Origin of the sequence: Pseudomonas sp. GM30 (assembly GCF_000282275.2) — a bacterium.
Taxonomy (GTDB): Bacteria; Pseudomonadota; Gammaproteobacteria; order Pseudomonadales; family Pseudomonadaceae; genus Aquipseudomonas.
Map to the genome: position 1 here is coordinate 1 of NZ_AKJP02000029.1, position 226,940 is coordinate 226,940.

The following is a 226,940-nucleotide window of genomic DNA, read 5'->3' on the forward strand; positions in this document are numbered from 1 at the left end:
AAATGTCAAAAGAGCCAAACATCACTGCCCTTTCAACTCCTTCCAGGCTTCGGTGAACTGAAGCAAGCCGCTGTCGAAAACTGCGTAACTCATTGAATCTCAAGGAGTTTTCCGTTTCGACTGCGCCGGAAGTGGGGCGAATTATAGACTTCCTGAATCTGCCGTCAACCGCTTTTTTCACTTTTCTTTCAACAACTTACAGATCGATTAAAAAACATACAAACCTCTCTATATAGAAGGAGGAAACGACCCCTTCTATATAGAAGGGCTACTCAAAGCACTCCATCAGCCTTGAGTGCCTCCACCGCACCAGCACCCAGACCAAGCACCCTCTGCAACACCTCCAACGTATGCTCGCCCAATAAAGGAGGCGCACGGCGATACTCGACAGGCGTCTGCGACAGCCGGATCGGGCTCGCCACCTGCGGCACCATACCCGCCAGGGCATGCGGAAGTTCAATAGCCAGCCCACGCGCCTTCACCTGCGGGTCCTCGAACACTTGGGACAAATCATTGATCGGCCCACACGGCACACCCGCCTGCTCCAACTGCGTCACCCATTCGGCAGTGGTTTTGAATACAGTCGCCTGGCGGATCAGAGGAATCAGTACCGCGCGATTCGCCACCCGCAGCTTGTTGGTCGCGAAACGCGGATCGTCTGCCCACTGCGGCTGGCCCGCCACCTCGGCAAATTTGCGGAACTGCCCATCGTTGCCAACGGTAAGAATGAAATCACCATCGGCCGTAGGGAAGTCCTGGTACGGCACAATGTTGGGATGCGCGTTACCCAGACGCTTGGGAGCATTGCCGGTAGTCAGGTAATTCATGGCCTGGTTTGCCAGACATGCAACCTGCACATCCAGCAACGCCATATCAATATGCTGCCCACCACCGTCGTGATCACGATGCGCCAGCGCTGCCAGAATCGCCACGGTCGAATACAGCCCCGTCAGTATGTCCGTCAACGCAACCCCCACCTTCACCGGCCCAGCACCTTCATCACCTTCGGGGCGACCGGTCAGGCTCATCAGCCCGCCAAGCCCCTGGATCATGAAGTCATAACCCGCGCGCTTGGCATACGGCCCGGTTTGACCGAAGCCGGTGATCGAGCAATAGATCAGATCCGGATTGATCGCCTTCAGCGATTCGTAGTCCAGCCCATAGGCAGCCAGCCCACCGACCTTGAAGTTCTCGATGAGAATGTCCGACTTCGCCGCCAGCTCCCGCACGAGGTTCTGACCTTCAGGCCGAGTGAAGTCGATGGTCACCGATTGCTTGTTGCGGTTGGCCGACAAATAGTAAGCCGCCTCGCTGGTGTTTTCCCCGTAAGCGTCCTTAAGGAACGGCGGCCCCCAGGCACGCGTGTCATCGCCATTGCCCGGGCGCTCGACCTTGATCACCTCGGCGCCAAGGTCGGCAAGTATCTGCCCGGCCCACGGCCCGGCCAATACTCGCGATAAATCCAGTACCCGCAGATGCGACAGCGCGCCCATGGTCGCTCTCCTGTTAATAGAACGCCTGCAGACCGGTTTGCGCACGACCGAGGACCAGCGCGTGAACGTCGTGAGTACCTTCATAGGTATTCACCACTTCCAGGTTGACCAGGTGACGGGCCACGCCGAACTCGTCAGAGATACCGTTGCCACCCAACATGTCACGGGCCATACGGGCGATATCCAGCGACTTGCCACAGGAATTGCGCTTCATGATCGAGGTGATTTCGACCGCGGCAGTGCCTTCGTCCTTCATGCGACCCAGGCGCAGGCAGCCTTGCAGCGCCAGGGTGATCTCGGTCTGCATGTCGGCCAGTTTCTTCTGGATCAGTTGGGTAGCGGCCAATGGACGCCCGAACTGCTGACGATCAAGGGTGTACTGGCGAGCGGTGTGCCAGCAGAACTCGGCAGCGCCCAACGCACCCCAGGAGATGCCGTAGCGTGCGGAGTTAAGGCAGGTGAACGGGCCTTTCAGACCGCGCACATCAGGGAAGATGTTCTCTTCCGGCACAAACACGTTGTCCATGACGATTTCGCCGGTGATCGATGCGCGCAGACCAACCTTGCCGTGAATCGCCGGAGCACTCAGGCCCTTCCAGCCTTTCTCCAGCACGAAGCCACGGATGTCGCCGGCATCGTCCTTGGCCCAGACCACGAACACATCGGCGATCGGGCTGTTGGTGATCCACATCTTGGCGCCGGTCAGGCTGTAGCCGCCGTCGACTTTGCGCGCACGGGTGATCATCGCACCCGGGTCGGAGCCGTGGTTTGGCTCGGTCAGACCGAAGCAGCCGATCCATTCACCGGAGGCCAGTTTCGGCAGGTATTTCTGCTTTTGGGCTTCTGTACCGAATTCGTTGATCGGCACCATCACCAGCGACGACTGCACGCTCATCATCGAGCGATAGCCGGAGTCGACACGCTCGACTTCGCGAGCAATCAGGCCGTAGCTGACGTAGTTCAGGCCGCTGCCACCGTACTGCTCAGGGATGGTCGCACCGAGCAGGCCGACTTCGCCCATTTCGCGGAAGATCGCCGGATCGGTTTTCTCATGGCGGAAAGCTTCGAGAACACGTGGCGCCAGGCTCTGCTGAGCGAACTGGGCGGCGGTGTCGCGGATCATGCGCTCCTCTTCGGTGAGCTGTTGATCCAGCAGCAGGGGATCGATCCAGTTGAAGCTAGCTTTACCGCCCATGAGTGTGTCCTCGCAAATCGGTGAATTAACGTGGCATTGATCCTAGGCCCGGTTCGCCAGCGCGGCAAACGAGGATTTCGCATCCTGTTGTGCTAATTTCTCACTCCGAAACGTCGCTGAATGCCTTTTACGCGGCGCATTAGTGAGGTTGACGTACATGCGCAGGAAGATTCCCAGCACCACAGCCCTGATCAGCTTCGAAGCCGCCGCTCGCCACGAAAGCTTTACCAAGGCTGCCGAAGAACTTTCCCTCACACAGGGCGCCATTTGCCGACAGATCGCCAGCCTTGAGGACTTCCTCAGCGTGGAACTGTTCCGACGTTCGCGACGCGGAGTGAAGCTGACGGAAGCCGGCCTTTCCTACAGCCGCCGGGTGGCCACGCAACTGGACGCCGTCGAGCGCGACACACTATCGGTCATGGGCCAACAGGGCACCAACGTGATCGAATTGGCGGTGGTGCCGACCTTTGGCACTCAGTGGCTGCTGCCACGCCTCAAGGACTTTCAGCTCAAACACCCGGAAGTGACGGTGAACCTGACCAACCGCACTCGCCCGTTCCTGTTTGCCGACACCGATTTCGACGCGGCGATCTACTTTGGCGACGCCGATTGGTCGGGTACCGAATCCCACAGGTTGATGGGCGAAAATCCGATGCCGGTATGCAGCCCTGCCCTGCTCGGCAACAGAACTCAGCTGACGCCCGAAGAAATCGCCGAGCTGCCTCTGCTGCAGCAAACCACCCGCCCCTACGCCTGGCGCCAGTGGTTCAACGCCCGGCACCTGAACATCCCCCGCGACATGACAGGCCCACGCTACGAGCTATTCTCCATGCTGGCCCAGGCGGCCATGCATGACATGGGGATTGCACTGATTCCACCGTTCCTGATCCAGCGTGAACTGGCCGAGCAACGGCTGGTGATCGCCAACCCGAATGCGCTCTCCAGCATCAAGGCGTATTACCTGATGATTCCGGAGCGAAAGGTCGAATCGGCCTCACTCAAGGCTTTTCGTGATTGGCTGGTCAATCAGGCAAACAGCTACAGCCTAGAAGGATAAAGGCTTACGGCGATTACTAACCCGGTAGTCAGGAAAATCAAAGCCCTACAGATATAAGTATTTGTCGCAAAATCGCAGACTGTATCCGAAAGTCGTACAGACGTCCCACAAGCGCCTGCTGACGTGGCTTTGAGCCTCCATCCGCGACTCATTGCGGCCTATTCACGCCGCCGATGAGAAATTTTTTCAAATTCAGCCAGAATCCTTGCAAGGCACGGCCTGCAAGGGATTCAACTGGCCATCTGCGACATTCGGTCACGGGATGACTTGTAGTTAATTTTCCGTCACCCGTCATAATCCCTTGAAGGGCATAAAGTTCGCCTGCAAAATGCCGCGCCCCGCCCTGATTTGGCGGGATCGTGCTGATCGGCCGCCCCAGTCGCACCATCCGCAGTGCCTGGGTTTACTCAATAAGATCACGCAGGAGATTTGACGTGCACATTGGTGTTCCTCTCGAAACCCAGACCGGTGAAACACGGGTTGCTGCAACCCCGGAAACCATTAAAAAGCTGATCAGCCAAGGTCATAAGGTCACTGTGCAAACCGGCGCCGGCGTCAAAGCCAGTGTTGTTGACAGTGCTTATGAAGCGGCGGGCGCAACCATTGGCAGTGCCAACGATGCGTTCGGTGCCGAGCTGATTCTCAAAGTGGTCGCTCCCAGCGATGCCGAACTGGCGCTGATCAAGCGCGGCACGGTGCTGGTGGGCATGCTCAACCCCTTCAATAACGACACCATCGCCAAAATGGCCGAGTGCGGGATTACCGCGTTCGCCCTGGAAGCGGCGCCGCGCACCTCTCGGGCGCAGAGTCTCGATGTGTTGTCGTCGCAGGCGAACATCGCCGGCTACAAGGCGGTGTTGCTGGCTGCGCACTACTATCCGCGCTTCATGCCGATGCTGATGACCGCTGCGGGCACCGTGAAAGCGGCGCGCGTGCTGATTCTCGGCGCCGGTGTGGCCGGGTTGCAGGCGATTGCCACGGCGAAACGTCTGGGTGCGGTGATCGAAGCGTCTGACGTGCGTCCGGCAGTGAAGGAACAAATCGAATCCCTCGGCGCCAAGTTCGTCGATGTGCCTTACGAGACTGACGAAGAGCGCGAATGCGCGGTCGGTGTCGGCGGTTACGCGCGCCCGATGCCGGCGAGCTGGATGCAGCGTCAGGCCCAGGCCGTGCACGAACGCGCCAAGCAGGCCGATATCGTTATCACCACTGCGCTGATTCCGGGCCGCAAGGCGCCGACACTGTTGAGCGCAGACACCGTGGCGCAGATGAAACCCGGCTCGGTGGTCATCGACCTCGCGGCAGCTCAGGGCGGCAACTGCCCGCTGACCGTGGCCGATCAGGTCGTGGTCGAGAACGGCGTGACCATCGTCGGCCCGACCAACCTCGCCGGTGAAGTCGCCGCAGATGCTTCGGCGCTGTACGCCCGCAACCTGCTGGACTTCCTCAAGCTGGTGTTCACCAAAGAAGGCCAGTTCGACGTCAACCTCGAAGACGACATCGTCGCCGCGTGCCTGATGTGCCGCGACGGCCAAGTCATCCGCAAAAACGCCTAAGCAGGGATTCAGACGATGGAAGAGCTTATCTCCCCCGGTATCTACAACCTGATCATCTTCGTGCTGGCGATTTATGTCGGTTATCACGTGGTCTGGAACGTTACACCTGCGCTGCACACGCCGTTGATGGCGGTGACCAACGCCATTTCGGCAATCGTGATCGTCGGCGCCATGCTCGCTGCTGCGCTGACCGTCACGCCGCTGGGCAAGACCATGGGCACCCTCGCCGTGGCACTGGCGGCGGTCAATGTATTCGGTGGCTTCCTGGTCACCCGCCGCATGCTTGAGATGTTCAAGAAGAAAGCCCCGAAAGCAAAAGAAGAGGCGCCGAAGTAATGAGCATGAATCTCGTCACGACGCTCTACCTGATCGCGTCGATCTGCTTCATCCAGGCCCTCAAAGGCCTGTCGCACCCGACCACCTCGCGGCGCGGCAACCTGTTCGGCATGCTTGGCATGGCGCTGGCCATTCTCACCACCATTGGCCTCATCTATAAACTCGGTGCCGAGCTTGCAACTGCCGGTATCGGCTATGTGATCGTCGGCCTGCTGATTGGCGGCACTGCCGGTTCGATCATGGCCAAGCGCGTTGAAATGACCAAGATGCCGGAGCTGGTTGCGTTCATGCACAGCATGATCGGTCTGGCCGCGGTGTTTATCGCCATTGCCGCCGTTGTCGAGCCGCAGTCACTGGGTATCGTCAAACAACTGGGCGACTCGATCCCGGCGGGCAACCGTCTGGAGCTGTTCCTCGGCGCGGCGATTGGTGCAATCACCTTCTCCGGTTCGGTGATCGCCTTCGGCAAGCTCTCGGGCAAGTACAAGTTCCGCCTGTTCCAGGGCGCGCCTGTACAGTTTGCCGGTCAGCACAAGCTGAACGCGGTACTCGGTCTGGCGACGCTGGTGCTGGGCGTGACCTTCATGCTCACCGGCAACCTCGCCGCATTCGCGCTGATGCTGGCCCTGGCATTCGTGATGGGCGTGCTGATCATCATCCCGATCGGCGGTGCCGACATGCCGGTGGTGGTGTCGATGCTCAACAGTTATTCGGGCTGGGCGGCAGCGGGTATCGGCTTTTCGCTGAACAACTCGATGCTGATCATTGCCGGCTCGCTGGTGGGTTCGAGCGGCGCGATTCTCTCGTACATCATGTGCAAGGCGATGAACCGTTCTTTCTTTAATGTACTGCTCGGCGGTTTCGGCAACACGGCCGACGCAGGACCTGCGGGTGCGAAAGAGGCGCGTCCGGTGAAATCCGGTTCCGCCGACGACGCGACCTTCCTGCTGACCAACGCCGACACCGTTATCATCGTTCCGGGTTACGGCCTGGCAGTGGCTCGCGCGCAGCATGCACTGAAAGAACTGACCGAGAAGCTGACCCACCGTGGCGTGACCGTGAAGTACGCGATCCACCCGGTGGCCGGTCGCATGCCCGGGCACATGAACGTCCTGCTCGCAGAGGCCGAAGTGCCCTACGACCAAGTGTTCGAGATGGAAGACATCAACTCCGAGTTCGGTCAGGCCGACGTGGTGCTGGTGCTCGGTGCCAACGACGTGGTCAACCCGGCCGCCAAGAACGATCCGAAATCGCCGATTGCCGGGATGCCGATTCTCGAAGCGTTCAAGGCCAAGACCATCATCGTCAACAAGCGCTCGATGGCCAGCGGCTATGCCGGTCTGGACAACGAGCTGTTCTATCTGGACAAGACCATGATGGTGTTCGGCGACGCGAAGAAAGTCATCGAAGACATGGTCAAAGCGGTCGAGTAATCCATCGCTGCAGCACTGGACGCCCCGACTTGTCGGGGCGTTTTGGTTTGCGCACAGCGTCGGACAATTTGCCACGTTGTTGCAGTTCCGGTAACGGTGTTTTACTTCAAAGCCGCTAAATAGACGCCTCGTTTGCGACCTTGGTAGCGGGACAGGCGCCCGCGAAATTCACTAGACTGCGCATCCTGCTACTCGCTTCCCGAGAAAATAATCCATGTACCGTGACCGTATTCGCCTGCCTTCGTTGTTGGATAAAGTGATGAGCGCCGCCGACGCCGCCGCGCTGATTGAAGACGGCATGACCGTCGGCATGAGCGGCTTCACCCGCGCCGGCGAAGCCAAAGCCGTCCCTCACGCACTGGCCGAGCGAGCCAAGGTCACGCCGCTGAAGATCAGCCTGATGACCGGCGCGAGCCTGGGCAACGACCTCGACAAACAACTGACCGAGGCCGGTGTGCTGTCGCGGCGCATGCCGTTCCAGGTCGACAGCACCTTGCGCAAGGCGATCAACGCCGGCGAAGTGATGTTCATCGACCAGCACCTGTCGGAAACCGTCGAGCAACTGCGCAACCAGCAACTGAAGCTGCCGGACATCGCGGTGATCGAAGCCGTGGCCATCACCGAGCAAGGCCACATCGTGCCGACCACCTCGGTGGGCAACTCGGCGAGCTTCGCGATTTTCGCCAAGCAGGTGATTGTCGAGATCAACCTGGCGCACAACGCCAACCTCGAAGGCCTGCATGACATCTATATCCCGACCTACCGCCCGACGCGTACGCCGATCCCGCTGGTAAAGGTCGACGATCGCATCGGCAGCACCGCGATCCCGATCCCACCGGAAAAGATCGTCGCCATCGTCATCACCCAGCAGGCGGATTCGCCGTCCACGGTGTCGACCCCGGATGTCGATACCAATGCCATCGCCGAGTACCTGATCACCTTCTTCAAGCAGGAAGTCGACGCCGGGCGCATGACCAACAAGCTCGGCCCGTTGCAGGCCGGAATCGGCAACATCGCCAACGCGGTGATGTGCGGTCTGATCGATTCGCCGTTCGAAGACCTGACCATGTACTCCGAAGTGCTGCAGGATTCGACCTTCGACCTGATCGACGCCGGCAAGCTGAGCTTCGCTTCGGGCAGCTCGATCACATTGTCGGAGCGGCGCAACAGCGATGTGTTCGGCAACCTGGAGAAGTACAAGGACAAACTGGTGCTGCGCCCGCAAGAGATCTCCAACCACCCGGAAGTGGTGCGTCGTCTGGGTATCATCGGCATTAACACCGCACTGGAGTTCGACATCTACGGTAACGTCAACTCCACCCATGTCTGCGGCACGCGGATGATGAACGGCATTGGCGGTTCCGGCGACTTCGCGCGCAATGCGCACCTGGCGGTGTTCGTGACCAAGTCGATTGCCAAGGGTGGCGCAATTTCCAGCGTGGTGCCGATGGTCAGCCACGTTGACCACACCGAGCATGACGTCGACATCCTGGTCACCGAAATCGGTCTGGCCGACCTGCGCGGCCTGGCCCCGCGCGAGCGCGCCCGGGTGATCATCGACAACTGTGTGCATCCCGATTACCGCCGGGCGCTGAATGATTACTTCACCGCCGCTTGCGCCATCGGCGGGCACACACCACACATCCTGCGCGAAGCCCTGAGCTGGCACATGAACCTGGAAGAAACCGGTCGCATGCTCGCGGTGTAATTCGCACAGTCGAACCGCTGATGCAAACACAGTTTGTGTCAGCGTTTTTTTCATCGCCTCTACCTGGCAAAAACTGTACTGCTGTACCGGTGATTTCCTACAGCTTTTACCTACCTCGACCCCAATATTGCGCAAAAATGCACCACTTGAGTGCAGACAGATACAGTTTGCTCGATTTTGACCCGTACACCCCCTATAAACAGTTAACTGGTCACTCACAATACAGTTGAACTGTATCTAGAGAGACTAGGCAAACGAGAGGATCATGGGTACCAGTTAAACCACTACCTGATCCCGCCACAAGCGGAAGGATGTCAATCATGGAACGTACACTCAGTTCCGAACTGTTCTTCGAAGACAAAGCTGCAAAAAACCAGGCTTCCCTGCCTCTGCGCGTTATCGCCAACCTGATGTTGTGGCAGCGCCGCATCTCCAGCCGCCATCAACTGGCTCGTCTGGATTCGCGTCTGCTGGCTGACGCCGGTATCAGCGAAGCACAACGCTACGAAGAGCTGAGCAAGCCGTTCTGGCGCTAAGTAGCGTCGCTGGCTCTGGTCATTAGACCCACCGCCAGCAACCCGAATTGAACAAACAAGACCCGTCGCGGGAAACCGCGACGGGTCTTGTCGTTTCAGGGTTTGAAAAGCGCCCATACAGCAACCCAAATCAACAACAGGTACAGTTTCTATATTCATTAATCTGGACCAGTACAATTTCACCTGAGTGCATCTGCTGTTTCCACTGCTTCGCGCGCAGCATGTCCTTGATCCGCTCTCGGCTTAAGGAATACGCCATGAAAGACTTACAGGATGTTTCAGCAATTTCGATTCAGACCCACGCTTACTCGCGCTCATTGCGGCGCCTGCTACATGGCTTGTGGCAAGCAATGGAACGCGCCAGGACGCGGCGCTTGCTGGCTCAGCTCGATCAGCGCGATCTCGCGGATCTGGGCTTAAGCCAAGCCGATCGGCTCAATGAACTGGAAAAACCCTTCTGGCGCTAGCATTCTGCCCACTGTCCGAACCTCGCGCGCAGGCCTAATATCCACGCCAGAACGTGGCGAATCTTCTGCAACCCGCGTCTGACTCATCAGACACAAGCCACCTCTCAATACGGTTTACTTTCAGGAGATCCACCATGTCCCGTCTTCGCCTGCTCAGCGCTGCCGCCTTGCTGGCCGTGGCTGCCAACGCCAGTGCCTCCAGTTTCATCGTCACCACCGATGCCGTGGTTGGCGCACTGAAGTCCTCTTCGGATGCCACCTCCGACGTCAGCTCTTCGCTGCGTGACAACAAAGTCGTGATCGCTGCCCGTGACGACGCGGCGAGCTTCGTAGCCAGCGAAGGCCAGATCCGCGGCGTGAAACTGGAAAGTGCTCTGGACCTGATTCGTCATCAGGCACCGCAACTGAACGCGACCGACTTCCAGCTGGCGCAAGCCATCCTGGCGATCTGATCGCCGTTGTCCGACGGGACACGCCAGTCGTGTCCCGATGTTTCGCCACTGGCTCTGGCCCGGGCATTTGCGCTAGCCTTGAGGCTCGTTAACCGTTACCGAGTCTCATGCGTTTATTCAAACTGCTTTTCCCTTCTTTGTTGATCAGCGCCTGCTGGGCGACCTCGGTCGATGCCTTTGATGTCTCCACACAAAACACCGTGGTCACCGTTTGGGCGACCGGAATGGTGTCTTCGGCGCCATTCGACCGTAAACTGATCATCGCCGCTCACGATGACGCGGCGGCGTTTGTTGCCAGTGACGGTGAATTGCGCGGCGCGCAGCTCGAATCCGCACTGCATTACCTGCGCAAATCACGACCAAAACTTCATGTCAGCGACCTTGAACTGGCACAGGCAATTCTCGTCCAATAGTTATCCTGATCCCTCGTTATCATTGCCCTCCGGAGTCGTTCCATGCGTAGCCCGCTGATTGCTGCCGCCCTTGGCCTGTTTTTATTGGCCGACGTGGCCCAGGCGCACACCCTGGTAGCCACCAGTAACATCATCGTTCGTGCCTCCCAGCGCACCATCGATTTCACCTCCGATACCACCACGTCGATTCGCGACTCGAAAATCATCCGCGAAGCTCACGACGACGCCGCCAGCTTCGTCGCCACCAACGGCGATATCCGTGGTGCGCACCTGGAAGCCGCCCTCAACACCTTGCGCACCCGCGTGCCGGAAGCCCGCGACGCCAGTGACCAGGTGCTCGCCGAAGCCATTCTCGCCCTGTGAAGTCACTCGGCGCCTGGCTGCTGGCCGGGGCGTTGTTGCTGCTTGGCAACAGCGCCCACGCCAGCCTGCAATTGCGGCTCAAGACCGACGGCCTGAGCCCCGCCCAGCAGCAGGCCAGCCAGGCGCTGCTCGATGAAGCGATGCAGAAACTGCCGCCCAGCTTCGTCGAACAGCTGGACCGGCGCATCGATGTCGGCTGGACCGACAACATGCCCGGCAATGCCTATGGCGAGGCGACCCTGGTTGCCGAACTCGACCTGAACCGCAAACTGCTCGCCGGCCTCACCGACGGCAGCGCGGCCAAGGAAAAAACCAATCGCCCCCACGGCACGGTGCGCCAGGAACTGCTGGCAACGGTGCTGCACGAACTCACCCACATTTATGACCGCGCACGCCTGTGGCCCGCCGCCGAACGCACGCTGATCCAGCGCTGCACCCGTCGCAGCAACAGCGCCGGACTGGTCGGCATTCCCGATGAGTGTCGCGGCCAGACCGAGCGACGCTTCACCCTCAGCGATGACCCGCGCCTGCTCGACCTCGCCGGTTGGCAACAGTACGTCGGCCGCCGCGGCGAGCGTGAACAACACAACCGTCAGGTAGCCCGCAGCCCGGATCTGTACGAAATTTCCAGCCCGAAGGAGTTTGTTGCGGTCAACATGGAGTATTTCCTCCTCGACCCAAGCTACGCCTGCCGCCGCCCGGCGCTCTATCGCTACTACAAGGAACGCTTCGGCTGGGCTCCACCGGCCAAGGACACCTGCAGCAACACCTTCGCTTTCCTCAACGCCGGCAACGACTTCGCCAAACAGCCATTGGGCCAGGTCGATCCAGAGCGGGTGTATGCCGTCGACTACCTGCTGGCCGAAGCCAACCAGAACTGGGTCAGCCGCTGGGGCCACAGCATGTTGCGCCTGGTGATCTGCGCGCCGGGCCGACCACGGGGCCCGGATTGCCGGCTCGATCTGGACCAGCATCTGGTGCTGTCCTACCGCGCCTTTGTCGGTGACGTGCAGTTGTCGAGCTGGGACGGTCTGGTCGGCAAATACCCGTCACGACTATTCGTGCTGCCGCTGGCGCAGGTGATCGACGAGTACACCAAGACCGAACTGCGCAGCCTCGCTTCGGTGCCGCTGAACCTGTCGCGCGTCGAGATCGAAGGCGTGGTCGAACACGCCGCCGAGATGCACTGGAGCTATGACGGCAACTACTTCTTCCTCTCCAACAACTGCGCGGTGGAAGGCCTGAAACTGCTGCGCAGCGGCAGTAACAACAAGCAACTCGTCGGCCTCGACAGCATCATGCCCAACGGTTTGCTTGAAGTACTCAAAGGCCGTGGCCTAGCCGACACCAGCGTGCTCGACAATCCCAAGGAAGCGCTGCGCCTGGGCTATCGCTTCGATTCGTTCCGCGATCGCTATCAGGCGATGTTCGATGTGTTGAAGAAGCAGCTGCCGATCAAACAGACCACCGTCGAGGACTGGTTGTCTCTGTCTGCCGAAGAACGCCGCCAGTGGTTCGAGCGTGCCGACCTGCGCACCAGTGCCGCGCTGTTGCTGCTGGAACAGGCGAGCTATCGCCGTCAGTTGCTGCTGGCCCAGGATGAGGTCAAGCAGCGTTACCTCGGCGCCCGGGAGCTGGAAAACGGCGGCATGGACAAGGCCAACGCCACCCTGCAGGAAATTCTCGCCAACAGCGGCTTCCTCAGTCGCCCGGCGGAACTGCTCGACAGCCGCGGCTATGGGCTGCCGCAACCGAGCGAGTTCAAGCGCTTGCAAGACGAGAGCGCCCAACGCCAGAAACAACTGCTGGCACTGAGCGGCGATCTGGACAAGGAGGTGCGCAAGTTGCTGGAACCCAAGCGAGCAGCCGAGATTGCCGCCAGCGAAGCCAACGTGAAGCAGATTGGCGAGCATCTGCGCAAACTGCACAAGGCATCCGGCGGACTGGAGCTACCCTGAGACAGAAGACTGGAACTGAATCTTGTGGCGAGGGAGCTTGCTCCCGCTCGGCTGCGCAGCAGTCGTAAATCGGTTGAATGCCGAATTTTCAGGGCCGCTCCGCGCCCCAGCGGGAGCAAGCTCCCTCGCCACAGATGATCTTGCCAAATCAGTACAAAACGCCATCCAGAATTTCGTAAACGATCCCGGTACCCACTGCGATCAGCACGATATCGCCCCCGGCGCGGCGCCACTCATAACCCGGATAAACCGGCAGACGACTCAGCGCCCGACCGTCCAGTCGCTCGCCGTAATACCCGTGCGGTAACGGCCGTCCACGCTCCAGATGAATACCCGGTGGCGGCGGTGCACCGCGCACGAAGTAGCCGTGATTGTCGCGAATGGTCTGGCGTACCGGGCCGAAGTCGCGAGGCGGGCCGCCGCGGCGGTCGTTCTGCGGGCCACGGTGATCGTCACGATGATCATTGCCATGGTTATCATACTGGCCCTGCTGCGGGCCGCCGTGGTCATGATCATCGCGTGGATCGGCGCTGGCCAGCAGCGGCGTCGCGCTGAGCATCAGCACACCCAGTCCGGCAATCAGACGTTTCGGCATTTTCATCGGGTCTTTCCTCACTGCACCAACAGCAAAAAGGGATTCAGAACGTGGTTCTGAATCCCTCGGTCTTGCTCATTTAGGCTGTGTTGTGAGGTGCTAATTCCTCTGTATCAGGAACTTTACCTTCAGCTGACGCGGGCCTTACGCACGCCTTCGGACAGCGACTTGCACAGCCCCAGCACACCATCGACAGCCTGGGCTGGCGTGGTCGCGTTGGCGATATGGTCGATCAGCGCCGAGCCCACCACCACACCGTCCGCCAAACGTGCGATGGACGCCGCCTGCTCCGGAGTACGAATGCCGAAACCGATGCTGATCGGCAGATCAGTGTGGCGACGCAGACGGGTCACCGCCTCTTCGACGTGTTCCAGAGTCGCCGCACCGGCACCGGTCACCCCGGCCACCGACACGTAGTAAACGAAGCCCGAACTGCCATTGAGCACTTTCGGCAGGCGCGCATCGTCAGTGGTCGGGGTGGTCAGGCGGATGAAGTCCAGACCGGCAGCCTGTGCCGGGTCGCACAGTTCGGCGTTGTGCTCCGGCGGCATGTCGACCACGATCAGACCATCAACGCCCGCCGCTTTGGCATCAGCGATGAAACGCTCAACGCCGTACATGTGGATCGGGTTGAAGTAGCCCATCAGCACCAGCGGCGTGTCGCTGTTGCCTTCGCGGAACTCGCGGACCATCTGCAGGGTTTTCGCCAGATTCTGCCTGGCGCCCAAGGCACGGATGTTTGCCAGTTGAATCGCCGGGCCATCGGCCATCGGGTCGGTAAACGGCATGCCCAACTCGATCACGTCGGCGCCAGCGCCCGGCAGGCCTTTGAGAATCGCCAGCGAGGTGTCGTAGTCCGGGTCACCGGCGGTGACGAAGGTCACCAGCGCGGCGCGATTCTGTTGCTTGAGGTCGGCAAAACGGGTTTGCAGGCGGCTCATCAGTGTTTCTCCTGCTTGGACTGTTCCATATGGTGCATGACGGTCTGCATGTCTTTGTCGCCACGGCCCGACAGGTTGACCACCATCAGGTGATCCTTCGGCAGTTTCGGCGCACGTTTGAACACTTCAGCCAACGCATGAGCGCTTTCCAGTGCCGGGATGATGCCTTCGAGGCGGCAGCACTTGTGGAACGCGGCGAGGGCTTCGTCGTCAGTCACCGAGGTGTACTGGACGCGGCCGATGTCATGCAACCAGGCGTGCTCAGGGCCAATGCCCGGATAGTCGAGGCCGGCGGAAATCGAGTGAGCGTCGATGATCTGGCCATCGTCGTCCTGCAGCAGGAAGGTGCGGTTACCGTGCAACACACCCGGTACGCCACCGTTGAGGCTCGCTGCGTGCTTGCCGGTTTCAATGCCGTAACCGGCCGCTTCGACGCCGATGATTTCGACGCTTTGATCATCGAGGAACGGGTGGAACAGGCCCATGGCGTTGGAACCGCCGCCGATGCACGCCACCAGGCTGTCCGGCAGACGACCTTCCTGAGCTTGCAGCTGCTCGCGGGTTTCCTTGCCGATCACGGCTTGGAAGTCGCGCACCATCGCCGGGTACGGGTGCGGGCCGGCCACGGTGCCGATCAGGTAGAACGTGCTGTCGACGTTGGTGACCCAGTCACGCAACGCTTCGTTCATCGCGTCTTTGAGGGTGCCGGTGCCGGCCACCACCGGGATCACTTCGGCGCCCAGCAGCTTCATGCGGAACACGTTGGCCTGCTGACGTTCGATGTCGGTGGTGCCCATGTAGATCACGCAGTCCAGACCGAAACGTGCGGCCACGGTGGCCGTTGCCACGCCGTGCATGCCGGCGCCGGTTTCGGCGATGATGCGTTTTTTGCCCATGCGCCGCGCCAGCAGGATCTGGCCGATGCAATTGTTGATCTTGTGCGCGCCAGTGTGGTTCAGCTCTTCGCGCTTGAGGTAAATCTTCGCACCACCGCAAAACTCGGTCAGACGCTCGGCGAAATACAGCGGGCTTGGACGTCCGACATAGTCACGCTGGAAGTAGGCCAATTCTTCTTTGAATGCAGGATCTTCCTTGGCCGCTTCGTATTCGCGGGCCAGATCGAGGATCAGCGGCATCAGGGTTTCCGCCACGTAGCGGCCGCCGAACGCACCGAACAGGCCGTTATCGTCCGGGCCGTTGCGCAGATTGGAAGTGTTCGAAGTCTGGGTCATGGTGTGCTCCAGGTGAATTCGGGTAAGAAGACAATGGCGTTCACTCTACCCCTGACCTTCCAGGCTGAAAACCGATAAGATCGCCACAACCTGTCAGGAAATCTCACAGATACCATGAGCCACGACCTTCCCCCGCTGAACGCCTTGCGCGCATTTGAAGCCACCGCCCGGCTGAACAGCGTCAGCCAGGCGGCCGAACAGCTGCACGTCACGCATGGCGCGGTTAGCCGTCAGCTCAAGGTGCTCGAAGAGCATCTGGGCGTGAGCCTGTTCGTCAAGGAGGGTCGCGGCTTGAAACTCACAGATGCCGGTGTTCGACTGCGAGATGCCAGCGGTGAAGCCTTTGATCGGTTGCGCAGTGTCTGTGCCGAGCTGACGCAAAGCACCGCTGATGCGCCGTTCGTGCTTGGCTGCTCCGGCAGTCTGTTGGCGCGATGGTTCATCCCACGCCTGGGGCGGCTCAACGCCGATCTGCCGGACTTGCGTCTGCACTTGTCAGCGGGTGAAGGTGATCTCGATCCACGGCGCCCAGGGCTGGATGCCTTGCTGCTATTCGCCGAGCCGCCATGGCCGGCCGACATGCAGGTCTACGAACTGGCCGCAGAACGCATCGGCCCGGTGATGAGTCCGCTGTTCAGCGGTTATCAACGCCTGCAATCCGCGCCGGCCGCGGCCTTGCTCAATGAACCGCTGCTGCACACCACTTCCCGCCCACAAGCCTGGCCGAGCTGGGCACAGCAAAACCACCTCGACGCCAAGGCGTTGAAGCTCGGGCAAGGTTTTGAGCATTTGTATTATTTGCTGGAAGCGGCAGTGGCCGGGCTCGGCGTGGCAATCGCGCCGGAGCCGTTGGTGATTGAAGATTTGAAGGCCGGTCGCCTGGTTGCGCCATGGGGCTTCTGCGAAACCCCGGCGCAACTGGCGTTGTGGCTAACCAAGCGCTCCGCAGACGGGCGCGCCCGGCAACTGGCGCAATGGCTCAAGAACGAGCTGCGCCAGAGCGATCACTCGCCGCGCTTGAACAGCAGGTAAGCGGCCAGCAGACCGATTGCACCAACTGCCACACCGGCAGTGGTCCAAGGATGTTCCTGAGCGTAATCGCGGGTGGCGATGCCGGTCTCGCGGGTTTTCACTTTGACTTCCTCATAGGCATCGCTGAGCAGGCTGCGCGAGTGCTTCAGTGCGCTTTCGGCGTTGCTTTTGAGCGCCTTGAGGGTCTTGCGCGACTCGTCCGAAGCGTCGTCTTTCAAGCTTTCCAACGATTTGAGCAGACTCTCGATCTCGGCTTCCATGCTTTGCAACGAGGCTTTACGTAAAGAGGTGTTGGCCATGGTGGCTCTCCTGCATTGGTGATGAGTGGCGTGTGTTGGTTGGGACTTCAGCGGTTTGAGAAAGTGCAGAAAATCTGAACTTCGCTTGCGCCGGGCCGCCGAAATCAACAGTGCAGATTCACTGCTAGTCTCAAATCCACACATCAATTCCAAACGCCAAGGAGATCGCCATGAGTGACCATCACACGTACAAGAAAGTCGAGCTGGTCGGCTCGTCCACCAGCAGCATCGAAGACGCCATCAACAACGCGCTGGCTGAAGCGAACAAGAGCATCAAGCATCTGGAATGGTTTGAAGTGGTCGATACCCGTGGCCACATCAAGGACGGCAAGGCTGCGCATTTTCAGGTAACACTCAAAGTGGGCTTTCGCATTGCCAGCAGCTGACTTTGGGCTACGCTTCTGAACTTGCGCGCTGGCCGAGTGCCATAGGAATGGCAAAGCGCTACAAGGTGAGTGCATCGGGAGACCTGATGCCCACCTCTTTTAATCCGACCAGGGAGTGCGACCGATGAAGAAGTTCATATTGGCAGTAGGTTTGTTGAGCCTTGCGGGTGGCGCGTTGGCTGCTGGCAAGCCTTGTGAAGAGTTGAAAAGCGAGATCGCGGCGAAACTGGATGCCAAGGGCGTTTCCGGGTATTCGCTGGAGGTTGTCGACAAGGGTGCCGCTGCTGGCGGCAAGGTCGTCGGCACCTGTGAAGGCGGCGCCAAGGAAATCGTCTACAAACGCGGTTGATCGCGCCTGAAATGCAAAAGCCGACGCGAAGGCGTCGGCTTTTTTGTGGGCGATGATTTACCTGTAGGCGCTGCGGCAACCTGCGATCTTTTGATTTTGGTTAAAAGAATCAGATCAAAAGATCGCAGCCTCGTGTCACTCGACAGCTCCTACACGGGGGCCGCGTTATCCTTTCATGACCTGCGCCAGCAGTTCGTAGGAATGCACGCGATCGGCGTGCTCATACAGGTCGCAGGTGAAAATCAGCTCATCGGCCTGGGTCTGCTCGACCAGCACCTCCAGCTTCGCACGGATTTTCTGTGGGCTGCCGACCATCGCCAGGCCGAGGAAATCTCCCACCGCCTCACGTTCATGGGGCAGCCACAGGCCGTCCATGGTTTTCACCGGTGGACGCTGCACCAGACTCTGTCCACGCATCAGCGCGAGAATTCGCTGGTATACCGACGTCGCCAGATAGTCGGCCTGCTCATCGGTATCGGCTGCCACCAACGGCACCCCGAGCATCACGTACGGCTTGTCGAGCACCGCCGACGGTTTGAAGTGATTGCGATAGACGCGAATCGCCTCATGCATGAAGCGCGGGGCGAAGTGCGAGGCGAAGGCGTAGGGCAACCCGCGCTCACCGGCCAGTTGCGCGCTGAACAGGCTGGAACCAAGCAACCAGATCGGCACGTTGGTACCGGTGCCGGGCATGGCGATCACCCGTTGGTCCGGGGTGCGCGGGCCGAGAAAACGCACCAGCTCGGCGACGTCTTCCGGGAAATCATCGGCGCTGCCGGAACGCTCGCGGCGCAAGGCGCGGGCAGTCATCTGGTCGGAGCCGGGCGCGCGGCCCAGCCCCAGATCGATGCGTCCCGGATAGAGGCTTTCGAGAGTGCCGAACTGCTCGGCGATCACCAGCGGCGCATGGTTGGGCAGCATCACCCCACCGGAGCCGACGCGAATCGTCGAGGTGCCGCCGGCCAGATAACCCAGCAGTACCGAGGTGGCAGAACTGGCGATGCCGTCCATGTTGTGGTGTTCGGCGACCCAGAAGCGGGTGTAGCCGAATTTCTCGACGTGCTGCGCCAGATCCAGTGAATTGCGCAGCGATTGTGCCGGACTGCCGTTCTCGCGCACCGGCACCAGATCGAGGGTGGAAAATTTTACGTCGGACAGTTGCTTCATAAACCTGCGTCTCCGAGTGGTCTGCAGGTTTTTTCTTGCGAACGAAAACCTGCCGAATTCATAAGCGTGTTCTGTGCAATGAGGGCATATACCCGAGTTTCAATAGCTGAGAGAAAAATCCTACTAAAAAAGTCAACGATTCACTCGGGCTGAACTTTGTTCCGGCGTCTATCCTCAGAAGCCTTGCAAGCAAAAACCACGACGGCGCGGCGTTCCGCGCCAGATCTTGAGGAGGCAGATATGGCTATCGTGAAGAAAGCATCCGCGCATTGGGCAGGCGATCTGAAAACCGGCATCGGCTCGATCTCTACCGAGACCGGCGTCCTCAGAGAAGCACCCTACGGCTTCAAGGCCCGCTTCGAAGGCGGCAAGGGCACCAACCCGGAAGAACTGATCGGCGCCGCACATGCCGGCTGTTTTTCCATGGCGTTTTCGATGATTTTGGGCGATGCGGGCCTGAAGGCCGAGAGCATCGACACTCAGGCAGAGGTTACGCTGGATCAGGTCGAGGGTGGCTTTGCCATCACTGCGATCAAGTTGATCCTCAAGGCGAAAATCCCTGGCGCTACTCAGGCGCAGTTTGAAGAACTGAGCAACAAGGCCAAGGAAGGGTGCCCGGTGTCCAAGGTATTGAATGCGAAGATTACCCTTGAGGCATCATTAGTCAGTTGAGTCATCGCTGACAGGATCTGATGCCATCGCGAGCAGGCTCACTCCTACAGGAATCTCGGTTGTTCACAATTGTTGTGTCCGCTGGAGATCGAATGTAGGAGTGAGCCTGCTCGCGATGGCGATCCTAAAAGCACCGTAGAGCCTGAAGATGTGAGCGAAGTCAGAACCCGCGCTGCAAAAATATGGTCGAATAAGTGACAGCAGCTTCAGCGCACGCCCGTGCGCGCTGCCCCATGGAGCTTCAAGATTATGAAACGTATTGGCTTGGCGATCCTCTGCAGTGCATTGGCCACAACGGTTCTGGCCGCACCGAAAGACTGTGAAGAACTCAGGAAAGAAATCGAAGTAAAGATCCAGGCGAACGCCGTGCCGTCCTACACGCTGGAAATCGTCAGCAAGGAAGAGGCCGACAAGCACGACGTGGCCATGGTCGTCGGCACCTGTGAAAACGGCAGCAAAGCGATCATTTACCAGAAGAACGACAACTGATCCGTCTCAGCTGAGGCAATCCATGTCGTGATCCTCGGCAACGATCTCACGCTTGGCGTTGTACAGACGGGCGCTCGGCGTGAACCCTAGCGAACGCCCCTCCAGCAGATAACGCTGCCCGGCTTCGAAATGGTCGTAGCGGATATACAAATAGCACAGTCGCTCGACGGGACCGGTCATCAGACTGCCGCCGCCGCCAAACACCTCGAAGTCAAACCGCACCCGCAGCTCATGGCTGCCGGGGGTGACCTGGAAGAAACGCCCGTCGCTCAGGCGTTGATTATCCAGGCGCTCGGCCATGAGCAGTTTTCCGCCGGGGGTCGGGGTCGAGAAATCGACCCAGGCCATTTGCGGATCAATCGGCGGCAATGGGGTCTGACAGCCAGCGACAGCGCCGACCGCGAGCAACAACATCAACTTGCGCATGATGGATGTCCAGGGATTCAGACCTCCAGCATAGCGCTGATCAGGTGCGCTGACAGCCCGCCGGTGTGCCCTGGCCGACCACATTACGCTGCTCGTCATAGAGCTTGGCCCATGGCCGGAAACCGATGCTGCCAGCTTGCAGCTGATAACGCTGGCCGGCATTGAAGTCCTTGAATGTCACCTTCAACTGGCAGTCGCGCCACAGCGGTTCGGCATCGGGGCCGATGTTGGTGGCTTCGACCGGGAACTGATAACGCACCTGCAATTGGTGACTGCCGGGCTCGACTTCAAAATAACGTTTGTCGACGGTCGTCTTGTCATCGACCTTCAGCGCTTGCAGCGCTGTGTCCTGTTGCCGGGCATCGAGATCGATCCAGGCTTGCGAGGGGTCAGGATCGGGCATTCCGAATCCGGCACAACCGGCCAGCGTCAGCAGGCCTCCTGTCAGCAACAACATGCGCATAGCGAAGCTCCAGATGGCGGGATAGTCTTGCGGGCAGACTTTCCAAAGGATTTTTATTTTGAGCAGGCCGCTTCCAAGCCATGGGGTACTTGATCGCGTTTTTCGGATTTTGTTTCCGGGTGTGATGTTTTTGTTGCTCAACGGTTGTTCCAGCGTCAGCTATTACAGCCAATTGGCCAGCGGTCAGTTGCAGCTGCTGCGGGCACGTGAACCGGTAGCCAAGGTGATCGCCGACCCCAGTCGCGACGCCAAGCTGCGCACGCACCTGATCCAGTCGCAGAAAGCCCGAGCCTTCGCCAGCGAACACCTGCACCTGCCCGACAACCAGAGCTATCGGCTGTACGCCGACATCGGCCGGCCGTATGTGGTGTGGAACGTGTTCGCCACCCCGGAGTTTTCCCTCAAGCCGCAGAACCATTGCTTCCCGATCGCCGGTTGCGTGGCCTATCGCGGCTACTACAGCCAGAGCGCCGCGCGCGGCGAAGCGGCGATCCAGCGTCTGCAAGGCATGGACGTGTCGATTGGCGGCGTCGAGGCCTATTCGACCCTCGGCTGGTTCAATGACCCGATCCTCAATTCGATGATGGGCTGGGGCGATGAGCGCCTGGCCACGCTGATCTTTCATGAACTGGCGCATCAGCGCTTCTATGTGAAGGACGACACCGAGTTCAACGAGTCCTTTGCCACGTTTGTCGAACAGGAAGGCACCCGGCAGTGGCGGGCGTTTCGTGGTCTGCCTGCGGATACCGACTCGCGGCTCAAGCAGCGGGATCAGTTCATCGAGCTGGTACTGGAAACGCGGTCGCGGCTTGAAGCGCTTTACGCCCAGCCGCTGCCGGCCGAGCAGATGCGCGAGCGAAAGGCGGCGCAATTCGAGCGGTTTCGGCGCGATTACCGGGTGATGCGTGACAGTCAGTGGGCCGGGGACAAGCGCTATGACGCGTGGGTGAATATGCCGCTGAACAATGCGCGGCTGTTGCCGTTCGGACTGTATGACCAGTGGGTGCCGGCGTTTGCGGCACTGTTCAGGCAGGTTGGGGGGGATTGGGTGCGGTTTTATGCTGAGGTCGAGAAGTTGGGTGGTTTAGCTCTCGAGCAACGCAAGGCGGCTTTGAAAATATTGGCAGAAACAAACAGTTGAGTTGATTGGGACGACGTCATCGCGAGCAGGCTCACTCCTACAGGGGCAACGCATTCCAAATGTAGGAGTGAGCCTGCTCGCGATAGCAATCTGATCAGCGCTGCAAAAACGCCTGATGCAACTCGGCCAGCGTTTCAAAGTGATAAGCCGGCGCTTCGGCATTCAACTCTTCAAAACTGCCAAACCCATATCCCACCGCCGCCGCATCCACACCGTTGCTGCGCGCGCCGATCAAATCATGCTTGCGATCACCGATCATCAGCGTATTAGCCGGGTCCAGCCCTTCTTCGGCGATCAGGTGCGCGATCAGCTCGACCTTGTTGGTCCGCGTGCCATCCAGCTCACTGCCGTAGATCACCTTGAAGTGTTTGGCGAAGTCGAAGTGCCGGGCGATTTCCCGGGCAAATTCCCAAGGTTTGGAGGTCGCGATATACAGCTGTCGCCCTTGGCCGCTCAGGGTTTCCAGCAACGGCGTGACGCCATCGAACACACGGTTTTCGTACAGGCCGGTGACCTTGAAGCGCTCGCGATAGAAATTCACCGCCTCCCAGGCCTTGGCCTCATCGAAGCCATAAAACTGCATGAACGCCTGCAACAGCGGCGGGCCGATGAAGTGTTCGAGTTTGCTCAGGTCCGGCTCATCGATGCCGAGCTTGCCGAGGGCGAACTGGATGGAACGGGTGATGCCCTCACGCGGGTCGGTCAGGGTGCCATCAAGGTCGAACAGTACGGTCTGGTAATGCATGAGAAATCCTGTGCAGGTGTAAGGCGATTCAGCGCTGATCGTAGCCTTCGGCCAGATGCAGGTCCTTGAGCTTCACGTAGTTGGCCGCGCTGTAGGTGAAGAAGGCGCGTTCCTTGTCGGTCAACGGGCGGACCTGTTTCACCGGGCTGCCCACGTACAGGAAACCGCTTTCAAGGCGCTTGCCCGGTGGCACCAGGCTGCCGGCGCCGATGATCACGTCATCCTCGACCACCGCGCCGTCCATGACGATGCTGCCCATGCCGATCAGCACGCGACTGCCGACGCTGCAGCCATGCAGCATGACCTTGTGGGCGATGGTCACGTCATCGCCGATCAGCAGCGGGAAACCGTCCGGGTTGAACGGCCCGGCGTGGGTAATGTGCAGCACGCAGCCGTCCTGCACGCTGGTGCGCGCACCGATGCGGATGCGGTGCATGTCGCCACGGATCACGGTCAGCGGCCACACGGAGCTGTCTTCGCCGATTTCGACGTCGCCGATCACCACCGCGGAGGCGTCGACAAACGCGCCTTTGCTCAAGCGAGGGGTGTGATTCTGGTACTTGCGAACGGACACGATAATTTCTCTCTCTGTCGCCGATAGCTGCGGTGAGTGTCGATTGTAATTAAGATGGGCACATGTTTCTTCCAGCCAAGGTGCCAACCGTGAGCGTGAACAACCCTCTTCTGCAGTCCTACGACCTGCCGCCGTTCTCCACGATCCGTGCCGAACACGTGCTGCCAGCCATCGAAACCATTCTGGCCGACAACCGAGCCGCCATCGCCGAAATTCTCAAGACCCAGGGTCAGAACCCTACGTGGGCCGGCCTGGTACTGGCGATGGACGAACTCAACGATCGCCTCGGCGCTGCCTGGAGCCCGGTCAGCCACCTCAACGCCGTGTGCAACAGCGCCGAACTGCGCGAAGCGTACGAGTCGTGCCTGCCAGCCCTGAGCGCCTACTCCACCGAGATGGGCCAGAATCGCGAACTGTTCCAGGCTTATGAAGCGCTGGCCAACAGCCCGGAAGCCGCCGGTTTCGACGTGGCGCAAAAGACCATTCTGGAACACGCCCTGCGCGATTTCCGTCTGTCGGGTATCGACCTGCCGGAAGCCGAACAGAAGCGCTACGCCGAAGTGCAGAGCAAACTGTCCGAGCTGGGCAGCCGCTTCTCCAACCAGTTGCTCGATGCCACGCAAGCCTGGACCAAGCACGTCACCGACGAAGCCGCCCTCGCCGGCCTGACCGATTCGGCCAAGGCGCAAATGGCCGCCGCTGCGCAGGCCAAAGGCCTCGACGGCTGGCTGATCACCCTGGAATTCCCGAGCTACTACGCGGTGATGACCTACGCCCAGGACCGCAAGCTGCGTGAAGAAGTCTACGCCGCCTACTGCACCCGTGCCTCGGACCAAGGCCCGAACGCCGGGCAGAACGATAACGGCCCGGTCATGGAAGAGATCCTCGACCTGCGTCAGGAGCTGGCAAAGCTCTTGGGTTTCGCCAGTTTCTCCGAACTGAGCCTGGCGACCAAAATGGCCGAATCCAGCGATCAGGTGCTGAGCTTCCTGCGCGACCTGGCCAAGCGCAGCAAGCCGTTCGCTGCGCAGGATCTGCAACAACTGCGCGCCTACGCCGCCGAACAGGGCTGCGCCGATCTGCAAAGCTGGGACAGCGGTTTCTACGGGGAAAAACTCCGCGAGCAGCGCTACAGCGTCGCTCAGGAAACCCTGCGCGCCTACTTCCCGATCGATAAAGTCCTCAGCGGTCTGTTCGCGATCGTCCAGCGCCTGTACGGCATCGAAATCGCCGAACTGAAAGGCTTCGACACCTGGCACCCGGACGTGCGTCTGTTCGAAATCAAGGAGAACGGCCAGCACGTCGGCCGCTTCTTCTTCGACCTCTACGCCCGCGCCAACAAGCGTGGCGGGGCGTGGATGGACGGCGCCCGCGACCGTCGCCGCACCGTTGACGGCGTGTTGCAAAGTCCGGTCGCCAACCTGGTGTGCAACTTCACCCCGGCCGACAGCGGCAAGCCTGCCCTGCTGACCCACGACGAAGTGACCACCCTGTTTCACGAATTCGGTCACGGCCTGCATCACCTGCTGACCCGCGTCGATCACGCCGGTGTTTCCGGGATCAACGGCGTGGCGTGGGATGCGGTCGAGCTGCCGAGCCAGTTCATGGAAAACTGGTGCTGGGAGCCGGAAGGCCTGGCGCTGATCTCCGGTCACTACGAAACCGGCGAGCCGCTGCCGCAAGACCTGCTGGAAAAAATGCTCGCGGCGAAAAACTTCCAGTCCGGGTTGATGATGGTCCGTCAGCTGGAATTCTCGCTGTTCGACTTCGAACTGCACGCCACTCACGGTGACGGCCGCAGCGTGGCGCAAGTGCTGGAAGGCGTGCGCGACGAGGTGTCGGTGATGCGTCCACCGGCGTACAACCGCTTCCCCAACAGCTTCGCGCACATCTTCGCCGGCGGTTACGCCGCGGGTTACTACAGCTACAAGTGGGCGGAAGTGCTGTCAGCCGATGCCTTCTCCAGGTTCGAAGAAGACGGCGTGCTCAACGCCGAGACCGGGCGCGCCTTCCGCGAAGCGATTCTGGCGCGCGGTGGCTCACAGGCACCGATGGTGCTGTTCGTCGACTTCCGTGGCCGTGAGCCATCGATTGACGCACTCTTGCGTCATAGCGGCCTGAGTGAGGACGCAGCAGCATGAGTGAGGCACCTGTGATTACCAAGAAGCGCTTTATCGCCGGGGCTGTCTGCCCGGCGTGCAGCGAGCCGGACAAACTGATGATGTGGAACGAGGACAGCGTGCCGCACCGTGAGTGCGTGGCCTGCGGTTACTCGGATACGCTGAACGAGCAGGGGCTGTCGGTTCCCAAGGAACTGGGCACGCGGGTCAATACCAGCGCGCTCAAGCCAGCGCCGGACAAAACCGTCCAGGCCGTGCAGTTCTTTCCGAATCCGAAGCTGAAGAAAAAGTCCGAGGACTGAGCCGGCGAATGACCCTCCACGGTGCAATGCCGTGGAGGGTGCGGCTTACTTGAGGTTGACCGACTGGAACCAGCTCTTCATCGAGCAGGTGGCAAAGGCACTGGTGCTGCAATCGCCGTTGGCCAACGCGGTGCGCAGTTTGTCGACATCGGCTTGCATCACGTAACGCACGCCATCCTTGAAATGGCCGCTTTCACCAAAACCGCCCTGCGTCATTTCATTCAGCGCGTCTTCCTTGCTCCAGCCTTGCACCACAATCCGGTACATCGCCGCCATCAGGCCGGTGCGGTCGGAACCGTGTTTGCAGTGCATCAGCACCGGGCCATTGGCTTCGGCTGTCTGAATCGCGCGCAGGGTCTTGAGCACATCGGCGTCATCGACGTGGTTGGTGCGATAGGGCAGTTGCACTTGATTGATGCCCGGCTCGGACAGCCAACTGCTGTCAGCTTCCGGCAAGAAGTTGATCACCGTCGCCACTTTGAGATTCTTCAGCAATGGAACCACACCACCGTCGGGCAAGGCGCTGCGGTAAAGCGTTGGTGACATCTGGAACAGGTTGTATTGCACTTCAACCGGTTGCGCCCACTCCGGCGGGCGCGATGTGACAGCGGCGTCAGCCTGGGCCGGCATCAAGTGCAACAGGGCAACAAGCGACAAACACAAAGCAGGAAAAAGGCGCACTCGAGACATGCTGGGCTGACCGTATCGGAATTCATCAATGAAAGGCCTCGCAGCTTCCACGTATGCCGGTCAAAGCCCTGTGAGGCACTTGTCAAAGAATCGTGAATCCGGGCGATTTCATTGAGCGCCCGCTAAAAAAACCGCAGCTTTTTCCGCTGAATCGGTTCATCCCGATGCGTAGCCTGCTACCATTTGTCACACGATGTTGCAGGCGTCCCCCTTTTCCCGGTCAAACTCCGGGCCACGCCGCGACGAAAAATGCTCAAGCCGTTCGCAGAAACGGACAACCATCAATGCCTGATGAGGTGTACTTCCATGTCTGATGCAGATCGAGACAACCCGCGGCGTGAGTTCTTGCGCAAATCCCTGACCCTGATTCCCGTGGTCACCCTCGCCGGTACAGGTCTGGGCAGCAGCGTGTTGCAAGCTGCGCCTCAAGCCTCCCCGGCGACGCCCGCAGCAGCCCCGGCGAAAACCGAGGCCGGCGCTTACCAGCCGAGCTATTTCACCGCCGAGGAATGGGCCTTCATCAACGCCGCCGTGGCGCACCTGATTCCCAACGACGAGCAAGGCCCGGGTGCCCTGGAAGCCGGCGTGCCGGAATACATCGACCGCCAGATGAACACCCCGTACGCCGCCGGTGCCCTGTGGTACATGCAAGGCCCGTTCAACGCCGACGCTGCGCCGGAGATGGGCTGGCAGAGCAAACTGGTGCCCAAAGAGATCTATCGCCTGGGCATCTCTGCCACGGATCAGTGGGCAAAATCGCTCAACGGTAAAACATTTGCCGAGCAAGACAGCGCTACCCGAGAAGATTTGCTCAAGCAGCTCGAAGCCGGCAAACCACAGTTCGATGCAGTTCCGGCGAAGATTTTCTTCAGCCTGCTGCTGCAAAACACCAAGGAAGGGTTCTTCTGCGACCCGATCCACGGCGGCAATAAAGGCATGGTCGGCTGGACCATGATCGGCTTCCCCGGCGCCCGCGCTGATTTCATGGACTGGGTGGAACGCAACGAGCAATACCCCTTCCCGGCAGTTTCGATTCGCGGCGAGAGGGCGTGAGCATGGCAACCGTAATGAAGAAGGTCGACGCAGTGATCGTCGGTTTCGGCTGGACTGGCGCGATCATGGCCAAGGAGCTGACCGAGGCCGGGCTCAACGTGCTGGCGCTGGAGCGCGGGCCGATGCAGGACACCTACCCCGACGGCAACTATCCACAGGTGATCGACGAACTCACCTACAGCGTGCGGAAAAAACTCTTTCAGGACATCTCGAAAGAAACCGTCACCATCCGCCACAGCGTCAACGACATCGCCCTGCCGAACCGCCAGTTGGGTGCGTTCCTGCCGGGCAATGGCGTCGGCGGCGCCGGTCTGCATTGGTCGGGTGTGCATTTTCGCGTCGATCCGATCGAACTGCGTATGCGCAGCCATTACGAAGAGCGCTACGGCAAAAGTTTCATCCCCAAGGACATGACCATCCAGGACTTCGGCGTCAGCTATGAAGAGCTGGAGCCGTTCTTCGATTTCGCTGAAAAAGTCTTCGGCACCTCCGGCCAGGCCTGGACCGTGAAGGGCCAGTTGGTCGGGCAAGGCAAGGGCGGCAACCCTTACGCGCCGGATCGCTCCAATCCGTTCCCGCTGGAAGCGCAGAAGAATACGGTTTCCGCACAACTGTTCGGCAAAGCGGCGACAGAGGTCGGTTACAAACCCTACAACCTGCCGTCCGCCAATACCTCGGGGCCGTACACCAATCCCTACGGCGCACAGATGGGTCCGTGCAACTTCTGCGGGTTCTGCAGCGGTTACGTGTGCTACATGTATTCCAAGGCGTCGCCGAACGTGAACATTCTGCCAGCGCTCAAGCCGTTGCCGAATTTCGAACTGCGGCCCAACTCGCATGTACTGCGGGTCAACCTCGACAGCAGCAAGTCCAAGGCCACCGGCGTGACCTACATCGACGGCCAGGGCCGCGAGATCGAGCAGCCGGCGGATCTGGTGATCCTCGGCGCCTTCCAGCTGCACAACGTGCGTCTGATGCTGCTGTCGGGCATCGGCAAGCCTTACGACCCGATCAGCGGCGAAGGCGTGGTCGGGCGCAACTTCGCCTACCAGAACATGGCGACCATCAAGGCGTTTTTCGACAAGGACACCCACACCAACAACTTCATCGGTGCCGGCGGCAACGGCGTGGCGCTGGACGATTTCAACGCCGACAACTTCGACCACGGCCCGCACGGCTTCGTCGGTGGCTCGCCAATGTGGGTCAACCAGGCGGGCAGCCGCCCGATTGCCGGCACCTCGAACCCGTCCGGCACGCCGGCCTGGGGCAGCCAGTGGAAACGCGCGACCGCCGACTACTACACCCACCAGGTGTCGATGGACGCCCACGGCGCGCATCAGTCCTACAGAGGCAACTACCTCGATCTGGACCCGGTGTACCGCGATGCCTACGGTTTGCCGCTGCTGCGCATGACCTTCGACTGGCAGGAAAACGACATCAAGATGAACCGTTTCATGGTCGAGAAAATGGGCAAGGTCGCCCAGGCCATGGGTCCGAAAGCCATCGCGGTGATCGGCAAGCAGGTCGGTGATCATTTCAACACGGCGGCCTACCAGACCACCCACCTTAACGGCGGCGCAATCATGGGCACCGATCCGAAAAAGAGCGCGCTGAACCGCTATCTGCAGAGCTGGGATGTGCACAACGTGTTCGTACCGGGCGCGTCGGCGTTCCCGCAGGGCCTGGGTTACAACCCGACTGGACTGGTTGCCGCTCTGACCTATTGGTCGGCCAAGGCGATCCGCGAACAGTACCTGAAAAACCCCGGCCCGCTGGTTCAGGCATAAGGAGCGATGACCATGAAAAATCTCGTTATCGCCACTTTGGCGCTGCTCGGCAGCACGGCTGTACAAGCCGCCGACGTCGATCAAGCGTTAATCAAACAAGGCGAATACCTCGCCCGCGCGGGTGACTGCGTGGCCTGCCACACCGCCAAGGGCGGCAAACCGTTCGCCGGCGGCCTGCCGATGGAAACGCCGATCGGCACGATCTACTCGACCAACATCACCCCGGACAAAACCGGCGTTGGTGATTACAGCTTCGAGGACTTCGACAAAGCGGTTCGCCACGGCGTCGCCAAAAACGGTAGTACGTTGTACCCGGCGATGCCGTATCCGTCCTACGCCCGTGTCAGCGAAAGCGACATGAAAGCGCTGTACACCTACTTCATGCACGGCGTCGAGCCGGTGGCGCAGGAGAACAAGGCCAGCGACATTCCATGGCCGCTGAGCATGCGCTGGCCATTGATGGGCTGGCGCTGGCTGTTTGCGCCGAAGGTCGAGGACTACAAGACCACCTCGGATGATCCGGTGATCGATCGTGGCGCCTATCTGGTCGAAGGCCTCGGCCATTGCGGCGCCTGCCACACGCCACGGGCGCTGACCATGCAGGAAAAATCCCTGAGCGCGGCAGACGGCAAGAATTTTCTTGCCGGCAGTGCACCGCTGGAAGGCTGGATCGCCAAGAGCCTGCGCGGTGATCACAAGGATGGTCTGGGCAGTTGGAGCGAAGAGCAGTTGGTGCAATTCCTCAAGACCGGGCGCAGCGACCGCAGCGCAGTGTTCGGTGGCATGAGCGACGTGGTCACCCACAGCATGCAGTACATGACCGACGCCGACCTGACCGCGATTGCCCGTTACCTCAAGTCGCTGCCGGCCGTTGATCCAAACGATCAGCCGCACCAGTACGACGAGAAAGCGGCCAAAGCCCTGTGGAACGGCGACGACAGCCAGCGTGGCGCAGCGGTGTACATCGACAACTGCGCGGCCTGCCACCGTACCGACGGCCACGGCTACACCCGGGTGTTCCCGGCGCTCGCGGGCAATCCGGTGCTGCAATCGGAGGATCCGACCTCGCTGATCCACATCGTGCTCAAGGGCGGTACCCTGCCCGCGACACACACGGCACCTTCGACCTTCACCATGCCGGGATTCGCCTGGCGGTTGTCGGATCAGGAAGTGGCGGATGTGGTGAGCTTCATCCGTGGCAGTTGGGGCAACAAAGGAGCGCCGGTGAACGCTGCCGACGTCGCAAGCCTGCGCAAGAATGATATGCAGACCACTTCCGGGGATGATCTGGGGCAAGTCACTTCGCATTAACGAGATTGGATACCGCTGACATGGCATTAATGCTTTGTTGTGTCAGCGGGCAATTCAACGCCTGGACTGAAAGCCCTTGAACTGCGCAAACGCGTCGGCCAACTGCAAGTACAGCTTCTTGTCGTATTTATCGACGTCGCCATCGCCATCACCATCGAGGACCTCTTCGGAAATCAAGTCATAACGACCGTTAGCTTCCGACGAAGAAGCGAACAACGAGTAGTCGTAATCCATCATTTCGGTGGCGTCTTCATCGAAGTGATAAATCGCGACTTCCGGATTTCCGTCTTGGTCCATATCCGCAATTTCCAGCAATATCCTGATAGTCATGCAGTCAATCCTTCAGTTGATTGCACTGCGCCAATCGGCAATCTGTCGCAGTTTTCCAGAAGTTAACGAGTGGGGGAAATCCGGTCTACTGTCAGACCTGACAGGGTGTACAACCATCCAGCAGTAAACTTGAGCGCTGTAAATGCATACACCTGTCAACTCTGACAGTAGTCGCTCGCTCCTATTACACCCTGGCAGGCGACCTCGCCTCTGCTTTGGTCGGTTTGAGTACCGTCGGTGCCGGCCGTCTTTACAGATGCATACTTTTATCGTTTGCAGACAACGCGTCAGGGAGCAAACTTGCCGACGTCAACATTGCCTTAATGAGAGATTTTAAAGTTTGAGTTAAATGCTTACATGCTGACTACGGTATCGACGAAACACTGTCCGAAAAAAACCCTGCATGCGTGAATCATGCAGGGCTTTTTGCATTTATAGTCGTAAGCTTATGGATTAACGATACTTACATAAGCCTTGGCCAGCGCCAGCAATTTGGCCTTGTCATCTGCATCGATATCACCGTCACCATCGACATCCTGGTCATTGCGCACGTCGAAGGTTTTGCCACCGTCATAGGACGACGCAATAATAATCCGCGAATCCAGCAGGGAGTCGGTAGGCACGGCGTTCTCTGCATCCCAGCCGGATTGCTTCAGCGCAAACTGCATGGACACCAGGACTTCATCCGGATCAACCGGCGTCGGACCAAGTTTCTGTAGAAAGATGCCACGTAGATTGAAGTTCGACACATTTAATTCCTTTTAAATATTGAATAACAAATGACAGCGCGGCGAATAATAACGATATCGAAAGTTGCAATGCCAGTTGAAAGATGTGTCTTCGATTTGCGATAAGCCTATATCAGTCAATAAACCGCATAATTGTTTTCATGCCCGAATCGCCGAACGGCACTGGCTGTTTGCTCGCGCCAGCGATACTGTACGCACATACAGTCATCAGGACCTTTGCGATGCACACGCCCTTGCCTCCTCGCGGTCGCGGCACTGCGACCAACCCGCACAACCGTTTCGCGCCGAACCGTTCGGTGGCCGAGGACGACGGCTGGTATCAGGAAGTGCCCGAGACGCAGAACACTGAAGTGATGATCGAGACCGCAAAAACCATCATCACCCGCAACACCTCGCCGGATCTGCCCTTCGATCGCTCGATCAATCCCTATCGCGGCTGCGAGCACGGTTGCATCTATTGCTATGCGCGACCGAGCCACGCTTATTGGGACATGTCGCCGGGGCTGGATTTCGAAACCCGGCTGATCGCCAAGACCAACGCCGCCCAGGTACTGGAAGAACAGCTTGGGAAAAAAGGTTATCAGTGCGCGCCGATCAACCTTGGCTCCAACACTGACCCGTACCAGCCCATCGAACGTGAACACCGGATCACCCGCCAGACCCTTGAAGTATTGCTGCGCTATCGGCACCCGGTGACCATCGTCACGAAAGGCTCGCTGATTTTGCGCGACCTTGACCTGCTCACCGAACTGGCACAGCAACGGCTGGTGGCGGTGATGATCAGCCTGACCACGCTGGACGATGAACTCAAACGCATCCTCGAACCGCGAGCCGCTGCCCCGAAAGCACGGCTGCGGGCGATCCGGGTGATGCGCGAAGCAGGCATTCCCGTGGGGGTGCTGTGTTCGCCGATGATTCCGATGATCAACGACAGTGAAATCGAAAGCCTGCTGAACGAGGCCCACGCGGCTGGAGCACAGAGTGCCGCGTACATGATGCTGCGCCTGCCACTGGAGGTGGCGCCGCTGTTCGAAGAGTGGCTGCAGGCGCACTATCCGCAGCGCGCGGCCCATGTCCTGAGCCTGATCCGCCAGAGCCGTGGCGGCGAGCTTTACGACAGCCGTTTCGGTGCGCGGATGCGCGGCGAAGGGCCATTCGCCGACCTGCTGGCGCAACGCTTTGCCAAAGCGATCAAACGGCTCGGCCTCAACCATCGCGAGGGCTATAACCTGGACTGCACTGCCTTCTGTCCACCGGGTCGCCAGATGTCGTTGATTTAGCGACAATCAGTTTATGGTTGAGGGTCAGAATCCTTCCGTTGAAATACGCCAGTCACGTTTTTGTGACCTGGAACACACGTTCTAGAGCGCTCGATTCAGTTTGAGTTAAGTTTCGGCGGCTACCTTGTTCATCGAGTGACTGACGGGTCTGGATGACCCGGATGTTTTAAACAGCCACTGGCTTCACACCGGAATACACGGGAATGACTCCCCGAATCCGCCAAAGAGGATGAATCATGAGTGACAAGGATAAACAGCCGTTGGCTGCGTCGGCGCAAGCCGTCCCTGGGGCGGAATCCGCCGATGCAGCGCTGCGCACGATCGTTGACGGCTTTTTGCATTTTCATCATGAGGTCTTCCCGCAGCAGGAAGAACTCTTCAAGAAACTCGCCACGGCGCAATCGCCACGGGCGATGTTCATCACCTGTGCCGACTCGCGCATCGTGCCCGAACTGATCACCCAGAGCTCGCCGGGCGATCTGTTCGTGACCCGTAACGTCGGCAACGTCGTGCCGCCTTACGGCCAGATGAACGGTGGCGTTTCCACTGCCATCGAATACGCGGTGCTGGCGCTGGGCGTGCAACACATCATCATCTGCGGCCATTCCGATTGCGGCGCCATGCGCGCAGTGCTCAATCCGGAAAGCCTGGAAAAAATGCCAACGGTCAAAGCCTGGCTGCGTCATGCGGAAGTGGCGAAGACCATGGTGCACGAAAACTGCAACTGCACTGACGAAAAAGAGAGCATGCCGATCCTCACCGAGGAAAATGTCATCGCCCAACTGCAGCACTTGCGTACCCATCCTTCGGTAGCCTCGCGCATGGCGAACGGTCAACTGTTCATCCATGGCTGGGTCTACAACATCGAAACCAGCGAAATCAAAGCTTACGACGCGGATCAGGGACGCTTCCTGCCGCTCGACGGCAGCCATCCGATTCCGGTGGCGACGCCCAAAGCGCGCTTCTAAATCTTCCTAAAAATCTGCGTGGTTTGACGCCGGCCGCTGTTTCAGCGGTTCGGCGAAGCCATGCCTGAAGAAAGCTTCGGGAGAGTCACCATGCGTGCTGCTCAATTGAAAGCGGTTCTGCCACGGGAGCTGCTGGCTTCGGTGGTTGTGTTCCTGGTCGCCCTGCCGTTGTGCATGGGTATTGCGATTGCTTCAGGGTTGCCGCCGGCCAAAGGCCTGATCACCGGCATCATCGGCGGTCTGGTGGTGGGTTGGCTGGCCGGCTCGCCGTTGCAGGTCAGCGGGCCGGCGGCGGGGCTGGCGGTGTTGGTGTTCGAGTTGGTGCGCCAGCACGGGATCGAGATGCTCGGGCCGATTCTGTTGCTCGCCGGGTTCCTGCAACTGGTGGCCGGACGCCTCAAGCTCGGTTGCTGGTTTCGAGTGACGGCCCCAGCAGTGGTCTACGGCATGCTCGCCGGAATCGGTGTGCTGATCGTGCTCTCGCAAGTGCACGTGATGCTTGATGCCAAGCCACAACCGTCCGGGCTGGATAACCTCACGGCGTTCCCCGGCGCGGTGGCGCAAGCCTTGCCGTCGTTCGGCTGGCAGGCCGGCTTGCTCGGGCTGGCGACCATTGCGGTGATGTGGTTGTGGGAGAAATTTCGCCCGCACTCGCTGCGCTTCATTCCCGGTGCGTTGCTCGGTGTCGGCCTGGCCACTGGCGCCAGCCTGTTGCTGGCGTTGCAGGTCAAACGGGTCGAGGTGCCGGAGAATCTGGCCGAGGCCATCGATTGGCTGAAACCCGCCGACCTGCTCAGCCTCGCCGACCCGACGCTGCTGATCGCTGCGTTTGCCGTGGCGTTCATCGCCAGTGCCGAAACGCTGTTGTCCGCCGCAGCGGTGGATCGCATGCACAGCGGCGTGCGCTCGGACTTCGACCGTGAGCTTTCGGCACAAGGCGTGGGCAACATGCTCTGCGGTCTGGTCGGTGCTCTGCCGATGACCGGGGTGATCGTGCGCAGTTCGGCCAACGTGCAGGCCGGCGCGACCACCCGTTACTCGACGATCTTCCATGGTCTGTGGCTGCTGGCGTTCGTGCTGTTGCTGTCGAGCGTGCTGCAAAGCATTCCGGTGGCGAGTCTGGCGGGAGTGCTGGTGTATACCGGGTTCAAACTGGTGGACTTGAAAGCCTTTCGCGGTCTGGGCCGTTACGGGCGGATGCCGATGTTCACCTACGCCGCCACGGCGCTGGCAATCATCTTCACCGACCTGCTGACCGGCGTGCTGATCGGTTTCGGTCTGACGATGTTGAAACTGGCGCTCAAGGCTTCGCGTTTGAAGATCAGCCTGATCGACCTGCCGCAGGACGGCGAGATGGAGTTGCGTCTGGTGGGTGCGGCGACCTTTCTCAAGGTGCCGGCACTGACCCAGGTGCTGGGCAGCATTCCAGCGGGGACGACGGTGCATGTGCCGCTCAATAATCTGAGCTACATCGACCATTCGTGTCTGGAGTTGCTGGAGGAGTGGGGCCGGGCAAATGCGGCGAAGGGGTCGAAGTTGTTGATCGAGTCGCGCGGGTTGAAGCGACGGTTGGAGGGGCGGGTCCGGACCAATACCGGGATCGGTGCGGCTGGTTAAATCCCTCATATACAAATAAACCCTGTGGGAGCTGGCAAGCCAGCTCCCACAGGTATTTGTGTGGAACGCGGATTACGCGGCGGGCTGATCCAGCTCCAGGCCCACACCCAAGCGACGGCCCATGCACGGCCAGCGCTTCCACGCCGCACCGGTGTCCGGGCTGCTCAGTTTGTCGCGGTAGGCCTCTACCGATTCCAGCGCAAAACTCTCGTCGTCGAGCATCTCGTCGATGGTGTGATGCACCACTTCGTCCAGTTGATTGGCAAATTCCTCACCGAGCAATTGGTGAGCAATCAGGTTGGCGACCGTCATGTCCAAGGGGATCAGTGGCTGGCCGAGGTGCTTGATATACAGGTCGTTGACCTCTTCGACAAAGCGGTGCGCCAGATAAGCTTCGTCGAGCAGGCTGTCAAGACCGACCGGCGGCTGGAGAAAGTATTGCTCGGCGATTTTCAGCACCGGTTTGATCTGCGACTCGATTCCCGCTTCCCTGGCAACTTCATTGGCTGCGTCCAGCATGTCTGGTACTTCATCGATGTAGGCGGTGACGAAACTGGTCAACGCTTCTTCGCGGTTGGCGTCCGGCAACTGGATCGCCGAATGCAGATGAGGCAGTTTGGCTTCCAGCTGACGCTTGAGCCGTCCGGTTTCGTTTTCGGTTTGTCGGGCTTTTTGGATCTGCTCGCGCAATGCGGCGGTGTTCATGAAAACTCCAGGAAACAAGGCAATGAAATAGGGAAGACATAACTTAGCTGGCTTACGAAAAATGCTAAGACGCATTTGTCATAATTATTTCATCCTTGATACACCTGCGTTATATCAGTTTGCCGCCACTCGTCTGCATCCTTCTCCATTCGCACCCTTGAGCGCAAGCCCCGGCTGTTTCAGATCATTTACGCCTCGACATTGCAATTCCCGATGGCTGTCTATACTCGCCATTGAATGGAGTTAGCTGATGACGCCCGACTGCCCACGCAGCAAGGCCCGGCGATTCAAGTTCGTAGTCTGATGCAGCCGCTCCCTTGCCGAAGGCGTTGCGCCTACGGGATAACAAGAACGATAAGGGGAACCCGCAATGATGCGACATCCACACGTCTGGATGGGCCTCCTGTTGTGGTCGATTTTCAGCCCGGCCCATGCGGCCTGGACTGTGAATATGGCGCCTGGAGCGACTGAAATCAGTCACGCAGTATTCGACCTGCACATGACCATTTTCTGGATCTGTGTGGTGATCGGGATCATCGTCTTCGGCGCCATGTTCTGGTCGATGATCGTGCATCGCCGCTCGACCGGGCAGGTCGCCGCAAAATTCCACGAAAGCACCACCGTCGAAATTCTCTGGACCGTCGTGCCGCTGCTGATTCTGGTGGCGATGGCCGTTCCGGCGACCGCCACCCTGATCCGCATGTACGACACCAGTGAGCCGGATATCGATATCCAGATCACCGGCTATCAGTGGAAGTGGCACTACAAATACCTCGGTCAGGACGTCGAATTCTTCAGCAACCTGGCCACCCCCGCCGAACAGATCCACAACAAGGAAGCCAAGGGCGAGCACTACCTGCTCGAAGTCGACAAGCCGCTGGTGCTGCCGGTCGGCGCCAAGGTGCGCTTCCTCGTCACCTCCGCCGACGTCATTCACTCATGGTGGGTACCGGCCTTCGCGGTCAAGCGCGATGCAATTCCGGGCTTCGTCAACGAAGCCTGGACCCGCATCGACAAGCCCGGTCTCTACCGTGGCCAGTGCGCCGAACTGTGCGGCAAGGATCACGGCTTCATGCCGATCGTGGTCGACGTCAAGGAGAAGGCCGACTACGACAAGTGGCTCGCCGACCGCAAAGCCGAAGCCGCGCAGCTCAAGGAGCTGACCAGCAAGGAATGGACCCTCGACGAACTCAAGGAACGCGGCGACAAGATCTATCACACCACCTGCGTGGCCTGTCACCAGGCTGAAGGCCAGGGCCTGCCGCCGATGTTCCCGGCGCTCAAAGGCTCGCCGATTGCCACCGGACCCAAGGCCGACCACCTGCACCGCGTGTACTTCGGCAAGCCCGGCACTGCGATGGCGGCGTTCGGCAAGCAGTTGTCGGAAGTCGATATCGCAGCGGTCGTGACCTACGAACGTAACGCCTGGGGCAACAACAAGGGCGACATGGTCACGCCAAAAGAAGTGCTGGAGCTCAAACAGGCGGAAAGCAAATGAGCCGGTCCATCGCGTATTTCGTGAACCGGCCGGGGCACCGCGCCCCGGCCAGCCCCGTCCACTCACGTAAAGGAGACCGGCCATGAGCGCTGTAATCGATGACCACGGTCATGCCGACCACGCCCACGGCCCCGCCAAAGGCCTGATGCGCTGGGTGCTGACCACCAACCACAAGGACATCGGCACGCTGTACCTGTGGTTTGCGTTCTGCATGTTCCTGCTCGGCGGCACGTTCGCCATGGTGATCCGCGCCGAGCTGTTCCAGCCCGGGCTGCAGATCGTCGAACCGGCATTCTTCAACCAGATGACCACCATGCACGGCCTGGTGATGGTCTTCGGCGCGGTGATGCCGGCGTTCGTCGGCCTCGCCAACTGGATGATCCCGCTGATGATCGGCGCGCCGGACATGGCCCTGCCACGGATGAACAACTTCAGCTTCTGGCTGTTGCCGGCGGCATTCCTGCTGCTGGTCTCGACCCTGTTCACCGCCGGTGGCGGGCCGAACTTCGGCTGGACGTTCTATGCGCCGCTGTCCACCACCTACGCGCCGGAAAGCGTCACCTACTTCATCTTTGCCATCCACCTGATGGGGATCAGTTCGATCATGGGCGCGATCAACGTGATCGCCACCATCCTCAACCTGCGCGCCCCCGGCATGACCCTGATGAAAATGCCGCTGTTCGTCTGGACCTGGCTGATCACCGCGTTCCTGCTGATCGCGGTGATGCCGGTGCTGGCCGGGTGCGTGACGATGATGCTGATGGACATCCACTTCGGCACCAGTTTCTTCAGCGCCGCCGGTGGCGGTGACCCGGTGCTGTTCCAGCACGTGTTCTGGTTCTTCGGCCACCCCGAGGTGTACATCATGATCCTGCCGGCCTTCGGCGCCGTCAGCCAGATCATCCCGACCTTCTCGCGCAAGCCGCTGTTCGGCTACACCTCGATGGTCTATGCGACGGCGAGCATCGCGTTCCTGTCGTTCATCGTCTGGGCGCACCACATGTTCGTGGTCGGCATCCCGCTGGTGGGCGAGCTGTTCTTCATGTACGCAACCATGCTCATCGCGGTGCCGACCGGCGTGAAAGTGTTCAACTGGGCCAGCACCATGTGGCAAGGCTCGCTGACCTTCGAGACGCCGATGCTGTTTGCCGTGGCGTTCGTGATCCTGTTCTCGATCGGCGGCTTTTCCGGGCTGATGCTGGCCATCGCCCCGGCGGACTTCCAGTACCAGGACACCTACTTCGTGGTCGCGCACTTCCACTACGTGCTGGTGCCGGGGGCGATCTTCGGGATCTTCGCCTCGGCCTATTACTGGCTGCCGAAGTGGACCGGGCACATGTACGACGAAACCCTCGGCAAGCTGCACTTCTGGCTGTCGTTCGTCGGCATGAACCTGACCTTCTTCCCGATGCACTTCGTGGGACTGGCGGGGATGCCGCGGCGGATTCCGGACTACAACCTGCAGTTCGCCGACTTCAACATGGTCTCCTCGATTGGCGCGTTCATGTTCGGCGCCACGCAAATCTTCTTCCTGTTCATCGTGATCAAGACCATTCGCGGCGGCCCGCCAGCCCCGGCCAAACCGTGGGATGGTGCCGAAGGCCTGGAGTGGAGCGTGCCGTCACCGGCGCCGTATCACACCTTCACCACGCCGCCGGAAGTGAAATGAAACGCTCCTCTGTTAACGCGACCCCTGTGGCGAGGGAGCTTGCTCCCGCTTGGGCGCAGCGCCCAAAAAATCTTTGGGGCTGCTGCGCAACCCAGCGGGAGCAAGCTCCCTCGCCACAAAGGCTCACTCGTACCTTCGAGGGAGGCATGACTCATGGCTGACTCGATCTCGCTGAAAAAACTGGTCACCCGCCTGCTCGGGGTCGTGGTCGCCATGTTTGTCTTCGGCTTTGCCCTGGTGCCGATCTACGACGTGATGTGCAAGGCCTTCGGCATCAATGGCAAAACTGCCGGGCAGTACGAGGGCGAGCAGGTGGTGGACAGCTCACGGCAAGTGCGCGTGCAGTTTCTCTCGACCAACAACATCGACATGCCGTGGGAGTTTTACCCCAAGCACGACGAGCTGACTGCCAACCCCGGCGCGGTCAACGAGATGATCTTCATCGCCCGCAATCCCACCGACAAACCGATGAGCGCCCAGGCCGTGCCGAGTATCGCGCCCAGCGAAGCGGCGGCGTATTTCCACAAGACCGAATGCTTTTGCTTCACCCAGCAGGTGCTGCAGCCGGGTCAGCAGATCGAGATGCCGGTGCGTTTCATCGTTGACCGCGACATGCCCAAGGACGTGAAGCACCTGACGCTGTCCTACACGCTGTTCGATATCACCGCCCGACATCCTCCGGTGGCTGCAAACACTGGCGGTTAAGCGTGCCCGATAAGGAGAACAATAAATGGCAACTCATGAGCACTACTACGTCCCGGCCCAGAGCAAATGGCCGATCATCGCCACGTTCGGCATGGTCATCACCGTGTACGGCCTGGCGACCTGGTTCAACGATCTGAAGGCAGCGCGCCCGGAATCCCACGGCCCGTACATCTTTTTCGTCGGTGGGCTGTTGCTGGCGTACATGCTGTTCGGCTGGTTCGGGGCGGTGATCAAGGAGAGTCGTGCCGGGCTGTACAGCCCGCAGCTCGACCGCTCGTTCCGCTGGGGCATGAGCTGGTTCATCTTTTCCGAGGTGATGTTCTTCGTCGCCTTCTTCGGTGCGCTGTTTTACGTGCGCCACGTCTCCGGGCCCGCTCTCGGTGGCGAAGGTCCGAAAGGCATCGCCCACATGCTCTGGCCGAACTTCCAGTTCACCTGGCCGCTGCTGCACACCCCGGACCCGAAACTATTCCCGCCGCCCAAGGAAGTCATCAGCCCGTGGGGCCTGCCGCTGATCAACACGATCCTGCTGGTCAGCTCCAGCGTGACCATCACCATCGCCCACCATGCCTTGAAGAAGGGCCATCGCGGCGCACTGAAAATCTGGCTGGCGATCACCGTTCTGTTGGGCTGCGGCTTCCTCGCCTTGCAGGCCGAGGAGTACATGCACGCCTACCACGAACTGGGCCTGACTCTGGGTTCGGGCATCTACGGCGCGACGTTCTTCATGCTCACCGGTTTCCACGGCGCCCACGTAACCATCGGCACGATCATTCTGTTCGTGATGCTGATGCGCATCATGAAGGGGCATTTCGATGCCGAGCATCAGTTCGGCTTCGAGGCGGCGAGCTGGTACTGGCACTTCGTTGATGTGGTGTGGATCGGCCTGTTCATCTTCGTTTATGTGCTCTGAGCACTGATCACCAAGGCGCGTGCGACACCAGTTGGCCGCTGTAAAAGCCCCAGGCAATCAAGCCGACGGTGGCAGCGGCCAGTGCCACCCGAACACTCAAGGCGATCACCAGGCGATTGGAGCTGCTGTCGTCCTTGACCAGGAAAAACAGGCCGCTGAACAGGCTGATCACCGTGGCAATCAGCAGCAGGACGATGGCTGCTTTGAGCATGGGAAGACTCCGGGGGACAGGCGATGCAGTTGAGTATAGCGATCGCGACGACTGACTTTGTGGCACGGCCATGAAGCGCTTCCGCCCGGGCGTGATACCGACCGTGGTGGTGGCGCTGTTGCTGCCGCTGCTGGTGTCGCTGGGTTTCTGGCAACTGGGCCGGGGGGCGGAGAAAACCGCCCTGCTCGCCACTTACGCCGAGCGCCGCGCGGCTGATCCGATGGCCAGCAGCGAATTGCTGCACAGCGCCGACCCGGCCTTTCGCCGCGTGCACCTGTACGGCCAGTTCGATGGCGCCCACAGCCTGCTGCTCGACAACCGCCAGCGCAACGGCAAGGTCGGTATCGAGCTGCTGCAACCGTTTCAGGATCGGGCCAGCGGCCAGTGGCTGCTGGTCAATCGCGGCTGGCTGCCATGGCCGGATCGCCGGGTGACGCCGCAATTCGCTACCCCCGCCGACGCCGTGAATCTGGACGCCTGGGTCTACGTCGCCCCCGGTGCGACCTTCCAGTTGCACGCCGACCCGGCCAGCAGCACCTGGCCGCAAACGATCACCGCCGTCGAGCCGGCGAAGCTGTGGAAAACCCTCGAACGCGACGGCTTCGCCTACGAACTTCGTGCCGAACCCGGCCCCGCCAGCTATGAGGCCGACTGGCCGGTCGTCGCCATGGGCCCGGAAAAACACCTCGGTTACGCCGTGCAGTGGTTCGCCATGGCCACCGCCCTGCTCGGCCTCTACCTCTACCTTGGATTGCACAACGCAAAGGAGAACCACCATGGGAACGGCCATGAATCCACCCAGCATGTCTGAGGCGAAAACCCCGGCCACCCGCCGCCGTGGGCGGATCCAGCTGTTGCTGATTGTGCTCGGCGTGGTCGGCCCGATGATCCTCGCTACCGGCATGTACAAATTGCAGTTCTGGGTGCCGGAAGGTCGCAGCTATCACGGCGAGCTGATCGGCAACGGCCAGACCCGCGCCGACCTCGGTGTGCAGGCCGACGAGCAACGCTGGCAGATGCTGGTGACCGCGCCGAAGGATTGCGCGGTGGACTGTCAGCAACTGGTGTACCTCGCCCGGCAGATCCAGATCGGTCTCGGCCGCGACGCCGGACGCGCCAGCCATGCCCTTGCCGCTGCCCAACCGCTGAGCGCCGACTACGAAGCCAAGCTGTCCCGCGAATACCCGCAGCTGCAACGCTATCCGCTGGACAGCACAGCGTTGAGCAAGGCCACCGGTGACAAGACCACGCCGCAACTGTGGATCATCGACCCCCACGGCAACCTCGTGCTGCGCTACGAGCCGAGCGTGAAGGGCAAGGATCTGCTCAACGACCTGCGCCACCTGCTGAAACTGTCGAACATCGGATAAGGGCATCGTCATGGCCAAACCTGGATTTCGCCTCGCGCTGTTTGCCACCCTGCTGGCACTGATCGTCGTGCTGCTCGGCGCCTACACCCGCCTGACCCACGCAGGCTTGGGCTGTCCGGACTGGCCGGGGTGCTACGGGTTTATCAGCGTGCCGAAAAGCGAAGTCCAACTGGCCCATGCCGAACTGCATTACCCCGACTCGCCGGTGGTGGCGTACAAGGGCTGGAACGAGATGATCCACCGTTATTTCGCCGGCACCCTCGGCCTGATGATTTCGCTTCTGGCCGGGCGCGCCTGGGTTAACCGGCATCATCCGGGTCAACCACTGAAGTTGCCGCTGTTTCTGCTGGCGGTGGTGTTCGCCCAGGCGGCGTTCGGCATGTGGACGGTGACGCTCAAGCTCTGGCCGCAGGTGGTTACCGGGCATCTGCTCGGTGGTTTTGCGACATTGAGTCTGCTGTTTCTGCTGACCCTGCGCCTGTCCGGCGTGCTACCAGCGCTGACCGTCCCCAAGCGTTTGCAGTATTGGGCGACGGCGGGGCTGTTGCTGGTGATCGGCCAGATCGCGCTGGGCGGCTGGGTCAGTTCCAACTATGCGGCGGTGGCCTGCATCGACTTTCCGACCTGCCACGGCCAATGGCTGCCACCGGCGGACTTTGCCAACGGCTTTCACCTGACCCAGCACATCGGCCCCAATTACCTCGGCGGCCAACTCGACAGCGATGCGCGCACGGCAATTCACCTGACTCACCGCATTGGCGCGCTGCTGGTGACGCTGGTGTTGCTCGGTCTGGCCTGGCAGCTCAGGGCTGTCGGCATGACACGTTTGGCCGGCCTAGTCGTCATCGCCCTCGGCGCACAAATCACCCTCGGTATCAGCAACGTGCTGTTTCATCTGCCGCTGCCGGTGGCCGTGGCGCACAACGCCGGAGGCGCCGCGCTGTTGCTGACCATGGTGCTGGTCAATTACCACGCGCGCACCAGTCTGGTTCGGGTCAAACAGCCGATGTTGGCGCGCTGGCGTCTGAGCCCGCGTAAACATTCGGCTGCGCCCATCACGATAAAAGGAGAAACGCCATGGCGCTTCTGATCGGCGAACGCCCTGCGCAAGCGCTGTGGCGTGACTATCTGGAGCTGACCAAGCCGAAAGTGGTGGTGCTGATGCTGATCACCTCGCTGGTCGGCATGTTCCTCGCGACCCGCGCCGGGGTGCCGTGGACGGTGCTGGTGTTCGGCAACCTGGGGATTGCGTTGTGTGCCGGCGGTGCGGCGGCGGTCAATCATGTGGTGGACCGGCGCATCGATGCGGTGATGGCGCGCACCCACAAACGGCCATTGGCCGAGGGCCGGGTTTCACCGGCAGCGGCGCTGACCTTTGCGCTGGTGCTGGCCCTGCTCGGTCAGGCTTTGCTGCTGACCTTCACCAATCCGCTGACGGCATGGCTGACACTGGCTTCGCTGCTGGGTTACGCGGTGATCTACACCGGTTTCCTCAAACGCGCGACGCCGCAGAACATCGTCATCGGCGGCCTCGCCGGCGCGGCGCCACCGCTGCTCGGCTGGACCGCCGCCACCGGCCATGTCAGCGCCGAACCGTTGCTGCTGGTGCTGATCATCTTCGCCTGGACCCCGCCGCACTTCTGGGCGCTGGCGATCCATCGCAAGGAGGAATACGCCAAGGCCGACATCCCGATGCTGCCGGTGACCCACGGCGAGCACTACACCAAGGTGCACATTCTGCTGTACACCTTCGCGCTGCTCGCGGTGAGCCTGCTGCCGTACGTGATCCACATGAGCGGCGTGCTCTACCTGATCTGCGCCCTCGCGCTGGGCGCAAGGTTTCTGCAATGGGCCGTGGTGCTGTACCGTGGCACTCGGCCGCACGCGGCGATCAACACCTTCAAGTACTCTATTTATTACTTGTTCCTGTTGTTCATCGCCCTGCTCGTAGACCACTACTTACTGTTGAACCTATGACTCGAACCCAGAAAACCGTCTTCATTCTCGTCGCCGTGATCGCGCTGATCCTGGGACTGACCGTCAACAAAGTGCTGAGTGGCAAGGGCCAGGGCGACCCCACCGCGCTGATCGACGCCGGCATCATCCTGCTGCCGCAGAGCCGCACCCTGCCGGGCGTGACCATGACCAATCAGGACGGCCAACCGGTCGCCATCGACGAGTTGAAAGGCAAGTGGAGTCTGCTGTTCTTCGGCTACACCTTCTGCCCGGACATCTGCCCGACCACCCTCGCTCAACTGCGCCAGATCAAGAGCGAGTTGCCCAAGGATGCTGTGGATAAACTGCAGATCGTGCTGGTCAGCGTCGACCCGAATCGCGACAACCCGCAGCAGTTGAAACAGTACCTGGGCTACTTCGATCCGCAGTTCGTGGGCCTGACGCCGAAGTCGATCGAAGAGCTGCAGAAAGTCGCCAACGCGGTGAGTATTCCGTTCATTCCGGCCGATACCAGCAAGCCGAACTACACGGTGGATCACAGCGGCAACCTCGCCGTGATCGGCCCGGACGGCACCCAGCGCGGGTTCATCCGTGCGCCGCTGAACAACGCCAAACTGGTTGCGCAGCTGCCGGTGATGCTCAACCGCAAGTAACGCCCTGATGAAAATCTGGTGGCGAGGGAGCTTGCTCCCGCTGGGCAGCGAAGCGGCCCCAAAACCAGCTGATGCGGACTAATCGTTGCACCGCAACAGTTGGGTTTACGACTGCTGCGCAGCCGATCGGGAGCAAGCTCCCTCGCCACAAAAAACGGCATCCAGGGATCTGTGTTTTGGACACAAAAAAGGGGACGCCATTGGCGTCCCCTTTTCATTGCAGCAATCTGTATCAGAACGCCGGCAACACCGCGCCCTTGTACTTCTCGGTAATGAATTTCTTCACTTCCGGGCTGTGCAGCGCAGCCGCCAGTTTCTGCATCGCATCGCTGTCCTTGTTGTCCGCACGGGACACCAGGATGTTCACGTACGGCGAGTCGTTGCCTTCGATCACCAGCGCGTCCTTGGACGGATCGAGTTTGGCTTCCAGCGCGTAGTTGGTGTTGATCAGCGCCAGATCGACCTGGGTCAGCACGCGCGGGATGGTCGCGGCTTCCAGCTCACGGATTTTCAGGTCTTTCGGGTTCTGCGCGATGTCTTTCGGGGTCGACAGGATGTTGGTCGGATCCTTCAGGGTGATCAGGCCAGCCTTGGCCAGCAGCAACAGCGCACGGCCGCCATTGGTGGCGTCGTTGGGGATCACCACGTTGGCGCCGCTTGGCAGATCCTTCAGATCCTTGATCTTGCTCGAGTAGGCGCCCAGTGGCTCCAGATGTACGCCGGTCACAGCCACCAGGCTGGTGCCCTTGGCCTTGTTGAACTCATCGAGGTACGGCTGGTGCTGGAAGAAGTTGGCGTCCAGGCGCTTTTCAGCCACCTGCACGTTCGGTTGAATGTAGTCGGTGAACACTTTGACCTGCAGATCCACGCCTTCCTTGGCCAAAACAGGCTTCACGAATTCAAGGATTTCTGCATGCGGCACCGGGGTGGCGGCAACGGTCAGGGTTTCAGCGTGGGCCGAAAAAGCGGCTACGGCCGCGAAAGCAGCGATCAGTTTTTTCATTCAGCTAACTCCTTATGAGGCGCCCGTGTGGCGCCTGCCAGCGAATGGCCGGCTCATCTCTTGATTACAAAAACCGCTTATTTGCGCGAGAAATGCACGACCAGACGGTCGCCCACCATTTGCAGCACCTGCACCAGAATCAGCAGCAATACCACGGTGACGATCATCACGTCAGTCTGGAAACGCTGGTAGCCGAAGCGGATCGCCAGGTCACCCAAGCCACCGGCGCCGACCACACCGGCCATCGCCGTGTAGGACACCAGCGTAATCGCCGTCACCGTAATCGCCGCGAAGATGCCCGGACGGGCTTCCGGCAGCAAGGCATTCATGATGATCTGCCGGGTGGTTGCGCCCATCGACTGGGTGGCTTCAATGATGCCGCGATCGACTTCACGCAGGGCAGTTTCCACCAGACGCGCGAAGAACGGGGTCGCACCCACCACCAGCGGCGGAATCGCACCGGCCACGCCCAGCGAGGTGCCGGTGATCAGCACGGTGAACGGGATCATCACGATCAACAGAATGATGAACGGCAGCGAGCGCAGAATGTTCACCGCCAGCGACATGATTGCGTACAGGCCGCGGTTTTCCAGCAACTGACGCGGGCTGCAGAGAAACAGCAGCACGCCCAGCGGCAGGCCGAGCAGCACGGTGAACAGCAGCGAACCGCCGAGCATCAGCATGGTGTCGCCGGTGGCCAGCCAGATTTCCAGCCAATCGATGTTTTCGAAGAAAGCCTTGAGCATTTCCATTAACGCAGCACCTCCATGTGAACGTCAGCGGCGGTGAAGCGGGCGAACGCCGCTTCCATGTCGCCACCGGTGACGGCGAGGGTCAACTGCCCGTAAGGAATGTCTTTGATGCGGTCGATGCGACCGGCGAGGATGCTGTAGTCGACCCCGGTTTCCCGGGCAACGGTACCGAGCAACGGCGCGTAGGTCGCTTCGCCCTGGAAGGTCAGACGCACGATGCGACCCGGCACGTGAGCGAAGTCGTCGCGCTGTTCGCTTTCGTCGATCTGCTCGCTTTCCTGGACGAAACGTTTGGTGGTCGGGTGCTGCGGATGCAGGAACACTTCGGCCACCGAACCTTGCTCGACGATCACCCCGGCGTCCATCACTGCTACTTGGTCGCAGACGCGACGGATCACGTCCATCTCGTGGGTGATCAGAACGATGGTCAGCTTCAGTTCACGATTGATTTCGGCCAGCAGTTGCAGAACCGAAGCAGTGGTCTGCGGGTCGAGGGCACTGGTGGCTTCGTCGCACAGCAGAATCTTCGGCTTGGTCGCCAGGGCGCGGGCGATACCGACGCGCTGCTTCTGGCCACCGGACAATTGTGCCGGGTACTTCTTGGCGTGATCGGACAGGCCGACCCGCGCCAGCAATTCGGCGACGCGCTGATTGATCTCGCTGCTCGACAGTTCGCCGGCCAGGGTCAGCGGCAGCGCGACGTTGTCGGCCACGGTCTTGGAGGCGAGCAGGTTGAAGTGCTGGAAGATCATCCCGACTTGCTGGCGGAAACGGCGCAGGCCGTTGGCGTCCAGCGCGGTGACTTCTTCGCCGTCGACGATGATCTTGCCGCCGCTGGAGTCTTCCAGGCGATTGATCAGACGCAGCAGGGTACTTTTTCCCGCACCGGAATGGCCGATCAGGCCGAAGACCTGACCGTTTTCAATCGAAAGACTGGTCGGGTGCAGGGCGGGGATGTCCTTACCGGCGACGCGGTAAGTTTTGTGGACGTTTTGAAACTCGATCACGTAGCGAACCTTGTGGGGCGCGTTAGAAAAGGATCAGCGGTTAGCCGGGCGCGCATTTTAGCCTGTCCGTATAGAGGTTCTTAGCATTTATTTCGCAATTAACCTTCGATTTGGCAATAACAAGATCAAAGGTCATAAAAAAGGAACGCCCGTTCCTGCTCATTGGTCATTAGTTAAGCGACTTGAAACCCTGGGTAACCGTGCCCGGAAACGCTCAAGAGTCCCCGTTGAAACGGGGTCAACCGAGGAGTTTACGTCTGATGAGCAGCAAGAAACCTACGACCGACAAAAGCCAGCTGGCCGGAACCGATACCAAGGATCGCGCCAACACCAACGCCAAACTCGACAGCCTGGAGAAATTTCGCTCCGACGCTACCGGCCAGGCCCTGCGCACCAACCAAGGGGTAAAGGTCGCCGATAACCAGAACACGCTCAAGGCCGGCCCGCGCGGGCCGTCGTTGCTGGAAGACTTCATCATGCGTGAGAAAATCACGCACTTTGACCATGAGCGCATTCCGGAGCGCATCGTGCATGCGCGCGGCACCGGCGCGCATGGTTTCTTCCAGGCCTACGAGAACCATTCGGCGCTGACCAAGGCCGGTTTCCTGCAGGATCCAGGGAAAAAGACCCCGGTATTCGTGCGTTTTTCCACGGTGCAAGGGCCACGCGGTTCCGGTGACACCGTGCGCGACGTGCGCGGTTTCGCGGTGAAGTTCTTCACCGACGAGGGCAACTTCGATCTGGTCGGCAACAACATGCCGGTGTTCTTCATCCAGGACGCGATCAAGTTCCCCGACTTTGTCCACGCGGTGAAACCCGAGCCGCACAATGAGATCCCAACCGGCGGCTCGGCCCACGACACCTTCTGGGACTTCGTCTCGCTGGTGCCGGAATCGGCGCACATGGTGATCTGGGCCATGTCCGACCGGGCGATCCCGAAAAGCCTGCGCAGCATGCAGGGCTTCGGCGTGCACACCTTCCGTCTGATCAACGCCGAGGGCAAATCGCGCTTCGTCAAATTCCACTGGCGCCCGACTGCCGGCACCTGCTCGCTGGTGTGGGACGAGGCGCAGAAGCTCGCCGGTAAAGACACCGACTATCATCGTCGCGACCTCTGGGAAGCCATCGAGATGGGCGACTACCCGGAATGGGAACTGGGCGTGCAGATCATCGAAGAGGAAAACGAGCACGACTTCGATTTCGACATCCTCGACCCGACCAAGCTGATCCCCGAAGAAATCGTGCCGATCACTCCGCTGGGCAAAATGACCCTGAACCGCAATCCGGACAACTTCTTCGCTGAGACCGAGCAGGTCGCATTTTGCCCGGGCCACATCGTGCCCGGCATCGACTTCTCCAATGACCCGCTGCTGCAAGGTCGGCTGTTTTCCTACACCGATACGCAAATCAGCCGACTCGGTGGGCCGAACTTTCATGAGCTGCCGATCAACCGCCCGGTGGCCCCGTTCCACAACGGTCAGCGCGATGCCCAGCACCGCACGGTGATCGACAAGGGTCGCGCTTCTTATGAACCAAACTCGATCGATGGCGGCTGGCCGAAGGAAACCCCGCCGGCGGCTAAAGACGGCGGCTTCGAGAGCTACCCGGAACGCATCGATGCGAACAAGATCCGCCAGCGCAGCGAGTCGTTCAGTGACCACTTCTCCCAGGCACGGCTGTTCTTCAACAGCATGAGCCCGCACGAGAAGGAGCACATCATCGCTGCCTACAGCTTCGAGCTGGGCAAGGTGGAACGTGAGTTCATCCGCGCCCGGGAGGTGAACGAGATTCTCGCCAACATAGACCTGGAACTGGCCAAGCGCGTGGCGGCCAACCTGGGCCTGCCGGCGCCGAGCAAAGGCACGGTCGAGGTGCGTAAAACCTCGTTCGATCATTCACCGGCGCTGAGTCAGGCCAACCTGCTGCCAGAGAACATCAAAACCCGCAAAGTGGCGATTCTGGCCGCCAACGGCGTCGATGGTGCGGCGATCGATGCGATGAAGAAAGCCTTGGCGGCGCAAGGTGCGCACGCCAAGCTGCTCGGCCCGACATCGGCACCGGTGAAGACTGCCGACGGCAAAACCTTGGCGGTGGATGCCTCCATGGAAGGCATGCCTTCGGTGATCTTCGATGCGGTGTTCGTGCCGGGTGGCGCGGCGTCGGTCAAGGCGCTGAGCGCTGATGGCGTGGCGCTGCATTACCTGCTGGAGGCGTACAAGCACTTGAAGGCGATTGCGCTGCACGGCGATGCCAAGCAGTTGCAGGATCTGCTCAAGCTCGAGGCGGATGACGGGTTGCTGCAGGGCAAGGATGTGCCGGGGTTGACCAAGCCGTTCTTCGCGGCGATCGGGCAACACCGGGTCTGGGCGCGGGAGCCTAAGGCCAAGGCCATTCCAGCCTAAAGCGAAAGATCGCAGCCTTCGGCAGCTCCTACAGGGATTACTTGCACTTGTAGGAGCTGCCGGAGGCTGCGATCTTTTAGGGTTTGGCTGGAATCAGAACCATCTGCGCCGGTACGGTACGCAGGATCTGTTTCTCAATCTTCAGCTCGAAATCCGGATTCAGTTTCTTCACCCGCTTGCTCAGCAACGTCGCCAGCCATGGGTAATCCTGAGTGCGCGGCGCCTGAATGCTCACGGCACACTCATAATTCACCACATCGGCGGCGATCGCATCCAGTTGCCGGCGAAGTTTGCGGCTGTCGTTGATGTTCAGTGCAACCGTCGTGCTTTCCGCCGTCGGGTCGATGACCTTGGCTTTCGGCTTGGCTTCAGCTGCCAGCAGCGCGGCTTCGGCTTTCTCCAGCTCGGCTTTGCGCGCTTCGGTGATGGCGCCGTTGACGCCACCGGTCAGCGCCGGGGCTTTCGGCATCAGGGCACGGGCGCGGCTCAGCGCGGTGGCAGCAGCGTTCACATCACCTTTCTGCAATACGATCTGGCTGCGGCGCAGGTAGGCTTCGGCCAACTGGCGCTGGTATTGCTCGAGGGATTGATCGTTGGGCGTTTCTGTCTGCAAGGCCGCCAACTGGTCTTCGGCGGTGGCCAGTTCGCTGCTGGCCAGGCTTTGCTCCAGCTGTGCGATGGCCGTGGCCCGCGCGTCGGGGGCTTCGGCCACCGGCGGCGTGCTTTGGCAGGCGCCCAGCAGCACGGAAAATGCGACAAGGAGCAGATAACGGGAGGCGAACGGCTTCATTCCTGCGACTCTCTAATTGCGCAAAAAGCGAGCAAGTCTACACCCCTCGACGGGGCAGAACAAAACTCAGCAGAAACAGTGCGGCCGCCGTCACTACGATCGACGGCCCCGCCGGGGTATCCTTGAACCATGACAGCGCCAGCCCGCCACACACGGCGAGCATACCCAGCAGGCTCGCACCCACGGCCATCTGCTCCGGCGAGCGGGCGTGACGTTGTGCCGCAGCCGCCGGGATGATCAGCAGCGAAGTAATCAGCAATACACCGACGATTTTCATCGCCACCGCGATCACCACCGCAATCAACAGCATCAGCGCCATTCGCAGGCCCGCTACTGGCAGGCCTTCGACCCTGGCCAATTCCTCATGCACGGTAATCGCCAGCAGTGGCCGCCACAGCGTCACCAGCAGCACCAGCACCGCCGCGCTGCCGCCGAGGATCCACGCCAGATCGGTCGGGCTGATCGCCAGCAGGTCACCGAAGAGGTAGGCCATCAGGTCGATCCGCACTTCATGCATGAAGCTTAGTACCACCAGCCCGAGAGAGAGCGTGCTCGGTGCAAGAATCCCCAACAGCGTGTCGGAGGCCAGCGGCTGACGCTGTTGCAAGGTCACCAGCAGCACCGCCAGCAACAGGCAGCCGACGGTCACCGCAACGGTTGGGCTGACATCCAGCAGAAAGCCCAGTGCCACGCCCAGCAGCGCAGCGTGGGACAGGGTGTCACCGAAATAGGCCATGCGCCGCCAGACCACGAACGAACCCAACGGTCCGGCCACCAGCGCCAGAGCCAGACCTGCAAGCAGGGCATACAACAGAAAATCAGCCATGCTTGCAGTGGTCTCCGTGAACGTGGTTGTGGCCCGCAGCGGGCGCCTTGACCACCGAACCGTGCAGGTCGTGGGCGTGGTCGTGATGGTGGTGATAGATCGCCAGACTCGGCGCATTCTTGCCGAACAGCTCGACGAACGCCGGATCACCGCTGACCTGCTCGGGGTGCCCGGAGCAGCAGACGTGACGGTTCAGGCACACCACCTGATCGGTGGTGCTCATCACCAGATGCAGATCGTGGGACACCATCAGCACGCCGCAGCCGTGACGGTCGCGCAGGCGGGTGATCAGGCTGTACAGCTCGGCCTGTCCGGCAACATCGACGCCCTGCACCGGCTCGTCCAGCACCAGCAGCTCAGGCTCGCGCAACAGCGCCCGGGCCAGCAGCACGCGCTGCATTTCGCCACCGGAAACACTTTGCACCGGGCTGTCGATGACGTGTTCGGCGCCGACTTCCTTGAGCGCCGCCAACGCACGCGGACGATCAACGCCAGGCACCAGACGCAGGAAACGCAGCACCGACAGCGGCAAGGTCGGATCGACATGCAGCTTTTGCGGCATGTAGCCGACGCGCAGTCTCGGCTTGCGCCAGACGCTGCCGCTATCTGGCTTCAACAGCCCGAGCACGGCGCGCACCAGGGTGGTCTTGCCGGCGCCGTTGGGGCCGATCAGGGTGACGATCTGTCCCGGCTCGACGCTCAGCTCAATGTTGTCCAGCACGGTCTGGCCGGCAAAGGTGACAGCGACCTGCTGAAGACGGATCAACGGGTTGCTCATCAAGCCCCCTGGCAACCGGAGCACAGGCCGACCACTTCCACGGTCTGCGCTTCAACAATGAAACCGACATCTTTGGCGCTGTGGATGATCGCGTCGCTGATGGCTTTCTGTTCCAGCTCGATGGCGGCGTGGCACTCGCGGCAGATCAGGAACTGGCCCTGATGCGCATGCTCGGGATGCACGCATCCGACGAAGGCGTTGAGCGAGGAAATGCGGTGCACCAAGCCGTTTTCCAGCAGAAAATCCAGCGCGCGGTAAACGGTTGGCGGCGCGGCGCGGCGGCCGTCCTGCTCGCTGAGCACCGCCAGAATGTCGTAGGCGCCCAGCGGCTTGTGGCTCTGCCACACCAGTTCCAGCACCCGCCGGCGCAGCGCAGTCAGGCGCAGGCCTTTCTGGGCGCACAAGGTATCGGCCTCGGTCAGTGCGCTGTGCACGCAATGAGAGTGGTCGTGGGGACGGCTGGCAATCGGTGTAATAGGCATGGGCGGCGACGAGTTTTGATAGAGACGTTATTATGTTACCCGTTCTCGCCTCCTTGAGTGGTCATCGTGTCCCGACTTTTTTCTGTTTTTGTGGCTTTTGTCGCCAGTTTTCTGCTGATCGGTTCGGCTCAGGCCGAGGTCAGGGTTCTCACCAGCATCAAACCGTTGCAGTTGATTGCCGCGGCGGTGCAGGACGGTGTAGCCATCCCGGAAGTGCTGCTGCCGCCGGGCGCGTCGCCACATAACTACGCGCTGCGCCCATCGGACGTGCGCAAAGTGCAATCGGTGGATCTGCTGTACTGGATCGGCCCGGACATGGAAGGTTTCCTGCCCCGCGTGCTGAACGGTCGTACGTTGCCGAGCGTCGCCGTGCAGGACCTGCCGGGCATGAAACTGCGCCGCTTTGCCGAAGACAGCCACTCCCACGCCGAAGACGCCGACGAGCATGATCACGATCATCGCCCAGGCACACTGGACGCGCATTTGTGGCTATCGCCGGTCAACGCGCGGGTGATTGCCGACAAAATGGCGACTGATTTGAGCGCTGCCGACCCAGCCAACGCCGAACGCTATCAGAGCAACGCCAAGGCCTTCGACGAGCGTCTCGATGCGCTGGATGCGCGGCTGAAGAAGCGTCTGGCCAGCGTTCAAGGCAAGCCGTATTTCGTGTTCCACGAAGCCTTCGATTACTTCGAGGACGCTTACGGCCTGAAACACACTGGCGTGTTCAGCGTCGCGGCGGAAGTGCAGCCGGGCGCGCAGCATGTGGCGGCAATGCGCAAGCGTCTGCAGGAAGTGGGAAAGACCTGTGTGTTCAGCGAGCCACCGCTGCGTCCACGTCTGGCGGAAACCCTGGTGGCAGGCCTGCCGGTGAAGCTGGCGGAGCTGGATGCACTGGGCGGCTATACGCCGGCGACAGCTCAGGGGTATGAGCAGGTGCTGGAGAAGCTGGGCAACGATCTGGCCGGGTGCCTGGAATCGTTGTAACCCCACAAGACCTGTGGCGAGGGAGCTTGCTCCCGCTTGAGTGCGCAGCACTCACAAAAATCAGGCTGACTGCCAGAATTTTGGGGCCGCTTCGCAACCCAGCGCGAGCAAGCTCGCTCGCCACAATTTAAAGCGCGAACGGCAGAGGGGTGCTGACCTGCTGCCGCTGCGCCAGCCGCTGCTCGAACTCCCGTGGATCGTGAATCAGCACGTCCTGCCCGGCAAACTGCTCGGCGGCGATCAACCGCGACAGCCAGAAGCGCACACAGGCCACGCGCAGCATGGTCGGCCATAGCTCCGCTTCGGCGGCAGTGAACGGACGCAGCGCCGCATAGGCACCGAGGAATGCGCGGGCACGCGGCCCGTCAATCAAGCCTTCCTCGTCCGAACACCAGTCATTCAAGGCAATCGCCACGTCGTAGAGCATCGGACCCGAGCAGGCGTTGTAGAAGTCGATCAACCCGGTCAGGTGCGTGCCTTCGAACATCGCATTGTCACGGAACAGATCCGCATGAATGTTGGCCCGTGGCAGCGCGAGAATTCTGTCTTTCTGCGCAGTGATCTCCTCCAGTGCCTTGTGCAGCAGCGCACGCGGCTCGTCGTTCAGGTGCGAGAGAAACTCGGTGCCCTCCTCCAGCATCCAGTCCAGACCACGGTCGGTCTTGCGCTTGATCATGCGCTCGCCCTGGGTCGCCAGGTGCAGATGCGCCTGCAACTCGCCGACCTGCGCGCAATGCTGGGCGTTGGCGACCTTGATGTGCTTGCCGGAAAGGCGCGGTTGCAGCAGCGCCGGTTTGCCCTTGAGCTCACGCAGGGCCACACCGTCGGTAGTGCGCAGCGCGTAAGGCACCGGCAGATCAGCCTCGTGCAACACGTCGAGCAAGTCGATGAAGAACGGCATCTCCTGCACCGGGCCGCGCTCGACCAGGGTCAGGACGAATTCGCCCTGCTCCAGGCTGATAAAGAAATTGGTGTTTTCGCTGCCGGCGGCGATCCCCTGGAAATCAAGCAGACGGCCGAGCCCGTAAGGGGCGAGAAAGGTTTCCAGCTCGGGCCGAGCCAGGGGGGTGAACACAGACATGGTTAAAAACTGCTCAGTTCGGGCGCCGCTGTCGAGCGGCGCCGATTAAAAGTCGGGAATCTTACTTCCAGGTAAAGATTTCCCACGACGGAATCAGCATATCCGGCTGGTCGGAACGGATGTAGTTCACGTCCGAACCATCGGCGCGCACCAGAAAATACGGTTTGCCACCCTTCGGCGTGACCTTGATCGCATACACAAAGCCACTGCGGCTGTATTCCTGAATGACCTTGTCACCTTCGGTGTGCGTGTTGATGGTAACTTCCGGCTCCTTTGACGGCGCATCATCCGCCGCCATCGCGGCCAATGGTGAGGCAGCAATCAAACCGACCAGCAGCAAGCGATTTAACGTACGCATGATAACCTTGTCCCTTTGTCGTCAACGGTCCCGCTATTCTAGCGCCGGGCCCGCCGAAAAGGTTGATTCTGCTCATGAGCCAAGCCCCCCTCGTCCTGGTGGACGGTTCGTCTTACCTGTACCGCGCTTTCCATGCCCTGCCACCGCTGACCACCTCCAAAGGCCTGCCGACCGGCGCGGTCAAAGGTGTGCTGAACATGCTCAAGAGTCTGCGCAAGCAATACCCGGACAGCCCGTTCGCCGTGGTCTTCGACGCCAAGGGCGGGACGTTTCGCGATGAGATGTACGCCGAATACAAGGCCAACCGCCCGAGCATGCCCGACGACATGCGCGTGCAGATCGAACCGCTGCACCAGAGCGTGATCGCCCTCGGTTTCCCGCTGCTGTGCGTGGAAGGCGTCGAGGCTGACGACGTGATCGGCACCCTCGCCCGCAGCAGCGCGGCGGCGGATCGCCCGGTGATCATCTCCACTGGCGACAAGGACATGGCGCAACTGGTCGACGGCCACATTACCTTGGTCAACACCATGTCCGGTAGCTCGATGGACGTGGAGGGCGTGAAGGAGAAATTCGGCGTCGCTCCCGAGCAGATCATCGACTATCTGGCGCTGATGGGCGATTCTTCCGACAACATCCCGGGCGTTCCCGGCATCGGCCCGAAGACTGCCTCCGGCCTGCTGGTGGGCGTCAACGGCGGCCTGACCGAGCTCTACGCGAATCTCGACATCGTGCCGACCCTGCCGATTCGCGGCGCGAAAACCCTGCCGGCCAAGCTCGAAGAGCACAAGGAGATGGCCTTCCTCTCCTATCAACTGGCGACCATCAAAGTCGACGTGCCGCTGGACATTGGCCTCGACGACCTGCAAATGGGCGCGGAAGACCCGGCCAGGCTCTACGAGCTGTACACCCTGCTGGAATTCAAAAGCTGGATCAATGATCTGGATCGCGATGCCAAGCGCCAGGAACTGAGCGCGGCCGCCGAACCTGCGCCGGCTGGCGATCTGTTCAGCTCCCCCGCAGAAGAAGCCCCCGTCGCTCCGACCGAAGCAGCGTATGAAACCATCCTTGATCAGGCGCGTTTCGACGTCTGGCTGGAGAAACTGAACAACGCCAAGCTGTTCGCCTTCGACACCGAAACCACCGGCATCGACGCGCAACAGGCGCAACTGGTCGGCCTGTCGTTCGCCGTGCAGGCCAACGAAGCGGCGTACATTCCGCTGACCCACTCCTACATCGGTGTGCCCGAGCAGCTGGATCGCGACACCGTGCTGCGCGCGCTGAAGCCGATCCTGGAAGACCCGAACAAACTCAAGGTCGGCCAGCACGCCAAGTTCGACATGAACATTCTGGCCAACTGCGCCATCGGCGGCGATCAGAGCCAAGGCATCAACGTGCACGGGATCGCCTTCGATACCATGCTTGAGTCCTATGTGCTCAATTCCACCGCCACCCGCCACGATATGGACAGCCTCGCGCAGAAGTACCTGGATCACACCACCGTGAGCTTCCAGGACATCGCCGGCAAAGGCGCCAAGCAGCTGACCTTCGACCAGATCGCCCTGGAGCAGGCCGGGCCGTATGCTGCAGAGGACGCCGACATCACCCTGCGCCTGCACCAGACCCTGTTTGAAAAACTCAGCGCGATCCCGAGCCTGGCCAGCGTGCTGACCGACATCGAGATCCCGCTGGTGCCGGTGCTGGCGCGCATCGAACGCCAAGGCGCGTTTGTCGACGCTGAGCTGCTCGGCATCCAGAGCATCGAGCTGGGCAACAAGATGGTCGCGCTGGAGCGCGAAGCGTTTGAAATCGCCGGCGAAGAATTCAACCTCGGCTCGCCAAAGCAGTTGGGCGTAATCCTCTACGAAAAGCTCGGCCTGCCGGTGCTGAAGAAAACCGCCAAGGGCCAACCATCGACCGCCGAGGAAGTCCTGGCGAAACTGGCTGAGGATGATCACCGTTTGCCGAAAGTGCTGATGGAACACCGCTCCATGAGCAAGCTGAAAAGCACCTACACCGATCGCCTGCCGGAGCAGATCAACCCGCGCACCGGGCGTATCCACACCTCGTACCACCAGGCCGTGGCGTCCACCGGGCGTTTGTCTTCCAGCGATCCGAATCTGCAGAACATCCCGGTGCGTACCGCTGAAGGCCGCCGCATCCGTCAGGCGTTCGTCGCGCCAAAGGGCTACAAACTGCTGGCGGCGGACTATTCGCAGATCGAACTGCGGATCATGGCGCACCTGTCCAAAGACGAAGGCCTGATGAACGCCTTCCGCAACAATCTGGACGTGCACACCGCGACCGCCGCCGAAGTGTTCAAGGTCGAGCTCAATGAAGTGACCTCCGACCAGCGCCGTGGCGCCAAGGCGATCAACTTCGGCCTGATCTACGGCATGGGCGCGCAGAAGCTCGGCAAGGACATCGGCGTCGATACCAAGACTGCCAAGGCTTACATCGACACCTACTTTGCCCGCTACCCGGGTGTGCGCGACTACATGGAGCGCACCCGCAAACAGGCTGCGGATCAAGGTTATGTGGAAACCTTCTTCGGTCGTCGCCTGTATTTGCCGGAGATCAACTCCAACAAGCCACAGGAACGCGCCGCCGCCGAGCGCACGGCGATCAACGCGCCGATGCAAGGCACCGCCGCCGACATCATCAAGAAAGCCATGGTGGCAGTGGATAACTGGCTGGCATCGTCCGGGCTGGACGCCAAAGTCATCCTGCAGGTGCACGACGAACTGGTGCTGGAGGTTCGTGAGGATCTGGTTGATCAGGTGAGTCAGGAAATCCGCCTGCACATGAGCGAAGCGGCGAAACTGGACGTGCCATTGCTGGTGGAAGTGGGCGTCGGCAACAACTGGGATGAGGCGCACTGAGGCGTCTGGCCCGGGCATTTGCCGCGACACACTGTCGCGGCAAATGCCCGAAACGCGCTTAGTTCGAAACGCGCTTGGACTTATTCCAAAGCTTTTTGAAAAAAATCTGAACTAATCTGACAACTCACTACTCAGAGATACTGAATGGCTGGTGAAGCCCTTCGATGCTCCTATGTTGTGTTAAGTGTTGGCAGATATCTGAACCCCGCCCTAGCGGTTCGGAACTTGAACCCCGGAACTTCTCCCTCCCCATATGAAGTCCGGGGCTTTTTTTGCCTCAAAACTGCCTGTGGCGCAGCCATGCTGCGTTAAAAGCGCAACAAAAAATGCTCATTTAGGTGCCCTAAACTCCGCTTTTTTGTTGCACTTTTGCCTTGCCTGGCAGCACCACAGACAGTTTTGAAATTCCCTTATTCTGCCTCGGTCGCCGCTTCGGCGCCCTTGTCCGCCAGTTCCATCCAGCCTGCCAACACAGTGTAGGCCTCTTCCAGGCCCATGCGTTTTGGCGCCGAGAACAGCTGGATCGTCACCAGATCACCCCAGCCCTTGCGGATTTCCGCCTGCACCTTGAGCAGCGTGTTCTTGGCGGCGCCGTAGGTCAGCTTGTCGGCCTTGGTCAGCAGGATGTGCATCGGCATGCCGGCGGCAACCGCCCAGTCGAGCATCAACAGGTCGAAGTCGGTCATTGGATGACGGATGTCCATCATCAGAATCAAACCCTTCAAACTCTCGCGGCCACCGAGGTAAGCCTCGAGGTGACGCTGCCAGTGTTGCTTGAGCGGGATCGGTACTTTTGCATAACCGTAGCCCGGCAGGTCGACCAGACGCCGTTCATCGTCTAGCTTGAAGAAGTTCAACAGCTGTGTGCGACCCGGGGTTTTCGAGGTGCGCGCCAGACTGGCGTGAGTCAGGGTGTTCAGTGCGCTGGATTTACCGGCGTTGGAACGACCGGCGAACGCCACTTCGAAGCCTTCGTCGTCAGGGCATTGATCGACTTTGGCGGCACTGAGCATGAACGTGGACTGTTGGCACAGGCCGAGGATGGGATTCTTGAGTTGCATGGGATTTCCGATGTGGGCGGCGCCGGGATTGGGCGCGGAACGCGGTGTCGCTTCCGTTTCAGTGACGCCAGTATATAATGCCGCAGATTTTGTGTGTGCTTTGTCCCAGCGAAGGATGAAGTTCACGAGAGCCAAAGACCTTGATTGCGCATCAGAACGCAGAACGCTCTCAACCCTGAAAAGGTCGTTTTATGACGAAATGGCTGCTGGCTGCCGGAGTCCTGATACCGCTTTGCGGCGCACAGGCTACACAGGAACCGGAAGCCGTGTACAACCGTGTTTGTGGTGCCTGTCATTCCGGCCAACTACCCATGGCGCCCGCAAGAGGCGATCAGGCAGCTTGGACGCCGAGGTTGGCGAAAGGTATGGAGACGCTGGTGCAACACGTGACCCAGGGTTTCAAGGCGATGCCGCCGCGTGGTTTGTGCATGGACTGCAGTGCCGAGGATTACCGAGCCATCATCCTCTGGATGAGCAAGAGTAAGCCCGGTCCATAACTCTTAACCCTTAGCCGTAGTTGGATTAGCTGATGAACAAACTGATCGTGAGTCTGCTGTTGACCGTGGGAATTTCAGGCTTCGCCCATGCTGCCGGTGATGCCGCCGCCGGCCAGGCCAAAGCCGCCGTATGCGGGGCCTGCCATGGTCCGGATGGCAACAGCATGGCGCCAAACTTCCCGAAACTGGCCGGTCAAGGTGAACGCTACCTGACCAAGCAACTGCACGACATCAAGTCGGGCAAGCGCACCGTTCTGGAGATGACGGGCCTGCTGACCAACCTGAGCGATCAGGATCTGGCCGACATCGCCGCCTACTTCGCCAGCCAGAAAGGCAGCGTCGGCGCCGCTGATCCAAAAATCGTCGCCCGTGGTGAAGCCCTGTTCCGTGGCGGCAACCTGGAAAAAGGCCTGCCGGCCTGCACCGGCTGCCACTCGCCGAACGGTGCCGGCAACGCCGCCGCCGGCTTCCCGCACCTGGGTGGCCAGCACGCGCAATACATCGCCAAGCAACTGACCGACTTCCGCAAGGAAGACCCGACCGCCGGCCGCAGCAACGATGGCGACGCCATGACCATGCGCACCATCGCGCGCAAACTGAGCGATGAAGACATCGCCGCAGTCGCCACCTACATTCAAGGTCTGCACTGAGACCGCACATGGCAGCGATAGAACCCGGGCAACGTTAACGCTCGATTAATCCGTCGCAGCAAGTATAAAAAGGGTGGCTTTGGCCGCCCTTTTTTGTGGCCGCTGCCGTTACACTACAGAACTCATGCCCGCCAGGATCTGTCTGAAAACAGGTCGCGCGAGGCGACCAAAATTGTCCAGGAGTAAAGCATGCGTAATCTGATCATCAGCGCCGCCCTCGTCGCTGCCAGCCTGTTCGGCGTGACCGCCCAGGCCGCTGAAGCACCGGCCGCCCCTTATGTCGAGCTGGCCAACCCGGTGCCGGTGGCGGAACCTGGCAAGATCGAAGTGGTGGAGCTGTTCTGGTACGGCTGCCCGCACTGCTACGCGTTCGAGCCGGTGATCAATCCATGGGTTGAGAAATTGCCATCGGACGTCAACTTCGTGCGCATTCCTGCCATGTTCGGCGGCCCGTGGGATGCTCACGGCCAGATGTTCCTGACTCTGGAAGCGATGGGTGTCGAGCACAAGGTTCACGCGGCGGTGTTCAACGCCATCCAGAAAGAACACAAGAAATTGACCGACAAGAACGACATGGCTGACTTCCTCGCCACTCAGGGCGTGGACAAGGACAAGTTCCTCGCCACTTTCGACTCCTTCGCCATCAAGGGCCAGATCGTCAAGGCGCGAGAACTGGCCAAGAAGTATGAAATCACTGGCGTGCCAACCATGATCGTCAACGGCAAGTACCGCTTCGACATCGGCTCTGCCGGTGGTGCCGAAGAAGCCCTGAAGCTGGCTGACCAACTGGTCGCCAAAGAGCGAGCGGCCAACAAGGCAGCTGCCAACTAAGCGCGGTTACCGCCATGCGCCGCTGGGGCACCGAACGCATCGTTGGCCTGCATGATCCGCAGGTCAACGAGCATCACCTGGAGTCCACGGGCCTGCCCGCAGACCATCGTCTGCGCCTGCTCAGTTTCAATATCCAGGTCGGCATCAGCACCGAGCGCTATCGGCATTACCTGACCCGCAGCTGGCAGCACCTGCTGCCGCACACCGGGCGCTCAGGCAATCTGCAAAAGATCGGAGACCTGCTTGGCGACTTCGATCTGGTCGCCCTGCAGGAAGCCGATGGTGGCAGCCTGCGTTCAGGCTACGTCAATCAGGTCGAACACCTGGCCCACCTCGGCGCCTTCCCCTACTGGTATCAACAACTCAATCGCAACCTCGGTCGACTGGCCCAGCACAGCAACGGCGTGCTCAGTCGCCTGAAGCCGTGGGCGATCGAAGATCATCCGCTGCCGGGTCCGAAAGGTCGCGGCGCGATCCTGCTGCGCTTCGGCGAAGGTCCGGAGGCGCTGGTGGTGGTGATGATGCACCTGGCGCTCGGCGCACGGGTGCGCAGCCTGCAACTGGCCTATATTCGTGACCTGATCAGTGGCTACAAGCACCAGATATTGATGGGCGACATGAACACCCATGCCAGTGATCTGCTACAACAGTCACCGTTACGCGATCTCGGCCTGCTGGCCCCGCAGATGCAAGCCACCTTTCCCAGCTGGCGGCCACAGCGATGCCTCGATCATATTTTGCTCAGCCCGACCCTGACCCTGGAAAAGGTCGAAGTGCTGGCCCAACCCATTTCCGATCACCTGCCGGTCGCGGTAGAGATTCGTCTGCCGGGTTCGCTCACGGCCGATGCATTGCCCGCGTTGAGTCCTGCCCCTCGCGGAACCCCTGAATGAGCGACGACGCCCAGCGCTGGAAAGAGAAGTACCTCAAAAGCATCGAACAACAGGACAAGCTCGAACGTCGCTGGGCCGCCCGGCTCGACTTGCTGCGCCGCGGTCTGGTGCGCAGCACGCTGGCCGCTGAAGGCACCGACAAGGTCGTTGATCAGTGCATGAAAGAGATGCGCGAGGTGGTGCGCACCGACGACATGGACGCCGGCCTCGCTGCTCTGTTGCCACGCCTGGAAAAGGCCGTGCTCGATTCCGAGCAGCGCCGCGAAACCCGGATCGATCAGGTCAGCACCGCACTGACCGCGCTGGTCACCCAGCTGCAAGCCTTGCCGCTGCCGCGAGAGGTTGCCCAGCCGCTGAAGAAATTCGCCAAGCAACTCGACAGTCGCGTCGGCCAGGCACGGGAAATGCCGCTGCTGCTGAGTGAACTCAGTGGTTTGCAGGGCAAGGCATTGAGCCAGCTGGAAACGCCGCCCGAGCCCGACCGGCCGGGCTTTTTGCAGCGCCTGTTTGGCAGCCGTGACAGTGAAGGGACGCCGGAGGCCGCGGATCAACCTCAGGCGCCAGCGCCGAGCCATGCCGAACCTGCGTTGGAGCCGGTACCCGCGCCAACCGCAGCAGTCGAGCCGATTCCGGCAGCTCCAGTCACCGCTGCGGCCATCGCGCAACCACCAGAGGCCGAGCATAAGCAAACGCCAGCAGTGCAACCCCAGGCCGAATCACCTGTGTTCGCGTTCGTGCCTCCGGTCATTGCTGCCGAGCCGATCAGCGAACCGGTTGCGGCACCCGCACTGCCAGCGGTCGAACCTGAAGCCGAACAGCCGAACACCCCGATCACCGCGCCACCGCCTGCTGCCGAGTTCAACCCCGACGAGTTGATCCACCCGGGCGACATCCCGGCGCCGTTGCTCCTCGACAGCCTGCCTCTGCCCGAACCGATCGCCCAGGCTTTGGCCGCCATCGATCCGGAGCAACCCGAGCAGGACATTCTGTACGCCCTGCCCGACTCGCCGGAGCCGTCTTACAGCTCGGTGGCCAAACACATCGAAGATACGCTGATCGGGCTACTCGACGACCTGACCTTGCCCGAACGCCATCGCCCGCAGGCCGAAGCGATGCGTGACCGCTTGAAAAATGGCCTGAACTGGTACGAACTGCTGCCAATTCTCGACGATCTGGCGACCTTGATGCTGGCGATCACCGACAGCGGCCAGCACGAATTCGAAGCCTATCTGCAGCAACTCAACGAGCGCCTCGAAGCGTTCCAGAGCAACCTGCAGGCCGCCAGCGAAGGCCACGCCGACAACAGCTCGGCGGCGCGGGCGATGGACACGCAGATCCGCGAGCAGGTCGATGGTTTGCAGACCAGCATGCAGGAAGCGGCCGATCTGGATGACCTCAAGCAAGTGCTGGAGAACCATCTGGAAGGCCTGCTCGGCACCATGGATCAACACCAGAAACAACGCGATGCCCGCGAGCAGGAAGTGGCAGCACGCCTCAAGGGCCTGGCTGAGCGTGTGGCGCACATGGAGCAGGAAGCCCTGGGCTTCCGCGAGCATCTGGAAGAACAGCGGCAGAAAGCCCTGATCGATCCGCTGACCGGCCTGCCCAACCGCGCTGCATGGAGCGAGAGGCTGGAACACGAGATCAATCAGTGGCAGCAACACGGCAACACCTTGAGTCTGGCGATGCTCGACCTCGATCATTTCAAGCGCATCAATGACAACTACGGCCATCTGGCCGGCGACAAGGTGCTGAAGATCATCGCCACAGTGCTGCGCAAACGCCTGCGCGCAGCGGATTTCATTGCCCGTTTTGGTGGTGAGGAATTCGTTCTGCTACTGCCCGCGACCACGCCTGCGGTGGGTGCCAAACTGCTGGAGACCCTGCGCGCGGCGATCGAAGCCTGCCCGTTTCACTTCAAGGGCGAACGGGTGACAATCACCATCTCCATGGGCCTGGCGTCATTCAGGATGGGAGAACACAGCGATCTCGTGCTTAAAAGAGCCGATCAGGCGTTGTACCGGGCTAAAAACGGCGGGCGCAACCGGGTCGAGCTGGGCTGAGCAATTGTTCCATTTTGTTTAATTCAGCCCGCCGGCCGTCGAGACCCGAGGCAGTACGTTACACTGTTGCGTTACTGTCTTGCGTGTACTGCCTTCTGCCATGAAATTTTTTGCCCTCCTCGCGTCGCTGCTCGTTCTGGCCGGTTGTGCCGGCGGCCCGCGTTACGACACCAGCCATCCTTCGGCCAATCACGACAGCCGCGTGCAGTTCGTGATCGTGCATTACACCTCGGCGTCGCTCGCGCGTTCGCTGCAACTGCTGACCCACGGCGAAGTCAGCAGCCACTACCTGATCGGCGACGACAAGAGCGCCACCATCTACAAACTGATGGATGAAAACCAGCGCGCCTGGCACGCCGGGGAAAGCCAATGGCAGGGCCGTACCTGGCTCAACTCCAGTTCGATCGGTATTGAAATCGTCAATCCAGGCTTCAAGGACACGCCGACCGGGCGCCTGTGGTTCCCCTATAGCGAAGCGCAGATTCAGTCGCTGATTGTCCTGCTCAAGGACATCAGCCAGCGCCAGGGCATCAGCCCGCGCCATATCATCGGCCACAGCGACATCGCGCCCCTGCGCAAACTCGACCCCGGCCCACTGTTCCCATGGAAACGTCTGGCCGCCGAAGGCTTGGGCGTATGGCCTAATGAACAAGCGGTGGCGAGGCAGCAGGTACAGTTCAACGCCGAACTGCCGAGCATCAGCTGGTTCCAGGAACAACTGGCGCGTGTCGGTTACGACACACCGCAAACCGGCGAGCTGGATGTAGCGACGCGCCATGTGCTCGCAGCGTTCCAGATGCACTTCCGCCCTTCCCGTTTCGACGGTTTGCCGGACGCGCAAACAGCCGCGTTGTTGCTGGTACTCAATCAGACAAAATAATGACGCCCGCCCGACGGTCAGGGCGAAATCGAAATCAGCAGCTATAACTCATTGGTAATTCTTCGGATATTCCATGATGGTTGCTACCCGAGCGACGCTGCGTAGCTGGTTTTATCGCCCGTGGTTTTTGGCGATGATCGCGGCTGTCCTCAGTGCAAGCCTGCTGATCGCCGGCGGAATGTTCGTCGCCATGCGCCAGATCGAACAGAACGAAAGCCAGGAGATGAACGCTCAGGGCGAGCGTTTTCTGGCCCGCCTTGAGCAGCTGTTCGGGCAATTGCGCGAAAGTCTCGACGACCTCCAGGCGCAGCCGTTGCGCAGTTGCGATGAGGAAATGATCGCCACCCTGCAACAGGTCACGTTCAACTATCGCTTCGTCTATGAAGCGGCCTACATGGACGGCTCACGGATCTGCTCCAACCGCCCCCGCCAGGAGGGGCTGTCGGTGGTCCGCGCGCCGGACATCAAGGGCCCGACTTACAGCTACTGGCTCAACACCACCACCGAACCCGATGAAAACCGTGCGGCGCTGATGCTCGGGCGCGGCAACTTTCGTGTGGCAACATCCCGCGGGCATTTGACCGACATGGTCGACTTGCCACCGGACAGCAGCCTGCTGGTGGTGCTGGATCACGGCAGGCGGGCGATTCCGGTACTCGGCACCGCACAGACCTGGCCACCGAGCGAAACCTGGCCACCGAAGAGCCGCGAGGCTCTGCAAGTCACCCAGTCACGGCTGATCTACCGCATGCCAACCAACAATCCGGAATACCAGTTGGTGCTGATCACCCCGCGCAGCGGCATGCACATTCCCACCATCTGGTGGTGGATGGTGCCGGTCTGCCTGCTGCTGGGGGCATTTGTCGGTTTCTTCATGTTTCTGCTGGTGCGCCAGCGTCAGTCGCTGGACGCTGAACTTCAGGGCGCGATACGACGGGGCGAGCTACAAGTGCTGTATCAGCCGATCTTCGACCTCGACAGCCGCAACTGCGTGGGCGCCGAAGCCCTGCTGCGCTGGCGCCGCCCGGACGGCACCCTGACCAGCCCCGACCTGTTCATTCCATTGGCGGAAAACACCGGGCAGATTCGGCAGATGACCGATTTCGTCCTGCAACGGCTGCTGGAACAATTGGGGCCGGTGCTACGCGCCAATCCGCAGCTGTACATCTCGGTCAACCTCGCGGCGTGCGACGTGATGGTGCCGCGCATCGGCCAGGTCATGGCCAGGCTGTTGACCCTGCACCGGGTCGCAGCGCGGCAGATTGCCTTCGAAGTCACCGAGCGCGGGCTGATCGACGTGGTAGTGGCGCGGGAGAACCTGCAAGCCTTGCGCGATGTCGGGCATCAGGTGTTGATCGATGATTTCGGTACCGGTTATTGCAGCCTCGCCTACCTGCAGACGCTGCCAGTGGATTGCCTGAAAATCGACAAGGCCTTCATCGACGCACTCGGTCATGACGCGGCCAGCAGCGGCGTTGCTCCGCACATCATTCACATGGCGCAGGCACTGGATCTGAAGGTGATTGCCGAGGGCATCGAGCACGAAGCGCAAGCCGTATTTCTCAGCAGCGAGGGGGTCAAGTTCGGTCAGGGCTGGCTGTTTGCCCAGGCCTTGAGTGCGGTGCAGTTCATTGAACTGATCACCCGTGGACGGCGCCTCGCCGGACGCCGGCTGGATGACGAAGCCTAGACCGCCAGCGCCATGTAGAACTGCGTGCCCTGCCCCGGCCGCGAATAGACGCCCATCCGACCGCCATGTAACTGGACGATTTCCTTGCACAGCGCCAGGCCAAGGCCGGCGCCGCCCTTCTTGCGCCCGACCTGGACGAACGGTTCAAAAATCCGCCCCTGCTGCCCGTAGGCAATGCCTTCGCCGTTGTCCTCGACGCTGATGATCACCCGCTCGCCATGCCGGCGCGCCTGCAGGCGAATCTGCCCGTCACGAGCGGTGTGGCGCAGGGCATTGTCGATCAGGTTATCCAGCACCCGGTCGAGTTGCGCCTGATCGGCCTGCAGGCGCGGCAACGGCCCCTGCACTTCGACGTTCAAGGCAATGCCCTTGGCCGCCGCCGAATCGGCGAAGCGCGACTGCGCCTGTTCCAGCAAATCTTCGATGGAGCACGGTGCCAGGGTGAGTTTCTGCAGGCCGTTCTGATAGCGCGAGAAGTTGAGCAAGTCGTTGATCAACTGCATCAGGCGCTGCATTTCTTCATTGACCGTGTCGAGCAGGTCTGCCTCACGGGACTCCGGGGGAAACTTCGCCCGCTCGCGAAACAGCCCGAACGCCATGTGCATGCCGGTGACCGGTGTGCGCAGCTCATGGGAGGCACGCAGCACGAACTCGCTGCGTACGCGTTCGAAGGCACGCTGCTCGGTGACGTCGTGCAGCACCATCACCGCGCCAAGAATATGCCCCTGAGTGTGGCTGACCGGCGTCAGGCTGTAAGTCAGCAGACGTGATTCGCCATCGACCTCGATACTCAAATCTTCCGGAGCACGCTCAAGGGTACCGCCGCGCAACACCAGTTGCAGTTGTGCGTCGAGCTCCGGGCGCTCCAACGCTGTGCCCAAGCCCTGGCCAAGACGATCACTGTCCCAGCCCAACTGGCGCTGGGCCACTGGATTGAGGTGCTCCAGATGCCCTTCTCGGTCGATCATCAGCAAGCCATCGTCGATGCTGTCGAGCACCGCCTGAAGGCGCTGCTGACCGGCCAGCAGTTCGTCGACGTTGGTCGCCTGATGTTCGCGCAGTGCCTCGGCCATCAGCCCGAAGCGCTTGGTCAGCTGGTTCATTTCCATCGCCGAGGAAATCGGCAGCGTCACCTCGAAATTGCCCTGGCCGATATTGTCCGCCGCTTGCGCCAGCGCCTCGATCGGTGCGCCGAAACGCCGGGCAATCGCATGCGCGGTGACAAAGCCGATGATCAGCACCGCCAGTCCCACCAACCCGAGCAGGCCGGAGACCAGCAGCGCCCTTTCCCGGGCGTCATGCTGCACCGCGTTGATGTTGTCCAGCGCATGCTTGTGCTCGGCAATCAAACCATTGCGCAAGATGTTGAAACGTTCTCTGAGGTCGCTGTTGCCGCTGAGCACATTGCCCGGATCACGCGACAGCTCGAACGCCTGGAGAAAACTCAGGTAGTCGGCCTTGGCCTGGGTAAACCCGTACTGGCGGCCATCGCCGTCTGCCTCCTGCGAAATGCCTTCATCGAGCAATTGCAGGTAATGCTGCTTTGACGCTTCGAACGCGACGGGATCGGGTTTCTCGGCCAGCATCAGGACCAACTGGTCGCCGAGGGTCTGGCGCAATTTGAGCCCCAGGTCGAGGGTCACGAAGTTGCTGCGGATCGTTGCTTCCTGAGTACCGGCCATCTGCATCACGCTGACCAGCCCGAGCAACAGCCCGAGCAAGGCGACCGTGATCAGCGCAGAAATGCTCAGAAACAAGCGTGTGCGCAACTTCATCGCCAGCTTCATCGCCGGACACTCACAGGTTGTACTGCTTGCGCTTGCGATACAGGGTCGAAGCGTCGATACCCAGGGTCTTGGCCGCTTGGTCGAGGGTGCCGGCAGTCGCCAGCACCGCGCCAATGTGGGCTTTTTCCAGTTCATCGAGGCTCAGCGCCGCACCGACCCGTGGCGCATTGTTCGCCGGTTGCTCGGCCATGCCGAGGTGGCTGATTTCCACGCGCTCCTGCGGGCAGATGATGCTCGCCCGCTCCACCACGTTACGCAGCTCACGGATGTTGCCCGGCCAGCGATAACCCAGCAGCGCTTCCCGCGCCTCGTCACTGAAGCCCCGCGCCGGACGTGCGTACTCTTTGACGAAGCGCGCAAGGAAGCGGTCGGCCAGGGTCAGAATGTCTTCGGCACGTTCGCGCAATGGCGGCAGATGCAAAGTAATCACGTTCAGGCGATACAACAGGTCTTCACGGAAGCGCCCGTCGCGCACCATGTCTTCGAGATTGAGGTTGGTCGCGGCGAGAATCCGTACATCGGCACGACGGGTCACGGGATCCCCTACCCGCTCGTATTCCTTGTCCTGAATGAAACGCAGCAACTTCGGTTGCAACGTCAATGGAAAATCGCCGATCTCGTCGAGAAACAGCGTGCCGCCGTCCGCCTGATTGACCCGACCCAAGGTACTCTCACTGGCCCCGGTAAACGCACCGCGACTGTGGCCGAACAGCTCGCTTTCCATCAATTCTGCGGTCAATGACGGGCAGTTGATGGTCACGCAGGATTTCTTCTCGCGCTTGCTCCAGCCATGAATGGCCCGGGCCAGTTCGCCCTTACCCGTGCCGGACTCGCCGAGGATAAGGATGTTGGCGTCGGTACCGGCGACCTGACGCGCGGTTTCCAGCACGACTTTCATTGCCGGGCTGTGAGAGTCGAGGCCGTCCTTGGGTTTGCGGATCTCGCCTTCGAGGGCTTCCAGACGCGCCGAGAGCTGGCGCACCTCCAGTTGCTTGGCGGTGGCCAGACGCAACTGGTCGGGGCTGCATGGTTTGACCAGATAGTCGGCGGCGCCCGCCTGGATCGCGTCCACCGCGGTATCGACCGCCGAATGCGCGGTGACGATCACCACCCGCATCCACGGCGCCTGAACGCGCATCTGCGCCAGTACATCGAGACCGTTGTCTTCACCCAGACGTAAATCAAGGAAGCACAGGTCGAACACCTGGCGTTGCAACAATGCCTCGGCCTGAGCCGCGCTGTTGGCGGTGGCCACCGTATAACCTTCGTCCTCGAGGCAGTAACGAAAGGTTCGCAGGATGGCGGACTCGTCGTCCACCAGCAGAATGCGGCCTTGATGCTCAGTGGCAGATTCCATTTTTCCTACGCTCCATAGTGATTGATCTTCGGTTAGTCCCGGAAAAATCGGGCAAGTTGCATGGTTGATTCTGAACGATGCGAGCCATAGGAGGGTAGCTCTCTCCTGCCTTGACGGCCAATCCATTGATTTTGTTGAGTTTTTAAACCATCACCGATTTGCAGAGGGTTCCCTGCGTACTTTTCTGACATCCGCGACGTGCTCTCAATTCCATAAGAATGAAATCTCCTACGAAATAATCATGCATTTCGCACGACCGTAGATGACCCATCGTGCAGGATGCTTCTATCGCTGAATTTCCATCACTTATAAATTATTGATTTTATTGATTATTTTTTAAATAAAAAACTGGCATGCAGCCTGCAATACCTCATTCAGCCCGGGCAGATTCCACTGCCCCAACCGAATAAGAGTGAGGAACCCAGGATGACTCGCCAACGTGCCGCCAAAGTGCGTATCTCGCCACTGCATATCCAGCAAGGCCTGTTTGGCGTACTTGCACTGTTGATCACCCTGATTGCCTGCCAGCAATACATGAGCTGGGAAAACAGCCGCAAGCCTGAGCCACTGATCTCGATGCAGCACAGCACGCAGACGCACTTCAGCGCCGTCAGCAGCAGTCAGGCCGAAAGCGCCTCGATGCGCATGATGGATGTCGATCAGCCGCAGCCGCTGGATCAACTGCCACGTGAAGAGCGCTGGGTTTTCTGACGAACCGAAGAATTCAGGCGCATCGCGCCGGAACACGCAATATCCCTAAATAGAGAAGTAAGGAGAATCACCATGTTGAGCTGGGCAATTACATTCTTGATCATTGCCATCATCGCCGCCGTACTGGGCTTCGGTGGTATCGCGGGCACCGCCACGGGTATCGCCAAGATTCTCTTTGTCGTGTTCCTGGTGATGTTCATCGCTTCCTTCTTCTTTGGCCGTCGCGGCCGAGGTTAACGATGATTGCTTTAAAGACACTGGCAGCCGCCCTGCTTCTGGGCGGTAGTGCCATGGCGATGGCGGCCAATGATGGCCAGGCGCGGGTCAACGAGCTGCTCAGCTCCGACCCGCAATACCGCGAAACCTGGCAAGGCGTTGTGAAGCACGAAGAGCGCCTGCCGGAATGGGTGATGAACCTGTCCGGTACGCCAGACCAGCAAATGAATGCCGTGACTGAAGATGGCGACAAGTATCTGGTCGGCCCGCTCTGCGAATCCGCAGACAAGTGCCTGAACCACCGCTTGATCGTGGCTTTCAGCTTCGACAAGAAAGACGCATACGCCATGCTCGTCGATGTGCCCGAAGGACTGCCGGCCGACAAGTCGCCAACGCGACATGCCACCTACCGCTTCCTCGGCAAACCGGATGAGGGTATGCAGAACCTGCTGATGGAAACGCTGAAGAAAGATCCGAACTGGTATTGATTCGAACATGAGGGCAGCGCCCCGCTGCCCTTTATTGCGCCTACCCGAGGAAGGCTGGCGCATGACCAGGGGGCCGGGACGTTCTGACTGTTGCAGGGTCGGAGTGACCTACGGGTACAGGGAGTGCCTGCGCGAGGGCCGGGTCAGGGTAAAAGCTGCGACGCAGGTTCGCCGACCCTCAGTGGTTCGACGGACTTGCGCTGAGCTTTATCCAATGCAAAAACATTGATCCAGAGCGTCCTGCTCGTCTTTGAATGCCTCACACTGCGCGCGAAAACATTTCGCGGTGTTTCATGGCGACCGTATATCGAGAAAGAATCCCTTTGAACAGTGGGACATCTAGTCTGCAAACGTAGGCTTTTTCTTAAAATTTCCGTCGAAATTTCTCGTTAAAAAAACCACCCATCTACGCTGTGATGGCCGGTTCACGGCACTTATGCCGGCTGAAATGTCGTAATCGAACCGGTTGGGACGCCAGTTTCAATTAAAAAAGCTCATGCCGATTCGGCATAGGGTAGGCGTTTACGGCATTAGACGGCGCAACCTTGCATCGGAATAGTTGCGCCTTTTTTCGCCTGCCGAAGAGCCGTAAACACGCGCTTCGGGGCACCTTATACGGAGGCAGATGCACAGACTTTTCCGCTAAAGAGCGTTCCAGTTGCTGCATGTGCCTGAGTCAAACGCAAGTAAGGGTAAAGATAATGAAGAAGGCAAAACTCAGCCTCGCCTGGCAGATCCTCATCGGTCTGGTTTTAGGGATTGCAATTGGTGCGTTGCTCAACCACTTCAGTGCCGAAAAAGCCTGGTGGATCAGCAACGTCCTGCAACCGGCAGGCGATATCTTTATCCGTCTGATCAAGATGATCGTGATCCCAATCGTCATCTCCTCCCTGATCGTCGGCATCGCCGGCGTGGGCGACGCCAAGAAACTCGGGCGTATCGGTCTGAAGACCATCATTTACTTCGAAGTCGTCACCACCATCGCGATCATCGTCGGCCTGCTGCTGGCCAACCTGTTCCACCCGGGCGCCGGCATCGACATGAGCACCTTGGGCACGGTGGATATCTCCAAGTACCAGGCGACCGCCGCCGAAGTGCAGCATGAACACGCGTTCATCGAGACCATCCTCAACCTGATCCCGTCGAACATCTTCGCGGCCATGGCCCGCGGCGAAATGCTGCCGATCATCTTCTTCTCCGTGCTGTTCGGCCTCGGTCTGTCGAGCCTGCAGTCGGACCTGCGCGAGCCGCTGGTGAAGATGTTCCAGGGCGTCTCGGAAAGCATGTTCAAAGTCACCCACATGATCATGAACTACGCGCCGATCGGCGTATTCGCCCTGATCGCGGTGACCGTGGCCAACTTCGGCTTCGCCTCGCTGCTGCCGCTGGCCAAGCTGGTGATCCTGGTTTACGTCGCCATCGCCTTCTTCGCCTTCGTGGTGCTGGGCCTGATCGCCAAGCTGTTCGGCTTCTCGGTGATCAAGCTGATGCGCATCTTCAAGGATGAGCTGGTGCTGGCTTACTCCACCGCCTCCTCGGAAACCGTGCTGCCACGGGTGATCGAGAAGATGGAAGCCTACGGCGCACCGAAAGCCATCTGCAGCTTCGTGGTCCCGACCGGCTACTCGTTCAACCTCGACGGTTCGACCCTGTACCAGTCGATCGCCGCGATCTTCATTGCCCAGCTGTACGGCATCGATCTGTCGATCAGCCAGCAATTGCTGCTGGTGCTGACCCTGATGGTCACCTCCAAAGGCATCGCCGGCGTACCGGGCGTGTCCTTCGTGGTGCTGCTGGCGACGCTGGGCAGTGTCGGTATCCCACTGGAAGGCCTGGCGTTCATCGCCGGTGTCGACCGCATCATGGACATGGCGCGTACCGCACTGAACGTGATCGGCAACGCCCTGGCAGTGCTGGTTATCGCGCGTTGGGAAGGCATGTACGACGACGCCAAGGGCGAGCGCTACTGGAACTCCCTGCCGCACTGGCGCAGCAAGGAAAAACTGCCGGCTGGCGAGATTTCCAAGCCGTAAATGCAAACCCCTGTGGGAGCGAGCTTGCTCGCGAAGAGGCCGGCACATCTAACAATTATGTTGATTGACACACCGCCTTCGCGAGCAAGCTCGCTCCCACAGTGATTGATGCAAGGCTTACCAACAAACCCCGGAGCAATCCGGGGTTTGTCGTTTCTGGCGACCCCGCTATCATTCGCCGCATCTTCCGGGGGATTTGACTGATGCTTAATGGCCTGTGGCTTGGCTTCTTCGTCGTGGCAGCAATATCTGCGCTGGTGCAGTGGCTGGTCGGCGGCAACGCCGGGATTTTCGCGGCGATGGTGGAAAGCATTTTTGCCATGGCCAAACTCTCGGTCGAGGTCATGGTGCTGCTGTTCGGCACACTGACCCTGTGGCTGGGCTTTCTGCGCATCGCCGAGAAGGCCGGGATCGTCGAATGGCTGGCCAAAGTCCTCGGACCGCTGTTCCTGCGGCTGATGCCGGAAGTCCCGGCGGGGCACCCGGCGCTGGGCCTGATCACCCTGAACTTCGCCGCCAACGGTCTGGGGCTGGACAACGCCGCCACACCGATCGGCCTCAAGGCCATGAAAGCGCTGCAGGAGCTCAACCCCAGCTCGACCATCGCCAGCAACGCGCAGATCCTGTTCCTTGTGCTCAACGCCTCGTCCCTGACCCTGCTGCCGGTGACGATCTTCATGTACCGCGCCCAGCAAGGCGCGCCGGACCCGACCCTGGTGTTCCTGCCGATCCTGTTGGCGACCAGTTGCTCGACCATCGTCGGTTTCCTCTCGGTGGCGTTCATGCAACGCCTGCGCATCTGGGACCCGGTGGTGCTGGCCTATCTGATTCCCGGCGCGCTGATCCTCGGCGGCTTCATGGCGCTGCTGGCAACGATGTCGGCCACAGCGCTGGCCGGCCTGTCGTCGATCCTTGGCAACCTGACGTTGTTCGGCCTGATCATGCTGTTCCTGCTGATTGGCGCGTTACGCAAGGTCAAGGTCTACGAGGCATTCGTCGAGGGCGCAAAGGAGGGCTTCGACGTCGCCAAGAACCTGCTGCCGTATCTGGTGGCGATGCTCTGCGCGATCGGCGTGCTGCGTGCTTCGGGAGCGCTGGATTTTGGTCTGGATGGCATTCGGCATCTGGTGCAGTGGGCCGGGTGGGATACGCGTTTTGTCGATGCGTTGCCGACGGCGATGGTCAAACCGTTTTCCGGCAGCGCCGCACGGGCAATGCTGATCGAGACCATGAAGACTTCCGGCGTCGACAGCTTCCCGGCGCTGGTGGCGGCGACGATTCAGGGCAGTACCGAGACCACGTTCTATGTGCTGGCGGTGTATTTCGGCGCGGTGGGGATTCAGCGCGCGCGGCATGCGGTGGGCTGTGCGCTGCTGGCAGAATTGGCCGGCGTACTCGGCGCGATTGGCGTGTGCTACTGGTTCTTTGGTTAACCACAAGAGCTTCGGGCAACCAATTTCTCTGTGGCGAGGGAGCTTGCTCCCGCTGGGGCGCGAAGCGACCCTGAAAGAGGGGGCTGCTACGCAGCCCAGCGGGAGCAAGCTCCCTCGCCACAAAAGCAATTTTGATCGATCAGGGTCTCTGAGGGGCGAGTTTCTGGCCTTGATCTACAGCCCACGCGACAACCTTGGCCGTCAGCCGATCACTGGCCTGTCCAAACCCGGCCACCACCGCCGGCACCTGCACATCGCTCAACGGCTGACGCTCTTCGAAGCGACGGCTGGCGAGGATCTTCTGGTCGTAGCCACGCACCAGCAGCGCATCGACGCGCACCACGACGCTGGCCTGATTGCCCTGATACTCGGTCTGAAACGCCTGCAAGCTGCCGCCCAGTTCCAGATCCGCGGCAAAGTTGCTGTCATCGGTACTGAGCAGCGTCACCCGACCATCGCGGGCAAAACCATCCAGCAGCCGATTACGCACCAGCACCGGCGCCGGATCGCTCCAGCGCGAGGCCTTGTAGCTGCTGATCACATCACCCTGTGGAATCACCGCGATGTTCGGCCGGTTCAGCGCTTCGCTGGCCTGCAGTTTGTTCAGGCGCAGCGACCAGTGTTGGATCGCCGCCGAGTTGGCCGAAGCGGGCGCCTGGACTGCAGGCAGGCGATAGACATCCGACGGCTCGGCCTTGGGCAGGATCGAGCACGCCGAGAGCAGGGTGAAACTGGCAAGAAAAGCGAGGTGAATCAGCTTCATGGGGTGAATTCCTTGTTCTTGTCACTGCCCAGCAGGTAGCCGCTGGGGTTGGCCTCCAGACGTTGGGAAATGCCGCGCAGCGAAGTCAGGGTCTCGCGCAGTTCGCGGATCGCCGGGGCCAGGCCATTGAGGCCCTGCAGGCCGTTGTCGAGCGAGTTCTGGTTCTTGCTGAGCAAGCCGTTGATGGTGGCGCTGCTCTGCTCCAGCGATTTCATTGCCTGTTCGGCACTGCCCAGCGCCTGCTTGCCCTGATCGTTGAGCAGGCCGTTGGCGTTGCGCATCAGCGCCGAGGTCTGCTCGAGCATGCTGCCGGCCTGCTTGCCGACGCTCGCCAGTTGCTGCATGGCCTGACGCAGGTCGCCGCGCTGATCGTTGATCGAACCGGTGGTCTGCTCCAGGTGCGCCAGGGTGTTGCTGACGCGCTCGACGTTCTCCGGGGAGAACATCTGGTTGGCGTTGTTCAGCAGGGCGGTGATGCCACTCATCAAATCGTTGCTGTCGTTGAGCAGTCGGGAAATGGGCGAGGGCGCCGCGACGATGGTTGGCAGCTCGCCGTCATGCCCGCGCAGTTTCGGGCTCTCCGGGGTGCCACCGCTGAGCTGGATGATCGAGGTGCCGGTGATCCCGGCCAAGGCCAGTTTGGCCTGGGTGTCTTCCTTGACCGGCGTATCGCCGCCCAGACGAATCCGCGCCAGCACCCGGCGCGGGTCTTTCGGGTCGAGACGCAGGTTGACCACATCGCCGACCTTGATCCCGCTGTACTGCACCGGGCTGCCCTTGGACAGGCCGCTGACCGCCTCGTTGAAGACCACTTCGTAATCCTTGAACTCGGAATCGACGCTGGACTTGGCCAGCCACAGGCCAAAGAGCAGGGCGCCTGCCACCACTATCACCGAGAACAGGCCGATCAACACATGATGGGCTCGGGTTTCCATGTCAGACCTCGTTGAGCAATTTGGCGGCGTCCAGCGCCGAGCGGCCGCGCGGGCCGTGGAAATATTCGTGAATCCACGCGTCATCGGTTTCCGAGACCACATCGATCGGGCCGGCGACCAGCACTTTCTTCTGCGCCAGCACCGCCACGCGGTCGGTGATGGTGTAGAGCGTGTCGAGGTCGTGGGTCACCAGAAACACGCTCAGACCCAGCGCGTCGCGCAGGGTCAGGATCAATTGATCGAATGCCGCCGCGCCAATCGGATCGAGGCCGGCGGTGGGTTCGTCGAGAAACAGGATGTCCGGGTCCAGCGCCAGCGCCCGGGCCAGCGCCGCGCGCTTGATCATCCCGCCGGACAGCGAGGCCGGGTATTTGTCCGCCGCCGACAGCGGCAGCCCAGCCAGTGCCAGCTTCACCGCCGCCAGATGCTCGGCGTCGTTGCGGCTCAGGCCGGCGTGTTCGATCAGCGGCAGGGCGACGTTTTCGGTGACGGTCAGCGAGGAGAACAGCGCGCCTTTCTGGAACAACACGCCGAAACGTCGCTCGACCAGTGAGCGCTCGTGTTCGGACAGGCTCGGCAGGTTCTGCCCGAACACTTTCACGTTGCCTTCGCTGGGCCGGCGCAAACCGACAATGCTGCGCAGCAGCACCGATTTGCCGCTGCCGGAGCCGCCAACCACAGCGAGGATTTCGCCTTTGTACAAATCCAGATCAAGGTTTTCGTGCACGCTCTGGCTGCCAAAGCGATTGCACAGGCCACGGACTTCGATCACCGCCTCCGAGGGCGCGCGGGGTAGACGACTCACCAGCCCATCTCCATGAAGAACAGCGCAGCCACCGCATCAAGCACGATCACCACGAAAATCGACTGCACCACGGCAGACGTGGTGTGCGCACCGACCGATTCAGCGCTGCCGCTGACCTTGAAGCCCTCCAGGCAACCAATCGTGGCGATCAGGAAGGCAAAGACCGGCGCTTTCACCAGGCCGACCAGAAAGTGCTGAATGCCGATGTCGCTCTGCAGCAGCGAGAGGAACATCGCCGGCGAAATGCCCAGCGACACCGCGCACACCACGCCACCGCCGATGATCCCGCAGAGCATCGCCAGAAACGTCAGCATCGGCAGCGCCACCAGCATCGCCAACACGCGCGGCACCACCAGCAGCTCCATCGGGTCGAGGCCGAGGGTGCGGATCGCGTCGATCTCCTCGTTGGCCTTCATCGAGCCGATCTGCGCGGTGAACGCACTGGCGGTGCGGCCGGCCATCAGGATCGCGGTGAGCAACACACCGAACTCACGCAGGAACGAGAAGCCCACCAGATCCACGGTAAAGATCGTCGCGCCAAAACTGGCCAGCACCGTGGCGCCGAGAAACGCCACCACCGCGCCCACCAGAAAGGTCAGCAGCGCCACGATCGGCGCGGCATCGAGGCCGGTCTGTTCGATGTGGGCGACGACGGGGGTAATGCGCCAGCGCTTGGGGCGCAACAGGTTGCGGGCGATGGTTTCGAGGATCAGGCCGATGAAACCCAGCACTTGCAGGGTGTCCTGCCAGACCGTTTCCACCGCGCGCCCGATGCGGGTCAGCAGTTGCACGCTGACGCTGACTTCCGGCTCCTTGACCGGCACGCAGAAGTCGGTCAACGAGCGATACACCGTTTGCAGCAGCGCGCGGTCAGCCTGGGAAATCGTACAGTCGGGGTGTTCGGCGGATTTGCCCAGACGCTCGGAGCCGAGCAGTTCCACCAGCAGGGAAGCGCCAGCAGTGTCGAGGGCGCCGAGGCTGTTGAGGTCAACCACGGTATTGGCGTCGTACTGGCCGTGAAGCTTTTCGGTCAGGTGCTTGAGGTCTGCGTAATGGGCAAGCGTCCAGTCCCCGGACACCCGCAAGCGGGCAGGGCTGATCGAGGTGTCCAGCTGGGCATTACCGCTCGTTGTGCTGCTGATCATAAGCTCCGTGCTTGTTCGGCTGATGACGCTGGCATACGTAATAGCACGAACCGGATTACTTTTCTTTGATCGCTGTGCTGTCCGTCACTTCGAAACGCAGCACACCGATCACCTGACCATCTTCAGTCAGCACCCGCACCTGCCACTTGCCTGCCGGGTTGCCGGGGAAGTTCTGCTTGTGCGTCCACGCCCGATAACCTTCCTTGCGCCCGCCGTGGATATCGAGAGCGATGCGGTCGACCTCTTTGCCGTCGAACTGCCACACGTGGTAGATCCGCTCATCCAGCCCGCGCGGCGCGTTGATTGCGGTGTAGGCGTAGAGACCGCCGTTGCGGATCTGCTCGGCGCTGACCTGTTCGAGGCTGTCGCCGGGGGTGCGATCCTGCAACTGAGTGCTGATCGCCACGTCGGTCATCCACAGCGTCGCCGGCGGCACCCACGAGCGCAGCGTCCAGCCCACCGCGCCGATGCCGAAGGTGATGCACAGAATCGCCAACGCGTTGCGCACGGTGCGGATCGGGAAGATCGACGCCAGACTCGGGAACGACAACACCACCGCCGTGCCCAGCGCCCATTTGAAACTCTGCGCGGTGGTCAGGTGCATGATCACCGGCAGCGCGGTGAGCAGGGCGGCGAACAGGGTCAGGGTGTGCAACGCGAGAAAAGCCCAGCGCCGTGGCGCCAGCCATTTGTAATAGAGCGGATCGACAATCGAGATCAGCGCGGCGATGCACAGCAGGCCGGTGAAGATCAGTTGACCGCTGTTCCAGGTGGTGGTGATGAAGAAGAACGGCAGGACGAAAAACAGGCTTTCCTGATGGATCATCTGCGTCGCGTAACGCAGCAGCGGCTGGGGGATTTCGCGCTTGAAGATGCGCGTGAACAGCCCGGTCAGGGTGTTTTCCAGCATCAGCCAGATCCAGCTGAGCAGCATGATGATGGTGATCCAGCTCGCCAGCCCCTGCTGGCGATCGACCAGAATGAAACTGCCGACCCCGGAGATGAAACCGCCAAGCGCAATCATCCCGGGATAGCGCTTCATCAGTTCGAGAATGCGCTGGATCAGGAGGGGGATTTTCTGCATGGTGGCGGTTCACGACTGGATAGGGAAAAACCTCGACAGAGTACCGTCCGCCGGGCGACGTGGCGAGGCTCCCGGTCAGCAAAATCACCACAGATCCCTGTGGGAGCGGGCTTGCTCGCGAAGGGGCCGTGTCAGTCGACATCATTGCTGAATGACACACCGCATTCGCGAGCAAGCTCGCTCCCACAGGTTCAGTGTTTGGCTGGCTTACGACGGTGCAACCGCCAGCCAATCAGCACCAGCAACACCACACCCAGACCACCGGCAATCAGCCACAACACCTCATCATCACTGAGCAGCGGTTTCTCGATCCGCAGATACCCCGGCTGCAACAGCAACTCGCGCATGGCCTTGTTCGCCGTTTCCAGGGTCACGCCTTGCAGCTCGCGGGCGGGGTTGGCAAAGCGCCCGTCCTCGTAATCGCCGAGCGCGCTCCAGTAGTAATCGGCCATCGCGCTGTTGCCCTGTACCGCCCAGGCCTGATGGGCGATGGCGGCCTGTTTGATCCGGGCGAACGTGTCGGGGTCGAGGCCGTTTTTCAGCAAATCGGCTTTAAGGTCCTCCAGCACCTGTTTGGCTTCGGCGAGGTCATCGCGATCGACGTCGGCGTTGAGGCTCATGAAACCCACCCCGCCAAACACTTCACGCTCGGCCCACGGCCCGTAGGACAAGCCGTGGTTCAGGCGAATCTGCCGATACAGCGCCCAGTCGAGGTAGTCCTTGAGGATGTCGAAGGTCTCGTCGTACTGATCGTCAAGCATCGGCTCCGGCACCAGCCAGTGCAACTTGGCGCTGTCGCCGATGAAGCCACGGGTGAGGGTACGCTCGTGAGCGGCGCTGGTGCGGATGTCCGGCAGCTCACGGTGCTCGGCCGGATCCACCGCTTCGAGCGCGCCCCAGGTGCGTTCCAGATAGGCCGGCAGCAGTTTGTCGAGCTCACCGACGACGATCAGCGTCATGTTGTTCGGCGCGTACCAGGTCTTGCGCACCTTCTCCAGTTGCTCCTGGGTCAGATGGCCAACCTCGGCCCGTTGCGGGCATTTCAGGCCCAACTCTACCGCCAGTTGATTGCTCGCGGTGTGGCCCAGGTCCTGACGGTCAAGAAAGCGCTGCAGGCGTGTGTAGTGGCCGCCGTCCTCGCGCTCGACCACGCGTTTGGCGGCGTTGATCGCGTTGTCGTCGATGCGGGTCTGGGTCAGCAGCCCCAGCAACAGGTCAAGGACCTTGCGCTGGTTCTTCGCCGGGGCTTCGATGACGAACGTGGTGTCGGCGTTGCTGGTGAACGCGTTCCACTCGCCGCCCAACGCCTGCATACGCTCTTCGAGACCGCCTTCGCCGGTGGCATCGACGCCGCTGAACAGCAGGTGCTCAAGCAGGTGCGGCAGCTCTTTTTCATCGCAGTCGAAATCGTCGAGACCGACGCCCACCACCAGACGAATCGCCACATGCCCGCGCTCGGTGCCGGGTTTGAGCAACAGCTGCAAACCGTTGGGCAGCGCGTAGCCTTCGACCTGAAAGCGATCAACGGCGAAGGCGGGCAGGGAACCGAGCAACAGACAGGCGAACAACAGGCAACGCATAACAGGCTTCCATACGGCTGATTTGGAGATCCGTGTCGCTATTCAGGCCGCTTTCGCGAGCAAGCTCGCTCCCACAGGGGAATGCATTTCAAATGTGGGAGCGAGCTTGCTCGCGAATGTCTTAAGGCTGAATCAATGTTACTGACTGACCCCAGCCCCAGACGTTCAAGGCGAATGCGTAATGTCGGCAATATCATCCGCTTCCAGCGCCCCGGTATCCGCCGTTTCCAGCACCACATAAGCACTGCTGCAGAACAGCGAATTCAAACGCTTCATATCGGCAATCAGCTCCAGATGCAGCGAACTGGTTTCCAGACTCTGCACGATCTTACGTTGCAAACGGCTGACATGGGCGTGGGCCAGACGCCGTTCCTGTGCACGGAAGCGACGTTTCTCGCGCAACAACTGACGGGCGCTTTCCTTGTCACCACTGAGGAACACTGACAGGCCCAGGCGCAGGTTGGCGATCAGTTGCTGATGCAGCCCGGCCAGCTCCTCCAGACCATCCTCGGAGAACGAGCGCCGTTGCGAAGTTTTCTGCTGCTGCACCTTGCGCAGCATGCGTTCGATCAGGTCGCTGGCCAGTTTCAGGTTGATCGCCAGTTCGATGGTCTCCGCCCAGCGCCGACTGTCCTGCTCGCCAAGATCCTCGCGGGGCATTTGCGCCAGGTACAGCTTGATCGCGCTGTACAGCGCTTCGACGTCATCGGTCAGTCGGCGCATTTCCTGGGTGATGGCGGTCTGCTTGCCGCGCAGCACATCGAGCATCGCGTCGAGCATGTTGTCGATCAGATCGCCCATGCGCAGGGTCTCGCGGGCGGCGTTGGCCAGCGCCAGGCTCGGGGTGACCAGCGCTGTCGCATCGAGATGCCGCGGTTTGGCGGTGCCGTTGACCTCCGGGCGCTCTGGCAGCAGCCAGGCACACAGCCTTGCCATTGGCGAGACGCTGGGCAGCAGGATCAGGCAGCGCGCGGTGTTGTAGAGCAGGTGGAAACCGATGACCATTTCCTGCGGGCTGAAATCCAGACCGTCCATCCAGTGCACCAGCGGATCGAGCACCGGGATGATCAGCAGCAGGCCGATCAGCTTGTACAGCAGGCTGCCCAGCGCCACTTGCCGGCCCGCCGCGTTCTGCATGCTGGTGCTCATGAACGCCAGCACGCCACTGCCGATGTTGGCGCCGATCACCAGACCGATCGCCACCGGCAGGCTGATCACGCTGGCACCGGCCAGCGTAGCGGTCAGCAGCACGGCGGCGAGGCTGGAGTAGGAAATCATCGCGAACAAAGCGCCGACCAGGGCGTCGAGCAGAATGTCGCCGGTCAGCGAAGCGAAGATCACCTTCACCCCTTGGGCGTGGGTGATCGGCGCGGCAGCTTCGACGATCAGTTGCAGCGCGAGAATGATCAGCCCCAGACCGATGCTGACCCGGCCCATCTGCCCGAGCCGCGTCTGTTTGCGCGACAGAAAGAAAATCACCCCGAGAAAAATCAGCAGCGGCGACAGCCACGACAGGTCGAACGTCAGCACCCGCGCCATCAGCGCGGTACCGACGTCGGCGCCGAGCATGGTCGCCAGCGCCGGGGTCAGTGCCATCAGGCCCTGGCCGACGAAGGAGGTGACGAGCATGGCGGTGGCGTTGCTGCTCTGCACCATCGCAGTCACGACGATGCCGGCGACGAACGCGAGCCAGCGTTTGGACATGTTCTGGCCGATCACATGGCGCAGATTGGTGCCGTACACCCGCAGGATGCCGGTTCGGACGATGTGCGTGCCCCAGATCAGCAGGGCCACGGCAGACAGCAAATTGAGCAGGGTGAGCATGCAGACCCCCTGTAGTAGCAGCGCCCCAAAGGGGCAAGTTGACGGTACCGCGCGGTTTCTACGTTTTTGATACTTAAGCTGTAGTTGGCTAACGGACTGGGCGCCAGCATTGCACAGCTAAAGTGCGGATTGAAACAAAAGTGTCATGAAAACAGGTTCATTCACCCCATCTGAAATCAACGCGCGCCCCTGTAGGAGTGAGCCTGCTCACGATAGGGCCATCAGCTTCACACCGTTGCTGACTGACGGACCGGCGATCGCGAGCAGGCTCACTCCTGCAGGTATTACGGCTGCCCCGGATTCTTCAGTACCCCTGAACAACTGCTCTGGAAAACCCTGCTCCGCGCCGGCATCGACTGCGCCACGTGCAGCAATTCTCATGTTCCGCTTCGATCCCGACCCACGCTGATATCGATCAAATATTTCGCAGTCGCCGGATCTTGCTTGTCACAACTTGCATAGCACTTGATCAACAGCAGCAAGCTGTACTTTCCCGGCACATACAAATCAATGCCAACCGCTTGATCAAAGAGTTTGTTCTTTAGCCGCTCACGTCCTTGACCAGAATCGGCGTCGAACCAGTGGTTGTTTTCCAAAGGTTCAAGCTTCCACCCTCGTGATTTGAGCTTGCTTTGCGTAGCAACCAACCGTTCCAGAGCCTCCGAAAATGGCAAGGTTTCCGTCATCGGCGATGTCGTCAGTGTTGAAACTTTCTGACTTGCATACGTAACGGCGCCAAATACTGTCGAGGGAAGTTTGAAGCCATAAACAGGGTCATCAAACTCAATGATGGTCGGGCTGCTAATCCATGTAGAGCCAGGACGCGCGGGATCCTCAGGATCATTAGGGTCACCAGGATAGAAAGCCGTTTTATCCTCAACCGGGAATGTTGAGTCCTTGATAACCAGATCGTAGGGTTTTCCGATATGAACGGATAGGGTCTTGGTACTCCAGCGGGAATACATCAAGCACCCTGCGACAAAAAGTACAGAAAATAGCAACATCAAAAGCCGTCGATTCGATTGAGTCACTGACGCACTCCATTTCCACTAGCGATATCACTGATGGAGCTTTGCAACTGACTTTTTGTTGTCGGATTTTTCAAAAGTGCATTGAACTGGGCGGCGGCACGAAGTACGAATTTCATCCTTTGATCCTTGTCCGCCAAATTTGCTAACGGATTGCTGCTGAAGGTGACACTTCGGCTGTCGGGCGCTTTGCACTGGCTGGCCAAGGTAAGCTGTATTCCCTCCGGAACGCCAGACAGTAGCCCCGTGACGACAGAAACGATATCTGAGGCATGTGTGCCGCGAATCAGCGATGCGAAATGCATGTCGTCATACATCGCAGGCTGCAGAATATTGATCTGCTCATGAGCAGCCATCGAGTTCACGCTATCGGCGATGTTTCCCGCGTCGATAGCTTCAAATGTGTCAAAAATCTCTTTATGGGCAACACCGAAACGAACTGTTTTACCTATGGGCCACATCACGTCCTTGGTAATTTCAGGCCGACTTCTCAAGCATTTCTCCATTTCCTTGTACCCACGCACCATAAAAAAACGGTGCAAGGGATACACGTCCAGAAAAAGCGCCGTATTTCCCAGCGCAAGCATCTCGTAAACGTAATCGAGTTGCTGTTGGACCAACGATCTTGGACTGTCTCCTAGAGTGATGTCGGCAGTAGGAACCGGATTTTCTGACCTGGCCTTGTCTACTTCTGCTTGAACCTTGGGATCGGTGCGGCTGAACTTGAATCCAAAGCCCTCGAACAGAGTTTCCGCAGGTGCCTCAAGCAATTTCCGATGCGCTTCTTTTTCTGCCGCGATGCCTTTTTGCAACTTGGCCGCGTGCAATAACCCACACCCCACCTGCTTCGAAGCAAACGCCGCCAACCCCGCCCACTGAAACCGGTTGTCCGCCAGCCACAGTTGCGCATACGCCGCGTTGATCTTGCGGTTTCGGGCTTGCGGGTCGGCGATGAGGACGCCGCCGGGGGCGACCCAGTCTTCGGCTTCTTTCTGGAAGCGGCGCCACAGGCAGTTGCAGGTCAGCAGCGGGACTTCGACGCGGGTTTTCGGATTGGGGCCGGCGGTGCTGGTTTCGCGTTTGCAGGTGGGCAGTTCGCAGGTGCTGTCCCAAAGCTTTTTCATGTCCAGGTCGTCTGGAGCGATGCATTGTCCGGTCATTGCTTCTTCCTTGAGTCTCAGACTGTCCAGCGCACGATGGCGAGATCGGGTTGCAGGGTGGCGACGCTTTGGGTCATGCCTTTTTCATTGGTCTGGCCTTTGACGATGCGGCCTTCGGCGGTTTCGATTTCGTAGCCTTGTTCGGCGATGGGTTCGCCGTTGCCGGCGCTGACGGCTTTGAACTCCACCAGCGGCTGGCCAATGATCGGCAGCGGCGGGATGAAGGGCGCGGGTGTGTGCGAACTGCCAATGATGACGTCGCCGGAGCCGCCAATCACCACGCCGCCATGGCTGGCGGTACTGTCGAGGGTCATGGCGTTTTTGCCGTTGATAAATACCGTCGCGGAAAAGGCGCCATTGAGGGCTTGGCCGCAGGTGCAGGTGTCACCGAGGCGGGCGGCGGCAAGGCCGTTGAAAAAGACGTCGCCGGAACCGCTGGCAATCGGGTTGGTGCCGTGGCCAGGTAGCGGGCAAGTGGTCGGGTCCGTGACGCGCGCGGCGGGCTTTCCAGACATGAACGTTCCTTGTTTGTCGTTTGAGGCGAGCGGGGAAGCTAACGAGCGAAGCCTGGGGCGTCAACCTTTGAATCCCGTCTCAGAGAATTGCGATGTACCACTGTGGGAGCGAGCTTGCTCGCGAATGCGTTGGGTCAGCCAACACCTTTATAGACTGACACGACGCCTTCGCGAGCAAGCTCGCTCCCACAGGGTTTGGATGATGTTTTGAAGAGGGTTAAACGCGAATTGAGCTGGGTGTTTAAATACACGTCGCGTTACCTCCGGGAGGCTACAAAACCTTGCGCCGTTGCCTACGGCTACGCCAGAATCCGCCGGCTTGTGCGCTTTGGGCTTGCTGCGTAATTTGGTTCGGTCACTGCCCATCAGTGATCGGGTTTAGCAGCTCGTCGAGTTGAGCCGTACAGGCTTCTATCAATCGGGAATCTTATTCCCGAGCTTGATGGTGGCTGTGCGCAGGGCACCTTCGGGTGCGCCGATTGCTTGGCTCGTCGGTCTGCTAACCTGCGTACAGCTGCCACCCTTATCGTTTAGCAGCGAGCTGGTTGCAGCCTCACTCTGAAGAAGAGGTTAGAGCCAATGTTCAAAGTTACACCGAATCCCCCGGACACCGATCCGGCGCCGCATGACCCCGCCATTGAAGCACAACGCATGAAAGAAGCGGCCGACCGGGCCATCGACTTCTATCTCCATTGCGCCCACGACAAACCTGGCGAAACTGCCCGCAAACCCAGCACGATTTTCCTCATCGACCCCAAGGTCGATAACGAAACCCTGTTGGTGCATGCCTGCGAATCCCTGGCCTCGGCCAGCATCATGGCCAGTGATCTGGCCGGGTTCATCGACGGGCCGCAGCGCAACACCCTGCTCGGCATTCAGCAAGTGATCATGCTCGGGGAACTGGCGGTAAACCGCGTGCTCGATAACCTCGTCCCGACTGCCTGAACGCAGAAGCAACTGTGGGAGCGAGCTTGCTCGCGAAAGCGGTGGATCAGCCAACATTGTTGTCGACTGACACTCCGTCTTCGCGAGCAAGCTCGCTCCCACAGGGGTGTTGCGTGATTCAGGACTACCGGGTTATTGGCCCGGAACGTCCTTGCGCAGTTTCACCGGATCCTGCTGCTGTTTCTTCCTGGCGATCGCGGTGCGCATCTTGATGTTGATCGCTTCCACCGCCAGCGAGAACGCCATGGCGAAGTAGACGTAGCCTTTTGGCACATGCACATCGAACGCTTCGGCGATCAGCACGGTGCCGACTACCAGCAGGAACGACAGCGCCAGCATCTTCAGCGACGGGTGCTTGTCGATGAACTCGCTGATCTTGCCCGAGGCCGCCATCATCACCAGCACCGCAACGACAATCGCCGCGACCATCACCGGCACATGGGAGACCATGCCGACGGCGGTGATCACCGAGTCCAGCGAGAACACGATGTCGATGATCGCGATCTGGATGATGGTGTAGAGGAAGTTGCCACCCTTGCCCGAAGGCTCGTCGCCGCTTTCGTCTTCGCCTTCGAGTGCGTGGTACATCTCTTGCGAGCTTTTCCACAGCAGAAACAGGCCACCGAAGAACAGAATCAGGTCGCGCCCGGAAATGCCCTGGCCGAACACCACGAACAGGTCGGCGGTGAGGCGCATGACCCAGGTGATCGACAGCAGCAACAGGATCCGCGTGATCATCGCCAGGCCCAGGCCGAAGATCCGCGTGCGCTGCTGCATGTGCTTGGGCATGCGGCTGACCAGGATCGAAATCATGATGATGTTATCGATGCCCAGAACGATTTCCAGGGCGGTCAGGGTAAAGAAGGCAACCCAGATTTCGGGGTTGGTCAGCCAATCCATGTGTATTCCTTTGAGCGAGTGTTAAACCATGACGCCAGCAAGCAGCTGGCGTCATGGTGAGTGAGTGCCGTTACAACGTGCTGAACAGCGGGAACGTCCCCAGCAGCAAGGCGGCCACCAGTATGCACAGGCAGACCAGCACTGCCCACTTCAGGGTGAAGCGCTGGTGATCGCCGAATTCGATACCGGCCAGCGCCACCAGCAGGTAAGTCGATGGAACCAGCGGGCTGAGCAAGTGGACGGGCTGACCGACGATCGAGGCACGGGCCATTTCCACCGCGGTGATGCCGTAATGGCTGGCCGCTTCGGAGAGCACCGGCAACACGCCGTAGTAGAACGCGTCGTTCGACATGAAGAAGGTGAACGGCATGCTCACCAGCGCCGTGATCACGGCCAGGTACGGGCCGAGGAAGTCCGGAATCACTGCCAGCAGACTTTTCGACATGGCGTCGACCATGCCGGTTCCGGACAGGATACCGGTGAAGATACCCGCAGCGAAAATCAGACTGACCACCGACAGCACGCTGCCGGCATGAGCTGCAACGCGGTCCTTCTGCATTTGCAGGCACGGGTAGTTGACGATCATCGCGATGCTGAACGCCACCATGAACAACACCGGCAGCGGCAGCAGGCCGGCGATCAGGGTGCACATCAGCGCCAGGGTCAGCAGGCCGTTGAACCAGATCAGCTTCGGACGACGGGCATCGGGGAACTGCGAGACGCTGATTTCGCTGTGATCGATCTCGTCGCCGATCAGGTGCAGCTCGCCCAGACGCGCACGTTCACGTTTGCCGTAGAAGTAGGCAATGATCAGGATCGCCACCACACCGGCGGCCATCGCCGGGATCATCGGTACGAAGATGTCCGACGGGTCCACATGCAGCGCACTGGCGGCACGGGCGGTCGGGCCACCCCACGGGGTCATGTTCATCACGCCACCGGCGAGAATGATCAGACCGGCCATGATCCGCGGGCTCATGCCGATGCGGCTGTACAGCGGCAGCATGGCGGCCACGCAGATCATGTAAGTGGTCGCGCCGTCACCATCGAGGGAGACGACGAGCGCCAGCACGGCGGTACCGACCGAAACTTTCAACGGGTCGCCCTTGACCAGTTTGAGGATCTTGCGCACGGCCGGGTCGAACAGGCCGGAGTCGATCATCAGGGCGAAGTACAGAATGGCGAACATCAGCATCACGCCGGTCGGCGCAAGCTTGGTGATGCCTTCGAGCATCATCGGGCCGATCTTCGGCGCGAAACCACCGAACAGGGCGAACAGGATCGGGATGATGATCAGGGCGATCAGCGCAGACAGGCGCTTGGTCATGATCAGGAACATGAACGTGATGACCATGGCGAAGCCAAGGAAAGTCAGCATGGGAATACTCCAGGCGTAGCGCGGCTAATTGAGTGAGCGGATCGGAAGGGATCAGCGCAGAACGGGAAGCACGAGACGTACGGGCGGAGTTTCAGCGAGAAGGCGGGCTACAGAGGACATCAGAATCACCATTGTTGTTGTTAATTGGGCCTGGCGTGCGAGCGATCACACGCATCGGCCAACCGGTCTGTTGCCGGTAGTGGCGGCGATCCTAATCGGGCAACCTTTCAGCCAGCTTTCGCTGACGAAAGCTTCGGGCGAATGACCAACCGACCGTCGGATGCGGCTAGAGTCAATAAAATCGGGCGCGGGAGGGCAGGGACATGAGGGAAGTGCACAGCGGTGGCTGCCACTGCGGACATATCCGCTATCAGTTCAGCGGGCCATTGCAGGACATCGCCCACTGCCACTGCTCGATCTGCCGCAAGGTCAGCGGTGGAATCGTCACCACGTGGATCACGGTTCCGGCGGCCAGCTTTCAGTGGCTGGCCGGGACGCCTTTGCGCTATGACTCGTCGAGCAGTTGCGCGCGGTATTTCTGTTCGCACTGTGGCGCGCAACTGGCGCTGGTGACATTGCTCAGCCCTGAGAGCATCGATGTGACCATCGCCACGCTGGATCACCCGGAGCGGGCGCCGGCCGAGCGGCACATCTGGACGGACAGCCAATTGCCCTGGCTGCATCTGGACGAGCATCTGCCGGGCGAGCCCGAAGAAACTCTTTGATCAGAAAATAGACAGATCCAGCGGCCGCATCGCGCCCATCCAAATCGCGTGCTCGGTGTGATCGAGCAAATCATCGCCAGTGTCGGGGTGCAAAAACACCACCAGCCCCTTGCGATTGAGCGCCAGCCACGGCAACACCTCACCGATCAGCTCCGGGCCGAAAGCCAACTGGCAGCTCCAGTCTGGATGCGGGCCGACCGGGCGCTCATGGACGCGCCCCATCTTCAGAGGAAACAACTGCGCCGCCTGTTCACACAAGGCGCGCGCCTGATCGATGGTGCCGGCGTCGAAATAGACGTGGGCGTGATAGCCATTGATTGCGTGCATCGGAAAGCCTCTGAATCGGTTCGAACCCTCGGCGCAGGCTGCATGTCACACGCCATACAAGGGACAACAAAAAGGAATCAGCCATGAAAAATGCCGAAACCCCAATGGTCAAAGTGGTGCTCTATGGTGCCATGGCCAGCCTCGGCGGTGCATTGATGGCTGAATTGCTGCGCCGTCAGCACGAAGTCATCGCGATTCTCGACGATCTGAATGTACTCGCGCCGCGTCCGGGACTGCGCACCAAAAGCGGCGATCTGTTTGACGCCGAGCGGGTCAAGCAGAGCGTAGCGGGCAGCGCGGCGGTGATCTGCCTGCTGGATGCGCCGGGCCTGCCGTTCAACAGCGACCATGTAGAAAGATCCGTAGTGCTGGGGCCGGTAGAGCAGGTTTTAGCGGTCGATGCGTTGGTCGACGGTTTGCAGGCAGCCAACGTGTCGCGGCTGTTTCTGGTGGGCAATTTTGCCGTGCTCGACGAGCTGGAGTTGGACGACGGGCTGCAACGCCACGCCGCCGAAGAAATCCGCGAAGCCCTGCAAAGCAGCCCGCTGCAGTGGACACTGGTGAATGCGCCGCACGGGGTGGCGGGGCTGACCATCGAGCATTTCAGTCAGGTGGGCGGCAATCTGGAGCCGGGGCTGGCGGAGCCGTTGGAACGGCTGAACCGGGTCGCGGTGGGGATTGCCGATGAGCTGCGGCTGAACCTGCATGTGGGGCAGCATGTGAATTTTGTCGCCGCAACTGGCTGAGCCTTCAAACCGCAATCGACGGTAACGCCACCCCGGCGAGAGATTCGGCGCTGCTGGCCTGTTCGGCCATCAACCAGTCGACAAACCTCTGGATCAACGCCCCCCGGCGTTTTCGTTGCGGCAACACCACGTAATAACCCAGACGCGACAACGTGGTCTCGGCGACAGGCCGACAGAGCAAGCCTTGGGTCAGCAAGTTATCCACAAGATGCCGCCAGCCGATGGCCACACCCTGACCGCCAATCGCCGCTTGAATCAGCAGGGTGTAATTGTCGAAACGCAATTGCCCCGGTGCAGGCGGCGTGTTGATGCCCAGTTCGCGAAACAGACCGCTCCAGTCAAACCAGTTGCTGCTGTTTTCCCCGCGCAAGTGCAGCAACGGAAACTCCAGCAATGATTGGGCAGGCAAGGGCAGGGTTCGGCCCTTGAGCAATTGCGGGCTGCACACCGGAAACACTTCTTCGCTGAACAGCCAATGACTCTCGCCCTGTTTGAATCGGCCGTCACCAAACAGCACCGCCACGTCGATGTCGGTGCGCAGCATGTTGTGGTTGCGCTCGCTGGTGACCAGGCTGACATCGACGTTCGGGTTGGCTTCGTGGAAGCGGTGCAGCCGTGGCATCAGCCAGTAGGCGGCGAAAGCGAAATCAGTGGCAACCTGCAACACCTCGTGTTGTTGCTGTGTGCTGATCGCGCTCAACCCTGCGTCGATATGCTGCAAACCGAGCCGAACCTGCTCGAACAGGATCGCCCCGCCCTCAGTCAATTCGATGCCGCGGTATATTCGGTCAAACAGCCGTGCTCCAAGCTGCTCTTCCAGACGCTTGATCTGTTGGCTGATCGCCGGTTGCGTGGTGCCCAGCTCCACCGCGGCGGCGGTAAAGCTGCGATGGCGCGCCGCCGCTTCGAAGGCGCGCAACAGGTCGAGGGACAGATTACCGAGGGCTTCATACATAAGCGGTGCTTATCCTAGTCATTGTCCGGCGCGGGCTTTACCGGACAGGGCATGGACTCCATGCTCGATCGCAGCAATGTCGCATAAATATTCACTATGGAATGCCGCGATCACATGAAGCGCAAGAACATTCTCTTCATCATGGCCGATCAAATGGCCGCGCCAATGTTGCCAATCTACGGCCCGTCGCCGATCAAATTGCCGAATCTTTCGCGCCTCGCCGCCCAAGGCGTGGTGTTCGATGCCGCTTACTGCAACAGCCCGCTGTGCGCGCCGTCGCGCTTCACCCTGGTCAGCGGCCAGTTGCCGAGCAAGATCGGCGCCTATGACAACGCCGCCGATTTCCCCGCCGACATCCCGACCTACGCCCATTACCTGCGCCGCCTCGGCTACCGCACCGCGCTGTCGGGCAAGATGCATTTCTGCGGCCCGGATCAATTGCACGGCTACGAAGAGCGCCTGACCAGCGACATCTACCCGGCCGACTACGGCTGGGCGGTGAATTGGGACGAGCCGGACGTGCGTCCGAGCTGGTATCACAACATGTCGTCGGTGCTGCAGGCCGGGCCATGCGTGCGCACCAACCAGCTCGACTTCGATGAAGAGGTGGTGTTCAAGGCCCAGCAATACCTGTTCGACCATATTCGCGAGGACGGCGACCAGCCGTTCTGCCTGACCGTATCGATGACGCACCCACACGACCCGTACACAATTCCCAAGGCGTTCTGGGATTTGTACGACGACGGTGACATCTCGTTGCCGAGCACCCCGGACCAACATTCCCTCGATCCACACTCGCAACGCCTGCTCAAGGTCTATGACCTGTGGGATAAGCCGCTGCCTGTGGATAAGATTCGCGATGCGCGCCGTGCGTACTTCGGCGCGTGCAGCTATATTGACGCCAACGTCGGCAAACTTCTGCAAACCCTCGAAGATACCGGGCTGATCGATGACACCATCATCGTGTTCTCCGGCGACCACGGCGACATGCTCGGCGAGAAAGGCCTCTGGTACAAAATGCACTGGTTCGAGATGGCCGCGCGGGTGCCGCTGTTGATCAGTGCGCCGGGGCAGTTCGCTGCTGGCCGGGTTAGCGCGGCAGTGTCCACCGCCGACCTGTTGCCGACCTTCGTTGAACTGGCCGGCGGCACCTTGGAGCCAAGCCTGCCGCTGGATGGCCGTTCGCTGTTATCACATCTGCAAGGGCAGGGCGGGCACGACGAAGTGTTCGGCGAGTACATGGCAGAGGGCACGGTCAGCCCGCTGATGATGATCCGTCGCGGCGCCTACAAATTTATCTACAGTGAAAGCGACCCGTGCCTACTCTTCGACGTGCACAACGACCCGCGTGAACTCGAAGAACTCAGCCAGTCGCCGCAACATCGCCAGCTGTTCGACGATTTTATCGCCGAAGCGCGGGCCAAGTGGGACATCCCGGCGATTCACCGCGAGGTGCTCGCCAGCCAGCGTCGCCGTCGTTTTGTCGCCGATGCCCTGACCATCGGCAAGCTGAAGAGCTGGGATCACCAGCCGCTGGTGGATGCCAGTCAGCAATACATGCGCAACCACATCGACCTCGACGATCTGGAGCGCAAGGCCCGTTATCCACAACCCTGCCAAAATCAATAATGTAAGGGGAAGTCCATGCGCAAGTTATCCACAGCACTGACGATTGGCCTGCTGGCTCTGGGCAGTGCCTCGGCATTCGCCGAGCAAAGCTGCGAAACGGTGAAAATGGCCGACCCGGGCTGGAGCGACATCGCCGCGACCAACGCCATCACCGGGTTTCTGCTGGACGGCATGGGCTACAAGGCCAAGGTCGACACCCTCGCGGTGCCGATCACCTTCGGCGGTTTGAAGGACGGTCAGGTGGATGTGTTCCTCGGCAACTGGATGCCGGCGCAGCAGGGCTTCTACGACAAGTTCGTCGCCACCGGTGACGTCACGCAACTGGCGAAGAATCTCGACGGCACCGAGTTCACCCTGGCCGTCCCGGATTATGTGTGGGACGCCGGTGTGCATGACTTTGCCGACCTGAACAAATACGCCGACAAGTTCGAGAAGAAGATCTACGGCATCGGCTCCGGTGCGCCAGCGAACATCTCGCTGCAGGAAATCATCAAGAAGAACGACTTCGACCTCGGCCAGTGGAAGCTGATCGAATCCAGCGAACAGGCGATGCTCGCCGAAGTGTCGCGGGCAGTGAAGAAGCAGAAATTCGTCACCTTCCTCGGCTGGACCCCGCACCCGATGAACGTGCAGCTGAAGATGCATTACCTCAAGGGCGGCGAGAAGTATTTCGGCGACACCGGCAGCGTCTACACCCTGACGCGCAAAGGCTACGCCGAGGCCTGCCCGAACGTGGGCAAGTTGCTGACCAACCTGACGTTCACTCAGGACATGGAGAACAGCATCATGGCTGAGGTGGTGAACAAGAAAGTCAGCAATGCCGATGCGGTGAAGGCATGGATCAAGGCCAATCCGACGGTGCTGGACAAGTGGCTGGAGGGGGTGAAGACCGTGGATGGCAAGGATGCGTTGCCTGCGGTGAAGGCCAAGCTCTGACGCTTTCTACTTGACGACAACTTACTCGTGGCGAGGGGATTTATCCCCGATCGGCTGCGCAGCAGTCGCAAAGTCTATGCACTCGGTATACCTGACTCACCGAGACCGTCGGTTTTGGGGCCGCTTCGCAGCCCATCGGGGATAAATCCCCTCACCACAGTAATTGGCGCGTCCTGATAACCTTGCATAAACCCACACACCGCGAGGACCCATGGCCCTGCCAAGTCGCCATTCACTCTTTCCCTTCCTGACCTGGCTGCCCCGGCAAACCCGCGCCAGCGTCGGCCGGGATCTGGTCGTTGGCCTGAGCGGTGCGATTCTCGCGTTGCCGCAGTCGATCGCCTACGCACTGATCGCCGGCCTGCCGCCGGAATACGGCCTCTATGCGGCGATCATCCCGGTGCTGATCGCCTGCCTGTGGGGGTCGTCGTGGCATCTGATCTGCGGCCCGACTGCAGCGATTTCGATTGTGCTGTATGCCAGCATCAGTCCCTTGGCCGTACCCGCATCCCAGGACTACATCACGCTGATCCTGCTGCTGAGCTTTCTGGCGGGGATTTTCCAGTGGCTGCTCGGCCTGCTGCGCTTCGGTGCACTGGTGAATTTCGTCTCGCACTCGGTGGTGCTCGGCTTCACCCTCGGCGCGGCGGTGGTGATCGCCATCGGCCAGTTGCCCAATCTGCTGGGGCTGGATCTGCCGGCCAAAGCCACGGCGCTGGCCAGTCTGATGGACCTGCTGCAACACCTGCGGGCTGTGGATAAACCATCACTGGTGTTGGGTGTGGCCACGGTGCTGGTCGGTTTCGTGCTCAAACAATTACTGCCGCGCTGGCCGACTCTGTTGATAACGCTGGTGCTGGGCAGCGCAGTGGTGTGGTTATGGCCGGCGATGTTCGGCCACGTGCATCTGGTCAGCGCCTTTGTCGGACGCCTGCCACCGTTCAGTGCGCTGCCGCTGGATCTGGATCTGGTCCTGCGTTTGCTGCCGAGCGCCGTGGCGGTGGGCATGCTCGGTCTGGTCACCAGCCTGTCGATTGCCCGTTCGATTGCTGCACGTTCGCAGCAGTTGCTTGATGCCAACCAGGAAGTCCGCGCACAGGGCTTGTCGAATATTGTCGGGGCGTTCTTTTCCGGATCGCTCTCCGCCGGTTCGTTCACCCGCTCAGGCCTGAGTTACGAGGCGGGTGCCTGTTCGCCGCTGGCCGGGGTTTTTTCGGCGATCTGGGTCGCGCCGTTCGCGATTTTTGGCGCCGGGCTGATTTCACGCATCCCCATTCCGGCGATGGCCGGGAGCATTCTGCTGATCGCCTGGGGGCTGGTGGATCATCGCGGGATTCGTTCGTTGCTGCGAGTCAGCCGCGCCGAGTTCGTGGTCATGGCGCTGACCTGCCTCGCCACGTTACTGCTGGAATTGCAGACGGCAATCTATGCCGGGGTGCTGGCGTCGCTGTTCTTCTACCTCAAGCGCACTTCGCAACCGCGGGTGCAGCATTCGCGCGAGGGTGAGGAGGACGTGCTGCGGGTCGGCGGCTCGATCTTCTTCGGCGCCAGCCATTACCTGCAAGTGCGCCTGCAACGGCTGCACGGTACGCGGGTGGTGATCGAGGCGCAGCAGATCAACTTCATCGATTATTCGGGGGTGGAGATGCTGCATCAGGAGGCGCGGCGCCTGCTGCGTCAGGATCGCAGCCTGACCCTGCGCCGGGCTCGGCCGCAGGTGGTGGAGGAGTTGCGGAAGCTCGAAGGGCCGGAGAAATGCCCGATCCGGTTTGAGGACTGACCTGCTGGCCATTCCAGACTTCTGTGGCGAGGGAGCTTGCTCCCGCTGGCTGCGCAGCAGCCCAGACCCAATTGCGGGCGCTTCGCACCCGAGCGGGAGCAAGCTCCCTCGCCACAAAGGCTCTTTTATTGCGCCAATTGGCGGCGCAGTTCGGCCAGCACCGGCGCCGTATCCGGACGCACCCCGCGCCACAGGAAAAACGCCTCGGCCGCCTGCTCGGCCAGCATCCCCAGACCATCCATCGACACCGCCGCGCCATGCTCGCTGGCCCAACGGCAGAACGCGGTCGGTTCCTTGCCGTACATCATGTCGTAGCACAGGGTCTGGCCCGGCTCGATCAGGCTCGCGGCAATCGGCGGCACGTCGCCGGTGAGGCTGGCGGAAGTGGCGTTGATGATCACGTCCACCGGCTCCTGCAACCAGTCGAAACCGCTGGCCGCCACCGGCCCCAGATCACAGAACAGTTCGGCCAGCAGCTCGGCCTTGTCCACCGTGCGATTGGCGATGATCACCGACGCCGGCTTTTCCGCGAGCAACGGTTCCAGCGCGCCACGCACCGCGCCGCCGGCGCCAAGCAGCAGAATGCGCTTGCCGGTCAGGCTGAACCCGGCATTCACCGTCAGGTCACGCACCAGCCCGGCGCCGTCGGTGTTGTCGCCGAGCAATGAGCCGTCGGCCAGTTTGCTCAAGGTGTTCACCGCACCGGCCCGCTGTGCCCGGGCGGTCAGGCTGTTCGCCAGGCGATAGGCTTCTTCCTTGAACGGCACGGTGACGTTGGCACCGCGACCGTCCTGGAAGAACGCCGTGGCGCAGCCAGTAAAGTCATCGAGTGGCGCCAACAAGGTGCTGTAGTCGAGGCGCTGGCCGGTCTGCTCGGCGAACAGCTTGTGAATCATCGGCGATTTGCTGTGGCCGATCGGGTTACCGAAAACGACATAACGATCCATCAACAGTCCTCAGGCCTGAGCCAGCCAGTCGCGGTCTTGCAGGAAGTAGTCGGTCAGGCGTGCTTCTTCGCTGCCCGGTTCGGCCTTGAAGTCATAGGCCCAGCGCACTTGCGGCGGCAATGACATGAGGATCGACTCGGTACGCCCGCCCGATTGCAGGCCGAACAGCGTGCCTCGGTCGTAGACCAGATTGAACTCGACGTAGCGGCCACGACGGAATTCCTGGAATTCACGCTGTTTGGCGGTGAACGCCTCGTGCTTGCGGCGTTGCACGATGGGCAGGTAAGCGTCGATGTAGGCATCACCGATGGCACGCATGAAGGCGAAACTGGTGTCGAAGTCCCACTCGTTCAGATCATCGAAAAACAGCCCGCCGATGCCGCGCGGTTCGTGGCGATGCTTGATGTGGAAGTAGGTGTCGCACCAGGCCTTGTAACGCGGGTAGACGTCCGCACCGAACGGCGCGCAGGCCTGCTCGGCGACGCGGTGCCAGTGGATGCAGTCTTCTTCGTTGCCGTAATACGGGGTCAGGTCGAAGCCGCCGCCGAACCACCAGACCGGCTCTTCACCTTCCTTCTCGGCGATGAAAAAGCGCACGTTGGCGTGGGACGTCGGCACATGCGGGTTGTGCGGATGAATCACCAGCGACACGCCGAGGGCTTCAAAGCCACGACCGGCCAGTTCCGGACGGTGGGCACTGGCCGACGGCGGCAGACCACTGCCGAATACGTGGGAAAAGTTGACGCCGCCCTTTTCGATCACCGTACCGTTTTCGATCACGCGGGTACGACCGCCACCACCGGCAGGCCGGGTCCAGGCGTCTTCGACGAAGCGCGTGCCGCCGTCCTCGGTTTCCAGCGCGGCGCAGATGCGGTCTTGCAAGTCGAGCAGATAGGCCTTTACGGCATCGGTGCGGGTCGTCATGGCTTCACCTTGATCGGGCATAACTACGCGGGCGCCCCGCAGGCAGGGGGCGGCGCAAATGGGCGCGTAGCATAACACCGCAAACCTGCGCGCCGCAGTTGACGAAGATCAAGCAGGGGAGTTGGATAGGGGGCTTACAAACGACCCAAGGAGAGCAGGCAGATGGCAAAGCGTATCCAGTTCCGCGCCCACGGCGGTCCCGAAGTGCTCGAGTTTGTTGACTATGAACCCGCCGCGCCCGGCCCGAATCAGGTGCGGGTGGCGAACAAGGCAATCGGCCTGAACTTCATCGACACCTATTTCCGCAGCGGTCTGTATGCCCCGCCAGCCTTGCCGTCCGGCCTTGGCGCGGAAGGCGCGGGCATCGTCGATGCGGTGGGCAGCGACGTCACCCGGTTCAAGGTCGGTGATCGCGTGGCATATGGCAGCGGCCCGTTGGGCGCCTACAGCGAGTTGCACGTGCTGCCCGAAGCCAATCTGGTGAAGCTGCCGGACCAGATCAGCTTCGAGACCGCTGCCGGGGTCATGCTCAAGGGCCTCACCGTGCAGTACCTGCTGCGCCAGACCTATGAACTCAAGGGTGGCGAAACCATTCTGTTCCACGCCGCTGCCGGGGGTGTCGGTTCATTGGCCTGCCAATGGGCCAAGGCACTGGGCGTGAAACTGATCGGCACGGTCAGCTCGAAGGAAAAAGCCGAACTGGCCAAGGCCAACGGCGCCTGGGCAACCATCGACTACAGCCACGAAAACGTGGCACAGCGGGTGCTGGAGCTGACCGATGGCAAGAAAGTCCCAGTGGTGTATGACGGCGTCGGCAAGGACACCTGGCTGACCTCGCTCGACAGTGTGTCGCCGCGTGGGCTGGTGGTGAGTTTCGGCAATGCCTCCGGTGCGGTGGACGGGGTGAATCTGGGGATTCTTTCGGCCAAGGGTTCGCTGTATGTGACCCGCCCGACCCTGGCGACCTACGCCAACAACGCCGAGAACCTGCAGCGCATGGCCGACGAGCTGTTCGAGATGATCATCAGCGGCAAGCTCAAGGTGGACATCAGCCAGCGCTATCCACTGGCTGAAGCGGCAAAGGCGCAGACCGAACTGTCGGCAAGGCGCACCACCGGCTCGACCATCCTGCTGCCCTGACAAACCTTCGACGTCTTGCCAGTCAGGGTTGCAAACCCACGGCTGGCAAGTCAGTTCGAACGCGTTCAGCACCTCGGCAGATGACACTCCAACGGTTTTTGCACCACGTGGCCAACCGCCGGATCAGGCTGCTGGACCGCCGCGAGGATTTGTCGCCACTCGGCTGACAACACCCAGTAATCGCCACGTGCGCGCTGGTCGATATGCAGGGCATTGGAGGCGATCGGCATCAGGCCGAAACGCTGATAAAAGCGCAGCTGTTGGGATCTGCACAACGCGGTCACCCCCTGGTAGCCGCGTTTAATGGCCCACTCGGTAGCGGCCGCCAGCAGACCGTTGACCGCGATAGGCAGTTGATTGGTCGTGTAAGAAATCAAGCGGCTGAATTCGACATGGCGCGACAGCGCCGCCGTGGGAGAAACATGTTGCTGCGCCAGCGATACCCACTCGAACGGCGCCGGAGTCGCCCTCAATACCGCCAACAGTTGGTCGTGCCGATACAGCAGAAAGTGCGTACTGCGCGACTTTATCGCCAGTCTGGTTTCGAGCATCCGCGCCCGTGAAGTCAGCATGTAATGCTGCAGCCGAAGCCGAAATTGCCGATCGATAAACCGGTCGAACTCCTGAGTATCCGCCCCTGCCTCAAGCATCACGATGCGACAACCCTCATGGTGACTCTTCAACGTCACCTGAAGCGCCTGCAGGTAATCCGTGAGTTGCAAATTGGTAGTGTCCATTCTTTCTCCGCAGACCTTAACTTATCGAAGTGTTTCGAGTGCAGGGAAAGGATGGTTGCTTTTGCCGATTCCGCCACGCCAGAAAGTCTGATAATCAGGTGGGAAAAGCCAATGAATCCGAGGACTTGGCGACTTTTCCGACACAGAGACTGGCGTCATTGCAGGATAAATCGCAGGCGCGCGTAGTCCTCCTCACCATCAAGGCGAGGAAGACTCACGGTAAAGGTTTTCGACGCAGGATCAGTCGGGACGAATGACCTTGCCGGTTGCCAGATCGCGGATCACGCTGGGGTTCTTGCGCCCGCCCAGTTGCCCGCCAAGGATCAGGTCGATCTGCCCACGGAAATACTGCTCGACACGCAACCGCGTGCGCGCCGCCGGCCGCCCCTGCGGGTTGGCCGAGGTCGAGATCAGCGGCCCGACCATCGAGCACAGATCCCGCACCTGCGGGTGATCGCTGACTCGCAGCGCCACCGTGTCATGCACGCCCGTCACCCATTCCGGCAACAGGTTCTGATGCGGCACCAGCCAGGTGTTCGGTCCCGGCCAGGTGCTGGCCATGCGGTCGATCCACTCTTGCGGGAAGTCTTCGAACAGGAAGTCGAACTGGCGGATGTTGTCGGCGACCAGGATCAGCCCCTTGTCCACCGAACGGTTCTTGATCGCCAGCAGACGATCCACTGCCTCTTCGTTCCACGGGTCGCAACCCAGCCCCCAGACGGCTTCGGTTGGATAGGCAATCACCGCCCCGGCGCGAATCTCTCGTGCGGCTTGTTGCACACGCCAACTGTTGACCATGAAAAAACTCTCCGAAAACAGGTTTTGCGCAGTTTACCGATCTTCCCTGTAAAACCTAGCGCGTCCTCGCCAGCCAGCGACCGTTTTCACACACTGCGCGGCCGTCCATTTCCAGTTCGGTCAGGGCTGCAAGAACTCTGGGCAACGCCCAGCCACTGCTCTCGACCAAGGCTTCGCTGGTGTGCGGTGCGGCGTGCAGCAGATCAAGCAAGGGATGCGCGGCATCCGGCGGGTCTGTGGATAACGGCAAATGCTGCCAGCCGCGCAGGGCTTCGAGAATGTGTTCGATGGTTTCCACCAGCACCGCACCGTCGCGGATCAACTGATGGCAGCCACGTGCGCCGGGGTGATGGATCGAACCGGGAATCGCATACACCTCGCGACCCTGTTCCGCCGCCAGCCGGGCGGTGATCAGTGAACCGCTGGCGACACTCGCCTCGACCACCAGCACGCCAAGGGACAAACCGCTGATGATCCGGTTGCGCCGCGGGAAGTTGCTGGCCGTCGGCCCGGCGTCCAGTGGAAATTCCGAAAGCACCGCACTGCCGGAGTTGATCATGGCGTCGGCCAAGCGTCGATTGCGCTGTGGATAAAAATTTTCCAGGCCAGTGCCGAGTACGCCAACGGTTTGCCCGCCGACGTCCAGCGCTGCTTGATGGGCCGCCGCATCGATGCCTAGCGCCAAGCCACTGGTGATGACAAAACCGGCCCCGGCGAGGCTGCGGGAAAACGCTGCGGCGGTGTCCATTCCCGGACGCGAAGCACGGCGACTGCCGACCATCGCCAACTGTGGTTTTTCCAGAATCATCGGGTCGCCGGCGACGAACAACAGCGGTGGCGGGTCGGGAATCTGCGCCAGCAGCGCTGGGTAATCCGCTTGATCCCACATCAGCAAATGCTGCTGCGGGTGCTCTAGCCAGCGCATCGCATGGCTGGCGCCATCGCGCACTTCGGGGCTGCGTCGCGCTTCGGCCGATGCCGCCGGCAATCCCAGCGCACGCCAGGCACTGGCCGGGGCACTGATGGCTTTGGACGCCGAGCCGAAGGCTTCGAGCAATTTGGCAAAACGTTTCGGGCCGATTTCCGGCAAGCGGTGCAGGCGCAACCGCGCTTCCAGTTCCGCGGGGGAAACCGGCGTACAGGCAGACAGCATCGTGGATCATCCTTGATCGTTATAAGTCCCGAACCATTCGGAACAAGCTGTGGATAACTCTGTTGGTAACTTGTTAAGCCTGCTAAGGATTTCGCACCTTGTCGAGCACCGCCAGCGAGCGCGACGCATTGAGGACGAGGCCGTAACTGAGTTTGTCGTAAGTGCGGAACACCATCAGCAACCCGGCCCGTTCGTCAGGAATTTTCAGCGGCTGCCCGGTGATCCGGTCGCGCACGGTTTCCCCGGTCTTCATCACCACCAGCACGTTGCCTTCAGCGAGGCCGTCGCGCTTGCCTTTGTTCAGGGTGACCACGTCCATTACGCCGATCTGCGTGACGCCGCGCGGCACGTCGATGATCAGGCCGTTGATGGTGCTGGCCGGGGCGCTGGGCATGAAGGTCGAGTTGATCGAACGCTCTTCGCCGCTGAACAAACGATCGCCGAGGCGTACTTCCTGGGTGGTGCGTTGCAGGGCTAGGGTGGCGACGTCGCCTTCGGTGGCGACGATTTCACCGCCGCCGATGTCGTCGGCGTTGATCCCCAGGAACTCCTTGGTCTGCGGGTCGGCGTAGACCTTGCCCTGGCGGAAGATGCCATACACCGGTTGATTCGGGTCGAAGTGGCCGCGAGCGAAGATCCGGTCGCCGGTGCCGCTGAGCACACGCTCGGCATCGCCGGCGACGATGTACGGTGCCTTGTCGAAGTCCTCGACCTTGTCGACAATGCGGTTGCTCAGCAGAAAGGCGTTGATCGATTTCAGCGGAATGCTCGGAATCGCTTCGGCCACCGGGCTGGTGCGGATGCGTGGCGACAGCTTGATGGTGCCCCGTGATTCGCCGCGATTGAGGGTCAATTGCGGCTGGCCGTTGACGTAGCTGAGCGTCAGCGTGTCACCGGGGTAGATCAGGTTGGGGTTTTCAATTTGCGGATTGGCCCGCCACAGCTGTGGCCATTGCCAGGGCTCGCGCAGGTATTTGCCGGAAATGTCCCAGAGTGTGTCCCCTGAAACCACCGTGTATTGCTGTGGAAAACCATCCCTGAGTTGCACTTGCCCTTGCGCAGCCGTGGCCGAAGCCAGAAGCAGCAGGGCGAGTAGTGTTTTCCTCATGCAGCGAATCCCTTTATCATGTGCGTTCGCGTGAACCGTCAGAGCCCCCGTGGCTCGCTGGTGCAAATTGCATTGGCTACGCTTCACAACGGTAGCCTGCATCTTCGGACCTGCCAGGCCATCGACCCGACTTTACTCAATACGTGCAGCAATCAGCCTATGGCCATTTTAAACATCCTCGAATTCCCGGACCCGCGTCTGCGTACTATCGCCAAGCCTGTGGCTGTAGTGGACGACGAAGTGCGTCAGTTGGTCGATGACATGTTTGAAACAATGTATGAAGCGCCGGGCATCGGCCTTGCCGCGACCCAGGTCAACGTGCACAAACGTATCGTCGTGATGGACCTTTCCGAAGACCGCACCGAACCCCGGGTGTTCATCAACCCCGAGTTCGAATCGCTGACCGACGAGATGGATCAGTATCAGGAAGGCTGCCTGTCGGTGCCGGGTTTCTACGAAAACGTCGACCGCCCGCAGAAGGTCAAGATCAAGGCGCTGGACCGCGACGGCCAGCCTTACGAACTGGTCGCCGAAGGCCTGCTCGCGGTGTGCATCCAGCACGAATGCGATCACCTCAACGGCAAGTTGTTCGTCGATTACCTGTCCACGCTCAAACGCGACCGTATCAAGAAGAAACTGGAAAAGCTCCACCGCCAGAACGCTTGATACCCCTCTTCAAAGGCTTGCTGCGGCAAGCCTTTTTCTTTTTATGAGATTCCCTTCATGACTGAGCCACTGCGCATCGTTTTTGCCGGCACCCCCGAGTTCGCCGCCGAACACCTCAAGGCCCTGCTGAACAGCCCTTACGAGATCGTTGCGGTCTACACCCAACCGGATCGTCCGGCCGGTCGCGGGCAAAAACTGATGCCGAGCCCGGTCAAACAGTTGGCCCTGGAAAATAATATCCAGGTGTTGCAGCCGCCGACCCTGCGCAACGCTGATGCTCAGGCTGAACTCGCCGCATTGAAGCCGGATTTGATGGTGGTGGTCGCCTACGGCCTGATCCTGCCGCAAGCGGTGCTGGATATTCCGCGTCTGGGCTGCATCAACAGTCACGCCTCCTTGCTGCCACGCTGGCGCGGTGCGGCGCCGATCCAGCGCGCCGTGGAACACGGTGACGCCGAAAGCGGCGTGACCGTGATGCGCATGGAAGCCGGCCTCGATACCGGGCCGATGCTGCTCAAGGTCGTGACCCCGATCAGCGCCGCCGACACCGGTGGCACGCTGCACGACCGCCTCGCCGAAATGGGCCCGCCCGCTGTGGTGCAGGCGATTGCCGGCCTGGCCGCCGGAACCCTCGAAGGAGAAGTGCAGAACGACGAGCTCGCCACCTACGCCCACAAACTCAACAAGGATGAAGCTCGCCTCGACTGGCGCCGTCCGGCGGTTGAGCTGGAGCGTCTGGTCCGTGCGTTCAATCCATGGCCGATTACCCACAGCACCCTCAATGGTGAAGCGCTGAAAGTGCTGGCCGCAACGCTGGCTGACGGCAAAGGCGCACCGGGTGAAATCCTCAGCGCCAGCAAGGACGGCCTGATCGTCGCCTGCGGTGAGCAAGCACTGTGCCTGACCCGCCTGCAACTGCCCGGCGGCAAGGCGCTGAACTTCGCCGACCTGTTCAACAGCCGCCGCGAGAAATTCGCCGTCGGCACCGTGCTCGGCGCCGTGGTGGACGCGCAATGAACCCGCGTCTGGCCGCCGCCAAGGCACTCGCCGCCGTGCTCAGCGGCAAGGCGTCGCTCAACAGTTCCCTGCCGACGCAACTGGACAAGGTCGAAGACCGCGATCGCGGTTTCACCCAGGATCTGGCGTTCGGCACCGCGCGCTGGCAGCCACGGCTGTCGGCACTGGCGGAAAAGCTGTTGCAGAAACCGTTCAAGGCTGCCGACGCCGATGTCGAGGCGCTGCTGCTGGTCGGTCTCTATCAACTGCTCTACACCCGCGTACCGCCGCACGCGGCCATCGGCGAAACCGTCGGTTGCGCCGACAAGCTGAAAAAGCCGTGGGCCAAAGGTTTGCTCAACGCCGTGCTGCGCAATGCCCAGCGCGAAAGCGAGACGATTTTCGCTGAGCTGGAGCGCGATCCGGTGGTGCGCACCGCCCACCCGCGCTGGCTGCAGAAATCCCTGAAAGCCTTCTGGCCGGAACAATGGGAAGCGATCTGCGCCGCGAATAACGCCCATCCGCCGATGATCCTGCGGGTCAACCGCCGGCATCACAGCCGCGACGCCTACCTCGGCTTGCTGACGGACGCCGGCATCGCTGCCACGCCGTGTGTTTACAGCCGCGACGGCATTGTCCTTGAAGCCGCCGCCGACGTGCGCAACCTGCCGGGTTTTGCCGAAGGCTGGATCAGCGTGCAGGACGAAGCGGCGCAACTGGCCGCCGACCTGCTCGATCTGGCGCCGGGTCAGCGCGTGCTCGATGCATGTTGCGCGCCGGGCGGCAAGACCTGCCACATCCTCGAAGCCGAACCGGCGCTGGCCGGCGTGGTGGCGGTGGATCTGGAAGCCAAGCGGCTGGTGCGGGTGAAGGAAAACCTTGAGCGGCTGGGGCTGAGCGCCGAGCTGATCGCCGCCGACGGTCGCGACACCGCAGCATGGTGGGACGGCAAGCCGTTTCAGCGCATCCTGCTCGACGCGCCATGTTCGGCAACCGGGGTGATCCGCCGCCACCCGGACATCAAGCTGACCCGTCAGGCCGACGACATCGCCGCCCTCGCGCAACTGCAAGGCGAGCTGCTCGACGCCCTGTGGAAAACCCTCGAAGTCGGCGGCATCCTGCTCTACGCCACCTGCTCGACGCTGCCGACCGAGAACACCGAAGTCATCGCCGCGTTCCTTGAGCGCACGCCCGGTGCCCGCGAACTGGATCTGGCAACTACGGCCGGGATCAAACAGCCCCATGGTCGCCAATTGCTGGCCCAGCAGGGCGGGCATGACGGGTTCTACTACGCCAAGCTGATCAAGATCGCTGCCGCGCGCGGCTAAACGGATTCAATGGAGTGACTGGATGAAAATCATCATCCTCGGTGCGGGGCAGGTCGGCGGTTCGCTGGCTGAACACCTGGCGAGCGAAGCCAACGACATCACCGTGGTCGACACCGACGGCGAGCGCCTGCGCGACCTCGGCGACCGCCTCGACATCCGCACCATTCAGGGCCGCGGCTCGCTGCCGTCGGTGCTGCGGCAGGCCGGCGCCGACGATGCCGATATGCTGGTGGCGGTGACCAACAGCGACGAGACCAACATGGTCGCCTGTCAGGTCGCGCACACCCTGTTCCACACCCCGACCAAAATCGCCCGGGTGCGCGAAGCGTCCTACCTCAATCGCGAAGAACAGCTGTTCCAGAACGAAGCGATTCCGGTCGACGTGCTGATCAGCCCCGAGCAGGTGGTGACCAACTACATCAAGCGTCTGATCCAGCATCCGGGCGCGCTGCAAGTGATCGACTTCGCCGAAGGCCAGGCACAACTGGTGGCGGTGCGCGCCTACTACGGCGGGCCGCTGGTGGGTCAACAGCTGCGCCAGTTGCGCGAACACATGCCGAATGTCGAAACCCGCGTGGCCGCGATCTTTCGCCGCGACCGGCCGATCCTGCCGCAGGGCGATACGGTGATCGAGGCCGATGACGAAGTCTTCTTCATCGCCGCCCGTGAGAATATTCGCGCGGTGATGAGCGAAATGCGCCGTCTCGACGAAACTTACAAGCGCATCGTGATTGCCGGTGGCGGACAGATCGGTGAGCGTCTGGCCGAGGCCATCGAAAGCCGCTACCAGGTGAAGATCATCGAGATGAACCCGGCACGCTGCCGCTATCTCTCCGACACCCTCGACAGCACCGTAGTGTTGCAGGGCAGCGCCTCGGACCGTGATCTGCTGCTGGAAGAGAACATTGCCGACGCCGACATCTTTCTCGCCCTGACCAACGATGACGAAGCCAACATCATGTCGTCGCTGCTGGCCAAACGGCTGGGCGCGAAGAAGGTGATGACGATCATCAACAACCCGGCTTACGTCGATCTGATCCAGGGCGGCGACATCGACATTGCCATCAGCCCGCAACTGGCGACCATCGGCACCTTGCTCGCTCACGTGCGGCGTGGCGATATCGTCAGCGTACACTCACTGCGCCGGGGTGCGGCAGAGGCCATCGAGGCGATTGCCCACGGTGATGCAAAGTCGAGCAAGGTCATCGGCCGGCCGATCGAGAAAATCGGCCTGCCACCGGGCAGCACGATTGGCGCGATCATCCGCAACGAAGAAGTGATCATCGCCCACGACGATACGGTGATCGAAACCGGCGACCATGTGATTCTGTTCCTTGTGGATAAAAAGCATATCCGTGATGTTGAGAAGCTGTTTCATGTGGGTCTCAGCTTCTTCTGAACCTGAATAAGCGGTGCCTTCATTGGCCCCATCGCTGGCAAGCCAGCTCCCACAGGTTTTTCGGTTATTCACAAATATGATGTGCACCCGAGGTCCTTGTGGGAGCTGGCTTGCAAGCGATGGCGGCACCGCAGATCTTTCTGACGCACTAGAAAAGGACTCCACCAATGCTCGAATCCCTGGAAAAAATGCTCGCCAAGGGTGTGGATAACTCGTTGCTGCGCTTCGGTCTGGGCAAGGGTTATCTGGATCTGGGGGAGAACGCCAAGGCCGCCGAGCATTTTCAGCGCTGCGTCGGCTTCGATCCGAAGTACTCGGCGGCGTGGAAGCTATTGGGCAAGGCGCAACTGGCATTGGGCGAACATGCCGCCGCCCGGCAGGCGTGGGAACAGGGACTGGAGGCCGCCCGCGCCCATGGCGACAAGCAGGCTGAAAAGGAAATGACAGTGTTTCTGAAAAAGCTCGACCGTCAGGCGCAATAAGCTAGAGATAACGCAGGCCGATGCCCTCGGCGTCCACCGTCACCACTTCCATCCGCACCCGTGGCGCGCCGGTGGGTAAATCCTGCACCTGGCCATAAACCACTGCACCCTTGGGCAATGACGCCAGACGCGGATGCTGCACATAGACGCCGGTGGCCGACAGATTGCGCGTCTGCCCCAGGCATTCGCCGAAGCTGTCGTGGGTGATCTTGATGCGGAAGGATTTGCGTTGTTCGGACATCTTTATGCGCCCTTGAGTGAACGGGTTGTGGATAACCTCAAGCAAGATCAAAAGATCACAGCCTGCGGCAGTTCCTACAGGTTATCCACAGAGTGTGCCAACTTGCTCAGTACCAGCGCGCTTCGCCCGGTGGGCGTTTCTTGAAGCGCTTCATGCTCCACATGTATTGGCTTGGATAGGCGGCAACGTAGCGTTCGACCACTTTGCTCATGGCCGCGCAGGATTCCTCGGTATCGGTGCTGTACATGGCTTCTGGCGCCGCTTCGAGGATCACTTTGTAGCCGGAACCGTCCGGCAGGCGCAGGGCATGCAGGAACACCCCGACCGCTTTGCCGCCGGCGAGCATGTTCGGCACGAATTTGCTGGTCAGCGCCTGAGTGGCGAAGAACGGCACGAAAATCCCGGCGGATTCGGCCGGTTCCGGGTCAGCGGGAATGCCCACTGCACCACCTTTGCGCACTTCCTTGATGACGCTGAGGATGCCTTCCTTGGTGGAAGCGGCGACCTTGTTGCCCAGTTGCACTCGTTGCTTGCGCAGCAACTCATCCACAGCCTTGAGCTTCGGCGGGCGGTAGAAAATGATCGGTTTGCACTGGCTGCAATAGAAGTGGTTGAGCACTTCCCAGTTGCCCAGGTGACTGGTGATGCCGACCACGCCTTTGCCCGAGGCCAGCGCCTCCTTGAGGATGTCGAGGCCTTCGACTTCGCGCACCAGATCGATCGAACGCTGCGCCGGCCAGATCCACGCGCAGGCGCTTTCGGTGAGGGATTTGCCGATGTCTTTCAGGCTCTGGCCGACCAGACGCTCGCGCTCGGCCGGGTCCATCTGTGGAAAACATTTGGCAAGGTTGATCCGCACCACGTCGCGGGAGCGGTTGGGGGTTTTCCACATGATCCAGCCGATCGCCGAACCCACGGCCTGCACGGCCCGCCATGGCAGCAGGGCAAACAGCCGCAGAGCGCCTACCAGCAAGGCGCCTTTAAACTTTTCCACAGGTCACTCCTGATCTTGTGCGGTGCGCGAGGCGGCCATTCTAACCGCCGTTGGCGAGCTGCGCGTAGCGGTCACAGTCCTGAGTGTGATCCATGACCATGCCCGAGGCCTGCATCAGTGCGTAGCAAATGGTCGGGCCGACGAAGGTGAAACCGGCCTTTTTCAGGGCCTTGCTCATCGCCAGCGCTTCGGGGGTGATCGCCGGGACTTCGCTGCGGTCCTTGAAATGGTTGATGATCGGTTGGCCGCCGACGAACGACCAGAGGAAGGTCACCGGGTCTTCCAGCGCCAGCCAGGCCTGGGCATTGCGCCGGGCGGCATTGAGTTTGAGGCGGTTGCGGATGATGCCGGGATCGAGCATCAGTTCAGCGATTTCCGCGTCGCTCATCTGCGCCACTCGCTGCACGTCGAAGCCGTACAACACCTCGCGGTAGCGCTCGCGTTTGCGCAGCACGGTGATCCACGACAGCCCGGCCTGGAACCCTTCGAGCAAAAGTAACTCGAACAAACCCTGCGCATCGCGTAGCGGCGTGCCCCACTCCTGATCGTGATAAGCCATGTACAGCGGATCTTCGGTACACCAAAAGCAGCGTGGCATAAGGCTCCAGGGGGTGGAGGTGCGACTGAATCGGGTATACTCCCGCTCTTTAAATCGCAGCCCAAGAAACAGGTGAATTTCGTGAGCCAGCCTACGCCAGCCGTGCGTACCTTCCAAGACTTGATCCTCGCGCTCCAGCAATACTGGGCCGAGCAAGGTTGTGTGGTACTTCAGCCCTACGATATGGAAGTAGGCGCCGGCACTTTCCACACCGCGACCTTCCTGCGCGCCATCGGCCCGGAAACCTGGAACGCCGCGTACGTGCAGCCAAGCCGCCGTCCGACTGACGGCCGTTACGGCGAAAACCCGAACCGTCTGCAGCACTACTATCAGTTCCAGGTCGTGCTGAAGCCGAACCCGGACAACTTCCAGGAACTGTACCTGGGCTCGCTCAAGCATGTCGGTCTGGACCCGCTGGTCCACGACATCCGCTTCGTCGAAGACAACTGGGAATCGCCGACCCTCGGCGCCTGGGGCCTGGGCTGGGAAGTCTGGCTCAACGGCATGGAAGTGACTCAGTTCACCTACTTCCAGCAGGCTGGCGGCATCGAGTGCTACCCGGTGACCGGCGAGATCACTTACGGTCTGGAGCGTCTGGCCATGTACCTGCAGGGCGTGGACTCGGTCTACGACCTGGTCTGGGCTGACGGCCCGTTCGGCAAGGTGACCTACGGCGACGTGTTCCACCAGAACGAAGTGGAGCAGTCCACCTACAACTTCGAACACGCCAACGTCGACAAGCTGTTCGAACTGTTCGACTTCTACGAAAGTGAAGCCAAGCGCCTGATCGAACTCGACCAGCCGCTGCCGTTGCCAAGCTACGAAATGGTCCTGAAGGCCTCGCACACCTTCAACCTGCTGGATGCGCGCCGAGCGATCTCGGTGACCGCGCGTCAGCAATACATCCTGCGCGTACGCACCCTGGCGCGTTCCGTTGCGCAAGCCTATCTGCTGGCCCGCGCCAAGCTGGGCTTCCCGATGGCAACCCCGGACCTGCGTGACGAAGTACTGGCCAAGCTGGAGGCTGCACAATGAGTGCTCAAGATTTTCTGGTTGAACTGGGCACCGAAGAACTGCCGCCAAAAGCCCTGAACACCCTGGCTGAAGCGTTCCTCGCCGGTATCGACAAGGGCCTGCAAGCTGCCGGCCTGAACTACGAAAGCAAAACCGTCTACGCCGCACCGCGGCGTCTGGCCGTACTGATCACTGCACTGGCCACCCAGCAGCCGGATCGCAGCATCAACCTCGACGGCCCGCCACGTCAGGCTGCCTTCGATGCCGAAGGCAACCCGACTCAGGCAGCCCTGGGCTTTGCCAAGAAGTGCGGCGTCGAGCTGAGCGAAATCGACCAGAGTGGTCCAAAACTGCGTTACAGCCAGAACATCGCCGGCAAGCCGACCGCAAGCCTGCTGCCGACCATCGTCGAAGATTCGCTGAACGACCTGCCGATCCCGAAACGCATGCGTTGGGGTGCGCGCAAGGAAGAGTTCGTGCGTCCGACCCAATGGCTGGTGATGCTGCTCGGTGACCAGGTCATCGACTGCACCATCCTCGCGCAGAAGGCTGGCCGCGAATCCCGTGGTCACCGCTTCCACCACCCGGAAAGCGTGCGCATCGGTTCGCCGTCGAGCTACCTGGCTGACCTGCGTGCCGCCTACGTGCTGGCCGACGCCAACGAGCGTCGCGAGATCATCAGCAAACGCACCGAAGAACTGGCGACCCGTCAGGAAGGCACCGCGATCGTGCCGCCGGCGCTGCTCGATGAAGTGACCGCGCTGGTCGAATGGCCGGTGCCGCTGGTGTGCTCGTTCGAGGAACGCTTCCTCGACGTGCCGCAGGAAGCGCTGATCACTACCATGCAGGACAACCAGAAGTACTTCTGCCTGCTGGATGCCGACGGCAAGTTGCTGCCGCGTTTCATCACCGTCGCCAACATCGAATCCAAAGACCCGCAGCAGATCATCGCCGGTAACGAGAAAGTGGTTCGCCCACGCCTGACCGACGCCGAGTTCTTCTTCAAGCAAGACAAGAAGCAGAAACTCGAAGACTTCAACCTGCGTCTGCAGAACGTGGTGTTCCAGGAAAAACTCGGCAGCGTCTACGACAAGGCCGAGCGCGTTTCGAAACTGGCGGCCTACATCGCCGCGCGGATCGGCGGCAACGCTTCGTGGGCGGCCCGTGCCGGCCTGCTGTCGAAGTGCGACCTGGCCACCGAAATGGTCGGCGAGTTCCCGGAGATGCAAGGTGTCGCCGGTTACTACTACGCCCTCAATGACGGCGAGCCGGAAGACGTCGCGCTGGCGCTGAACGAGCAATACATGCCACGCGGTGCCGGTGCTGAACTGCCGGCGACCCTGACCGGTGCGGCCGTTGCGATCGCCGACAAGCTCGACACCCTGGTCGGCATCTTCGGTATCGGCATGTTGCCGACCGGCAGCAAGGACCCGTATGCCCTGCGCCGTGCGGCACTGGGCGTGCTGCGGATCCTGATCGAGAAACAACTGGATCTGGACCTGAACGACGCCGTGGCGTTCGCCGTGAATGCGTTCGGCGCCAAGGTCAAGGCTGCCGGTCTGAACGACGCGGTGCTGGAATTCATCTTCGACCGTCTGCGTGCACGTTACGAAGACGAAGGCGTGGATGTCGCCACCTACCTGTCGGTACGTGCCCTGAAGCCGGGTTCAGCGCTGGACTTTGACCAGCGTGTGCAAGCGGTGCAGGCCTTCCGCAAACTGCCGGAAGCGGCAGCGCTGGCGGCAGTCAACAAGCGTGTGTCGAACCTGTTGAGCAAAGTCGAAGGCTCGGTGCCGACCGACGTCCAGGCCAAGTACTTCGACAACGCCAACGAGTTCTCGCTGTACTCGGCGATCCAGCAAGCGGATCAGGCGGTGCAGCCAATGGCCGCAGCGCGTCAGTACAACGAATCGCTGGCGCGTCTGGCGGCATTGCGTGAGCCGGTCGACGCGTTCTTTGACGCGGTGATGGTCAATGCCGAAGACGCCAATGTGCGGGCCAACCGTTACGCGCTGCTGGCGCGTCTGCGTGGCCTGTTCCTCGGTGTTGCCGACATTTCGCTGCTGGGTTGAGGGACTGCTGTTGAAACTGCTGATTCTCGATCGGGACGGAGTGATCAATTACGACTCCGACGCTTACATCAAGTCGGTGGAGGAGTGGATTCCGCTGCCCGGCTCGATCGAGGCGATTGCGCAGTTGAGCAAGGCCGGTTGGACGGTGGCGGTCGCCACCAACCAGTCGGGCATTGCTCGCGGCTATTACGACCTCGCCACCCTCGACGCCATGCACGCGCGCTTGCGCACGCTGGTGGCAGAGCAGGGCGGTGAAGTCGGGCTGATCGTGTATTGCCCGCATGGGCCTGACGAGGGTTGCGATTGCCGCAAGCCGAAGCCGGGGATGTTGCAAACCATCGCGGCGCATTACAACGTGGCGCTGACGAATGTCTGGTTCGTCGGCGACAGCCTTGGTGACCTGGAGGCCGCCAAAGCCGTCGATTCACAGCCCGTTTTGGTAAAGACCGGGAAAGGCGAAAAGACTCTGGGCAAGACCCTTCCGGTCGGCACCCTGATTTTTGACGATCTGGCGGCGATTGCCGCAGAACTTATCCACAACTAGAGTACTTCTGAAGTTCCTGACCAGGGATTGATCGGGAGTGCGCTTGAACAGTCGGGCATTGCCCGTAACGGTAAACGTCGCCATGTCGATACTGCAGGCCATCAGAATTTTTCTCTTTTACCTGCTGCTGGGCACTACTGCCTTGCTGTGGTGCAGCCTGAGCTTTTTTATCGCGCCCTTTTTGCCGTTCAAGGCGCGTTATCGTTTCATCAATGTGTACTGGTGCCGTTGTGCCTTGTGGTTGACCAAGGTGTTTCTCGGCATTCGTTACGAAGTCAAAGGCGCGGAAAACGTGCCGGATCGGCCCTGCGTGATTCAGTCGAACCACCAGAGCACCTGGGAGACGTTCTTTCTCTCCGCTTATTTCTCGCCCTTGAGCCAAGTGCTCAAGCGTGAATTGCTCTACGTACCGTTCTTCGGTTGGGCCATGGCCATGCTGCGGCCGATCGCGATTGACCGCGACAACCCGAAAGCCGCGCTCAAGCAAGTCGCGGCCAAAGGCGATGAGCTGCTTAAGGACAATGTCTGGGTATTGATCTTCCCGGAAGGCACCCGCGTTCCCCACGGCACTATTGGCAAGTTCTCGCGCAGTGGCAGCGCGTTGGCAGTCAATGCGGCACTTCCGGTGCTGCCGATTGCACACAATGCCGGCAAATTCTGGCCAAAAATCGGCTGGGGCAAGAGGCAGGGTGTGATCACCGTGGTCATCGGCAAGCCGATGTATGCCGAAGGGAGTGGCCCGCGCGCCATCGCCGAGTTGAACGACCGGGTACAAGCCTGGAACGAACAGACTCAGCGCGAAATGGGTTCGCTGCCACCAGCACCGCAGGCACCTGCCGCGAATGATCAGGTGGCTGTCTGAGATTTTGTGGATAACCTGTGTACGGTTTTGTTGAAAAAGCCTGAATATTGAAAGTAACCGATTGATTTACTTATATATTTCTCAAGCTCATAAAACACCGTAAAAGGTGCATAAGTTTTTTTCGGAAGTAAAAGAACCGGCTGATATAGCCGGTTTTTTTGTGCCTGTTCACTCGCAGATCAGCGGTAACTGCAGCCGGAACGTGGTGCCTTGATCGACAATACTGCGGCACTCGATATTACCGCCATGATGGTCGACCACTGCCTTGACCATCGACAGCCCCAACCCGACGCCATCAATCCCCTGCGCCGACGAAAAACGCCGGTACTGGGTGAACAGATCCGGCAACTCCTCGGCGGCAATGCCTTTGCCCTGATCGGTCAATTCACAACACAGCCACTCGCCCTGGCAACTGACGTTCAACTTGATCGTTGTATCAGGCGGGCTGTACTTGACCGCGTTTTCCAAAAGGTTGAACAAGGCGCGGGTCAGCAGGCCTTGGTCCGCGTTGATCAGACGCTCCTGGGATTGTTCGTCCATGGTGTGCAGCAGTTTGATGCTTTTCTGCTGGGCGATGGGCAACGCCTGATCCAGCACGTCCAGTACCAGCATCGCGAACAGACTGGGCTGGAACTGGTAAGCCTCAGACTCGGCCCGCGCCAACAGAACGAAACCGTCAGTCAGATCGAGCGCCCGGCGTACCTGGCGCTCGATCTGCTCGAACAGCGGTGAGTCCGCTCCGGCTTGATGGCGATGCACATCGAGCAGGGCCAAAATCGCCGAATGCGGGGCGCGCAGATCGTGAGATAGAAAACGCAGCAAGACTCCGCGCTGTTCTTCTGCGGCGCGTTCGGCGCTCAGGTCGGTGAGGCTCAGCAGCCAGCCGATGGGAGTATCGCCATCCACCGGCAGCAATGCCGCGCGCTCCAGACGCAAACTGCGTTCCTTGTGATCGCGAAACTCCAACAGCGTCAGGTCCGACAGCGCCGGGCGTGGTTCTGTGGACAACTCCGGGTAACCAAGGCGGGCCAGTTGCTTGAGGACATCGTCGCCGACCAACGGGTGATCGAACAAAACACGGGCCTTGCGATTACCCAACAGGATCTGCCCCTTGGGATCGCTGATCAGCGTCGCCACCGGCAGGTATTCCAGACCGTCGGCAATGAAGCGTCGAGTATCGCGCGTGCGGCTCATGGCTTGCTCCAGTGCCATGATCTGGCCCTGCAGCTGATCAGCGCTGGTGAATTGCGCACGACGGCGCTCCGGAAATACTTTCGGCTCGCGGTCCAGCCGTGCCAGCTCCCAGCCAAAATACGTCAGCACCACGCTCAGGCGCCGCCAGTTCCAGATCAGGTAGCCGAACAACATGCCCAGCGCCGCTGGAGTCGGTGACCACCAGTGCCGAACTTCCGCCAGCCCGGCGCTGGTCAGCAGCACACAAGCCACACCGCACGATGTCACCCAGATCGCCCAGCGCGGGCGCCACAGCAGCAATCCGAGTACGCAGGCTACCAGCCCTACCGAAAGCAACGCACTCCACATCGGTACCACGTCGTGCAGATTGATCTGCGCGCGATACGACAACAAGGCAGTCAGCGGCAACAGCACTAGACTTATCCACACCCACTCGCGCACCAGCCGTCGAAACAGGCGCTGGACCTGACTCGGCTCGCGGCTTTCGCGTCGACGCGGGCTATTCATGACAAACAGGGCAGGGGACAGTGAATGGTTTCATGGACCACAGGTCTGAGGACGTAGATCCGAAGAATCATAGCGGACGTCGACCGATGATGGACGGCTTACTTTTACCGCACAGGCCAGACCGTTATGGTTGCCGGCCACTGCCCAAGCAACAAGGAACCCACGCGTATGCGCGTTGCGATACTGGACGATGAACCTGCCGAACTGCGGCGGGTCGAGCAAACCCTGCAGCAAATGGCTGCGGAGGGAGACCAGCCTTGGTCGTTGCACAGCTTTGAACGGGGCGAGGACCTGCTGCGCCAATTGCGCCGGGACACTTTCGACCTGCTGATCCTCGACTGGCAACTGCCCGACCTGACCGGCCTGGCGCTGCTGCGCTGGACCCGCGAACACATGGAGTCGCCGCCCGCCGCGATCATGCTGACCAGCCGCGACGGCGAAAGCGATATCGTCCAGGCGCTGAACGCCGGTGCCGACGATTACGTCAGCAAACCGTTCCGCCCCAACGAGCTGAAAGCCCGAGTCGCCGCCGTACTGCGCCGGCACAGTCAGCAACGCAGCACCGCTGCCGAAGTCCTGACGTTCAATGACCTGACCTTCGACGATGCCGAACTGAGCGTCACCCGCGAGGGCAAGGCCGTGGTCATGACGGAGCGTGAATACCGCCTGGCACGCTGCCTGTTCAGTAACCTGGGTCGGCCGTTGTCGCGAGAGTACTTATACGAACGCTTCTGGCCCCACGAAGAAGTTGCGTCGTCACGGCCGCTGGATACGCACATCTACCGCTTGCGCAACAAACTGGGGCTGACGGCGGATCGCGGTTGGCAGTTGCTGACGATTTATGGGTATGGGTATCGGTTGGAGAGTGTATCTGCGACAGCTGCTGACAGCATGATGCAGTCGTAAGGTGAATCGACCAGTCAAACTGGTCGATATTTGGCAGCCCGAGAGTGTCAGTTGACCAAAGGTGCACGCCAGTCATCTGAACCCGTCGTGCCGCAAATTTCATGCGTCCAGATGATTTTACGATACGTGAAATGTACGTCTTCCAACTGTGTGAAGTGCGCCATATTCATATCTTGGCAATTCGGCATTCTGGAATTCACTTCCACAATAACGGCGTCTACCAATTCAATACTGAAAAAATGTTCTTGTTTACCTGAAGCGGAAGTTCGATACCAGGCAATATGACAATTGTCCAAGACTTCGCCACTGGTCAAGGCGCTGAATATCAACGGGGATGCCTTGTCGAAAACCTTGGTAACCATGAGCGGCTTATGCACCCGCTGACCGGTGGGTTGGCCGGATTGAGGGTCACGTGGAATGATGATTTGATGGCTGAAAGCTTGTACCAAAATCTGATCTTCGTGCCCTTCCTGGTAGGTATTACCCACTGAATCTGCTGTAAAAGCTCCAGCACTGATTAAACCTTGTCGATTACCATTGATCGTCAAATACGCAGGTGTTGGCATAACTAAGTTCCCTGTTTGATTCTAGACACTGACAATGCTTCACCTGTGCCGTAGGGCAGTTAGCGAAGCGGCTGTAAGATAAATAGAACCGATCCAGATATATGTAGGAAGAGTCTCTCCTCTACGAAGGGATAGTCTTAAAATTTGCAGGATTTAATCCAACAGGAAAGAACCAAAAAAAAGCCAGCGCATAGCGCTGGCTTTTTTATTCGTGCGTTAGCGATGGGACGATGGATCAGAAATCCAGGTTCGAAACCGCCAGCGCATTGCTCTCGATGAAGTCACGGCGAGGTTCGACCGCATCACCCATCAGGGTGTTGAAGATCTGGTCTGCGCCAATGGCGTCTTCGATGGTGACTTTCAGCATGCGGCGCACGCTTGGGTCCATGGTGGTTTCCCACAGCTGATCCGGGTTCATTTCACCCAGACCTTTGTAGCGCTGGATGGTGTGGCGCTTGGTGCTTTCGGCCATCAGCCAGTCGAGGGCTTCCTTGAACTCGGTGACGGCTTTCTTGCGCTCGCCACGCTGGATGTACGCGCCTTCGTCGAGCAGGGTGCTCAGTTGAGCGCCGAGGGTGACGACGGTTTTGTAGTCGTTGCTGCCGAAGAAGTCGCGGTTGAAGGTGACGTAGTTCGACAGGCCGTGGGAGATCAGCTCGACCTCTGGCAGCCAAACGCCACGTTCACGGTCTTCACGCAGGCTGGCCTTGTAGACCAGGCCCGACTTCTCGACGGTGCGCAGACGCACTTCGTACTGAGCCAGCCAGTCCTGCATCTTGGCGTGGTCGCCGAGCATTTCCAGGCTCACGGCCGGCAGGTAGATGAAGTGTTCGGTCAGTTCCTGCGGGTACAGGCGCGACAGACGCTTGAGGGTCTTCATCACCATGCGGAAGTCGTTGACCAGACGCTCGAGCGCTTCACCGGAAATGCCCGGAGCCTCTTCGTTCAGGTGCAGGCTCGCATCTTCCAGAGCCGACTGCGTCATGTACTCTTCCATGGCATCGTCGTCTTTGATGTATTGCTCTTGCTTGCCTTTCTTGACCTTGTACAGCGGCGGCTGGGCGATGTAGATGTAGCCGCGCTCGATCAGCTCCGGCAACTGACGGAAGAAGAAGGTCAGCAGCAGGGTACGGATGTGCGAACCGTCGACGTCAGCATCGGTCATGATGATGATGTTGTGATAGCGCAGCTTGTCGATGTTGTACTCTTCGCGACCGATACCGCAGCCGAGTGCAGTGATCAGCGTGCCCACTTCCTGGGACGAGATCATCTTGTCGAAGCGTGCTTTCTCGACGTTGAGGATCTTGCCCTTCAGCGGCAGGATCGCCTGGGTCTTGCGGTTACGTCCCTGCTTGGCAGAGCCGCCCGCGGAGTCACCTTCCACGAGGTACAGTTCGGACAGCGCAGGATCTTTTTCCTGGCAGTCAGCGAGCTTGCCCGGCAGGCCGGCGATGTCCAGCGCGCCTTTGCGGCGGGTCATCTCACGGGCCTTGCGCGCCGCTTCACGGGCACGGGCCGCGTCGATCATCTTGCCGACGACCAGCTTGGCTTCGTTCGGGTTTTCCAAAAGGAAGTCGGAGAAGTACTTGCCCATCTCCTGCTCGACCGCGGTCTTCACTTCGGAAGACACCAGCTTGTCTTTGGTCTGCGAGCTGAACTTCGGATCCGGCACTTTCACCGAAATGATCGCGGTCAGGCCTTCACGGGCATCGTCACCGGTGGTAGCGACTTTGTGCTTCTTCGCCAGACCTTCCTGCTCGATGTAATTGTTCAGGTTACGCGTCAGTGCGGAACGGAAACCCACCAAGTGAGTACCGCCGTCGCGCTGTGGAATGTTGTTGGTGAAGCACAACAGGTTCTCGTTGAAGCTGTCGTTCCACTGCAGGGCGATTTCCACGCCGATGCCGTCTTCACGCTGGATGTTGAAGTGGAACACCTGGTTGACCGCAGTCTTGTTGGTGTTCAGGTATTCAACGAACGCACGCAGGCCGCCTTCGTATTTGAACAGCTCTTCCTTGCCGCTGCGCTCATCCTTGAGGACGATGCCGACACCGGAGTTGAGGAAGGACAGTTCACGAATGCGCTTGGCCAGGATGTCCCAGCTGAAGTGAATGTTCTTGAAGGTTTCGCTGGAAGCCTTGAAGTGGATCTGGGTACCGGTGGTTTCGCTGTCGCCAACGATCGCCATCGGTGCCTGAGGTACGCCGTGGACGTAGGTCTGTTCCCAGATCTTGCCGCTGCGGCGTACGGTCAATACCAGCTCTTCGGACAGGGCGTTCACGACCGATACACCTACACCGTGCAGACCGCCGGATACCTTGTAGGAGTTATCGTCGAACTTACCGCCAGCGTGGAGGACGGTCATGATGACCTCGGCGGCGGAAACGCCTTCCTCTTTGTGCACGTCTACCGGGATGCCACGGCCGTTGTCTTTAACGGTGATGGACTCATCCGGGTGGATGATGATGCTGATGTCGTCGCAGTGGCCGGCGAGGGCTTCGTCGATCGAGTTGTCGACCACCTCGAACACCATGTGGTGCAGACCGCTGCCATCGTCGGTGTCACCAATGTACATACCGGGACGTTTGCGTACGGCATCCAGGCCTTTCAGCACTTTAATGCTCGTTGAGTCGTACGTATTTTCTTCGCTCAATGCCTTCACTCCCGATGGTCGTGGGTCTGGGTGATACGGCCCTGTTCCACGTGGAACAGAGCGACTGGCGTTTCCGTCTGCCAGCCTTCCCTCAATAATTCGTGATCTACACAGGTGATGAAAACCTGGCAGCGTAAGTCTTCCAGCAAGCGGCACAGCGCGCGACGGTGGCTCTCGTCCAGCTCGGACGGCAAGTCATCCACCAGATAAATACACTGGCCGCGTCGGGCCTGGCTCACCAGATGCCCTTGGGCAATTCGCAAAGCACAGACCACCAGCTTCTGCTGACCCCGGGACAAGATGTCCGCGGCGTTGTGCGCGCCCAATCTAAGGCGCAAGTCAGCGCGTTGCGGTCCGGCCTGGGTATGACCCATTTGCTGGTCCCGTTGCACGGACCCAGCCAATACGGCACTCAATTCCCGGTCCTTGTCCCAGCCTCGGTAATAGCTGAGCGTCAAACCTTCAAGCTCAACCAGTTCGCTCAAGGTTTGTTCAAAGACTGGTTTCAAGGCTTTGATGTAAGCGCGGCGGTATTCATCGATTTCAGCGCTGGCCTGGCACAGTTCCCTGTCCCAAACCGCTTGCGAAACGGCGTCAAGTGTACCATGCCGCAGCCAGGAGTTTCTCTGGCGCAAGGCCTTCTGCAAACGCTGCCAGGTCGCCATGAAACGCGGTTCGACGTGGAACACACCCCAATCGAGAAACTGCCGGCGAATCTTCGGCGCACCTTCGAGCAGGCGGAAGCTGTCGGGGTTGATCAGTTGCAACGGCAGGATCTCGGCCAGTTGCGCAGCGCTGCGGGCGTTCTGCCCGTCGATGCGGATCTGGAACTCGCCCTGACGGTCGCGAGATATCCCCAGTGCACTGTGGCCACCCTCGGCCAGTTCGACCTGACCGAACACGGTGCAGGCAAGTTGCTCGTACTGGATAACCGGCAACAGCCGCGTGCTACGAAACGAACGGGCAAGCCCCAGCAGATGAATGGCTTCCAGAACACTGGTTTTGCCGCTGCCGTTGGCGCCGTAAAGAATGTTGATGCGGGGGGAGGGGGAGAAGGTCACCGGGTGCAGATTACGCACCGCGGTGACCGAAACACGACTTAAGGACATCCAGGATCAGCTGATTACAGACGCATCGGCATGACAACATAAGCCGAGTCGTCATTGTCGGACTCTTGCACCAGCGCACTGCTGTTGGAGTCGGACAGGATCAGGCGCACCTGTTCGGTGGTCATCACGCCCAGCACGTCGAGCAGGTAGCTCACGTTGAAGCCGATTTCCAGCGAACCGCCGTTGTATTCAACGCCCACTTCTTCTTCCGCTTCTTCCTGCTCCGGGTTGTTGGCCTGGATCTTCAACTGACCGCTGGCCAGTTGCAGACGAATACCGCGGTACTTCTCGTTGGACAGGATCGCGGTACGGCTGAACGCTTCACGCAGGGCCTGACGATCGCCCAGTACCAGCTTGTCGCCACCCTTCGGCAGAACGCGCTCGTAGTCCGGGAACTTGCCGTCGACCAGCTTCGAGGTGAAGGTGAATTCGCCGGTGGTGGCGCGGATGTGATGCTGACCCAGAACGATGCTGACGTTGCCATCCGGCTCGGTGAGCAGCCGCGCCAGTTCCAGAATGCCTTTGCGCGGCACGATCACCTGGTGACGATCCGGCTGACCGATATCGGCCTGCATCGAGCACATGGCCAGACGGTGACCGTCGGTAGCCACGGCGCGGATCACACCGGCCGAGACTTCCAGGAGCATGCCGTTGAGGTAGTAGCGCACGTCCTGCTGGGCCATGGCGAAGCTGGTGCGTTCGATCAGACGACGCAGTTTGCTTTGCTCCAGGCTGCAGGTCAGGGAACCCGGGCCTTCTTCAACCGTCGGGAAATCGTTGGCCGGCAGGGTCGACAGGGTGAAACGGCTGCGACCGGCCTTCACGACCAGCTTCTGCTCATCGACCTTGATGTCGATCAGCGCGTCGTTGGGCAGACTCTTGCAGATGTCCATCAGCTTGCGCGCAGGCACGGTGATGGAACCGGTTTCGGCCGGCTCTTCGAGTTGCACGCGACCGACCAGCTCGACTTCCAGGTCGGTACCGGTCAGCGACAGTTGCTGGCCGTCGACGACCAACAGCACGTTGGACAGTACCGGCAAGGTCTGTCGGCGCTCGACGACGCCTGCGACCAGTTGCAGGGGTTTCAACAGGGCTTCGCGTTGAATGGTGAAATGCATGGTCTAGTCCCTTGCCTTAATAAGCTGCGCTGGTGTTCATCAAGTGGTCAGTGTACGCAGCAGGTTCTTGTAGTCCTCGCGGATGTCCGCGTCGGATTCCTTAAGTTCGTTGATCTTGCGGCAGGCGTGCAACACCGTCGTGTGGTCGCGACCACCAAACACATCGCCGATTTCCGGCAGGCTATGGTTGGTCAGTTCCTTGGACAGCGCCATGGCCACCTGACGCGGACGTGCCACCGAGCGCGAACGGCGCTTGGACAGCAGGTCGGAGATCTTGATCTTGTAGTACTCGGCGACGGTGCGCTGAATGTTATCCACAGAGACCAGTTTGTCCTGCAGTGCCAACAAGTCTTTCAGGGATTCGCGGATCAACTCGATGGTGATGTCGCGGCCCATGAAGTGCGAGTGGGCGATCACGCGTTTCAGCGCGCCTTCCAGCTCACGGACGTTGGAACGAATTCGTTGAGCAATGAAGAACGCCGCGTCGTGAGGCAACTCGACTTTGGCCTGGTCGGCCTTCTTCATCAAGATCGCCACGCGGGTTTCCAGCTCCGGCGGCTCGACGGCAACCGTCAGGCCCCAGCCGAAGCGGGATTTGAGGCGCTCTTCAAGGCCTTCGATTTCTTTCGGGTAGCGGTCACTGGTGAGAATGACCTGCTGGCCCCCTTCAAGCAGGGCGTTGAAGGTGTGGAAAAACTCTTCCTGGGAACGCTCTTTACGGGCGAAGAACTGAATGTCGTCGATCAACAGAGCGTCCACCGAACGGTAGAAACGCTTGAACTCGTTAATCGCGTTCAGCTGCAACGCCTTGACCATGTCAGCCACGAAACGCTCGGAATGCAGGTACACGACCTTGGCATTCGGGTTCTTCTTTAATAGATGGTTACCCACTGCGTGCATCAAGTGGGTTTTACCCAGGCCGACGCCGCCATAAAGGAACAGCGGGTTGTAACCGTGCTTGGGATTGTCCGCCACCTGCCAGGCCGCCGCCCGGGCGAGCTGGTTGGACTTGCCTTCGACAAAATTCTCAAAGGTGAAGGTGCGGTTCAGGTAACTGGTGTGCTTGAGCGCGCCTTCGACCTGCACCGTGCGCTGTTCGGCGCGAACCGGGGCTTGTTGCGAGGCCGCACCGGCCATCGGGTCAAAGCTGTCGCGGGACGGCTCTTCGCTGACTTCCTCGGTTTTCTGCGTCGAGCGCTTGGCCGGGGCTGCACTTGGAGCGGGGGCTGGGGCACTGGCCGGCGCGGTATGGGCCTGAGCCTGAGACACCTGTGCAGCAGCCAACGGCGCGTTCGGCGCGGCACGCGGTGCCGAGCTGCGTTTGCTGCCTATTAATAAGGAAAGCGCTGGCGCCATGCCGTTGCCGTGCTCATCCAGCAGTTCAAGGACGCGACCGAGGTACTTTTCGTTGACCCAGTCCAGCACAAAACGGTTCGGTGCGTAGACGCGCAACTCGTCGCCTTCGGCTTCGACCTGTAGTGGACGGATCCAGGTGTTGAATTGTTGGGCAGGCAGCTCCTCGCGCAAAAGCTCCACGCACTGCTGCCAAAGTTCCACTGACACGGATATCCCCTAAGTTGAAAGCCGGTGAGGCAAAAACAAGCGGCCATTGTAACGGCGAGCCGTCCACTTATCCACATGCAGGTTGTGGGGTGAGCATGATTAATCAATGCGTTAACCGGTAAAAAGGCGACCAACGGTGTGTGCATAAGCTCTGTGGATAACCACCTCTGAGGGCACTGGACAACTGGGGGTGGAACTCGGTGGATAACCAGCCTGTGGATAACAAGCCATTCCACACACAGGTTATCCGACAGCGCAGCACAGGCTGAACACGGTTTTCCACTGTAGTTGTCATTCTCTGTACATCACGCTCTACAAGGGCTGAAGATGGTTATCCACAGAAGATGGCTGCCCTAGCTTTTACAAGCTTTACAGAAAAGCTTTAAATAATTCCCTTCTTTATTTTTATGTCTGGCAAACAGGATTTCGCTTCCGCAAGCTCCAGAGATCTATTTATAAGGAAACGCTGGTTGGAAATTGACCTGAAGGCTTGCTTTCTCTAGAATCCCCGGTCTCTTAAAACGGGGGCCATTCCGGCCCGTTGTGGACGAACCAGGTAACACGACATGAAACGTACTTTCCAACCAAGCACTATCAAACGCGCTCGTACCCACGGTTTCCGTGCTCGCATGGCTACCAAGAACGGTCGCGCTGTCCTGTCGCGTCGTCGCGCCAAAGGTCGTGCGCGTCTGGCAGTTTGATAATCCGGTACTGGAGGTGAGTCAGGACTTCAGTCGGGAAAAGCGTCTGCTTACCCCCCGGCATTTCAAGGCAGTCTTTGACTCCCCTACCGGCAAGGTTCCGGGGAAAAATCTCCTGCTCCTTGCGCGCAACAACGACCTTGATCACCCCCGTCTCGGGCTGGTTATCGGGAAAAAGAGCGTAAAGCTCTCCGTCGAGCGCAATCGCCTCAAACGTCTGATGCGCGAATCGTTCCGTCTGCACCAGGATGCTCTGGTCGGCTGGGACATCGTTATCGTCGCGCGCAAAGGTTTGGGCGACGTAGAAAACCCCGAATTGATTCAGCATTTCGGCAAACTCTGGAAGCGTCTGGCCCGTAACAAGCCAGTTCCAGCGGTCAAAACCGAAACTGTAGGGGTAGACAGTCCAGATGCGTAAACTGGCACTCGTTCCGATCCAGTTTTATCGCTACGCCATTAGTCCTTTGATGGCCAGTCACTGTCGTTTCTACCCCAGTTGTTCTTGCTACGCGTATGAAGCCATCGAAAATCATGGCCTTCTGCGCGGTGGCTGGCTGACCTTTCGTCGTTTAGGTCGCTGTCATCCGTGGAATCCCGGTGGTTATGACCCGGTTCCACCTATCCCTACCTCCCGTTCTTCTTCGATGGCCGAGTAATCATGGATATCAAACGCACGATCCTGATCGTCGCCCTGGCAATCGTGTCCTACGTTATGGTTCTTAAATGGAACCAGGACTATGGCCAGGCTGCCCTGCCGACTCAGAATGTTGCTTCCAGTACGACTGCATCCGGTTTGCCGGACACCGTTCCTGGCAATAACGCTTCCGCCAGTGACGATATTCCGCGTGCCGCCAGCGATACCAGCGCACCTGTGGAAACTCCGGTCGCTGCCAGCAAGGATCTGATCCAGGTCAAAACCGACGTGCTCGATCTGGCGATCGATCCACAGGGCGGTGACGTTGCTCAACTGACTTTGCCACTGTATCCACGTCGTCAGGATCGTCCTGATGTGCCGTTTCAGCTGTTCGACAACGGCGGCGAGCGTACTTATCTGGCACAAAGCGGCCTGATCGGCACCAACGGTCCGGACGCTAGCCCGGCCGGTCGTCCGGTTTACGCCTCGGAGAAGAAAAGTTATCAACTGGCTGACGGTCAGGACCAACTGGTCGTCGACCTGAAGTTCAGCAAGGACGGCGTCAACTACATCAAGCGTTTCACCCTGAAACGCGGCCTGTATGACGTGACCGTGACCTACCTTGTGGATAACCAGAGCGCGCAGCCTTGGTCGGGTTCGATGTTCGCCCAACTGAAGCGCGATGCAAGTGCCGACCCTTCGTCGACCACTGCCACCGGCACCGCGACTTACCTGGGCGCAGCCCTGTGGACAAGTTCCGAGCCGTACAAGAAAGTGTCCATGAAAGACATGGACAAAGGTCAGCTCAAGGAAACCGTCATCGGTGGCTGGGTAGCCTGGCTGCAACACTACTTCGTGACTGCATGGGTTGCGCCGAAGGGCGAAAACAACATCGTTCAGACGCGTAAGGACAGCAAGGGCAACTACATCATCGGTTACACCGGTCCTTCATTGACCGCTGCACCGGGCGCGAAAGTTGAAACCAGCGCCATTCTGTACGCCGGTCCGAAAAGCCAGGCTGTACTGAAACAGTTGTCCCCAGGTCTGGAACTGACCGTCGACTACGGCATTCTGTGGTTCATCGCCCAGCCAATCTTCTGGTTGCTGCAACACATCCACGCGATTGTGGGTAACTGGGGCTGGTCGATCATCTTCCTGACCATGCTGATCAAAGGGATCTTCTTCCCGCTGTCGGCTGCCAGCTACAAATCCATGGCGCGCATGCGTGCCGTTGCGCCGAAACTGGCTGCACTGAAAGAGCAACATGGCGATGACCGGCAGAAAATGTCGCAAGCCATGATGGAGCTGTACAAGAAAGAGAAGATCAACCCGCTGGGCGGCTGCTTGCCGATCCTCGTGCAGATGCCGGTTTTCCTTTCGCTGTACTGGGTTCTGCTGGAAAGCGTGGAAATGCGCCAGGCGCCGTTCATGCTGTGGATCACTGACCTGTCGATCAAAGATCCGTTCTTCATCCTGCCGATCATCATGGGCGCGACCATGTTCATCCAGCAGCGTCTGAACCCGACTCCACCGGATCCGATGCAGGCGAAGGTCATGAAAATGATGCCAATCATCTTCACCTTCTTCTTCCTCTGGTTCCCTGCAGGTCTGGTGCTGTACTGGGTTGTGAACAACTGCCTGTCGATTGCCCAACAGTGGTACATCACGCGTAAGATCGAAGCGGCGACGAAAAAAGCCGAGGCGTAACTTACTCTGTGGATAACACCACTCAAAACGCCCCCTAGTGGGGCGTTTTGCTATCTGCCACTTTTGTCTGGATTCCGGTTTATGAGCGCACCTCGTGAAACCATCGCCGCTGTCGCCACCGCTCAAGGTCGCGGCGGTGTCGGCATCGTCCGTATTTCCGGGCCGTTGGCCAGCGCTGCGGCCAACGCCATCAGCGGCCGTGAACTGAAACCGCGTTACGCGCATTACGGTCCGTTTTTCAGTGCTGATCAGCAGGTGCTGGACGAAGGTCTGGCCCTGTATTTCCCGGGACCGAATTCGTTTACTGGCGAAGACGTGCTTGAACTGCAGGGGCACGGTGGCCCGATCGTCCTCGATATGCTGCTCAAGCGTTGCCTGGAACTGGGTTGCCGTCTGGCCCGCCCGGGTGAATTCAGCGAGCGCGCGTTCCTCAACGACAAACTCGACCTGGCTCAGGCCGAGGCAATCGCCGACCTGATCGAGGCCAGTTCTGCACAGGCTGCACGCAATGCTCTGCGCTCCTTGCAAGGCGCGTTTTCCCAGCGTGTGCATAATCTCACCGAACAACTGATCGGCCTGCGCATCTACGTCGAAGCCGCCATCGACTTCCCGGAAGAGGAAATCGACTTCCTCGCCGATGGCCACGTGCTGAGCATGCTCGACAAGGTACGTGAAGAGTTATCCACCGTGCTGCGTGAAGCCGGGCAGGGTGCCTTGTTGCGTGATGGCATGACGGTGGTGATTGCCGGTCGTCCGAATGCCGGCAAGTCCAGTCTGTTGAATGCCCTGGCCGGCCGCGAAGCCGCGATCGTCACCGAGATTGCCGGCACCACCCGGGATATCCTGCGCGAACATATCCACATCGACGGCATGCCGTTGCACGTTGTAGATACCGCCGGTCTGCGCGACACCGACGATCATGTGGAAAAGATCGGCGTCGAGCGTGCATTGAAAGCGATTACTGAAGCGGATCGGGTGCTGCTGGTAGTCGATGCCACCGCGCCGGAAGCTACAGATCCGTTTGCCCTATGGCCGGAATTCCTCGAAACCCGGCCGGATCCGGCCAAAGTCACCTTGATCCGCAACAAGGCTGACCTGACGGGTGAAGCAATCGCTCTGGAAGTCAGCGACGATGGCCACGTGACCATCAGCCTCAGCGCCAAATCCGCTGGCGAAGGGCTGGAATTGCTGCGCGAACACCTCAAGGCCTGCATGGGCTATGAGCAAACCTCGGAAAGCAGCTTCAGTGCCCGTCGCCGTCATCTGGAGGCTCTGCGCCATGCCAGTGCAGCGCTGGAACATGGTCGCGCACAGCTGACGTTGGCCGGCGCCGGTGAGCTGCTGGCCGAGGATTTACGTCAGGCCCAGCACTCTCTGGGAGAAATCACCGGGGCATTCAGCTCCGATGATCTGCTTGGCCGGATCTTTTCCAGCTTCTGCATCGGTAAATGACCAAAGGGGCTGCGGACAATTTATCCACAGCCCCTTGGTTTCACCAGTTGTAAGACACCGTACCGAGTAAGGTGCGATCTTCACCCCAATAGCAACGGCCAGCATCGTTGCATCCCGACACATATTCCCTGTCGAACAGGTTCTTGGCGTTCAGGTCGACGCTCCAGTGCGTGTCGATCTGATAACCGATCGCCGCATCTACCAACGTGACGTCGCCGGCGTCCAGCTTGCCGTACAGCGAAGGCGAGGTGTAGGCGAAGGCACTGTCGAAGTAACGCACGCCGCCACCCACGTACAAACCTTTCAAATCGCCATCGAGGAAACGGTACTTGGTCCAGACCGACGCCTGATTACGCGGCACGCCGGTCATCTGGTGGCCTTTGACCAACGAGGTCGCCGCGTCCTTGGTAATCCGCGCGTCGGTGTAGGTGTACGCCGCTGTCACATTGAGGTTCTGGGTCAGATTGCTGTTGAGTTCCAGTTCCACGCCTTTGGAACGGCTTTCGCCGACCTGGCGGTAGGTCGACGTGGTCGAGTCGAAGTAGGTGTCGTCCTTTTTGCGCAGGTCATACACCGACGCGGTGAACGCGGTATCCCAGCCGATCGGTTCGTACTTGAGGCCCACTTCGTATTGGCTGCTGGTGATCGGATCAAGCGGCGCGCCGGCATTGGATATCTGCTGCACCGGCACGAACGAGGTGGAATAGCTGACATACGGCGTCATGCCGTTGTCGAACTGGTACATCACGCCGCCCTGGTAGGTGAACTTCTTGTCCTCGGAACTGATGTTGCTGCCCTTGGCCACCTTGTCGCGGAAGTCACTGTCGACCCAGTCCTGACGACCGCCAAGCAGGAACAGCCAGTGGTCATACTTGCTCTGGAGCTGTGCATAAACACCTTTCATCTGCTGCTCAAGCAAGGTGTTCTGCACCGCAATCGGTGTAGTCGGATCGCGCAAGTAAACCGGGTTGTAGATATCGATTGGCCCGACGATGCCGGCATTCCAGTCCTGATTGAACGAAGTGCGGTCGTAGCTGGCGCCGAACAGCACGGTGTTTTCCAGCTCGCCGACCTGGAATCTGCCTTCCAGTTGGTTATCCAGCGAATACACCATGGATTTGTTGAAGCGATCGTACGCGGTCATGTTCAGGCGCGTGCCGAAGCCTGCGTTATTGAGGTTGCCCGGCCAGGTTTCATGGCGGGTGATCCGCGACTGCATGTAGCGCGAGTTCTGGCGGAACTGCCAGTCATCGTTGAAGGAATGGCTGAACTCATAACCGGTGCTCCAGGTTTCCCGTTCGAAGGTGTTCCAGTCCGAATCGCCAAGCATGGTGCCTTTGGATAGCTTGCCGTTGGGATTGCTCAGCAATGTGCCGGCCGCCGGCAGACCCAGTTCCATATTGGTGTGATCTTTCTGGTAGTTGGCCAACAGGGTCAGGGTGTTGAAGTCGTCGAAATTCAGGGTCAGCGACGGGGCGATGTAAATGCGGTCATCCGGTACGTGATCGGTCTGGGTGTCTGACTTGCGTCCGAGCATCACCACTCGTCCCAACACATTGCCGCTGTCGTTGAGCGGCCCGGACACATCGATGCCAATCTGCCGGCGATTATTCGAGCCATAACCCAGTTGCACTTCGCCGCGTGGAGCTGCGGTCGGCCGCTTGCTCACCAGATTCACCAGGCCGCCCGGGGCGTTTTCCCCATAGAGCAAGGACGATGGTCCGCGGAAAATTTCCACTCGTTCAAGTCCGTAAGGCTCGGTGCTGGTGTCATAGCGGTTACCTTGCACACGTAGGCCATCGCGCAGCAGGCCGTAGCCGTAATCGGTCGCGTTGAAACCTCGAATGAAAAACAGATCGCCGGCCAGACTGTCGCCCGCTGCAAACGGTGGGGCGAAGATGCCGGGAACGTAGCCGAGTACCTCGGTGAGCGTCTGAGATTTCTGATCTTTCATGCGCTGTGCGGTGACGACTGACACCGAACGTGGTGTTTCCGACAACGGCGTGCTGGTTTTCGTACCGATCCGGCTGTTCTGCGCCTTGTAGCCGACGTCGGCGGCATAATCCAGATCCATCGGGTTGGCGAGCTGGCCATTGATGTTGGTCGGTGCCAGTTCCAGCGAGTCACCAGTCGGCAGCGCCTGCAGAATGTAGCTGCCCGGCGCCTGAGGTACGGCTTGCAGACCGGAGCCTTGCAGCAGTTGGGCGAATCCCTGTTCGACGGTGAAGTTGCCGTTCAGTCCGGTACTGCGTAAACGGTTGGTCTGCTGCGGCGAGAACGACAGAATCACGTTTGCAGTGGAGGCGAATTGGCTCAAAGCATTGTCCAGCGGGCCGGCAGCAATGGTGTAGCGCTGCGCGACCGTTGCCGCGAAGGCGTTATGGGTCATTGCCAGGCAGGACGCGGCACTGGTCATCAGTAGGCTGTAGGCAATGCAGTGGTGGGAAAAACGCTGACGGAACGTGGGAAGACGCATGTGTGGATAAGCCCTGAAGGTGGCGAAGAGCCGCGTTTATCGCGATTACCTGTAGGGCCGGGTCAGGACAAAAAAAGATAACCCTGCTTTCGATTTTTTTCCCCAGGAGATTTTCAATCAGACGCTATGGCTGATCGAGACCCAGTAACGGGTGAAGTAGCGGACGTTGATCGGTAACGAGGCCTGAAGATTGGCCAGCACAGCATCGGTGGAATCGAGCCGAAAGGTGCCGGATACGCGTAGATCCCGGGCACGACTATCGCAGTGCAGAACACCGCTGCGATAACGCCCCAGCTCTTCGATTACCTCGCCCAGCCGCGCATCCAGCACGATCAGCTGGCCGTTGGTCCAGGCTACTGCCGAGGATTTAAAGGGGTAAAGGACCCCGATATGCCGACTATCGAAATCCGCACCTTCGCCTGCTTTCAGGATCATCGCGCTCGTTGATTGGTCAGCGGGTTGCACGCTGACCCGATCTTCCAGCACGCCGACCCGCGTTGAGCCCGACAACTTATGCACAGAAAAACGGGTACCCAACGCTTGAATTCGGCCATCCCCGGTTTCGACCAAAAACGGCCGCTGATCGCCGAGCTTGCCGGTCTGAATGAGGATTTCACCCGAGCGCAAACGAATCAGCCGTTGCGTTGCGTCGAAAGACACATCGATGGCCGTATCGGTATTGAGCTGGATCTGGCTGCCATCCGCCAATGAGATGTTGCGACGCTGGCCAACGCCGGTTTTGTAATCAGCCCAGGCATTTCCAAGGGAGGTATGTTGTTGGGCGTTCCAGCCAAGGATCCCCGTCCCTGTCGCGAGCAGTAATAATTTCAGGATCTGGCGCCTTTGTTGGCCGCTATTCAGTGCGCGACGTTTCAAATCCAGCGGCAAAATGCCGAGCTGACGCTGCAGTTGTTCCATCTGGTTCCAGGCCGCCAGATGCGCTGGATCGCTATCTATCCACAGCTGCCAGGCTTTTTGATCGGCGAGGGTCGGCGGATCGGCCTGAAACTGCACGTACCAACTGGCAGCCGCTTCGAAAACCTTGCGGTTCGGTGCAGTGGGCATCAACGCTGCGCCATGATCAGGGCACATTCCGTCAGGGCGCGGATCATGTGCTTCTTTACTGTGGTCAGGGAAACCTGCAACTGCACAGCGATCTGTTGATAAGTCAGACCGTCGATCTGCGAAAGCATGAAGATCTTCTGGGTTCGCGCGCCCAGACCGGCCAAGGCTTTATCCACAGCGATCAGGGTTTCGATGATCAGCGCCTTGTCTTCTTCGCTGATGGCGGTGGCTTCTGGTCGAGCAGCCAAGGTCTGCAAGTAGGCAACTTCGATGGCCTGTCTTCGATAGCGATCAATGACGAGGCCGCGTGCAATGGTCGCCAGATAATCCCGCGGTTCGCGAATCTGCGACGCATTACGTGCCGCGAGGATCCGCACGAAAGTGTCATGCGCGACATCGGCAGCATCGCAGGCGTCATGCAGTTTGCCCTTGAGCCATCCATACAGCCACGAATGGTGTTGCTCGTAGATTTGCTCGATCGCAGCATGATGGGCGGGTAGGGACATGGGAGAAACTGACGAGTTAATGATAATGGCTATTATTAGCCTCTGTTACGTTCTCTCACAATAGCCCTGTCACATCCCCCTATCGACTTCATGCTCGTCTCCGATCTCTCGGTGGCGTTTTACTGCGTCCTGAAAAAACCGTCTGGTTGAATTTCTGTGGATTAAGCCCTGTGAATAACCGCCTCTGAGGTCAGTTGATAACAGGGCGTGAAAACTGGATATAACTGCCTCTGTGGATAACCACCCCATTCATCCACAGGCTTAAACCGGTTATCCAAGGGCCTCCCGAGGACCTGATAACAGGGTTTTGAAACTCTGTACACATTGAATAATAAGGCCTGCAGCAATCTATCCACAGAAAAGTAGGTCAGTAAGAATAAGCATTAAAACAAAGGTTTTATAAATTTCTCTCTTTTTTATTCTTTTAACCTCGAGTTCTCCACAGCTGGTTAAATTTTGTGCAAAGGGTTCTTTAGGAAGGGCGAAGTCCCTATACTTGTCGACCAGGTCCAGAAACCTGATCTCAAACTATTCCTGAATACCTACTTAAGCAGGCACGAGGTGCGTGGTGGATTTCCCTTCCCGTTTTGAAGTGATCGTCATCGGCGGCGGTCATGCCGGTACCGAGGCAGCACTGGCCTCAGCACGTATGGGGGCAAAAACCCTGTTGCTGACGCATAACGTGGAAACCCTCGGTGCCATGAGCTGCAACCCGGCCATCGGTGGCATTGGCAAAAGCCATTTGGTCAAGGAAATTGACGCCCTCGGCGGCGCGATGGCCATGGCTACCGATCTGGGCGGCATCCAGTTTCGCGTATTGAACAGCCGCAAAGGTCCGGCCGTACGGGCCACCCGTGCGCAAGCCGACCGTATTCTGTACAAGGCCGCTGTCCGCGAAATTCTGGAAAACCAACCGAACCTGTGGATATTTCAACAGGCCGCTGACGACCTGATCGTCGAGCAGGACCAGGTACGCGGTGTTGTCACGCAAATGGGTCTGCGGTTCTTCGCCGATTCCGTGGTGTTGACCACTGGTACGTTCCTCGGTGGACTTATCCACATCGGTTTGCAGAATTTCTCCGGCGGTCGTGCCGGTGACCCGCCGTCGATTGCCCTGGCACATCGTCTGCGTGAACTGCCGCTGCGTGTCGGTCGCCTGAAAACCGGTACGCCACCGCGCATCGATGGCAAATCTGTGGATTTCTCGGTCATGACCGAGCAACCGGGCGATACGCCGATCCCGGTCATGTCGTTCATGGGCAACAAGGAACAACATCCGCGCCAGGTCAGTTGCTGGATTACCCATACCAACGCCCGCACCCACGAAATCATCGCGGCGAACCTCGATCGTTCGCCGATGTATTCCGCTGCCGGCGAAATCGAGGGCATCGGTCCGCGCTACTGCCCGTCGATCGAAGACAAGATTCATCGCTTTGCCGACAAGGAAAGCCATCAGGTGTTCATCGAGCCGGAAGGCCTGACCACCCATGAGCTGTACCCGAACGGAATATCCACAAGCTTGCCGTTCGACGTGCAATTGCAGATCGTGCAATCGATCCGCGGCATGGAAAACGCGCACATCGTGCGTCCGGGGTATGCGATCGAGTACGACTACTTCGACCCGCGCGATCTGAAGTACAGCCTGGAAACCAAAGTCATCGGCGGTCTGTTCTTCGCTGGCCAGATCAACGGCACCACCGGTTACGAAGAAGCCGGTGCGCAAGGTTTGCTCGCCGGGGCCAACGCCGCATTGCGTGCGAAGGGCAAAGAAGCCTGGTGCCCGCGTCGCGATGAGGCGTACATCGGTGTGCTGGTCGACGACCTGATCACCCTCGGCACCCAAGAGCCGTACCGCATGTTCACTTCCCGTGCCGAGTACCGCCTGATCCTGCGTGAAGACAACGCCGACCTGCGTCTGACCGAAAAAGGTCGCGAGCTGGGTCTGGTCGATGACGCGCGATGGGCGGCGTTCTGCAAGAAACGCGAAAGCATCGAACTCGAAGAGCAGCGCCTGAAAAGCACCTGGGTTCGCCCGGGCACTCAGCAAGGCGATGCGATTGCGGAAAAATTCGGCACGCCGCTGACTCACGAATACAACTTGCTCAACCTCTTGAGTCGTCCGGAAATCGACTACGCTGGTCTGGTCGAAGTGACCGGGCAGGGCGCCGAAGATCCACAGGTCGCCGAACAAGTCGAGATCAAGACCAAGTACGCCGGTTACATCGACCGTCAACAGGATGAAATCGCCCGTCTGCGCGCCAGTGAAGACACGAAACTGCCTGTGGATATCGATTACACCAACATTTCCGGTCTCTCCAAGGAGATCCAGAGCAAGCTCGGTGCGACGCGTCCGGAGACGCTCGGTCAGGCTTCGCGGATCCCGGGCGTGACCCCGGCGGCGATTTCGCTGTTGATGATTCATTTGAAAAAACGCGGCGCGGGCCGTCAGTTGGAGCAAAGCGCTTGAGTTCTAAGGTCACTTCGCAACACGCCGAAGAGTTATCCACAGGAGCCCGCGCGCTCGAGGTCAATCTCACTGAAACCCAGCACGAATTGCTGCTGGGTTATCTGGCCCTGTTGATCAAATGGAACCAGGCCTACAACCTGACAGCGGTGCGCGATCCCGATGAAATGGTTTCGCGGCATCTGCTCGATAGCTTGAGCGTGATGTCGTTCATCGAAAACGGCCGTTGGCTCGACGTTGGCAGTGGCGGCGGCATGCCCGGCATTCCGCTGGCGATCCTGTATCCGGACTCGCAAGTCACCTGTCTGGACAGCAACGGCAAGAAAACCCGCTTCCTGACTCAGGTCAAACTCGAACTCAAACTGGATAACCTGCAAGTTATCCACAGCCGCGTCGAAGCGTTCCAGCCTGCCCAGCCATTCAACGGGATCATTTCCCGGGCGTTCAGCAGCATGGAAAACTTCACCAACTGGACTCGCCACCTCGGCGATGCCGACACGCGCTGGCTGGCAATGAAGGGCGTTCATCCGGCCGATGAGCTGGTAGCATTGCCGGCAGACTTCAAACTCGATAGCGAACACGCCCTGGCCGTACCCGGTTGCCAAGGCCAACGCCATCTGCTGATACTGCGCCGCACGGCATGATTGGGAACACAAGCAAGAATGGCTAAGGTATTCGCGATAGCGAACCAGAAGGGTGGTGTGGGCAAGACCACCACCTGCATCAACCTCGCAGCATCCCTGGTCGCGACCAAGCGCCGGGTGCTGTTGATCGATCTCGATCCACAGGGCAACGCCACCATGGGTAGCGGTGTGGATAAACATGGCCTGGAAAACTCGGTCTACGACCTGCTGATCGGCGAATGCGATCTGGCACAGGCCATGCACTACTCCGAGCACGGCGGTTATCAATTGCTGCCGGCCAACCGCGACCTGACCGCGGCCGAAGTGGTGCTGCTGGAAATGCAGATGAAGGAAAGCCGTCTGCGCAGCGCGCTGGCGCCGATCCGTGAAAATTACGATTACATTCTGATCGACTGCCCGCCGTCGCTGTCGATGCTCACCCTGAACGCACTGGTTGCCGCTGACGGGGTGATTATCCCCATGCAGTGCGAGTACTTTGCGCTCGAAGGCTTGAGCGACCTTGTGGATAACATCAAGCGCATTGCCGAACTGCTGAACCCGAACCTCAAGGTCGAAGGTCTGCTGCGCACCATGTACGACCCGCGGCTGAGCCTGATGAACGATGTTTCGGCGCAGCTCAAGGAACACTTTGGCGAACAGCTGTACGACACGGTGATCCCGCGCAACATTCGTCTGGCCGAAGCGCCGAGCTACGGTATGCCGGCATTGGCCTACGACAAGCAATCGCGCGGCGCGCTGGCCTACCTGGCCCTGGCGGGCGAGATGGTTCGCCGTCAGCGCAAAAATTCACGCATCGCCGCTGCCCAGCCAACTTAAGGAATCCCCATGGCCGTCAAGAAACGAGGTCTCGGACGTGGACTGGATGCACTGCTGAGTGGTCCGACCGTCAGCGCGCTGGAAGAACAGGCGGCGCAGGCCGATACCCGTGAACTGCAACACCTGCCGCTGGATCTGCTGCAGCGTGGCAAATACCAGCCACGCCGTGACATGGATCCACAGGCGCTGGAAGAGCTGGCGCAGTCGATCAAGGCGCAAGGCGTGATGCAGCCGATCGTGGTGCGCCCGATTGGCGGTGGCCGCTTCGAAATCATCGCCGGTGAGCGCCGCTGGCGCGCCAGCCAGCAGGCCGGCCAGGAAACCATCCCGGCGATGGTCCGTGATGTGCCGGACGAGACCGCGATCGCCATTGCGCTGATCGAGAACATCCAGCGTGAAGACCTGAACCCGATCGAAGAAGCCGTCGCCTTGCAGCGTCTGCAGCAGGAATTCCAGCTCACCCAACAGCAGGTTGCCGAGGCTGTGGGTAAGTCCCGGGTGACTGTGGCTAACCTGTTGCGACTTATTGCACTGCCGGAAGTCATCAAGACCATGCTGTCCCACGGCGACCTGGAAATGGGTCACGCCCGGGCTTTGCTCGGTCTGCCGGACAATCAGCAGGTGGAAGGGGCGCGACATGTTGTCGCACGCGGCCTGACTGTGCGCCAAACCGAGGCACTGGTTCGTCAGTGGTTGAGTGGCAAACCGGAGCCTGTGGAAGCGGCCAAACCTGACCCGGATATTGCCCGGCTAGAACAGCGTCTGGCCGAGCGCCTAGGCTCTGCGGTGCAGATTCGCCACGGCAAGAAGGGAAAAGGTCAGCTGGTCATCGGTTATAACTCCCTCGATGAGCTTCAAGGTGTGCTCGCACACATCCGCTGAAACATTTCCTCATGTAGCGCGCAGTCGGAAATCACTACCTGACAGTTGAATAGGGGCAGAACCGCCCCTATACTCTGCGCGCATTTTGTCGGCACAAATTATGCCAAGTTATTGAATTTCGGCAGCCGACCATTGGAGAGCAATCGTGATGGAAACCCGCAAGCCAAACCGCCTGCCGTTCCATCGCCTGGCGGTTTTTCCGGTGTTGATGGCTCAATTTGTCATTTTGCTCATTGCCGCTTTGGCGCTCTGGCAATGGCACGGAGTCGTTGCCGGATACTCGGGACTTTGCGGAGGCCTGATAGCCTTGCTGCCCAATGTTTATTTCGCTCACAAGGCATTTCGGTTTTCCGGCGCCCGAGCAGCCCAGTCCATCGTCCGGTCATTTTATGCCGGCGAGGCAGGCAAACTGATTTTGACGGCAGTGCTGTTTGCACTGGTGTTTGCAGGTGTGAAGCCATTGGCGCCGATCGCAGTATTCGGCGCTTTCGTGCTGACTCAGTCGGTCAGCTGGTTCGCTCCCCTGCTGATGAGAACAAGACTTTCGAGACCTTAGGGCGTTTGAGGCAACCATGGCAGAAACAACCGCTTCGGGCTATATCCAGCACCACTTGCAGAACCTGACCTTCGGTCAGCTACCCAACGGCGGCTGGGGCTTTGCCCATACCGCAGCAGAAGCCAAGGAAATGGGCTTCTGGGCTTTCCACGTCGATACCCTCGGCTGGTCGGTCGCGCTGGGTCTGATCTTCGTTTTCCTTTTCCGCATGGCGGCAAAGAAAGCGACATCGGGTCAGCCAGGTGCTTTGCAGAACTTCGTTGAAGTATTGGTCGAATTCGTCGATGGCAGCGTGAAAGACAGCTTCCATGGCCGTAGCCCGGTGATCGCACCGCTGGCACTGACCATCTTCGTCTGGGTGTTCCTGATGAACGCCGTCGACCTGGTACCGGTCGACTGGATTCCTCAGCTGGCCATCCTGATCACCGGCGACCACCACATCCCGTTCCGCGCCGTGTCGACTACCGACCCGAACGCGACCCTGGGCATGGCGTTCTCGGTTTTCGCACTGATCATTTTCTATAGCATCAAGGTCAAGGGCATCGGCGGCTTCATCGGCGAACTGACCCTGCACCCGTTCGGCAGCAAGAACATCTTCGTTCAGGCCTTGCTGATCCCGGTGAACTTCCTGCTGGAATTCGTGACCCTGATCGCCAAGCCGATCTCCCTGGCTCTGCGTCTGTTCGGCAACATGTATGCCGGCGAGCTGGTGTTCATTCTGATCGCTGTGATGTTCGGCAGCGGCCTGCTCTGGCTGAGCGGCCTGGGCGTTGTTCTGCAGTGGGCGTGGGCGGTGTTCCACATCCTGATCATCACCCTGCAGGCGTTCATCTTCATGATGCTGACCATCGTCTACCTGTCGATGGCGCACGAAGAAAACCATTAAGAGCAGCCTCGGCTGATCTGATGTCCCTCCCGGTCAAACGGGAGGGGGCTCTTAACCGGGCCTCTGAAACGATTTGTTTTACCGCTTTAATCTAAAAAACCTAAACCATACGACGTAAAAGTCGGGAGGAAAGATGGAAACTGTAGTTGGTCTAACCGCTATCGCTGTTGCACTGTTGATCGGCCTGGGCGCACTGGGTACCGCAATTGGTTTCGGCCTGCTGGGCGGCAAGTTCCTGGAAGGCGCAGCGCGTCAGCCAGAAATGGTTCCAATGCTGCAAGTTAAAATGTTCATCGTTGCCGGTCTGCTCGACGCCGTAACCATGATCGGTGTTGGTATCGCTCTGTTCTTCACCTTTGCGAACCCGTTCGTTGGTCAGATCGCTGGCTAATTACCCGGATTCTTCCGAGTAATTTGGTGTGATGGACAACGTAACTGCGAGGTGTTGGCGTGAACATTAATGCGACCCTGATTGGCCAGTCCGTTGCGTTCCTGATTTTTGTACTGTTCTGCATGAAGTTCGTATGGCCTCCGGTCATCGCTGCTCTGCACGAACGTCAAAAGAAGATCGCTGATGGTCTGGACGCTGCCAGCCGTGCAGCTCGCGACCTGGAGTTGGCCCAAGAGAAAGCGGGTCAGCAACTGCGCGAAGCGAAAGCTCAGGCAGCTGAAATCATCGAGCAAGCCAAGAAACGCGGTAACCAGATTGTCGAAGAGGCTGTTGAAAAAGCCCGTGTCGACGCTGACCGTGTGAAGGTTCAGGCTCAAGCCGAGATCGAACAGGAACTGAACAGTGTCAAAGACAAGCTGCGCGCCCAAGTGGGCTTGCTGGCTGTCGGCGGCGCCGAGAAGATCCTGGGTGCCACAATCGATCAAAACGCGCACGCAGAGCTGGTTAACCAACTGGCTGCTGAAATCTAAGCGAGGGCGATCATGGCAGAACTGACCACGTTGGCCCGACCTTACGCTAAGGCGGCCTTCGAGCACGCTCAGGCCCACCAGCAACTGGCCAATTGGTCAGCCATGCTCGGCCTGGCTGCAGCGGTGTCGCAAGACGACACCATGCAGCGCGTGCTCAAGGCCCCGCGACTGACGAGCGCAGAAAAGGCCGCCACGTTCATTGACGTGTGCGGCGACAAGTTTGATGCCAAGGCACAGAACTTCATCAATGTCGTTGCCGAAAACGACCGTCTCCCGCTTCTGCCGGAGATCGCCGCTCTTTTCGACCTGTACAAGGCCGAACAAGAGAAGTCGGTAGACGTTGAAGTGACCAGTGCTTTCGCATTGAACCAAGAACAGCAAGACAAACTCGCCAAGGTTCTCAGTGCACGACTCAACCGGGAAGTGCGCCTGCAAGTTGCGGAGGATGCTGCCCTTATAGGTGGTGTCGTTATCCGCGCCGGCGACCTGGTTATCGATGGCTCGATTCGCGGCAAAATCGCGAAACTTGCCGAAGCATTGAAATCTTGAGTTTGAAGGGGCAGCAGAGCAATGCAGCAACTCAATCCTTCCGAAATAAGTGAAATTATCAAGGGCCGCATCGACAAGCTCGATGTGACCTCCCAAGCCCGTAACGAAGGCACTGTCGTCAGCGTATCTGACGGCATCGTGCGGATTCACGGTCTGGCCGAAGTCATGTACGGCGAGATGATCGAGTTTCCGGGCGGCGTCTACGGTATGGCCCTCAACCTGGAGCAAGACTCCGTAGGTGCCGTTGTATTGGGCTCCTACCAGTCTCTGGCTGAAGGCATGAGCGCCAAGTGCACCGGCCGCATCCTCGAAGTTCCGGTTGGTAAGGAACTGCTGGGTCGCGTAGTCGACGCACTGGGTAACCCTGTTGACGGCAAAGGTCCACTGGGCAACACCGAGACCGACGCGGTCGAGAAAGTTGCTCCAGGCGTGATCTGGCGTAAGTCGGTAGACCAGCCTGTACAGACTGGCTACAAGGCTGTCGATGCCATGATCCCTGTCGGCCGTGGCCAGCGTGAGCTGATCATCGGTGACCGTCAGATCGGTAAAACCGCTCTGGCGATCGACGCGATCATCAACCAGAAAGACAGCGGCATTTTCTGCGTCTACGTAGCCATCGGTCAGAAGCAATCGACCATCGCCAACGTGGTTCGCAAGCTGGAAGAAAACGGCGCCCTGGCCAACACGATCATCGTGGCTGCCAGTGCTTCGGAATCTCCTGCGCTGCAGTTCCTGGCACCGTACTCCGGTTGCACCATGGGTGAATTCTTCCGCGACCGCGGTGAAGACGCGCTGATCGTTTATGACGATCTGTCCAAGCAAGCAGTGGCTTACCGCCAGATTTCCCTGCTGCTGCGCCGTCCACCAGGCCGTGAAGCTTACCCAGGCGACGTGTTCTATCTCCACTCCCGTCTGCTGGAGCGCGCATCCCGCGTTTCGGAAGAGTACGTAGAGAAGTTCACCAACGGCGCAGTGACCGGCAAAACCGGTTCCCTGACCGCACTGCCGATCATCGAAACCCAGGCTGGCGACGTTTCCGCGTTCGTTCCGACCAACGTGATTTCCATCACCGACGGTCAGATCTTCCTGGAATCGGCCATGTTCAACTCGGGCATCCGCCCTGCAGTGAACGCCGGTGTTTCGGTATCCCGTGTGGGTGGTGCCGCTCAGACCAAGATCATCAAGAAGCTGTCCGGTGGTATCCGTACCGCTCTGGCTCAGTACCGTGAACTGGCGGCATTCGCCCAGTTCGCTTCTGACCTGGACGAAGCGACCCGCAAGCAACTTGAGCATGGTCAGCGCGTTACCGAGCTGATGAAGCAGAAGCAATACGCACCAATGTCGATCGCTGACATGGCGCTGTCGCTGTATGCCGCTGAGCGTGGGTTCCTGACTGACATTGAAATCGCCAAGATCGGCAGCTTCGAACAAGCGCTGATTGCTTTCTTCAACCGCGATCACGCCGATTTGATGGCCAAGATCAACGTTAAAGGTGACTTCAATGACGAAATCGACGCTGGCATGAAAGCCGGTATCGAGAAGTTCAAGGCCACCCAAACCTGGTAAGCCGCAGCGGGAGCCGTGAGGCTCCCGCTTGCTAACCTGATAGGTGTTACATGGCAGGCGCAAAAGAGATTCGCAGTAAGATTGCGAGCATCAAAAGCACGCAAAAAATTACCAGCGCCATGGAAAAAGTGGCGGTCAGCAAAATGCGCAAGGCACAAATGCGCATGGCTGCTAGCCGTCCTTATGCGGAGCGTATCCGCCAGGTAATTGGGCATCTGGCCAACGCCAACCCGGAATACCGCCACCCGTTCATGATCGACCGCGAAGTAAAGCGCGTCGGTTATGTCGTCGTGAGCAGTGACCGTGGTCTGTGCGGTGGCTTGAACACCAACCTGTTCAAGGCCCTGGTCAAGGACATGGCGGTAAACCGCGAAAACGGCGTCGAGATTGATCTGTGTGTCGTTGGTAGCAAGGGTGCGGCCTTTTTCCGTAACTTCGGCGGTAACGTCGTTGCAGCTATCAGCCACCTGGGTGAAGAGCCGTCGATCAATGATCTGATCGGCAGCGTCAAGGTGATGCTGGATGCCTACCTGGATGGCCGTATTGACCGCCTGTCCGTGGTGTCCAACAAGTTCATCAACACCATGACGCAACAGCCTACCGTGGAGCAGTTGATTCCACTGGTGGCCACCCCGGATCAGGATCTCAAGCACCACTGGGACTATCTCTACGAACCGGATGCCAAAGAGCTGCTTGACGGCTTGATGGTCCGTTACGTCGAGTCGCAGGTCTACCAGGCGGTGGTCGAGAACAACGCGGCTGAACAAGCTGCGCGGATGATCGCGATGAAGAACGCTACCGACAACGCCGGTGATTTGATCAGCGATTTGCAGCTGATCTACAACAAGGCGCGTCAGGCTGCGATCACCCAAGAGATCTCGGAAATCGTCGGCGGCGCTGCCGCGGTTTAACGGTTCAAATATTCAGAGGATCCAGCTATGAGTAGCGGACGTATCGTTCAAATCATCGGCGCCGTTATCGACGTGGAATTTCCACGCGACAGCGTACCGAGCATCTACAACGCGCTGAAAGTAGTGAGCGCGGCCGAAACCACTCTGGAAGTTCAGCAACAGCTGGGCGACGGCGTGGTTCGCACCATTGCGATGGGTTCCACCGAGGGCTTGAAGCGCGGTCTGGAAGTTACCGATTCCGGCGCAGCCATCTCCGTACCGGTCGGTAAAGCGACCCTGGGCCGGATCATGGACGTTCTGGGTAACCCGATCGACGAAGCAGGTCCGATCGACACCGAAGAGCGTTGGGGCATTCACCGTCCAGCACCTTCGTTCGCTGAACAGGCAGGCGGCAACGACCTGCTGGAAACCGGCATCAAGGTTATCGACCTGGTTTGCCCGTTTGCCAAGGGCGGTAAAGTCGGTCTGTTCGGTGGTGCCGGTGTAGGCAAAACCGTAAACATGATGGAACTGATCCGTAACATCGCCATCGAGCACAGCGGTTATTCCGTGTTCGCCGGTGTGGGTGAGCGTACTCGTGAGGGTAACGACTTCTACCACGAGATGAAGGATTCCAACGTTCTGGACAAAGTGGCACTGGTTTACGGTCAGATGAACGAGCCGCCGGGTAACCGTCTGCGCGTAGCACTGACCGGCCTGACCATGGCCGAGAAGTTCCGTGACGAAGGTAACGACGTTCTGCTGTTCGTCGACAACATCTATCGTTACACCCTGGCCGGTACTGAAGTATCCGCACTGCTGGGCCGTATGCCTTCGGCAGTAGGTTACCAGCCGACCCTGGCTGAAGAGATGGGCGTTCTGCAAGAACGTATCACTTCGACCAAGGAAGGTTCGATCACTTCGATCCAAGCGGTATACGTACCTGCGGATGACTTGACCGACCCGTCGCCAGCGACCACCTTCGCCCACTTGGACGCCACCGTCGTTCTGTCCCGTGACATCGCTTCCCTGGGTATCTACCCAGCGGTAGATCCACTGGATTCGACTTCGCGCCAGCTGGACCCGAACGTAATCGGCCAGGACCACTACGACACCGCTCGCGGCGTTCAGTACGTTCTGCAACGTTACAAAGAGCTGAAGGACATCATCGCGATCCTGGGTATGGACGAGCTGTCGGAAGCCGACAAGCAGTTGGTAAACCGTGCTCGTAAGATCCAGCGCTTCTTGTCGCAGCCGTTCTTCGTGGCTGAAGTCTTCACCGGTGCTTCGGGTAAATACGTTTCCCTGAAAGACACCATTGCTGGCTTCAAAGGCATCCTCAACGGTGACTACGACCACCTGCCAGAACAAGCGTTCTACATGGTTGGCGGCATCGAAGAAGCGATCGAGAAAGCCAAGAAACTGTAATCCCGGCGCCCGGCAACGGGCGCTAATTTAGGTTGAGGCAATCAGATGGCTATGACAGTCCATTGCGATATCGTCAGCGCGGAAGGGGAAATCTTTTCCGGCCTGGTCGAGATGGTGATTGCGCACGGTGCACTGGGTGATCTTGGTATCGCTCTGGGTCACGCGCCGCTGATCACTAATCTGAAGCCAGGTCCGATCCGCCTGATCAAGCAAGGCGGGGAAGCGGAGGTGTTCTACATCTCCGGTGGTTTCCTCGAGGTTCAGCCGAACATGGTCAAGGTGCTTGCCGATACCGTGCAACGTGCCGCCGACCTGGATGAAGCTCAAGCCCAGGCAGCTCTCAAGGCTGCCGAAGCTGCTCTGCACGAGAAGAGCGCAGATTTCGACTACGGAGCTGCGTCCGCACGTCTGGCCGAGGCTGCAGCTCAGCTGCGCACCGTCCAGCAGATCCGCAAGAAGTTTGGCGGTTAATCCGTCAGCCACTTGTTGTGCGATTGATAAAAAAGGGTAGCCTCGGCTACCCTTTTTTCTTTTCCGATTTTAACAACCCGGTCGCAGTTGCTGACCACCCAGGATTGGTAGCCAGTCATGTCTCTCGAAATCGTTATCCTCGCGGCCGGTCAAGGTACCCGTATGCGTTCGGCGTTGCCGAAAGTGCTGCACCCGGTTGCCGGCAATTCCATGCTTGGGCATGTTATCCACAGCGCACGGCAGCTCGATCCACAACGCATTCATGTGGTGATCGGCCACGGTGCCGATGTGGTGCGTGAGCGTCTGGCGGCTGACGATCTGAATTTCGTGCTGCAGGACCAGCAATTGGGCACTGGTCATGCAACGGCTCAGGCTGTGCCGTTCATCAGCGCCGACACCGTGCTGATTCTCTACGGCGACGTGCCGTTGATCGAAGTTGAAACCCTGCAGCGCCTGCTCAAGCACGTCGTACCGGGCCAGATGGGCCTGCTGACCGTCGAGCTGGAAGACCCGACCGGTTACGGCCGCATCGTGCGCAACGCTGACGGGAAGGTCGCTGCCATCGTCGAGCATAAAGATGCCAGCGAAGCCCAGCGCGCAATCACTGAAGGCAACACCGGCATTCTCGCCGTCCCGGCCAATCGCCTGGCCGACTGGATGAGCCGCCTGTCGAACAACAACGCACAGGGCGAGTACTACCTGACCGACGTGATCGAAATGGCGGTCAGCGATGGTTTGGTAGTGGCCACCGAACAACCGCACGACCCGATGGAAGTGCAGGGCGCCAACGATCGCAAGCAACTCTCCGAGCTGGAGCGGCATTACCAGTTGCGCGCCGGTCGCCGCCTGATGGCGCAAGGCGTGACCCTGCGTGATCCGGCGCGTTTCGATGTGCGTGGCGAAGTCACCGTCGGTCGCGATGTGCTGATTGACGTCAACGTGATTCTTGAAGGTAATGTTGTCATCGAGGACGACGTGGTGATCGGCCCGAACTGCGTGATCAAGGACACTACCCTGCGCAAAGGCGTGGTGATCAAAGCCAACAGTCACATCGAAGGCGCAATTCTTGGCGAAGGCAGTGATGCCGGTCCATTTGCCCGTCTGCGCCCGGGCACGGTGCTCGAAGCACGTGCGCATGTGGGTAACTTTGTCGAACTGAAAAATGCCCGCATGGGCGAGGGCGCCAAGGCCGGGCATCTGACCTATCTGGGCGACGCGGAAATTGGCGCACGTACCAACATTGGCGCGGGCACCATTACCTGCAATTACGATGGCGCCAACAAGTGGAAAACCGTGTTGGGCGAGGACGTGTTCATCGGCTCCAACAACTCGTTGGTCGCGCCTGTGGATATCTCGTCGGGGGCAACCACTGCGGCTGGCTCGACCATTACGCAGAATGTGGATAACGCGCAGTTGGCTGTTGGTCGGGCGCGGCAGAAAAATATCGACGGCTGGAAGCGGCCGGAGAAGATCAAGAAGAGCTGAGTTATCCACAGCGGGCTTTACCATCAAAAGATCGCAGCCTTCGGCAGCTCCTACACTGGATCCCGGGGCGCTGCGATTTTTTTATGACCTGAGCTTGACGATTGAAAGGCAATAGGTTTTGATTGCTTCCGTTATCTTTCGAATCGAAACTTAGGCCATCATGTCGAAACGCAACACGCCGCAACGCCGACACAATATCCTCGCCTTGCTCAATGAGCAGGGTGAAGTCAGTGTGGATGAACTGGCCAAGCGCTTCGAAACCTCGGAAGTTACGATCCGCAAGGATCTGGCTGCGCTGGAAAGCCATGGTCTGTTGCTGCGCCGGTACGGCGGGGCGATCACCATGCCGCATGAACTGGTCGCGGAACCTGGCCAAAGCGTTTCGAAGTACAAACAGGCGATTGCCCGTGCTGCCGTCAAACGCATCCGCGAACACGCCCGCATCATCATCGACAGTGGTAGCACCACTGCCGCGATGATTCCCGAACTTGGCCAGCAGCCGGGTCTGGTGGTCATGACCAACTCCCTGCATGTCGCCAACGCCTTGAGCGAACTCGAACACGAGCCGGTGCTGCTGATGACCGGCGGCACCTGGGATCCACATTCGGAGTCCTTCCAGGGCCAGGTGGCCGAGCAGGTACTACGCTCTTACGACTTCGACCAGTTGTTTATCGGCGCCGATGGCATCGATCTGGTGCGCGGCACCACCACGTTCAACGAGTTGCTCGGTCTGAGCCGGGTGATGGCCGACGTGGCGCGGGAAGTGATCGTGATGGTCGAGGCCGACAAGATCGGCCGCAAGATTCCCAACCTGGAGCTGCCGTGGAGCAGCGTTCATACCCTCATTACCGATGATCGCCTGCCTGAAGATGCGCGCGATCAGATTCAGGCCCGCGGTATCACCGTGATTTGCGCGGCTGTCAGTCAGGAGAAATAAGCATGTGTGGAATTGTCGGCGCAGTAGCTGAACGTAATATCACCGCCATCCTGCTTGAAGGCCTCAAGCGCCTTGAATACCGCGGCTATGACAGCGCCGGTGTGGCAGTTTTCACCAACGATGAAAAGCTCGAGCGCATGCGCCGTCCGGGCAAGGTCAGCGAGCTGGAAGCGGCGCTGGCCGCACAGCCGCTGGTTGGCCGTCTCGGTATCGCCCACACACGTTGGGCGACCCACGGTGCACCTTGCGAGCGCAACGCGCACCCGCATTTCTCCGGTGATATCGCCGTGGTGCACAACGGCATCATCGAGAACCACGAAGCCCTGCGTGAGCAACTGAAAGCGCTGGGTTACGTGTTCACTTCGGACACTGACACCGAAGTCATCGCGCACCTGCTGAGCCATAAACTCAAGGATCAGCCTGACCTGACCGTCGCGCTGAAAGCCACGGTCAAAGAACTGCACGGTGCCTACGGTCTGGCCGTGATCAACGCACAACAACCGGATCGCCTGGTTGCCGCGCGCAGTGGCAGCCCGTTGGTGATCGGTCTGGGTCTGGGCGAGAACTTCCTCGCCTCCGACCAATTGGCCCTGCGCCAGGTGACTGACCGCTTCATGTACCTGGAAGAAGGCGATATCGCCGAAATTCGCCGCGATAACGTGCAGATCTGGGACGTCAACGGCAACGCCGTCGAGCGCCAGACCGTACAGTACAGCGACGGTGCCGAAGCCGCCGACAAGGGCGAGTTTCGTCATTACATGCTCAAGGAAATCCACGAACAGCCGGTCGTGGTGCAGCGTACCCTCGAAGGTCGCCTGAGCAACAATCAAGTACTGGTGCAGGCCTTCGGTCCACAGGCTGCCGAACTGTTTGCCAAAGTGCGCAACGTGCAGATCGTCGCCTGCGGTACCAGCTACCACGCCGGTATGGTTGCGCGTTACTGGCTCGAAGAACTGGCCGGCATTCCGTGCCAGGTCGAAGTCGCCAGTGAATTCCGCTACCGCAAGGTGGTGGTGCAGCCGGACACCCTGTTCGTCACCATCTCGCAGTCCGGCGAAACTGCCGACACCCTGGCCGCGCTGCGCAACGCCAAAGAGCTGGGCTTCCTCGCCAGCCTGGCAATCTGCAATGTGGGCATCAGTTCGCTTGTGCGTGAGTCCGACCTGACCCTGCTGACCCAGGCCGGTCGCGAAATCGGCGTAGCCTCGACCAAGGCGTTCACCACACAACTGGTTGGCCTGCTCCTGCTGACCCTGTCTCTGGGTCAGGTACGCGGCACGCTCGGCAAAGACGTTGAAGCCACGCTGGTGGAAGAGTTGCGTCGCCTGCCGACCCGTCTGGGCGAAGCGCTGGCGATGGACAGCACGGTGGAAAAAATCGCCGAACTGTTCGCCGAGAAGAATCACACCCTGTTCCTTGGCCGTGGCGCGCAGTTCCCGGTCGCAATGGAGGGCGCCTTGAAGCTCAAGGAAATCTCCTATATCCACGCCGAAGCCTATCCGGCCGGTGAGCTGAAGCACGGCCCGCTGGCGCTTGTGGATAACGACATGCCGGTGGTCACCGTGGCGCCGAACAACGAACTGCTGGAGAAGCTCAAGTCCAACCTGCAGGAAGTCCGCGCCCGTGGCGGTGAACTGATCGTGTTCGCTGACGAGAAGGCCGGGATGACCAACGGCGAAGGCACCCACGTGGTGCAGATGCCGCACATCCACGACATCCTCTCGCCGATCCTGTACACCGTCCCGCTGCAGCTGCTGTCGTACTACGTCGCCGTGCTAAAGGGCACCGACGTCGACCAGCCACGCAACCTGGCGAAGTCGGTGACGGTGGAATAAGTTATCCACAGCTGACACTGACCCGCAAAGATCGCAGCCTCGGCTGCGATTTTTGTATCTGAATCGAGGACACCCATGGACCGCTTCCAGGAAATGCAGATCTTCGCCACCGTGGCCCAAGAGCAGGGCTTCTCGGCGGCGGCGCGGCGTCTTGGCTTGTCAGCGGCCAGTGTCACCCGCGCCGTGGCGGCGCTGGAGCAGCGCATCGGTACGCAGTTGCTGATTCGCACCACGCGCACTGTGCACCTTAGTGAGGCCGGTCAGCGTTATCTGGAAGACTGTCGGAGAATTCTCGCCGAGGTGCAGGAAGCCGAGGATTCGGCGGCCGGCAGTCACGCCCAGCCCCGTGGGCAATTGACGGTGACCGCGCCGGTATTGTTCGGTGAGTTGTTTGTCACGCCCCTGATGACCAGTTATCTGACGCAGTATCCAGACGTATCGATCAATGCGCTGTTGGTCGATCGGGTGGTGAGCATGGTCGAGGAGGGCATCGATGTCGCGGTGCGTATCGGTGAGTTGCCGGACAGCAATCAGCACGCGATCCGGGTCGGCGAAGTACGGCGGGTGATCTGTGGTTCGCCGGCCTATCTGGCTCGACACGGCCGCCCCGAGCATCCGCAGGCACTGGCCGGTGCGCCGGTGGTGGCGACCTCGGCCATCGGCCAGTTACGCAACTGGCCGTTTATGGATCAGGGCGAAGCGCTCAGCGTGCGACCCGAGCCTCGGCTAGTGGTCACCGCCAACCAGGCGGCGATTACTGCGGCCTGCCTGGGGTTGGGACTGACGCGAGTGTTGTCCTATCAGGTCGCCGGCAAGGTGGCCTCCGGTGAACTGGAAATTGTCCTCGCCGATTTCGAACTGCCACCGCTGCCGATTCATGTGGTGTATCAGGGCGGACGCAAGGCGCCGGTGCGGGTGCGCAGTTTTGTCGACCATGCGGTGAAGGCCTTGCGCGAGCATCCGGCGCTGCAGAACGCTGCGTTATTTCATCCAGTGAAATAATCGATTGCGATTGCTGGTGATTCTGTTGCTCTAAGGATGAGGGGAAGATGGCCTCCATCGGCGCTGCCATCCCGAACGGCGCCTTCTTCAGCGGAGTCGACCATGCAAGCGATCAAACTCTACAACTTCCCGCGTTCCGGCCACGCCCATCGGGTAGAGCTGATGCTGTCCCTGCTGCAGTTGCCGGCCGAATTGATCCTGGTCGATCTGGCCAAGGGCGAGCACAAGCAGGCGCCGTATCTGGCGATCAACAGTTTCGGTCAGGTGCCGGCGATTGACGATGACGGTGTGGTGCTGGCCGACTCCAACGCGATTCTGGTGTATCTGGCGCAGAAGTACGGCCACGGTCGTTGGTTGCCAACCGATCCGGTCGGTGCGGCACGAGTACAGCGCTGGTTGTCGGCCGCTGCCGGGCCGATTGCTTTCGGACCTGCTGCTGCACGATTGGTGACGGTGTTTGGCGCACAGTTAAATGCTGAAGAAGCGATTACCCGTGCGCATAACCTGCTCAAGGTGATGGAGGTGGAGCTGGGCAAGACCCCGTATCTGGCCGGCAGCGAGCCGACCATCGCCGATGTGTCCGCCTACAGCTACATCGCCCATGCGCCGGAAGGCAATGTGTCGCTGGACGACTACGCCAACGTGCGTGCCTGGCTGGCGCGTGTCGAAGCCTTGCCCGGTTTTGTCGGCATGCCGCGCACGGTCGCCGGTCTGCAGAAGACGGCCTGAAGGTTCGGCCCGATCCGATCGAGTTATCCACAATGCGCCGGCGGCGCGGGGAGATGCGTGATGGAACGTTCACCGTGGCACGCTGGCGAGCAACAACTGCAGGCCCATGTCGGTGTTGCCGAGCGCATGGAGGCCTTCGGCCGAAAAGTGATTCGCGACTGGATGCCGGATCAACACCGCGCATTTTATGAGCAGTTACCGTTCATGCTGTACGGCGCGGTCGATACCGACGGGCGTCCATGGGCCAGCGTGCTCGAAGGCGCGCCGGGGTTTGCTCATTCGCCTGATCCCGAGCACCTGCATTTCGTCAGCCAACCCGCTGCCGATGATCCAGCGCAATTGCGCAATGGCGAACCGATCGGGTTGCTCGGCATTGAATTGCATACTCGCCGCCGCAATCGTCTCAACGGTCATGTCGATAATCTGACCGCGCGGGGTTTCGAGGTGAGCGTGGATCAGGCTTTCGGCAATTGTCCGCAATACATTCAACTGCGCCAGTTCCAGCGCGTGCCGCTGAGCGATCCGCAGACACGGCCAGCGCAGCACGGCGACGGTCTTGATGACGCAGCCAGAGCCATGATCGAAGGCGCCGACACCTTCTTCGTCGCCAGTTACGTCGATGCGGACGGACAACGTGCAGTGGATGTTTCCCATCGTGGCGGGCAGGCCGGGTTTGTCCGGGTCGAAGGTAATCGCCTGACCATCCCGGATTTTGCCGGCAATCTGCACTTCAACACGCTCGGCAACCTGCTGCTCAATCCCAAGGCTGGTCTGCTGTTCATCGACTTTTCCACAGGCGATGTGCTGCAACTGAGCGGCCGGACCGAAATCATCCTCGACGGGCCGCAGATCGAAGCGTTCCAGGGCGCCGAGCGCCTGTGGACATTCGAGGTCGAGAGACTGGTGCGGCGCCCGGCGGCACTGGCCCTGCGCTGGCGCTTCGACGGCATGTCGCCCACCAGCCTGCTGACCGGCACCTGGGCCCAGGCCGATGCACGCTTGCAGGCCAAGGCCCTGGGTGACCGCTGGCGGCCGCTGCGGGTGACCCGCATCGAAAGGGAGAGCCAGCACATCCGCTCGATTTATCTGCAACCGGACGATGGCGCAGGGATGCCGGTGTTTCAGGCCGGGCAGCACCTGCCGCTGCGCTTCGCCCTGGACGGTGAAACGCATATCCGTACTTACAGCCTGTCGAGTGCGCCATCAGATGATTTCCTGCGCATCAGTGTGAAACGCGAGGGCCTGGTTTCAGGCCACTTGCACCAGCAGATCCGGGTCGGCGATGTCCTTGAGGCACGGGCGCCACAGGGACACTTCACGGTGGCGCCGCTGGAACACCGGCCTCTGGTGCTGTTGGCGGCGGGGGTTGGTATCACGCCGTTGCTGTCGATGCTGCGTGAGGTGGTGTACCAAGGTCTGCGCACCCGACGGATTCGGCCGACGTGGTTGCTGCAGAGTTCACGCAGTCTGGCCGATCAGCCGTTTCGCCAGGAGTTGGATCGTTTGCTGGAAAGTGCCGGCGATTCGGTACGGGTGATTCGCCTGCTCAGCCAGCCGGAAGCCGATGTGCACGAGGGCGAGGATTTCGACCGCCATGGGCGCATTGATCGGGCATTGCTGCGCGATCTGCTGGAGGTCGAGGATTACGACCAGATCGATTTTGCCGTCTGTGGCCCCGGCGCCTTTACCCAAAGCATCTACGACAGCCTGCGTGAGCTGGACATTCGCGACGCGCGGATCCACGCCGAAACCTTCGGCCCGTCGACGCTCAAGCGCCAGCCGGACCCGGATGCGGTGGTCATCGAGCAACCACCGGCCGCCATTACGTCTGTGCCGGTGATGTTCGAGCGTTCTGCCAAAGAGGCGCGCTGGCAGCCGGACAGCGGCAGTCTGCTGGAGCTCGCAGAAAGCCGTGGCTTGCGCCCCGAGTTCAGTTGCCGTGGAGGTTCGTGCGGCACCTGCAAGACGCGGTTGGTCAGTGGCGCGGTGAATTATCCACAGCCACCGGCAGACATGCCGGAAGCGGGGCAGGTGCTGATTTGCTGCGCGGTGCCGGCGCAGAGCGAGCAATTGCTGGTGCTGGATCTCTAACGGCTCATTTGAAATCACTACACCCCCCTGTGGGAGCGGGCTTGCTCGCGAAGGCGTCAGATCAGTCGACATCATTGTTTACTGAAAGACCGCTTTCGCGAGCAAGCTCGCTCCCACAGGGGTCAGTCGAGATCAGGCGTAAGACAGATCTTTCTCCTCCAGCAGCTCCTGATACAGCTCGGTCCACTTGCGGCCCATCTCGTCGGCGGTGAACAGCTGCCGGTAGCGCGCCTCGGCCTTGACGCCCATGGCCGCCGCACGCTCGGGGTCTTCCCAGAGGGTGCGCATCGCCTCGCGAAACGCCTGTGGATTGCTCGGCGGCACCACCAGCCCGGTTTCGTTGTGGATATTGATGTAGCTGGTGCCGGTGCCGATTTCGCTGGAGATCATCGGTTTGCCGTACATCGCGCCTTCGAGCAGCGAAATGCCGAACGCTTCGGAACGCAGGTGCGACGGGAACACGATGGCGTAGCTCAGTTGCAGCAGGGCGACCTTGTCTTCATCGCCCAGGCGCCCGAGGAAGTGGATATTGCGCAAACCCAGCGCGGCAGCCTGGGCGTGCAACTCCAGCTCGAGCGGCCCGGCGCCGACGATCACCACCGGATAGTCCACGTCCTTCAAGGCATCGAGCAGGATGTGCAGGCCCTTGTAATAACGCATGACCCCGACGAACAGGAAAAACTTATCCCCAAGCTGCTGGCGCCAGCGATTCATCCGCTCGCGGTCGGCCTGTGGATAACCGGCCTTGTTCAAACCGTACGGAATCACCCGGGTCTTGTCCTGGAACTGCTGCAACACATCGCTGGTGTGCAGATAGTTCGGTGAGGCCGCGACAATCCGGTCGGCGCTGGAGAGGAAGCGGTTCATCAGCGGCCGGTAGAGTTTGAGCAGATGCTTCTGGCGAATGATGTCCGAGTGATAGGTCACCACGCTCGGTTTGTTCATGCCGCTGGCGAAATGCACCAAGTCCATGAACGGCCACGGGAAGTGGTAGTTGACCACATCGGCTTCGGCGGCCAGTTCGCGAAACTGTTTGAACACGCTCCAGGAAAAACCGGTGGAGGCGAACTGGATGTCGAGTCTGGCACGATGCACTTCGTGTTGACCCAGTTGCACCACCGGCGGGGTCGGGTCAGCGCTGAGGGTCAGCACCTGGCCGTCGATGCCGTGATGCGCGCCGCTTTCGCAGAGCTGGAAAATCACTTGTTCGATGCCGCCGACCGAATCTGGCAGGTACGTCTTGAAGAAATGAAGAACTCGCATTCAGCCTCCCATGGCCTGGCGGTAGGCACTGGCGGTGGCCTGTGCGCAACGTTCCCAGGAAAATAGCCGCGTCCGGTGCAATCCGGCTTCTCGGCAGGCCTGCCAATGCGCTTGATCGTCGATCAGGCGGTTCAGCGCATCGCGCAAGCCGTGTGCATCGTCTGATTCAATGTAGTTGCCTGCCGGGCCGGCGACTTCCGGCATGGCTGAAGAACGGGTGAGGATCACCGGGGTGCCACTGGCCATGGCTTCCAGTACCGGTAACCCGAAGCCTTCATACAGCGACGGAAACACCAGCGCCCGGGCGCCGGCCAGCAGTTGTGCGACCTGTTCATCCGGCAGATAGCCGAGCAGGCAAACGTGTCCTGAAGACAGGGCCTGGCGCAGTTCGTCGCTGAACTGGGCCTGTTGCCAACCGGCCATGCCGACGATCAGCAACGGAAAACGCTGGCGCACGGCCTCCGGTAGCAGGGCGTGGGCACGCAGCGCCAGGCTCAGATTCTTGCGCGGCTCCAGGGTACCGACACACAGGAAGTATTCGCGCGGGGCGACGGCATGCGCCTTGAGCACTGCCTCGATGGCGTGCGACTCCCGTGGATGAAAACGCTCGGCTACCCCCAGTGGCGCCACCACGAAACGCTCGGCCGGCAGACCAAAACAAGCCTGCGCCTCGTCGGCTATCGCCTGCGAGTCGGTGATGATCCGTTGCGCCTGTTGCACGCCAGCCGCCAGGCGCCGTTCGATTTCCTTGAGACGCGCCGCCGGTTGGCTGTCAGGAAAGTGCAGGTGGGTCAGGTCGTGCAGAGTGATCACGGTCGGGCCGTCGAAGGCCAGCGGCCACAGGCTTGGCTCGTGATACAGATCGATGCCTTGCGCACGGCCCTGATCGAAACGTTTCTGCTCCAGCCAGCGCCGTGCCTGATAGGCCCCGGGGATCTGCCGCAACAGTGGCGTCAGGCGCGAGTAGCCGGGCATGGCCGCTTCCGGCAAGGCCGAGCTCCAGCCCCAGCCGTGGAACAACGCCACCTCGATATCGGTTGTGTCGCGCAAGGCGCGAACCAGTTCGGCGACGTAATGGCCGATGCCGGTACGTGGCGCCTGAAGAATCCGCGCGTTAAGAGCAATGCGCATGCTGGCCTTCGGACGCGGGCAGTGGATGGTTCAGGTTGCGCTCGATGCGCTGCACCAGTTGCGCGCTCGCTTCGCGCCAGCTCAGCCAGCGCCATTGATCCAGGCTCATGGGCGCCGGAAACTGCCCCGAGCGCTCCATCCCGAGCACCAGGTCGGTAAGGCTTTGCGGGTTGTGCAGATCGAAATACGCCATGTAATCGCCGCCGATTTCGCGGAACACCGGGATGTCGCTGGCCATCGCCGGCAGCCCGCGCTGCATGGCTTCCACCAGGGGCAGGCCGAACCCTTCGACATGCGACGGGAACACCAGCGCCGTGGCGTGGGAATAGGCGTGCTCAAGGCTTTTGTCCGAGAGCGAGTTGAACATGAACAGGCGACGGTTCAGTTGTGGATGCTGGCGGATTCGCTCGATCAGCGCCTCGCACTTCCAGCCGATTTTCCCGGCAATGCACAAGCGCGCCCTGGAGCCAGCCGCCCAGGCCTGTTCGAAGGCATCGAGCAGGTAGGCGTGATTCTTGCGCGGCTCGATGGTGCTGACCATCAGGAATACCGGTTCAGGGGTCTTGAACAGGTTCAGCAGGTTGCGATCGACCTCCGCTGCGGCGTCGGTCAGGTCCAGTTCGGAACCGAGGTGGAAATAATCGAACCAGCGCTGCTGCACCTGTTGCGTGCCGATCCGGCGCAGCATCTCCTGGCGCACCTGATCGCGGATGGTGGTCGAGATCGCGACATAGCCATCAGCCGTGCGCGCGATCCAGTCGAACCAGTCGTTGAACACCTTGACCAGACCCGCGTCGCAAAACTGTGGATGGGTCAGCGGGATCAGGTCGTAGATCACCGAAACGATACCGACGCCGTCGCGTTTGAGTTGTTCGGCCAAGGGGAAAAAGTTGGCGTGCCAGGACGAGTCGAGCAATACCAGTTGATCGCCGGCCTGATGTTGCAATGGCACGCAGCGCTCGGGCACCGGCTTGCCCTTGAGCAGGCGCCCGAGCACGCGCATCGGCAGGCTGAAACAGGCGAACGCGGTGAGTCGGCAGAGTACGTACAACACTCGCCGGGTGAAATGTGATCGGCTGAAAGGCCAGCGTCGTTCCAGAGCGCGATGGCGCAGCCAGAAGCCGTTGGCCCATTGTTCGAGCTTCACCCGCAGGCTGGTCAGATTGATTTTCGGGGTTTTGATCGGCGCCAGGCTTTTAACCTGATACAGAGCGCCGTCGAGCATCACCACCGGGATACATTCACGCTCGCGGTCGGCGTCGGGCAACTGTTGAATGACGTTGCGCACTACCCGTTGAATGCCCGAGTTGGCGGACGGGTGTTCGAAAACGTAGGTGCACTCCACCAACAGTCGTGTCATTGCGAGATTTCCCTGTCAGGTAGTTGCTCGGTGTTTTCACTGGAGCGGCTGATCTCGGTCCGGGCTTGCAGCCACGAGCAGCCGACGAAGTCTTCCTGACGATTGTTGATGACGTGGAAGACCAGACCGTAATCGCGCCATTCGAAGTTGCGATCCAGATGCGAATCCAGGCGCGACAGGCTCAGCGCCACCGAATAACTGCCCTTGCCCAGGCGCATGTCGAAGGCGAAGCGGAACGTCACCTGCTCACCGGCGCTCAGGTCGCTGATCGCCTGGTCCTGGCGATGGGTATTGATGCCGTAGATCGCCTGGCCGAGGCGGTCCTTGATCAGAAAGCCCAGCACCAGCCGTTCGATGTCCTCGCGCACTGCGGTCTGAACTTCCAGCACCACCGGCTGGCCGACTTCCGCCACTTCCAGATTGCGTCCTTGAGCGTCGAGCAGACGCACACTGACAATCCCCGCCTCACCCGTCCCGGAAATGGTCTGCACCTGGCCGTTGGCGAGCATTTCCTGGCGCACGATCTGGCCTTCGCGCTGGGCAAGCATGGCGTTGTAGTAGTCCATGACCTCTTCGGGTTTGCCGCGCATGGCCAGGCGGCCGTTCTCCAGGAGGATCGCGGTGTCGCAGATCGACTGAATCGCCGAGCGGTCGTGGGACACGATCAGCAACGTGGTACCGGCCTTGCGGAAGTTGCGGATGCGCTCGAAGCTTTTGTGCTGGAAGTAGGCGTCGCCCACCGACAGTGCTTCATCGACGATCAGGATGTCTGGACGTCGGGCGGTGGCAACGCTGAAGGCCAGGCGCATCTGCATGCCACTGGAGTAGGTGCGCACCGGGTGATCGATGGCTTCGCCGATTTCGGCAAAACTTTCGATTTGCGGCATCAGCGCTTCGATCTCTTCGACCTGCATGCCCAGCAACTGGCCGGCCATGAACGCGTTCTGGCGGCCGGTGAAGTCCGGGTGGAAACCCATGCCCAGTTCCAGCAGGGCGGCGACGCGGCCTTGCAGTTGAATCTGCCCGCAACTCGGTTGCGTGGTGCCGGTGATCATCTTCAGCAGCGTGCTTTTGCCCGCGCCGTTGACCCCGACGATGCCGACCGCTTCACCGGGTTGTATCTCGAAATCGATGTCCTGCAGAACCCAGTGCAAGTGGTGTCGGGTGCCGGAAAACGGCACCAGCCACTCGAACAACCGGCTCCAGCGATTGGGGTATTGCTTGTAGGCCTTGCCCAGGCCGCTGACGCGTATATGTCCCATCAGAGTTCATCCACCATTTCGCCGACACGTTGCCGGAACAGGCGCAGGGCCATGGCGCAGAACAGCAGGCCGAGGATCAGCAACGGCAGCAGTGACGACCAGTCCGGCCACTGGTTGTAGAGGAACACGTTCTGGTAACTGGTCATCAGTGCCGTCATCGGGTTGAGGCTGATCAGGTGCTGGATGCCCGGCGGCAGGATCGAGAGCGGGTAAACGATCGGTGTCAGCCAGAACCAGAACTGCAGGCAGATGCCGAACATCTGCCCGACATCGCGGAAGAACACGTTGAGAATGCCGAGGATCATCCCCAGCCCGGCGGCGAAGATCACCTGCACCAGCAACAGCGGAATCAGCGCCAGCAAGGCCATGCCGGGCAGGCGCCCGCTGATCAGCAGAAAACCGAAGAACAGCGCGAGAATGATCGCGAAGTTGATCCCGGCGTTGAGCAGCGCAATCACCGGCAGGCAGATGCGCGGGAAGCTGATTTTCTTCAGCAGATTGGCGTTTTCCAGAAACATGCTCTGGCTGCGCGAAGTGATTTCCGCGAACAGTCCCCAGGTCAGCAGACCGGCGCACAGGTACACGCTGTAAGCCAGGCCGTCTTCGACCCCCGGCAGGCGCGCGCGCATGATCTGGGAAAAGATCACCGTGTACACGACGATCATCGACAACGGGTTGAGCACGGTCCACAGCGCGCCGAACAGCGAATTGCGATAACGCGCCTGAAACTCCCGCTTGACGCTGCCGAGGATGAATCCGCGGTAGCTGCGCAGCGAGCGGTACAGGGAAAGCAGCATCAAACCGTCCTGCCGTATTGGTCTTCGAAGCGCACGATGTCGTCTTCACCGAGGTATTCGCCGCTTTGCACCTCGATGATCACCAGGTCGATCACGCCGGGGTTTTCCAGGCGATGCCGGTGTCCGGCGGCGATGAATGTCGATTCGTTCTTGGCCACCAGATGCGTGCCGCTGCCGTTGTTGGTGACTTTGGCCATGCCCTCGACCACCACCCAGTGTTCGTTGCGGTGATGGTGCATTTGCAGTGACAGCTTGCCGCCGGGCTTGACCACGATGCGCTTGATCTTGAAGCGCGGGCCTTCCTCGAGCACGGTGTAGGTGCCCCACGGACGGCTGACCGTGCGATGCAGGCGGTAGGCTTCGTGGGATTTGTCCTTGAGCTGTTTGGCAACGCGTCGCACATCCTGGGCGCGATCGGCATGGGCCACCAGCACCGCGTCGGCGGTGTCGACGATGATCAGGTTATCCACACCTACGGCGGCCACCAGTCGGCCTTCGCTCTGCACAAAGTTGTTGTGGCTGTCGATGAAGACTGCTTCGCCGCTGGCGCGATTGTTGTCGGCATCAGCCGGCACCAGCGCCGCCACCGCGCCCCACGAACCGATGTCGCTCCAGTCGAAACCGGCGGGCACCACCACGACTTTTTCTGAACGTTCCATCAGCGCGTAATCGATGGAGATGTCGGTGATCTCAGCGAACAGTGTCGGCGACAGTTCCTGTTGCAGGCAGCCGACGGTTTCCACCGCGGCACTGGCGTCCATGCAGGCGCGGGTCTGTTCCAGCAGCTCTGGCGCGTGCAATTGCAGTTCGTTGATCAGGGTCGCGGTGGTGAAGCAGAACATGCCCGAGTTCCACAGGAAGTTGCCGCTTTCCAAGTAATGGGAGGCGGTTTGCAGGTCGGGTTTTTCCACGAAACGCTGCACTTTCGCTGCGCCTTTGGCGTCCAGCGGTGCGCCGGTCTCGATGTAGCCGAAGCCGGTTTCCGGGGCTGTCGGCAACACGCCGAAGGTCACCAGATAACCGTCCTTCGCCAGGTTGACCGCGTGTTCGACGGCGCTTTTGAGTGCATCCTGATTGACGATCAGGTGGTCGGCGGGCATCACCACCATGATCGCGTCGTCACCGTGCAGCGCCTGCAGCGACAGGGCGGCGGCGGCAATCGCCGGGGCGGTGTTGCGCCCGGTCGGCTCCAGCAGGAAGTGCCCGCGATGGCGCGACACATGGGCGGCGCAATAGTGATCCTTGCTCTGGAAGTAGTACTCGCGGTTGGTCACCGTAACGATGTCGCCCCAGCCGTCCAGCAATGCCGCGGCACGCTGATAGGTCTTGCCCAGCAGCGACTGGCCGTCGGGCAGGGTCATGAACGGTTTGGGATGGCCCTCGCGGGACACCGGCCACAGACGAGTACCGGCACCGCCGGACAGAATCACGGGGATCAGCATGACCTACTCCTTGGCGACGCGTTTCATGTCCGCATCCATCATCATGCGGATCAGGGTGTCGAGGTCGGTTTTCGGCTTCCAGCCCAGTACGCGCTGGGCCTTGGCCGGGTTGCCGAGCAGCACTTCGACTTCGGCCGGGCGGAAGAACGCCGGGTCGATCTTCACGTAGTCGCGGTAGTTCAAACCGACGTGATCGAAGGCGATGCGGCACATCTCGCGCACGGTGGTGGTGACACCAGTGGCGACCACGAAATCGTCAGGCTTGTCCTGTTGCAGCATCAGCCACATGGCTTCGACGTAATCGCCGGCAAAGCCCCAGTCGCGTTTGGCGTCGATGTTGCCCAGGGCCAGTTCCTGCTGCTTGCCCTGTTTGATGCGGGCGGCGGCGTCGGTGACCTTGCGGGTGACGAATTCAATGCCGCGCAGTGGCGATTCATGATTGAACAGAATGCCGCTGCTGGCGTGCAGGTCGAAACTTTCGCGATAGTTGACGGTGATCCAGTGGCCGTAGAGTTTCGCCACACCGTAGGGGCTGCGCGGGTAGAACGGGGTGTTCTCGTCCTGTTGTTCGGCCTGGATCAGACCGAACATTTCGCTGGTCGAGGCCTGATAGAAACGCGTGTGCGGGCTGAACTGGCGGATCGCTTCGAGCAGGTGGGTCACGCCCAGGCCATCGACGATGCCAGTAGTCACCGGCTGATTCCAGGAAGCGGCGACGAAGCTTTGCGCAGCCAGATTGTAGACTTCGTCCGGCGCCGACTTGATCACCGCGCGCTGCACCGAGCAGGCATCGGCCATGTCACCGTCCAGATAGACGATGTCGCCTTCGACGCCCATCTCGCGCAGGCGCCAGCGCGAATCGCTGCTGCGCCGTGCGACCAGACCGTGAACCTTGTAGCCCTTGTCGAGCAGCAGTCTGGCCAGATAAGCGCCGTCCTGGCCGGTGATCCCTGTGATCAGTGCACTTTTCATTCTTGTCGTACTCGCTGCTCCCAGTCGGACAGGATCGCCCGCAGGGATTGTTGTGTTGTAATTTTCGGCGTCCATCCCGTGGTCTGGGCGAGCCTTGCGTGACTGCCGCAAACGCGGCGCTGATCCGCACGGCGCATGCGCGCCGGATCCTGCACCAGTTGCAGGTCGACCTCGGCCAGATCGCCCAGCTGTTCGATCAGACTGCGGATGCTTTGCTCGCGGCCCGAGCAAATGTTGTAGACCTGCCCCGGCGTGCCCTTTTCCAGCAGAGCGAAATACGCCGAGATCACATCGCCGACATCGAGAAAGTCCCGCGTGACGTCAATGTCGCCGACTTCCAGTTGCGGGGCTTGCAGGCCCTGTTTGATGCGGTTTATCTGGCGTGCAGCACTGGCGATGACAAAGTTGTCTTTCTGCCCGCTGCCGATATGGTTGAACGGCCGCGCCACCAGCACTGGCCAGCCTTCGCTCAGGCCCCATTGCAGGCAGAGGAATTCCGCCGACAGTTTGCTCACGGCGTAGGGATTGCGCGGGCAGGGCGGTTGCAGTTCAGTGATGGGCAGGGCGCTTTCGGCAACCTGACCATAGACGTCGCCGGAGCTGACATACAGGAAAGTCCCCTGGAACCCGCGCGCCTTGAGCGCCTGTAACAGATTGAGGGTACCCAGCAGATTGATTTCGAGCGTGCGGGCCGGATCGCGAAAGGCTTCGGGAACGAAGGTCTGGCCGGCCAGATGAATCACCGCGTTGGGCAATTGTGGCCACAGGTCGACGAGACTGGCAGGTGCCGTGAGATCGTAGGGTGCAGCGGCACGCAGCAGTTCCCATGTCGAGTCAGGCTGAGCCAGACGCGACTGGAGATGTTGTCCCACGAATCCACTGAGGCCCGTGATGAACAGACGCTTTTTCAAACAGCGACCCCTTGGTCTTGAACTTTCGCCACTTTCCCACAGGCTTTGAGGAGAAGTCTGTCAGGCCGGATGAAAAGACCGACATGACGGCAGGCGAAGTCGTTGTTGTAGTTGTTTGTTACCAATCTGTGCCAAATGCGCAGCAATTTCAACAGCGCAAACCGTGACCGGTCAGTTCTCGTCAGCGTAGCCGGATTTATTCTCGTCGGGCGGTTCCCGGATTCGCGACGGATGTGTTTAGAATGGCCATCGTCGCCATCTCCTCAGGTTCGTCGGGGTTGTTGCGCAACAGGGTGAAACCAGCCACTAAAACAAGAACGAAGACGAGCTCCATGACGAAGGACGAGCAGCGGTGATCCCGACTCGCTCCAGCGCTTGGCCGTCATAGCGTGAAACCGCCGGGATGGTGGTTGCACCGTGGGATGCCATGAATTTCATTCTTTACTCGGACGTCAACGACCGCTCCATCAGCCAGAGCCTGGGGCGTCCGGAATACAGCTATTACTTCGTGCTCAAGGCCTACCGTCCTGTGCTGGAAAGCCTTGGGCAAGTGCACGTGGTGTCGTCGGCGGCGGAAGTCGACCCGCTGTACCGCCAGTTGCAACTGGCCGGTCAGGACTGTCTCTTCCTTTCGTTCGCTCCGCCGCATAAAACTCCGACCGACCTGCAATGTCCGGTGGTCTGCGTGATTGCGTGGGAGTACGACTCGATCCCGGTCGACCCTCATCAAGAAGATGCCCGCCATGACTGGAGCCGGATCCTGGCCCGTCACGGTCGGGCGATCACCTTGTCCAGCCACACCGCAGAGGCCATTCGCCGGACCATGGGCGAAGATTTCCCGGTCCTGGTGTTGCCGACGCCTTTGTGGGAAGGCTTCGCCGGGGTGCGTCGGCAGTTCCCGCCTGCTGCGGTGAACCCAGGGGCGGTGTTGCAGATCAAGGGCTGCATCATCGACAGCCGAGCCCTCGGCTTGTCCGCCGATGGGTTGATTGCACCCACGCCCAACGAGCCGGCAGTGGAGGCCCGCGAGCCGGTCGACGTCGCTGCGCCGTCCGAACCTGTCCCACCACCACCGGAACTGACCCTGCGCCGGCGCGCATTCATCACCAAGCATTACTTGCGCGAAGGCTGGCGAGCGACAGCGGCCTCCAACGAACACCGACCGCTGTTTCTGCTCAAGCACAACCTGCTGCAGTGGTATCGCGAAGCCGTTCGCGATTTGCTGCCGGTCGCTCTGCGCCGCCAGCTCTTCCGGTTGCGTACGCCAGCCCCTGAACCGTTGCCGCCAGCGGTCACTGTCGAAGCACCGACGGTGGCCGAGCACCCACAGGCCTGCCTGCCGGACACCAGTGCCACGCTGCAGGCCGAGGTCAGCGGCGTGGTGTATGTGAGCGTGTTCAACCCCGAAGACGGGCGCAAGAACTGGCACCACCTGATCACGGCTTTCTGCTGGGCCATGCGCGATGTCGAAGATGCCACGCTGGTGTTGAAGATGACGCAGAACGATCTGGCAACCTATTACGTGCACCTGATCACCTTGTTGTCGCAGCTGTCGCCGTTCTCATGCCGGGTAGTGGTCATGCACGGCTATCTGGAAGACGAAGAGTTCGCCAGGCTTTACGGAGCGGCCAGTTTCTACGTCAACGCGTCGCGCTGCGAAGGGCTGTGCCTGCCGCTGATGGAGTTCATGTCCTGCGCGCGTCCGGTGATTGCGCCGGACCATACGGCGATGCATGACTACATCGACGAGCGTGTCGGTTTCATCGTCAAGTCCAGCCGTGAGCCGACCATCTGGCCGGACGATGTGCGGATCCTCTACCGCACCCTGCGCCATCGCCCGGACTGGGGCTCGTTGAAAACCGCCTATGAAAACAGTTACGCCATGGCCAAGAACGATACACAGGCCTATCAGGCCATGGCGTTGGCGGCCAATGAACGCATGCGCGAGTACTGCAGTTTTGCTCCAGTGCAGCAGCGTCTGGCGCAGTTTTTTCAACTGACGCCGAGTGCAAGCCCAGAGCTGATCGCCGAGGCGGGGGCTGCATCATGCTGATCATCATTCATTCCGAAACCAACAAGAGCAACATCCAGCAGAACCTCGGCCGGCCCGAATACAGCTACTACTTTGTCCTCAAGGAATTCCGTCCGGTGCTGGAGCGCCTCGGGCAAGTGATTGAAGTGAGTAACCCGGACGAGTTGGTCGATCGCCTGTACTTCGATTGCCTGAGTCGTGGCGAGGCGTGCGTGTTTCTGTCGTTCTCGCCGCCGCATCGCACGCCGATCCATTACGCCTGCCCGACCATCCCGGTATTTGCCTGGGAGTTCAGCACCATCCCCACCGAAAGCTGGCACGGCGAACCGCGTCACGACTGGCGCGTGGTGTTGAACGCCTGCGGCATGGCGATTACCCATTCGAGTTTTACCGTTGACGCCGTGTGTGAAGTGATGGGCGCGGACTACCCGATCTGCGCGATTCCCGCGCCAGTGTGGGATCGCTTCGCCGCCCGCGGTGCGCAGTTACGCAAGCAGCCAGTGGTCGAAGCGGTGCAGTTGAAGCTGCGCGGTCTGCTGCTCGACAGCCGCACGGTGGATCTGCGCCCCTACGGTCCGCCCGGGTTGTGCGAAGGTACGCCGCTGTCGTTTGCCGGGCCGCCGCAGGACTGCCAGTTGCAACTGGACGGCGTGGTCTACACCTCGGTGTTCAACCCGTATGACGGGCGCAAGAACTGGCAGGACATGCTCAGCGCCTTCTGCACCACGTTCCGTGAGGTCGCCGATGCGACCCTGGTGCTGAAGCTCACGCACCATGACATCGCCAATGCCCTGAGCGACATGCTGCATCACCTGTACAAGAACCAGTCCTACCAGTGCCGGATCGTGCTAATTCACGGTTATCTGGCGGACGCCGATTACGAGGCGCTGGTGCAGGCCACCAGCTACGTGGTCAACAGCTCCTATGGCGAAGGCCAGTGCCTGCCGCTGATGGAGTTCATGTCCTGTGGCAAACCGGCCATCGCCCCGTTGAACACGGCCATGGCCGACTACGTGGACAGCGATAATGCGTTCATCGTCGCTTCCACCGAGGAGCTGACGGCCTGGCCCCATGACCCACGGGCGGCCTATCGCACCTTGCGCTACATGACCGATTGGGACTCACTGTGCGCGGCGTATCGCGACAGTTATGCGGTGGCGAAAAACGATGTCGAGCGCTACGCGCGGATGTCCGAACATGCCGTGCACAACCTGCAGAAATTCTGCAGTCAGGCGAGCGCTGAAGAGCGTCTGCGGACGTTTTTTGCCCAGCGTGCGCAAGCCATCAAAGCGTTGTCCGTGGAAGCCGCGAGCGCATGATCCGGCGCCTGTTTGCACGCCTGCGTCCCGCGCCCTTGCCTGTTGCACCTGAGCCGCCCGGCCAGGTTTCGCCACGGGATGTGGGGTTGCATGACGCGATCCTCGACGGCTGGTTTTTGCCCGACAGTGGTGAATTGCTCAAGGGCTTCGCGATCACCGCTGACGACACCTTGCTCGACGTCGGTTGTGGCGAGGGCGTGGCGACGCTGTTCGCGGTGCGACAGGGCGCCTCGGTAATCTTCACCGACAGCGAACATGACAAAGTTCGCGATCTGGCGCGGCAGGTTGAGGCGCAGAGCACCAAGCCGAATCTGGGGCTGGTCAGCAACAGCCTGCCATTGCCGCTGGCCGCCGGTTGCGCGAGCAAAGTGGTGTGCATGGAAGTGCTGGAGCACATCGACCAGCCCGAACCGTTCATGGCCGAACTGGTGCGCATGGGCCGCCCCGGTGCGCAGTACCTGCTGAGTGTTCCGGCACCGGTAGGCGAGCATCTGCAACAGGGCATCGCCCCGGCGAGTTATTACCAGACACCGAATCATGTGCAGATTTTCACCGAGCAGCGCTTTGCCGAACTGGTGGAGAACGCCGGGCTGGTGATCGAGCATCGACAGGCCAGCGGGTTCTTCTGGGTGATGGGCATGATCTTTTTCTGGGCCAGCGAGCGCGCTGCCGGCCGTGACCTCGGTGGCGCGGTACGCGACCGGATTCAGGCGCCGTACCCGCCGTTGATGGAAAGCTGGGCGCGTACCTGGCAAGACCTGCTGGCGCAGCCCGACGGTTTGGCGATCAAGCAGATGCTCGACCGCTTCATGCCCAAAAGTCAGGTGATCATCGCCCGCAAGCCATTGGCTGGCGTAGCCCGGAGTCAGCCATGAGCGCCAGGCGGATCATGGACATCGAGGTGCTGCGTGCCATCGCCGTCCTCGGCGTGCTGTTCCATCACCTCCAGGGCAGCCTGTTCACCGACACGGTGCCGCTGCTGGAAAACATCCACGTCTGGGCGCAACCGTGGTGGGGCGTCGATCTGTTTTTCGCGATCTCTGGCTTCGTCATCGCGCGCAGCCTGATCCCCGCGCTACAAGGCTGCACGACGCGTCAGGAGTACTGGCAGCAGACGCGCAATTTCTGGCTGCGGCGGGTGTTTCGCCTGTTGCCGTCGGCCTGGCTGTGGCTGGCGCTGATACTCCTGGCGTGTGTGTTTCTCAACCGCTCCGGTGCCTTTGGCAGCTTGCATGCCAACCTGCAGGCGACGCTGGCGGGGGTGTTGCAGTACGCCAATTTCCGTTTTGCCGACAGCTTCTTTCATTACGAATACGGCAGCAGTTTCGTTTACTGGAGCCTGGCGCTGGAGGAGCAGTTTTACCTGCTGTTTCCGCTGCTGATTGTGCTGTGCCGCAAGCATCTGGTCTGGGCCTTGCTGGCACTGGTCGCGGTGCAACTGTTCACCCTGCGCACGCCGTTGCTGATGGTGGTGCGCACTGATGCGCTGGCGCTCGGCGTGCTGCTGGCGCTGTGGAGTGCGCAACCTTCTTGGCAGCGCTGGCAGCCGACGTTTCTGCGGCGGCCGTGGGCCGGGGTTTCAGTGTTGATCGGCGTGGCACTGCTGATGAGTTTCATGGCCACCGACCGTTTCACCTTCGCGCCTTATCGCATCGGCTTGATTGCCGTGCTCGGCGCGCTGCTGGTGTGGATAGCCTCGTACAACCGCGATTACCTGCTGCCGGCAGGCCACCTGCAACGGCTGATGGCGTGGATCGGCAGTCGCTCCTACGGCATTTACCTGATTCATATCCCGGCCTACCTGCTGGTGCGGGAGCTGATTTTCCGCTTGCAGGCTGCCGGTCTGCCGAGCCCGGCCGGGCACCCGATTCTCACCTTGCTGATCGCCTGCGGCCTGATCGTGCTGCTCAGCGAGCTGAACTACCGCTTCATCGAAATGCCGATGCGCAATCGCGGTGCCGCTTTGGTGCAGCGCCTCGATACGTCCCGAACTGCCGTTTCAACTCCCGGAGCCACCTCATGCTGAGCCTCTTGAAAAAACTCACGGCGGCGACGCCTGCACCGGCCCCCGCGCAACCTGCCGCCCTGGTGGCGGACAAGGTCGATCCATACATGCTCGGCCTCTACGACGCCAAGCTCAGCGGCTGGTTCAATCAGGAGACCGGTGAGCTGTTCAAGGGCTTCCCGGTGACTGCCGATGACACCTTGCTCGATGTCGGCTGTGGTGACGGCGGCAACGTGCATTTCTGCGGCATGCGCGGGGCGAAGATCATCATTGCCGACATCGATGGCGCCAAGGTCGAGGCGACTCGCCAGCGCCTGAGCGATACCCCGGCGCGCAGCGTCGAGTGCCACGTCACCGACTGCAATCCGTTGCCGATTGCCGACGGCACCGCCACCCGGGTGGTCTCCACCGAAGTCATCGAACACGTCGACGACCCGGCGCAGTTTCTTGCCGAGCTGGTGCGGGTCGGCCAGTCCGGTGCGCTGTACCTGTTGAGCGTGCCGCACCCAAGCTCTGAAGATTTGCAGAAGGACATTGCGGCGCCGGAGTATTTCCAGAAGCCCAACCACATTCGCATCATCAGTGAAGAGCAGTTCAAGACGATGGTCAGCGACGCCGGGCTGGAGATCATCAGCCACAGCCAGTACGGGTTTTACTGGTCGATGTGGATGCTGCTGTTCTGGGAAGCCAAGGTCGATTTCAGCAACCCGGATCATCCGTTGCTCGAGCATTGGGCCAACACCTGGCAAGCGGTGCTCGATTCGCCCCGGGGTGCGCAGATCAAGCAGGCGCTGGACGCGGTGGTGGCGAAGAGTCAGGTGATCATTGCCCGCAAGCCCTGAGTCACTCCTACAGGGATTTGTGTACCCTGCATTTTTGTACCGGCAGGGAATAGGCATTTGATGCGGTTTGGCTTTTCGATTTTGATCGCGGCGCTGCTGCTCGCTGCTTGCGAGCGGCATGACGCCCCCGCCCTCGATCAGCAACTTTACGTCTGGCAACGCCAGTGGACGTCCGCCCATGAGCTCGCGCTGAAAGACAGCCGCGAGGACTTCTCGACCTTGCGTGTGCTGGCCTTGCAGGCGTTCCCCAATGACGGCTGGCATCGGGCGCGTATCGATGCGCCGTTGCTCCAGCACGATGGTCGGCCTCTGATTGCGGTGATTCGCCTCGATGGTCAGCTCAAGGGGCTGGATCAGGCACAGGTCACGGATCGGATTCTTCAGGTTGTTGCCGACTGGCAGGCGCAGGGGCTGACCCTGAGCGGCGTCGAGATCGACCATGATGCGGGTAATGCGCGTCTGCCGGAATACATCGAATTCCTGACACATCTGCGCTCCGCGTTGCCCGCATCGTTGCCGCTGAGCATCACCGCGCTGCCGGCGTGGCTCGGCAGTTCACAGCTGCCGGCATTGTTGACCACAGTCGACAGCAGCGTGCTGCAGGTGCATGCCGTCAGCGATCCGCGACGCGGCTTGTTCGACCCCGAGCAGGCTCGGCGCTGGACCAGCGCCTGGGGCAAAATCAGCAGCAAACCCTTCTATCTGGCGTTGCCGGCCTATGGCGTGGCGTTGCTGCCAGATGCCGGCGGTGCCCCGGTAGTGGAGAGCGAAGTACCGGTCGAGCGTGATGGGCAACGCCGGGAACTGCTCGCCGATCCGTTGCAACTGAGCCAACTGGCAAAAGAGCTGCGCGAGGACCCGCCGGCGCATCTGGCCGGGTTGATCTGGTTTCGTCTGCCGCTGGCCAATGATCGCCGCGCCTGGAGTCTGACCACGTTGCGCGCCGTGGCCCGTGGCGATGCGTTGAGCAGCCGGTTCGGCCTGACGTTCAGCGACCACGATGGCCTGCAAGACATTGCCCTGCGCAATGTCGGAAACCTCGACAGTGCCTGGCCCACGCGCATCACCGTCAAGGCCAGCGCTTGCGAAGGCGCCGATGCGCTCGCCGGTTACTCGTTGCAACAGAGCGCGGATCTGCTTACCTTCACCCGCCTGCGCGACGGTCGTCTGCCGGCGGGCGGACAACGCGCCATCGGTTGGGCGCGCTGTGCATTTATTGATCAAGGAGGTTCGCATGTTGACCCGTAACTGGCCCCGCCATCTGCTCTGCCTGAGCCTCAGCCTGCCGCTGGGTTCGGCGCTGGCCTGCGGCCCGGACTTCCCGATGCGCCTGCTCGACAATCGCGGGCAAAGCCTGGCCGAGCTGCCGGAGGGCAACTTCAACTTCGAGATCAGCCGCCTGGGCAAGACCATTGCCGGGCTGAAGAACGTGACGGCGGCGACGCACAATCCCGACGATCTGTACGGCGACGAGAACGAGCCTGCTGCGGTGCGCGAAAAAGCCGAGCAGTTCGGTCTGAGCGCCGAGCAACAGGCGTTGGTCAAGCAACTGCGCGGTCTGAGCGATGCGCGTCAGGTCGAGGCGCAAGGCGCCAGCCTGCCAGCGGAAATCCGCTTGTACGTGGCCGGCGCGGTGGCGTTTGCCACCGGCGATCATCCGCTGGCGATCGAATATTTCAACAAAGTGCTGGCGCTGCCGGCCGATCAGCGTCCGCTGCGCAGCACCTGGGCGGCGTACTCCCTGGGCCGCACCTGGTTTGCCATGAGTGCCGAAGCAAGCGATGCCATCGAAGCGCTGGAGAGCGCGCGCGAAGCGTTTCGCCAGGCCCGACAGATGAGCATCGATGGCTTCAGCGATCCGCTGGAACTCGGTGTGGCCAGCCTCGGTGAGGAGGCGCGGGTGCTGCGCAACGCCGGCGACTGGAGCGGCGCCATCGAGCTGTATGAGGCGCAGAACCTGCACGGCTCGGCCGTGGGTTACACCTCGCTGAAACAACTGATGAACGAGCTGGCCGAACTGCCCGAGCCGCAACTGGCCAAGTTGCTGGAGCGCAAGGCCGTGCAGCAACTGGTTACCGCTTCGTTGATCAGCCGCATGGGCTGGTCATTCGACGAACAACCGCCGAACGAGAAAAAGCTCATCAAGCTGCTGCAGGACAGCACCCGTGGCAGCCTGGAAAACGCCGATCGGCTGGCAGCGATGAATTATCAACAGGGTGATTACGCCAGCGCCAAGGCCTTCCTTGAAAACGCCGGTGACGGCGGACTGGCGTGGTGGCTGCGGGCGAAACTGGCAGTGCGTGACGGCGATAAAAATGCCGCGGCTGCCGCCTATGCCAAAGCCGCGCAGGCGTTCCCGCAGAGCGAAGATTGGGGCTACCGGCGTACTCCGGACTGGGACTTTGAAACCGTTCAGCCGAAATGCCGGGTCGAGGGTGAGAGCGCGATTCTCGCGCTGCAACGCGGCGAATACCTGCAAGCGTTCGTCCAGTTGTATCGCAGCAACAGCATCTATTGGTTCGACGCGGCGACGGTGGCCGAGCGCGTGCTGACGGTCGATGAACTCAAGCGCTACGTCGATGACAACGTGCCGGCGCCACCGGCGCTGACTCAGCAGCAACGCGACAACTACGTGCCGCTACCGGTCGCCGCCAGCCTGCGCAATCTGCTGGGCCGGCGCTTGCTGCGCGAGGGTCATTACGAGGAAGCGGTCGGCTATTTCGACAATCCCGATCTGCAGCACAAGGCCCGTCTGTACGGCGAGCAACGCATGAAGGCCGACGCTGCGTGGTGGCCGACCAGACGCGCCAGTGCCTTGTACAACGCGGCGTGGACCGCGCGTGAATGGGGCATGGACATTCTCGGTTACGAGATGGCGCCGGACTACGCGACGTTTGGCGGCAACTACAGCCTGGAAAACACCGAGCTTAAAGTCGGGCCGCTGGTGGCCGAGGACGAAGTGAAGCGCCAGAAAGCCAGTGAAGCGCAGCCGGACGAGCGCTATCACTACCGTTTTGTCGCGACCGCGCTGGCCAGTCGGGCCGCTGATAATCTACCGCACACCAGCCAGGCGTTTGCCGCGGTGTTGTGTAACGCCGCGGGTTTCAACAGCAGCCTGGAAGAGCAGAGCGCGCTGTATCGACGCTACGTCAATGAAGGCCCGTACGTGCCGTGGGCGGTGGATTTCGGCAATCAGTGTCCGTACCCGGATTTCGAAAACGCCGACAAGCGTTACGTGACCCAGGTGACCGACGCGGTGCGCAATTCGTTGCGTCCGTACAAGTGGCCGGTGGTCGGTGTCCTGCTGTTGATCAGTGCTGGCGCGCTGGTGTTGTTCAGTCGTCGGCGCAAGACTCGCAAACCCTAGGCCTGCTGGATAAACGTCAGGCGCACGGCGAAGCCGATCAGCAGGCTGCCAAACAGCCACTGCTGAACGCGCTGGGCGGTTGGGCTGTGTTGCAGCCAGCGGCCCAGCGCCGCGCCGGTCAGGGCATAGGCACTGTCGAACAGCAGCCCGATGCCCACCAGCAACGCGCCGAGGGTGGCAAATTGGGTCAGCACCGCTGCGCCGTCATTGACGATGAATTGCGGCAACAGCACCGAGCAGAACAGCAGCGCCTTGGGATTGAGCAGATTGGTCAGCAAGCCACGGCGAATCGCCTCGCGCCATTGTCCCTGGGTGTCCGTCACGGCAGTTGCAGTGAGGTTCGGCAACAACGTACTGCGCAGGCATTGAACGCCGATCCACAGCAAGTACGCCGCGCCCGCCAGACGCACCAGATCAAACGTCCACGGCGCTGCCTTGAACAGCGCGGCCAGACCCAACGCCGCCAGCGCCACATGACAGCCCCGGGCAATCGCCAGACCCACGGCAGTCGCCAGTGCTGCGCCGCGACCCTGGCGGGCGCCGGTTTGCAGTAGCAGGATCATGTCCGGCCCGGGCAACAGAAAGACCACCGCCAGTGCCAGAAAAAACAACCCGATATTTGCCATGTCGCCGCCCTTTCGTTATCGATTCGGTGAGCAAAGTTTATGGCGCAAGGCCGGAGCAGGTGCTTGCGAAGTCAGCTTCAAAAAGCCTCATGATTGGCATAACCTGCTTTCTTTTTGCGCCTTGACCATCAGGATCTGCCAAACATGAAACTCGACGCCTTTGACCGCAAGATTCTCGCCGCGCTGCAGCGCAACGGACGCTTGAGCAACGTCGAGCTGGCGGACGAGATCGGCCTGTCGGCGTCACCGTGCTTGCGCCGGGTGCGGATGCTGGAGGAGGCCGGGGTGATTCGCGGTTACCAGGCCAACCTGGATCGCGATGAGGTGGGGCTGGGGCTGACGGTGTTCGTCGGGGTCAAGGTCGAGCGCCACAACGATGAACAGGCCGAAGCCTTTTACGCAGCGGTCACGGCGCTGCCGGAGGTGATCTCGGCCTTCCTGGTGTCGGGGGAGTCGGACTTTCTGTTGCAGGTAGTGGTGCCGGATTTGCGCGCGTATGACCGCTTTCTCAGCGGCTGCCTGCTGAAGCTGCCGGGCGTGAGCGACATTCGCAGCAATTTTGCGATTCACACGGTGAAGACACCGGGGGCGTTGCCGTTGGGGCATCTGCCGCTGTAGAGCGGGTTGTCTTGATCGCGAGCAGGCTCACTCCTACATTTGAGCGAAGTCCTCCAGCAGGAACACGGTCAACTGTGGGAGCTGGCTTGCCAGCGATAGCGATGTGTCAGCGACCGCAACGGTTACAGGACTGACGCCATCGCTGGCAAGCCAGCTCCCACAGGGTTTGGGTGACCATCTACATCTGCGTCGCCATCCCCTCGACATTCATCGCCGCCTGACGCAGCGCCTCGGAGCGGGTCGGGTGCGGATGGCAGGTCAGCGCAATGTCTTCGGCCGAGGCGCTGAACTCCATGGCCACGCAGTATTCACCGATCATTTCGCTGACACTCGGGCCGACCAGGTGCACGCCGAGTATTTCGTCCGTGCGTTCGTCGGCGAGGACTTTGGCAAAACCTTCGGTTTCATGGTTGATCTTCGCCCGGCTGTTGGCGGTGAAGGGGAATTTGCCGACCTTGTAGGCGCGGCCTTCGGCCTTGAGCTGCTCTTCGGTCTTGCCGACGCTGGCCAGCTCCGGGCGTGTGTAGATGACGTTGGGAATCAGCTCGTAGTTGACCTCGCCGGCCTTGCCGACGATCTGTTCCACGCAGGCCATCGCTTCGTCTTCGGCCTTGTGTGCGAGCATCGGGCCGGAGGTTACGTCACCGATCACCCACACGCCCGGCGCCTCGGTGCGGTGCTGGCGGTTGGCAAGCATGCCGCGCTTGTCGGTACTCAGGCCGACATTCTCCAGGCCCAGACCCTTGGTGTACGGACGTCGGCCGATGGCGACCAGCACGTAGTCGGCTTCCAGTAACTCGGTGCTGCCGCCCGCAGCAGGTTCGACGCTGAGCTGTACGCCGCTGGACGAAGTCGTGGCGCTGGTGACCTTAGAACTCAACTTGAAGCTGATGCCTTGCTTGCTCAGCGAGCGCTGCAAGGTTTTGCCGGCCTCGCCATCGACACCGGGGCAGATGCGGTCGAGGTATTCGACCACGGTCACCTGGGCACCGAGGCGGCGCCACACCGAACCCAGCTCCAGGCCGATCACCCCGGCGCCGATCACCACCAGATGCTTGGGCACTTCGCTCAGCGACAGCGCGCCGGTGGAGTCGAGAATGCGCTGGTTGTCGATCTCGACGCCGGGCAGGGGTGTGGGTTCAGAGCCGGTGGCGATGATGATGTCCTTGGCGCTCAGTTCGGTCTTGTTGCCTTGCTCGTCGGTCACCGTGACTTTGCCCGGGCCGTCGATGTGGCCCCAGCCCTTGATCCAGTCGACCTTGTTCTTGCGAAACAGAAACTCGATGCCTTTGGTCAGGCCGCCTACGCTTTCGTCTTTCTGTTTCATCATTTGCGCGAGGTTGAGCGTGGGTTTGACCTCGATGCCCAGGTGGGCGAATTCCGCCCCTATCGCCGCGTCGTACAGCTCCGAAGCATGCAGCAAGGCCTTGGACGGCATGCAACCGACGTTAAGGCAGGTGCCGCCGAGGGTAGCGCGTCCTTCCACGCAGGCGGCTTTCAGGCCCAGCTGGCCGGCGCGGATCGCCGCGTTATAACCACCGGGGCCGCCGCCCAGAATGACCACGTCGTAATTGCTCATGCTGTTACTCCAGGTTGGGAATACCGATCGCTGAAAATAGTAGGCGGATAAAATTACGAACGTAATATGTGCGTTTCCGGACATTTCGGTCAAGGCTTCAGGCAAGCGACAGGTTGCGCATCTTTAGATAAGCGTATTTGTGTACGAATATTTCACGGATTTCGTTATATCGTAACGAATAAGCCGATGAACCAAAGGTGTTGGGGTGATATGCAAGTCGATCTGGATGTCGATGGCACGCAAGTGACCGGGTTGCCACGCTTTCAACAAGCGGCCACGCAGGGGCGACGATTGCGCCGCCTGGCCATCGGTCTCGGCGCATTGGCCGGGGCAGGGTGGGTGCTGGCGATGTTTGTCGGGTTGTTTGCCGCGCAATCGATATGGCCGGCATTGCTGGTGAATCTCGGTGCGGCGTTGCTGGTGCTGGTTGCCGGCCTGCAATCGGCATGGTGGGTGACGCAATGGCGTGCGCGGGTCATGCATCCGTTCGCCCATGAGCCGTTGAGCGAAGTCGATCCAACGGCACCTGAAGGCTGGTACGAGCGGCTGCTGGAGCGTCTGAGTCAGCGCAGTTTGCATCTGCTGGGGCAGATCGGCGCGGCCACGTTGTGGCTAAGCGGGTGGTCGGTGCTGGTGATGATCGGCATCGAACAGGTCTGGAATCTGGCGTTACCGCCCGCTGCGGTGGGGCTGTCGGCCACGGTGGGCGCGACGCTGATGTTGCTGTTGGGGTTCGGCTTGCTGGTGCTGGAGCGGCAATTGGCTCAGGAAAATCCGGCGCAGTGGCCGGAAGCCGGTTCGCTCGCGCAACTGACACGCGTTGCGATCATCAGTCTGGTAGTGGGCGCGTTATGTCTGTTATTTGCCAGCGAGGCTTCCGTGTGGCCAGTGCGCCTTGCGGTGTTGATCGGAATCTTGCCGGGATTGGTCGCGATTGAGTTGCTATTGCGTGCTGTTCTTTCTGTATTTAGCCCGCGTCGTGAACAGTTGGAACCGACTCTGCTGGCACGCAGTTTTGTCGCCGACATGCTGCGTTGGCCGCCGCAACCGCTGCTCGTCTTGCAGCACGAATTGCACAACCGCTTCGGCATCGATCTGCGCCAGATCTGGGCGTTCAGCTACATGCGGCGCGCCTTTCTGCCGGTGCTGGCGCTGGTGGCTGCCATCGGTTGGTTGCTGACCGGTATCCACGAAATCCCGCTGCAAGGGCGCGGCATTTACGAACGTTTCGGCAAACCGGTGCAAGTGTTCGGCCCCGGATTGCACGCCGGTTTGCCTTGGCCGCTGGGTCGGGTGCTCAGCGTCGAGAATGGCGTGGTGCACGAGTTGGCGACCAGCGTCGGCGATGCGCCTGCGCCGACACAGGCCGACCCCGCCGAAGGCCCGGCACCAATGACCGCCAACCGTTTGTGGGATGCCAGCCACGTCAACGACAAATCCCAGGTGATCGCCAGCAGCCGTGGCGATCAGCAGAGCTTTCAGATCGTCAACATGGACGTGCGCTTCGTCTATCGCATCGGGCTGCGTGACCAGGATGCCTTGGCGGCTACCTATAACAACGCCGATGTGCCGACGCTGATACGAAGTACCGCCAGCCGGATTCTGGTGCACGATTTTGCCTCGCGCACCCTCGACGGTTTGCTCGGTGCTGACCGGGTAGGGCTGGGCGAAGAAATCGGTCGTGCGGTGCAAGGCGATCTGCAGAAGCTCAACAGCGGCGTGGAGATTCTCGCCACCGTGGTCGAAGCGATTCACCCGCCAGCCGGTGCCGCCAATGCTTATCACAGCGTGCAAGCAGCACAGATCGGCGCGCAGGCGTTGATCTCCCGTGAGCGCGGCGCTGCGGCCGAAGCCAGTAATCAGGCGCAATTGCAGGCTAGCCTGGCCCGCGATCAGGCCAGTGCCAGCGCTCGTGAAATCAATGCGGCGGCGCAGGCGGCAGACCTGAAGTTCAGTGCTGAACAAAAAGCTTACGCCAGCGCGGGTCAGGCATTCGTGCTGGAGCAATACCTCAGCCAGCTCAGCCTCGGTCTGAGCAAGGCCAGACTGTTGTTACTCGACCACCGTTTAGGCGGCAGCAGCAATGCGCCGACCATCGACCTGCGTACGTTCACGCTGCCGGCTGATCCGACGCCCGCGCGCACCACCGCTCAACCAGGAGTTGCCCCTTGAGCCAGTCGCACACTCACGATTCCCATGACCACAGCGGCCACGATCACGGCCACGCCGGGCATCACCATCATCATGGGCATCATCACCATCACCACGGCGCGCCGGAAGAGGCGGGACCGTTCCCTTGGCGGCGCATGGGCTGGGCGGTGTTGCTGGTGGCGTTTGCCATCGCGGCGGCGAGCCTGGTGCAGGTGCGCTCGGGTGAAGCCACGGTCATCACCCGTTTTGGCAATCCGTCACGGGTGTTGCTTGAGCCGGGTTTGAGCTGGCGCTGGCCGGCGCCGTTCGAAGCGGCGATCCCGGTGGATCTGCGCCTGCGCACTACTTCCAGCGGTTTGCAGGATGTCGGCACTCGCGACGGTTTGCGCATCATCGTTCAGGCCTACGTGGCGTGGCAGGTGCAGGGCGACCCGGACAACGTGCAACGTTTCATGCGTGCGGTGCAGAATCAGCCGGACGAAGCGGCGCGGCAGATTCGCACCTTTGTCGGCTCGGCGCTGGAAACCACCGCCAGCAGTTTTGATTTGGCGGATCTGGTGAATACCGATGCCAGCAAAGTGCGTATCGCCGATTTCGAAGCGCAACTGCGTCAGCAGATCGATCAGCAACTGCTTGCCACTTACGGTGTGCGCGTAGTGCAGGTGGGTGTTGAACGCCTGACCTTGCCTTCGGTGACGCTCACGGCCACGGTCGACCGGATGCGCGCCGAGCGTGAAACAATCGCCACCGAACGTACCGCCATCGGCAAGCGGGAAGCTGCGCAAATTCGTTCTGCTGCCGAGCGCGATGCGCGAATTGTCCAGGCCGATGCCACGGTGAAAGCCGCAGAAATCGAAGCACAATCGCGGGTCGAAGCCGCGCAAATCTACGGTCGCGCTTATGCCGGTTCGCCGCAGCTATACAACCTGCTGCGCTCGCTCGATACCCTCGGCACCATCGTGACGCCGGACACCAAGCTGATCCTGCGCACCGACGCCGCGCCATTCCGTGTGCTGGTGGACGGCCCACCGAATGTCGAAAACAAATCCGGATCGCAGCCATGAGTGATGAAGTTCCACGTGGAACATATTCGCTGAGCAGTCCGTGGATTCAGGCCGGACGCCTGGCGTTTTTTGCCTTGTACGCGGTCACGGTGTTGGCCGCGTTGGCGTGGGCGTTTTCCAATGTGCGACAGATCAATCCGCAGAATCGCGCGGTGGTTCTGCACTTTGGCGCACTGCAACGCGTCCAGAATGCCGGGCTGTTGTTGGCCTGGCCGCAGCCGTTCGAGCAGGTGGTTTTGCTGCCGGCAGCGGATCGGGTGATTGAGCGTCGAGTGGAAAACCTGCTGCGCAGCAGTGAGGCGATCAAGGCTGATCGTGTGGCAACCTTCGCCACTCCGCTGAGCGATGCATTGGCCGGTTCCGGCTATTTGCTGACCGGTGACGCCGGCGTGGTGCAACTGGATGTGCGGGTGTTTTACAAAGTCACCGATCCCTATGACTTCGTGTTGCAAGGTGATCACGTTCTGCCGGCACTGGATCGGCTGGTCACCCGCAGCGCTGTGGCCCTGACCGCCGCGCGGGATCTGGACACGATTCTGGTTGCCCGACCGGAGTTGATCGGCGCCGATAACCAGGCAGCCGAACGTCGCGAACGACTGCGTGGTGATCTGGTTCAAGGCATCAACAAACGCCTGGCTGAACTGAAGGCGAGTGGGCAGGGCATCGGCATCGAGGTGGCGCGGGTCGACGTGCAGTCGAGTCTGCCCGATCCGGCCGTCAGCGCCTTCAATGCGGTATTGACCGCCAGTCAGCAAGCCGACAAAGCCGTCGCCAATGCGCGCACCGAGGCGGAAAAACTCACCCAGTCCGCGAACGAGCAAGCCGACCGCACGCTGCAAGTGGCCCACGCACAGGCAGGCGAACGCTTGGCCAAAGCCTCTGCCGACACCGCCACGGTAATGAGCCTGGCCAAGGCGCAGCAACAGGGCACCGACCCGCAGATGCTCCTGCGTCTATACCGCGAACGCATGCCGAAGATCCTCGGCCAGGCCGGGTCAGTGACCACGGTCGATCCGAAAGACGATTCCCGCCTGATCATTCAGGGAGCCAGTAAATGACTGCGACCACCGCTGCACCGAGCCTGTTGTCCTCGGCCGAACAGCGCCGCGCTGCACGACAATTGACCCTGGCGATGCTCGCCCTTGGCTTGCTCGGCCTTGGCCTGATCTGGCGCTGGCTGGTGCCGGAGCAAACCGGAGTCAGTCAGTTGCTGCTGGGTTTCGCCTCTTTATTGGTGGCGGTGCCGGTGATGCGTTCGGCGTGGTACAGCCTGCGTTATCCGAGCCTGCACGGCATCACCGATCAACTGATTGCGCTGGCGATGCTCGGTGCGTGGGCGACCGGGGATCTGCTGACCGCCGCGCTGCTGCCGATCATCATGATCTTCGGCCACGTGCTGGAAGAGCGCAGCGTGATCGGCTCGCAGGAAGCGATCCACGCCCTCGGCCAGTTGACCCGCAGCCACGCGCGCAAGATTCAGGCGGACGGTTCGATCATCGAAGTCGATAACGGCACGCTCAAACCCGGCGACACGGTAGAGGTGCGCGCCGGTGATCGGGTGCCAGCGGATGGCCGAGTGCTGTTCGGCCAGGCCAGCCTCGATACGGCATCGATCACCGGCGAGTCGGTGCCGGTGGAAACGGCGGTGGGCATGACGGTGTTCGGCGGCGCGATCAACCTCGACGGCTTGCTGCGCATTGAGGTGACCCGCACCGGCGATCAGTCGACGCTGGGTAAAGTCATCGCACTGATGCAGAACGCTGAGCGCTCGAAGCCACCCATCACCCGTTTGCTTGAACGTTATGCCGGCAGCTACATGGTGCTGGTGTTGCTGTTGGCGGCAGTGACCTGGTTTGTCACCCATGATGCGCAGGCGATGCTCGCGGTGCTGGTGGCGGCATGTCCCTGCGCCTTGGTGCTGTCGGCACCGGCCACGGCAATTGCCGGAGTGGCGGTCGCGGCGCGCCACGGCATTCTGATCCGCAGTTCGGCGTTTCTTGAGGAGCTGGCCGATCTCACCTCGCTGGTGGTCGACAAGACTGGCACGCTGACGTACGGGACCTTGCGTTTGCAATCGATCAGCAGCCCGCGTCTGGATCAGGCCTCGGTGATGGCTCTGGCCGCCAGTCTCGGCGCGGCCAGCAGCCATCCGGTCAGCCGGGCGTTGGCGGGGTTAGTCAGTCAAGAGCAGAGCCTGCCGCTGACGGACATTCACGAGCGCCAGGGCCTGGGTGTCGTGGCCATGACCGCGCAGGGTGAGGCGGCGCTGGGGCGTCCCGAACTGTTCGCGCAACTGGGCATCGTCACCACCAACGTTCCCGAGCACGACGGGCCGATTGCCGGGCTGGCGTTAAACGGCGAGTTTGTCGCCTGGCTGTTGCTGGCCGACAGCGTCAAACCGGAAGCGCGCTTTGCCCTCGCTGAATTGCGCGAACTGGGGCTGGGTCGCCAGCTGCTGCTGACCGGCGACCGCCAGAGTGTTGCGCAGACCCTGGCCTGCGAGGTCGGCCTGCAAGAGGTGGAAGCGCAAGCGCTGCCCGAGGACAAGCTCAACCGCGTGCTCAAGGAAATCGACAACGGTTTCCGGCCAATGGTGGTGGGTGACGGCATCAATGATTCGCTGGCGCTCAAGGCCGGTGTGGTGGGTGTGGCGATGGGCGCGGGCGGTGCCGACATTGCCCTGGCTTCAGCGGATATCGTCCTGATCGGCAGCGACCTGCGTCGCCTCGGCACCTGTGTGCGCCTGAGCCGCCAGTGCCGCAAGACCTTGCAGGTCAACGTGATCATCGGTCTGGGCTGGACACTGGCGATTGTCATCTTCGCCGCCTTCGGCTGGCTTGGTGCTGCCGGGGCGATGATCGCAGCGTTGCTGCATAACCTCAGTACGTTGCTGGTGTTGGGCAACGCCGGGCGCTTGCTGCGGTTTCAGGAGCCGTTGTTGAAACTTCAGGACTAGCTCACGCAAATTTGCGAACTGTCGAGGCGCAAAGCAGTCATCTGTGTAGGTGCTCTTGCCCGGGGCGCACTGCCGCCCTTGGGCGATCGCGGCTTATAGGGGCGGACTATCAAATCGATAGCCTGCTATTTTTCAAGGATGGTCTACCCTCAGATCTGACGTCTGAAACAAGGGGGATTTTCCATGCTCGCGCAACTTCCACCGGCCTTGCAGAATTTGCAGCTTCCACTTCGCCTGCGACTATGGGACGGCCATGAGTTCAATCTGGGCCCGGCGCCCAGCGTAACCATCGTGGTCAAGGACCCGACGATGGTCACTCAGTTCACCCATCCAAGCCTTGACGCGCTGGGGGCGGCGTTTGTCGAAGGCAAGCTCGAACTGGAGGGCTCGATCAGCGAGGTCATCCGGGTCTGCGACGAATTGAGCAGTGCCTTGCTCGACGAAGATGAAGGCGCCCAGCCTGTGCGAGCGGTGCACGATAAGGAAACCGACGCCAAAGCCATTTCCTACCATTACGACCTGTCCAACGAGTTCTACCAGCTGTGGCTGGACAGCGACATGGCGTATTCCTGCGCCTATTTTGAAACCGGCAGTGAAACCCTCGAACAAGCGCAACAGGCCAAGTTCCGGCACCTGTGTCGCAAGCTGCGTCTGCAGCCCGGCGATTACCTGCTGGATGTCGGCTGCGGTTGGGGTGGGCTGGCGCGTTTTGCGGCGCGGGAATTCGGCGCCAAAGTGTTCGGCATTACCCTGAGCAAGGAACAACTGGCACTGGCCCGCGAGCGCGTCAAAGCCGAGGGCCTGGAAGACCAGGTCGAACTGCAACTGCTCGACTACCGCGATCTGCCCCAGGACGGGCGCTTCGACAAGGTGGTCAGCGTCGGCATGTTCGAACACGTCGGCCACGCCAACCTCGCCGAATACTGCAAAGTCCTGTTTGGCGCGGTGAAAGAGGGCGGTCTGGTGATGAACCACGGCATTACCGCCAAACACACCGATGGTCGCCCGGTCGGGCGTGGCGCCGGGGATTTCATCGAGAAATATGTATTCCCCAATGGCGAGCTGCCGCACCTGGCAATGATCTCGGCCGAGATCAGTGAAGCCGGGCTGGAGATCGTTGACGTCGAAAGCCTGCGTCTGCACTACGCGCGCACGCTCGACCACTGGAGCGAGCGGCTGGAAGACAACCTCGAAGCTGCGGCGAAAATGGTGCCGGAACAGGCGCTGCGAATCTGGCGCTTGTATCTGGCTGGATGTGCATACGCCTTTGCACGGGGCTGGATCAATCTGCATCAGATTCTGGCGGTAAAAGCACATCCGGATGGCAGCCATGAACTGCCTTGGACCCGTGACGACATTTATCACCCTTGAGGCCTGATGACCGTTCGCTCATTCGAGCGAGCGGCCGGTCAAAGAATCGGTGAAATAAGCCGGGCGATCCGCATGCCGAGCTGTTGCAGGCGGTGGATCTCCCGGCTTTCTTCTTTGGCGACTTCATAAGCCTGCTCGAAGTCTTCGTTGAGCATCTGTTCCACGTGAGCGGCGAAGTCGCTGTCGACGGTCAGCAACATCACTTCGAAATTCAGCCGGAACGAACGGTTATCCAGATTGGCGCTACCGATGGCGCTGATTTCGCTGTCGATCAACACCACTTTCTGATGTAGGAAACCCGGTTCGTAGCGGAACACGCGCACGCCGGCGCGCACCGCTTCGAAGGCATACAGGCTGGAAGCAGCGTAGACGATGCGGTGATCGGGGCGTGAGGGCAGCAGCAGGCGCACGTCGACGCCGCGCAGCACCGCCAGACGCAACGCGGCGAATACGGCTTCATCGGGAATGAAGTACGGGCTGGTGATCCACACGCGCTCGGTCGCTGCGTGGATCGCTTCGACGAAGAACAGCGAACAGGTTTCGTAAGCGTCGGCCGGGCCGCTTGCCAGCAACTGGCAGAGCACGCCGTCATCCGGGTAAACGTCCGGCAGGATCAGCGGCGGCAACGTCCGTGCAGCCCAGAACCAGTCCTCGGCAAACGACTCCTGCATGCAGGCCACCACCGGCCCGCGCACTTGCACGTGGGTATCGCGCCAGGGCGCCAGCGGCGGCTTCTCGCCCATGTACTCATCGCCGACGTTGTGTCCACCGACAAAGCCGAGCACGCCATCGACCACGACGATTTTGCGGTGGTTGCGGAAATTCACCTGGAAGCGATTGAGCCAGCCGCTGCGTGTGGCGAAGGCTTTGACCTCGACACCGCCGTCGCGCAACGCCTGCACGTAGCTGTGGGGCAGGGCGTGGCTGCCGATCCGGTCGTACAGCAGATGGATCGCCACGCCTTCGGCGGCTTTTTTCAGCAACAGGTCGCGCAGGCGCTGCCCGAGGCGGTCGTCATGAATGATGAAAAACTGCACCAGTACGGCTTCGCGCGCTTGATCGATGGCACGGAAAATCGCCTCGAAGGTCGCGTTTCCATTCACCAGCAGCTGTACTTCGTTGTTTGCCAGGCATGGCATACGTCCCAGTTTGGGCATGGCGCGCAGCGAGGCGTAGGCCTTCGAGGCGCGGGCGGTGAGGGCTTCTTCGACCCACGGACGCCAGTTCAACTCGGAGATCGCCTGACGCATCTGTTCGTTGGCCTGACGGCGTGCCTTGATGTAGCCGTCGAAGGTGCTGCGGCCGAACACCAGATAAGGGATGAGCGTCAGGTAGGGAATGAAAATAAGCGACAATGCCCAGGCGATCGAGCCTTGGGCGGTGCGTACGGTCAGCACCGCGTGGATGGCGGCGATCAAGCCGAGGCTATGTATCAGGGCGATCAGATAACCGAAAATGTGCGGTCCAAAATAATCCATGGGGCAGCCTTGCTCCTGAAGACTCAATGCGTAACAGACCATGTTCCGAGGCGAATGTCGCTATTTAATTGGTGCATGAACCGAAGCAACCGGCCGACGTCTAACGGCCACTACTGATCAGGAGTTTTTCGATGAACGTTCGTCTGCTGGGTTTGGCGCTGGGCCTGGGTTTGGCAATGCCGCTGGTTGCGCAGGCGCAAATGCTGCAGCCGGGGCTATGGGAAATGACCTCGAGCAACGTCAAGGTCGATGACCAACCCATGGATGTGCAATCGATCCTTGGCCAGTTGCAAGGCCAGATGACCCCGCAACAGCGCGCGGCGCTGGAGAAGAACGGGATCAACATCGGCGGCAAGGGCATTCGTGCCTGCCTGACGCCGCAGCAAGTGGCGACTAACGACATTCCGCTGGCCGATCCGCAATCGGGCTGCAAACAGCAGATCACCGAGCGCACCGGCAACCAGTGGAAATTCCGCTTCAGTTGCCCGAAAGCGCAAGGCACCGGTGTCGCGACGTTCCTCAGTGATCGTGAGTTCACCACCGTGGCCAACGGTACATTCAATGCCATTGGCATTAATCAGAAGGGCAGCCTGGAAACCCGCGCGGTGTGGTTGGGTCAGGATTGCGGCACTGTGAAGCCGAGAGCTTAAAAGCTTCGCGAGCAAGCCCGCTCCCACAGGAATTGTGCTGTCCCTGTGGGAGCGGGCTTGCCCGCGAAGACGTCCTGTCAGACACCGGATCATTCAGCGCATAAACCGCAACGGCAACCCCTGACATCCTTCGTTGATACGCTGCTCCCGCCAGGCAATCTGCCCCGACACCAGCGTGGTATTCACCCGATAGCGGAAAGTCTTGTCAGCAAACGGCGTCCAGCCGCACTGCGACAGGATCGGTTGTCGCGACACTTCCAGAGCCGCTGGCTCGACCAGCACCAGATCCGCCCAATACCCTTCGCGCAAATAACCCCGATCCGGAATCGCAAACAGGTCCGCCACCCGGTGACTGGTTTTCGACACCAGCGTGGTGATTGGCAGCACGCCATCGGCCACCAATTCCAACAGCGCCGGCAAGGCGTGCTGCACCAGCGGCAAACCGGCAGGCGCTTCGGCATACGGGCGCTGTTTTTCTGCCCAGGTATGCGGTGCGTGATCGCTGCCGATGACGTCCAGTCGATTGCTCAGTAACGCCGCGCGCAAGGCGTCACGGTCGGTTCGGGTCTTGATCGCCGGGTTGCATTTGATCAGGTTGCCAAGTGCTGGATAGTCGCGCTCATCGAACAGCAGATGATGCAGGCAGACTTCAGCAGTGATGTGCTTTTGCGTGAGCGGCCTGTCCTCGAACAACTCGAGCTCACGGGCAGTGGTCAGGTGCAGCACGTGCAGGCGGGTGCCGTACTTTCTCGCCAGTTCCACGGCCAGCGACGAAGAGCGATAGCAAGCCTCGGCATCGCGGATCAATGCATGGATATTCGTCGGCAGGTGGTCGCCGAGGCGTTCGCGCAGACGTGCTGCATTGGCCTCGATGCTCGGTGTGTGTTCGCAATGCGCCAGCAGGATCGTCGGCACTTCGGCGAACAGACGCTCGAGAGTTTTCGGGTCATCCACCAACATGTTGCCGGTGGATGCGCCCATGAACACTTTGACCCCGGCCACTTCGCAGGGGTTGAGCGCGGCGACGGTGTCGAGGTTGTCCTGGCTCACGCCGAAGTGAAAGCCGTAGTTAGCCACCGAATTGATCGCCGCCCGACGCTTTTTATCCGCCAACGCTTCGAGGGTGAGGGTGGCCGGTCGGGTGTTGGGCATGTCCATGAAACTGGTGATGCCGCCCGCCACCGCAGCGCGCGACTCGCTATGAATACTGCCCTTGGCCGGCGCCCCCGGTTCGCGAAAATGCACCTGGTCATCAATCATCCCCGGCAACAGCCATTGACCTTGGGCGTCGATTTCCACGCGGGCATTTTCACCCTCGATGCTGCGCGCAATCTTGACGATGCGGCCATGACTGACCAGCAGATCGCCATCGTACTCGCGTCCTTCGTTGACCAGTCTGGCATTGCGAATCAGCACACTGCTCATGGTTCAGAACTCGTTCTGCAAGGCTTTGTAGCCGCGCACCAGATCGACGTTGGTGCGCGCCACATCTTCGGAAAACTCCGAGGCGCTGACACTCACCGGCGGGAACTGAGAGAGGTCGGTGTTGGGGCCGATGCGGGTGGTGGAAGGCACGTAAAACGCGTCCGGCAAATCTCGGCCGTCGACTACCGAGTTGTGTCGAACCACGCAGCCATCACCGACTGCGCAATTGAACAGCACACTGTTGAAACCGATGAACACCCGGTCGCCGACTAGGCATGGCCCATGCACGATCGAGCGGTGAGCGATCGAGGTGAATTCGCCGATGGTCACGGCGGCGCCGGATTTGGAGTGGATTACCACGCCATCCTGAATATTCGAATTGGCGCCGATGGTGATCGGCTCCATCGTGCCCGAAGCGTCTACTTCGTCAGCACGGATCACCGCGTAGGGACCGACGAAGACGTTCTCGCCAATGACCACCTTGCCGCAGATGATCGCGGTTTTATCGACGTAGGCCGACTCGGCAATGTGCGGCAGATCGCCGGAAGGGTTTTTGCGAATCATGGTTGGCTCAGCGCGTCGTAAAGGGTGTTGAGGTTGTATTCGAACAATCCGGCAAAGGTGCTGGCCGGGCCACTGGCGGCGAGGGCATCGGAGTACAGCGTGCCACCGATGTGCGCGCCGCTCTCGTCGGCAATCTGCTTGAGCAGGCGCGCGTCTTTGATGTTTTCCATGAACACCGCTTTGACCTTGGCCTGACGGATCTGCGTGATCAGCGCAGCGACTTCGGCAGCGGAAGGTTCGCGCTCGGTGGACAGACCTTGCGGCGCCATGAAGTCGATGCCGTAGGCCTGGCCGAGATAACCGAAAGCATCGTGGCTGGTGACAATCTTGCGATTGCCCGGCGGCAGTGAACCGAGCTTGGCCTTGGCTTCGGCGAGCAGGGCGTAGATCTGTTTCAGGTAGGTCTGACTGTTGCGTTGGTAGTCGGCTTTGTTCGCCGGATCGGCAGCGATCAGTGCCTTGGTGATGTTGGCGATGTACAGCTCGGTGTTGGCCAGATTGTGCCAGGCGTGCGGGTCGGGCACGGTCTCGCCATCCTCATCCAGCGATCGAGGAATCACACCACGGCTGGCACTGACGACCGTGGCTTTTGTCTCGGTGCTGGTCACCAGACGATCAAGCCATGGTTCGAAACCGAGGCCGTTCTTGATGATCAGTTTGGCTTTGAGCAGCGCTTTGGCATCGTCCGGTGTCGGTTCATAGGTGTGCGCGTCGGCATCCGGGCCGACCATGTTGGTGATCTGGATATGCTCGCCGCCCACCTGGTGAACCATGTCGGCGAGGATGCTGAAGCTGGTGACCACCGGCAATTTTTCCGCCGCCGATAGCGACATCGACAGCAGCAGGCCGAACAACACGAGTAGAGCGCGCATCGGGAAACACCTCATTGGGATGTGAACAAAGGCGGGCGGCGCAGCAAGCCTTGCACCGGTCCGAACACCACGGACAGCAGATAACCGATACCCGCGACCAGCACGATGGCCGGACCACTGGGCAGCGAGTAGTAGAACGAGATCAACAATCCGCACCACACCGACAGGCAGCCGATAAGCGCCGAGATCGCAATCAGGGCAGGCAGGCGACGACTCCAGAACCGCGACGCGGCGGCGGGCAGCATCATCAGGCCGACCACCATCAAGGCGCCGATGGCCTGGAAACCGATCACCAGATTCAGTACCACCAATGTCAGGAACACACCGTGGGCGAGCGGGCCGAGCCGGCTGACGGTTTGTAGGAACAACGGGTCGAGGGTGTCGAGCAGCAGCGGTTTGTAGATCAGGGCCATGGCGGCTAGGCTCAGTCCCGAGACCCACAACATGCCGGTGAGGGTCGGGCCATCGACGGCGAGTGCCGAGCCGAACAGCAAGTGCAGGAGGTCGAGGCGCTTGCCGGCGATGCCGAGAATCAGCACGCCACGGGCCAGCGAGATCGGATAGATCGCGGCGAGGCTGGCGTCTTCGCGCAGGCCTGTGCGGCGGGTGATCCAGGCGGCTAGCCCGGCCATGCCCAGGCCTGCACCCAGACCACCGAAGGTCAACGCGGGGAGACTCAGACCGGCGAACCAGAAACCCAATGCCGCGCCGGGAAGGATGCCGTGGGCGACGGCGTCACCGATCAGGCTCATGCGCCGCAGGATCAGGAACACACCGAGCGGCGCTGTGCTACAGGCCAATACCAGTCCGCCGAGCAGCGCTCGGCGCATGAACACGAACTCGCTGAACGGCTGCCAGAGGTGGGCGACGGTGAGCATCAGGCCACCTGCATATTGGGCGTCTGCTGGATCAGTTCGGCACTGGGTCCGAACAGGCATTCGCGATTTTTGATCAGCAGTGTCTGCGGGATGTGTTGGCGGACGGCGGCTAGGTCATGGCCGATCATCAGTAGTGTCCGTCCTTCGGAGTGCCAAGCGTGGATGTGTTGCCAGAGCAATTTCTGGCCCAGTTCATCGAGTGCAGCGTGGGGCTCGTCGAGGAGCAGTAATGGGGCGTCGGTCAGACTCAAGCGGGCGAGCAGGGCGCGCTGCAACTCGCCACCGGAAAGAGCCATAAGCGGACGCTTTTCCAGTCCGCTCAAGTGCCAGTTTTCCAGAGCGTTGACGAGTCGTTTTGCGCGCAATTGCGTCGACAGTCGACGGCTCCAGAAACCTGCAGCCACCAGTTCTTCGAGGCTGATGGGGAACTGTCGGTCGAGGTGTTGCTGTTGCGGCAGGAACGCCAAACCGCCCTGACGTGGAACACCCAGTGCGACCTTTCCCGATAACGGCTTCTGCAATCCGGCGATGACTTTCAGCAGGCTGCTTTTACCGCAGCCGTTGGCGCCGATGATGGCGCTCAGGCTGCCGTGTTCTAGCGAGAGGGTCAGTGGTGAAGCCAGTGGTTGGCCGGGTGCGCCCCAACTCAGGGTGTGGCAACGGATCATGCGAGTTCTCGGTGCCAATGGCTTTCGGCGACCGCGTCGTGGGCGTGCAGGCTTTCGGCGTGGATCACTCGCAGGTGGAATCCACTGACGCCGGGGGAGCGACGCAGTGCCAGATTGAGTCGTCGCGCGGCGTCTTCGCAGAACATCAGGTTCTGCCCATTGGCCAACGCGAAGGCTTGCTCGTCGGCACGTTTCACGGCGGTTTGCACGGCGGTGCCGAGCGCCGCTTCGGCGTCATTGATGATCACACTCAGGGGAAGCTCGTCGATGAACTCGTCGAGATGCATGTGCAGATGCGCGGTGCTGCGTTGGCTGTGCGGGGTGGCGACAATGCCTTGGCTTGATCCAAGCCAGGTCAAAACTTCGGCATGGTGCAGTGGCTTGTTGGCGAAGTCATCGATGAATTGCTGCTGAATCAACTGCCGCGCCAAAGCTGCTGAGCAGGGGCAAGTTGAGGAGTAGGGCACCTCAATTTTCAGTTCCACGTGGAACACTTTGTTTTTCAGGCTCGCAGAAATGCTCACTGGGTAGCTCTTCCAGCCGGCTAGAGGGCTGACTAACGCAGGCCTTTTCAGCAGCACTTCGCAGTGGATTTTCAGGTAGGCGCCGTTGGATAAACCATCATGGCTGGCCAGAAAATCCTCGAGAACCTGGCGTAACAGGGAGGGAGATAGGTCCTGCCGCTCAAGTGCCGCCAGTGCGAGATACAGCCGCGACATGTGAATACCGCGCGCCTCGCCATCATCGAGACTCACGCCTGCATCAGCTTTTGCGCCCAGACGTTGACCTTGCAATAAAACAGGCAGAGCAATGCCGCACATTCCCACCCAATCAAGCGGTAATGCCTGACGAGCGGCTTGAGTAGCAATATCCGGAAGTGTCAGCGAATTCATGTTCGGGACCATCGTGTTGATTGAATTAGATGTTACATTATAACAATTCAAATCACGATGCCTTTTTCATGAACAGGCTTTCATATGCACAGACGTCATCTGCTCAATCTACTTCTGGCCAGCACGGCCTTGGCTTTTCCCTTCACTGTTTCGGCTACGCAAATTCGCAATGCGCGCCTATGGCGTTCGGATGACAAGCTGAGATTGGTCTTCGACCTCAGCGGCCCGCTGCGCTACAAAACCTTTTCGCTGAGTGCTCCAGAACGTTTGATCATCGACCTTTCCGGGGCGAGCTTGAGCGACGATTTCAGTCAATTGAAGCTTGCCGATACTGCGATTCGTTCGATTCGATCAGGGCATCTTGGCCAGAGTGATACACGGATCGTTCTCGATCTGAACCATCCGGTGCTATTGAACAGCTTCCTTTTGGCGCCCCAAGATGGTCAAGGACACCGTTTGGTGCTTGATCTGGTGAGCGCCAAACAGGCATCGAATCCGACAATGGTTCCACGTGAAACACCTTCTAATCCGGCTCACCCCAAGCGCGACATCATCGTTGTCGTTGATCCCGGGCACGGTGGTAAAGACCCAGGTGCGGTTGGCGCCAAGGGTGAGCGAGAAAAGGATGTGGTTCTTGCCATCGCCCAGCTGCTCGCCAAACGCCTGAAAAAGGAGAAAGGCTTCGACGTCAAACTGGTGCGCAATGACGACTTCTTCGTGCCGCTCCGCAAGCGTGTGGACATCGCCCGTCAGCACAAGGCCGACATGTTTATCTCGGTGCACGCCGATGCGGCACCGCGCCTGACGGCATCGGGAGCGTCGGTATATTGCCTGTCCGAAGGTGGGGCGACGTCAGCGACTGCACGCTTCATGGCACAACGGGAGAACGGCGCGGACCTGCTTGGTGCGACCAGCCTGCTCAATCTCAAAGACAAGGATCCGATGCTCGCGGGCGTGATCCTCGATATGTCGATGAGCGCCACCATCGCCGCGAGCCTGCAACTCGGCAGCACCGTTCTCCGCAGTCTGGCGGGTATTACCACGCTGCATCAGAAGCGCGTGGAACAGGCAGGATTTGCCGTCTTGAAGTCGCCAGATGTGCCATCGATTCTGGTGGAAACCGGCTTCATTTCCAACGCCCGTGACAGTCAGCGCCTGGTCACGCCACGACATCAGCGAGCTGTGGCTGATGGTCTGTTTGAAGGATTGCAGCGTTACTTCCAGAAGAATCCGCCAGCAGATAGCTACATCGCCTGGCAGCAGGAGCAGCAAAAATCGCAGGTTTAGCAGCCGGTGATCCGGCTGCAGGTGAACTTGGCGCTACTGCCGCCAGAGCTGGAAAATCGATTGATCGTCGTCCAGCCGACGCGACGGGTGTAGCCGACCCAGGCTTCGCCGTCAGAGGCGATCCCGGTGAAGAACGTTAGCTGGCCGAAGCGACTGTTGGTCTGCGCCCAGTAGCGTTTGCCTTCCTTTTCAAATCCTCGCAGATAAATCGTGGTGCCCACCGTGTGCACGCTGTAGGCATTGCCCTGCGCATCGATGCAGGCCAGCAGATTGGCGCTGCGTGTGCAGTTGGCGAGCGCGGGAATTTGCCCCCATGCGTTGGCCCCGGACAGCAGCGCGAGACTCAGTAGCGAGCATTTCAAAGCAGTTTTCATCGCGGTTCCCGATGGGCAGATTGCGTGCAGCTTCCAGCGCTTTATCAGTTTCGGCAAGAGCGGGTCTGGCTTATTGGTGTTGTTATACTATAACATTAAATTGAATTAGGCCTGAGCTCGTCGATTTCAAGCGTCTGCTTCTGCCATATCGCTGTTTTGAAGCTCTAGAACGCGGTGCGCTACGCCAAGACAGGCCAAAACGCACATCGGCCACCACATGATGAGGATTATCCAATGTCATCCCCGCTTCCCGTGACCGTTTTATCGGGATTTCTCGGCGCCGGAAAAAGTACGCTTTTGAATTACGTACTACGTAATCGAGAAGGCTTGCGTGTTGCGGTCATCGTTAACGATATGAGCGAGATCAATATTGATGGCAGCGAAGTCCAGCGCGATGTCAGCCTGAATCGTGCGGAAGAAAAACTGGTTGAGATGAGCGACGGTTGTATCTGCTGTACGTTACGCGAGGACCTGCTCGAGGAAGTCGGCAAGCTTGCCCGCGAAGGACGATTCGATTACTTGCTCATCGAATCTACCGGTATTTCCGAGCCGCTACCGGTCGCCGAAACGTTCACCTTTCGTGACGAGCAGGGCCGGAGCCTCGGCGATGTCGCGCGGCTCGACACCATGGTGACGGTAGTCGACGGTGTAAATTTCCTCCTCGACTACCAGGCCGCCGAGAGTCTGGCTTCCCGAGGCGAGACCTTGGGTGATGAAGATGAACGCTCAATCACTGATCTGCTGATCGAACAAATCGAGTTCGCCGATGTACTGCTGATCAGCAAGATCGACCTCATCAGTCGTCAGGAGCGCGAAGAGCTGATGGCCATCCTCAAGCGCCTCAACGCCCAGGCGGAGATCATCCCGATGGTGATGGGCGAAGTGCCGCTGGAGAAGATCCTCAACACCGGGCGTTTCGATTTCGAGAAAGCCGCTCAGGCCCCAGGCTGGTTACAGGAATTGCGCGGTGAGCACGTGCCGGAAACCATGGAATACGGTATCGCCTCGATGGCCTACCGCGCACGTCGCCCGTTTCATCCGCAGCGCTTCTTCAACTTCATCGATCGTCCGTGGACCAACGGCAAACTGCTGCGCTCCAAGGGCTATTTCTGGCTCGCCAGCAAACCCACCGACGCAGGCAGTTGGTCGCAGGCCGGCGGTCTGATGCGTCATGGTTTTGCCGGGCGCTGGTGGCGTTTCGTACCGAAAAGCCAATGGCCGCAGGATCAGGAAAGTACCGCAGCGATCATGGAAAACTGGACGCGCAATGTCGGAGATTGCCGTCAGGAGCTGGTTTTCATAGGCCAGAACATGAATTTCGTAAAGCTCAGGTCGGAACTTGAGGCCTGCCTGCTCACGGACGAAGAGATGGCTGTTGGTGTAGAAGGTTGGCGCATGCTGCCTGACCCGTTCGGCCCTTGGCACGAAGAGGCCGCCTGATGCTTGCGCTCAAACTGCAGCAAAACCGGGCGTGCCATCAGCATCAGGGGACGACGCCGAAAACGCTGACGCGGATCCTCGAAGACGACGTCAATCTCGCGGTCTGGCAGCGTCAACTGCCGCTGCACATCGCCTATTTCGCAGAGTTGCTGCTGTCGCTCAACGAGCCTTTGGCAGAAGCGCTGTGCATCGAATTGCCGAATGAGGACGCCGACCCTGATCTGCAAGGATTGGCCGCCGGATTCCGTGATCTGCAAGGCTACGAAGGCTTCATCGCTGACCTGCAATGGCTGGTGAGTGCCTTCGCCTGTCTTTTGGGGGCACGGCGTATCGGCCTGCGCCTGCGGGTGTTGGACAAGGCCATGTGCCCACGCTTCCATGTCGATCATGTGCCGGTGCGCTTGATCACCACCTATGCCGGGATTGGCAGCCAATGGCTCAAAGAGGGCGTGATGGATCGCGAGCAGTTGGGCCAGGCCAACGCCGAGCCACACGGCATGAGCCAAATCCAGCAACTCAAGCGTGGTGATGTGGCGCTATTGAAAGGCGAGAAGTGGCACGGCAACGAAGGTTTTGGGCTGATTCATCGCTCCCCGCAACCGGCGCCGGGTGAGCGAAGGTTGCTGCTGACCCTCGACTGGCTCGGCTGAAGCTTACGGCTTGAGCCACTGACCCTGACTCTGGCCTTCGCAATATGGCTTCAGATAGGCCGCGTCGGAGGCGACACCGTAATAGTGGATATCCTGGCGATAGGGCATATTGGCGACTTGCGCGTTGCTGCATACGCCGAACGCGCCGCTCGGGCATTGATCGACGTACTGCACCTCGACTTTCTGCCCGGCCAGCGTCGGCTGGCAGAAACCGTCGCTGAACAGTTTCTCGGGAATGCTGCGGTTCTGCTGGCAGACCTTGACGTCGAGCCGCTCACCCTGGCTGTGCACCACGCAAGCCTGGGCCCATGCTTCGCTCGACAGCAGCATCAACAGCAACGACCATCCCATCCAACGCATATCCAATCCCCTCAGAAAACGCCCAGCCATGTTGCAGAACATTCCTACCCATGTCATCGCCGGCCCTCTGGGCGCCGGCAAGACCAGCCTGATTCGCCAGCTCATGGCCCAACGGCCGACAGGCGAGCGCTGGGCGGTGCTGATCAACGAGTTCGGTCAGATCGGCCTCGATGCCGCGTTACTGACCCGCGACGCCGATGGTATCGCACTGGGCGAAGTTGCCGGAGGCTGTTTGTGTTGCGTCAACGGCGCGCCGTTTCAGATCGGCCTCGGCCGTTTGCTGCGCAAGGCGCGGCCGGATCGGTTGTTCATCGAGCCGTCCGGGCTGGGCCATCCAGCGCAGTTGCTCAAGCAGTTGGGCGAGGCGCCGTGGTTGGGTGTACTGGTGCTGCAGCCCTGTGTGTTAGTGCTGGATGCCCAGGCGCTGGCAGCCGGGAAAGCGTTGCCGACCGCTCAGCAGGACGCCTTGGCCAGCGCTGGTCTGTTATTGCTGAACAAGGCAGAAGGTCTGGATGAGGCTGTGCGGCAGACCATCGCCGAGCGTTTGCCGGCAGTCAAACTGATCTGGACGCAGCAGGCGCAACTGCCTTTGCACGCGTTGCCCGGCGCGGCTGCGCAAGCGGTGGCAGGTGTGGATAACCTCGTCGTGCCGCAGGGTGTGGGGGCGATTGCGGCGCTCTGGAGCGATCCGGCATTGCCGATCTGCCTGAGTCAGGCGCAGGAGGGTGGCTGGAGCATCGGCTGGCGCTGGCACCCGGAGCAGACGTTCGATACTCAACGCCTGAGCCTGTGGTTGAAGGCGCTGGGCTGGCGGCGAGCGAAACTGGTCATCCACAGCGAGCAGGGTTGGGTTTCGGCAAATGCTCTGGATAACGCCGAGCTGGAGTGGCAGCCCAGTGAGTGGCGCCGGGATTCGCGTATCGAGCTGATTTTTGCCGATGCGTACAATGTCGCTGATTTGCAGTCAGGCCTGGCGCAATGCCGGATTCAGGTGGGTTAGCTCAAGGCTTCCACTTGTTGTGTTCCTGACGCCACTGGCTCAGTTCGATCACTTCCGCCCGTGGACGAGTAACCTCGACCACCGGTGGCGTGTCGTCGAACGGAGCCGGGTAGGGCGCCAGTTCGATCGAAGCGCTGTGCGCGCCAAACTGGGTGATGGTGCCGTTGTGCCGGGTTTCGCCGGTCACGGTGAACTCGAAATTGTAGACCCGGGCCAGACGCCGCCGACCGCTGGCATCTTTGATCAAACCGATTTTCTTCAACGCGACGTTACCGTCCAGCAGTTCGACGCCGATGTTGATGCAGTGCTGCTTGACCCGCTCCAGCGCGCGCTCGCGCAAGCCGTGGTTGTGCCATAGCCATGCGCCGGCAGCGGCGAACAGCATCAGCACGAAGATGTTTTCGAGGGTCAGCATCAACAGGAAACTCCAAAAGATAGGCGCAGCTTAACTGCGTCGCCGGTCTGTCGTACAGGCTGCGTTTCGTCGCATACTGCGCGGCTTGAATTTCAATCGTTTTACGGAATAACCCGAATGAAACGTACGCCTCATCTGCTCGCCATCCAGTCCCATGTGGTCTTCGGCCACGCCGGCAACAGCGCCGCCGTGTTTCCGATGCAGCGGGTCGGGGTGAATGTCTGGCCGCTCAATACCGTGCAGTTTTCCAACCACACCCAGTACGGGCAGTGGGCCGGAGAAGTGCTGGCGCCGCATCAGATCCCCGAACTGGTCGAAGGCATCGCCGCCATCGGTGAGCTGGGCAATTGCGACGCGGTGCTCTCCGGTTATCTGGGCAGCGCGGCACAGGGCCGGGCGATTCTGCGGGGTGTCGAGCGCATCAAGTCGGTCAATCCGAAGGCGCTGTACCTGTGTGATCCGGTGATGGGGCATCCCGAGAAGGGCTGCAGTGTGCCGGCCGAAGTCAGCGATTTCCTGCTGGAGGAAGCGGCGGCGGTGGCGGACATCATGTGCCCGAACCAGCTGGAGCTGGACAGCTTCTCCGGGCGCAAGCCGCAGTCGCTGTTCGATTGCCTGGCGATGGCCCGGGCGCTGCTGGCGCGTGGGCCGAAAGCGGTGCTGGTCAAGCATCTGGATTATCCGGGCAAACCGGAGGATGGTTTCGAGATGTTGATGGTGACGGCTGACGAAAGCTGGCACCTGCGCCGTCCGTTGTTGGCGTTTCCGCGTCAGCCGGTGGGTGTCGGCGATCTGACCTCCGGTTTGTTCCTGGCGCGGGTGCTGCTCGGTGACAGTCTGGTGGCGGCGTTTGAGTTCACCGCAGCGGCGGTGCATGAGGTGCTGCTGGAAACCCAGGCGTGTGCCAGTTATGAGCTGCAACTGGTGCGGGCGCAGGACCGGATCGCGCATCCGCGGGTGAAGTTCGAGGCGACGGCGATCAGTCTGTAACCAGCTAAAAGCGAAAAGATCGCAGCCTGCGGCAGCTCCTACAGGGTGAACATCAGTCCTCTGTAGGAGCTGCCGCAGGCTGCGATCTTTTGCTTTAGGCGTCGCCCTTGATCTCCTGATAACGCTTTTCCAGCTCCTGGCGAATTTGCCGACGCTGCTGCGCCTGCATGTAACGACGCTTGTCTTCACTGTTCTGCGGTTGCAGCGGCGGCACGGCCGCCGGTTTGCGCTGGTCATCCACCGCGACCATGGTGAAGAAGCAGCTGTTGGTGTGGCGCACCGAACGCTCGCGGATGTTCTCGGTCACCACTTTGATGCCGACTTCCATCGAGGTGTTGCCGGTGTAGTTGACCGAGGCGAGGAAGGTCACCAGTTCGCCGACATGGATCGGCTCGCGGAAAATCACCTGATCCACCGACAGCGTTACCACGTAGCGGCCGGCATAGCGGCTCGCGCAGGCGTAGGCCACTTCGTCGAGGTATTTGAGCAGGGTACCGCCGTGGACATTGCCAGAGAAGTTGGCCATGTCGGGGGTCATCAATACCGTCATCGACAGTTGGGCGTTTCCGGGTTCCATAACGTTCTCACGGATCAAGGCTGGATGGCTGGACGCACCTCTGCGGGTGCCTGGTGGCTTTTTCAAAAGCACCGTTATCGGGACGCCAGACGACTGGCTGCCGTCACGCCGCGACCGATCTGTTTCCTTATATTGCACCGCCTTCCAGCCGGAAGTCGCGGTGTTAACCTGCAAAAGGCCCTGCCCAAGGGCAATTCCTACACGAAAAGCGGATTTTTACCCAACTCGCGCAGAGCTTTCTGAAGTCTGACCGCGGGTCACGTCATACAAGGAGCCCACACCATGCATGCCATCAGCTTTATTCAGGACCTGGCAGTGATCATGTTGGTCGCAGGTGTGGTCACCGTGCTGTTTCACCGCTTCAAGCAGCCGGTGGTGCTCGGCTACATCGTCGCCGGTTTCATCATCGGCCCGCACACCCCGCCGTTCGGCCTGATCCACGACGAAGAAACCATCAAGACCCTCGCCGAACTGGGGGTGATCTTCCTGATGTTCTGCCTCGGTCTGGAATTCAGCCTGCGCAAGTTGTTCAAGGTCGGTGCCACGGCGTTTATCGCGGCGTTCCTCGAAATCGTCCTGATGATCTGGATCGGCTACGAAATCGGCCGCTGGTTCGACTGGAACACCATGGACTCGCTGTTCCTCGGCGCGATTCTGGCAATCTCCTCGACCACCATCATCGTCAAGGCGCTCAACGACCTGAAGATGAAAAACGAGCGCTTCGCGCAGCTGATCTTCGGCGTACTGATCGTCGAGGACATCCTCGGCATCGGCATCATCGCCTTGCTGTCGAGCATCGCCGTCAGCGGCACGGTCAGCTCCGGCGAAGTGTTCTCCACAGTCGGCAAATTGTCGTTGTTCATGATCGTCGCGCTGGTGGTCGGCATTTTGCTGGTGCCGCGTCTGCTGGCTTATGTCGCCAAATTCGAAAGCAACGAGATGCTGCTGATCACCGTGCTCGGCCTATGTTTCGGCTTCTGCCTGCTGGTGGTCAAGCTCGAATACAGCATGGTGCTCGGCGCCTTCCTGATCGGCGCGATCATGGCCGAGTCGAGGCAGTTGCTGAAGATCGAACGCCTGATTGAGCCGGTACGCGATCTGTTCAGTGCAATCTTCTTCGTCGCTATCGGCCTGATGCTCGATCCGATGATCCTGCTGCAATACGCCTGGCCGATCGCGGTGATCACTGTGGCGGTGGTGCTCGGCAAGATGTTGTCCTGCGGCCTCGGTGCCTTTATCGCCGGCAATGACGGACGCACCTCACTGCGGGTCGGGATGGGGCTGTCACAGATTGGCGAATTTTCCTTCATCATCGCCGCGCTCGGGATGACGCTACAGGTCACCAGCAACTTCCTGTATCCCGTCGCGGTGGCGGTGTCGGTGATCACCACGCTGCTGACGCCGTACCTGATCCGTGCGGCTGACCCGCTGTCGATCAAGCTTTCGGCGGCGGTGCCCAAGCGTCTGGGCCGGGTGTTCGGCATGTATGGCGAATGGCTGCGCAGCATTCAGCCGCAAGGCGAGGGCGCGATGCTGGCGGCGATGATCCGGCGGATCCTGTTGCAGGTCGGGGTCAATCTGGCGTTGGTGATTGCGATTTTCTTCAGCGGTGCGTTTTTCGCCGGACGGCTGTCGGTGTGGATGCAGGACTGGATCGCTGATCCGAGCTGGCAGAAGGCGTTGATCTGGGGCGGGGCGCTGCTGCTGTCGCTGCCGTTCCTTATTGCGGCGTATCGCAAGCTCAAGGCGTTGTCGATGCTGCTGGCGGAGATGGGTGTGAAGCCGGAAATGGCCGGGCGGCACACACAGCGAGTACGGCGGGTGATCTCCGAAGTGATCCCGATCCTCTCGCTGCTGGTGATTTTCCTGCTGTTGGCAGCCTTGTCGGCCAGTATTCTGCCGACCAACAAGTTGCTGGTGCTGGTCGCCGTGGTCGCGGCCGCCGTGGCGGCGCTGCTCTGGCGCTGGTTCATCCGCGTACACACGCGGATGCAGGTGGCCCTGCTGGAAACCCTCGACAATCACAAGGAATCGTCGGGGCACTGACCGGCCCGGGCGTCTGGCGGATCAGCTTTCCAGCCAGACGTCCCGTGCCCAGTGCCACACCGATTCCCAGGACTCTTCGGTGATCAGCTCTTCTTCGCCGGACCACAGCACCACGGTGCCGTCCTCTTCGACGCAGTAGTAGTTGTCGCCGTCCTGGCAGATCGGGATCAGGTCCCGCGGTACCCCAGCGTCCCAGGCGTTGGCCGCGACATCCGGCAGGTAAGTGTGTGATTGCGGGTCGGTGACGGTCACCGGCTCGAGGCTGCCGTAAACCACATCACTGACGGTCAGCAGAAACTCTTTGAAGACGAACGGGATGTTGATGAAGAGTTCTTCTTCGATCTCCACCAATTGGTCTTCGTCGGGCAACTCCAGGGGAACCGGTACGGGTTCGTTGGCTTCGCGCAGTTGTTCGATGATTTCTTCCACGTCCGGGATCCTCTTGCTTGAATGGCGCGGTTTATATGGGCCGGTTTATACAGTAGCTCGCTATAGATGCAACTGCGAAATAGAAAACCCCGGCCGAGGCCGGGGTTTTTATTACCACATGCGTAACGCGCAGGGGATCAGCCGTTCTGGCGGATACCGGCCACCAGCCAAGGCTGGTTTTCGCCCTGTGGACGTTCCATGTTCCAGCTTTCGCTGAACACTTCGCCCTGGTCGAAACGCGAGGTCTTCGACACACCGCTGAAGGTCAGGGTGGCGATGGTCTTGTCGGCACGATCATCCACGCCGTCCAGCTGTACCTGCAGGTTGTCGATGTAGGTCGACTGGAAGCCGTCGCCCAGGTCCGCACGCTCACGCTTGAGGAAGTCGAGCATTTGCGGGGTCACGAACTCGGCGATCTTGTCCATTTCGTTGGCGTCCCAGTGCTGCTGCAGCGACTGGAAGTGGCTGCGCGCAGCGGCAAGGAAGTTCTGCTCGTTGAACCACGCCGGTGCGTTGATCACCGGACGAGCGGCAACCGGCGCGGCCGAACCACCGAAGATCGAACCCATGGCGGCAGGCTTCTGCTCGAACACTTCACGCTGCATCGGCGCGCCGGCCGGAGCCAGATGCTCCTGCTGCTTGCGTCGACGCGCAGCGATGAAGCGGAAGATCACGAACGCGATCACGGCCATGATCAGGATGTCGAAGATCTGCATGCCCTGGAAGCCGCCGCCCATGAACATGGAGGCGAGCAGGCCACCGGCGGCGATACCGGCCAGAGGGCCGAGCCATTTCGAAGCGCCACCGGCCTTGGCCGCGGCACCGGCAGCGCCGGCAGCACCCGCGGTCGCTGCTGCGCCGCCCATGCCTGGAGAAGAAGGAGCCATCTGGCTGGTCTGGTGCGTCGGCGCAGCGCCGGCGCTTTTGCCACCACCAAAGCGCTTGGCGTTGGCGTCGAGGCTCATCGTCAGGCCGATGCACAACGCCATGGCGATGCTAAGAAAACGTTTCATAAAGGGAATTCCCGTTTGTGGAGACACGCGCGCCATGTTGCACAGCTGAAGTGTTACTGGCTAGCGAGAGAGTGTTTCGGGCTTTTGCCTGACAGGTTAGGTTCAGCTCCATCGAAGCAATAAGGCCATGTACTTTTGTCTGTAGGAAAATGGGATAGGTTCAGCGAGAAACTTGCTTATCGACGCAACGCCAGCAGCACCACACCAGCGGTGATCAGGCCGATGCCGCCCCATTGGCGCAGGTCGAGTTTCTCGCCCAGAAGGATCGCGCCGAGCACCGCCACCAGCACTACGCTGAGCTTGTCCACTGGCGCGACCAGCGAAGCCGGGCCGACTTTCAGCGCGCGGAAGTAGCACAGCCACGATGCGCCGGTACCCAGACCGGACAACAGCAGGAACAGGTAGCTCTTGGCGGAAATTGATCCCAGTGACTGATATTGGCCCGTTGCGTACAAAATCAAGGCCAGGCTGACCAGTACCACGATGGTGCGCAGCAGGGTAGCGAAGTCGGAATTGACGTTTTCGATGCCGACTTTGGCGAAGATCGCCGTCAGCGCGGCGAACGTCGCCGAGAGCAGGGCCCAGAATGTCCAGGAAGAGAAAAAGCCTGAGCCCATGGAACTATCCTTAAAGATGAGCCGACACAAAGCCTTGTAGGAGTGAGCCTGCTCGCGATGAGGGCGTGTCAGACAATAAATATATTGAACGATAAATCGCTATCGCGAGCAGGCTCACTCCTACAGAAGCAATCGAGCAAGGCGTTAAATGGCTTCCAGCTTGGCGTATCCCAGCATCAGCCACTTGCTGCCTTCGCTGAAATTCACCTGCACCCGCGCCTGAGCGCCGGCGCCTTCGAAGTTGAGGATCACGCCGTCGCCGAAGATCGAGTGACGTACCGCCTGACCCAGGCTGAAGCCGGTTTCCGGAATCTCGCTGCCGCTGAACAGGTTGCTGCCGCTCATCGACTGATTGCCGCCGAACGGTCGGCTGACGCTGTTCGACAGGCGCACTTCCTGAATCAGACCCTTCGGCACTTCCCGTACGAAACGCGAGACCTTGTTGTAGGTTTCGCTGCCGTACAGGCGCCGGGTTTCAGCATAGGTCATCACCAGATTCTGCATGGCCCGGGTGATGCCGACGTAGGCCAGCCGCCGTTCTTCCTCAAGACGGCCCGGTTCTTCCAGGCTCATCTTGTGCGGGAACAGACCTTCTTCCATGCCCACCAGGAACACGTAAGGGAATTCCAGGCCTTTGGCGCTGTGCAGGGTCATCAGTTGAATGCTGTCTTCGTGTTCGTCGGCCTGGGTGTCTCCGGCCTCCAGCGAGGCGTGGCCAAGGAACGCCGCCAGTGGTGTCAGCTCTTCGTCTTCTTCGGTGTTCTCGAAGTTGCGCGCGGCGCTGACCAGTTCCTCAAGGTTTTCCACCCGGGCCTGGCCTTTCTCGCCTTTTTCCGCTTCGTGATAGGCGATCAGCCCCGATTGCTCGATGACGGTCTGCGTCATCAAGTGCAGCGGCATTTCCATGCACTTGGCGGCGAGATTTTCGATCAGCTCGATAAACGCACCCAGGGCGCCCGCAGCACGACCGGTCAGGCCTTTATTGGCAACCAGTTGGCGCATCGCTTCCCACATCGACACATCGCTGTGACGTGCATGGTCGCGGATCGCTTCGACGGTTTTCTCGCCGATGCCACGGGCCGGGACGTTGATCACCCGCTCCAGCGCGGCATCGTTGCCACGGCCTTCGAGCAGGCGCAGGTAGGCCATGGCGTTCTTGATTTCCGCGCGTTCGAAGAAGCGCTGGCCGCCATAGATACGGTACGGAATGCGCTCGCGCAGCAACGCTTCTTCGAGAACGCGCGATTGGGCGTTGGAGCGGTAGAGAATTGCGATATCGCTGCGGGCCAGGCCGGTTTTCAGCGCGCTTTCGATGGTTTCGACAACGTAGCGTGCTTCGTCGTGTTCGTTGAACGCGGCGTACAGGTTGATTGCTTCGCCGTCGCCGCCGTCGGTCCACAGCTCTTTACCGAGGCGTCCGGTGTTGTTGGCGATCAGGGCGTTGGCCGCCTTGAGGATGCCGGCGGTGGAGCGGTAGTTCTGCTCCAGACGAATGGTCACCGAATCCGGGAAGTCGGAGGAATACTGATGAATATTCTCGATTTTCGCCCCGCGCCAGCCGTAGATCGACTGGTCGTCGTCGCCGACCACCATCAGGCTGTCGCCGCCCTTGCCCAGCAGACGCAACCAGGCGTACTGCACGGCGTTGGTGTCCTGGAACTCGTCCACCAGAATGTGCCGGAAGCGCTTCTGATAGTGCGCCAGCAGGCCCGGGTGATCGCGCCACAGGTCGAGGGCGCGCAGCAGCAGTTCGGAGAAGTCGATGACGCCGGCGCGCTGGCAGGCCGCCTCGTAAGCTTCGTAAATGCCGCGCATGGTCGCCAGGTACAAGTCGCCGCTGGCCTGAATGTGTTGCGGGCGCAGACCTTCGTCTTTCTGCCCGTTGATGAACCACTGGGCCTGACGGGCTGGCCAGCGTTGTTCGTCCAGCCCCAGCTCGCGGATCACCCGCTTGACCAGCCGCTGCTGGTCGTCGCTGTCGAGAATCTGGAACGTCTGGCTCAAACCGGCTTCCTGCCAGTGCGCCCGCAGCAAGCGGTGCGCCAGGCCGTGGAAGGTGCCGACCCACATGCCGGCCGGGTTGATACCCAGCAACTGCTCGATGCGATGACGCATCTCGGCAGCGGCCTTGTTGGTGAAGGTCACCGACAGAATGGAGTGGGGCGAGGCGTTTTCGACCTGGATCAACCAGGCGATACGGTGCACCAGCACTCGGGTTTTACCGGAACCGGCACCGGCCAGGACCAACTGACGGCCAACGGGGGCTGCTACGGCCTGGCGTTGGGCATCGTTGAGGGAGTTCAGCAGAAGGGAGAGATCATCGCGCATCGGGGCATTCTAGGGTGCGCCGCAGGCCCGGGCAAACCGAGCTTTGCATTAGCCGATGAAAGTGCCGCCGATGACGACCGGTCGGTCACTGGCTACAGGCTTCGGCCCGCCTCACTCTGCGGGTTTTGCCGGTGATCGGACGGCGGAAAGTTTCGTTCAAATTATGATCTGGAGCAGTTTGGCAACGGGATCGGCTTGTGTATGCTCCGTCCACGTTTCGGGCCCATGCTCACTCCTATAAGAACAACAACATTGCACAAGACCCTCAGCTCAGACCTGTCGGGCCCCTCTGTGGAACCCCGGGTCATCCGCAAGCATTACGCCATCGAAATGGCGGTTGAACGCACGCGCCTGCTGTATCAGGGCTCGCTGCTGCCGACGATGTTCATGTTGCTCAATGGCCTGGTCTGCGCGGCTTTGCTCTGGAGCCCGCAGCGCTATTTCGTGGTCAGCATCTGGCTGGTCTGGTTGTTGTCGCTGGTGGCGCTACGGGTGATACAGGTTGCGGCGTTCGATTCGGCGATCCCGGACCGCCAGGCTCAGCCGATCTGGTTCCGCATGTTCCTGCTCGGCTCGACCATGACCGGCCTGACCCTGGCCGGTGCCGGCATCGCGCTGGTACCCGCCGACAACTTCATGCAGCAAGCCTGGGTGTTCGGCCTGATCGGTGCCGCGACCTTGTCGGCCAGCGTCGCCTACGCGGTCAGCCTGCCGGCGTTTCTGTCGTTCACGTTGCCGTGCCTGCTGCCGGCGATCGGCTACCTGTTCTGGGGCGGTGATGATCAGGCGCGGGGCTGGGGCTGGCTCGGGCTGATTCTGCTCGGTTCGCTGAGCGTGGTGGCCTGGCAGGTCAACCGACTGATTGATCGCAGCTTGCTGCGGCGCTTTCAGAACCAGCACCTGATCGAACATCTGCAGCAAGCGCAGAACCGCAGCGAGCAGCTCAATCAGGCGCTGGCCAAGGAGATCGAACAGCGGCGCTGTGCCGAGGGCCAATTGCGTGAGGCGCAGGTCGAGCTGGAAGATCGCGTGGCCCAGCGCAGCCGCGAACTGGACGTGGCCAATCAGGCGCTGAGCAAAAGCGAAGCCCGGCTGGCCTTGGCGTTGAAGGCCAGTGAACTGGGGTTGTGGGACTGGAACCTGCAGACCGACGAAGTTCACCACACGCAGATTCAGGAACTGTTCGGTCTCGCGCCAGAGTACGTCACGGCGATCCTGCGCGACCTCAAGCCGCGCCTGCACCCCGAGGATGTGCCGTCGCTCAAGCAAGCGCTGATCGAGCATCTGAAGGGCCGCACCGAGGACTATCAGATCGAGTACCGCGTGCGTCACGGCGACGGTCATTGGGTGTGGATCGAAGACCGCGGCCGCGCGGTGGAGCGCAGCGATAGCGGGCAGGTGATCCGCATGGTCGGTACCCGGCGCGACATCAGCGTGAGCAAAAGCCTCGAAGAACAGCAGCGACTGGCGGCCACGGTGTTCGAAGCGGCCAGCGAAGGCATCGTCATTCTTGATCCGAACTACGCCTTGATTGCGGTCAATCAGGCGTTCAGCCGGGTCACCGGTTATGACATCGAAGACATGCTCGGTCGCAACGTCGTCGAACTGCCGTGCAGTCGAGATGCCCGCCGGCATTACGTTGCGATCCGCCACGCGCTTGAGCAGCACGGCAGTTGGCAGGGCGAACTGGTGGAAACCCGCAAGAACGGCGAGCTGTATCCGCAGTGGCTGCAACTCAACGCGGTGCGCGACAGTCGGGGAAACGTCAGTCATATCGTCGGCTTCTTCGCCGATCTTTCTGCGCGGCGCGAATCCGAAGAACGCATGCGCTTCCTGACGCACTACGATGAGCTGACCGGGCTGGCCAATCGCTCGCTGTTCCGCGAACGCCTGCACGAAGCGCATCAGCGCGTGCGTCAGGGCGGGCGCCGCAGTCTGGCGCTGCTGCACATCAATCTGGATCGTTTCAAGCTGCTCAACGACAGCCTCGGCCATGAAGTCGCCGACCAGTTGCTGCAGAAAATGGCCCGACGTCTGGTCAACGCCTTGCCGGAGGCCGACACCATTGCTCGACTGTCTGGTGATGAGTTTGCGGTGCTGTTCGATGCCTACGGCAACCTGTCGAGCCTGGCGCGGGTCGCCACGCGGCTGTCGAGCAAGCTGCGTCTGCCGCTGACGGTCGAAGGGCATGAATTGGTGGTCAGTGCCTCGATGGGCATCAGCATGCTGCCGGACAACGCCCGGGAAATCTCTGCGCTGGTCAGTCAATCGAACATGGCGATGCAGCACGCCAAGCATCTGGGCGGCAACAATTTCCAGTTCTACACCGACAGCCTGCAGGCCAGCACCCTTGAGCGCCTGCAACTTGAAAACCAGCTGCGCAAAGCCATCGAAGACAAGCAGCTCAAGGTGTTCTACCAGCCGAAGCTGTGCCTGCAAACCGGGCGCCTGAATGCGGCGGAAGCGCTGGTGCGCTGGGATCATCCGACCATGGGCCGGGTGCCACCGGGGGACTTTATCGGTCTGGCCGAGGAAACCGGGCTGATCGGGCCGATCGGCGAATTCGTGCTGCGCCAGGCCTGCTGGCAGGCGTGCGAGTGGCAGCGGCAAGGGCTGGAGCCGATTCGGGTTTCGGTGAACCTGTCGGTGCATCAACTGCGGCAGGGCAAACTGGTCAGTCTGGTGCGCCAGGTGCTGGAGGAAACCGGGCTGGCACCGCACTACCTCGAACTGGAGCTCACCGAGAGCCAGCTGCTCGACAGCGTCGAACATATCATCGCCACCTTCCAGCAACTGCGCGATCTGGGGGTGAAGCTGGCGATCGACGATTTCGGCACCGGCTATTCGTCGCTGAGTTACCTCAAACGGATTCCGGTGGATTACGTGAAGATCGATCAGGCGTTCATTCGCGGATTGGGGCAGGGCAGTGAGGATGCGGCGATCACTCGGGCGATCATCGCCATGGCTCACGGGCTGTCGTTGAAGGTGGTGGCAGAAGGTGTAGAGCGGCAGGAACAGCTGGAATTTTTGCGGGCCGAGTATTGCGACGAAGTGCAGGGGTATCTGATCAGTCGTCCGGTGGAAGCCGAGCGTCTGGCCGGGCTGTTGCGTGAACAGGGAAATCCGCTTTAGGGCTACATGCACCCCATCGCGCCTGATACGGGGACATGGAGTTACGCATTGAGCAGGCAAAAAGCCAATTCATGTAGTATAACTACAAGCGTGCTACATCCTTGCCCATAAGAAGAGTCCAGCCCCTTGAATCTGCTGCAACACATTGCCCAGTCACGTCACCTGTTACGCAAGTCGGAGCTCAAGGTCGCCGACCACGTGCTGCTTGACCCTGCGGCGGTGATGCACAGTTCCATGGCCGATCTGGCCCACAGTGTCGGTATCAGCGAGCCGACCATCGTGCGTTTCTGCCGGGCCATTGGCTGTTCCGGCTTTCAGGATCTCAAACTCAAACTGGCGCAAAGCCTGGCCGCCGGTGCCAGCTTCGGCCAGTTCGCGATCCACGAAGACGACTCGGTCGCCGACTACAGCCTGAAGATTTTCGACACCACATTGCACACCCTGATGGAGGTTCGCGAGAAGCTCGATCCGGTGGAATTGCAGCGCGCGGTGACGCTGATGTCCCAGGCGCAGCGCGTCGAGTTCTACGGCTTTGGTGCATCAGGCGCGGTGGCGGCGGATGCGCAGCACAAGTTCTTCCGTTTGCTGCTGACGGCGGCGGCGTACTCCGACCCGCACATGCAGGCGATGTCGGCGGTGACCTTGAAGCCCACCGATGTAGCGATCTGCATTTCCCAGTCCGGGCGCTCCAAGGACCTGCTGATCACCGCCAACCTCGTTCGCGAGAGCGGCGCTTCGCTGATCACCTTGTGCCCGAGCCAAACACCGCTGGCTGAGCTGTCGACCGTCAATCTGGCGATCGATGTGCACGAAGACACCGAAATCTATACACCACTGACCTCGCGCATTGCGCACCTGGTGGTGATCGACGTGCTGGCAATGGGCGTGGCCATGGCGCGTGGGCCGAGTCTGGTCAATCACCTGAAGAGCGTGAAGCGCAGCCTGCGCAGCTTGCGGCTGTCTCCCAAGGCCGTGAAAGCCCTGGATGACTGAAGCCTGCTTTTGTGGCGAGGGAGCTTGCTCCCGATGGGGCGCGCAGCGGCCCTGAAAGGCCGGGCCTGCTTCGCAGTCCAGCGGGAGCAAGCTCCCTCGCCACAATGAAACGCAATCGGCAAAGTTTCATCGCACTGTCATCCCCGCGCAGCCAAACCGTCATCCCTCACGCCTATCGTGAAACTCCCGTACTCGCCTTGGGAGACTCGAAATGGCTCAGCCCTACGAAGAACGCAACAGCGCCGCGAAAACCCGTCGTCAACAGGAAGACCAGCGCCGCATGGAATTCCGTCGCGCCATCGAAGATCGCTTCGAACTTCGTCAGCTTCAAAGCGAAATCAGCGATTTTCCCGAGGACATCGAACTCAACTACTGGCAGGCCGCACCGGCAGCTTCCCGTCGAAGCGCTCAACCAGCGCGCTGATCTGCACCCGCTCGCTGCGGATAAACGCCAGGAAGGCGTGCGCCACCGGTGACAGGCGTTTGGCCTTGGCCTGCACCAGGCACCAGCTGCGAAACAGCGGCAACTCTTCGACCGGCAGCTCGACCAGGCCGCCGGTCGCCAGCTCCAGGTTCAGAGCGTGGCGCGTCAACAGCGCCAGGCCCAGACCCGCCGCCACGCATTCACGCTGGGCTTCGGCCGAGGCCACTTCCTGGGTCTGGGTGAAGTGCACGCGTTTTTCCTTGAAGTATTCTTCGCACGCCAGGCGTGTGCCCGAACCCGGTTCGCGGATCAGCAGCGTGTAAGGTTCAAGATCCTGCAAACGCAGCGGTCCCATATGCGCTAACGGATTGTCCGGGCGCGCTACGGCAACAATCGGATTGTTCAGAAACGGCAGAAACTCCAGGCCCATGTCCTGCGGCACCATCGACATGATCACCAGATCGTCGCGGTTGTCCGAAAGCCTGCGAATCACCTGCCCGCGGTTGACCACCGTCAGTTGCAAGTTCACTTCCGGGTGCTGGCGCTTGAAGGCGGCAAACAGGTGCGGCACGAAGTATTTGGCGCTGGATTCCACTGCCAGTTTCAACTGGCCTTGCAGCGAGCCCTGCATGTCCGACAGCTGCATGTCGAGGTTTTCCAGGCGCCCGAAGATGTCCCGGCTGGCGCGCTGAAGGGCTTCGGCAGCCTCGGTCATGTAGAGTTTTTTGCCGACGTAATCGAATAATGGCTGGCCGATCAGCTCTTCCAGCTGACGAATCTGTAGGCTGACGGCCGGTTGTGTCAGAGACATTTCGTCGGCTGCGCGGCTGTAGGAGCGCAGATCACACACTTCGTTGAAAATCTGCAACTGGCGTAATGTCATACGCATCAAGGACTTACGCATTTCTTATAGGCTCTGACGGCAGGCTGATGGTTTAACTATAAGTCTTTGCTTATGCCTGACCCAATTTTTATTCATTTTTGTTAATCCCTTGCGAGGGCTAGTGTGGGGGCGCGACCAGATTGAAACATTTGGTCACGCGTCGACCTGGGTCTAGCAGGTCGTGGTGCCACCGGCTCAAGGGAATTTCCAAGTGATAAAAAAGATCCTGATCGCCAACCGTGGTGAGATTGCCGTACGAATCGTGCGAGCTTGCGCCGAGATGGGCATTCGCTCGGTTGCGATTTTTTCCGACGCCGACCGCCATGCCTTGCATGTGAAGCGTGCGGACGAAGCCCATAGCATCGGTGCCGAGCCACTGGCCGGTTACCTCAACCCGCGCAAGCTGGTGAACCTGGCGGTGGAAACCGGTTGCGATGCACTGCACCCCGGTTACGGCTTCCTCTCGGAAAACGCTGAGCTGGCAGACATCTGCGCCGAACGCGGAATCAAATTCATCGGCCCGTCGGCAGAAGTCATTCGCCGCATGGGCGACAAGACCGAAGCCCGGCGCAGCATGATCAAGGCCGGTGTACCGGTCACCCCGGGCACGGAAGGCAACGTGTCGGGTATCGAGGAAGCGCTGAGCGAGGGCGACCGTATCGGTTATCCGGTGATGCTCAAGGCCACCTCCGGTGGCGGCGGTCGCGGTATCCGTCGCTGCAACAGTCGTGAAGAACTCGAACAGAATTTCCCCCGGGTGATCTCCGAAGCGACCAAGGCCTTCGGTTCGGCGGAAGTGTTCCTGGAAAAATGCATCGTCAATCCCAAGCACATCGAAGCGCAGATCCTTGGTGACAGCTTCGGCAACGTCGTGCACTTGTTCGAACGCGACTGCTCGATCCAGCGCCGCAACCAGAAGCTGATCGAAATCGCCCCGAGCCCGCAACTGACCCCGGAACAGCGCGCCTACATCGGCGACCTGTCGGTGCGTGCGGCCAAGGCTGTGGGTTACGAGAACGCCGGTACCGTGGAGTTCCTGCTCGCCGAGGGCGAGGTGTACTTCATGGAGATGAACACCCGGGTGCAGGTGGAGCACACCATCACCGAAGAAATCACCGGGATCGATATCGTCCGCGAGCAGATCCGCATCGCCTCCGGCCTGCCGCTGTCGGTGAAGCAGGAAGACATCCAGCACCGTGGTTTCGCGTTGCAGTTCCGCATCAACGCCGAAGACCCGAAAAACAACTTCCTGCCGAGCTTCGGCAAGATCACCCGCTACTACGCCCCCGGCGGCCCGGGCGTGCGCACCGACACGGCGATCTACACCGGCTACACCATTCCGCCGTTCTACGACTCGATGTGCCTGAAACTGGTGGTCTGGGCGTTGACCTGGGAAGAGGCGATGGACCGTGGCCTGCGGGCGCTGGACGACATGCGTCTGCAAGGCGTGAAAACCACCGCCGCGTACTACCAGGAAATCCTGCGCAACCCGGAATTCCGTAGCGGCCAGTTCAACACCAGCTTCGTTGAAAGCCACCCTGAACTGACCAACTACTCGATCAAGCGCAAACCCGAAGAGCTGGCCCTGGCCATCGCCGCCGCCATTGCCGCCCACGCAGGCCTGTGAGGAATACAACAATGTCCAAGAAGATCTTTGTCACCGATACCATCCTGCGCGACGCTCACCAATCGCTGCTCGCCACCCGCATGCGCACCGAAGACATGCTGCCGATCTGCGACAAGCTCGACAAGGTCGGCTACTGGTCGCTGGAGTGCTGGGGCGGCGCGACGTTCGACGCCTGCGTACGCTTTCTGAAAGAAGACCCGTGGGAGCGCCTGCGCCAACTGCGCGCCGCGCTGCCCAACACCCGTCTGCAGATGCTCCTGCGTGGGCAGAACCTGCTCGGCTATCGCCACTACAGCGACGACGTGGTCAAAGCTTTCGTTGCCAAGGCAGCGGTCAACGGCATCGACGTGTTCCGCATCTTCGACGCAATGAACGACGTGCGTAACCTGCGCGTGGCCATCGAAGCAGTGAAGGCTGCCGGCAAACATGCGCAAGGCACCATTGCTTACACCACCAGCCCGGTGCACACCATCGACGCGTTTGTGGCGCAAGCCAAGCAGATGGAAGCCATGGGTTGCGACTCGGTGGCGATCAAGGACATGGCTGGTCTGCTGACCCCATACGCAACCGGCGAACTGGTTCGCGCACTGAAAGCCGAGCAGTCGCTGCCGGTGTTCATCCACTCTCACGACACCGCTGGCCTCGCTGCCATGTGCCAGCTCAAGGCCATTGAAAACGGCGCCGACCACATCGACACCGCCATCTCCAGCTTCGCCTCGGGCACCAGCCATCCGGGCACCGAGTCGATGGTCGCTGCGCTCAAGGGCACCGAGTACGACACCGGTCTGAATCTGGAACTGCTGCAGGAAATCGGCCTGTACTTCTACGCCGTGCGCAAGAAGTACCACCAGTTCGAAAGCGAGTTCACCGCCGTCGATACCCGCGTGCAAGTCAACCAGGTACCGGGCGGGATGATCTCCAACCTTGCCAACCAGTTGAAAGAGCAGGGCGCACTGAACCGCATGGCCGAAGTGCTGGCGGAAATCCCGCGGGTGCGTGAAGACCTCGGTTTCCCGCCGCTGGTGACTCCGACTTCGCAGATCGTAGGCACCCAGGCGTTCTTCAACGTGCTGGCCGGCGAGCGTTACAAGACCATCACCAACGAAGTGAAGCTGTACCTGCAGGGCGGTTACGGCAAGGCGCCGGGCGTGGTTAACGAAAAACTGCGTCGTCAGGCCATCGGCAGCGAAGAGGTGATCGACGTACGTCCGGCCGATCTGCTCAAGCCGGAGATGACCAAGCTGCGTGCCGACATCGGTGCGCTGGCCAAGTCCGAAGAGGACGTGCTGACTTTCGCCATGTTCCCGGACATCGGCCGCAAGTTCCTTGAAGAGCGTGCCGCCGGCACCCTCGTTCCGGAAGTGCTGTTGCCGATCCCTGAGGCCGGTGGTGTGGCGAAGGCCGGTGGCGAAGGCGTGCCGACCGAGTTCGTCATCGACGTCCACGGCGAAACCTACCGCGTCGACATCACCGGTGTCGGCGTGAAGGCCGAAGGCAAGCGTCACTTCTACCTGTCCATCGACGGCATGCCGGAAGAAGTGGTGTTCGAACCGCTCAACGAATTCGTCGGTGGAGGCAGCAGCAAACGCAAACAAGCGTCGGCACCAGGCCACGTCAGCACCACCATGCCGGGCAACATCGTCGATGTGCTGGTCAAGGAAGGCGACACCGTCAAGGCTGGCCAGGCCGTGCTGATCACCGAAGCGATGAAGATGGAGACCGAAGTCCAGGCAGCGATTGCCGGCAAGGTCACCGCCATTCATGTGGCCAAGGGCGACCGGGTGAATCCGGGTGAAATCCTGATCGAGATCGAAGGCTGAGATAACTGCCGCGATCCAACGCTTTAAACCTCGGGGGGGCATGTGCTCCCCTTTTTTTTCGCCTGCAATACGCTGCTCTTGGTAGGAGCTGCCGCAGGTTAGGGCCGCGATCGGACGATCTTTTGACTTTGCTTTTTAAGATCAAAAGATCGTCCGATCGCGGCCCGAACCTGCGGCAGCTACTACACGTAGCGTTGTGTCAGAACGCCATTCGCCACTGGCCAGTCACGCCGTAGCTGCGGCTATCAGAGCCGGCGTCGCCGCTGATGCTGACGCCCAAGGTGTTGCGAGTGGACAGCGTCAGGTCCAGACCTGCATCCAGGGTAAAGAGGTTGCGATCCATTCCGGCACCGATCACCTCGAAGCTTTTGCCACCCTTGACCAGTTGCTGGCGCGTTGCGTTATCGAGCTCGCCGTAGGTGTGTTTCATGCTCGCGCTCAGGCGCGGCGTCAACTGCATGCCGTTGGTCAGGTGACTGGTTTTCGCCAGGCGCAGGCCAACCGTGCTGCTCGGATTCGCCCGGGTCTGCCCCTGAACCTTGAGCGCCGCATCGCCACCCTTCTCGGTGAAACCGTCACGCTGGTAGCGTTGATAACCGACGCTGGCGAACGGTTCGAAGCTGACGTTGCCACGACCGAGGTTGTAGCCGACTTCGGCAAACATCTGCTGGGTGCTGGCGTCATAGCGGCTTTTGAGCCTGTCGCTGAAACCCTCGAAGGCAACGCGACGTTTGCCGCTACCGTCATGACTGCCGTACGAGGCCCCCAGGCGCAGGGCAAACGGTCCGTCCTGCCGCAGCGCGTAGGCGCCGAGATGCCAGCTGTCGAGATCACCGTCAAACTGTTGGGCATCAAGCTGGGTTTGCGCTTTCGCCCCTATCAGGCCGACATGCCACTGTTCGTCGAATTGCCAGTCGGCCCCCAGGACCAAACCTTGGGTGGAGTGTTTGAGGGCACTGTCGTAATCACGATCGACCGTGCCGCCATGTCCCAGAGCTTGCAGCCAGACTCGCCCGGAACCATCAGCTTTGCGATTGTCCAGCTGATGCATCGCCGAGAGCATGCTGGTGCTGACCGGAGCGGCGCTGCTCAGTGTGGCTTTGGCGAGGTTGGCGTTGCTGCCGGCGGCAAGTTGTTCGAGTGCCAGGCTCGCCGTTGGTGTGCTGGCGTCAAGCAGGGCGCTGATGGCGATATTTGACTGCGCGGCAGGCGTTTCGGGCTGCACTGGTTGGGGCAATGTCCCAGGCTCTTGCGGTTGCTGCGGTTGCTGCGGTTGCTGCGGTTGCTGCGGTTGCTGCGGTTGCTGTGGTGGAACGGAGTTTCCTTCAAGGCTTTTTGCAAGTTTCTGAGCATTCGTGCTGTTTGCCAGATGCTCCAGAGGCCTGTCATGCAAAGGCTCAACCGGCATTCCTTGATCGGGTGTGCGATGTTCTCCATTGCTGGAAGAGCTGCCCGGCAATGGTTCGATCGCAGTTTGGGCTGGACTTGGACTGATAACTTCTTCAATCGTGGAGAGGCCGCCCGACTCGACGGGCGGCTTTGGCTTTGTTTTACGCGGCTTTTTGGGCTTGGCTTCTACTGCAGTTTCGACGACCGGAATCTCCGGTTGTTGGGCGATGGAAACGTTGCTCCATCCGATTGCCAGTGCAATCGCCACGGCGAGTTGGAGGGGGCGAAGCTGGTAGTGTCCGGGCATGAGTCGGGCCTCTCTGGATAGGAGACCCCACTCTATTTTTGCTGCAAAAAATCCGATGTCGGCTGCTTCTCGCAGCCTTGCAGGCGACATCGGAGCTTCACCGTAGAAAAGGATCGCAAGACCTGCGATCGATGTTTTTACTCGAACCCCGCGGGGCCTTTTCCTACACCAGATCCAGACGCCGCCGGCTGTTCAAGGGTCAGAAACTCATCTGCCACTGCCCGATCAGTCCATGGTTGCGGCTGTTGCTGCCGATCTCGCCGCTATAGCCCAGCCCCAGGGAGTGTCGTGCCGAAATGCCCACATCCAGCCCTGCTTCAAGTACCAGGCTGTCGCGATCCAGCGCGCTGCCATCAACATTGAATGCCGTGCCGCCGACCACGAATGCCTGACGCGTCGAGCTGCTGACATCGCCGTAGGTGTGCTTCCAGCCTGCGGCCAGGCGCGGGGTCAGGCTCATGCCGTTGTCCAGACTGCTCAGGTGCGCCAGGCGCAGGCCGAGGGTGCTGCTGAAGTTGTCCTGGGTCTGGCTGTCGACGTCCAGTGCGGCGGAGCCACCCTTTTCCTGGTAACGGTCGCGGTGGTAGCGCTGGTAGCCGATGCTGGCGAACGGCTCGGCGCTGAGACGGCCGCTGCCCATGGCGTAGCCGAGTTCGGCGAAGGCTTGCTGGCTGTCGGCGTCGTAATCGCCTTTGGGCCGATCACTGAAACCGTTGAACGCCACGGTGCGTTTGCTTTCGCCCTGATGGCCGCTGTACGCCGCGCCAAGGCGCAGAGAAAGCGGGCCGCTCTGGCGCAGTGCGTAGACGCCGGCGTGCCAGCTCTCGACGTTGCCATCGACACCGGTCGCGTCCAGATCAGTCTTCGAATAACCGCCGAGCACACCGAGGCGCCATTGCGGGTTCAGCGCCCAGTCGGCACCCAGTACGCTGCCCTTGGTGCGTTGCTCCAGGCCACTGTTGCCATGCTCGCCGTCGAGCTTGCCGTAGCCGCCGATGGCTTGCAGCCACAGGCGTCCGCGCGCATTCGGATCATTCAGATTGCGCGCCTCGGTCGGTACGCCATTGGCCGCCAGCACCGGTGTGTCGCGCTGATCGAGGCCGACCATCAATCCCGGGCTGCCGCCCATCTGCTGCATCGCCGCAAGCATGCTGTTGCCCACTTGACTGCTGGCGCCGAGGGTAGCGCTGGTCAGGTTGGCATTGCTGGCGCCGGCCAGTTGCTCGATCGCCGCGCCAGCGGTGCTTTGGGTGGTGTTGAGCAAGGCGTTGTACAGCGCGTTGTTGTTGCCCATTGAAGCGAGGCTGCTGGCCGCGTTGCTGCCGTTGCCGGTTGCCGCGAATTGGCTGAAGGCCACGTCATTGCGGGTGTAGGTCAGATCGACCTGCGTCGGGGTGTAGGCCAGGGTGGGCGTGAGGAATGCGTAATCGCTGGTGACCTTGCCGAAGGTGCCGTTGACGCTGGCCGCTTGCAGCACGGTGTAATGGCTCTGCCAGGGATAGGTGCCGCTGCCGGGATTCACTGCCAGGGTCGCACCGTTGAGAAAGGCAATGCCGCCGACCTGCACCGGGGCGCTGCCGCCGTCGGCGTTGACGCCGTAGGCAAGGGTCGATCCGCTGCCCATGTTCAAATCATGCACGATGCTTGCGCGACCGAGGCCGGTGTCGGTACGCAGCGTACCGTTGACGTTGAGGCTGCCCACCGAGCCGCCACCGGCGTACACACCGCCGGCGTCTACCGTCAGGTTGCCGGCGATGCCGCCCTGATTGATCAGGGTGGCGCCATTGCGCACCGCACCGCCGTCGCTGAAATCGCCGTTGCCGGTGAGTGTCCACGCGCCTTGCCGGACTTCCAGCCATTCGAAATCGCGGCTGGCGCCGAAGCTGCCGCCCGCCGCGTCGTCCATCACCAACCGGTCGTAGCCGCTGCCGCCATCGACCACGCCGACGAAGCGGCTGCCATTGCGCAGGGTCAGGCTGTCATTGCCGCCGCCCAGGTCGAGCGCCAGGCCGTTGCTGCCACTAATGGTGCCGCCGTTGATCACGGTGTCGGCGAACTCGCCGACGAATGTCACGCCGAAGCCGTCGAGGCCTTGAATGGTGCCGTAGTTCTCCAGAGTGGTCGCCGCCAGCCCCGATCCGCCGCTGCCGTCGTCCACCAGAATGGCGCTGTTGGCGCCGCTGATCAGTGCGCCATTGGCGTTGAGAATATGGCCGCCGCCGAGGGCAATGCCCTCACTGCCGTTGGCGAACCCGCCCTTGTCCACGCCCCCGGCGCCAACGCCTTGGATGGTGCCGTAGTTTTCGATGTGAGCGATCTTGTCGATGTCCACGCCGTCGCCATCACCGTTCGCTTGCAGCCCAGAGTAGGCGCCGGTAATGGTGCCGTGGTTGATCACCGTGCCGTCGCCGTCGGAGCCGAATCCGGAACCGTTGCGCCCGGTGATTTGCCCATAGTTGACCAGCGTCGCTCCCAGGTCGGTGGTGATGCCATGGCGGCCGCCGGAAATCACTCCGTAGTTGGTCACGCTGACACCGCTGGCCGAGTCGATGTCGATACCGTCGAATTTCTCGTCGGCGTTGTGCGAGTCACCGGTGGATATTTCGCCGTAGTTGGTGATGGTCGCGTTGGCGCCGGTCTTCATGCCGTCGCTGGCATCGCCGCGAATCAGCCCGCCCGCACGGTTGATGATGCTGGTCCTGACCCCGTCGCTGCGCAGGGCATCGAGGTCAAGGCCTTGGCCGGTGGTGGAGCGAATCACGCCACTGTTGTCGATCAACAGGCTGCCGCTGACGAAATTGCTGTCGATACGCAGCGCGTCGTTGGCACCGAGAATCTGCCCGCCGCTGCGGTTGTAGATCGTGTAATTGCGCGCCTTGGTTTCGTCACCACTGCTGTCGATGGCCCGTCCCCCGGTCGAAACGATTTTCCCCGCGTTATCGATGACCACACCGACGCCGCTGGTCTGATCCTTCAGGCTCACTGCCTTGCCGCTGCTGGTGATGCTGCCCGGTGCCGAAATCGTCAGTGTGTCGCTGCCGCCAAGGGTTTGCGAAGCGGTAGTGGCGCTGTCGATCTGCACGTTTTTGCCGTGGGCGGTGCCAGCGGTGATCAGCAAAACGGCGGCAATGGACAAGCGCTGCGGCGGGAAGGTCATGAGTGAACGGCCTTTTGTTATAAGCGGGCCGTCCTGTATAGCGAAGGGTTTTTACAGAATGATGTATTGAGCCCTGTCTGCATTATTTTGCGGATAGGCTGCATGGGAAGCGGTTGAATCTGCATTTTGTTGCAGATTTAATTTCTCTGCCGACTGATGGAATGCACTATATTGCATCTACTATCAAAGCTAGCCATGTAGAAATGCATTTAAATGCAGGTGAAAGGCATGTACCAGCTGACATTGCAAATATATACGGCCAGTGAATGGCACGACGCCATGGTGCTGAGCTTCGATGATCCCGAAAAGGGTTTTGAAAGTCGCTGCAGTTTTGGTTACGAAGCGGCATACCTTGTCGAAAATATTGACGCCATAGGGTCGCCGTTTTCGAAGGCAGTCAGTGCGCTGTACCCTCTGGACTGGGAAGGTCGGCGCTCCGGCACGCCAGCCTTTGTGCACGACATCGCTCCTGCAGGCGCGGCCAAGAGGTTTTTGCTTGCGCGACTGGGGCAAGAAAAGCCGGCCGATATCAATGCCGATCTATATCTGCTTGGCCGTAGCACTCCCGCTCCTATCGGCAACATGCGAATCAAAGAGTCGGCCGAGGCCGTAGATGAGCGTAAGCCCATCGGATTCAAGCGTGAGGATGTCATTCATCACGACAATCGTTTTCTTGAATACGCCTACGAACTGGGTGCGGCGATTGGCGGTGCTACGGGCGCTGGTGGCGAAGCACCGAAGCTGTTGTTGGCCGAGAACAAGGCCGGTCTTCTGTACCCCGATGCAGTATTGGGCGACGAAGAAGTCCGACAGCACTGGTTTGTGAAGTTTTCCAGAAACCGGGGAGGTCTGACTGATCAGGACATCCTGCGAAGCGAATTTCATTACTACAGGGCGCTTCAGAAACTGGGTATCGAAACGATTGCGGTCGAGGGCCTGGCGCTGGAAGAGTCGAACAAGCCAAGTTTGTGGATGCAGCGCTTCGATCGCAGAGTGGATGAAGGATGCGTGTCGCGTCTTGCCGTCGAGTCGATCTATTCCCTGGCACAAGTGACGATCCCGGGAAGCGCGATGAATCATATGGAGGTTATCCGCATGCTGGCCGGGCTCTGGCGTAAAGCGGGGCAGGCAAGTCAGGTACCTGATCTCGTAGCTGATTACTTGCGTAGGGACTTGATCAACAAGATCCTCGGTAACTCGGATAACCATGGTCGAAACACCGCAATTATCCGTCAGGCAAATACATTTCGCCTCGCACCGATTTACGACCTGGCCCCCATGGTCATGGACGACGAAGGTGTGACCCGTACGACCAAATGGCCAAAAGATCTGGAAAGGGCGGGAGACGTCGACTGGCTGGGAGTTTGCCGCGCATTGGCGGATATCGTCGAACCGGACGAGCCAATGGCGGCGCTATCTCATGCGCCCGTCCTTTTCGAACGGCTGCGCGAAGACGCACGACACCTGGCAGCGCTGCCGGACATTCTGACTGCCAGCGGTTTGCCTGACAGAACCATGAACCATCCGGGCGTTCATCTGAAAAATCTGGAGCAGCGTTTGAAAGAGTGGGATCTGAAATGAGCATGACGGTTGCCGAGCGCACAATGCTCATCGAAAGCATTCAGGAAGCGCTGACTCAAGGGACACTTGAGATCGGCGAAGCCGTTCGCCGTTTGCGGGTGGAAGTCACCGGGCTGCATCAAGCCCAGTTCGCGAAGATGTGCAAAATCTCGGTCCGCACGCTGGTGCATATCGAGCATGGTGAAGGTAACCAGACGCTGAAGTCGCTGAACGCGGTATTTGGTCCGTTCGGGATGAAGATGGGTGTTGTAAAAATCCGCCGTGATATTGGTTGAAGATCAAAAGATCGCAGCCTGCGACAGCTCCTACATGGGATTGATGTTCACCCCGCAGGAGCTGCCGAAGGCTGCGATCTTTTGCATTTACAGACTCAGGAACGGCACTCGACCAAACCTTTCACCTGCCCGGTCGGCGTCTGGTTGGCATCGCTCAACCACTGCTCGAACCCTGCCGCAATCGCTGGCCACTCCGAATCCACAATCGAATACCACGCGGTATCGCGGTTCTGGCCCTTGACCACCATGTGCTGGCGAAACACGCCTTCGAAGCTGAAGCCCAGGCGTTCGGCGGCGTATTTGGAGCGGGCGTTGCCGTTGTTGCATTTCCACTCCAGGCGACGATAGCCCTGTTCGAAGGCGTATTTGGCCAGCAGGTAAACGGCTTCGGTGCTTTTCGGTGAACGCTGCATCGGCGCGCCGAAGGTGACGTGGCCGATCTCGATGCGGCCTTGCGCCGGGACGATCGACATCAGGCTGAGGATGCCTTGCACCTGGCCTGTGGCGCGGTCGATCACGCTGAAGAAATATGGATCGCTGCTGGCCGCATGATTGTTCAGCCAGTCATTGAAAACGCTGCGCTGCGGGAACGGCCCATAGGGCAAGTAATCCCAGAGTTTCGGGTCGGCGCCGGGGCCTTCGAGGGCGTTGAACAGATCATCGCCGTGGCGCGCCGGGTCGAGGCGTTCCAGACGGATGAAGCGGCCTTCGAGCAAGGTCGCAGTGGGGGCGGGAACGCCTTTCCAGTCGGCAAGTGAAGTGGTCATGTACGCGGCTCCTTAAATGGCTTTGCGAAACTGGATGAACCCCGGGCGCTCGGCGATGCGCTGGTAGAGCTGGATCGCGGTGGCATTGGTCTCGTGGGTCAGCCAATGCACCTTGCAGCAACCGTCGGCCTTGGCGGTGGCGTAGACGTGTTCGATCAGCAAGCGACCGACGCCGGTGCCACGGCTCTCAGGCACCACCAGCAGATCCTGCAGGTAGCAGGAGTTTTCAATGCTCCAGTTCGAACGGTGATAGATGAAATGCACCATGCCCAGCGCTTTGCCGTCGGCCCAGGCGAGGGCGGCGTGGGTCGGTTCGCTCGGGTCGAGGAAACGCTGCCAGGTACTGTGCGTGACGGCGTCCGGCAACTCGGTGTTGTAGAAGCGCAGGTAGGCCTGCCACAGCGGCAGCCAGGTGGCGTGATCGCCGGCAGTCACCGGGCGGATCTGGATCTGGGTCATGCTGATTTTCCTTAACGCATCAAGTGGGCGAGGGTCTGGTCGTTGATCTCGGGGCTGGCAGTCAGGCCTTCGCGCACGCCGGCAATGTCTTCGGCGCTGCGGTTCTGGCTGAGCTTGCGCTTGCCTTCGAGGCGGTCGATGGGAATGGCGAAACCGACGATGGCCTTGAGCATGCCGTCGATATAGTCGGCCGGCGCATCGTCGACTTTCCACGGCTGCGCGCGACCGGCTTCATGGCGATCAGTCAGCGTGCTGACGATGTCGAGCAGGCGCCCGCCGTCGCTGAAGGTTTCGGCGTGACCGTAGGCGTGCACGGCGACGTAGTTCCAGGTCGGCACGACTTTGCCGTGCTCGGCCTTGCTTGGGTAAAAGCCCGGGCTGACGTAGGCGTCGGGGCCGGCAAAAATCAGCATCGCTTCAGCGCCGTCGCGCAGGTCTTTCCACTGCGGATTGGCTTTGGCCAGGTGCCCGTACAGCGTGCCGTTCGGGCCTTGTTCGCGGTGCAGCAGCACCGGTACATGGCTGGCCTGCAGGCCGTTTTCGCCGTGGCTCACTAGAATGGCGAGGCGGGTGGCGAGGATCAGTTCGTGCAGTTGCGACAGTTCGTCGATGGCAAAGGCGCGGGGCGTGTACATGGAGAGATTTTCCTTGGCGAATGCCTGCATCCTAGGCAGGCTATTGGTCTGTTGTAAGAGCCATTGATGAGCAATTTCATAGGTCCATTGCCATGCCCGAATCGCCCACGCTGTCCATGCCGTTCAATCCGGCCGGTATCGAACTCGACCGCCGTCAGGGTTTGAGCCGCCAGCTCTACCAGGCGCTGCGTCTGCGCGTGCTGGACGGGCGTCTGGCCAGTGGCACGCGGCTGCCGGCCAGCCGTGATCTGGCGGCGGCGTTGGCGATTTCCCGCAACAGCGTGGTGCGCGCCTACGATCAGTTGTACGCCGAAGGCTTCATCGAAGGCCGGGTCGGGGACGGCACCTATGTCGCCCAATTGCCGCAAAGTGCATTGCCCACGAAAAAACTATCCACAAAAGTATCCACAGGGTTTTCAACAGGCTTACCCACAGCCTTATCCACAAATTGGCTGGATTTACCTGTGATTCCATCCAGTAAAGTTATCCACAGCGGTGCTGTGCAGCGCCTGGAAAACAACCATTTATCGTTACCGCCGAGTGGCCCGCCGAAGGCATTTCGGGTCGGTGTGCCGGCCTTCGATCTGTTCCCGTTCGAGGTCTGGGCCAAGCTCAACGCGGCTTTCTGGCGCAAACCCGATCTGCAGCAATTGTGTTACGGCGATCCGGCCGGGGATCAGCGCCTGCGTGGATTGATCGCTGCGTATTTGCGCAGCTCACGCGGCATGCAATGCACTGCTGAGCAAATTGTGATCACCAGTGGTGCACAGCAGGGCATCAGCCTTTGTGCACAGCTGCTGGTGGAGCCGGGCGCTGCGGTGGGCATCGAGAATCCGGGCTACCGCGCGGCTGGCCATGCTTTTGCGGTGGCCGGCGGCCGGTTGCACGGGGTACCTGTGGATCAGGACGGCATTGATTGCACAGCGCTGGGGCAAATTGCCGACTGCCGCCTGGCCTATGTCACACCTTCCCACCAGTACCCGACCGGCGTGGTCATGAGCCTCGCCCGTCGGCTTGAGCTGCTGGCCTGGGCCGAGCGCAGCCAGGGCTGGATCATCGAGGACGATTACGACGGCGAGTACCGTTACAGCGGCGCACCGCTGGCACCGTTGGCAGCACTGGATCGTCAGGGCCGGGTGCTCTACGTCGGAACGTTCGGCAAGGTCGCCTTTCCGGCGTTGCGTCTGGGCTATCTGGTGTTGCCGCAGGGGCTGGTGCAAGCCTTCGCGCGGCGCCGTGCGGTGGACGTGCGGCATTCGGAAGTCAGCACCCAGGCAGTGATGGCCGAATTCATGGCGGCCGGACATTTTCAACGGCATATCCGGCGCATGCGGCGCGCCGCCCTGAGTCGCCGTAACTGCCTGCTGGCGCATTGGCCGGACAACGTCGAGGGCGTCGCAGGCCTGCCCGCCGTGGCCGCCGGGTTGCACCTGACGGTCGCAGTGGACAGCGTTGCCCGCGAACGCGAGCTGATCGCCAAGGCGGAAAGTGTCGGGGTCGAGGTCAATGGCCTGAGCAGCTATTGGCTACCCGACTCCCAAACCCCGGCGGATCAGCGCGCCGGTCTGGTGCTGGGGTTTGCCGCCGTGCCGGAGGTCGATATCCAGGGCGCTCTGGCACGGCTCCGCAGCGTCTGGTGCGACTGAGCGTCAGCTTTCGTCGGCTCCCGCATGGCGTGGGTGAAGGAACAGATCCCGCACCGCCGGACGAGTGATCCGGCGCAGCACGTTATCCACGGCATCGAAGCTGTCCAGTTCCTGGCGCACTTTCGCTGGCAGCTCCTGCAAAAAGCTATCGGCAACCTTTAGGTGAGCAGCCGTGAAGCGGTCGCTCGGATCGGTCAGCGTGTCGTAATGAAAGTGCGCGACCCACAGCGGTTGGTCGTTGCGCGTCTTGTCGAGGACCCGGTACTCCTGAAAGAAGTCCTTGCGCTGCCGGGTGCGGATGCGTCCGCGCGGATCTTTGACGATTTGCACCAGATGGTGTTCGTGCAGCCATTTCAGATAGCTCTCCCGGGGTTTGCGCGCGGTGAGCATGCTGCCGTAGACGTTGATGCCTTCACGACGCAGGCGGGCAGCGGCTTCACGCAAGTCGGTAGTCAGACCGCCGACTGGAAATTCAGCGCTTTTGCGGACAAGTATTGCCTGAACGTTTACCGCTGCCTGATCGAAACGGGTTGCCTGTTGATCGAACAGATCCTGCATGTCGGCCGGGATGCGCGAAGGCCGCTGCGCATCGGTGCGCAGGCGTTTGATGAAGGCATCCAGTTCCGCGACCAGGGTCATCGCATTGCCGATCATCTGCGCATCGTCCAGCGTCGGGACGACGGCGGGGCGCTTGATGACGGAGCGGATCACCGGCATGTCTTCCGGCGCCTGGGGTTTGTCAGGGGACGCTGCCCGTGGTGTTTCGATGATGCGCGGCCGTGACTTGCTCACCTTGCCGACCCCGCGCGATGTCGACGGTGCCGGATCGAGTCTGGCCATGGCTGCGGTGGGAACCTCTTCCGGTTCCGGCAGGGCGATCAGCAGACGCTTGCGGGCCAACTGGTGAAAGTCTTCGACCAATTGCTGAACCCGCTGGAAGCGGTTCACTTCAAGTTGCGCCGAGGCGCTGGCCAACACCTCCTGCAAGCGGCGCTGGGCATCGGCCAACCGGTCGACCACGGCGCTCAGTTGCTCGACATCCAGTGCCCGGCTGTTGCGCCGCTCCACGAGCAGATGGCCGGCCTCGGCGGCCCCCTCGAACACCGGAACGATCAGTTGCCGCAATGGATCGAGGACGCTGTCCGGTGCGTCGCGCAGCGACAGCTCGGTGGACATGCCGATTTCATTGGCGTGCAAATCGCGACGGGTGAACGAGGGCATCAGTCTGCGCAGCTCAGTCGCCACTTTGCGGGTTGCGCCGGTATGTTGGTCGAGTCTGTCCAGCGAGGCGTGCAACTGCGCAAGGCGCTCGACCATCTCGTCACTGACGGCGATGGCCTGGCGCGCGGCCTGCATCTGCGTCGTCCGCGAGCGGGTTTCCGGTGGTTCCGAGGTGCTCAATTGTGGCGCGACGATGCGCGCGTACTCGCGCAACTTCATGCGCATCCAGCCGCTGAGATAGCGATGCTGCTCGACCGAGAAGCGCATCAGTTGCGACTGGTAAAATACCCCGGCGCCACCGGCCTCTCGCCACTTTTCCAGGTCTTGCAGGGCCTGACCGTAGGCACTGGCCAGTTCGTCGGCCTTGGCGATGTACGCGATCACGGCAGCTTCGGACATAGGCTCCGCCGGATCGCTGTTCTCCAATGGTTGCAAGGCTTCGTCGAGGCTGGCCTTGCGCCGGGCTTCCTGTTCGATGAACCGGTGCAATGCCGCCCATGCCTCATCCTTGCGGGTGGCGCGCTCACGCCGCAGGGCCTCGATCCTTCCGGTCGGGCCGCCACCGCGCAGGCGCAGCCTGAGATCCCAGTTCCACAGAGCGGTCTCGCGATCGAAACGAATGCACAGACCGGAATGCCCCGCGTTGTGCGGATCGACGATCAGCACCGGTTCGTCGCCCTCGGCGCTGACTTGAAACCAGCGTGTTCCGACCCGCGCATAGAGTTTTCCCGAGGCCTCATACAGGTGGTCGGCATTGACGCGTGCATTTTCCGGCAGCGCCGGCCGTGGGACTTTCAAGCGTTCAAGGCGTTGCACAAAACTTGCGTGTGCATCAAACCGTACTGGCGCGGAGTGTGCGAGCAAGGACCGATGCGCCTCGGGCGGGCGGGCGCCCCACGCCGCGGTGTCCTGCGTGATAGTCGGCGTGTTGCCGGGAAGCAGTGGCGCTTTGGCGGGTTCTGCATAGTGTGTGCGAGTCGTCTGTGGAATTTCGTTGAGCGGCCCCGAGAGTCGAATGCGCCGTACTGACGCTTTCTGCGCGAGCAGGATGCCCAGTGCCAGCAGCACGTCGCCGATCGAAGACCACTCGACCGCAGTATTGCCACGCTCATGGGCATCCAGTGCCTGCTGGACCTGGCTGACGGTCTGCCAGACCCAGACAGCCGTGCCCGCCGGGCCGCCGAGAAAGTTGCTGGCCACACCGAAGATGGCCCAGCCGCTGTCAGCCAACAGCGTCCAGCGCCGCTCGGCATTGGACGTCGATTGGCGATCGGCGAGGTCGGCCATGGCCTGGCTGTTGCTGGCGAACAGCTGCGAAAACACATCGCCGCTCAGGGGCGAATTCGCCAGGTCGACGGCGGAGGTCAGGTCAAGGTGCAGAAAGGGTTCGAACGCCAGTTCGGTAATCGTCCATGGCGAGGGCAGCCCGGCGGAAAACACATACTGGGCGTACTCGAAACTCAATGCCGGAGTGGGCAGCCAGGCCAGTACCGAATCGCGCAATTCACCCGCCTGGTAAAACGCGTACAGCATGTTCTGTTCCGAGGGGAACTGACGCAGCGATTGCTCAAGCAACGGTCGGTAAAGCAGGCATGGGCCACTGGCGCCGGCGCGCGGCCCGATGATGTACATGTTCGCCACCGTGTCCGGCGTACTGCCCAGGCGAAAGCGCGGGACGAAGGCCAGGGGCCGGATCTGCACCGGCCATTCGGAGGCGGGGGATTTGCCGGCGATGCAGTCGATCAATTGGCGAACCAGACGATAACCCTGTTCGTCGACATCACCCTTGCGCTTGAGCTTGCACTCCAGCGCCAGCATCGGCAGCAGCTGCGGCAACTGTCGGCTGTAACGGATCCTGTGGCGCCCGGCCTGCACCGGGTCGTCGATCAGGGTACGCTTGATCAGCGTCGGATAACGCTCGCCAATGTTGACCGCGCTGGCCATGCGTGACAGCAGTTTTACCGTCAGCCAGTCCGGCGTGGCGCTGCCGTCGGCGTAGGCGACCGTGGCGAGGTAAGGACGGGTGTTATGCAAGGCGAATTCGCCGAGGGTCTGGACACTGACGCTGGTCGGATCAGGCAGGGTCAGACCGCCGGCTTCGAAGCTTTGGGTCAGGGTGATCCGTACATCATCGAGGCGCAGTTGCAGGGTGTCGGCAGCGGGTCGCTCGGCAACGATGGCGGCGCGCATCTGTTGCTGGGCGTAGTCCAGAATCAACGGGACCTCGCGGTATTCGAAGCACTGGCCGTCGGACTCGCCACGCAGGCTGCCCAGGTCGCTCAGATAACCGCTGTAGGTCTGGATGTCGTCCAGCGATCCTGCCAGCAGCCATTGCGGAATCGCCCTGTCCAGTTGCTCGATGCGCGCGTCGTCATCTGTCCTGGAGTCGGTATCCCCTTCGCGCGGGTGTGAAAAGAATTTGGCCAGGGGCGAGCGACTGCCCGGATCGAGGGCATCGATCGAGTCGATCTGACAGCTCACCAGCGCCTGAACCATGGCATCGAAAATATTCCCGTCGGGTTCATAGAGCCGCCATTTCAGACCCTGACCGCGCAAGTCGATGTCGATGCGCTCGGGCAGGGTGGCGCCCAATTGCGCCATGGAACCGAACGATTCATAGCCTTCTTCGATGGTGAACAGCGCAAGCAACTCGCGACCGCCCAGCGTTGCGCTGAGCACCAGCGCGCCGGCCAGCATCAAGTGCTGCGTCTGGATGCTCTCGGCCTGATCAAACACCAGGTCGAGATCGATCAGGCGGGCGCGCACGTTCGTCAGTTCGGCGCTGGTCGAAGCGCGCGATGTGTTGTCCGGGTGTTGTGCGACGAGGCGGGCGAGGCGGCACTCGTGCGCATCCCAGCCATTTACCGATTGTACGTTCAGCGCCTGTTGCAGGGTGTCAGCCAGTTGTTGCCAGCGCGGTTTCTGCTCGATGGTTTGATTCCAGTAATCGAGTTGGCTCTGCGCGAAGCCGGTGAACAGTACTGGGGCATTTTCGTTGAGCAACGTCGTCAGCGCATCCATGCCGGCCGGCAAATGCACCGGCTCTTCGGTTTGCGATGACAAGGTCAGGAAGTGCTCACCTTCAATGCAGTTGGCCTTGGTCTGGGTGAACGCCAGGCGCGCCAGCATGTGAGTCAGCGATTCGTAACGACAGCTATGACTGACCAGACTTTCGCCCTGTACCTGCCAGACCGGGGTCGCCAGCAAGGCGGTGTCGGGATCGATCTGCAGATCGGGAAACTGCGTAGTCAACGCCTTGCGCAACAGTTGTGCTGCGGCGTCGTGCAAGACCGGTCCGCCGCTGGTCTGTTCGACCAGGCGGCTTTTGTTCAAGAGTTGGGGAGCAATGTTCGTGCGGATTGTTTCACTCATGGGATCGCAACCGTTGGGCAGGTGGAGAGTGCGGCAATTGCCGTGTGCAACCGACAGTAGCGAGCGGTCCAGCCCCTCGGGTGGTAGATATGTATAGGTTGAAAACAAGCCCGCGCGTGGCGGGCTTGCGTCGAGGAGCCGGCGATCAGGAGAAGAACAGCGCTTCAGCCTGTGAGCGGCTGATGCTGCTGCGATGGATCGCGATCAGCTCCTGATTACTGCGATTCTCGCGCTCGACAAAGGCGCCGCCCAGGCGCCGTTGCTCAACGGTTTTCAGATGCGCGGCAGTGAAGGATGGCAACGGATCCGCCGGGTTGGTGTAGTGAAAATGGGCGTACCACAGGGCTTTTCCGCTCTTGCGGTCGAGTATCGGATATTCCAGCAGATAATCCTTGCGCGGGCCTTTGAGTCGGCGGCGCTCGGTGGTTTTACTGATCGTCACTTCGCCTTTGGCGAAC

At 60.6% G+C, this 226,940-nt stretch carries 211 protein-coding genes and 1 pseudogene (1 of these 212 running past the window's edge); 119 read left to right on the forward strand and 93 right to left on the reverse strand.

Translation table 11 applies throughout. The annotated features are described in order from the left end of the window. Positions 1-272: 272 nt before the first annotated feature. Entirely contained in the window at positions 273-1,493 is a 1,221-nt protein-coding gene (locus PMI25_RS21655; RefSeq protein WP_007962852.1) for a CaiB/BaiF CoA transferase family protein, read from the reverse strand. A gap of 13 nt (positions 1,494-1,506) precedes the next feature. Then, complete coding sequence (locus PMI25_RS21660) at positions 1,507-2,688, reverse strand: acyl-CoA dehydrogenase (RefSeq protein WP_007962851.1); 1,182 nt, start codon at positions 2,686-2,688, stop codon at positions 1,507-1,509. A 157-nt stretch (positions 2,689-2,845) separates the two neighbouring features. Between PMI25_RS21660 and PMI25_RS21665 the strand changes: the two genes are divergently transcribed. From PMI25_RS21665 to PMI25_RS21715, 11 genes are all read left to right on the forward strand, one after another. Next, positions 2,846-3,745, forward strand: a complete 900-nt coding sequence (locus PMI25_RS21665; RefSeq protein WP_007962849.1) for a LysR family transcriptional regulator — start codon at positions 2,846-2,848, stop codon at positions 3,743-3,745. 434 nt (positions 3,746-4,179) lie between these two features. Beyond that, positions 4,180-5,301, forward strand: coding sequence for a Re/Si-specific NAD(P)(+) transhydrogenase subunit alpha (locus tag PMI25_RS21670; protein WP_007962844.1), 1,122 nt, complete (start codon positions 4,180-4,182; stop codon positions 5,299-5,301). A gap of 15 nt (positions 5,302-5,316) precedes the next feature. Further along, positions 5,317-5,637 (forward strand): NAD(P) transhydrogenase subunit alpha, encoded by a 321-nt coding sequence (locus PMI25_RS21675; RefSeq protein ID WP_003220416.1) that lies wholly within the window; start codon positions 5,317-5,319, stop codon positions 5,635-5,637. Beyond that, the gene (locus tag PMI25_RS21680; RefSeq protein ID WP_007962843.1) at positions 5,637-7,070 is read left to right on the forward strand and encodes an NAD(P)(+) transhydrogenase (Re/Si-specific) subunit beta; all 1,434 of its coding nucleotides are present in this window, start codon (positions 5,637-5,639) and stop codon (positions 7,068-7,070) included. The genes PMI25_RS21675 and PMI25_RS21680 overlap by 1 nt, the downstream gene beginning before the upstream one ends. Positions 7,071-7,284: 214 nt before the next feature. Beyond that, positions 7,285-8,778, forward strand: coding sequence for an acetyl-CoA hydrolase/transferase family protein (locus PMI25_RS21685; RefSeq protein ID WP_007962842.1), 1,494 nt, complete (start codon positions 7,285-7,287; stop codon positions 8,776-8,778). Positions 8,779-9,098: 320 nt separating this feature from the next. Beyond that, positions 9,099-9,314: a DUF1127 domain-containing protein gene (locus tag PMI25_RS21690; RefSeq protein ID WP_007962833.1), complete on the forward strand. Its 216-nt coding sequence runs from the start codon at positions 9,099-9,101 to the stop codon at positions 9,312-9,314. Between the two features lie 257 nt (positions 9,315-9,571). Next, positions 9,572-9,781 carry a DUF1127 domain-containing protein gene (locus PMI25_RS21695; protein WP_007962832.1) on the forward strand — a complete coding sequence of 70 codons (210 nt, stop codon included), beginning with the start codon at positions 9,572-9,574 and terminating at the stop codon, positions 9,779-9,781. 134 nt (positions 9,782-9,915) lie between these two features. Then, on the forward strand, positions 9,916-10,233 hold the full coding sequence (locus PMI25_RS21700) for a DUF2388 domain-containing protein (protein WP_007962831.1): 318 nt from the start codon (positions 9,916-9,918) through the stop codon (positions 10,231-10,233). Positions 10,234-10,340: 107 nt separating this feature from the next. Beyond that, positions 10,341-10,646: a DUF2388 domain-containing protein gene (locus tag PMI25_RS21705; protein WP_024164485.1), complete on the forward strand. Its 306-nt coding sequence runs from the start codon at positions 10,341-10,343 to the stop codon at positions 10,644-10,646. Positions 10,647-10,688: 42 nt separating this feature from the next. Beyond that, complete coding sequence (locus PMI25_RS21710) at positions 10,689-11,009, forward strand: DUF2388 domain-containing protein (RefSeq protein ID WP_007911662.1); 321 nt, start codon at positions 10,689-10,691, stop codon at positions 11,007-11,009. Next, positions 11,006-12,967, forward strand: coding sequence for a DUF7844 domain-containing protein (locus tag PMI25_RS21715; RefSeq protein WP_007962829.1), 1,962 nt, complete (start codon positions 11,006-11,008; stop codon positions 12,965-12,967). The genes PMI25_RS21710 and PMI25_RS21715 overlap by 4 nt, the downstream gene beginning before the upstream one ends. A gap of 148 nt (positions 12,968-13,115) precedes the next feature. Here PMI25_RS21715 and PMI25_RS21720 read toward each other — a convergent pair whose 3' ends face one another. The 3 genes from PMI25_RS21720 to trpB all read right to left on the reverse strand — a co-directional run bounded on the left by PMI25_RS21720 (position 13,116) and on the right by trpB (position 15,735). After that, entirely contained in the window at positions 13,116-13,568 is a 453-nt protein-coding gene (locus PMI25_RS21720) for an anti-virulence regulator CigR family protein (RefSeq protein WP_007962828.1), read from the reverse strand. Positions 13,569-13,690: 122 nt separating this feature from the next. Continuing rightward, positions 13,691-14,503 carry a tryptophan synthase subunit alpha gene (gene trpA / locus PMI25_RS21725; protein WP_007962827.1) on the reverse strand — a complete coding sequence of 271 codons (813 nt, stop codon included), beginning with the start codon at positions 14,501-14,503 and terminating at the stop codon, positions 13,691-13,693. Next, positions 14,503-15,735, reverse strand: coding sequence for a tryptophan synthase subunit beta (gene trpB, locus PMI25_RS21730; protein ID WP_007962826.1), 1,233 nt, complete (start codon positions 15,733-15,735; stop codon positions 14,503-14,505). The genes trpA and trpB overlap by 1 nt, the downstream gene beginning before the upstream one ends. Before the next feature lie 114 nt (positions 15,736-15,849). Between trpB and PMI25_RS21735 the strand changes: the two genes are divergently transcribed. Then, the gene (locus PMI25_RS21735; RefSeq protein WP_007962825.1) at positions 15,850-16,767 is read left to right on the forward strand and encodes a LysR family transcriptional regulator; all 918 of its coding nucleotides are present in this window, start codon (positions 15,850-15,852) and stop codon (positions 16,765-16,767) included. On the opposite strand, the gene PMI25_RS21740 is transcribed toward PMI25_RS21735, so the two are convergent. Further along, a complete protein-coding gene (locus PMI25_RS21740) occupies positions 16,740-17,066 on the reverse strand; it encodes a DUF883 family protein (protein WP_003220391.1) in 327 nt (108 codons plus the stop codon). The genes PMI25_RS21735 and PMI25_RS21740 overlap by 28 nt on opposite strands. 170 nt (positions 17,067-17,236) lie before the next feature. Here PMI25_RS21740 and PMI25_RS21745 point away from each other — a divergent pair, with 170 nt between their 5' ends. Further along, positions 17,237-17,452: a dodecin gene (locus PMI25_RS21745; RefSeq protein ID WP_003220389.1), complete on the forward strand. Its 216-nt coding sequence runs from the start codon at positions 17,237-17,239 to the stop codon at positions 17,450-17,452. Between the two features lie 124 nt (positions 17,453-17,576). Further along, a complete protein-coding gene (locus PMI25_RS21750; protein ID WP_007962820.1) occupies positions 17,577-17,801 on the forward strand; it encodes a DUF1161 domain-containing protein in 225 nt (74 codons plus the stop codon). 165 nt (positions 17,802-17,966) lie between these two features. On the opposite strand, the gene PMI25_RS21755 is transcribed toward PMI25_RS21750, so the two are convergent. Further along, positions 17,967-18,968: an LLM class flavin-dependent oxidoreductase gene (locus tag PMI25_RS21755; RefSeq protein ID WP_007962819.1), complete on the reverse strand. Its 1,002-nt coding sequence runs from the start codon at positions 18,966-18,968 to the stop codon at positions 17,967-17,969. A 240-nt stretch (positions 18,969-19,208) separates the two neighbouring features. On the opposite strand from PMI25_RS21755, the gene PMI25_RS21760 reads away from it, so the two are divergent. Further along, complete coding sequence (locus PMI25_RS21760) at positions 19,209-19,640, forward strand: OsmC family protein (protein WP_007962818.1); 432 nt, start codon at positions 19,209-19,211, stop codon at positions 19,638-19,640. Positions 19,641-19,889: 249 nt separating this feature from the next. Further along, positions 19,890-20,129, forward strand: a complete 240-nt coding sequence (locus tag PMI25_RS21765) for a DUF1161 domain-containing protein (RefSeq protein WP_007962817.1) — start codon at positions 19,890-19,892, stop codon at positions 20,127-20,129. Positions 20,130-20,135: 6 nt separating this feature from the next. On the opposite strand, the gene PMI25_RS21770 is transcribed toward PMI25_RS21765, so the two are convergent. Further along, on the reverse strand, positions 20,136-20,555 hold the full coding sequence (locus PMI25_RS21770; protein ID WP_007962816.1) for a PA0061/PA0062 family lipoprotein: 420 nt from the start codon (positions 20,553-20,555) through the stop codon (positions 20,136-20,138). A gap of 40 nt (positions 20,556-20,595) precedes the next feature. Continuing rightward, on the reverse strand, positions 20,596-21,018 hold the full coding sequence (locus tag PMI25_RS21775) for a PA0061/PA0062 family lipoprotein (protein WP_007962815.1): 423 nt from the start codon (positions 21,016-21,018) through the stop codon (positions 20,596-20,598). A 58-nt stretch (positions 21,019-21,076) separates the two neighbouring features. On the opposite strand from PMI25_RS21775, the gene PMI25_RS21780 reads away from it, so the two are divergent. Then, on the forward strand, positions 21,077-22,159 hold the full coding sequence (locus PMI25_RS21780; protein ID WP_045122160.1) for an aminopeptidase: 1,083 nt from the start codon (positions 21,077-21,079) through the stop codon (positions 22,157-22,159). Positions 22,160-22,253: 94 nt separating this feature from the next. Here the strand turns inward: PMI25_RS21780 and PMI25_RS21785 are convergent, their stop codons facing one another. Beyond that, positions 22,254-22,904 (reverse strand): HAD family hydrolase, encoded by a 651-nt coding sequence (locus PMI25_RS21785; RefSeq protein ID WP_007962813.1) that lies wholly within the window; start codon positions 22,902-22,904, stop codon positions 22,254-22,256. A gap of 28 nt (positions 22,905-22,932) precedes the next feature. Beyond that, positions 22,933-23,478, reverse strand: coding sequence for a gamma carbonic anhydrase family protein (locus PMI25_RS21790; protein ID WP_007962812.1), 546 nt, complete (start codon positions 23,476-23,478; stop codon positions 22,933-22,935). A gap of 62 nt (positions 23,479-23,540) precedes the next feature. Here PMI25_RS21790 and prlC point away from each other — a divergent pair, with 62 nt between their 5' ends. Further along, positions 23,541-25,619 (forward strand): oligopeptidase A, encoded by a 2,079-nt coding sequence (gene prlC, locus PMI25_RS21795; protein ID WP_177325737.1) that lies wholly within the window; start codon positions 23,541-23,543, stop codon positions 25,617-25,619. Next, positions 25,616-25,900, forward strand: a complete 285-nt coding sequence (locus PMI25_RS21800; protein ID WP_007962808.1) for a YheV family putative zinc ribbon protein — start codon at positions 25,616-25,618, stop codon at positions 25,898-25,900. Before prlC ends, PMI25_RS21800 begins: the two co-directional genes overlap by 4 nt. A 45-nt stretch (positions 25,901-25,945) precedes the next feature. Here PMI25_RS21800 and PMI25_RS21805 read toward each other — a convergent pair whose 3' ends face one another. Further along, complete coding sequence (locus tag PMI25_RS21805) at positions 25,946-26,590, reverse strand: dual specificity protein phosphatase family protein (protein ID WP_045122161.1); 645 nt, start codon at positions 26,588-26,590, stop codon at positions 25,946-25,948. 306 nt (positions 26,591-26,896) lie between these two features. Between PMI25_RS21805 and PMI25_RS21810 the strand changes: the two genes are divergently transcribed. The 3 genes from PMI25_RS21810 to PMI25_RS21820 are packed head-to-tail and all read left to right on the forward strand — an operon-like array spanning position 26,897 to position 30,741. After that, positions 26,897-27,643: a gluconate 2-dehydrogenase subunit 3 family protein gene (locus tag PMI25_RS21810; RefSeq protein WP_007962803.1), complete on the forward strand. Its 747-nt coding sequence runs from the start codon at positions 26,897-26,899 to the stop codon at positions 27,641-27,643. A 2-nt stretch (positions 27,644-27,645) separates the two neighbouring features. Next, complete coding sequence (locus PMI25_RS21815; RefSeq protein WP_007962801.1) at positions 27,646-29,430, forward strand: GMC family oxidoreductase; 1,785 nt, start codon at positions 27,646-27,648, stop codon at positions 29,428-29,430. 12 nt (positions 29,431-29,442) lie between these two features. Beyond that, on the forward strand, positions 29,443-30,741 hold the full coding sequence (locus tag PMI25_RS21820; protein WP_007962800.1) for a c-type cytochrome: 1,299 nt from the start codon (positions 29,443-29,445) through the stop codon (positions 30,739-30,741). A 54-nt stretch (positions 30,742-30,795) separates the two neighbouring features. On the opposite strand, the gene PMI25_RS21825 is transcribed toward PMI25_RS21820, so the two are convergent. Together PMI25_RS21825 and PMI25_RS21830 are read right to left on the reverse strand one after the other, a co-directional pair. After that, entirely contained in the window at positions 30,796-31,071 is a 276-nt protein-coding gene (locus PMI25_RS21825; RefSeq protein WP_007962798.1) for a hypothetical protein, read from the reverse strand. A gap of 446 nt (positions 31,072-31,517) precedes the next feature. Beyond that, positions 31,518-31,820 carry a hypothetical protein gene (locus PMI25_RS21830; RefSeq protein ID WP_007962797.1) on the reverse strand — a complete coding sequence of 101 codons (303 nt, stop codon included), beginning with the start codon at positions 31,818-31,820 and terminating at the stop codon, positions 31,518-31,520. Between the two features lie 221 nt (positions 31,821-32,041). Between PMI25_RS21830 and PMI25_RS21835 the strand changes: the two genes are divergently transcribed. The 3 genes from PMI25_RS21835 (at position 32,042) to PMI25_RS21845 (ending at position 35,685) form a co-directional block, all read left to right on the forward strand. After that, positions 32,042-33,100, forward strand: a complete 1,059-nt coding sequence (locus PMI25_RS21835) for a PA0069 family radical SAM protein (protein WP_007962795.1) — start codon at positions 32,042-32,044, stop codon at positions 33,098-33,100. A 236-nt stretch (positions 33,101-33,336) separates the two neighbouring features. After that, positions 33,337-34,068 (forward strand): carbonic anhydrase, encoded by a 732-nt coding sequence (locus PMI25_RS21840; RefSeq protein WP_007962793.1) that lies wholly within the window; start codon positions 33,337-33,339, stop codon positions 34,066-34,068. Positions 34,069-34,158: 90 nt separating this feature from the next. Further along, complete coding sequence (locus PMI25_RS21845) at positions 34,159-35,685, forward strand: SulP family inorganic anion transporter (protein ID WP_007962791.1); 1,527 nt, start codon at positions 34,159-34,161, stop codon at positions 35,683-35,685. 72 nt (positions 35,686-35,757) lie between these two features. Here the strand turns inward: PMI25_RS21845 and PMI25_RS21850 are convergent, their stop codons facing one another. Next, complete coding sequence (locus PMI25_RS21850) at positions 35,758-36,390, reverse strand: hypothetical protein (RefSeq protein ID WP_007962790.1); 633 nt, start codon at positions 36,388-36,390, stop codon at positions 35,758-35,760. Between the two features lie 370 nt (positions 36,391-36,760). Here PMI25_RS21850 and coxB point away from each other — a divergent pair, with 370 nt between their 5' ends. The 4 genes from coxB (at position 36,761) to PMI25_RS21870 (ending at position 41,175) form a co-directional block, all read left to right on the forward strand. After that, positions 36,761-37,888: a cytochrome c oxidase subunit II gene (gene coxB / locus PMI25_RS21855; protein WP_007962788.1), complete on the forward strand. Its 1,128-nt coding sequence runs from the start codon at positions 36,761-36,763 to the stop codon at positions 37,886-37,888. Between the two features lie 82 nt (positions 37,889-37,970). Further along, the gene (gene ctaD, locus PMI25_RS21860; protein ID WP_007962785.1) at positions 37,971-39,557 is read left to right on the forward strand and encodes a cytochrome c oxidase subunit I; all 1,587 of its coding nucleotides are present in this window, start codon (positions 37,971-37,973) and stop codon (positions 39,555-39,557) included. 153 nt (positions 39,558-39,710) lie between these two features. Continuing rightward, entirely contained in the window at positions 39,711-40,262 is a 552-nt protein-coding gene (locus PMI25_RS21865; RefSeq protein ID WP_007962784.1) for a cytochrome c oxidase assembly protein, read from the forward strand. A 25-nt stretch (positions 40,263-40,287) separates the two neighbouring features. Next, a complete protein-coding gene (locus PMI25_RS21870) occupies positions 40,288-41,175 on the forward strand; it encodes a cytochrome c oxidase subunit 3 (protein ID WP_007962783.1) in 888 nt (295 codons plus the stop codon). Between the two features lie 7 nt (positions 41,176-41,182). Here PMI25_RS21870 and PMI25_RS21875 read toward each other — a convergent pair whose 3' ends face one another. Then, complete coding sequence (locus tag PMI25_RS21875; RefSeq protein ID WP_003220344.1) at positions 41,183-41,386, reverse strand: twin transmembrane helix small protein; 204 nt, start codon at positions 41,384-41,386, stop codon at positions 41,183-41,185. 70 nt (positions 41,387-41,456) lie between these two features. On the opposite strand from PMI25_RS21875, the gene PMI25_RS21880 reads away from it, so the two are divergent. The 5 genes from PMI25_RS21880 to PMI25_RS21900 are packed head-to-tail and all read left to right on the forward strand — an operon-like array spanning position 41,457 to position 45,365. Further along, positions 41,457-42,197: an SURF1 family protein gene (locus PMI25_RS21880; RefSeq protein ID WP_007962780.1), complete on the forward strand. Its 741-nt coding sequence runs from the start codon at positions 41,457-41,459 to the stop codon at positions 42,195-42,197. Further along, positions 42,163-42,756 (forward strand): hypothetical protein, encoded by a 594-nt coding sequence (locus tag PMI25_RS21885; protein ID WP_007962778.1) that lies wholly within the window; start codon positions 42,163-42,165, stop codon positions 42,754-42,756. The genes PMI25_RS21880 and PMI25_RS21885 overlap by 35 nt, the downstream gene beginning before the upstream one ends. Before the next feature lie 10 nt (positions 42,757-42,766). Beyond that, positions 42,767-43,846 carry a COX15/CtaA family protein gene (locus PMI25_RS21890; RefSeq protein WP_007962776.1) on the forward strand — a complete coding sequence of 360 codons (1,080 nt, stop codon included), beginning with the start codon at positions 42,767-42,769 and terminating at the stop codon, positions 43,844-43,846. Further along, a complete protein-coding gene (gene cyoE / locus PMI25_RS21895; protein ID WP_007962774.1) occupies positions 43,834-44,733 on the forward strand; it encodes a heme o synthase in 900 nt (299 codons plus the stop codon). Before PMI25_RS21890 ends, cyoE begins: the two co-directional genes overlap by 13 nt. Continuing rightward, the gene (locus PMI25_RS21900; protein ID WP_007962772.1) at positions 44,730-45,365 is read left to right on the forward strand and encodes an SCO family protein; all 636 of its coding nucleotides are present in this window, start codon (positions 44,730-44,732) and stop codon (positions 45,363-45,365) included. The genes cyoE and PMI25_RS21900 overlap by 4 nt, the downstream gene beginning before the upstream one ends. 232 nt (positions 45,366-45,597) lie before the next feature. On the opposite strand, the gene PMI25_RS21905 is transcribed toward PMI25_RS21900, so the two are convergent. The 3 genes from PMI25_RS21905 to PMI25_RS21915 form a co-directional block, all read right to left on the reverse strand. Beyond that, on the reverse strand, positions 45,598-46,368 hold the full coding sequence (locus tag PMI25_RS21905) for a MetQ/NlpA family ABC transporter substrate-binding protein (protein WP_007962771.1): 771 nt from the start codon (positions 46,366-46,368) through the stop codon (positions 45,598-45,600). 77 nt (positions 46,369-46,445) lie between these two features. Next, positions 46,446-47,120 (reverse strand): methionine ABC transporter permease, encoded by a 675-nt coding sequence (locus PMI25_RS21910; RefSeq protein ID WP_007962770.1) that lies wholly within the window; start codon positions 47,118-47,120, stop codon positions 46,446-46,448. Beyond that, entirely contained in the window at positions 47,120-48,127 is a 1,008-nt protein-coding gene (locus PMI25_RS21915; protein ID WP_007962769.1) for a methionine ABC transporter ATP-binding protein, read from the reverse strand. The genes PMI25_RS21910 and PMI25_RS21915 overlap by 1 nt, the downstream gene beginning before the upstream one ends. Before the next feature lie 260 nt (positions 48,128-48,387). Here PMI25_RS21915 and katE point away from each other — a divergent pair, with 260 nt between their 5' ends. After that, positions 48,388-50,529, forward strand: coding sequence for a catalase HPII (gene katE / locus PMI25_RS21920; RefSeq protein WP_007962767.1), 2,142 nt, complete (start codon positions 48,388-48,390; stop codon positions 50,527-50,529). A 76-nt stretch (positions 50,530-50,605) separates the two neighbouring features. Here the strand turns inward: katE and PMI25_RS21925 are convergent, their stop codons facing one another. From PMI25_RS21925 to PMI25_RS21940, 4 genes are read right to left on the reverse strand one after another with little or no spacing between them, the layout of a single operon-like run. Then, positions 50,606-51,319, reverse strand: coding sequence for a PA5502 family lipoprotein (locus PMI25_RS21925; RefSeq protein WP_007962765.1), 714 nt, complete (start codon positions 51,317-51,319; stop codon positions 50,606-50,608). A gap of 37 nt (positions 51,320-51,356) precedes the next feature. After that, the gene (znuB, locus tag PMI25_RS21930; RefSeq protein ID WP_007962763.1) at positions 51,357-52,145 is read right to left on the reverse strand and encodes a zinc ABC transporter permease subunit ZnuB; all 789 of its coding nucleotides are present in this window, start codon (positions 52,143-52,145) and stop codon (positions 51,357-51,359) included. Further along, on the reverse strand, positions 52,138-52,923 hold the full coding sequence (gene znuC, locus PMI25_RS21935; RefSeq protein WP_007962762.1) for a zinc ABC transporter ATP-binding protein ZnuC: 786 nt from the start codon (positions 52,921-52,923) through the stop codon (positions 52,138-52,140). Before znuC ends, znuB begins: the two co-directional genes overlap by 8 nt. Continuing rightward, positions 52,923-53,405: a Fur family transcriptional regulator gene (locus tag PMI25_RS21940; protein ID WP_007962761.1), complete on the reverse strand. Its 483-nt coding sequence runs from the start codon at positions 53,403-53,405 to the stop codon at positions 52,923-52,925. The genes znuC and PMI25_RS21940 overlap by 1 nt, the downstream gene beginning before the upstream one ends. Before the next feature lie 66 nt (positions 53,406-53,471). On the opposite strand from PMI25_RS21940, the gene PMI25_RS21945 reads away from it, so the two are divergent. Beyond that, complete coding sequence (locus PMI25_RS21945) at positions 53,472-54,392, forward strand: zinc ABC transporter substrate-binding protein ZnuA (protein WP_007962760.1); 921 nt, start codon at positions 53,472-53,474, stop codon at positions 54,390-54,392. 127 nt (positions 54,393-54,519) lie between these two features. Here the strand turns inward: PMI25_RS21945 and PMI25_RS21950 are convergent, their stop codons facing one another. Beyond that, a complete protein-coding gene (locus tag PMI25_RS21950) occupies positions 54,520-55,473 on the reverse strand; it encodes a homoserine kinase (protein WP_007962758.1) in 954 nt (317 codons plus the stop codon). A gap of 61 nt (positions 55,474-55,534) precedes the next feature. Next, positions 55,535-55,831 (reverse strand): DUF2782 domain-containing protein, encoded by a 297-nt coding sequence (locus PMI25_RS21955; RefSeq protein WP_007962757.1) that lies wholly within the window; start codon positions 55,829-55,831, stop codon positions 55,535-55,537. A gap of 74 nt (positions 55,832-55,905) precedes the next feature. Between PMI25_RS21955 and polA the strand changes: the two genes are divergently transcribed. After that, a complete protein-coding gene (polA, locus tag PMI25_RS21960; RefSeq protein ID WP_007962755.1) occupies positions 55,906-58,710 on the forward strand; it encodes a DNA polymerase I in 2,805 nt (934 codons plus the stop codon). 410 nt (positions 58,711-59,120) lie between these two features. Here polA and yihA read toward each other — a convergent pair whose 3' ends face one another. Beyond that, positions 59,121-59,771 carry a ribosome biogenesis GTP-binding protein YihA/YsxC gene (yihA, locus tag PMI25_RS21965; RefSeq protein ID WP_007962753.1) on the reverse strand — a complete coding sequence of 217 codons (651 nt, stop codon included), beginning with the start codon at positions 59,769-59,771 and terminating at the stop codon, positions 59,121-59,123. A 191-nt stretch (positions 59,772-59,962) separates the two neighbouring features. Here yihA and PMI25_RS21970 point away from each other — a divergent pair, with 191 nt between their 5' ends. The 7 genes from PMI25_RS21970 to PMI25_RS22000 all read left to right on the forward strand — a co-directional run bounded on the left by PMI25_RS21970 (position 59,963) and on the right by PMI25_RS22000 (position 67,275). Next, on the forward strand, positions 59,963-60,268 hold the full coding sequence (locus PMI25_RS21970) for a c-type cytochrome (RefSeq protein ID WP_007962751.1): 306 nt from the start codon (positions 59,963-59,965) through the stop codon (positions 60,266-60,268). Positions 60,269-60,300: 32 nt separating this feature from the next. Continuing rightward, positions 60,301-60,918, forward strand: a complete 618-nt coding sequence (locus PMI25_RS21975) for a c-type cytochrome (protein WP_007962749.1) — start codon at positions 60,301-60,303, stop codon at positions 60,916-60,918. 189 nt (positions 60,919-61,107) lie between these two features. Then, positions 61,108-61,749 (forward strand): thiol:disulfide interchange protein DsbA/DsbL, encoded by a 642-nt coding sequence (locus PMI25_RS21980; RefSeq protein ID WP_007962741.1) that lies wholly within the window; start codon positions 61,108-61,110, stop codon positions 61,747-61,749. Positions 61,750-61,763: 14 nt separating this feature from the next. Further along, complete coding sequence (locus tag PMI25_RS21985) at positions 61,764-62,642, forward strand: endonuclease/exonuclease/phosphatase family protein (RefSeq protein ID WP_007962739.1); 879 nt, start codon at positions 61,764-61,766, stop codon at positions 62,640-62,642. After that, on the forward strand, positions 62,639-64,705 hold the full coding sequence (locus PMI25_RS21990) for a diguanylate cyclase (protein ID WP_007962737.1): 2,067 nt from the start codon (positions 62,639-62,641) through the stop codon (positions 64,703-64,705). Before PMI25_RS21985 ends, PMI25_RS21990 begins: the two co-directional genes overlap by 4 nt. A 100-nt stretch (positions 64,706-64,805) precedes the next feature. Then, positions 64,806-65,585, forward strand: a complete 780-nt coding sequence (locus tag PMI25_RS21995) for an N-acetylmuramoyl-L-alanine amidase (RefSeq protein WP_007962735.1) — start codon at positions 64,806-64,808, stop codon at positions 65,583-65,585. Positions 65,586-65,661: 76 nt separating this feature from the next. Then, on the forward strand, positions 65,662-67,275 hold the full coding sequence (locus PMI25_RS22000) for an EAL domain-containing protein (RefSeq protein ID WP_443200893.1): 1,614 nt from the start codon (positions 65,662-65,664) through the stop codon (positions 67,273-67,275). Here PMI25_RS22000 and PMI25_RS22005 read toward each other — a convergent pair. Further along, positions 67,272-69,062 (reverse strand): KinB sensor domain-containing domain, encoded by a 1,791-nt coding sequence (locus PMI25_RS22005; protein WP_007962731.1) that lies wholly within the window; start codon positions 69,060-69,062, stop codon positions 67,272-67,274. The genes PMI25_RS22000 and PMI25_RS22005 overlap by 4 nt on opposite strands. Positions 69,063-69,072: 10 nt before the next feature. Continuing rightward, positions 69,073-70,419, reverse strand: coding sequence for a sigma-54-dependent response regulator transcription factor AlgB (gene algB, locus PMI25_RS22010; RefSeq protein ID WP_003220286.1), 1,347 nt, complete (start codon positions 70,417-70,419; stop codon positions 69,073-69,075). A gap of 426 nt (positions 70,420-70,845) precedes the next feature. On the opposite strand from algB, the gene PMI25_RS22015 reads away from it, so the two are divergent. The 5 genes from PMI25_RS22015 (at position 70,846) to PMI25_RS22035 (ending at position 75,300) form a co-directional block, all read left to right on the forward strand. Continuing rightward, a complete protein-coding gene (locus PMI25_RS22015; RefSeq protein ID WP_007962730.1) occupies positions 70,846-71,130 on the forward strand; it encodes a hypothetical protein in 285 nt (94 codons plus the stop codon). A gap of 72 nt (positions 71,131-71,202) precedes the next feature. Next, entirely contained in the window at positions 71,203-71,367 is a 165-nt protein-coding gene (locus PMI25_RS28260) for a DUF1328 domain-containing protein (RefSeq protein WP_003177151.1), read from the forward strand. A 2-nt stretch (positions 71,368-71,369) separates the two neighbouring features. Further along, on the forward strand, positions 71,370-71,834 hold the full coding sequence (locus PMI25_RS22025) for an inhibitor of vertebrate lysozyme family protein (RefSeq protein WP_007962729.1): 465 nt from the start codon (positions 71,370-71,372) through the stop codon (positions 71,832-71,834). A gap of 701 nt (positions 71,835-72,535) precedes the next feature. Beyond that, a complete protein-coding gene (gene gltP, locus PMI25_RS22030; RefSeq protein WP_007962728.1) occupies positions 72,536-73,867 on the forward strand; it encodes a glutamate/aspartate:proton symporter GltP in 1,332 nt (443 codons plus the stop codon). A gap of 203 nt (positions 73,868-74,070) precedes the next feature. After that, complete coding sequence (locus PMI25_RS22035; RefSeq protein WP_007962727.1) at positions 74,071-75,300, forward strand: nucleoside recognition domain-containing protein; 1,230 nt, start codon at positions 74,071-74,073, stop codon at positions 75,298-75,300. Positions 75,301-75,439: 139 nt separating this feature from the next. Here PMI25_RS22035 and PMI25_RS22040 read toward each other — a convergent pair whose 3' ends face one another. From PMI25_RS22040 to PMI25_RS22060, 5 genes are read right to left on the reverse strand one after another with little or no spacing between them, the layout of a single operon-like run. Next, a complete protein-coding gene (locus tag PMI25_RS22040) occupies positions 75,440-76,063 on the reverse strand; it encodes an ABC-type transport auxiliary lipoprotein family protein (protein ID WP_007962724.1) in 624 nt (207 codons plus the stop codon). After that, positions 76,060-76,998 carry an MlaD family protein gene (locus PMI25_RS22045; RefSeq protein ID WP_007962722.1) on the reverse strand — a complete coding sequence of 313 codons (939 nt, stop codon included), beginning with the start codon at positions 76,996-76,998 and terminating at the stop codon, positions 76,060-76,062. Before PMI25_RS22045 ends, PMI25_RS22040 begins: the two co-directional genes overlap by 4 nt. Position 76,999: 1 nt before the next feature. Beyond that, on the reverse strand, positions 77,000-77,803 hold the full coding sequence (locus PMI25_RS22050) for an ABC transporter ATP-binding protein (protein WP_007962720.1): 804 nt from the start codon (positions 77,801-77,803) through the stop codon (positions 77,000-77,002). After that, positions 77,800-78,948 carry an ABC transporter permease gene (locus tag PMI25_RS22055; RefSeq protein WP_007962718.1) on the reverse strand — a complete coding sequence of 383 codons (1,149 nt, stop codon included), beginning with the start codon at positions 78,946-78,948 and terminating at the stop codon, positions 77,800-77,802. Before PMI25_RS22055 ends, PMI25_RS22050 begins: the two co-directional genes overlap by 4 nt. 55 nt (positions 78,949-79,003) lie before the next feature. Next, a complete protein-coding gene (locus tag PMI25_RS22060; RefSeq protein WP_007962717.1) occupies positions 79,004-80,032 on the reverse strand; it encodes a DUF5924 family protein in 1,029 nt (342 codons plus the stop codon). Between the two features lie 93 nt (positions 80,033-80,125). Between PMI25_RS22060 and PMI25_RS29710 the strand changes: the two are divergent. Continuing rightward, a pseudogene (locus PMI25_RS29710) lies at positions 80,126-80,224 on the forward strand (metal ABC transporter ATP-binding protein); the annotation flags it as partial. Here PMI25_RS29710 and PMI25_RS22065 read toward each other — a convergent pair. The 5 genes from PMI25_RS22065 to PMI25_RS22085 all read right to left on the reverse strand — a co-directional run bounded on the left by PMI25_RS22065 (position 80,224) and on the right by PMI25_RS22085 (position 86,139). Next, complete coding sequence (locus PMI25_RS22065; protein ID WP_007962716.1) at positions 80,224-81,612, reverse strand: M16 family metallopeptidase; 1,389 nt, start codon at positions 81,610-81,612, stop codon at positions 80,224-80,226. The pseudogene PMI25_RS29710 and the gene PMI25_RS22065 sit on opposite strands and share 1 nt — an antisense overlap. Positions 81,613-81,777: 165 nt before the next feature. After that, on the reverse strand, positions 81,778-83,436 hold the full coding sequence (locus PMI25_RS22070) for a Na/Pi cotransporter family protein (RefSeq protein ID WP_007962715.1): 1,659 nt from the start codon (positions 83,434-83,436) through the stop codon (positions 81,778-81,780). Positions 83,437-83,813: 377 nt separating this feature from the next. Then, positions 83,814-84,467 carry a hypothetical protein gene (locus PMI25_RS22075; RefSeq protein ID WP_238547094.1) on the reverse strand — a complete coding sequence of 218 codons (654 nt, stop codon included), beginning with the start codon at positions 84,465-84,467 and terminating at the stop codon, positions 83,814-83,816. After that, a complete protein-coding gene (locus PMI25_RS22080; RefSeq protein WP_007962706.1) occupies positions 84,464-85,624 on the reverse strand; it encodes a DUF2515 family protein in 1,161 nt (386 codons plus the stop codon). The genes PMI25_RS22075 and PMI25_RS22080 overlap by 4 nt, the downstream gene beginning before the upstream one ends. A gap of 17 nt (positions 85,625-85,641) precedes the next feature. Then, positions 85,642-86,139, reverse strand: a complete 498-nt coding sequence (locus PMI25_RS22085; RefSeq protein ID WP_007962705.1) for a PAAR domain-containing protein — start codon at positions 86,137-86,139, stop codon at positions 85,642-85,644. 579 nt (positions 86,140-86,718) lie between these two features. Between PMI25_RS22085 and PMI25_RS22090 the strand changes: the two genes are divergently transcribed. Continuing rightward, entirely contained in the window at positions 86,719-87,084 is a 366-nt protein-coding gene (locus tag PMI25_RS22090) for a DUF6124 family protein (RefSeq protein WP_007962704.1), read from the forward strand. A gap of 132 nt (positions 87,085-87,216) precedes the next feature. Here the strand turns inward: PMI25_RS22090 and PMI25_RS22095 are convergent, their stop codons facing one another. Together PMI25_RS22095 and PMI25_RS22100 are read right to left on the reverse strand one after the other, a co-directional pair. Next, the gene (locus tag PMI25_RS22095) at positions 87,217-87,984 is read right to left on the reverse strand and encodes a TerC family protein (RefSeq protein WP_007962703.1); all 768 of its coding nucleotides are present in this window, start codon (positions 87,982-87,984) and stop codon (positions 87,217-87,219) included. Positions 87,985-88,054: 70 nt separating this feature from the next. After that, complete coding sequence (locus tag PMI25_RS22100; protein WP_007954069.1) at positions 88,055-89,362, reverse strand: CitMHS family transporter; 1,308 nt, start codon at positions 89,360-89,362, stop codon at positions 88,055-88,057. Positions 89,363-89,685: 323 nt separating this feature from the next. On the opposite strand from PMI25_RS22100, the gene PMI25_RS22105 reads away from it, so the two are divergent. Beyond that, complete coding sequence (locus PMI25_RS22105) at positions 89,686-90,087, forward strand: GFA family protein (RefSeq protein WP_007962702.1); 402 nt, start codon at positions 89,686-89,688, stop codon at positions 90,085-90,087. On the opposite strand, the gene PMI25_RS22110 is transcribed toward PMI25_RS22105, so the two are convergent. Beyond that, positions 90,088-90,414: a DOPA 4,5-dioxygenase family protein gene (locus PMI25_RS22110; RefSeq protein ID WP_007962701.1), complete on the reverse strand. Its 327-nt coding sequence runs from the start codon at positions 90,412-90,414 to the stop codon at positions 90,088-90,090. Between the two features lie 83 nt (positions 90,415-90,497). On the opposite strand from PMI25_RS22110, the gene PMI25_RS22115 reads away from it, so the two are divergent. Then, positions 90,498-91,160: an NAD(P)-dependent oxidoreductase gene (locus PMI25_RS22115; protein WP_007962700.1), complete on the forward strand. Its 663-nt coding sequence runs from the start codon at positions 90,498-90,500 to the stop codon at positions 91,158-91,160. A gap of 4 nt (positions 91,161-91,164) precedes the next feature. On the opposite strand, the gene PMI25_RS22120 is transcribed toward PMI25_RS22115, so the two are convergent. After that, entirely contained in the window at positions 91,165-92,115 is a 951-nt protein-coding gene (locus tag PMI25_RS22120; protein WP_007962699.1) for a choline sulfate utilization transcriptional regulator, read from the reverse strand. Between the two features lie 114 nt (positions 92,116-92,229). Between PMI25_RS22120 and betC the strand changes: the two genes are divergently transcribed. The 3 genes from betC to PMI25_RS22135 all read left to right on the forward strand — a co-directional run bounded on the left by betC (position 92,230) and on the right by PMI25_RS22135 (position 96,460). Further along, complete coding sequence (betC, locus tag PMI25_RS22125; RefSeq protein WP_007962698.1) at positions 92,230-93,744, forward strand: choline-sulfatase; 1,515 nt, start codon at positions 92,230-92,232, stop codon at positions 93,742-93,744. Positions 93,745-93,759: 15 nt separating this feature from the next. Then, positions 93,760-94,680, forward strand: coding sequence for a choline ABC transporter substrate-binding protein (gene choX / locus PMI25_RS22130; RefSeq protein WP_007962697.1), 921 nt, complete (start codon positions 93,760-93,762; stop codon positions 94,678-94,680). A gap of 211 nt (positions 94,681-94,891) precedes the next feature. Next, positions 94,892-96,460 carry a SulP family inorganic anion transporter gene (locus PMI25_RS22135; RefSeq protein ID WP_007962695.1) on the forward strand — a complete coding sequence of 523 codons (1,569 nt, stop codon included), beginning with the start codon at positions 94,892-94,894 and terminating at the stop codon, positions 96,458-96,460. Between the two features lie 125 nt (positions 96,461-96,585). Here the strand turns inward: PMI25_RS22135 and aroE are convergent, their stop codons facing one another. Beyond that, positions 96,586-97,407: a shikimate dehydrogenase gene (gene aroE / locus PMI25_RS22140; protein ID WP_007962692.1), complete on the reverse strand. Its 822-nt coding sequence runs from the start codon at positions 97,405-97,407 to the stop codon at positions 96,586-96,588. Between the two features lie 9 nt (positions 97,408-97,416). Then, positions 97,417-98,331 (reverse strand): oxygen-dependent coproporphyrinogen oxidase, encoded by a 915-nt coding sequence (hemF, locus tag PMI25_RS22145; protein WP_007962690.1) that lies wholly within the window; start codon positions 98,329-98,331, stop codon positions 97,417-97,419. Positions 98,332-98,493: 162 nt separating this feature from the next. Here hemF and PMI25_RS22150 point away from each other — a divergent pair, with 162 nt between their 5' ends. After that, positions 98,494-99,471 (forward strand): NADPH:quinone reductase, encoded by a 978-nt coding sequence (locus tag PMI25_RS22150; protein WP_007962689.1) that lies wholly within the window; start codon positions 98,494-98,496, stop codon positions 99,469-99,471. Positions 99,472-99,536: 65 nt separating this feature from the next. Here PMI25_RS22150 and PMI25_RS22155 read toward each other — a convergent pair whose 3' ends face one another. The 4 genes from PMI25_RS22155 to PMI25_RS22170 all read right to left on the reverse strand — a co-directional run bounded on the left by PMI25_RS22155 (position 99,537) and on the right by PMI25_RS22170 (position 103,267). Beyond that, complete coding sequence (locus PMI25_RS22155) at positions 99,537-100,193, reverse strand: hypothetical protein (protein ID WP_238547095.1); 657 nt, start codon at positions 100,191-100,193, stop codon at positions 99,537-99,539. A 255-nt stretch (positions 100,194-100,448) separates the two neighbouring features. Beyond that, positions 100,449-101,006, reverse strand: coding sequence for an L-threonylcarbamoyladenylate synthase (locus PMI25_RS22160; RefSeq protein WP_007962683.1), 558 nt, complete (start codon positions 101,004-101,006; stop codon positions 100,449-100,451). A 55-nt stretch (positions 101,007-101,061) separates the two neighbouring features. Further along, the gene (dprA, locus tag PMI25_RS22165) at positions 101,062-102,159 is read right to left on the reverse strand and encodes a DNA-processing protein DprA (protein WP_007962675.1); all 1,098 of its coding nucleotides are present in this window, start codon (positions 102,157-102,159) and stop codon (positions 101,062-101,064) included. An 82-nt stretch (positions 102,160-102,241) separates the two neighbouring features. Then, positions 102,242-103,267, reverse strand: coding sequence for a LysM peptidoglycan-binding domain-containing protein (locus tag PMI25_RS22170; RefSeq protein WP_024164486.1), 1,026 nt, complete (start codon positions 103,265-103,267; stop codon positions 102,242-102,244). A gap of 159 nt (positions 103,268-103,426) precedes the next feature. On the opposite strand from PMI25_RS22170, the gene def reads away from it, so the two are divergent. The 5 genes from def (at position 103,427) to PMI25_RS22195 (ending at position 108,138) form a co-directional block, all read left to right on the forward strand. Further along, positions 103,427-103,933, forward strand: coding sequence for a peptide deformylase (gene def, locus PMI25_RS22175; RefSeq protein ID WP_045122164.1), 507 nt, complete (start codon positions 103,427-103,429; stop codon positions 103,931-103,933). A gap of 57 nt (positions 103,934-103,990) precedes the next feature. After that, positions 103,991-104,950 carry a methionyl-tRNA formyltransferase gene (fmt, locus tag PMI25_RS22180; protein WP_007960744.1) on the forward strand — a complete coding sequence of 320 codons (960 nt, stop codon included), beginning with the start codon at positions 103,991-103,993 and terminating at the stop codon, positions 104,948-104,950. Beyond that, on the forward strand, positions 104,947-106,257 hold the full coding sequence (rsmB, locus tag PMI25_RS22185) for a 16S rRNA (cytosine(967)-C(5))-methyltransferase RsmB (protein WP_007960746.1): 1,311 nt from the start codon (positions 104,947-104,949) through the stop codon (positions 106,255-106,257). Before fmt ends, rsmB begins: the two co-directional genes overlap by 4 nt. A gap of 22 nt (positions 106,258-106,279) precedes the next feature. Next, positions 106,280-107,656: a Trk system potassium transporter TrkA gene (trkA, locus tag PMI25_RS22190; RefSeq protein WP_003220233.1), complete on the forward strand. Its 1,377-nt coding sequence runs from the start codon at positions 106,280-106,282 to the stop codon at positions 107,654-107,656. A 167-nt stretch (positions 107,657-107,823) separates the two neighbouring features. After that, positions 107,824-108,138, forward strand: a complete 315-nt coding sequence (locus PMI25_RS22195; RefSeq protein ID WP_007960748.1) for a tetratricopeptide repeat protein — start codon at positions 107,824-107,826, stop codon at positions 108,136-108,138. 1 nt (position 108,139) lies between these two features. Here the strand turns inward: PMI25_RS22195 and PMI25_RS22200 are convergent, their stop codons facing one another. The 3 genes from PMI25_RS22200 to PMI25_RS22210 all read right to left on the reverse strand — a co-directional run bounded on the left by PMI25_RS22200 (position 108,140) and on the right by PMI25_RS22210 (position 109,971). Next, complete coding sequence (locus PMI25_RS22200; RefSeq protein WP_007960749.1) at positions 108,140-108,379, reverse strand: PilZ domain-containing protein; 240 nt, start codon at positions 108,377-108,379, stop codon at positions 108,140-108,142. 106 nt (positions 108,380-108,485) lie between these two features. Next, entirely contained in the window at positions 108,486-109,373 is an 888-nt protein-coding gene (locus tag PMI25_RS22205) for a lysophospholipid acyltransferase (protein WP_003220227.1), read from the reverse strand. 40 nt (positions 109,374-109,413) lie between these two features. Beyond that, the gene (locus tag PMI25_RS22210) at positions 109,414-109,971 is read right to left on the reverse strand and encodes a DNA-3-methyladenine glycosylase I (RefSeq protein WP_007960752.1); all 558 of its coding nucleotides are present in this window, start codon (positions 109,969-109,971) and stop codon (positions 109,414-109,416) included. A gap of 81 nt (positions 109,972-110,052) precedes the next feature. On the opposite strand from PMI25_RS22210, the gene glyQ reads away from it, so the two are divergent. The 4 genes from glyQ (at position 110,053) to PMI25_RS22230 (ending at position 114,463) form a co-directional block, all read left to right on the forward strand. After that, complete coding sequence (glyQ, locus tag PMI25_RS22215; RefSeq protein ID WP_003187265.1) at positions 110,053-111,006, forward strand: glycine--tRNA ligase subunit alpha; 954 nt, start codon at positions 110,053-110,055, stop codon at positions 111,004-111,006. Beyond that, positions 111,003-113,057 carry a glycine--tRNA ligase subunit beta gene (glyS, locus tag PMI25_RS22220; protein WP_007960754.1) on the forward strand — a complete coding sequence of 685 codons (2,055 nt, stop codon included), beginning with the start codon at positions 111,003-111,005 and terminating at the stop codon, positions 113,055-113,057. The genes glyQ and glyS overlap by 4 nt, the downstream gene beginning before the upstream one ends. Before the next feature lie 4 nt (positions 113,058-113,061). Continuing rightward, positions 113,062-113,601 carry a D-glycero-beta-D-manno-heptose 1,7-bisphosphate 7-phosphatase gene (gene gmhB, locus PMI25_RS22225; protein WP_177325594.1) on the forward strand — a complete coding sequence of 180 codons (540 nt, stop codon included), beginning with the start codon at positions 113,062-113,064 and terminating at the stop codon, positions 113,599-113,601. Positions 113,602-113,683: 82 nt separating this feature from the next. Further along, entirely contained in the window at positions 113,684-114,463 is a 780-nt protein-coding gene (locus PMI25_RS22230) for a lysophospholipid acyltransferase family protein (protein WP_045122165.1), read from the forward strand. Positions 114,464-114,631: 168 nt separating this feature from the next. Here PMI25_RS22230 and PMI25_RS22235 read toward each other — a convergent pair whose 3' ends face one another. Then, a complete protein-coding gene (locus PMI25_RS22235; RefSeq protein ID WP_007960760.1) occupies positions 114,632-116,164 on the reverse strand; it encodes a sensor histidine kinase in 1,533 nt (510 codons plus the stop codon). 168 nt (positions 116,165-116,332) lie between these two features. Between PMI25_RS22235 and PMI25_RS22240 the strand changes: the two genes are divergently transcribed. Then, positions 116,333-117,070 carry a response regulator transcription factor gene (locus PMI25_RS22240; protein ID WP_007960761.1) on the forward strand — a complete coding sequence of 246 codons (738 nt, stop codon included), beginning with the start codon at positions 116,333-116,335 and terminating at the stop codon, positions 117,068-117,070. A gap of 47 nt (positions 117,071-117,117) precedes the next feature. On the opposite strand, the gene PMI25_RS22245 is transcribed toward PMI25_RS22240, so the two are convergent. From PMI25_RS22245 to dnaA, 5 genes are all read right to left on the reverse strand, one after another. After that, positions 117,118-117,636: an Hcp family type VI secretion system effector gene (locus PMI25_RS22245; protein ID WP_007960762.1), complete on the reverse strand. Its 519-nt coding sequence runs from the start codon at positions 117,634-117,636 to the stop codon at positions 117,118-117,120. A 235-nt stretch (positions 117,637-117,871) separates the two neighbouring features. Then, positions 117,872-120,289 carry a DNA topoisomerase (ATP-hydrolyzing) subunit B gene (gene gyrB, locus PMI25_RS22250; RefSeq protein ID WP_007960764.1) on the reverse strand — a complete coding sequence of 806 codons (2,418 nt, stop codon included), beginning with the start codon at positions 120,287-120,289 and terminating at the stop codon, positions 117,872-117,874. A gap of 5 nt (positions 120,290-120,294) precedes the next feature. Further along, positions 120,295-121,398, reverse strand: coding sequence for a DNA replication/repair protein RecF (gene recF, locus PMI25_RS22255; protein WP_003220208.1), 1,104 nt, complete (start codon positions 121,396-121,398; stop codon positions 120,295-120,297). 14 nt (positions 121,399-121,412) lie between these two features. Next, positions 121,413-122,516, reverse strand: coding sequence for a DNA polymerase III subunit beta (dnaN, locus tag PMI25_RS22260; protein WP_007960767.1), 1,104 nt, complete (start codon positions 122,514-122,516; stop codon positions 121,413-121,415). A gap of 39 nt (positions 122,517-122,555) precedes the next feature. Then, complete coding sequence (gene dnaA / locus PMI25_RS22265; RefSeq protein ID WP_007960768.1) at positions 122,556-124,079, reverse strand: chromosomal replication initiator protein DnaA; 1,524 nt, start codon at positions 124,077-124,079, stop codon at positions 122,556-122,558. 566 nt (positions 124,080-124,645) lie between these two features. Between dnaA and rpmH the strand changes: the two genes are divergently transcribed. The 5 genes from rpmH to mnmE all read left to right on the forward strand — a co-directional run bounded on the left by rpmH (position 124,646) and on the right by mnmE (position 128,573). Next, on the forward strand, positions 124,646-124,780 hold the full coding sequence (gene rpmH / locus PMI25_RS28275) for a 50S ribosomal protein L34 (RefSeq protein ID WP_003213577.1): 135 nt from the start codon (positions 124,646-124,648) through the stop codon (positions 124,778-124,780). 16 nt (positions 124,781-124,796) lie between these two features. Beyond that, on the forward strand, positions 124,797-125,198 hold the full coding sequence (gene rnpA, locus PMI25_RS28280) for a ribonuclease P protein component (protein WP_202962695.1): 402 nt from the start codon (positions 124,797-124,799) through the stop codon (positions 125,196-125,198). Further along, a complete protein-coding gene (gene yidD / locus PMI25_RS28285; RefSeq protein WP_010465488.1) occupies positions 125,191-125,436 on the forward strand; it encodes a membrane protein insertion efficiency factor YidD in 246 nt (81 codons plus the stop codon). Before rnpA ends, yidD begins: the two co-directional genes overlap by 8 nt. A 2-nt stretch (positions 125,437-125,438) precedes the next feature. Further along, the gene (gene yidC / locus PMI25_RS22275; protein WP_007960770.1) at positions 125,439-127,121 is read left to right on the forward strand and encodes a membrane protein insertase YidC; all 1,683 of its coding nucleotides are present in this window, start codon (positions 125,439-125,441) and stop codon (positions 127,119-127,121) included. An 81-nt stretch (positions 127,122-127,202) separates the two neighbouring features. Next, positions 127,203-128,573, forward strand: a complete 1,371-nt coding sequence (mnmE, locus tag PMI25_RS22280) for a tRNA uridine-5-carboxymethylaminomethyl(34) synthesis GTPase MnmE (RefSeq protein ID WP_007960771.1) — start codon at positions 127,203-127,205, stop codon at positions 128,571-128,573. Between the two features lie 40 nt (positions 128,574-128,613). On the opposite strand, the gene PMI25_RS22285 is transcribed toward mnmE, so the two are convergent. The 3 genes from PMI25_RS22285 to PMI25_RS22295 all read right to left on the reverse strand — a co-directional run bounded on the left by PMI25_RS22285 (position 128,614) and on the right by PMI25_RS22295 (position 132,620). Further along, complete coding sequence (locus tag PMI25_RS22285) at positions 128,614-131,049, reverse strand: TonB-dependent siderophore receptor (protein WP_007960772.1); 2,436 nt, start codon at positions 131,047-131,049, stop codon at positions 128,614-128,616. A gap of 117 nt (positions 131,050-131,166) precedes the next feature. Beyond that, positions 131,167-132,114: a FecR domain-containing protein gene (locus tag PMI25_RS22290; protein ID WP_007960773.1), complete on the reverse strand. Its 948-nt coding sequence runs from the start codon at positions 132,112-132,114 to the stop codon at positions 131,167-131,169. Next, positions 132,114-132,620, reverse strand: a complete 507-nt coding sequence (locus PMI25_RS22295; RefSeq protein ID WP_007960774.1) for a sigma-70 family RNA polymerase sigma factor — start codon at positions 132,618-132,620, stop codon at positions 132,114-132,116. Before PMI25_RS22295 ends, PMI25_RS22290 begins: the two co-directional genes overlap by 1 nt. A gap of 568 nt (positions 132,621-133,188) precedes the next feature. On the opposite strand from PMI25_RS22295, the gene mnmG reads away from it, so the two are divergent. From mnmG to PMI25_RS22390, 19 genes are all read left to right on the forward strand, one after another. Beyond that, on the forward strand, positions 133,189-135,087 hold the full coding sequence (gene mnmG / locus PMI25_RS22300; RefSeq protein ID WP_007960775.1) for a tRNA uridine-5-carboxymethylaminomethyl(34) synthesis enzyme MnmG: 1,899 nt from the start codon (positions 133,189-133,191) through the stop codon (positions 135,085-135,087). Then, a complete protein-coding gene (gene rsmG, locus PMI25_RS22305; RefSeq protein ID WP_007960776.1) occupies positions 135,084-135,728 on the forward strand; it encodes a 16S rRNA (guanine(527)-N(7))-methyltransferase RsmG in 645 nt (214 codons plus the stop codon). Before mnmG ends, rsmG begins: the two co-directional genes overlap by 4 nt. Positions 135,729-135,746: 18 nt before the next feature. Then, on the forward strand, positions 135,747-136,544 hold the full coding sequence (locus PMI25_RS22310; protein WP_003229787.1) for a ParA family protein: 798 nt from the start codon (positions 135,747-135,749) through the stop codon (positions 136,542-136,544). A gap of 9 nt (positions 136,545-136,553) precedes the next feature. Continuing rightward, the gene (locus PMI25_RS22315) at positions 136,554-137,426 is read left to right on the forward strand and encodes a ParB/RepB/Spo0J family partition protein (protein ID WP_007960777.1); all 873 of its coding nucleotides are present in this window, start codon (positions 136,554-136,556) and stop codon (positions 137,424-137,426) included. A gap of 148 nt (positions 137,427-137,574) precedes the next feature. After that, positions 137,575-137,982, forward strand: coding sequence for a F0F1 ATP synthase subunit I (locus tag PMI25_RS22320; RefSeq protein ID WP_003229783.1), 408 nt, complete (start codon positions 137,575-137,577; stop codon positions 137,980-137,982). A gap of 16 nt (positions 137,983-137,998) precedes the next feature. Further along, the gene (gene atpB / locus PMI25_RS22325) at positions 137,999-138,868 is read left to right on the forward strand and encodes a F0F1 ATP synthase subunit A (protein WP_007960779.1); all 870 of its coding nucleotides are present in this window, start codon (positions 137,999-138,001) and stop codon (positions 138,866-138,868) included. A 133-nt stretch (positions 138,869-139,001) separates the two neighbouring features. Continuing rightward, positions 139,002-139,259, forward strand: a complete 258-nt coding sequence (gene atpE, locus PMI25_RS22330; protein ID WP_003097235.1) for a F0F1 ATP synthase subunit C — start codon at positions 139,002-139,004, stop codon at positions 139,257-139,259. Positions 139,260-139,318: 59 nt separating this feature from the next. Continuing rightward, positions 139,319-139,789, forward strand: coding sequence for a F0F1 ATP synthase subunit B (locus tag PMI25_RS22335; protein WP_007954149.1), 471 nt, complete (start codon positions 139,319-139,321; stop codon positions 139,787-139,789). A 12-nt stretch (positions 139,790-139,801) separates the two neighbouring features. After that, entirely contained in the window at positions 139,802-140,338 is a 537-nt protein-coding gene (locus tag PMI25_RS22340) for a F0F1 ATP synthase subunit delta (RefSeq protein ID WP_007911956.1), read from the forward strand. A 21-nt stretch (positions 140,339-140,359) separates the two neighbouring features. Next, on the forward strand, positions 140,360-141,904 hold the full coding sequence (gene atpA, locus PMI25_RS22345) for a F0F1 ATP synthase subunit alpha (protein ID WP_007960780.1): 1,545 nt from the start codon (positions 140,360-140,362) through the stop codon (positions 141,902-141,904). Between the two features lie 50 nt (positions 141,905-141,954). Then, entirely contained in the window at positions 141,955-142,815 is an 861-nt protein-coding gene (atpG, locus tag PMI25_RS22350) for a F0F1 ATP synthase subunit gamma (RefSeq protein ID WP_007960781.1), read from the forward strand. Positions 142,816-142,842: 27 nt separating this feature from the next. Beyond that, the gene (gene atpD / locus PMI25_RS22355; protein WP_007911961.1) at positions 142,843-144,222 is read left to right on the forward strand and encodes a F0F1 ATP synthase subunit beta; all 1,380 of its coding nucleotides are present in this window, start codon (positions 142,843-142,845) and stop codon (positions 144,220-144,222) included. Between the two features lie 45 nt (positions 144,223-144,267). Then, positions 144,268-144,693, forward strand: coding sequence for a F0F1 ATP synthase subunit epsilon (locus PMI25_RS22360; RefSeq protein WP_007954164.1), 426 nt, complete (start codon positions 144,268-144,270; stop codon positions 144,691-144,693). Positions 144,694-144,810: 117 nt separating this feature from the next. Then, a complete protein-coding gene (gene glmU, locus PMI25_RS22365; protein ID WP_007960784.1) occupies positions 144,811-146,178 on the forward strand; it encodes a bifunctional UDP-N-acetylglucosamine diphosphorylase/glucosamine-1-phosphate N-acetyltransferase GlmU in 1,368 nt (455 codons plus the stop codon). Positions 146,179-146,335: 157 nt separating this feature from the next. Beyond that, positions 146,336-147,115 (forward strand): DeoR/GlpR family DNA-binding transcription regulator, encoded by a 780-nt coding sequence (locus PMI25_RS22370; RefSeq protein ID WP_177325738.1) that lies wholly within the window; start codon positions 146,336-146,338, stop codon positions 147,113-147,115. A 2-nt stretch (positions 147,116-147,117) separates the two neighbouring features. Then, entirely contained in the window at positions 147,118-148,950 is a 1,833-nt protein-coding gene (gene glmS / locus PMI25_RS22375) for a glutamine--fructose-6-phosphate transaminase (isomerizing) (RefSeq protein WP_007960788.1), read from the forward strand. Between the two features lie 75 nt (positions 148,951-149,025). Beyond that, the gene (locus PMI25_RS22380) at positions 149,026-149,952 is read left to right on the forward strand and encodes a LysR family transcriptional regulator (protein ID WP_007960790.1); all 927 of its coding nucleotides are present in this window, start codon (positions 149,026-149,028) and stop codon (positions 149,950-149,952) included. Positions 149,953-150,054: 102 nt separating this feature from the next. Further along, a complete protein-coding gene (locus tag PMI25_RS22385) occupies positions 150,055-150,681 on the forward strand; it encodes a glutathione S-transferase family protein (protein ID WP_007960792.1) in 627 nt (208 codons plus the stop codon). A gap of 60 nt (positions 150,682-150,741) precedes the next feature. Further along, positions 150,742-152,772 carry a pyridoxamine 5'-phosphate oxidase family protein gene (locus tag PMI25_RS22390; RefSeq protein ID WP_007960794.1) on the forward strand — a complete coding sequence of 677 codons (2,031 nt, stop codon included), beginning with the start codon at positions 150,742-150,744 and terminating at the stop codon, positions 152,770-152,772. Positions 152,773-152,904: 132 nt separating this feature from the next. On the opposite strand, the gene PMI25_RS22395 is transcribed toward PMI25_RS22390, so the two are convergent. Genes PMI25_RS22395 through PMI25_RS22430 form a run of 8 tightly spaced genes read right to left on the reverse strand, consistent with a single transcriptional unit; the run spans position 152,905 to position 161,910 of the window. Continuing rightward, positions 152,905-154,035, reverse strand: coding sequence for a glycosyltransferase family 4 protein (locus tag PMI25_RS22395; protein WP_007960796.1), 1,131 nt, complete (start codon positions 154,033-154,035; stop codon positions 152,905-152,907). Next, positions 154,036-155,166, reverse strand: a complete 1,131-nt coding sequence (locus PMI25_RS22400; RefSeq protein WP_007960798.1) for a glycosyltransferase family 4 protein — start codon at positions 155,164-155,166, stop codon at positions 154,036-154,038. After that, complete coding sequence (locus tag PMI25_RS22405) at positions 155,150-156,526, reverse strand: glycosyltransferase family 4 protein (protein ID WP_007960799.1); 1,377 nt, start codon at positions 156,524-156,526, stop codon at positions 155,150-155,152. Before PMI25_RS22405 ends, PMI25_RS22400 begins: the two co-directional genes overlap by 17 nt. Next, positions 156,523-157,788 carry an ABC transporter ATP-binding protein gene (locus PMI25_RS22410; RefSeq protein ID WP_007960801.1) on the reverse strand — a complete coding sequence of 422 codons (1,266 nt, stop codon included), beginning with the start codon at positions 157,786-157,788 and terminating at the stop codon, positions 156,523-156,525. The genes PMI25_RS22405 and PMI25_RS22410 overlap by 4 nt, the downstream gene beginning before the upstream one ends. After that, positions 157,788-158,585: an ABC transporter permease gene (locus PMI25_RS22415; RefSeq protein ID WP_007960802.1), complete on the reverse strand. Its 798-nt coding sequence runs from the start codon at positions 158,583-158,585 to the stop codon at positions 157,788-157,790. Before PMI25_RS22415 ends, PMI25_RS22410 begins: the two co-directional genes overlap by 1 nt. Continuing rightward, positions 158,585-160,027, reverse strand: a complete 1,443-nt coding sequence (locus tag PMI25_RS22420) for a mannose-1-phosphate guanylyltransferase/mannose-6-phosphate isomerase (protein ID WP_007960804.1) — start codon at positions 160,025-160,027, stop codon at positions 158,585-158,587. Before PMI25_RS22420 ends, PMI25_RS22415 begins: the two co-directional genes overlap by 1 nt. 3 nt (positions 160,028-160,030) lie before the next feature. Then, a complete protein-coding gene (gene gmd / locus PMI25_RS22425) occupies positions 160,031-160,999 on the reverse strand; it encodes a GDP-mannose 4,6-dehydratase (RefSeq protein WP_007960806.1) in 969 nt (322 codons plus the stop codon). Continuing rightward, on the reverse strand, positions 160,996-161,910 hold the full coding sequence (locus PMI25_RS22430) for a GDP-mannose 4,6-dehydratase (RefSeq protein WP_007960808.1): 915 nt from the start codon (positions 161,908-161,910) through the stop codon (positions 160,996-160,998). The genes gmd and PMI25_RS22430 overlap by 4 nt, the downstream gene beginning before the upstream one ends. A gap of 427 nt (positions 161,911-162,337) precedes the next feature. Here PMI25_RS22430 and PMI25_RS22435 point away from each other — a divergent pair, with 427 nt between their 5' ends. Genes PMI25_RS22435 through PMI25_RS22465 form a run of 7 tightly spaced genes read left to right on the forward strand, consistent with a single transcriptional unit; the run spans position 162,338 to position 171,475 of the window. Then, positions 162,338-163,963, forward strand: coding sequence for a glycosyltransferase (locus PMI25_RS22435; RefSeq protein ID WP_045122174.1), 1,626 nt, complete (start codon positions 162,338-162,340; stop codon positions 163,961-163,963). After that, complete coding sequence (locus PMI25_RS22440; protein ID WP_007960812.1) at positions 163,957-165,261, forward strand: glycosyltransferase; 1,305 nt, start codon at positions 163,957-163,959, stop codon at positions 165,259-165,261. Before PMI25_RS22435 ends, PMI25_RS22440 begins: the two co-directional genes overlap by 7 nt. Next, on the forward strand, positions 165,258-166,136 hold the full coding sequence (locus tag PMI25_RS22445) for a class I SAM-dependent methyltransferase (RefSeq protein ID WP_007960821.1): 879 nt from the start codon (positions 165,258-165,260) through the stop codon (positions 166,134-166,136). Before PMI25_RS22440 ends, PMI25_RS22445 begins: the two co-directional genes overlap by 4 nt. Continuing rightward, positions 166,133-167,287: an acyltransferase family protein gene (locus tag PMI25_RS22450; RefSeq protein WP_007960823.1), complete on the forward strand. Its 1,155-nt coding sequence runs from the start codon at positions 166,133-166,135 to the stop codon at positions 167,285-167,287. Before PMI25_RS22445 ends, PMI25_RS22450 begins: the two co-directional genes overlap by 4 nt. Beyond that, a complete protein-coding gene (locus PMI25_RS22455; protein WP_007960826.1) occupies positions 167,281-168,108 on the forward strand; it encodes a class I SAM-dependent methyltransferase in 828 nt (275 codons plus the stop codon). The genes PMI25_RS22450 and PMI25_RS22455 overlap by 7 nt, the downstream gene beginning before the upstream one ends. Positions 168,109-168,168: 60 nt before the next feature. Beyond that, the gene (locus tag PMI25_RS22460; protein WP_007960828.1) at positions 168,169-169,356 is read left to right on the forward strand and encodes a DUF3142 domain-containing protein; all 1,188 of its coding nucleotides are present in this window, start codon (positions 168,169-168,171) and stop codon (positions 169,354-169,356) included. Then, complete coding sequence (locus PMI25_RS22465) at positions 169,343-171,475, forward strand: hypothetical protein (protein ID WP_007960830.1); 2,133 nt, start codon at positions 169,343-169,345, stop codon at positions 171,473-171,475. The genes PMI25_RS22460 and PMI25_RS22465 overlap by 14 nt, the downstream gene beginning before the upstream one ends. Here PMI25_RS22465 and PMI25_RS22470 read toward each other — a convergent pair. After that, positions 171,472-172,101: a LysE family translocator gene (locus tag PMI25_RS22470; protein WP_007960831.1), complete on the reverse strand. Its 630-nt coding sequence runs from the start codon at positions 172,099-172,101 to the stop codon at positions 171,472-171,474. The two genes, PMI25_RS22465 and PMI25_RS22470, sit on opposite strands and share 4 nt — an antisense overlap. Positions 172,102-172,245: 144 nt before the next feature. Here PMI25_RS22470 and PMI25_RS22475 point away from each other — a divergent pair, with 144 nt between their 5' ends. After that, the gene (locus PMI25_RS22475; protein WP_007960832.1) at positions 172,246-172,719 is read left to right on the forward strand and encodes an Lrp/AsnC family transcriptional regulator; all 474 of its coding nucleotides are present in this window, start codon (positions 172,246-172,248) and stop codon (positions 172,717-172,719) included. 178 nt (positions 172,720-172,897) lie between these two features. Here PMI25_RS22475 and lpdA read toward each other — a convergent pair whose 3' ends face one another. Further along, positions 172,898-174,298, reverse strand: coding sequence for a dihydrolipoyl dehydrogenase (gene lpdA / locus PMI25_RS22480; RefSeq protein WP_007960833.1), 1,401 nt, complete (start codon positions 174,296-174,298; stop codon positions 172,898-172,900). A gap of 210 nt (positions 174,299-174,508) precedes the next feature. Between lpdA and hflK (PMI25_RS22485) the strand changes: the two genes are divergently transcribed. The 5 genes from hflK (PMI25_RS22485) to cfaB all read left to right on the forward strand — a co-directional run bounded on the left by hflK (PMI25_RS22485) (position 174,509) and on the right by cfaB (position 181,840). Next, positions 174,509-176,470, forward strand: coding sequence for a protease modulator HflK (gene hflK / locus PMI25_RS22485; protein WP_007960834.1), 1,962 nt, complete (start codon positions 174,509-174,511; stop codon positions 176,468-176,470). After that, the gene (gene hflC, locus PMI25_RS22490) at positions 176,467-177,513 is read left to right on the forward strand and encodes a protease modulator HflC (RefSeq protein WP_007960843.1); all 1,047 of its coding nucleotides are present in this window, start codon (positions 176,467-176,469) and stop codon (positions 177,511-177,513) included. The genes hflK (PMI25_RS22485) and hflC overlap by 4 nt, the downstream gene beginning before the upstream one ends. Then, positions 177,510-178,571, forward strand: coding sequence for a protease modulator HflK (hflK, locus tag PMI25_RS22495; RefSeq protein WP_007960844.1), 1,062 nt, complete (start codon positions 177,510-177,512; stop codon positions 178,569-178,571). Before hflC ends, hflK (PMI25_RS22495) begins: the two co-directional genes overlap by 4 nt. After that, complete coding sequence (locus PMI25_RS22500; protein WP_007960845.1) at positions 178,568-180,469, forward strand: heavy metal translocating P-type ATPase; 1,902 nt, start codon at positions 178,568-178,570, stop codon at positions 180,467-180,469. Before hflK (PMI25_RS22495) ends, PMI25_RS22500 begins: the two co-directional genes overlap by 4 nt. Positions 180,470-180,652: 183 nt before the next feature. Beyond that, positions 180,653-181,840: a C17 cyclopropane fatty acid synthase CfaB gene (gene cfaB / locus PMI25_RS22505; RefSeq protein WP_007960846.1), complete on the forward strand. Its 1,188-nt coding sequence runs from the start codon at positions 180,653-180,655 to the stop codon at positions 181,838-181,840. 38 nt (positions 181,841-181,878) lie between these two features. Here cfaB and cls read toward each other — a convergent pair whose 3' ends face one another. After that, positions 181,879-183,318: a cardiolipin synthase gene (gene cls / locus PMI25_RS22510; RefSeq protein ID WP_007960847.1), complete on the reverse strand. Its 1,440-nt coding sequence runs from the start codon at positions 183,316-183,318 to the stop codon at positions 181,879-181,881. 131 nt (positions 183,319-183,449) lie between these two features. On the opposite strand from cls, the gene PMI25_RS22515 reads away from it, so the two are divergent. Then, a complete protein-coding gene (locus PMI25_RS22515; protein WP_007960849.1) occupies positions 183,450-183,968 on the forward strand; it encodes a DUF3617 domain-containing protein in 519 nt (172 codons plus the stop codon). A 93-nt stretch (positions 183,969-184,061) separates the two neighbouring features. Here PMI25_RS22515 and PMI25_RS22520 read toward each other — a convergent pair whose 3' ends face one another. From PMI25_RS22520 to folE2, 6 genes are read right to left on the reverse strand one after another with little or no spacing between them, the layout of a single operon-like run. Then, complete coding sequence (locus PMI25_RS22520; protein ID WP_007960851.1) at positions 184,062-185,393, reverse strand: dihydroorotase; 1,332 nt, start codon at positions 185,391-185,393, stop codon at positions 184,062-184,064. A gap of 3 nt (positions 185,394-185,396) precedes the next feature. After that, positions 185,397-185,957 (reverse strand): gamma carbonic anhydrase family protein, encoded by a 561-nt coding sequence (locus PMI25_RS22525; protein ID WP_007960854.1) that lies wholly within the window; start codon positions 185,955-185,957, stop codon positions 185,397-185,399. Continuing rightward, entirely contained in the window at positions 185,954-186,829 is an 876-nt protein-coding gene (locus PMI25_RS22530) for a metal ABC transporter substrate-binding protein (protein ID WP_007960857.1), read from the reverse strand. Before PMI25_RS22530 ends, PMI25_RS22525 begins: the two co-directional genes overlap by 4 nt. A gap of 11 nt (positions 186,830-186,840) precedes the next feature. Beyond that, complete coding sequence (locus PMI25_RS22535) at positions 186,841-187,707, reverse strand: metal ABC transporter permease (protein WP_007960859.1); 867 nt, start codon at positions 187,705-187,707, stop codon at positions 186,841-186,843. Beyond that, positions 187,707-188,375, reverse strand: a complete 669-nt coding sequence (locus PMI25_RS22540) for a metal ABC transporter ATP-binding protein (RefSeq protein ID WP_007960860.1) — start codon at positions 188,373-188,375, stop codon at positions 187,707-187,709. The genes PMI25_RS22535 and PMI25_RS22540 overlap by 1 nt, the downstream gene beginning before the upstream one ends. Beyond that, on the reverse strand, positions 188,372-189,268 hold the full coding sequence (gene folE2 / locus PMI25_RS22545; protein ID WP_045122167.1) for a GTP cyclohydrolase FolE2: 897 nt from the start codon (positions 189,266-189,268) through the stop codon (positions 188,372-188,374). The genes PMI25_RS22540 and folE2 overlap by 4 nt, the downstream gene beginning before the upstream one ends. Positions 189,269-189,352: 84 nt before the next feature. Between folE2 and PMI25_RS22550 the strand changes: the two genes are divergently transcribed. After that, positions 189,353-190,555 carry an N-acetylmuramoyl-L-alanine amidase gene (locus PMI25_RS22550; protein WP_007960862.1) on the forward strand — a complete coding sequence of 401 codons (1,203 nt, stop codon included), beginning with the start codon at positions 189,353-189,355 and terminating at the stop codon, positions 190,553-190,555. On the opposite strand, the gene PMI25_RS22555 is transcribed toward PMI25_RS22550, so the two are convergent. Next, positions 190,552-190,929 carry a hypothetical protein gene (locus PMI25_RS22555; protein WP_007960863.1) on the reverse strand — a complete coding sequence of 126 codons (378 nt, stop codon included), beginning with the start codon at positions 190,927-190,929 and terminating at the stop codon, positions 190,552-190,554. The two genes, PMI25_RS22550 and PMI25_RS22555, sit on opposite strands and share 4 nt — an antisense overlap. Before the next feature lie 234 nt (positions 190,930-191,163). Here PMI25_RS22555 and zigA point away from each other — a divergent pair, with 234 nt between their 5' ends. Both zigA and PMI25_RS22565 read left to right on the forward strand, forming a co-directional pair. Next, positions 191,164-192,369, forward strand: coding sequence for a zinc metallochaperone GTPase ZigA (gene zigA, locus PMI25_RS22560; protein WP_007960865.1), 1,206 nt, complete (start codon positions 191,164-191,166; stop codon positions 192,367-192,369). Then, entirely contained in the window at positions 192,369-193,019 is a 651-nt protein-coding gene (locus tag PMI25_RS22565; RefSeq protein WP_007960866.1) for a DUF1826 domain-containing protein, read from the forward strand. Before zigA ends, PMI25_RS22565 begins: the two co-directional genes overlap by 1 nt. Before the next feature lie 3 nt (positions 193,020-193,022). Here PMI25_RS22565 and PMI25_RS22570 read toward each other — a convergent pair whose 3' ends face one another. Continuing rightward, a complete protein-coding gene (locus PMI25_RS22570; protein WP_007960867.1) occupies positions 193,023-193,379 on the reverse strand; it encodes a hypothetical protein in 357 nt (118 codons plus the stop codon). 28 nt (positions 193,380-193,407) lie between these two features. On the opposite strand from PMI25_RS22570, the gene PMI25_RS22575 reads away from it, so the two are divergent. Continuing rightward, positions 193,408-194,379, forward strand: a complete 972-nt coding sequence (locus PMI25_RS22575) for a CobW family GTP-binding protein (RefSeq protein ID WP_007960868.1) — start codon at positions 193,408-193,410, stop codon at positions 194,377-194,379. Position 194,380: 1 nt separating this feature from the next. Here the strand turns inward: PMI25_RS22575 and PMI25_RS22580 are convergent, their stop codons facing one another. After that, positions 194,381-194,794, reverse strand: a complete 414-nt coding sequence (locus PMI25_RS22580; RefSeq protein ID WP_007960869.1) for a DUF3301 domain-containing protein — start codon at positions 194,792-194,794, stop codon at positions 194,381-194,383. A gap of 117 nt (positions 194,795-194,911) precedes the next feature. Here PMI25_RS22580 and pdxY point away from each other — a divergent pair, with 117 nt between their 5' ends. After that, positions 194,912-195,784: a pyridoxal kinase PdxY gene (gene pdxY / locus PMI25_RS22585; RefSeq protein WP_007960870.1), complete on the forward strand. Its 873-nt coding sequence runs from the start codon at positions 194,912-194,914 to the stop codon at positions 195,782-195,784. Between the two features lie 94 nt (positions 195,785-195,878). Here the strand turns inward: pdxY and PMI25_RS22590 are convergent, their stop codons facing one another. After that, the gene (locus PMI25_RS22590) at positions 195,879-196,361 is read right to left on the reverse strand and encodes an acyl-CoA thioesterase (RefSeq protein WP_003229693.1); all 483 of its coding nucleotides are present in this window, start codon (positions 196,359-196,361) and stop codon (positions 195,879-195,881) included. 282 nt (positions 196,362-196,643) lie between these two features. Here PMI25_RS22590 and PMI25_RS22595 point away from each other — a divergent pair, with 282 nt between their 5' ends. After that, on the forward strand, positions 196,644-198,407 hold the full coding sequence (locus PMI25_RS22595) for a cation:proton antiporter (RefSeq protein ID WP_007960872.1): 1,764 nt from the start codon (positions 196,644-196,646) through the stop codon (positions 198,405-198,407). Between the two features lie 21 nt (positions 198,408-198,428). On the opposite strand, the gene PMI25_RS22600 is transcribed toward PMI25_RS22595, so the two are convergent. The 4 genes from PMI25_RS22600 to uvrD form a co-directional block, all read right to left on the reverse strand. Then, complete coding sequence (locus tag PMI25_RS22600) at positions 198,429-198,836, reverse strand: SMI1/KNR4 family protein (RefSeq protein WP_024164487.1); 408 nt, start codon at positions 198,834-198,836, stop codon at positions 198,429-198,431. Between the two features lie 137 nt (positions 198,837-198,973). Further along, complete coding sequence (locus PMI25_RS22605) at positions 198,974-199,849, reverse strand: Tim44 domain-containing protein (RefSeq protein ID WP_007962237.1); 876 nt, start codon at positions 199,847-199,849, stop codon at positions 198,974-198,976. 176 nt (positions 199,850-200,025) lie between these two features. Continuing rightward, on the reverse strand, positions 200,026-200,466 hold the full coding sequence (locus PMI25_RS22610) for an EamA family transporter (RefSeq protein ID WP_007962238.1): 441 nt from the start codon (positions 200,464-200,466) through the stop codon (positions 200,026-200,028). Between the two features lie 144 nt (positions 200,467-200,610). Beyond that, complete coding sequence (gene uvrD, locus PMI25_RS22615; protein ID WP_003229685.1) at positions 200,611-202,794, reverse strand: DNA helicase II; 2,184 nt, start codon at positions 202,792-202,794, stop codon at positions 200,611-200,613. 201 nt (positions 202,795-202,995) lie between these two features. On the opposite strand from uvrD, the gene PMI25_RS22620 reads away from it, so the two are divergent. The 3 genes from PMI25_RS22620 to PMI25_RS22630 all read left to right on the forward strand — a co-directional run bounded on the left by PMI25_RS22620 (position 202,996) and on the right by PMI25_RS22630 (position 207,343). Next, positions 202,996-205,926, forward strand: coding sequence for a GGDEF domain-containing phosphodiesterase (locus PMI25_RS22620; protein ID WP_007962239.1), 2,931 nt, complete (start codon positions 202,996-202,998; stop codon positions 205,924-205,926). 126 nt (positions 205,927-206,052) lie between these two features. Continuing rightward, positions 206,053-206,919 carry a transcriptional regulator HexR gene (gene hexR / locus PMI25_RS22625; RefSeq protein WP_007962240.1) on the forward strand — a complete coding sequence of 289 codons (867 nt, stop codon included), beginning with the start codon at positions 206,053-206,055 and terminating at the stop codon, positions 206,917-206,919. A gap of 211 nt (positions 206,920-207,130) precedes the next feature. Then, entirely contained in the window at positions 207,131-207,343 is a 213-nt protein-coding gene (locus PMI25_RS22630) for a PA3496 family putative envelope integrity protein (protein ID WP_007962241.1), read from the forward strand. Here the strand turns inward: PMI25_RS22630 and PMI25_RS22635 are convergent. After that, entirely contained in the window at positions 207,285-208,247 is a 963-nt protein-coding gene (locus PMI25_RS22635) for a LysR family transcriptional regulator (protein WP_007962242.1), read from the reverse strand. The genes PMI25_RS22630 and PMI25_RS22635 overlap by 59 nt on opposite strands. 190 nt (positions 208,248-208,437) lie before the next feature. Between PMI25_RS22635 and PMI25_RS22640 the strand changes: the two genes are divergently transcribed. Together PMI25_RS22640 and oadA are read left to right on the forward strand one after the other, a co-directional pair. Then, positions 208,438-209,853 carry an acetyl-CoA carboxylase biotin carboxylase subunit gene (locus PMI25_RS22640; protein WP_007962243.1) on the forward strand — a complete coding sequence of 472 codons (1,416 nt, stop codon included), beginning with the start codon at positions 208,438-208,440 and terminating at the stop codon, positions 209,851-209,853. Between the two features lie 11 nt (positions 209,854-209,864). Further along, positions 209,865-211,673 carry a sodium-extruding oxaloacetate decarboxylase subunit alpha gene (gene oadA / locus PMI25_RS22645; RefSeq protein WP_007962245.1) on the forward strand — a complete coding sequence of 603 codons (1,809 nt, stop codon included), beginning with the start codon at positions 209,865-209,867 and terminating at the stop codon, positions 211,671-211,673. A 199-nt stretch (positions 211,674-211,872) separates the two neighbouring features. Here the strand turns inward: oadA and PMI25_RS22650 are convergent, their stop codons facing one another. Continuing rightward, entirely contained in the window at positions 211,873-212,910 is a 1,038-nt protein-coding gene (locus tag PMI25_RS22650; RefSeq protein WP_238547096.1) for an autotransporter outer membrane beta-barrel domain-containing protein, read from the reverse strand. Positions 212,911-213,568: 658 nt separating this feature from the next. Continuing rightward, the gene (locus tag PMI25_RS22655) at positions 213,569-216,526 is read right to left on the reverse strand and encodes an autotransporter outer membrane beta-barrel domain-containing protein (RefSeq protein WP_007962247.1); all 2,958 of its coding nucleotides are present in this window, start codon (positions 216,524-216,526) and stop codon (positions 213,569-213,571) included. A gap of 228 nt (positions 216,527-216,754) precedes the next feature. On the opposite strand from PMI25_RS22655, the gene PMI25_RS22660 reads away from it, so the two are divergent. Together PMI25_RS22660 and PMI25_RS22665 are read left to right on the forward strand one after the other, a co-directional pair. Next, complete coding sequence (locus PMI25_RS22660) at positions 216,755-218,107, forward strand: type II toxin-antitoxin system HipA family toxin (RefSeq protein WP_007962248.1); 1,353 nt, start codon at positions 216,755-216,757, stop codon at positions 218,105-218,107. Next, positions 218,104-218,382 carry a helix-turn-helix domain-containing protein gene (locus PMI25_RS22665; RefSeq protein ID WP_007962249.1) on the forward strand — a complete coding sequence of 93 codons (279 nt, stop codon included), beginning with the start codon at positions 218,104-218,106 and terminating at the stop codon, positions 218,380-218,382. Before PMI25_RS22660 ends, PMI25_RS22665 begins: the two co-directional genes overlap by 4 nt. Positions 218,383-218,477: 95 nt before the next feature. On the opposite strand, the gene PMI25_RS22670 is transcribed toward PMI25_RS22665, so the two are convergent. The 3 genes from PMI25_RS22670 to PMI25_RS22680 are packed head-to-tail and all read right to left on the reverse strand — an operon-like array spanning position 218,478 to position 220,243. After that, complete coding sequence (locus PMI25_RS22670; protein WP_007962250.1) at positions 218,478-219,149, reverse strand: GNAT family N-acetyltransferase; 672 nt, start codon at positions 219,147-219,149, stop codon at positions 218,478-218,480. Positions 219,150-219,161: 12 nt separating this feature from the next. After that, the gene (locus PMI25_RS22675) at positions 219,162-219,608 is read right to left on the reverse strand and encodes a GNAT family N-acetyltransferase (protein WP_007962252.1); all 447 of its coding nucleotides are present in this window, start codon (positions 219,606-219,608) and stop codon (positions 219,162-219,164) included. 11 nt (positions 219,609-219,619) lie between these two features. Next, the gene (locus tag PMI25_RS22680) at positions 219,620-220,243 is read right to left on the reverse strand and encodes an FMN-binding negative transcriptional regulator (protein ID WP_007962254.1); all 624 of its coding nucleotides are present in this window, start codon (positions 220,241-220,243) and stop codon (positions 219,620-219,622) included. A 92-nt stretch (positions 220,244-220,335) separates the two neighbouring features. Between PMI25_RS22680 and pdxR the strand changes: the two genes are divergently transcribed. Continuing rightward, positions 220,336-221,889 carry a MocR-like pyridoxine biosynthesis transcription factor PdxR gene (gene pdxR, locus PMI25_RS22685; RefSeq protein WP_007962260.1) on the forward strand — a complete coding sequence of 518 codons (1,554 nt, stop codon included), beginning with the start codon at positions 220,336-220,338 and terminating at the stop codon, positions 221,887-221,889. Positions 221,890-221,892: 3 nt separating this feature from the next. On the opposite strand, the gene PMI25_RS22690 is transcribed toward pdxR, so the two are convergent. Then, positions 221,893-226,482 (reverse strand): hypothetical protein, encoded by a 4,590-nt coding sequence (locus PMI25_RS22690; RefSeq protein ID WP_007962261.1) that lies wholly within the window; start codon positions 226,480-226,482, stop codon positions 221,893-221,895. 145 nt (positions 226,483-226,627) lie between these two features. After that, on the reverse strand, positions 226,628-226,940 hold the final stretch of the coding sequence (locus PMI25_RS22695; RefSeq protein ID WP_007962266.1) for a dermonecrotic toxin domain-containing protein. Its footprint extends 4,247 nt past the window's final position; the window shows 313 of its 4,560 coding nt (coding positions 4,248-4,560); its start codon lies off the right edge, out of view; the stop codon is at positions 226,628-226,630.

Excerpts from the sequence above, each read along its gene's own strand:
- PMI25_RS21655 (WP_007962852.1), bottom strand. The coding sequence starts at position 1,493 with ATGGGCGCGCTGTCGCATCTGCGGGTACTGGATTTATCGCGAGTATTG.
- PMI25_RS21660 (WP_007962851.1), bottom strand. The coding sequence starts at position 2,688 with ATGGGCGGTAAAGCTAGCTTCAACTGGATCGATCCCCTGCTGCTGGAT.
- PMI25_RS21665 (WP_007962849.1), top strand. The coding sequence starts at position 2,846 with ATGCGCAGGAAGATTCCCAGCACCACAGCCCTGATCAGCTTCGAAGCC.
- PMI25_RS21675 (WP_003220416.1), top strand. The coding sequence starts at position 5,317 with ATGGAAGAGCTTATCTCCCCCGGTATCTACAACCTGATCATCTTCGTG.
- PMI25_RS21680 (WP_007962843.1), top strand. The coding sequence starts at position 5,637 with ATGAGCATGAATCTCGTCACGACGCTCTACCTGATCGCGTCGATCTGC.
- PMI25_RS21685 (WP_007962842.1), top strand. The coding sequence starts at position 7,285 with ATGTACCGTGACCGTATTCGCCTGCCTTCGTTGTTGGATAAAGTGATG.
- PMI25_RS21690 (WP_007962833.1), top strand. The coding sequence starts at position 9,099 with ATGGAACGTACACTCAGTTCCGAACTGTTCTTCGAAGACAAAGCTGCA.
- PMI25_RS21695 (WP_007962832.1), top strand. The coding sequence starts at position 9,572 with ATGAAAGACTTACAGGATGTTTCAGCAATTTCGATTCAGACCCACGCT.
- PMI25_RS21700 (WP_007962831.1), top strand. The coding sequence starts at position 9,916 with ATGTCCCGTCTTCGCCTGCTCAGCGCTGCCGCCTTGCTGGCCGTGGCT.
- PMI25_RS21705 (WP_024164485.1), top strand. The coding sequence starts at position 10,341 with ATGCGTTTATTCAAACTGCTTTTCCCTTCTTTGTTGATCAGCGCCTGC.
- PMI25_RS21710 (WP_007911662.1), top strand. The coding sequence starts at position 10,689 with ATGCGTAGCCCGCTGATTGCTGCCGCCCTTGGCCTGTTTTTATTGGCC.
- PMI25_RS21720 (WP_007962828.1), bottom strand. The coding sequence starts at position 13,568 with ATGAAAATGCCGAAACGTCTGATTGCCGGACTGGGTGTGCTGATGCTC.
- trpA (WP_007962827.1), bottom strand. The coding sequence starts at position 14,503 with ATGAGCCGCCTGCAAACCCGTTTTGCCGACCTCAAGCAACAGAATCGC.
- trpB (WP_007962826.1), bottom strand. The coding sequence starts at position 15,735 with ATGACCCAGACTTCGAACACTTCCAATCTGCGCAACGGCCCGGACGAT.
- PMI25_RS21735 (WP_007962825.1), top strand. The coding sequence starts at position 15,850 with ATGAGCCACGACCTTCCCCCGCTGAACGCCTTGCGCGCATTTGAAGCC.
- PMI25_RS21740 (WP_003220391.1), bottom strand. The coding sequence starts at position 17,066 with ATGGCCAACACCTCTTTACGTAAAGCCTCGTTGCAAAGCATGGAAGCC.
- PMI25_RS21745 (WP_003220389.1), top strand. The coding sequence starts at position 17,237 with ATGAGTGACCATCACACGTACAAGAAAGTCGAGCTGGTCGGCTCGTCC.
- PMI25_RS21750 (WP_007962820.1), top strand. The coding sequence starts at position 17,577 with ATGAAGAAGTTCATATTGGCAGTAGGTTTGTTGAGCCTTGCGGGTGGC.
- PMI25_RS21755 (WP_007962819.1), bottom strand. The coding sequence starts at position 18,968 with ATGAAGCAACTGTCCGACGTAAAATTTTCCACCCTCGATCTGGTGCCG.
- PMI25_RS21760 (WP_007962818.1), top strand. The coding sequence starts at position 19,209 with ATGGCTATCGTGAAGAAAGCATCCGCGCATTGGGCAGGCGATCTGAAA.
- PMI25_RS21765 (WP_007962817.1), top strand. The coding sequence starts at position 19,890 with ATGAAACGTATTGGCTTGGCGATCCTCTGCAGTGCATTGGCCACAACG.
- PMI25_RS21770 (WP_007962816.1), bottom strand. The coding sequence starts at position 20,555 with ATGCGCAAGTTGATGTTGTTGCTCGCGGTCGGCGCTGTCGCTGGCTGT.
- PMI25_RS21775 (WP_007962815.1), bottom strand. The coding sequence starts at position 21,018 with ATGCGCATGTTGTTGCTGACAGGAGGCCTGCTGACGCTGGCCGGTTGT.
- PMI25_RS21785 (WP_007962813.1), bottom strand. The coding sequence starts at position 22,904 with ATGCATTACCAGACCGTACTGTTCGACCTTGATGGCACCCTGACCGAC.
- prlC (WP_177325737.1), top strand. The coding sequence starts at position 23,541 with ATGTTTCTTCCAGCCAAGGTGCCAACCGTGAGCGTGAACAACCCTCTT.
- PMI25_RS21800 (WP_007962808.1), top strand. The coding sequence starts at position 25,616 with ATGAGTGAGGCACCTGTGATTACCAAGAAGCGCTTTATCGCCGGGGCT.
- PMI25_RS21805 (WP_045122161.1), bottom strand. The coding sequence starts at position 26,590 with ATGTCTCGAGTGCGCCTTTTTCCTGCTTTGTGTTTGTCGCTTGTTGCC.
- PMI25_RS21810 (WP_007962803.1), top strand. The coding sequence starts at position 26,897 with ATGTCTGATGCAGATCGAGACAACCCGCGGCGTGAGTTCTTGCGCAAA.
- PMI25_RS21815 (WP_007962801.1), top strand. The coding sequence starts at position 27,646 with ATGGCAACCGTAATGAAGAAGGTCGACGCAGTGATCGTCGGTTTCGGC.
- PMI25_RS21820 (WP_007962800.1), top strand. The coding sequence starts at position 29,443 with ATGAAAAATCTCGTTATCGCCACTTTGGCGCTGCTCGGCAGCACGGCT.
- PMI25_RS21825 (WP_007962798.1), bottom strand. The coding sequence starts at position 31,071 with ATGACTATCAGGATATTGCTGGAAATTGCGGATATGGACCAAGACGGA.
- PMI25_RS21835 (WP_007962795.1), top strand. The coding sequence starts at position 32,042 with ATGCACACGCCCTTGCCTCCTCGCGGTCGCGGCACTGCGACCAACCCG.
- PMI25_RS21840 (WP_007962793.1), top strand. The coding sequence starts at position 33,337 with ATGAGTGACAAGGATAAACAGCCGTTGGCTGCGTCGGCGCAAGCCGTC.
- PMI25_RS21845 (WP_007962791.1), top strand. The coding sequence starts at position 34,159 with ATGCGTGCTGCTCAATTGAAAGCGGTTCTGCCACGGGAGCTGCTGGCT.
- PMI25_RS21850 (WP_007962790.1), bottom strand. The coding sequence starts at position 36,390 with ATGAACACCGCCGCATTGCGCGAGCAGATCCAAAAAGCCCGACAAACC.
- coxB (WP_007962788.1), top strand. The coding sequence starts at position 36,761 with ATGATGCGACATCCACACGTCTGGATGGGCCTCCTGTTGTGGTCGATT.
- ctaD (WP_007962785.1), top strand. The coding sequence starts at position 37,971 with ATGAGCGCTGTAATCGATGACCACGGTCATGCCGACCACGCCCACGGC.
- PMI25_RS21865 (WP_007962784.1), top strand. The coding sequence starts at position 39,711 with ATGGCTGACTCGATCTCGCTGAAAAAACTGGTCACCCGCCTGCTCGGG.
- PMI25_RS21870 (WP_007962783.1), top strand. The coding sequence starts at position 40,288 with ATGGCAACTCATGAGCACTACTACGTCCCGGCCCAGAGCAAATGGCCG.
- PMI25_RS21875 (WP_003220344.1), bottom strand. The coding sequence starts at position 41,386 with ATGCTCAAAGCAGCCATCGTCCTGCTGCTGATTGCCACGGTGATCAGC.
- PMI25_RS21880 (WP_007962780.1), top strand. The coding sequence starts at position 41,457 with ATGAAGCGCTTCCGCCCGGGCGTGATACCGACCGTGGTGGTGGCGCTG.
- PMI25_RS21885 (WP_007962778.1), top strand. The coding sequence starts at position 42,163 with ATGGGAACGGCCATGAATCCACCCAGCATGTCTGAGGCGAAAACCCCG.
- PMI25_RS21890 (WP_007962776.1), top strand. The coding sequence starts at position 42,767 with ATGGCCAAACCTGGATTTCGCCTCGCGCTGTTTGCCACCCTGCTGGCA.
- cyoE (WP_007962774.1), top strand. The coding sequence starts at position 43,834 with ATGGCGCTTCTGATCGGCGAACGCCCTGCGCAAGCGCTGTGGCGTGAC.
- PMI25_RS21900 (WP_007962772.1), top strand. The coding sequence starts at position 44,730 with ATGACTCGAACCCAGAAAACCGTCTTCATTCTCGTCGCCGTGATCGCG.
- PMI25_RS21905 (WP_007962771.1), bottom strand. The coding sequence starts at position 46,368 with ATGAAAAAACTGATCGCTGCTTTCGCGGCCGTAGCCGCTTTTTCGGCC.
- PMI25_RS21910 (WP_007962770.1), bottom strand. The coding sequence starts at position 47,120 with ATGGAAATGCTCAAGGCTTTCTTCGAAAACATCGATTGGCTGGAAATC.
- katE (WP_007962767.1), top strand. The coding sequence starts at position 48,388 with ATGAGCAGCAAGAAACCTACGACCGACAAAAGCCAGCTGGCCGGAACC.
- PMI25_RS21925 (WP_007962765.1), bottom strand. The coding sequence starts at position 51,319 with ATGAAGCCGTTCGCCTCCCGTTATCTGCTCCTTGTCGCATTTTCCGTG.
- znuB (WP_007962763.1), bottom strand. The coding sequence starts at position 52,145 with ATGGCTGATTTTCTGTTGTATGCCCTGCTTGCAGGTCTGGCTCTGGCG.
- znuC (WP_007962762.1), bottom strand. The coding sequence starts at position 52,923 with ATGAGCAACCCGTTGATCCGTCTTCAGCAGGTCGCTGTCACCTTTGCC.
- PMI25_RS21940 (WP_007962761.1), bottom strand. The coding sequence starts at position 53,405 with ATGCCTATTACACCGATTGCCAGCCGTCCCCACGACCACTCTCATTGC.
- PMI25_RS21950 (WP_007962758.1), bottom strand. The coding sequence starts at position 55,473 with ATGTCTGTGTTCACCCCCCTGGCTCGGCCCGAGCTGGAAACCTTTCTC.
- PMI25_RS21955 (WP_007962757.1), bottom strand. The coding sequence starts at position 55,831 with ATGCGTACGTTAAATCGCTTGCTGCTGGTCGGTTTGATTGCTGCCTCA.
- polA (WP_007962755.1), top strand. The coding sequence starts at position 55,906 with ATGAGCCAAGCCCCCCTCGTCCTGGTGGACGGTTCGTCTTACCTGTAC.
- yihA (WP_007962753.1), bottom strand. The coding sequence starts at position 59,771 with ATGCAACTCAAGAATCCCATCCTCGGCCTGTGCCAACAGTCCACGTTC.
- PMI25_RS21970 (WP_007962751.1), top strand. The coding sequence starts at position 59,963 with ATGACGAAATGGCTGCTGGCTGCCGGAGTCCTGATACCGCTTTGCGGC.
- PMI25_RS21975 (WP_007962749.1), top strand. The coding sequence starts at position 60,301 with ATGAACAAACTGATCGTGAGTCTGCTGTTGACCGTGGGAATTTCAGGC.
- PMI25_RS21980 (WP_007962741.1), top strand. The coding sequence starts at position 61,108 with ATGCGTAATCTGATCATCAGCGCCGCCCTCGTCGCTGCCAGCCTGTTC.
- PMI25_RS21985 (WP_007962739.1), top strand. The coding sequence starts at position 61,764 with ATGCGCCGCTGGGGCACCGAACGCATCGTTGGCCTGCATGATCCGCAG.
- PMI25_RS21990 (WP_007962737.1), top strand. The coding sequence starts at position 62,639 with ATGAGCGACGACGCCCAGCGCTGGAAAGAGAAGTACCTCAAAAGCATC.
- PMI25_RS21995 (WP_007962735.1), top strand. The coding sequence starts at position 64,806 with ATGAAATTTTTTGCCCTCCTCGCGTCGCTGCTCGTTCTGGCCGGTTGT.
- PMI25_RS22000 (WP_443200893.1), top strand. The coding sequence starts at position 65,662 with ATGGTTGCTACCCGAGCGACGCTGCGTAGCTGGTTTTATCGCCCGTGG.
- PMI25_RS22005 (WP_007962731.1), bottom strand. The coding sequence starts at position 69,062 with ATGAAGCTGGCGATGAAGTTGCGCACACGCTTGTTTCTGAGCATTTCT.
- algB (WP_003220286.1), bottom strand. The coding sequence starts at position 70,419 with ATGGAATCTGCCACTGAGCATCAAGGCCGCATTCTGCTGGTGGACGAC.
- PMI25_RS22015 (WP_007962730.1), top strand. The coding sequence starts at position 70,846 with ATGACTCGCCAACGTGCCGCCAAAGTGCGTATCTCGCCACTGCATATC.
- PMI25_RS28260 (WP_003177151.1), top strand. The coding sequence starts at position 71,203 with ATGTTGAGCTGGGCAATTACATTCTTGATCATTGCCATCATCGCCGCC.
- PMI25_RS22025 (WP_007962729.1), top strand. The coding sequence starts at position 71,370 with ATGATTGCTTTAAAGACACTGGCAGCCGCCCTGCTTCTGGGCGGTAGT.
- gltP (WP_007962728.1), top strand. The coding sequence starts at position 72,536 with ATGAAGAAGGCAAAACTCAGCCTCGCCTGGCAGATCCTCATCGGTCTG.
- PMI25_RS22035 (WP_007962727.1), top strand. The coding sequence starts at position 74,071 with ATGCTTAATGGCCTGTGGCTTGGCTTCTTCGTCGTGGCAGCAATATCT.
- PMI25_RS22040 (WP_007962724.1), bottom strand. The coding sequence starts at position 76,063 with ATGAAGCTGATTCACCTCGCTTTTCTTGCCAGTTTCACCCTGCTCTCG.
- PMI25_RS22045 (WP_007962722.1), bottom strand. The coding sequence starts at position 76,998 with ATGGAAACCCGAGCCCATCATGTGTTGATCGGCCTGTTCTCGGTGATA.
- PMI25_RS22055 (WP_007962718.1), bottom strand. The coding sequence starts at position 78,948 with ATGATCAGCAGCACAACGAGCGGTAATGCCCAGCTGGACACCTCGATC.
- PMI25_RS22060 (WP_007962717.1), bottom strand. The coding sequence starts at position 80,032 with ATGCAGAAAATCCCCCTCCTGATCCAGCGCATTCTCGAACTGATGAAG.
- PMI25_RS22065 (WP_007962716.1), bottom strand. The coding sequence starts at position 81,612 with ATGCGTTGCCTGTTGTTCGCCTGTCTGTTGCTCGGTTCCCTGCCCGCC.
- PMI25_RS22070 (WP_007962715.1), bottom strand. The coding sequence starts at position 83,436 with ATGCTCACCCTGCTCAATTTGCTGTCTGCCGTGGCCCTGCTGATCTGG.
- PMI25_RS22080 (WP_007962706.1), bottom strand. The coding sequence starts at position 85,624 with ATGACCGGACAATGCATCGCTCCAGACGACCTGGACATGAAAAAGCTT.
- PMI25_RS22085 (WP_007962705.1), bottom strand. The coding sequence starts at position 86,139 with ATGTCTGGAAAGCCCGCCGCGCGCGTCACGGACCCGACCACTTGCCCG.
- PMI25_RS22090 (WP_007962704.1), top strand. The coding sequence starts at position 86,719 with ATGTTCAAAGTTACACCGAATCCCCCGGACACCGATCCGGCGCCGCAT.
- PMI25_RS22095 (WP_007962703.1), bottom strand. The coding sequence starts at position 87,984 with ATGGATTGGCTGACCAACCCCGAAATCTGGGTTGCCTTCTTTACCCTG.
- PMI25_RS22100 (WP_007954069.1), bottom strand. The coding sequence starts at position 89,362 with ATGCTGACTTTCCTTGGCTTCGCCATGGTCATCACGTTCATGTTCCTG.
- PMI25_RS22105 (WP_007962702.1), top strand. The coding sequence starts at position 89,686 with ATGAGGGAAGTGCACAGCGGTGGCTGCCACTGCGGACATATCCGCTAT.
- PMI25_RS22110 (WP_007962701.1), bottom strand. The coding sequence starts at position 90,414 with ATGCACGCAATCAATGGCTATCACGCCCACGTCTATTTCGACGCCGGC.
- PMI25_RS22115 (WP_007962700.1), top strand. The coding sequence starts at position 90,498 with ATGAAAAATGCCGAAACCCCAATGGTCAAAGTGGTGCTCTATGGTGCC.
- PMI25_RS22120 (WP_007962699.1), bottom strand. The coding sequence starts at position 92,115 with ATGTATGAAGCCCTCGGTAATCTGTCCCTCGACCTGTTGCGCGCCTTC.
- betC (WP_007962698.1), top strand. The coding sequence starts at position 92,230 with ATGAAGCGCAAGAACATTCTCTTCATCATGGCCGATCAAATGGCCGCG.
- choX (WP_007962697.1), top strand. The coding sequence starts at position 93,760 with ATGCGCAAGTTATCCACAGCACTGACGATTGGCCTGCTGGCTCTGGGC.
- PMI25_RS22135 (WP_007962695.1), top strand. The coding sequence starts at position 94,892 with ATGGCCCTGCCAAGTCGCCATTCACTCTTTCCCTTCCTGACCTGGCTG.
- aroE (WP_007962692.1), bottom strand. The coding sequence starts at position 97,407 with ATGGATCGTTATGTCGTTTTCGGTAACCCGATCGGCCACAGCAAATCG.
- hemF (WP_007962690.1), bottom strand. The coding sequence starts at position 98,331 with ATGACGACCCGCACCGATGCCGTAAAGGCCTATCTGCTCGACTTGCAA.
- PMI25_RS22150 (WP_007962689.1), top strand. The coding sequence starts at position 98,494 with ATGGCAAAGCGTATCCAGTTCCGCGCCCACGGCGGTCCCGAAGTGCTC.
- PMI25_RS22160 (WP_007962683.1), bottom strand. The coding sequence starts at position 101,006 with ATGGTCAACAGTTGGCGTGTGCAACAAGCCGCACGAGAGATTCGCGCC.
- dprA (WP_007962675.1), bottom strand. The coding sequence starts at position 102,159 with ATGCTGTCTGCCTGTACGCCGGTTTCCCCCGCGGAACTGGAAGCGCGG.
- PMI25_RS22170 (WP_024164486.1), bottom strand. The coding sequence starts at position 103,267 with ATGAGGAAAACACTACTCGCCCTGCTGCTTCTGGCTTCGGCCACGGCT.
- def (WP_045122164.1), top strand. The coding sequence starts at position 103,427 with ATGGCCATTTTAAACATCCTCGAATTCCCGGACCCGCGTCTGCGTACT.
- fmt (WP_007960744.1), top strand. The coding sequence starts at position 103,991 with ATGACTGAGCCACTGCGCATCGTTTTTGCCGGCACCCCCGAGTTCGCC.
- rsmB (WP_007960746.1), top strand. The coding sequence starts at position 104,947 with ATGAACCCGCGTCTGGCCGCCGCCAAGGCACTCGCCGCCGTGCTCAGC.
- trkA (WP_003220233.1), top strand. The coding sequence starts at position 106,280 with ATGAAAATCATCATCCTCGGTGCGGGGCAGGTCGGCGGTTCGCTGGCT.
- PMI25_RS22195 (WP_007960748.1), top strand. The coding sequence starts at position 107,824 with ATGCTCGAATCCCTGGAAAAAATGCTCGCCAAGGGTGTGGATAACTCG.
- PMI25_RS22200 (WP_007960749.1), bottom strand. The coding sequence starts at position 108,379 with ATGTCCGAACAACGCAAATCCTTCCGCATCAAGATCACCCACGACAGC.
- PMI25_RS22210 (WP_007960752.1), bottom strand. The coding sequence starts at position 109,971 with ATGCCACGCTGCTTTTGGTGTACCGAAGATCCGCTGTACATGGCTTAT.
- glyS (WP_007960754.1), top strand. The coding sequence starts at position 111,003 with ATGAGTGCTCAAGATTTTCTGGTTGAACTGGGCACCGAAGAACTGCCG.
- PMI25_RS22230 (WP_045122165.1), top strand. The coding sequence starts at position 113,684 with ATGTCGATACTGCAGGCCATCAGAATTTTTCTCTTTTACCTGCTGCTG.
- PMI25_RS22235 (WP_007960760.1), bottom strand. The coding sequence starts at position 116,164 with ATGAATAGCCCGCGTCGACGCGAAAGCCGCGAGCCGAGTCAGGTCCAG.
- PMI25_RS22240 (WP_007960761.1), top strand. The coding sequence starts at position 116,333 with ATGCGCGTTGCGATACTGGACGATGAACCTGCCGAACTGCGGCGGGTC.
- PMI25_RS22245 (WP_007960762.1), bottom strand. The coding sequence starts at position 117,636 with ATGCCAACACCTGCGTATTTGACGATCAATGGTAATCGACAAGGTTTA.
- recF (WP_003220208.1), bottom strand. The coding sequence starts at position 121,398 with ATGTCCTTAAGTCGTGTTTCGGTCACCGCGGTGCGTAATCTGCACCCG.
- dnaN (WP_007960767.1), bottom strand. The coding sequence starts at position 122,516 with ATGCATTTCACCATTCAACGCGAAGCCCTGTTGAAACCCCTGCAACTG.
- rpmH (WP_003213577.1), top strand. The coding sequence starts at position 124,646 with ATGAAACGTACTTTCCAACCAAGCACTATCAAACGCGCTCGTACCCAC.
- yidD (WP_010465488.1), top strand. The coding sequence starts at position 125,191 with ATGCGTAAACTGGCACTCGTTCCGATCCAGTTTTATCGCTACGCCATT.
- yidC (WP_007960770.1), top strand. The coding sequence starts at position 125,439 with ATGGATATCAAACGCACGATCCTGATCGTCGCCCTGGCAATCGTGTCC.
- mnmE (WP_007960771.1), top strand. The coding sequence starts at position 127,203 with ATGAGCGCACCTCGTGAAACCATCGCCGCTGTCGCCACCGCTCAAGGT.
- PMI25_RS22285 (WP_007960772.1), bottom strand. The coding sequence starts at position 131,049 with ATGCGTCTTCCCACGTTCCGTCAGCGTTTTTCCCACCACTGCATTGCC.
- PMI25_RS22290 (WP_007960773.1), bottom strand. The coding sequence starts at position 132,114 with ATGCCCACTGCACCGAACCGCAAGGTTTTCGAAGCGGCTGCCAGTTGG.
- PMI25_RS22295 (WP_007960774.1), bottom strand. The coding sequence starts at position 132,620 with ATGTCCCTACCCGCCCATCATGCTGCGATCGAGCAAATCTACGAGCAA.
- PMI25_RS22310 (WP_003229787.1), top strand. The coding sequence starts at position 135,747 with ATGGCTAAGGTATTCGCGATAGCGAACCAGAAGGGTGGTGTGGGCAAG.
- PMI25_RS22315 (WP_007960777.1), top strand. The coding sequence starts at position 136,554 with ATGGCCGTCAAGAAACGAGGTCTCGGACGTGGACTGGATGCACTGCTG.
- PMI25_RS22320 (WP_003229783.1), top strand. The coding sequence starts at position 137,575 with ATGGAAACCCGCAAGCCAAACCGCCTGCCGTTCCATCGCCTGGCGGTT.
- atpB (WP_007960779.1), top strand. The coding sequence starts at position 137,999 with ATGGCAGAAACAACCGCTTCGGGCTATATCCAGCACCACTTGCAGAAC.
- atpE (WP_003097235.1), top strand. The coding sequence starts at position 139,002 with ATGGAAACTGTAGTTGGTCTAACCGCTATCGCTGTTGCACTGTTGATC.
- PMI25_RS22340 (WP_007911956.1), top strand. The coding sequence starts at position 139,802 with ATGGCAGAACTGACCACGTTGGCCCGACCTTACGCTAAGGCGGCCTTC.
- atpA (WP_007960780.1), top strand. The coding sequence starts at position 140,360 with ATGCAGCAACTCAATCCTTCCGAAATAAGTGAAATTATCAAGGGCCGC.
- atpG (WP_007960781.1), top strand. The coding sequence starts at position 141,955 with ATGGCAGGCGCAAAAGAGATTCGCAGTAAGATTGCGAGCATCAAAAGC.
- atpD (WP_007911961.1), top strand. The coding sequence starts at position 142,843 with ATGAGTAGCGGACGTATCGTTCAAATCATCGGCGCCGTTATCGACGTG.
- PMI25_RS22360 (WP_007954164.1), top strand. The coding sequence starts at position 144,268 with ATGGCTATGACAGTCCATTGCGATATCGTCAGCGCGGAAGGGGAAATC.
- glmU (WP_007960784.1), top strand. The coding sequence starts at position 144,811 with ATGTCTCTCGAAATCGTTATCCTCGCGGCCGGTCAAGGTACCCGTATG.
- glmS (WP_007960788.1), top strand. The coding sequence starts at position 147,118 with ATGTGTGGAATTGTCGGCGCAGTAGCTGAACGTAATATCACCGCCATC.
- PMI25_RS22380 (WP_007960790.1), top strand. The coding sequence starts at position 149,026 with ATGGACCGCTTCCAGGAAATGCAGATCTTCGCCACCGTGGCCCAAGAG.
- PMI25_RS22385 (WP_007960792.1), top strand. The coding sequence starts at position 150,055 with ATGCAAGCGATCAAACTCTACAACTTCCCGCGTTCCGGCCACGCCCAT.
- PMI25_RS22390 (WP_007960794.1), top strand. The coding sequence starts at position 150,742 with ATGGAACGTTCACCGTGGCACGCTGGCGAGCAACAACTGCAGGCCCAT.
- PMI25_RS22395 (WP_007960796.1), bottom strand. The coding sequence starts at position 154,035 with ATGCGAGTTCTTCATTTCTTCAAGACGTACCTGCCAGATTCGGTCGGC.
- PMI25_RS22400 (WP_007960798.1), bottom strand. The coding sequence starts at position 155,166 with ATGCGCATTGCTCTTAACGCGCGGATTCTTCAGGCGCCACGTACCGGC.
- PMI25_RS22405 (WP_007960799.1), bottom strand. The coding sequence starts at position 156,526 with ATGACACGACTGTTGGTGGAGTGCACCTACGTTTTCGAACACCCGTCC.
- PMI25_RS22410 (WP_007960801.1), bottom strand. The coding sequence starts at position 157,788 with ATGGGACATATACGCGTCAGCGGCCTGGGCAAGGCCTACAAGCAATAC.
- PMI25_RS22415 (WP_007960802.1), bottom strand. The coding sequence starts at position 158,585 with ATGCTGCTTTCCCTGTACCGCTCGCTGCGCAGCTACCGCGGATTCATC.
- PMI25_RS22420 (WP_007960804.1), bottom strand. The coding sequence starts at position 160,027 with ATGCTGATCCCCGTGATTCTGTCCGGCGGTGCCGGTACTCGTCTGTGG.
- gmd (WP_007960806.1), bottom strand. The coding sequence starts at position 160,999 with ATGAAAAGTGCACTGATCACAGGGATCACCGGCCAGGACGGCGCTTAT.
- PMI25_RS22435 (WP_045122174.1), top strand. The coding sequence starts at position 162,338 with ATGAATTTCATTCTTTACTCGGACGTCAACGACCGCTCCATCAGCCAG.
- PMI25_RS22440 (WP_007960812.1), top strand. The coding sequence starts at position 163,957 with ATGCTGATCATCATTCATTCCGAAACCAACAAGAGCAACATCCAGCAG.
- PMI25_RS22445 (WP_007960821.1), top strand. The coding sequence starts at position 165,258 with ATGATCCGGCGCCTGTTTGCACGCCTGCGTCCCGCGCCCTTGCCTGTT.
- PMI25_RS22450 (WP_007960823.1), top strand. The coding sequence starts at position 166,133 with ATGAGCGCCAGGCGGATCATGGACATCGAGGTGCTGCGTGCCATCGCC.
- PMI25_RS22455 (WP_007960826.1), top strand. The coding sequence starts at position 167,281 with ATGCTGAGCCTCTTGAAAAAACTCACGGCGGCGACGCCTGCACCGGCC.
- PMI25_RS22460 (WP_007960828.1), top strand. The coding sequence starts at position 168,169 with ATGCGGTTTGGCTTTTCGATTTTGATCGCGGCGCTGCTGCTCGCTGCT.
- PMI25_RS22465 (WP_007960830.1), top strand. The coding sequence starts at position 169,343 with ATGTTGACCCGTAACTGGCCCCGCCATCTGCTCTGCCTGAGCCTCAGC.
- PMI25_RS22470 (WP_007960831.1), bottom strand. The coding sequence starts at position 172,101 with ATGGCAAATATCGGGTTGTTTTTTCTGGCACTGGCGGTGGTCTTTCTG.
- PMI25_RS22475 (WP_007960832.1), top strand. The coding sequence starts at position 172,246 with ATGAAACTCGACGCCTTTGACCGCAAGATTCTCGCCGCGCTGCAGCGC.
- lpdA (WP_007960833.1), bottom strand. The coding sequence starts at position 174,298 with ATGAGCAATTACGACGTGGTCATTCTGGGCGGCGGCCCCGGTGGTTAT.
- hflK (WP_007960834.1), top strand. The coding sequence starts at position 174,509 with ATGCAAGTCGATCTGGATGTCGATGGCACGCAAGTGACCGGGTTGCCA.
- hflK (WP_007960844.1), top strand. The coding sequence starts at position 177,510 with ATGAGTGATGAAGTTCCACGTGGAACATATTCGCTGAGCAGTCCGTGG.
- PMI25_RS22500 (WP_007960845.1), top strand. The coding sequence starts at position 178,568 with ATGACTGCGACCACCGCTGCACCGAGCCTGTTGTCCTCGGCCGAACAG.
- cfaB (WP_007960846.1), top strand. The coding sequence starts at position 180,653 with ATGCTCGCGCAACTTCCACCGGCCTTGCAGAATTTGCAGCTTCCACTT.
- cls (WP_007960847.1), bottom strand. The coding sequence starts at position 183,318 with ATGGATTATTTTGGACCGCACATTTTCGGTTATCTGATCGCCCTGATA.
- PMI25_RS22515 (WP_007960849.1), top strand. The coding sequence starts at position 183,450 with ATGAACGTTCGTCTGCTGGGTTTGGCGCTGGGCCTGGGTTTGGCAATG.
- PMI25_RS22520 (WP_007960851.1), bottom strand. The coding sequence starts at position 185,393 with ATGAGCAGTGTGCTGATTCGCAATGCCAGACTGGTCAACGAAGGACGC.
- PMI25_RS22525 (WP_007960854.1), bottom strand. The coding sequence starts at position 185,957 with ATGATTCGCAAAAACCCTTCCGGCGATCTGCCGCACATTGCCGAGTCG.
- PMI25_RS22530 (WP_007960857.1), bottom strand. The coding sequence starts at position 186,829 with ATGCGCGCTCTACTCGTGTTGTTCGGCCTGCTGCTGTCGATGTCGCTA.
- PMI25_RS22535 (WP_007960859.1), bottom strand. The coding sequence starts at position 187,707 with ATGCTCACCGTCGCCCACCTCTGGCAGCCGTTCAGCGAGTTCGTGTTC.
- PMI25_RS22540 (WP_007960860.1), bottom strand. The coding sequence starts at position 188,375 with ATGATCCGTTGCCACACCCTGAGTTGGGGCGCACCCGGCCAACCACTG.
- folE2 (WP_045122167.1), bottom strand. The coding sequence starts at position 189,268 with ATGAATTCGCTGACACTTCCGGATATTGCTACTCAAGCCGCTCGTCAG.
- PMI25_RS22550 (WP_007960862.1), top strand. The coding sequence starts at position 189,353 with ATGCACAGACGTCATCTGCTCAATCTACTTCTGGCCAGCACGGCCTTG.
- PMI25_RS22555 (WP_007960863.1), bottom strand. The coding sequence starts at position 190,929 with ATGAAAACTGCTTTGAAATGCTCGCTACTGAGTCTCGCGCTGCTGTCC.
- zigA (WP_007960865.1), top strand. The coding sequence starts at position 191,164 with ATGTCATCCCCGCTTCCCGTGACCGTTTTATCGGGATTTCTCGGCGCC.
- PMI25_RS22565 (WP_007960866.1), top strand. The coding sequence starts at position 192,369 with ATGCTTGCGCTCAAACTGCAGCAAAACCGGGCGTGCCATCAGCATCAG.
- PMI25_RS22570 (WP_007960867.1), bottom strand. The coding sequence starts at position 193,379 with ATGCGTTGGATGGGATGGTCGTTGCTGTTGATGCTGCTGTCGAGCGAA.
- PMI25_RS22575 (WP_007960868.1), top strand. The coding sequence starts at position 193,408 with ATGTTGCAGAACATTCCTACCCATGTCATCGCCGGCCCTCTGGGCGCC.
- PMI25_RS22580 (WP_007960869.1), bottom strand. The coding sequence starts at position 194,794 with ATGCTGACCCTCGAAAACATCTTCGTGCTGATGCTGTTCGCCGCTGCC.
- pdxY (WP_007960870.1), top strand. The coding sequence starts at position 194,912 with ATGAAACGTACGCCTCATCTGCTCGCCATCCAGTCCCATGTGGTCTTC.
- PMI25_RS22590 (WP_003229693.1), bottom strand. The coding sequence starts at position 196,361 with ATGGAACCCGGAAACGCCCAACTGTCGATGACGGTATTGATGACCCCC.
- PMI25_RS22595 (WP_007960872.1), top strand. The coding sequence starts at position 196,644 with ATGCATGCCATCAGCTTTATTCAGGACCTGGCAGTGATCATGTTGGTC.
- PMI25_RS22605 (WP_007962237.1), bottom strand. The coding sequence starts at position 199,849 with ATGAAACGTTTTCTTAGCATCGCCATGGCGTTGTGCATCGGCCTGACG.
- PMI25_RS22610 (WP_007962238.1), bottom strand. The coding sequence starts at position 200,466 with ATGGGCTCAGGCTTTTTCTCTTCCTGGACATTCTGGGCCCTGCTCTCG.
- uvrD (WP_003229685.1), bottom strand. The coding sequence starts at position 202,794 with ATGCGCGATGATCTCTCCCTTCTGCTGAACTCCCTCAACGATGCCCAA.
- PMI25_RS22620 (WP_007962239.1), top strand. The coding sequence starts at position 202,996 with ATGCTCCGTCCACGTTTCGGGCCCATGCTCACTCCTATAAGAACAACA.
- PMI25_RS22630 (WP_007962241.1), top strand. The coding sequence starts at position 207,131 with ATGGCTCAGCCCTACGAAGAACGCAACAGCGCCGCGAAAACCCGTCGT.
- PMI25_RS22635 (WP_007962242.1), bottom strand. The coding sequence starts at position 208,247 with ATGCGTAAGTCCTTGATGCGTATGACATTACGCCAGTTGCAGATTTTC.
- oadA (WP_007962245.1), top strand. The coding sequence starts at position 209,865 with ATGTCCAAGAAGATCTTTGTCACCGATACCATCCTGCGCGACGCTCAC.
- PMI25_RS22655 (WP_007962247.1), bottom strand. The coding sequence starts at position 216,526 with ATGACCTTCCCGCCGCAGCGCTTGTCCATTGCCGCCGTTTTGCTGATC.
- PMI25_RS22660 (WP_007962248.1), top strand. The coding sequence starts at position 216,755 with ATGTACCAGCTGACATTGCAAATATATACGGCCAGTGAATGGCACGAC.
- PMI25_RS22665 (WP_007962249.1), top strand. The coding sequence starts at position 218,104 with ATGAGCATGACGGTTGCCGAGCGCACAATGCTCATCGAAAGCATTCAG.
- PMI25_RS22670 (WP_007962250.1), bottom strand. The coding sequence starts at position 219,149 with ATGACCACTTCACTTGCCGACTGGAAAGGCGTTCCCGCCCCCACTGCG.
- PMI25_RS22675 (WP_007962252.1), bottom strand. The coding sequence starts at position 219,608 with ATGACCCAGATCCAGATCCGCCCGGTGACTGCCGGCGATCACGCCACC.
- PMI25_RS22680 (WP_007962254.1), bottom strand. The coding sequence starts at position 220,243 with ATGTACACGCCCCGCGCCTTTGCCATCGACGAACTGTCGCAACTGCAC.
- pdxR (WP_007962260.1), top strand. The coding sequence starts at position 220,336 with ATGCCCGAATCGCCCACGCTGTCCATGCCGTTCAATCCGGCCGGTATC.
- PMI25_RS22690 (WP_007962261.1), bottom strand. The coding sequence starts at position 226,482 with ATGAGTGAAACAATCCGCACGAACATTGCTCCCCAACTCTTGAACAAA.